The sequence below is a fragment of the Streptomyces chisholmiae genome, assembly GCF_031845445.1.
Lineage (GTDB): Bacteria > Actinomycetota > Actinomycetes > Streptomycetales > Streptomycetaceae > Streptomyces > Streptomyces chisholmiae.
The window spans coordinates 55772-282465 of record NZ_JAVREO010000002.1 but is presented as its reverse complement, the minus strand read 5'-3'; the positions used below and the strand labels follow the sequence as shown (position 1 = coordinate 282465).

Sequence of the window (226694 nt, the reverse complement as noted above, 5' to 3'; positions counted from 1 at the left end):
CGCCGGGGCGGGCCACCGCGTCCTCGGCGATGGACGAACCGTGCTGTGAGGGGCCGTACTCGGCGGCACAGCCCACCTGGACCAGCCGCGCCCGGCAGCCGCTGCGCCGCAGCGACTCGCAGAGCGTCGCGGTGGCCACCGTGTTGTGCCGGGTCAGCTCGCTGGCGGTGCCCCGGATGGCACCGGCGCAGTTGATCACCACCCCGGGGTGCACCGCGTCCAGGAACCGGGTGAGCGCGCCCGGGCTCCCGGTGGACAGGTCGAAGCGGACGTCCGCGTCGTCGCCGCGCCCCAGCGCGGTCAGCTGCACGGCGGGATCGGCCAGCAGCCGGTCCGCCACGAACCGGCCCAGGTACCCGTTGGCGCCCAGCAACAGCACTCTCATCGGTCCGACCTCCGGTGCTCCTGGAGACCGACTCCGGTCGTGGCTCGCATGGGGGGTGGTGCGGTCATCGCTTGTGGTGCTCCTCGCGTGTGAACGGTTCGGCCGGGGCTCCTGGAGTAGCCGGCGCGGAGAAGGGTGAGGGGAACGAACGAAGTACGGGACCGCGCGGGCCGGCGGGCCGCCCCCGCGGGGCCGGGCCGGCCCGGTGCGCGGTGGCCCGGGGCAGCACCACGGCCACCCCGGCCAGCAGCCAGCAGCCGCCGACGGCGGCGGCCACCAGCGGCACCGCCGCCGGGCCGTGCGCCTCGGTCAGCCAGCCCACCGGCCGGGCCACCCCGCCGAGGCCGGGCAGCCAGGCGGCACTGGCCAACGCCAAAGCCACCAGCTCGAGCCCGCCGGTCAGCGCGAGCCCCCGGGCGGCCAACCCGCGGTGGCCGTGGCGGCACAGCAGCGCCGCGAGGCCGAGCAGCGCCGCCAGCGCCGTCGTCGCCAGCGCGCCTGGCCAACCGAGCGGCGCCCAGTCCACCGGGACCAGCCGCGACGCCGCCAGCACGCCGGCCAGCCCCAGGGCCAGCAGCAGCCCGGTGCGCAGCAGCAGCATCCGGGCGCCGCGGGTGAACTCCCGGAGCCGACGCCGCCCGAGCAGCCGCCTGGCCCGGCCGGCGAAGCCGTCCCGGCACCAGGCGATCGGCGCCACCGAGAACGCCAGCAGCAGCGCGGCGCCGGCGGCCGAGCCGGTCTCGCGCTGCGAACCGACCAGCAGCTCGCCCAGCACGCCGTCGCCGACCAGCGCGTAGCCGACCGGCGGCAGCGCGAGCAGCCCGGCCGGCCCGGGCGGCGCCTGCCGGGCCAGCACCAGCAGCACCGCCAGCAGCGTCACCACCCCCGTGACCAGGGCGAGCGCCGCCCGCCCCGGCGCCGCCTGCGGCGGCAGGCCGGCCACCAGCCACAGGCCGCCGGCGCACACCACGCCGGGCAGCAGCGGCAGTGCCAGCCGGGCCAGGCCACGGGCCGGCGGGGCGGCGGCCCCGGCCGGCTCGACCGCCGGCCGGGGCGTCCTGGCGTGCAGCTCCTCGGCGAGCGAGAAGACGTCCCGGTGCCGACAGCGGGCGACCGTCCGCTCGTCGACCCCGCCCGCCTCCAACCCGGCGGCCAGCTCCAGCGGGTCCACGGCCCGCACACACAGCTGCCGGTGCGCCACCAACAACGCCCGCACCGGATCGGGCGACCCCGCCGGAGGCGGGCTCGGCCTACCGTCGGGGCCGGCCGGCGGATCGGCCGGGCGCTTCCGGCTGGCCGGAGCGAGCGGACGCGCGAGGGCGGCCCGGCCGGCCGGGCCCGCCGAGTCACCACCGCCGCCAGCGCCGCCCGGGGGGGTGGCGTCGGCCGGGGTGGTGGAGTCGGCTGCGCGCGGCGAACCAGACACCCCGCCCCCGTCCGTCGAACCGGCCGGACCGGTCACCTCGGACCACCCCACCGGCTCGCCCCAACCCGCTCGCCCGCCCGGACCGGCCCGGCGCGCCAGACCGTCAGGACTCGTCCGGCCAGCCGCAGCCGTCGGCCCGGCCCGGCCAGCCGACCACGTCGAGACGGCCGGACCGGCCGGGCCCCCGGGGCCGCCCGGACCTGTCGGGGAGACCTGGCCAGCCGGGTCGGCCGGACGGCAGGGGCCGGACAGGCCAGTCGAACTCGGCACGCCCGAGCCGACTGGGCCCCCGGGGCCGCCCGGACCCGTCGGCCCGGCCTGGCCGGCCTGGCCGGCCGAGTTGACCGGCCTCGTCGGGCTCCGCTGGCCCCCCGGGCCGGCTGGGCCCGTCACACCCGACGGGCCGTCCTGGCTCGCCGGGGCGGCCGGCAGCCGCCGAGTCGTCGGGCCGGCCCGGCCCGCCAGGTCGTCGGGGCTGGTCGGGTGCCGCGGGTCGGTCGGGCTGGTCACGGGCGCTCCTCGGCCGTCGCCAGCACGCCGGGCGGCGGGTGCTCGGCTATGGTGCGCCGGGCCCAGGCCGGCACCACGCGCCCGGCCGCCGCCGCGCGGCCGGCCAGCTCGGCGTAGCCGGCGTCCAGCGCCGCGAGGCTCCGCTCCACCGCGAACACCTCCAGCGCCCTGGCCCTGGCCGCCGCGCCGAGCGCGGCCCGCCGGGCCGGGTCGTGGAGCAACGCGAGGGTGGCCTCGGCGAGCGCCACCGGGTCGCCGGCCGGCACCAGGACGCCGGTGCCGCCCAGCGCCTCGGCCGCCGCCCCGCGGTCCGCCGCCACCACCGGCCGGCCGCAGCACATGGCCTCGACCAGCGCGGTGGGAAAGCCGTCCGGCACCGTGGCGCAGACCGCCACCGCGCCCGCCGCCCAGCCGGCGGCGCGGGCCGGCGGGTCGGCCGCCGGCCGGTGCTCGACGCTGCCCGGCGGGCACCAGCGGGCGGCCGGCACCCCGCCCGGCTCGGGCGGCGGACCGCCGAGCAGCAGCAGCCGGGCCGCCGGCTCCGCCTCGCGGACCCGGGCGAAGGCGCGCAACAGGCCGTCGGCGTCGCCGTGTTCGTCCACCGGGCCGGCGGCGACCAGCAGGGGGACGGGGGCCGGCGAGGTCCGTTCCGCGACGGCGAGCAGCTCGCGGGTGTCGATCCCGGGCCAGAGCTGCCGCAGCCGGGCCGGCTCGGCGCCGCAGCGCCGCTGCCAGCGGCCGGCCCGGGCGTCGCCGGGGGTGATCAGCTGGGCGGCGGCGTACACCGCGCGGGCCAGGCCGAGTTGGAAAGCGGCGAGCAGCGCGCGCACCGGAGCCCTGGCCGCCGAGGGCGGGACCGTGTGGCCGGCCGAGCCGGCCAGCGCCGCCACATGGTGCTCGCGCAGCCGCACCCGGAACTCGGTGACCAGCAGCGGCGTGCCGTGCAGGTAGCGGGCCAGCAGGCCGGGCAGCGCGGCCGGGCCGCCGCCGACCGCGTGGCAGAGGTCGACCGCGCCCAGTCCCGGGTCGTCGGCCGCGCCGCCGTACCAGTCGAGGGAGAGCGGACGCAGCGCGCGTTCCATCCGCTCGGCGACGGTCAGCAGGTCGGCGACGCTGGCGCCGACCGCCGCCCGGGGGACGCCGGGCCGGCGGCAGGCGGCCTCCAGCACGGCGACCGCCGGCTCCGAGGCGAGCCAGCGGGCGAGCCCGCCGTGCCGGGCGGCGAGGTCGGCGAGCGCGCGCAGCCCGGTGGCGAAACGGTCCGCCTGGGCAGCACCGGCCCCGGGCCCGCCGCCCGTCCCGGCCGCCCGGTCATCGGTGAGCCCCGCGGTTAACTCCTCGAACGCCTCGGCAAAGGCACGGCCGGCCAGCCGGGACGGGCGGCCGCCGGGGGGCGGCCCCCACAGCCGCGCCGTGCGGACCAGCCGCACCTGCTCGGGCAGCGGCCGGCGCGGCCCGCTGGCCTGCTGCCGGCCCCTGCTGAGCGCCCGCACCTCGAAGTCGTGCCAGGGCAGCCCGCGCACCAGCCGCTCGCACCAGGCGACCAACTCGCCCTGGGCATACGGATAGCCACCCTCGGTGAGCAATGCGACGCGCACCGGCGCACCCCCTCACTCCGTCTTCCGGACGGGCCGTCGGGACTCAGCGAGGAGACGCTATGTCCGGGAGGGCAAGGCTCGCCGGACGGTTGTCCACCAAGCCACCGGAAGGGGTGAATAATCGTGACCTCGCCAGCGCCGGCTCGTTCGAGCCGCCCGACGGGCCGAGCCGGACCACCGCCGGCCCGGCGCCGTCAGTTGTCCGGGTGCGGCCAGGCGTTGGGCTCGCAGGTGACGCCGTCGATGGTGAGGAACTTCGTCTGCTGCATCATCACCGGGGCCACCGCGCCCTCGCTGGGGCAGACCGCGTGGCCGTAGCCCAGCCGGTGCCCCACCTCGTGGTTGACCAGCATCCGGCGGTAGTTGGCGATGTCGTCGCCGTAGGTCTCCGAACCCTGTGCGAACCGCCAGGCGTTGATCATCACGCGCTCGGTGCTCGACGAGTTGCAGGAGACGTTGTCCTCCGTGGTGTCCAGCCCCGACCTGGCGCACCAGTCGGCGGTGGTGCCGGGGCTGGCCAGGGTCACCACGAAGTCGTGGTCCCCGTCGGAGACCCGGGCGAAGCCGCGCTCGCCGTTGTTGCCCCAGCTGCGCTCGTCGCTCAGCGTGCGGTGCACCACCTCGGCGAAGAACTCGGCGTCGATGCCCAGCCCCTCCTCCACGTCCACCCGGTAGCGGAGCATGGTGGTGGCCTCCGCGTCGGCGGCCGGCTCACTGCCGGGGACGGGCACCAGCTCACCCGATCCGGTCAGTTCCGGGTCCAGTGGGAAGGTGCTGGCCAGCAGCTCGTCAAAGGTCGGCGGCTCCGGCTCGGGCTCCTCGTCGGCGGACGGCCGCGGCCGGTCGTCGCCCTGGTCCGGGTCGAGGGCGATCCGCTCGTCGTCCGCCACGCCCGGCGCGCCCGCGTCGTCGTCCGGCCTGGCCAGCTGGCCGGCGACCAGCACCACCAGCACGGTGGCCAGCGCCGCCGCCGTCACCCCGGCCGCCGAGCGGCCCCAGCTCTCCCGGCCGGCGCGCTTGCGCTGCTCCCGGCGCTGCGCCCGGCCCAGGCGCTCCTCGGGCTCCGGCGCGGTCACCGGGTCGCCTTCGCGCCGGGGCGGACCCGAGCGCTGCCCGGGCACCAGCGGACCCCCGACGAGCCCGTCGTGCGGCGGCGGCCCGGCCGCCGGGCCGAGCGGGTCGAAGGCGTCCAGATACTCCTGACGCGGCCCCTCGTGGCCCGGGCCGAGCGGCTGCCCTGGCGCGGGAAGGCGGGCGTCACGACGTTCCATCCGGCGACCTCAGCCCCGTCCGGTGGGAGTGGCGCGGAACTCGCGGAACGCGTCGGCCACCAGCTCGGGGTACTCCATCATCGCGACGTGTCCGGCGTCCGGGAGCAGCACCAGCCGGGCCGCGCCGAAGGCCCGGCAGGCCCGACCGGCCACCCGGTGCGAGACCAGCCGGTCCCGCCCGCCGTACACCAACAGGGTCGGCATCATGACGCGCTCCGCCTGCCGCCACAGGGACTGCTGGCCGCCGAGCGTGTAGGCGTTGACCAGGCCCCGGGCGGAGCGGGTGAGCGAGTCCCAGAAGTACGGGAGCGACTGGCGGCGCTCCAGCTCGGCCTTGGCGGCCGAGAACTCCTCCGGGGTGATGCGGGATGGGTCTCCGTAGCACAGCGACAGCACATCACGCGCGCGCTGCCCGGGCGACGAGGCGCGCGTCAGACGCGGCAACAGCCGACTCATCCCGGGCCCGCCGAGCAGCGCGGTGGGCAGCGCCGAGCACTGCGGCGGCAGCTCGGGGAGGGCCGGCGAGACCAGGGTCAGGCTGCGCACCAGGTCGGGCCGGAGCGCGGCGACCCGGGTGACCACGGCGCCGCCCAGCGAGTTGCCGAAGAGGTGGACCGGGCCGCGCCCGGCGCTCTCCAGCTCGCGCAGCACCGCCCGGGCGTGCCCGTAGATCGAGTAGTCGCCGTTCTCCGGCGGCGGTGAGGCACCGAATCCCGGGAGATCGAGCGCCTCGCACTCCACGTCCCCGGCCAGCAGCTCCATCAGCGCGGACCAGTTGCGCGACGAGCCGCCGAGGCCGTGCACGAAGAGCGCGGGCTCCAGACCGTCGACGGTGGCGGCGCGGCGGCGGACGGCCAGCGTCATCCCGGGCCGCGAGACGGTCCTGATCGTCTCCCCCGCACGCACCCCGGGCCAGCCCTCGGCTGCGGCGAGCGCGGCCTCGACGCGCTGCTCTTCGGTGGATGGCATGGGGGCCATAGTACGAGCCCGGCACCGTCAGGGAACCCAACGGTGCCGCGGGCCAGCGCCCGTACGACACCGCTCCGTTCGCCCCGCGGCGCCGGCGCGCCTAGGCTGGGGTTACCCGTCGGTCGCCCGGAGGTGACATTCGATGACACAGGAGCCCACCGACCCCGAGTCCCTGGACGAGTTCCTCGCGGACGCGGGTGACGAGGAGCGGTACGCGGACGAGCTGCCCGAGGAGACCCCCCGGGAGGACGCCGCCGAGCAACGGCTCGATCTGCTGACGTCGCGGGACACCCCGTTGACCGAACGCGGGGTGGCCGAGTCCGACTCGGCCGACGTCGCCGAACAGGCCCGGGTGGTGGATCCGGGCGACGACGAGTACCGCTGAGCCGCCTGTCCACAGAGTGAAATCATGCCCACACGATGCACGCTCCGCAACGACTCGACCGTACGATGACGGCACGGAGCACCACACGAACGGCGCCCAGCGCGCAACCGAGAGCAGTCCGGGAGGCGGCGTGACAGCCACAGAGCAGACCGAGGCCCGCCCTCGCGGCACCCGCCTGCCGCGTCGAGCCCGCCGGAACCAGCTGCTGGGGGCGGCGCAGGAGGTGTTCGTCGCCCAGGGGTACCACGCGGCGGCGATGGACGACATCGCGGAGCGGGCCGGCGTCAGCAAGCCGGTCCTCTACCAGCACTTCCCCGGCAAGCTCGAGCTGTACCTGGCCCTGCTCGACCAGCACTGCGAGGCGCTGGTCGCCGCCGTGCGCCAGGCGCTGGCCTCCACCAACGACAACAAGCTGCGGGTCGCGGCCACCGTGGAGGCGTACTTCGCCTACGTCGAGCACGAGGGCGGCGCGTTCCGGCTGGTCTTCGAGTCCGACCTGACCAACGAGCCGACCGTGCGCGAGCGGGTGGACCAGGTCTCCTACGACTGCGCCAAGCTGGTCAGCGCGGTGATCGCGGAGGACACCGACCTGCCGAGCGAGCAGTCGATGCTGCTGGCCGTGAGCCTCTGCGGGATGGCCCAGGTCACCGCGAGGCACTGGCTCAGCACCGGCCAGAAGGTCCCCCGCGAGGCGGCCTACGGCCTGATCGCCTCCCTCGCCTGGCGGGGCGTCGCCGGCTTCCCGATCCAGCAGCACTGAGTCGACTGTTCGCTGAGGGCGTGGCCGATCCGCGACGGCCGTCAGGTCGGCACGGTTAACCTGTGCTCCAGAACGGCGCGGACCATCGCGCACGTGGATGACCAGCGGAGGGACAAGCCGTGGAGATCAAGATCGGCGTACAGCACACGCCGCGCGAGATCGTTCTTGAGAGCGGACAGTCTGCCGAGGAGGTGGAGGGCGCCGTGGCGGACGCGCTCTCCGGCACCGGGAAGTTGCTCACCCTGGTCGATGTTCAGGGCCGCAAGATCGTGGTCCCGGGGGACCGGCTCGCCTATGTGGAGATCGGCCGGCAGACCGCTCGTCAGATTGGTTTCGGCGCGCTCTGAAGGCGTCCGCGCGACGCCGGCCGGACGTTCCGGGCGGCGCCCACGACAGCTGGGGACGCGCCCGGTCGGTGGCCGGGGCCCGAACGGGCCCCGGCCACCGTCGTTTCGTGCCCCGGGCGGCCCCGACCCACCCCGTGGAGTGAACGGCATGCACACCCCCCGCCCCGCGCCCGTGCTCGAACTGGTCGCCGAACGGCTGCGGGCCGTCCTCGGCGAGCCGGAGGCCCGGGCGGCGGTCACCTTCCTGGGCACCGAGCGGATCGAGGTGCTGCGCTACCTGGTCCCCGACGAGGGGCTGGTCCGCTATGTCACGTTCGGGATGTCGGCCGCGCCGATGGCCGACCCCACGGCGGCGGTGGCCGACCAGGACCGCGGGCCGCGCGCCGAGCTGGTGTTGAGCCTGCGGGCCGGCCGGGCCGACACCGACCGGGTGCTGCGGGCGCTGGCCACCTTCGCGGCGACCCCGCAGGTCGAGGGTCTGGTGGTGGCGCCGGGTGGTTCGCTGGAGCTGCCGGAGCCGCTGTGGCCGGGCGCCCCGTTCCACGCGGTGCTGGTCGGGGAGGGTGGCGGGCTGGTGCCCGACCTGGAGTTGCCGGAGCCGCGCTCGCCGGTGCGCTTCCTGCCGTTGCTGCCGATGACCCCGGCGGAGGCCGCGTGGAAACGGGCCCGTGGGGCCGACGCGCTCCAGGAGCGGTGGCTCGCCCGAGGCACCGATCTGAGAGATCCCACCCGTTTGGCGGTTGCCCTCGACGGGTGAGCCAGCTTGACGGCGGCCCCCGGCGGCGGGACCGTAGGTGCCCATGAGGGGCGAACCAAGTTGCCCGAAGTGCGGGGGCCAGGTGCGGGCACCCGGGCTGTTCGCTGACACGTGGCAGTGCGCGGCGCACGGCGCCGTCCATCCGCTGCAACCCGTGGTCCCGCCGAGCGCGGACGCGCTCGCGGCGGTGGCCAACCGGTCCAGGGTTCCGTTGTGGATGCCCTGGCCGCTGCCGGTCGGCTGGCTCTTCACCGGGGTGACCAGCGCGGGGGACGACGTCAGCGGCGGCCGGGCCACCGTACTGGCCTGCACCGGCCCGGGACCGCTCGGCGGTCCGGGCGAACTACTGCTGGTGGCCGAGGAGTTGGGCGTCGGGCTGGGCGCCAGGTACGCCGGGCTGCCCGGCCCCGACCCGGGCCTGGGGCCACGACTCGACGAGCCGCCCGAGGTGAAGGTGGTGGCCGCCGGGCGGCCGACCCCGCTCTGGCCGGTCAAGGGCGTGCCCGAGGACCGCGCGGTGTTCGCCGGCGAGGCGCTGGGCCTGTGGCTCTGGGCGGTGATCTGGCCGGAGCGCTCCAGCCTGATGCTCCACGACGAGCTGGTGCTCGCCGACCTCAGGCAGGCGGGCTCGGAGCTGGCCCTGGTGCCCAGCGGGGCGCTCTCCCCCCGGCTGCTGGACTGACCGCCGAGCCGGACGGCGCCGCCGGTATCCTGGGCGGGTGCGCATCGACCTGCACACCCACTCCACCGCCTCCGACGGCACGGACTCCCCGGCCGAGCTGGTGCGGAACGCCGCCGCGGCCGGGCTCGACGTGCTCGCCCTGACCGACCACGACACGGTGGCCGGCCACGCCGAGGCCGCCGCCGCGCTGCCGGCCGGGCTCACCCTGGTGCCGGGCGCCGAGCTGTCCTGCCGGCTGGACGGCGTCAGCCTGCACATGCTGGCCTACCTCTTCGACCCCGACGAGCCGGAACTGGCCCGCGAGCGCGACCTGTTGCGTGACGACCGGGTGCCCAGGGCGCAGGGCATCGTGGCGCGGCTGCGGGAGCTGGGCGTGCCCATCACCTGGGAGCGTGTCCGCGAGCTGGCCCAGGGCTCGATCGGTCGGCCGCACATCGCCGCCGCGATGGTGGAAGCCGGCGTGATCGAGGACATCTCCGCCGCGTTCACCGCCGAGTGGATCGGCGACGGCGGCCGGGCGCACGTCGGCAAGCACGAGCTGGACGCGTTCGCCGCCGTGCGGATGATCCACCGGGCCGGCGGGGTCGCGGTCTTCGCGCACCCGCTGGCGGTCAAGCGCGGGCGCTGCGTGCCGGAGAGCGCCATCGTGAGGCTCGCCGAGGCCGGCCTGGACGGCGTGGAGGCCGACCACTACGACCACGACGCGGCCACCCGGGACCGGCTGCACGGCCTGGCGGCCGACCTGGGCATGCTGGCCACCGGCTCCAGCGACTACCACGGCTCCCGCAAGCCCTGCCCGCTCGGCCTCAACACCACCGCGCCGGAGACCTACGAGGCGCTGCTGGCCCGCCCCACCGCCGGCACCGTCCTGCGGGGCTGACCGGAGGGCGGCCGATCAGCCGCCCTCGACGGGCCCGGTGGGCTCCGTGGACTCCGCGGCCGCCGGCGCCTCCGAGCGCTCCGCGGCCGCCACGCCCGGGCCGTTCCCGACGGCCGCCCAGAAGTCCGCCAGCGCCGCCGCCGTCTCGGTCGGCCGCTGCGCGTTCGGCGAGTGCTCGGCCCCGGCGATCACCGTGCGGCGAGCGCGCAACCGTCGGGCCATCACGTCCAGTTCCACCACCGGCCAGGCCAGGTCGCGCTCCCCGGACAGCACGTGCACCGGCAGTCCGGTCGCGGCCAGCGCCGCCACCCGGTCCGGCTCGTAGCGCAGGGTCCGGCCGGTGCTGCGCAGCTGCGCCGGCGAGTTGGCCAGCCAGCGCCCGCGCAGGAAGTTCCACAGCTCCGAGGTCTCCGCCTTCGGCTGGAGCACCCACCACAGCCGCCGTTGGCCGAGCACCGGCAGGCCGGCACCCAGCGCCCGTGCCCGCCACCGCTGCCCGCGCGCGATCCGGCCGGCCCCGGAGGCCATCAGGGTCAGGGAGGCGAACGGCGAACGGCCCGCGGCCGCGGCCCGCAGCACCGCGCCCCGGCTGATCAGGCCGCCCAGCGAGTGGCCCACCAGGTGCACGGCGGGCGCCCCGAGCGCCTCGGCCTGCGCCAGCACGTCCTCGGCCAGCGCGCCGAGCGCGTAGGAGCGGCGCGCCAGGTCACCCGCCGACTCGTACTGCCCGCGCCCGTCCACGGCCACCGCGCGGTAGCCGGCGGCGGCCAGCGGCGCCAGCAGGGCGATGAAGTCCTCCTTGCTGCCGGTGAAGCCGGGCACCAGCAGCGCGGTCCCCGACGGCGGGCCGGCCGGCGCGATGTCCAGCACCGCGAACGCGCCGCGTCGGGTGACGAGGGGATAGGCCCGCACCCCGGCGGGCGGGACCAGGAACGGCGGTCTGCTCACCTTCGAAACAGTAACCGCCAGGCGCCGGCGACCGGAGACCGGGCGCCGGACCGGCGTTTGGCCCGCCGGTTCGTCACGGGGCGGGCCTTGGCCACGATCGGGGCGTCCGGCCTCAGTCGGCGCTCGGCGCCGCGCCGCTCCCACCCCTGGTGCGGCGACGCCGCCGCCGCGGGGTGCGCGGCGCGCCCTCGGCCGCGCCCGCCGGCGCGCCCGCCGGCTCGGCGGCCGGCCGCTCCGCCGCCGCGGCCTCGTGCGCGCCGACCGGCTCGCCGCCCCTGGTGCGGCGACGCTGCCGCTTGGGCCTGGCGGCCCGGCGCGGCTCGGCGGTGGCGGTGGGGGCGGCGCCCGGCCGCCGGCCACCGCGCTTGGCCTGCGGCCCACCCAGGTCCTCGACCTCCTCGGCGGCCAGGCCGGCCCTGGTGCGCTCGGCGCGCGGCAGGGTGCCCTTGGTGCCCTCGGGGATGCCCAGCTCGGCGAAGAGGTGCGGCGAGGTCGAGTAGGTCTCGGGCGGCTCGTGGAACGCCAGCTCCAGCGCCTTGTTGATCAGCTGCCAGCGCGGGATGTCGTCCCAGTCCACCAGCGTGACGGCGGTACCGGCGTTGCCCGCCCGGCCGGTGCGGCCGATGCGGTGCAGGTAGGTCTTCTCGTCCTCGGGCGTCTGGTAGTTGATCACGTGCGTGACGCCGTCCACGTCGATGCCGCGGGCCGCCACGTCGGTGCAGACCAGCACGTCGACCTTGCCGTTGCGGAAGGCGCGCAGCGCCTGCTCGCGGGCGCCCTGGCCGAGGTCGCCGTGCACGGCGCCGGAGGCGAAGCCCCGGCGGGTCAGCTGCTCGGCCACGTCCGCCGCGGTGCGCTTGGTGCGGCAGAACACCATGGCCAGCCCGCGGCTCTCCGCCTGGAGGATGCGGGAGACCAGCTCCGGCTTGTCCATGGAGTGCGCCCGGTAGACGTGCTGGGTGATGTTGGCCACAGTGGCGCCCTCGTCGTCCGGCGCGGTGGCACGGATGTGCGTGGGCTGGCTCATGTAGCGCCGGGCGAGCCCGATCACCTGGCCGGGCATGGTGGCGGAGAAGAGCATGGTCTGCCGCTTGGCCGGCAGCTGCTCGATGATCCGCTCGACGTCCGGCAGGAAACCGAGGTCGAGCATCTCGTCGGCCTCGTCCAGCACCAGGCAGCGCACCTCGGAGAGCCGCAGCTTGCGCTGCCCGGCCAGGTCCAGCAGCCGGCCGGGGGTGCCGACGACCACGTCGACGCCCTTGTTGAGCGCCTCGACCTGCGGCTCGTAGGCGCGGCCGCCGTAGATGGACAGCACCCGGACGTTGCGCGCCTTGCCGGCGGTCAGCAGGTCGTTGGTGACCTGCTGGCACAGCTCCCGGGTGGGGACGACGACGAGCGCCTGCGGCGCGTCGGTCAGCTCCTCGGGGGCGGCCCGGCCCGCCTCGACGTCGGCCGGCACGGTGACGGACTCCAGCAGCGGCAGCCCGAACCCGAGGGTCTTGCCGGTGCCGGTCTTGGCCTGCCCGATGACGTCGGTGCCGGCCAGCGCGACCGGCAGGGTCATCTCCTGGATGGGGAACGGGGTGACGATGCCGACGGCCTCAAGGGCCTCGGCGGTCTCGGGCAGAATCCCGAGATCTCGGAATGTGGTGGTAGCGGACAGCGTGCTTGCCTCTTCTGTGTGACGCGGCACACGGCGGCGAGGCGGGTCTGTGGACCGCGCCGCTGCCCGGCGGCCTGGGAGGGCCGGCTGGCCGGCGCGGGACCCGGTCGTCTCGCTCAAGCGCACGCACCGCGCGAGCGGGCCCCTCGGAGCGCGGTTCGTGCGGGGGCACAAGCCGCGTGAGGGCTGGTCGGTCGGAGCCGATCGGGCCACCGACCGGACATCCGCAGGGACCCTGGGACGCGGCTTTCCCGGGCCCAGGAGACTCCAGCTTTGGGAAGTGGGACCGCCGCACCTGGGCGGGCCTCCTTAGCACTGTACCTCGGAACGACGCACATGTGTCAGGGCCGGTGCGACCGGACCGCCGGCCCCGCACGGACCGATGCTCGGGAGCGGGCACCACCGGCCTGCCCTGGGACTATCCTGCATGGCCATGGAGACGCCGCAGAACCCCGCCGAGGAAGCCGCCGCCGACGAGTCCGCCGAGGCGGCCCCCACCGGGATCGCCGCGAGCGACTGGGCCGAGGCGTCGGCCGACCCCAGGTACCGGGCCGCCGTGGTCGACCTGCTGGGTGCCCTGGCCTACGGGGAGCTGGCGGCCTTCGAGCGGCTGGCCGAGGACGCCAAGCTGGCCCCCGGGGTCGCCGACAAGGCGGCACTGGCCCGGATGGCGACGGCCGAGTTCCAGCACTTCGAGCGGCTCACCGAGCGGCTGCGGCAGATCGACGAGGACCCGACGGACGCCATGCGCCCGTTCGTCGCGCCGCTGGACGAGTTCCACCGGCTGACCGCCCCGTCCGACTGGCTGGAGGGCCTGGTCAAGGCGTACGTCGGGGATGCCATCGCGGCCGACTTCTACCGCGAGGTGGCCTCCCGGCTGGACTCCGACACCCGGCAGCTGGTGCTGGCGGTGCTGGACGACACCGGGCACGCCTCGTTCGCGGTGGAGAAGGTGCGCTCGGCGATCGAGGCGGAGCCGCGGGTCGGCGGCCGGCTGGCGCTGTGGGCCCGCCGGCTGATGGGCGAGGCGCTCTCCCAGGCGCAGCGGGTGGTGGCCGACCGGGACGCGCTCTCCACGATGCTGGTCGGCGGCGTGGCCGACGGCTTCGACCTGGCCGAGATCGGCCGGATGTTCTCCCGGATCACCGAGGCGCACACCAAGCGGATGGCCGCCCTCGGCCTCTCCGCCTGACCCCGCACCCGCGCCGGGGCGGGTTCCGGCCCCGGGCGCCCCGGCCGGACACCGCCGGCCCCGTCGTCGGGGCGGGGCCCCGGTCCGCCGCCGGAACCGGGAGAGGAGCCCTCGGCCACGCTCCGGGTCCGGCAGAGCCGCCCGGCGGTTCCCCGGTCCGGAGTCGCACCAGCCAGGCCCGGGCGCACCGGTGCCACGACCACCCGCCGCTCCGCGTGGCACCCACCGGCCCCGGCGACAGCGCGACCAGCGTCCAAGCCACCCGCCACGCCCGGACACCGTCCCGGCGCCGGTCGCCCCCGCCCCGGCCGCGGGACACCCGGCTCGGCCCAGCACCGTGCCCCCGACGCGGCCCCGGCACGACCGCTACCCGGCCCCCAGCGGGGAGCCCCGGCGGCGGCCGGAGGCCCGAGTCCGGCTCGGGCCGGCCCCGTCCCCGACGACGGGGACGCCGACCCGGCAGCGGGGCGCTGGGCGCAGCCCGGCACCCCACACCCTCGCCCGGCGGCAGCCGGCGGCGCGGCCCGGCCGCCCGGTCCCACCGGAAACCCCCGGACCCCGCGACGCCGCACCCGTACCCGCGGCACGGCGGCCGCCCAACCCCCGGAGGGGCCTCGTGGATCGGCCGGCCAGGCCCTAGGCTCGCGGCATGGCGACTGCGGCGGACCCCGGCTTCGACCGGGCCCTGATCGAGGAGTCGGCGCGGAAGTCCGCGCTGGTCTGGGTGCGCGGCCCGGAGGGCCCGCCCCGCCCGCTCTGGCACGCGTGGCACGAGGGAGCCGTGTGGCTGGTCGGCGGGCCAGGCGAGCAGCCCCTGGACGGGCTGGGACTGGTGGCCGGTGCGCGGGCCACGGTGAGCTGCCGCAGCAAGGACCGGGGTGGCCGGCTGGTGGTGTGGCCGGCCGAGGTGGCCGAGCCGGGGCCCGACGACCCGGCCTGGGCGCCGGCCGTCGCCGAGCTGGCCGGCCGGCGGCTGAACGCCACGGACACCGCGACGCTGGCCGAGCGGTGGGCCGCCGAGTGCCGGGTCCTGCGGCTGAGCCCGGCGGGCGAGCCGCTCCAACGGCCGGGCGCCATGCCGGCCGAGAGCGGGGCCGCGGCTCCGCTGCCCACCCCGGCGAGCACCCGGGTGGCGACCCCCAGCGGGCTGCCCACCCGGCGCCGCGCCGGCCGCCGGCGCTGACCGCCGACGGCCGGGTGGCCCCTACTCCTCGCGCAGCACCTCGTCGCCGTAGTCGACGATCTCGTCCTCGGCCGGGGCGACCAGGCTGAACTCCTGGTCCCAGTCGGAGAGCAGCAGGTCGCCCGCGTCGCCGCCGCGGTGCAGCCGCAGCGGGAAGGGCACGCCGTCCAGGGAGACGTCCATGACGCCGCCGGCGCCGCCGGCGGCCTCCAGCTGGATGGTGGGCGTCCCGTCCACCTCGCTCTCCTCGCCGACGGTCCGCTCGCCGTCCAGCGCCAGCAGCGCCTCCAGCAGCGACTCCTTCTCGGTGAAGCCGGCCAGCTCCACGTAGGCCGGGTCGTCGGGCGCGACCAGCACGTACTTGCCGTCGAGCTTCTGGGTCGGGTCGCTTTCCAGCTCCTCGGGCAGGCCCTCGGTCGCCCAGAAGTCGGCGTCGGCCCGCAGGTACATCTGGTCGTCGATCCGCAGCAGTTCGAAGGTGGCGCCGTCCTCCGACACCTGGCCGACGCCGCCGTCGGGGCCGATGCGCATGTCGAGCCGGTAGGAGCGGCCCTCGGCGACGACGGTGCCGGAGAGGCGCACGGTGGCCGCGGCGATCGCCGCCTCGCGGGCGCGGGCCTCTATGTCCTCGGGGGGCAGCGCCTCCATCCCGTTGGTCTCCGGGGGCGGTTCCTCCTCGGGGCCGCCGCAACCAGTGGCGGCGAGCGGCAGCGTCAGACCGGCGGCGAGGGCCGCCACGCCCCTGCGCCACCTGGAGTTCGAAGGGGGGACACGAGCTGGCACGGCGACTGCCTCTCCTCCAGTTGGGCGCTGGGTCTGCGGCAGCGTACCGGGAAGCCGGCGACGCCGGTGCGGGGGCGGTCCCGTGGCGACCGTCCCGAGCCGTACCATCGGGGCATGGCTACCGACATTCCCCCTGCGACCGGCGCCACCGGCACCCTGCCCACCGAGGACGATGTGCGGGCCGCGCTGCGGCGGGTGAACGACCCGGAGATCCACCGCCCGATCACCGACCTCGGCATGGTGAAGTCGATCGCCGTCGCGACGGACGGCCGGGTCGAGGTCGGGATCTACCTGACGGTCCAGGGCTGTCCGATGCGGGAGACCATCACCACGGACGTGCGCTCGGCGGTCGCCGCGGTGCCGGGGGTCAGCGAGGTGTCGGTCGAGCTGGACGTGATGAGCGACGAGCAGCGCAAGGAGCTGGCCAGCACGCTCCGCGGCGGGCAGGCCGAGCGTGAGGTGCCGTTCGCCAAGCCCGGCTCGCTGACCCGGGTCTACGCGGTGGCCTCCGGCAAGGGCGGCGTCGGCAAGTCCTCGGTGACGGTGAACCTGGCGGCGGCGCTGGCGGCCGACGGGCTGAAGGTCGGCGTGGTGGACGCGGACATCTACGGCCACTCGGTGCCCCGGATGCTGGGCACGGACGCGCGCCCCACCCAGGTGGAGAACATGATCATGCCGCCCACCGCGCAGGGCGTGAAGGTGATCTCCATCGGGATGTTCACGCCGGGCAACGCCCCGGTGGTGTGGCGCGGCCCGATGCTGCACCGGGCGCTCCAGCAGTTCCTCGCCGACGTCTACTGGGGCGACCTGGACGTGCTGCTGCTCGACCTGCCGCCGGGCACCGGCGACATCGCCATCTCCGTGGCGCAGCTGGTGCCGGGCGCGGAGATCCTGGTGGTGACGACGCCCCAGCAGGCGGCGGCCGAGGTCGCCGAGCGGGCGGGCTCCATCGCGGTGCAGACGCACCAGAAGATCGTCGGCGTGGTGGAGAACATGGCGGGCCTGCCCTGCCCGCACTGCGGCGAGCTGGTGGACGTCTTCGGCACCGGCGGTGGCGAGCGGGTGGCCGAGGGGCTGACCAGGACGACGGGCGCCAAGGTGCCGGTGCTGGGCAGCATCCCGATCGACGTGCGGCTGCGGGAGGGCGGCGACGACGGCCGGCCGGTGGTGCTCTCCGACCCCGAGTCGCCGGCCGGGGTGGCGCTGCGCTCGATCGCCTCGTCGCTCGGCGCCCGGCAGCGCGGCCTGGCCGGCATGTCCCTGGGGATCACCCCGCGCGGCAAGTTCTGACGCGGTGACCGGCCGCCCGCGGTGTCGGCCGGCCGGTGGGGCGCGGGGCGCGGCGGCTCAGCCGCGCACCGAGTAGCTCTCGATGTCCTTGACCACGGCGAAGCCCAGGCCGTAGGCGCTCATCCCGCGGCCGTAGGCGCCGATGTGCACACCGTGCGGCGCCGCCCCGGCGAGCACCCAGCCGTACTCCGACTCACGGTAGTGGAACGGGGTCGGCACGCCGTCCACCGGCAGGGAGAGCCGGCTCCAGCCGCCGCCGTCGAGGTCGTCGGCCAACTCCCAGGCGATGTTGGTCTGTTGCTCCAGCCAGTCCTGTCGCAGCGCGCGCTCCATCTGGGCCGGCCAGGTACAGGCCAGCAGGCCGGAGCCGGCCAGCCAGGCGGCCGAGGACGGCGAGGTGGCCTCCAGCAGGCCGGTGCCGTCGGGGCTGCGCCGCACCGGGCGGTCGGCGACCGTGACCACCATGGCGAACCGCTGGTCCTCGTGGCCGAGTTCGGCGCGCAGGGTGGGCTCCTGCCCGTGGCCGGTGGCACCGTGCTCGACGGAGCCGTTCGCGTCCGTGCCCACCTGGGTCAGCCAGCGCGCGCCGGTGAACGCGTCGTCCAGCCCGTACCAGGGGAAGTCGGCCGCGAGATAGCCCTCGATGACCGGACGTGGGCCGGGCACCCCCCTGGTGTCGCCTCGACCGGAATCGCCGCCGGCCGCGTCGTGCGGCTCCGCCCGACTCGTCGTCTCCATGTGCCGACGCCTCCTCATTGCCCTCGTCCTGGGCACACCCCGGACATAGGGAGGATAGCCACCCGGCTCGCCCCTGTCGGGCGCCCCCGGGAAGCATGGGCCGGCATATGCCCCAAAGGGGCCGGATCCACTCAGGTGGCGTCGGCGTCGAACGGCGGAGCCTCGGCGGGCGGCGTCCCGCCCGCGGCGTCCCCGTTCTTGCTGAGCCGGACGGAGCCGGCCGCGCCGCCCGACCCGCCGGTGCCGGGAGAGCCGGTGCGCTGCTTGGCGAGGCTGGTGGTGGGCCGGTTGGCGCCGGGCCGCTGCCCCGCGGGCCGGGTGGTCCGGCCGTTGACCGCGTCGGTGACCTCGGTCAGCTCCTTGCGCACGTCCAGGTCGTTCGCCAGCTCCCGCAGACCGAACTCGTCCTTCTCCAGCAGGTGCTTCCTGGCGAAGTTGCGTGGGTTGAGGTCCTCGAACTCGAAGTCCTTGAACTCCGGGCCCAGCTCCGAACGGATGTCCTGCTTGGCGTTGTCGGAGAAGTTCCGGACCTTGCGGATGAAGTCCGTCACCTCGCGGATCATCTTGGGCAGCTTCTCCGGCCCGAAGACCATGATGGCCAGGATGATCAGCGTGATGAACTCTAGGGACCCTATATCGAAGAACACCTGACAGCTCCCTCACGCACAACGAGTAGATGGCCACGGTACCCCGGCCCCCACGGCAGGGGGAGACCACCGGGGCGGGGATTCGGGCGGAACGTCCACCGGTCGCCGGCGGTGCGGCCCGCCGTCATCCGGCGGCCGCCCGCCCGTCACCGGCGCCGGCCGCGTCAGTCGCCGTCGGACTCGCCGAGCACCGCCGTCAGCTCCAGCTCGCGGCCGTCCCGCTCGACCGTCAGCACCAGCTCGTCCCCCGGCCGGTGGCTGCGGATCCGGATGATCAGCTCGTCCGCGTCCCGGACCCGGTCGCCGTCCACCGCGGTGATCACGTCGCCGTCCCGGACGCCGGCCTCGTCCGCCGGACCGCCGGGCACCACCGCCGGATCGTCCGTCGAGCTGCCGACCCGGGCGCCCGTGCCGGTGTGGCGGGTGTCCAGCGTGACCCCTATCACCGGGTGCGTCGCCCGCCCGGTGTTGATCAGCTGCTCGGCGACGTCCTTCGCCTGGTTGATCGGGATGGCGAAGCCGAGGCCCACGCTGCCCGCCTCCAGGCCGCCGTTGTCCACGCTGCGGATCGCGCTGTTGACGCCGATCACCCGGCCGTCCGCGTCGGCCAGCGGCCCGCCGGAGTTCCCCGGGTTGATCGGGGCGTCGGTCTGCAGGGCGTTGACATAGCTGATGTCGGAGCCGTCGGCCTGCTCGCCGCCCGCGGTGATCGGCCGCTCGGTGGCGCTGATGATCCCCGAGGTGACCGTGCCGGCCAGGCCGAACGGGGAGCCGATGGCGACCACCGGGTCCCCCACCCGGACGCCGTCCGAGTTCCCCAGGCCCAGCGGGGTCAGCCCGGCGACGCCGTCGACCCGGACCACCGCCAGGTCGTAGCCGCGGTGCCGGCCGACCACCGAGCCGCGGACCGTGTCCCCGCTGCTGAAGGTGACCTCCACCGTGCCGCTGCCCGCACCGCCGCCAACCACGTGCGCGTTGGTCAGGATGTGGCCCCGCTCGTCCAGCACGAAGCCGGTGCCGGACGAGCCGCCCGGCGCGTGCAGGGTGACCACGCCGGGCAGCAGCGCGCTGGCGATGCCGGAGATGCTCCCGCTCGGGGTGGCCGAGGAGTCGACCGGGGACTGCGGCAGCCGCACGTCGCTGAAGGCGCCGTTGCGCTCCAGCTGGACGCCGACGACGCCGCCGATCACGCCGGCCAGCAGGGCGACCAGGGCCGCGCCGGCCAGTAGCGCGGCCGCCCGGGGGCGGGCGGGCGGCGGCCCGGCCGGGGCGGCGACCGCGGGCGCCGCGGGCGGGAGACCGGCGGCCGGCGGGACGGCCCAGGGGTCGTAGCGGTGCGGCGCGGCGGGCGGCGGCCCGGCCAGGACGGCCTGGCCGCCGAGGCTGCCGCCGTCCGCCGGCAGCCTGGTACCGGCGGGCGGCGTCGGGTCGGGGCGCTGCACCGGGGGCGCGGGGGCCCAGGGGCCCGGCTGGCCGTAGGGCGGCGTGCCGTAGGGGTCCTCCGCCGGGTCGTCGGGGGCGGCGGACGCCTCGGCCGGCCGCGCCGCCTCGGCGCCCTTGGCCAACCCGACCGGCTCGGGCCCGGCGGCGGGCCGGTCGGCGCTCACGCCCTCCGGAGAACCCCAGCCGCCGGGGGCCGTGCTCCGCCGCTCGACGCCGTTCCCCTTGTCCATGGCTGCCGTCCCCATCGTGTCCGCGCCATCCTGCTCTCGGGGCTGCATTCAACCAGGTCGGTCTGAGTAACTCAGCGGGGACGCACGGCGCCCAGCGCGCTGGAGCTGGTGTGCTCGGGGCGGAGCGGGCCTATCACCGGCTCGGCCGTGGTCGCGGGTGGGGTCGCCCTGGGCACCGGGGAGGGGCCGTGGGAGGCGGGCAGGCTGCTGCCCAGCAGGGTGAACTGCCGGTGGACGCCCGCCTGGAAGGTCGGCTCGCTCAGGTCGGAGACCGGCAGCACCGCGGCGGCGGCCTGCCGCCGCGCGGCCTCCTCCTCGGTGCCGGCCAGCGGATGGAACGCGGGGCTGGCCGCGACCCCGCTACCGGCGGCCATCGCGCTGGGCGCCGCCGTGACCCGGTCCTCTCCGGTGCCGGCGCCGGTGACGGCACCGCCGATGGCGAAGGCCGCGAGGGAGACCGCGCCGGCCGCCGCGAAGGCGAGCCGGTGGCCCCGCGGGAGCCGGGCGGCCACCGGCTCGTGTATCCGGAAACCCGAACCCCCGCCGAACCCGGCGGGGGTCGACAGCCAGGACCGACCCCGACCGCCCGGCAGCAGATCGAGCCGCAGCGCGCCCGGCCGTTTGGGCGGGGTGCCGGCGGCGGGCGGGCCCGACTCCCGGCTGGGGGCGGGCTCGGGGCGGGGCGGGCCGGCGCCCAGGTCGCTGTCGGCCGGAACGTTCTGCAGGCGGGCCAGCAGGCCCGCCGAGAGGGTGGGAAGGGGATCGGTGGCGAAGACGTTCTTCAGGGCCCGCTGGGCCTCGACCTCGGCCTTGCAGTGGCCGCAGGTGGCCAGGTGGGCCAGGACCCGGTCCCTGTGGTCATGGGACAGCTCGCCGTCCACCAGGGCGGCGAGGCTCTCTCCGAGGTGACGGTCGGCCGGTCCTGTCTCCGGGGCTGCGGTCACTCCATCGCGCCTTCCACTGATCCGGCGGACCCCGGCGCCGCGGCGAGCGCCGGCTCGGCCTCGGCCACCGTCGCCCGGGCGACGCGCTCCTCGGGCGAGCGGTGCCGCAGGGCCTTGCGCAGGTGGGAACGGCCCCGGTGGATGCGGCTGCGGACCGTGCCGAGCTTCACCCCGAGGGTGGTGGCGATCTCCTCGTAGCTGAGGCCCTCGATGTCGCAGAGCACCACGGCCGCCCGGAAGTCGGGGGCCAGGGTGTCCAGCGCGTGCTGCACGTCCGCGTCGAAGTGCGTGTCGTTGAAGTGCTGTTGCGGGGTGGGCTCGCGGCTGGGCAGCCGGTCCGCCGCGTCCTCGCCGAGCGCGTCGAACCTGATCCGCTGCTTGCGGCGCACGGAGTCCAGGAACAGGTTGGTCGTGATGCGGTGCAGCCAGCCCTCGAAGGTGCCGGGGGTGTAGGTCGACAGGGAACGGAAGACCCGGACGAAGACCTCCTGCGTGAGGTCCTCGGCGTCGTGCTGGTTGCCCGTGAGGCGGTACGCCAGGCGGTACACCCGCGCGCTGTGGGTGCTGACGATCTCCTCCCAGCTGGGCGGGGCCCAGCCCTGGCTGTCGGCGCCCGCGCTGAAGGTGGCCACGGCGGTGGTGGTGCCGTCGGCCGGCTCGGTGGTGGCCTGCGCTCGGTCGCTGTCAGCAGTGTCTGTCACGGAATTCGGCCCGCCGATGGTCCGTCGGATGCGCGAGAGCATCCCCCGGCCAGTGGACGTGGCCGCACCTCCCCTGTCGGCTCTGGTGGTGTCCAGTGGAGTCCCAACCATAGCCACCTCGCCCGTTAGCTCCGGATAAGCATTTTTGACCGGCATTGCCGGCGACCGCCCGACGGCGGGACGACAGGGCCGACTGTCCTGACCAACGTCAGAGCCGGGCATCCGGTTCCCACCCGAAGTCGATACAGTCAAGGCGCGTGACAGACGGGGACAGGAGAAAGCCATTACCGGCAACCGGCTGACGAGCTGGGCGTTCGCCGAGGCCTATGGCGCACCGGACGCCGACAGCGCCGAGGGCACGGCGTTGGGCTGGGCCCGTGAGCGGGCGCGCGAGGCCGGGGTGCGCGCGGTGTCCCCCGGCACCGGCGACGCGCTGCGGCTGCTGGCCGCCGTCAGCGGGGCCAGGGCGGTGGTGGAGATCGGCACCGGCACCGGGGTCTCCGGCATCCACCTGCTCACCGGGATGCGCCCGGAGGCGGTGCTGACCACCGTCGACATCGAGCCGGAGCGGCAGCAGTTCGCCCGGCAGGCGTTCCGGCTGGCCGGCTTCGCCGCCAACCGCACCCGGATCATCCCGGGGCACGCGTTGGACGTCCTGCCCCGGCTCACCGACGGCGGCTATGACCTGGTCTTCTGCGACGGGGACCGGCTGGAGTACCTGGAGTGTCTCGCAGAATCGTTGCGGCTCCTGCGGCCCGGCGGACTGGTGTGCTTCGCCGGGGTGTTCGGCGGCGGCCGGACCGTGGACTCGGCCGCCGCGCCCACCGAGGTGCGCCGGCTGCGCGAGCTGCTGCGGGCGGTCCGGGAGAGCTCACAGCTGGCGCCGGCGCTGCTGCCGGTCGGCGACGGCCTGCTCTGCGCCGCCCGCAGCTGAGCCCGGACGCCCCACCGGCCCGGGACAGACGCGGCGGCGCCGCCCCGGAAACGTGCTCCGGGGCGGCGCCGACAGGATCAACGCGGAACGCGGCGGCGTCAGCCGGTCACCTTCTTCAGCTCCTCGTCGAGTGCGACCGCCTCGTCCGGGGTCAGCTCGACAACGAGTCGGCCACCGCCTTCGAGCGGAACGCGCATGATGATGCCCCGCCCCTCCTTGGTCACCTCAAGCGGACCATCGCCCGTCCGCGGCTTCATGGCCGCCATGCTCGTTCCCCTTCCTGAACCAGCTCGTCGCAGCCGATGACGCGAGCGCCGTCGGCGTCGAACACATTGCTTGGCTTCATTATCCCGCATGAATGGGCCTCATGACCAACATTGGGCGGTCTCCCTTCGGCAACGCACACACGCAAAACCACTCAATTCGGGGATTGGGTCGCGATACCGAGGTTCTCTCCCGGCGTTCTCCCCGGGCGCGCGGGGCCGGGCCGTTCGATCGCCGCCGGGCCGGGCGAAGCCCGAGGTGACCGGGGTGGACCGCCCGTTCGCCACGGATTCCGGGGGCTCGCGCGGACTCCGCCGGCGAATCGGCGGGCGCGGAGCGGGCACCCGGAGATGCGCGTCACAATTCCGGGTGACCGGACGTGCGGACGCGCGGTGTTCCACCCTGGGAACGGATTCCGGGCGCCGCAGGTTCCCTTCCGGTCCGGGCGCGCCGGCCGGTCCGTTCGGGCCCGTCCGGGCCGTCCGCCGCGCCCGACCGGTCAGGCGGTGCCGGTGTCCGGCCGGGTCCGCGGGGCCGTCGGACCGGCCGGCGGCGGCTGGTCGTCGGGGACGGTCGGCTCGGCCGCGGCCGGGTCGGGCGCCCCGGAGTGGTCGGCCGGACCGGCGGCGCGCTCCAGCGCCGCCTGGAGATCGGCGATCCTGGCGTCCCGCTCGGCGAGTTCGGCCGCGACCCGGTCCAGCACGTCGTCCACCTCGGCCATCCGGTACCCGCGGGGGGCGACCGGCAGCCGGACCCGGATCAGGTCCGCCGGCACCAGGGGGCGCTCCAACGGCAGTGGGTCGGCCGGCCGGTCCGGCTGCGCGTCCCGCAGCCCGCCGGTGGCCGGCGCGCCGCTGCCGTCCCCGCTGCCGAGCACCGCCAGCGTGACGGCGGCGATCACCACCACCATCGCGACCATCAAGAACCAGAACACCGCGCGCTCCTCGTGAGTCCCCTCCCCTGGAGTCTCGCACGCGGCGAAGGACCGCGCGGGCCAGGTAGGTTCGGAAGCCGAACCAAGGGGCCACGGGACCGGCCGGCGGCGAGCGCCGGTGGGGCCGGAGGTCGAGCGAGGGAGAGCTGAGCCGGATGTTGCGCCTGGGCACACGGGAGTTCGCCGCCCACCAGCCGGTGATCATGGCGATCGTCAACCGGACCCCGGACTCCTTCTACGACCAGGGCGCCACCTTCGCCGAGCGGTCGGCGCTGGAGCGGGTGGCCAGGGCGGTGGACGAGGGCGCCGACATCATCGACGTCGGCGGGGTGAAGGCCGGTCCGGGTGCCGAGGTGGACGCGGCCGAGGAGATCCGGCGCACCGCCGGCTTCGTCGCCGAGGTCAGGCGGCGCCACCCCGACGTGGTGATCAGTGTGGACACCTGGCGGCACGAGGTGGGCGAGGCGGCCTGCGCGGCCGGCGCCGACCTGCTGAACGACGCCTGGGGCGGGGTCGATCCGCGGCTGGCCGAGGTCGCCGCCCGGCACCGGGTCGGGCTGGTCTGCACCCACGCCGGCGGCGCCCGGCCGCGCACCCGGCCACACCGGGTGCGCTACGACGACGTGCTGGCGGACATCCTGCGGGTCACCCTCGGGCTGGCCGAGCGGGCGGTGGCGCTCGGGGTGCCCAGGGAGAGCGTGTTGATCGATCCGGGGCACGACTTCGGGAAGTCCACCCGGCACTCGCTGGAGGCGACCCGCCGGCTGGACGAGATGACGGCGACCGGCTGGCCGGTGCTGGTCTCGCTCTCCAACAAGGACTTCGTCGGCGAGACGCTGGACCGGCCGGTCCGCGAGCGGCTGCTCGGCACCCTGGCCACCACGGCGGTCTCGGCCTGGCTCGGCGCCCAGGTCTACCGGGTGCACGAGGTCGCCGAGACCCGCGAGGTGCTGGAGATGGTGGCCGCCATCGCCGGCCACCGCCAGCCGGCGGTGGCCAGGCGCGGCCTGGCCTGACCCGGCCGGGTCAGGGCTTGGTGACCAGCCGGATGGCCTCGTCCAGGTCGTCGGTGATCTGGAACAGCTCGCCGTCCAGCTCGGACGCCTTGCCCTGGGCGATCACGGTGTCCCGCAGCCAGTCGGCCAACCCGCCCCAGTAGGCGGAGCCGAGGAGCACGATCGGGAACCTGGTGACCTTCTTGGTCTGGACCAGGGTGAGCGCCTCGAACAGCTCGTCCATGGTGCCGAGGCCGCCGGGCAGCACCAGGAAGCCCTGGGCGTACTTGACGAACATGGTCTTCCGGACGAAGAAGTAGCGGAAGTTGATCCCCACGTCCACGTACGGGTTGAGGCCCTGCTCGAAGGGCAGCTCGATGCCGAGCCCGACGGAGACCCCGCCACTCTCGCTGGCGCCCAGGTTGGCCGCCTCCATGGCGCCCGGGCCGCCGCCGGTGATCACCGCGAAGCCGGCCTCGGCCAGCCCCTGCCCGATCCGGCGCGCGTCCTCGTAGTCCGGGGTGCCCGGCTTGGTGCGGGCCGAGCCGAAGACGCAGACGGCCGGCCCCAGTTCGGCGAGCGCGCCGAAGCCCTCGACGAACTCGGACTGGATGCGCAGCACCCGCCACGGGTCCTGGTGGACCCAGTCGGACGGCCCCCTGGAGTCCAGCAGCCGCTGGTCGGCGGTGCCGGTCATGACCTGCTGCCGCCGCCGGACCACCGGGCCGAGCCGCTGCTCGCGCGGCTCGTCGGCGGCCTGGGAAGCTCCGGTCTCCGGCACCTCGCCGGTGGCTTGGGCACTCCCGCTCATCGCACGCTCCTCACCTGAAGTGGTCACTACCTTCTCTCGCGTCCCCGACCGCCCGGGACGCCCCGGGGCCGGGCCCCGGTCAGCCGCCCAGCCAGGCGCGCAGCCGGGCCTCGCAGGCCAGCACGGCCTCGGTGTCGACCCGCTCGTCCTGCCGGTGGGCCAGGTTGGGGTCGCCGGGTCCGTAGTTGACCGCCGGCACCCCAAGGGCACTGAACCGGGAGACGTCCGTCCAGCCAAACTTGGGGCAAGGCTCGCCGCCGACCGCCGCCAGGAAGTCCCGGGCCGCCGGGTGGGTCAGCCCGGGCAGCGCGCCAGGCGAGTGGTCGTCCACCACGAACTCGGCCACCCCGCAGTCGGCGAAGACCTCCCGCACGTGCGCCAGCGCCCGGTCCCCGTCCAGGTCGGGCGCGTAACGGTAGTTGACGGTGACCCGGCAGGCGTCGGGGATCACGTTGCCGGCCACGCCGCCGTCGACGCGGACCGCGTTGAGGCCCTCGCGGTACTCCAGGCCGTCGATGTCCACCCGACGCGGCTGGTAGTCGGCGAGCCTGGCCAGCACCGGGGCCGCGGCGTGGATGGCGTTCACCCCCATCCAGGAGCGGGCCGAGTGGGCGCGCTGGCCGGCCAGCCGCAGCACCACCCGCAGGGTGCCCTGACAGCCGCCCTCCACCCGTCCGTTGGACGGTTCGAGGAGCACCGCGAAGTCCCCGGTCAGCCAGTCCGGGTGGGCCGCGGCCAGCCGGCCGAGGCCGTTGAGGTCGGCCGCGACCTCCTCGTTGTCGTAGAAGACGAAGGTCAGGTCCCGGTTCGGCCGGGGCACGGTGGCCGCCACCCGCAGCTGCACCGCGACCCCGGACTTCATGTCGCAGGTGCCCAGGCCCCACAGCACGCCCTGGTCGTCCAGCCGGGACGGCAGGTTGCCGGCCTCCGGCACCGTGTCCAGGTGGCCGGCGAGCACCACGCGCTGGTCCAGGCCGAGTTCGGTGCGGGCCACCACGTTGTTGCCGAAGCGGTCGACCCGCAGCCAGGGCAGCGCGGCCAGGGCCCGCTGCACCGCGTCCGCGAGCGGCTCCTCGGTCCCGCTGACGGACGGGATGTCCACCAGGCGGGCGGTCAGGGCGGCGGCGTCGAGGCCGAGGTCAAGGTCGAGTTCGGGGCCGCTGCTGGCCGTCGGGGGCGCGGATGCCGGTCGTTCCATGAGGTCACGGTACCCGCGTGGCGGGAGCACCCGGCGCCAGCCGCTACCCTCTTCGGGTGCCCGAACGGACGACCACCTCGCGCCGCCGACGCCGCCTGGTGCGCGGCGCCTCCGCCTTCCTGGTGCTGATCGCCCTGGGCGGCTACGCCGTGACCCACTACGAGGCCGACCGGCAACGCGAACCGCACTGCCTGGTGCGGGGCGCCGACCCGGCGGAGGGCGCGTACCGGCTGCGCCTGGACCGGATGGCCAACGCGGCGACCATCGCCGCCGTCGGCACCTCCCGTGGGCTGCCCGAACGGGCGGTGACGATAGCCGTGGCCACCGCCATGCAGGAGTCGAGCCTGCGCAACCTGGACCACGGGCACCTCGACTCGCTCGGCCTCTTCCAGCAGCGGCCCTCGATGGAGTGGGGCACCGAGGAACAGATCATGGACCCGGTGTACGCCTCAAGCGCGTTCTACGAGAAGCTCGCCGAGATCACCGACTACCAGGAACTGCCGCTGACGGTCGCCGCCCAGGAGGTGCAGCGCAGCGCCCACCCGGGCGAGTACGCCAAGCACGAGATCCACGCGACGCTGCTCTCCGGGGCGTTGACCGGCCGGGTACCGGCCTCGTTGGAGTGCGTCACGAGCAACGACCCGACGGCGGGCGACCCGGCGGAGCTGACGGAGCGGCTGGCCGCCGACTTCGTCGGCCGGGCGACGGTCGAGGAGTTGCCGGACGGGCCGACGGAGCTGCTGGTCACGCTCGCCGACCCGCCCGGGGTGGCGAGCGAGGAGGACGGCGCCGACACCGGTTGGGCGCTGGCCCACTGGCTGCTCTCCCAGGCCGAGGGGCTGGGCGTCGCCTCGGTCTCCTGGAACGGACTGCGCTGGGAGTCGGCGCGCTCCGACGAGGGCTGGCGCGAGGTGGCCGACGACGAGGCGGCGGGGGCCGAGGATTCCGCGAACGCCGGCGATACCACGGAGAATTCGGGCGCGAGCATGCGCATTTCGCTTTTCCCGGGCCCCGGGTAACCACCCGAATACGGCCCGCCGAAACCGTTCCCGGAACGCCCCGAACGGCACCGGTTTCCGACCCCGCGAGCAACTCGGTGCTCCCCAGGACCTTTTGTCGGGATGCCCCCGCGGCATTACCGGATATCCACGGGACTTCTCCCCGAAAGACACACCGAACATCCCGCGGGACCACGCGCCCCGGGGCGCCGAAACCATGCTCCAACGGGTGACGGGGACTCAACAAGGCCACCGGTCCGGGCGGTTGGCCGGCGCGGCCGGAAGTCGCTGGGCCGGCCGGTGGATTACCGACTCTTTACCCGGGTGGGCGCAACCCGGCGGCGCCGGCGGGCGATAGGCACGGCGGACGCCCCGGTCGGACGGTGACCCCGCGCCGGGCGTGGGCGTCCGCCGTTCATGCCCATCGTGACCGCGGGGCCGCCCCGGGTCACGGCCGGTACAAGGAGAGAAGCCCCATGTCGAACCCCGCACGCCACCCCCTGGTCAGGGCCGCGCTCATCGGCGCCGCCGGTGTCGCCGGCCTGCTGGGCACCGCGACGGCGGCGCAGGCCGCCGCCCCGGCCGCCCCCGCCCCGGACACCAGCGAGTCGAACATGGTGGGTGACACCGTCAACGGCCTGGGCCGCGGCGCCGTCGACGTGGTGAACCAGGCCGGCGCCGAGGTGGCCCCGCACCTGCGGGAGGGCGCCAGGACCGGCGGCTCGCTGCTCACCGGAGTGGCCGGCCGCTGACCGCCACCACCGACAGGCCGAAGGGGCGCCGTCCGCGAGTCGCGGACGGCGCCCCTTCGACTACCGGTGAGAGGGCGCCCCTGCGGCTACCGGTGCGACGGCGACCCCGGCTCAGCCGAGCCGGGCCACCGCGCTGGCGACCCGCTCGTCGGTGGCGGTGAACGCCACCCGGACGAACCGCTCGCCGGCCGCGCCGTAGAAGTCGCCCGGCGCGACCAGCACGCCCAGCTTGCTCAGCTCGGCCACCGTCTCCCAACAGGGCTCCCGCCGGGTCGCCCAGAGGTAGAGCGAGGCCTCGCTGTGCTCGATGGTGAAGCCCCGGGCCACCAGCGCGTCCCGCAGCAGGGCCCGGCGCGCGGCGTAGCGCGCGCGCTGCTCCGTCACGTGCTCCTGGTCACCGAGGGCCGCCACCATGGCCGCCTGGACCGGGGCCGGCAGCATCATCCCGGCGTGCTTGCGGACCGCCAACAGCTCGCCCAGCACCCGCTGGTCACCGGCCAGGAAGGCGGCCCGGTAGCCGGCGAGGTTGGAGCGCTTGGAGAGCGAGTGCACCGCGACCAGCCCGTGGTGGCTGTCGCCGCACACCGCCGGGTCGAGCACCGACACCGGCTCGGCCTCCCAGCCCAGCTCCAGGTAGCACTCGTCGCTGACCACCAGCACCCCGTGCGTCCTGGCCCAGGCCACGATGGCCCGCAGCTCGGCCGCCTCGAGCACCCGGCCGGTCGGGTTGGCCGGGGAGTTGAGCCAGAGCAGCCGCAGCCCCGACGGGTCGAGGTCGGTGGGCGAACCCCGGTAGGGCACCGGCTGCGCGCCGGCCAGCCGGGCGCCGACCTCGTAGGTCGGGTAGGCGGGCTCCGGGTAGGCGACCCGGTCGCCGGGACCGAGCCCCAGCTGCGCGGGCAGCGAGGCGACCAGCTCCTTGGAGCCGATCACCGGAAGCACCCCCGGGTGGTCCAGGCCGACCGCCCCGGTGCGGCGGGCGCACCAGCCGACCAGCGCGTCCCGCAGCGCCGCCGTGCCCCAGACGGTGGGGTAGCCGGGGCTGTCGGCGGCCTCCCGCAGCGCCCGCTGGACCAGCTCGGGCACCGGGTCGACCGGGGTGCCGACCGAGAGGTCCACTATCCCGTCCGGGTGCTCCGCCGCGGTGGCCTTGTAGGGGGCGAGCCGGTCCCAGGGGAACACCGGCAGGCGGGCGGAGACGGCTGACGGCACGGGGTGGCTCTCCTCCGTGGAACGGGCCCGGCCAGCGGCGCGGCGGGGCCGGGCGGTGCGGGTGATGCGGCGGCGGGACGGCGGTGGGCGGGATCGGCCCCGGAACGTGCCGAGGCCGTCCGACTCACTCGTCGTGGCTCTGCGGCGGCAGCGCGGCGACCAGCGGGTGGTCACGCTCGATCAGGCCGAGCTTGCTGGCCCCGCCGGGAGAACCCAGCTCGTCGAAGAACTCGACGTTGGCCTTGTAGTAGTCCTTCCACTCGTCCGGGGTGTCGTCCTCGTAGAAGATCGCCTCGACCGGGCAGACCGGCTCACAGGCACCGCAGTCCACGCACTCGTCGGGGTGGATGTAGAGCGCCCGCTGCCCCTCGTAGATGCAGTCGACCGGGCACTCCTCGATGCATGCCTTGTCCTTGAGATCGACACAGGGCTCGGCGATCACATAGGTCACGCTGTCAGTCCTCCTCATTGGGGCGGGTGGTCCGCCGGGCGCACGGGGGCGCGGTGTCGCTGATGCTCCGACCTAGTATCACCGCTGGAGCGGTATGCGCACACCTGAGGGGTTGACTAGCACGATGGGTTTCCCTGCCAAGGCTCGTCTCGAAGTTCGGATCACACCCGCTGACGTGGGCAAACGCGTCTCGGTTCGGAGCGAGACGGGCGATGCGGGCTCGGGCGCGCGGTTCACCGACACCGTCGGGGTGCTCACTTCGTGGACAGCCGGCGTGCTGTCGGTCACCCAACGGACCGGGCGCACCGCCAGGCTGGCCGAGTCCGCGCTGGTGGCCGGCAAGGTGGTGCCGGCCGGGCCGGCCAGGCGGCGCGGCATACCGGCCGCCTCCGTCGCGGAGTTGGTCGCCGTCGCGGCGCGCGGCTGGCCGGCGCCGGAGACCGCGCGGCTCGGCGACTGGCTGCTGCGGGCCGGCGCCGGCTGGACCCGCCGGGCCAACTCGGCGGTGCCGCTCGGCCCGGACCGGCCGGCGCCGGCGGCGATCGTGGACTGGTACACGGCGCGCGGGCTGCCCGCGCGCCTGCAACTGACCACCGGCGCCGCCGACACGGACGAGCCGCTGGTCGCCGAGTTGGACCAACTCGGCTGGTCGGCCGACGGGTTCGCGATCCAGCTGGTGGGCGCGCTGGCGCCGCTGGCGGACCGGGCGCCGGACCCGCGGGTGCGGGTCGGCCGGGAGCTGACCGAGGCATGGCTGGCCGCCAACCCCTCGGCGAGCCGCGATCCGGGCACCGCCCGGCGGGTGCTGCTCGGCGGCCCTTCGGTCTGGTTCGCCGAGGTGCCGCACGAGGAGCCTGGCGGGCCACCGGTGGCGTTGGGGCGTTGCGTGGTGGACGGCCGCTGGGCCGGCTTCACCGCGATCGAGGTGGCGCCGGAACAGCGGCGGCGCGGCCTGGGCACCGCCGTGATGGCCGAACTGGCCAGGGTCGCGCTGGCGGACGGCGCCTCCGCCGCCCACCTCCAGGTGACCGAGGAGAACGCCGCGGCCGGCGCGCTCTACGCGGGGCTCGGCTTCGCCGAACACCACCGCTACCACTACCGGACGGCGCCCGCCGGGTGAGGCGGGCGCCGTCCGGGATCGGCGGGAACGGCGGGATCAGCCCAGGGTGGCGCCCTCGACCACGGCCTCCCGGCGCCCCGTGCCCTGGTCGACGGTCGCCGGCTCGCGGAGCGCCGGGATCAGCGCGGCGACGGCGTGCTCCGGGGTCATCTCCACCAGGCCGGCGCCAGCGTCGATCAGCACCCCGTCGAAGGTGGTGCCGTAGATCTCCCGCAACCCGTCCGGGTCAATCACCGGCTGCAGGTTGCCCTGGTCGCTGGGCTCCATGGTCAACACCCGGCTCAGCGTCTGCTGACTGATCGGCAGCGCCCGGTCGGCGGCGATCAGCCAGACCCAGCCGGACATGGCCGGCTCGCCGAACTCCTCCAGCGCCTGCTGCACCTGCGCCTCGCCGACCAGCGGCTCCTGCGTGGTGACCGGCAGTTCGACCGGGGTGTTCTGGCCGCCGGCGGCCCGCTCCCGGAAGGCGGCCTCCACCGCGTCGGCCGCGGCCCTGGCGTCGATGGCCGAACCAGCCTGCCCGGTACGGCCGATGGCCTGGCCCTCCTCGAAGACCACGGTGCCGTCCACCGGGCCGGCGCCGCCGGCGCCCGAGGTGAGGTCCTGGAGGGCGACCGTCAGCTTCTCCCGGTCCACCGAGAAGACGGCGTCCGCCTCCCGGCTGGAGCCGAGCAGCGAGCCGACGACGGCGATCGGGCTGTAGTCGGTGCCGGAGGCGCCGCGCGCGGTCGCCTCGGTGTCCACGGCCAGGCCGGCGACGCTGGGCTTCAACTCGACCTCCTGCCCGTCGATCACCAGGGTCAGCGGCTCGTTGTTGGCCGCGTCCAGCCGGGTGTCCAGGTGGCTGTGCGCCTCCTCGGTCGACATCCCGCCGATGTCCACGCCGAGCACCTCGGTGCCCTTGGGCACGTCCTCCTGGTTGAGGAAGAGACCGGCCCCGTAGACCACGACGGCCAGCCCGACCAGGGCGACGACCAGCAGCTTGACCTTGGAACGGCCGCCGCCGGACTTGGCCGCCTTGGGCTTGTCCGCGGGCGGCGGCTGTTCGTCGGCCGGCGGGCGCGGCCCCGGCGGCGGCACGACCGGGCCGGCGCCCGGCTCAAACGGGCGCGGCAGCGCGCCGGTCGCGGCCGGGTCGCCGTCCCGGACGCCGGGCGGCGGGGGCGGCGGGAACGGCCCGCCGAGGTCCATGGTGGTGCCGACCGGGTCGTCCTCCGGCGGCTGGCCGCCCGGGCGGGGCGCCGGACCGCCGTCGGCCAGCACGGGCGCGCCGCCCTGCGGGGTGGGGGGGCCGCCCATCGGCGTGGGCGCGTCCCCGAGCGGGGAGGGCGCGCCGCCCTGCGGCGGCACCTGCACCCGCTCGCCGGCCTGCGGCACCGGCGGCACCGGCATGGTGCCGGTGCCGGGGCCCGTGGTGGCGCCGACCGGCCGGGGCGGCAACCCGCCCCGCGGGCTGACGGCGGGGATGCCGTCGGCCGGGGTGTCGGCTCCGCCGGGGAACCAGGCGGGGGTGCCGGAGCCCTGGCCAGGGACGCCGGGCGTCCCGTCGGCCGGGGTGTCGGAGACCTGGGGGTGGCCGCCGGGCGGGGTGTCGGGGCCGGCACCGGGCGCGGAGCCGGCCGGCTCGTGCGGCGGGTCGCCGGCGGCCGGGTCGTCCGGGTGCCCCTGCGGAACGGCGCCGGACTTGGGGGACTTGCGCGGCTCGAACCAGGAGCTGGTCTTCTTCGGGTCCCCGCCGCCGGGCGCCGGCGGGCCGCCGGGGGCGGCACCGCGCCCCTCGGGGCGGCCACCGGGGGCCGGCTTGTTCCGGGTGGGCAGCGGCGGCGGCGCGGGACGCGCCTCGCCCTCGTCCACCGTCTCCCGGACCACGATCGGTGGAATCGGCCGCGAGCCAGGGATGTTGATCCGCGCGCGGGTCGTCATCGTGGTCTCGGTCTTCTTCTCCTCCGCCGGCGGAGTCCCCGGACGGGCCGCTGCTTCCCCCTCGTTGCGCTGGGGGTCACCCCACCCCCGGGGGCTGGGCGGATTGTCAGTTTCACGACTCAAGGCAGGATCTCCCGGTTGGGCTTCACCGGCCGTCCGGGCGGGGCCCGGGTACGGCGGCGGGCCCCACGATACTGGGGTCCGCGCGGCGGCACGCCCTCAGCACAGGATTGGCACATCCGTACCCGTCCCCGACACCCGGTCCCAGCAGGGGCGTTACCTGCGAGGTCGGACCGGGTCCACGGCGAAGAGCGGGCGCTCGGTGGGCGCGAGGGTGGCGCAGACCACGCCGACGGTCATGCCGCCGAGGAGGTAGAGGTAACTGCTCGCGCCGGCGGCATAGACGTAGTCCCCCTCCGGCCTGGTCATGGTGAGCACCAGCACGGCCAGCACCCAGCCGCCGGCCGGGGCGGCCGCGCCGACCCGAGTCCTGGTGAGCAGCGCGCCGCCCCAGAAGAGGCCGGCGGTGCCGGCGAGCGCGAGCAGCACGCCGAGCGGGAACCAGCCGCCCTGTGTCAGCGAGCCGGCCACGCCGGTCAGGAAGCCCAGCACCCCGAGGCCCAGGTAGGCGGCGATCCGCATCACACCGTCCTCCCGGCCAGGCCGGCGAACACGTCGTCCACCGCGCCGGGCGGCGGCGGGTCGCCGAGGCCGAGCCGGAAGTACTCGGTGCGCCAAAGGGGTTGGGCCAGGCCGTTGGAGAGCGCGAAGGTCTCGCCGGCCACCTCGATCTGGGTGACGTGGGCGGCCATCGCCGCCTGCTTGGCGGCGTACTGCTCGGGCGTGCCGCGCACCGCGAGCGCCAGCTCGGCGTCCGGGGCCACGCCGGGCAGGTCGCCGACGGCGGCCACGTCGGGGAACCGGCCGGGGCCGTTTTGGCGGAGCCGGGTGAGCGCGCGTTCGGCCTCGGTCAGCGGCAGGCAGTTCCACAGCACCCGGTCGACCCGGTGGGTGTCGGCGGCGCGGTGCACCGCGCGCATGGCGACCCGGTGCGCCTGGATGTGGTCGGGGTGGCCGTAGCCGCCGTCCGGGTCGTAGGTGATCAGCACCCGGGGGCGGGTCTCCACGATGATCTCGGCGAGCGCCTCGGCGGCCTCGTCGAGGTCGGCGCGCCAGAACGCGCCGGGCCGGTCGTTGCTGGGCAGGCCCATCATCCCGGAGTCGCGGTACCGGCCGGGGCCGCCGAGCAGCCGGTGGTCGGTGACGCCGAGGGCGGCCATGGCGACCGCCAACTCGTCGGCGCGGTAGGGGCCGAGGGCGTCGTCCCGGTCGGCGGTGAGCCGGCCGAGCGAGGCGGGGATGACCTCCCCCTCCTCGCCCAGCGTGCAGGTCACCAGGGTGACCCGGGCGCCGGCGGCGACGCAGGCGGCCATGGTCACGCCGTTGGTGATCGATTCGTCGTCGGGGTGGGCGTGCACCAGCAGCACGCCGGGCTGGCCGGAACTCATGGGGGGCAGCCTACGTTCCCGCCCCGGCGGGATCAGAAGTCGATCGCGCTGATCATGTCGCCGATGCTGGTGCTGAAGTCGTCGATGGTGGGGGCCATGTTGGAGCCGGCGAGATAGAAACCCAGCAGGACACAGACGAGGGCGTGCAGCGGTTTCAGGCCGGCTTTCCTGACCAGCAGAACAACAATGACCAGAAGCAGCAACACTGCGGAGACGGAGAGCGCCACGCCGGGATCACCTCCACGGACTCGTACCTGATCCAGGGCAGGGTGAGCCGACCCGCCCCAGGTCGGGACGCGTCTTCTCGCCACGCGCCACGGATCATAACGTTCCGTGGCGCCGGCATGGCGCGGTGCACAGATGCAGATCAGGGGCGCACGCCCCCGGCTCAGCCAGCGCGGACGGGCTCGTCGGCCGGGAAGTGGCAGGCGGTCAGGTGGCCGTCCGCGGAGCCGTCGAGCCGTACCAGCGGCGGTTCCTCGGTGGCGCACCGGTCCTGGGCCTTCCAGCAGCGGGTGCGGAACCGGCAGCCGGAGGGCGGGTTGGTCGGCGAGGGCACGTCCCCCGTGAGGCGGATCCGCTCCCGGCGCCGAGTTCGCTCGTTCGGGTCGCCGCCGACCGGCTCGTCCCCGGTGCCGGGTTCGGCTCCGGCGTCCGGGGCGAGGTCGGGGCGCTCCGCCAGGTCGGCCTCCGGGACGGCGGAGAGCAGCGCGTGGGTGTAGGGGTGGCGGGGGCTCTCGTAGATCGCCCGGCGGTCACCGACCTCGACGATCTTGCCGAGGTACATGACGGCGATCCGCTGCGAGAAGTGCCGCACCACGGCCAGGTCGTGGGCGATGAAGAGGAAGGCGATGCCCAGCTCCCGCTGCACCCGGCGGAGCAGGTTGATCACCTGGGCCTGGATGGAGACGTCGAGCGCGGAGACCGGCTCGTCGGCGATGATCAGCCGGGGTTCGAGGGCCAACGCCCTGGCCACCCCGATGCGTTGCCGCTGTCCGCCGGAGAACTCGTGCGGGAAGCGGTTGTAGTGCTCCGGGTTGAGGCCCACGGTGTCCAGCAGCTCGCGGACCCTGGCCTCCCGGCCGCCGGGCGGGCGGACGTCGTTGATCTCCAGCGGGGCGCCGACGATGCTGCCCACGGTCTGCCGGGGGTTGAGCGAGGAGTAGGGGTCCTGGAAGATCATCTGGATCTCGGGCCTGACCGGCGCCAGCTCCTTGCGGCTGGCGTGGGTGATGTCCTGCCCTCGGTAGGTGATCCGGCCGCGGGTCGGCTCCAGCAGCCGGGCCAGCAGTCGGCCGGTGGTGGACTTGCCGCAGCCGGACTCGCCGACCAGGCCGAAGCTCTCCCCCTCCCGCACGGTGAAGTCGAGGCCGTCCACCGCCTTGACCGCGCCGACCGTCCGCTTGATCGGGAAGCCGCCCTTGACCGGGAAGTACTTGGTCAGCCCCGCGACGGTCATCAGGTCGGGCCGGGTGGTCTCCACGGCCCCGGCCGGCTCTTCCTGGGGTGTGCTGGCGCTGGTCATGGTCTCGAAGTTCCTTTGCCTCACGGGTTGTTCGCGGGTTGCTCGCGGGGGGCTCACGGGTCTTGCGCGGGGGTTCACCCGGCGGGTGCGGCGTCGGACGGGGTCGGAGGGTGGTCGGTCGGGGCGGGCCACGGGCCGCGGCCCGACTCAGCGCAGCCGGGGCCTGATCCGCTCGCGGTAGAGGTGCTGCTGTCGCGCGTCGGTCAGGTGGCAGGCGGCGCCGCGGCCCGGCGGCAGCGCGGGCCGGTCGGTGGCGCAGTGCCCGCCGTCTACCTCGTCGACGAAGGCGCAGCGCGGCTCGAACGGGCAGCCGGGCGGCGGGCTGAGCAGGCTGGGCGGGGCGCCGGCGATCGGCACCAGCTCCTCGTCGACGTCCGCGGTCAGCCGGGGCATGGAGGTCAGCAGGCCCCAGGTGTAGGGGTGCCGGGGCGCGCCCAGCACCTCACGGACGGTGCCGCGCTCGACCGCCCGGCCGCCGTACATCACCAGCACGTCGTCGGCGACGGTGGCGATGACGCCGAGGTCGTGGGTGATCATGATGATCGCGGAGCCGAACTCCTGCTGGAGTTCCAGCAGCAGGTCCAGGATCTGGGCCTGCACGGTGACGTCCAGCGCGGTGGTCGGCTCGTCGGCGATCAGCAGGTCCGGGTCGCAGACCAGGGCCATGGCGATCATCACCCGCTGCCGCATGCCGCCGGAGAACTGGTGCGGGTAGTCGTCCACCCGCTGGGCCGGGTGCGGGATGCCCACCTTGGCGAGCATCTCGATGGCCCGTTCCCTGGCCGCGCGGCGGGAGGCGCCGCGGTGCTTGCGGTACGGCTCGGCGATCTGCCGGCCCACCGTGTGGTACGGGGAGAGCGCGGTCAGCGGGTCCTGGAAGATCATCGCCGCGGTGTTGCCGCGCAGCCGTTCCAGGGTGCGTTCCGGGGCGCCGGTCAACTCGGCGCCGTCCAGCGTGATCCGGCCCGAGACGGAGGTGTCGCTCTGGCCGTGCAGGCCGAGGATGGCCTGGGTGGCGACGGACTTGCCCGAGCCCGACTCCCCCACGATGCCGAGGGTGCGCCCGCGCGCCACCTCGAAGGAGAGCCCGTCGACGGCCTTGACCACGCCGTCCTCGGTCGAGAAGTGCACCCGCAGGTCAGCCACGGACAGAAAGGGGCTGGTGATGGTCATCTGTGGTCAGCGCTCCTAGGCCAGCCGCACGCGCGGATCGATCAACGCGTAACAGGCGTCGACGAGGATGTTGCACAGCACGATCATCAGCGCGGCGAAGAGCATCACGCCCATGAGCATGGGCAGGTTGGACTCGACGACGGAGGCCACGGCGAGCCGGCCGAGTCCCGGCAGGTTGAAGGTGACCTCGGTGATCATGGCGCCGCCGAAGAGCGAGCCCAGGTCGATGCCGAAGATGGTGACGATCGGGATCAGCGAGCCGCGCCAGGCGTGCCGGAAGAACACCGTGGAGCGGGACATGCCCTTGGCCTTCGCGGTGCGGACGTGGTCCTCCCGCAGCTCCTCGATCAGGGCGGCCCTGGCCATCCTGGTGTAGTTGGCGGTGAAGATGGTGGAGAGCACCAGCCAGGGCAGCAGCAGCCCGCTGAACCAGCCGACCGGGTCGTCGGTGAACGGCACGTACTTGGGCTGGCTGAGGATCTGGGTCTGGTGCACCAGCACCGCCAGGGCCAGCGGGCCGAGGAAGTAGATCTGGAACGAGCCCAGCACCAGCGAGGTGGAGCTGAGCGACTTGTCCAGCCAGGTGCCGCGCCGCCAGGCGGCGAGCATCCCCATGCTGAGGCCGAGGATCAGGAAGACCACGGCACCGCCGACGGCCAGCGAGAAGGTGGTGGGCAGCCGGTCCAGGATGGTGTCCAGCACCGGCCGGTTGTCCGTGAAGGAGTAGCCGAGGCAGGGCGCCGGGCAGGCGCCGGCGGGGAAGTCGCGGCCGGCGAAGATGCCGACCATGTACTCCCAGTACTGCATGGGCACCGGCTTGTCGATGCCCAGGTTCCGCTCCACGATCGCCAGTTGGTCGGGCGTGCAGGACTTGCCGCAGGCCAACAGGGCGGGGTTGCGGGGTATCGCGTAGAACAGGAAGAACGTGACGGCGCTGATGATCAGCAGGATGGCGATGGCACCGAGCGATCGCCGCAGCAGGAATCGGAGCATCGGGTAGCAGCCCTTTGGGTTCGGTCGGCCGGGGTTCGGACGGGGCGCCCACCACGGGTGGTGGGCGCCCCTCGGCTACCGACCGTCAGCCCGCGTCCTGGAGGACATGGATGCGGTGCATGTCCACGGACCCGATGTCGGCGTTGAACTCCGCGCCGCCGATCAACGAACCGTGCAGGATGTTCATCTTGTAGTAGTAAAGCGGGACCTGGGTGAGCACGTCCTCGACGATGTACTCGTTCAGCCCGAACCACTCGGCGGCGGCCTCGCTCGGGTCGGTGATCTGCCGGATGCGGTCGATCTCCGAGTTGATCCGCTCGTCGTTGACGTGGCTGTAGTTGTTGGCCCCGTCCTGGATCTGCCGGCCGTCGAACTGCGGCGGGATCACGGTCGCCGACGACAGCCAGTCGTGGCCCCAGTTGCTGCGGTAGAGGTCGTAGCCGTTGTCGACCACGCCGATCGTGTCGTAGTAGGAGGTCTGCGGCACCTCGCTGCGGTTGACCTCGAAGCCGGCCTGCTCCAGCGCCTCCGCCACGGTGACGGCGGCGCGCGCGTCCTCGGTGCCGGTGTGGTGCACGTAGTTCAGCCGGTAGCCGACGGCGTCGGCCTCCTCCAGCAGCTCCCTGGCCCGCTCCGGGTCACCCTGCGGGTTGGCCAGCTTGCCGTAGGGGTCGTAGCCCTCCTCGTAGCCCGGCAGCAGCGGGCTGATCAGGCCACCGGCGTACTCGCCGCCGAACGCGCCGCCGTAGGCGTTGAGCACGCCGTTCAGCGGCAGCGCGTGCGCGATCGCCTGGCGCACCCGCAGGTCGGTGACCCGCTCGGCGTTGATCGCCAGGGTGGCCACGTACGGCTGGTAGCCCTGCACCAGCCGCTCCTGGTACTCCGGGTTGGAGGCGACCTCGGGCGCGTTGCCCGGGTCCACGCCGTTGTTGAAGCTGAGCGCGTAGCGGTCGTCCCCGTTGTCGGCCATCAGCCGCTGGGTGGAGTCGTCCGTGGTGTGCCCGAAGGTGATCTCGAACCGGTCCGGGTAGGCGTTGCGCGCCGGGTCGGTCGCCGGGTCCCAGTGCTCGTTGCGCACCAGGGTCATCGAGCGGTCGGGGCGGAAGTCCTCGATCACGTAGGGGCCGGTGGCCAGCGGCTCCTGGTCGTAGTTCTCCCGGGTGTCGCCCGCCTCGGAGACCAGCGCGTAGCCGACCATCGCGAGCGCGTAGGGCAGGTCGGTCTGCGGCTCCTCGAAGTGGAAGACGACCGTCTTCTCGTCCGGGGTCTCCAGCACGCTGTCCGGCAGGTGGTCCCCCTCGTAGGGGCCCTCGGGGAGCAGCTCGCGGTAGTCGGCGCCGCCGGTGTTGGCCAGCCACTGCTGGATGAAGGTGGGACCGTTGGTGATGAACGGCGCGAAGGTCCGCTCGATGGAGTGCCGGACGTCGGCCGAGGTGATCGGCGTGCCGTCGCTGAAGTGGATGCCGTCCTTGAGGGTGAAGGTCCAGCTGCGGCCGTCCTCGGAGACGGTCCCGGAGTCGGTGGCCAGGTCACCGACGATGGAGTAGTTGCCGTCGTTGTCCATCCGCACCGCGGTCAGCCCGCGGTGCATCAGCTTGGCTATGTTGGACTCGGCCGAGACGTAGACCTGGGCCGGGTCCAGGTGGTTCGGCGAGACCTCCTGGAGCACGTAGACGGTGCCGCCGGGAGTCGCCCCCGGCACCTCCTCGGCCGGTCCGGTGGACGCCTCGGCGTCGGCGAACGAGATCGCGTCCAGCGTCTCGGCCTCGCCGAGCCCGCCGCCACCGCCGGAGCCGTCCTCCCCGCCGCCGCCTCCGCCGCTGCTACACGCGCTCAGCAGCAACGCCCCGGTCAGCGCGAGGGCCGCGCCCGCCAGGCGTCCCGCACGCATCGATGTCTGCCTCATGGTCTCTAACGCACCTGCCCGTTCGTCGTTCAGCGGATGGTCTTGGGATCGAACGCGTCCCGCACCGAGTCCCCGAGGAGGTTGAAGGCGACCACGAAGACCACCATCGCCACGCCGGGGAAGATCATGTACGTGAGGTCGGCGCGGTAGACCTCGGCGCCGATGGCGAACATCCGCCCCCAGTCGGGGGTGGGTTCGACCATGCCGACGCCGAGGAAGGAGAGCGCGGCGGCCGTGGTCACGAAGTTGGGCAGCATGTACGTCGCCTGCACCAGCATCGGCGAGACCACGTTGGGCAGCAGCTCCTTGCGGATGATCCGCCACGGCGAGGCGCCGCTCACCCGGGCGGCCTCGACGAACTCGCGCTCGCGCAGCGCCAGGGTGGCGCCGCGCAGGATGCGGCCCAGGGTCATCCAGCCGAGCACCCAGAGCACCACGATGATGGAGACCACCCGGACGTAGGTCGGGGTCTCCTCCCGTGGGTCGACGAAGAGCGTGGTCACGATCGGCAGGAACGCCACGAAGAACAGCTGGTTGGGGAAGGCCATCAGCAGGTCGATGAACCGGCTGATCAGGAAGTCGGCGCGGCCGCCCAGGTAGCCGGCGGTGATGCCGAGCACGATCGCGGTCAGCACCGCCAGCACCGTCACGGCCAGGGCGATCAGCAACGAGGTGCGGATGCCGTAGACCAGCTGGGTGAACACGTCCCGGCCCAGGAAGGGTTCGAGGCCGAACCAGAACTCCCCGTCGATCCCGCCGTTGGGCTTGACCGGGTAGCCGAACTCGTTGAGCAGGCCGGGCTCGCTCAGCCCGTAGGTGGTGTACGGGTCCTTTCCGTACAGCCAGGAGATGACCGGCGCGAACAGGCCGACCGCGAAGAAGAAGAGCACGATGCAGGCGGATATGACACCGACCCGGTCACGTCGGAAACGGCGCCACATCAGCTGCCCAGGCGAACGGCCCACCAGTTCGGCGTGGACGACCTGGGTATCGCTGGACATCAGTTGGCCCCCCGGTGGCACTCTCGCGAGCGATGCGTGTAGATCGCGACTTTGGCAAGGTGCGCAGGCCCCGTCAAGGGATAACAGAGGTATACGCCTTTGAAAGGCGATGAGTAAGCGAAGATTAGGTGAATTGACGCCGCTTCGCGCTTGACTCGGTCACAGCCGATCGGGAATGTACGGACAAGGCGGGACCACGGGAGGGCCGCCCTGTTTACAAGGCGGCAACACCACAGACCCTACCCGGATATCCGCCCGTCCCAGACTGTGGCGGTACGGCCGTGCGGGTGCCGTAGACCGAGGCGGTGCGGCCGTTGACCACACCGCCTCGGTACCCGAACCCCCTTGCCGCTCACGCCTGTTCAGTCGGCGGTGACCTCGGGCTTGGGGGCCGCGAAGTGACACGCCGACGGGTGCGCGACGGGTGGCCCCGCGTCCGCCAGGTGCCCGGGCACGGTCAACGGCGGATCGACCTCGGCGCACAGCTTCTGCGCTTTCCAGCACCGGGTCCGGAAATGGCAGCCGGAGGGCGGATTGGCCGGTGATGGCACATCTCCGGCCAGAATGATGCGCTCCCGGCGCTCGCTGGCCTCCGGATCGGGCACCGGGACCGCGGAAAGCAGCGCCTGTGTGTAGGGATGTGTCGGGTGTTGGTAGATCTCGCGGTCACTGCCGATCTCCACAACCCGCCCCAAATACATCACACCGACCCGGTCGGAGATATGTCGCACGATCGAAAGATCATGCGCGATAAACATATACGAGAGACCAAATTCCTGTTGGAGCCGCTCCATCAGGTTGATGACCTGGGCCTGCACCGAGACGTCGAGCGCGGAGACCGGCTCGTCGGCCACGATGATCTCCGGGTTGAGGGCCAGACCTCTGGCGATGCCGATGCGCTGCCGCTGCCCGCCGGAGAACTGGTGCGGATAGCGGTTGATGTACTCGGGGTTGAGCCCGACCACGTCCAACAGCTCCCGCACCCGGCGCCGCCGGTCCCCCTTGGGCGCCACCTCCGGGTGGATCAGATACGGCTCCCCGATGATGTCGCCCACCGTCATCCGCGGGTTGAGCGAGGTGTACGGGTCCTGGAACACCATCTGGATGTTCCGCCGCACCGCCTTCAGCGCCCGCCCGGAGAGCTTGGCGATGTCCTCGCCCTTGTACCTGATGGCTCCCGAGGTCGGCTCCTCCAGGTGCATCAACAGCTTGGCCACGGTGGACTTGCCGCACCCCGACTCGCCCACGATGCCCAGCGTCTCGCCCGGGTAGAGCCGCAGCGAGACCCCGTCCACCGCCTTGACCGCGCCGATCTGCCGCTTGAAGAGGATGCCCTGGGTCAGCGGGAAGTGCTTGACCAGGTCGACCACCTCCAGGATCGGTTCGCCCCGCTCGTCACTCACCCATGGCCTCCTTCCAGAAGTGGCAGGCGCTGCCCCGGTCCGCGCTGACCTGGTACAGCGGCGGCCTCGGGTCCTCCCGGCAGACGTCCCTGGCCAGCGGACAGCGCGGGTGGTAGGGGCAACCGGCGGGAATCCGGGCCAGGTTGGGCGGCAGCCCCTGGATCGCCCGCAGTTCGCCGCCCTTGTGGTCGAGCCGCGGGATCGACTCCAGCAGGCCCTTGGTGTACGGGTGCGCCGGCCGCTTGTACAGCTCCCGCACCGGGGCCATCTCGACGATCCGCCCGGCGTACATCACCGCGATCTGGTCGGCGACCCCGGCGACCACCCCCAGGTCGTGGGTGATCAGGATCAGCCCCATCCGGTACTCGCGCTGCAGGTCGGCCAGCAGGTCCATCACCTGGGCCTGCACCGTCACGTCCAGCGCGGTGGTCGGCTCGTCCGCGATGATCAGCTCGGGCTCCAGGGCCAGCGCCATCGCGATCATGATCCGCTGCCGCATGCCGCCGGAGAACTGGTGCGGGTAGTCGTTCACCCGCTCCCTGGCCGCCGGGATGCGCACCCGGTCCATCAGCTCGACGGCCTTGGCCTTGGCCTCCTTGCGGCTCGCGCCCCGGTGCACCCGGAACATCTCACCCAGCTGGAAGCCCACGGTCAGCACCGGGTTGAGCGCCGAGAGCGCGTCCTGGAAGATCATCGCGATCTTGTCGCCCCGCACCCGGCGGCGCTCGTCGGCCCGCATGGTCAGCAGGTCGCGCCCCTGGAAGCGGACCTCACCGCCGGCGATCCGGCCGGGCGGGGAGTCGATGATCCCCATCACGGCCTGGGCGGTCACCGACTTCCCCGACCCGGACTCACCCAGCACCGCCAGGGTCTCGCCCGCGTCCACCGTGTAGCTCACCCCGTTGACCGCCCGCACCACCCCGTCCCTGGTCTGGAACTCCACGCGCAGATCGCGGACTTCGAGCAGCATCGCGTCTCCTTCCCGTCGCCCGTCAGCGCAACCGGGGATCGAGGGCATCGCGGACCGCGTCGCCCAGCATGATGAAGGCCAGCACCGTGACGCTCAGCGCGGCGGCCGGGTAGAGCAGGATGTGGGGCGCGTTGCGGAACTGCATCCCGTCCGAGGCGGCGGAGATGTCCACGCCCCAGGACACCGTGGGCGGCCGCAGCCCCACGCCCAGGTAGCTGAGCGTCGCCTCCAGGGCGATGAAGGTGCCCAGCACGATGGTCGCCATCACGATCACCGGGGCGATGGCGTTGGGCATGATGTGCCGCAGCAGCATCCGCGCGTTGCTGGCGCCCAGCGCCCTGGCCGCCTGGACGTAGTCGTTCTGTTTGGCGGTGATCACCGAGCCCCGGGCGATCCGGGCGATCTGCGGCCAGCCCAGGACGGCGATCACCAGCACCACCGGCCAGATGCCGCGCAGCGTGATCATGCTGAGGAAGACGATGGCGCCCAGCACCATCGGGATGCCGAAGAAGACGTCGGTCACCCGGGAGAGCAGGGTGTCCCAGAAGCCGCCGTAGAAGCCGGCCAGGCTGCCGACCAGGGTGCCGAGCAGGGCGACCCCGAGGGTCGCGCAGACGCCGACCGCGATCGAGGCGCGGGCCCCGTAGACGGTCCTGGTGTAGACGTCGCAGCCCTGGGTGTCGAAGCCGAACCAGTGGCCGGCGGTGGGCCCCTCCAGCGAACGGCTCAGCTCGCAGTGGACCGGGCTGCGCGAGGCGATCAGCGAGGGCCACAGCGAGATCAGCACCAGGAAGAGGATCAGCAGCGCCGAGAGCACGAAGATCGGGTTGCGGCGCAGGTCGTGCCAGGCGTCCGACCAGAGGCTGCGGGCCGCCTCGGTGTGCGCGGTCGCGGTGCCCGCGGTGAGGGCCCTGGCGCTCGCTTCCTCCTGGGCGCCGAACGGCGCCGGTTCCTTGCGGTCAGGCATAGCGGATCCTCGGGTCGAGCACGGCGTAGAGCAGGTCAACCAGCAGGTTGGCGAGGAGGAAGATCAGCACCAGCACCACCACGAAGCCGACCACGGTGGGCGAGTTCTGCCGCAGAATGCCCTGGAAGAGCTGGTAGCCCACGCCCTGGATGTTGAAGATCCGCTCGGTCACGATGGCGCCGGCCATCAGGTTCCCGATGTCGGCGCCGAGGTAGGTGACCACCGGGATCAGCGAGTTGCGCAGCAGGTGCCGCACCGTCACCCGGCGCCTGGGCAGCCCCTTGGCGACGGCGGTGCGGACGTAGTCGGCGCGGATGTTCTCCGCCACCGAGGTCCTGGTGAGCCGGGTGACGTAGGCCAGCGAGACGAGCGAGAGGATCAGTCCGGGCACGATCAGCTCGTCCAGGTGCCCCTCGGGGCCGACCGCCGGGTCGATCCAGCCGAACTTCACGCCCAGGAAGTACTGGAGCGTGGTGCCGAGCACGAAGGTCGGGATGGCGATCACCACCAGGGTGAGCACCAGCACCGAGGTGTCCAGCGAACGGCCGCGCCGCAGACCGGTGACGACCCCGAGGGTGATGCCGAGGACGATCTCGAAGACGATCGCCACCAGCATCAGCCGGGCGCTGATCGGGAACGCCCGCCCCATCAGGTCGGTCACCGGCTCCCCGTTGAAGGCGGTGCCGAAGTCGCCGGTGAAGATCTTCCCCATGTAGAGCAGGTACTGCTGCCACACCGGCTTGTCGAGGTTGAACTCGGCGCGCAGCGCGGCGGCGGTGGCCGGGTCGGGCCCCCGGTCCCCGAAGAGCGCCGCCACCGGGTCGCCGAGGGCGTAGACCATCAGGAAGATCAGGAAGGTGGCGCCGACGAAGACCGGGATCATCTGGAGCAGGCGCCGGATGACATAGCGTCCCATGGGTCCTCCGGTGGGGGCGGCGCGGACGGCTGGTCAGCTGACGGTGATGTCGGTGAAGACCGGCACGGAGAAGGGGTTGAGCCGGACGTCGCTGAGCCGCTCGGAGTAGCCGGCGGTGCCGTTCTGGTACCAGAGCGGGATGGCGGGCAGGTCGTCCACCAGGACCTGCTCGGCCTCCTTGAACAGCCGCACCGAGTCCTCCTCGTTGTCCGCCGAGTTGGCCTGGTCAACGAGGTCGTCGAACTCGTCGCTGCTGTACTGGCCGTCGTTGGACGAGGCGTCGGTGTAGTAGAGCGGCTGGAGGAAGTTCTGGATCAGCGGGTAGTCCATCTGCCAACCGGTCCGGAACATGCCGGTCATCTCCTGGTTGGTGATCTGGTTGCGGAAGTCCGCGAAGGTCGGCACCGGGTTGACGGTGCAGGCGCCCTCGTCGTCCAGCGCGTTGTTGACGCTGTTGCAGACCGCGTCCAGCCACTGCCGGTGCGAGCCGGTGTCCACGTTGGAGGCGAGCGTGACCCGGCCGCCGGGCAGTCCGCCGGCCTCCTCGATCAACTGCCGGGCGCGGTCCGGGTCGTACTCGCAGATGTCGCCGCAGAGGCCCTCCTGGTAGCCGCCCGCCTCGCCGAGCACCGGAGAGGTGAAGTCGCTGGCCGGGGTGCGGGTGTCGGAGAAGATCCGCTCGGTGATCTCCCGCCGGTTGATCGCCATCGACAGCCCCTGGCGGAGCTTGACCCCCTGCTCGCCGGCCCAGGCGTCGTCGTAGAGCGGGAAGGTGACGGTCTGGATGATGCCGGCCGGCTGGTTGATGTACCGGTCGCCGAGGTCGGACTCGGCGTTCTTCAGCTGGGAGGCCGGCACGTCGTCGATCAGGTCCAGGTTGCCGGCCTGGAGGTCGGTGTAGGCGGTGTTGTTGTCGGTGTAGACCCGCAGCTCGACCCCGTCGTTCTTGGCCTCGTCGGGACCCGAGTAGTCCGCGTACTTGACCAGCCGCATGCTCTGGCTGCGCCGGTAGTCGTCGATCTCGTAGGGGCCGTTGCCGATCGGCTTCTCCAGCCAGGCGTCGTGGTCGTCGAAGAACGCCTGCGGCAGCGGGGCGTAGGCGGCGTAGCCGAGGGTCTCGGGCCAGAGCGCGAACGGCTCGGTCAGCCGGACGGTGAAGGTGTGGTCGTCCTGGACCTCCAGGCCGCTGAGCGTGTCGGCGGTCGCCTGGGCGCCCTCCGTCTCCGGGTGGACCTCGTCGTAGCCCTCGATGAACTGGAAGAAGTAGCTGGCGATCTGCGCGTTGTCCAGGTGGGCGCCGTAGTTCCAGGCGTCCACGTAGGAGTCGGCGGTGACCTCGGTGCCGTCCTGGAAGGTCCAGCCGTCCTTGATGGTGACGGTGAAGGTCTGCTGGTCGTCGGTCTCGATGGACTCGGCCATCATGTCCTCGGCCTCGCCGGTCTCCGGGTTGTAGCGCTTGAGGCCCCGGAAGATCATGTCGAGCACCTTGCCGCCCTGCACCTCGTTGGTGTTGGCCGGCTCCAACGGGTGCTGCGGGTCGCCCCAGGAAGCCCGGATCATCCCGGAGCCGCCGCCGTCGCCACCCGAGTCGCCCCCGCCGCAGCCCGAGGCGACCAGCGCGAGGGCCGTGATCCCGATCAGTGGTGAGACCAGTCGGATGCTGCCGGGCATGGGCGCCTCCTGCGAGAGGGAGAGTGCGGCGCCGCGCCCACGGCGGGGCCGAGGCGCGGTCGGGAACGTCTCCGTCCCTTGTATCCGTATTTACAGGAAATCGGACGCTTGTCGCCCCGGAGTGTTGCCCGAAAACCCCCATATGCCGGACCGCGCCGCTGCGTTATGGTCCGGCCATGCCTCGCAGGTCCCCCCTCCCGCAGGTCCTTCTCCTCACCGCCGCGACATTGCTGAGCTGCACCGCTGTCGAGACCTCGGCCGACGACCCGGCCGCCGCCGAACAGCCGACGGCCTCCTCGCGCGCCGTCCCCTCGGCCGACCCCCCACCCATCCCCTCCGATCCGCAGCTTTCCGGCCAGGTGGCGCAGCTGAGCCTCGCCGGGCCGGCCCACGCCGCCGCCCTGCTGGTCGAATGCCGCCGGCCCGCCACCCGGGAACAGGGCAACTGCGTCTACCGGGTGGCCGTGCTCGACGCCGACCGGTGGCGCACCGAGGACACCCCGCTGCCCAGCACCCCGACGGCCAACAGCCTCTTCACCGTGGAGGCGGTCGGTGAGCGGGGGGTGCGGGTCTCCACCGGCCAGGAGGACTGGCTCTCCACGGACGGCGGCCGCGCGTGGCAGCCGGCCACCGCCGCCGCAGGCCCGGACGGCGACACCGCGGACGCCATCCCGGCCGGCGCCGTGCCCCGGCCCGCCGGGGCGGACGCGGCGGAGCGCGGGCTGGAGGTGCTCTCCCCGCGGACGGGCGAGCCGCTCCGGCTCGCCGGCCAGCCGGAGCTGACCGAGCTGGGCCGGCCGGGGCCACTGCCGGACGGCGGCTGGTGGGTGGCCGGGCTCGACCCGGAGACCCGCCGCCCGGACATCGCGGTCACCCTGGACGACGGCCGCGCGTGGCGGCGGCTGCACCTGCTGGAGACGGCCGAGGTGCCGGCCGACGAGCGGTCCGCCAACTCCCTGGCGCTGGCCGCGGGCCCGACCGACTGGTACGTGCTGGCCAGCGGCAACGCGGCGCCGGAGCCGAGCGGCGCCACGCTGGCCACCACCCTGCTGGCCGTCTACCGCAGCTCCGACCAGGGGCGGGAGTGGGAACGTGCCTGGTCGCCCGCGGTCGGCTCGGGCCCGCACTCCCTGGTGGGGGCGCCGATCGCGGCGGCCGACGGCAGCCTGACGGTCTACTCGTTCGACGCCATCTACACCAGCACCGACCGGGCGGCGAGCTTCACGGTGAGCCGCCCCGGCGTACCGCCCGAGCTGCCCGAGCTGACCCCGGCCGGCTATCTCCTCACCGACCTGGGCCAGCCGGGCCACTACCGGATCTCGGCCGACGGCTTCACCTGGCGCACCGTGGTGCTGGGCCGGCCGGGCACGGGCGACCCGGCCGGGCCCTGAGGGGCACGCCTCAGACGTGCACCACGTCCCGCTCCTCGGCGAAGTGGCAGGCCGAGGGGTGCTTGGCCCCGTTCCCCGCCTTCTCGAACCGCTCGGGCACCGCCAGCAGCGGCACCTCCTGCGCGCACCGGTCCTCCGCCTTCCAGCACCGGGTGCGGAAGCGGCAGCCGGAGGGCGGGTTGGCCGGCGACGGCACGTCACCGGCCAGGATGATCCGCTCCCGGCTCTCCCGCACCTCGGGGTCCGGCTGCGGCACCGCGGAGAGCAGCGCCTGGGTGTACGGGTGCGTCGGGTGGTCGTAGATCTCGGTGTCGGTGCCGATCTCGGCCAGCTTGCCCAGGTACATGACGCCGACCCGGTCCGAGATGTGCCGGACGATCGACAGGTCGTGCGCGATGAACACGTAGGAGAGGTCGAACTCGTCCTGCAACCGCTCCATCAGGTTGATCACCTGGGCCTGCACCGAGACGTCCAGCGCGGAGACCGGCTCGTCGCAGATGATGATCTCCGGGTTGAGCGCCAGGCCACGGGCGATGCCGATGCGCTGCCGCTGCCCGCCGGAGAACTGGTGCGGGTAGCGGTTGATGTACTCGGGGTTGAGCCCGACCACGTCCAACAGCTCCTGCACCTTGCGCCGCCGGTCGCCCTTCGGCGCCACGTCGGGGTGGATCTCGAACGGCTCCCCGATGATGTCGCCGACCGTCATCCGCGGGTTGAGCGAGGTGTACGGGTCCTGGAACACCATCTGGATGTTCCGCCGCACCGCGCGCAGCGCCCGGCCGGACAGCTTGGCGATGTCCTCGCCCTTGTACCTGATCGTCCCCGAGGTCGGCTCCTCCAGGCTCATCAGCAGCTTGGCGACGGTGGACTTGCCACAGCCCGACTCGCCCACGATGCCCAGCGTCTCGCCCTGGTACAGGGTGAACGAGACGTCGTCGACGGCCTTGACCGCGCCGATCTGCCGCTTGAAGAGGATGCCCTGGGTGAGCGGGAAGTGCTTGACCAGATTGGTCACTTCCAGAATGGGCTCCCGGTCAGCCATGGATCGTCTCCTTCCAGAAGTGGCAGGCACTGCCCCGGCCGCCGATCGGGCCGCCGTCCTGCTCCAGCACCTCGGCCAGCGGCGGGACGTCGGTCCGGCAGACGTCCTGGGCCAGCGGGCAGCGCGGGTTGAACGCGCAGCCGGTGGGGATGGCCGTCAGGCTCGGCGGCAGCCCCTGGATCGCGTACAGCTCCTTGCCCTTGTGGTCCAGGCGCGGGATCGACTCCAGCAGACCCTTGGTGTACGGGTGCGCCGGCCGCTTGTACAGCTCGTGCACCGGGGCGGTCTCCACGATCCGCCCGGCGTACATCACCGCGATCTTGTCTGCGACGTCCGCCACCACGCCCAGGTCGTGGGTGATCAGGATCAGCCCCATCTGGAAGTCCCGCTGCAACTCGGCCAGCAGGTCCATCACCTGGGCCTGCACCGTCACGTCCAGCGCGGTGGTCGGCTCGTCCGCGATGATCACGTCCGGCTCCAGGGCCAGCGCCATCGCGATCATGATCCGCTGCCGCATGCCGCCGGAGAACTGGTGCGGGTAGTCGTTCACCCGCTCCTTCGCCGCCGGGATGCGCACCCGGTCCATCAGCTCGATGGCCTTGGCCTTGGCCTCCTTGCGGCTCGCGCCCCGGTGCACCCGGAACATCTCGCCCAGCTGGAAGCCGACCGAGAGCACCGGGTTGAGCGAGGAGAGCGCGTCCTGGAAGATCATCGCGATCTTGTCGCCCCGGATGCTCTGCCGCCGGGACTCGGACATCTTGAGCATGTCCTCGCCGCGGAACAGGATCTCACCGCCGGTGACCCGGCCGGGGGGCACGTCCAGGATGCCCATGATGGTCTGCGCGGTGACCGACTTGCCGGAGCCGGACTCGCCGAGCACCGCCAGGGTCTCCCCCGCGTCCACCGTGTAGCTGACCCCGTTGACGGCCTTGGCCTCGCCGTCCCTGGTACGGAACTCCACGTGGAGGTCCCGGACCTCCAGCAGCGGGACGCCGGGGACCTCCGCCTTCGTCATTTCTATCGACACGCGCGTCACTCCAACTCAGCGCAGCTTGGGGTCGAGGGCGTCACGCACGGCGTCCCCGAGCATCAGGAAGGACAGGATGGTGATGCTCAGCAGGATCGACGGGTAGAGCAGCACGTGCGGCGCCACCCGAATCGACTTCTGCGCCCGGTTGATGTCGCCACCCCAGGAGATCGCCGGGTCGGAGAGACCGATGCCCAGGAAGGAGAGCACCGCCTCGGCCGTGATGTAGCCGCCGAGCGCGATCATCGCTACCACGATCACCGGGGCCGCCGCGTTGGGCAGCACGTGCCGCAGCAGGATGCGCCAGGTGCCGGCGCCCAGGGATCTGGCCGCCATCACGTAGTCCGACTGCTTGATCGAGATCACCGAACCACGCATCACCCTGGCGATCGTGGTCCAGCCCAGGAAGGCCAACGCGAACGTCACCGTCCAGACGGTCCTGGTGTCGAAGGAGACCAGGATGACCATCCCGCCGAGCAGGAACGGAATCCCCATGAAGGTGTCGGTGACCCGGGAGAGCGCGGCGTCCAGCCAGCCGCCGAAGTAGCCGGCCAGCATGCCGATCAGTCCGCCCAGCAGCAGCACCAGGGCGGTCACCGAGATGCCGATGATGATCGAGGCGCGGGTGCCGTAGATCATCCGGGTGTAGATGCTCTGCCCCTGCTGGTTGTAGCCCAGCCACTCCGGTGAGAAGAAGTGAGTCAGCTCCGGCTTCCGCAGGTAGTTGTTGGTCAGGTCGGCCTCGCGCGGGCCGACGCTGGTGAACAGCTGGGGGAAGGCTGCCATCACCAGCAACACCAGGATGACGGCCATCGCGATCAGGAAGGTCGGCTTGCGCGCCAGGTCGTGGAGCGCGTCCGACCAGAGGCTGCGCGGCCGGCCCGGCGCGGGGCCGGCGTCCGTCATCACCCCCTCGCGGGGGGCGGCGTCGTCCTTGTCCAGGCTGGTGGCCGTCTTTTCGGCCTTGCCGACGTCGGTGGCTTCGAACTCAGGCATAGCGAATCCTTGGGTCGAGGACCGCGTACAGCAGGTCAACGAGCAGCGTGACGACGAGGTAGACCAGGATGATGAAGGAGACGATCCCCACCACCGTCGCGCCCTCGCGGGAGGTGAGCGCGAGGTAGACGGCCTGGCCGATGCCGTGGATGTTGAAGATGCCCTCGGTGACGATGGCGCCGGCGAAGAGGTTGCCCAGGTCGACGCCGAGGAAGGTCACCACGGGGATCAGCGAGTTGCGCAGCAGGTGCACCCGCACGGCCCGGGTCTTCGACAGGCCCTTGGCCCGCGCGGTCCGCATGTAGTCGGCACGCCGGTTCTCGGCGATGGAGGTTCTGGTCAACCGCGCCACGTAGGCCAGCGAGAGCGAGGCCAACACGATGGCGGGGAGCAGGAGTTGCCCCCAGTCCTCGGAGTCCTGCACCGAGGGCTTGACCCAGCCCCACTGGACACCGAAGTAGGTCTGGTAGAGGTAGCCGATCACGAAGACTGGCACCGAGGTCAGCAGCAGGGTGACGAACAGGATCACCCGGTCGGTCTTGCCACCGACGCGCAGCCCGGCGAGCAGCCCCATGGCCACCCCGACGCAGGCGGTGAACACGAAGGCCAGCACCGTGAGTCTGATGGTCGCGGGCAGCGCGTCCGAGATCACATCGATGACCTCACGCCGGCTGGCGATCTGGGTACCGAAGTCCCCCTGGAGCAGTCCGGTCAGGTAGTCCCAGTACTGCTTGAGGATGGGCTGGTCCAGCCCGAGGTCCTCCTTCATCGCGGCCATCTGGGCCTCGTCCGGGGCGCGTTCGCCCCACAGAGCCCGAACCGGGTCGCCGGGGAGGGCGTACATCATCATGAAGATGATGAACGTGGCTCCGACGAACACCGGAATCATCTGGAGCAGTCGCCGCACGACATAGCGCCCCATGGTTCCTCCATCTAAGTCGGCGGGGCCGACGGGCCGCTCCTGGTCGGAGGTGGCCCGTCGGCCCTCTGCGCTGCTTGTGCCGTAACTGGCCCTACTTGACCGTGATCTCGGTCAGCAGCGGCTGGCCAGCGGTGTCGAAGGCGACGTTCTCCACGTTGTTGGAGTAACCACCGCTGACGTTCTGGAACCAGAGCGGGATGGCCGGCATGGTCTCCCAGAGGACCTGCTCGGCCTCCTGGTAGGCGGCGACGGTCTCCTCCAGCGAGGCGGCCTGGTTGCCCTCGTCGAACAGCGCGTCCACCTCGGGGTTGTCGAAGCGACCGTAGTTGGTCGACGCCCGCGAGTGGTACAGCTCGGCCATGAAGTTGACGTTCAGCGGGTAGTCGGCGAGCCAGCCACCGCGGTAGAACGCCTCGACCTCGTTGGCGTCACGCGCCTCCAGGTCGGTGTCGAAGTCGGGCTTGACGTCCGCCCGGCACTCGACCTCGAGGTTCTGGATGATGCTGTTGCAGACCGCGTCCACCCACTCCTGGTGGCCACCGTCGGCGTTGAACTGGACGACGACCTCGCCGTTCGGGACGCCGCCACCCTCCTCGACCAGCTGACGCGCGCGCTCGGGGTCGAAGTCGGTAAGGCCGCCCGCCGCACCCTCCTGGTAGCCCATCACGCCCGGCGGCACGAAGCTGTCGGCGGGGGTCTTGGAGCCGTTGAGGACCGTGTTGATGATGGTCTCCCGGTCGATGGCCAGCGAGATGCCCTGGAGCACCCGCGGGTCAACGTCCTCCCAGTCGCCGTAGTTCACCGGCACCAGGGACTGGGTGGCGTTGTACGGCTGGTTGATCGCCCGGTCGCCCAGGTCGGACTCGTAGACCGGCAGGTCCTTCGGGTCCACCTGGCGGATGACGTCCAGGTTGTCCGAGATCAGGTCCTGGTAGGCCGCGTCCAGACCGGTGTACGCGATGATGTCCACGCCGCCGTTCTGCGGCTTGTTGTCACCGGCGTAGTCCTCGTAGGTCCGCAGCTTGATGGACTCGTTGTGGTTCCACTCGGAGAACTGGTACGGGCCCTGGCCGATCGGGTTCTCACCGAACGCCTCGGGGTCCTCGTAGAAGCTGTCCGGCAGCGGGGTGAACGGGGTGTACCCGAGCTTGTAGTCGTAGTACGAGACCGGGTTCGAGAGCGTGATCTCGAAGGTGTTCTCGTCCACCACGGCCAGGCCGGACATCTCCTCGGCGGTGGGCGCGCCCTCCTCGGGGTGCACGTCCTCGTAGCCGGCGATGTCGGCGAACCAGAAGCTGGTCGACTGGTTGTTGTCGATGTTGGCGGCCCAGTTCCAGGCGCGGACGTAGTGGTCCGCGGTCACCGGGGTGCCGTCGTGGAAGGTCCAGCCTTCCTTCAGGGTCACGGTCCAGACCGAGGCGTCCTCGTTGGGCTCGACCGACTCGGCGGCGACCATGTAGATCTCGCCCTGGTCGTCGAAGTCGAGCAGCTTCGAGAAGACGTTGTCCATCACCAGGGCGCCGTACTGCTCCGTGGTGTCCGACGGGAGCAGCGGGTTCTGCGGCTCACCCCCGTCGATCCTGACTATGCCGTCCGAGCTCCCCCCGGAGGCGCCGTCGCCGCCAGAGTCGTCGCCGTCACTGCCACCACAGGCGGTCGCGGCGAAGGCCACGACTATCGCACTGGCGACCCATTTGGCGCTACGCGCACCACGCATGGGCTTTGCCTCCTTGGGAGTCCACTGTCACTGCTGAGAGGTTCCGGTGCGCTAAGTGACGTGACGTCTACCCGCGTCACACGCATCCGGATCGCAATGCCCACAACTATTGGGCATAAACCCCGCGCTAACCACCGCTTGGCTATTTCATTTTGATGAAGATGGGAGGGACTGAACCCCCAAAACCGGACAAACCCCCGGTGAAGCCTCTCCGCTATCCGGACTGATGTGACACAGATCGCGCCTCTTGGTCCGGATAACGGACGAGCCACCCCATAGCGCCGCAGAAACCTGGTTGACATGTGCGGAGCAATGTGGTCACCCGGGGCAATCGGGGCTTATCAGTTCCGCTTGGCCCGCGCGGTGGCCCTGGCCCGGTCCCGCTGGTCCAGCACGACCTTCCGGATCCGGACCTCCTTGGGCGTCACCTCGACGCACTCGTCCTCGCGGCAGAACTCCAACGACTGCTCCAGCGACAGGCTGCGCGGCGGCACCAGGTTCTCCGTGGTGTCGGAGGAGGCGGCCCGCATATTCGTGAGCTTCTTCTCCTTGGTGATGTTGACGTCCATGTCGTCGGCACGGGAATTCTCACCGACGATCATGCCCTCGTACACTTCGGTGCCCGGCTCGACGAAGATCACACCGCGTTCCTGCAGATTCAACATCGCGTAGGGGGTGGCCACGCCGGCCCGGTCGGCCACCAGCGACCCGTTGTTGCGGGTCCGCAGCTCGCCCGCCCACGGCTCGTGCCGCTCGAAGATGCTGTGCGCGATGCCGGTTCCCCGGGTCTCGGTCAGGAACTCGGTCCGGAAGCCGATCAGGCCACGCGAGGGCACCAGGAACTCCATCCGCACCCAGCCGGAGCCGTGGTTGGTCATGGTCTCCATCCGGCCCTTGCGGCTGGCCATCAGCTGGGTGATGGCGCCCAGGTGCTCCTCGGGAGCGTCGATGGTCATCCGCTCCACCGGCTCGTGCACCTTGCCGTCGATCTCCCGGGTGACCACCTCGGGCTTGCCGACGGTCAGCTCGAAGCCCTCCCGGCGCATCGTCTCCACCAGGATGGCCAGCGCCAACTCGCCCCGGCCCTGCACCTCCCAGGCGTCCGGCCGCTCGGTCGGCAGCACCCGCAGCGAGACGTTGCCGATCAGCTCGCGGTCCAGCCGGTCCTTCACCAGCCGGGCGGTCACCTTGTGCCCCTTGCCGCCCCGGCCCACCAGCGGCGAGTTGTTGGTGCCGATGGTCATGGAGATGGCCGGCTCGTCCACCGTGATCAACGGCAGCGGCACCGGGTTCTCCGGGTCGGCCAGCGTCTCGCCGATCATGATCTCCGGAATGCCGGCCACCGCGCAGATGTCGCCCGGCCTGGCCACCTCGGCCGGCTTGCGGGTCAGCGCGTCCGTCATCAGCAGCTCGGTGACCCGGACCTGCGAGGAGGAGCCGTCCCGCTTCAGCCAGGCCACGGTCTGGCCCTTGCGCAGCTCGCCCTGGCGCACCCGGCAGAGCGCGATCCGGCCCAGGAAGTTGTCCGCGTCGAGGTTGGTGACGTGCGCCTGGAGCGGCGCGTCCTCCTCGTAGACCGGCGCCGGCACCGTCTCCAGCAGGGTGCTGAAGAACGGCTCCAGGCTGTCGCTGTCCGTCGGGACCGTGCCGTCGGCCGGCTGGGTCAGCGAGGCCACGCCGTCCCTGGCACAGGCGTAGACGATGGGGAACTCGATCTGCTCCTCGTCCGCGTCCAGGTCGAGGAAGAGGTCGTAGGTCTCGTTCAGGACCTCGGAGATCCGGGCGTCCGAGCGGTCCGTCTTGTTGACGCAGAGCACCACCGGCAGCCGGGCCTGGAGCGCCTTGCGCAGCACGAACCTGGTCTGCGGCAGCGGGCCCTCGGAGGCGTCCACCAGCAGCACCACCGCGTCCACCATGGAGAGCCCGCGCTCGACCTCGCCGCCGAAGTCGGCGTGGCCCGGGGTGTCGATGATGTTGATGACCACCGGGTCACCACCGCCCTTGGGGTGGTAACGGACCGCGGTGTTCTTGGCGAGGATGGTGATGCCCTTCTCCCGCTCCAGGTCACCGGTGTCCATCACCCGCTCGTCCACCTGCTGGTGCGCGGCGAAGGCGCCCGCCTGCCGGAGCATGGCGTCGACCAGGGTGGTCTTGCCGTGGTCGACATGGGCGACGATGGCGACATTGCGAATGTCGTGGCGCGTAGGCATGACTGGGCAGTTCTCCCGAGTTGGTGGCTGAGCCGGCTCGGCAGACATGGGCGCCGCCCGGGTGTTCCGCTGGGCCCCCAGACCCGCGCCAGGCAGACCGTGGCACCGGCCTCGCCTGCCATGGTACGGGGCGCGCGCACCGATCCGCGCGGCGCGCCACCCAGCGCCCGCTCCCGGCCGGGCCAACCGGGCGCCGGCGCGGTCGCGTCGGGGGCCGGGGCGGGCCGTCGGGTCGGGGGCCGGGGCGGCCGGTGGCCGGGCCGGGGTCGGGCGGGCCGTCGGGTCGTTGACCGGGCGGCCGGTGGCCGGGCGGTGCTCGGTCGGGGTCCGGGGTGGCCGGTGGCCGGGGCGGGGTCGGCGCCTTGTCCGTACCGGGTCTGGTCAGGTTCGGTCGGTACCGGGCCGGGGCCGGTCGGTACCGGGCCCGGCGGCGGATCCGGGCCGGGGGTCGGTCAGCGGCGGAAGCCGATGTCCTGGAACCTGGGGGTGGCCAGGCCGAACGCGCCGACGCCGGCCAGGTCGCCGCGGACGGCGACCACTTGCGGCCGCTGGAAGAGCGGCAACGAGCCACCGGCGGCCCAGATCCTGGCGTCCGCCTCGGTCAGCTGCTCGTGGTACTCCGCCTCGTCCAGGGCGCCGGCGGCCCTGTCCAGGAGCTGGTCGATGTGGTCGGTGCCGAGCCTGGTGTAGTTCTGCTCGATCAGCAGCCGGCCGCCCGGGATCGACTGCGGTTTGGTGAACAGCGGCTTGGCGTCGGTGGCGGGGAAGGCGCTGGCCGGCGAGGAGTAGAGCGCCAGGTCGAAGGCGCCGGCGGCGATGTGGTCGTCGAAGTACTCCTCGGCCGGCACCTCGGTGATCTCCGTGCCGACGCCGACCGCGGCCAGCATGGCGGCGATCCGCTGGCCGACCCGCCGCAGCGGCTCGGCGTCCGCGCCGTCCGGCAACAGGAAGCGGAGGTTGAGCGGCTCGCCGTCCCGGACGCGCACCGGCGCGCCGGCCGCGGCGCGCAGCGCGGCCGCCTCCTCGGCGGCCAGCTCGGCCAGCTCCCGGGCCGCCCCGGCGGTGGCGTCGGGCTCGGCCGCCGCCGGCTGGTCGGCCACGGGGGCGGCGGGGGTGTGGGTGGCGGGGGTGACGGGGGCGGTGCCGCCCGGGGCCTGCCGGGCGGCCGCCGTCCGGTCGGCCTCAGTGGCCGTCGGGTCGGTGTTCAACTCCACCTCGTGGGCGGCGCGTTCGTCGTCCTCCGCGGCCGGCTCGCGGGGGGTCGCCGGCGCGTTCTGGCCGGCGTCGAGCGGCTCCTCATCCGCCCCGGACGCGGCCGACGCCCCCGCGTCCCGGCCGGCGTTCCCGTCGATGTCCGCGTTCCCGTCGATGTCCGCGTTTCCGTCGGCGTCCTGGGCCGCGCCCCCGGCGGGCTCGGCCGCCGCGGCCGACGCGGCGGCGTCGGCCTCGGGGGGCGCCGCGTCCGTCAGCAGCCGGGCGGCCTGCCGCAGCAGGCCGGCCCGCTGCTGGGTGGCCGGCACCAGGACGCTCAGCGGGCCGGTCGCACCGCCGGCCCGGCCGGCGGCCGCGGCCTTGCCGTCCCCGGCGGCGTCCGCGCCGGGTGGCAGCCAGCCTCGCTCCGCCAGCAGTTCGGCCGCGCGGCCCGCCCCGGGCTCGCCAACCGCCTCGCTGGTGTCCTGGTACTCCTCCTGGCCGACCACCCGCAGGTGGCTGCCGAGCGGTTGGCTCGGCAGACCGGCCGGGCCATGTACCTCACGGGCCAGTTTCTCGCGGTCAAGTGCCCGAGCGATCGCCCATCGCACCTGCTCGTCCTCCAACAGCTCCGAACTACCGTTCAGGGTCAGCTGGGTGGCGCTGGGATGGTAGGCACGGTGCACGGTGAAGCCCCGCAACTGCTCCCTCACGGCCTCCTCACGGGTGGCGAAGGTGCGCTCCCGGGTCTGGTCGGCGCGGAGCACGGACGCCGCGTACCGCTTGTCGGCCGCCTCGCTCTCCGGGGTGGGGTGGAGCCGGGCGAGGGCCATCTCGTGGAGCGCGTCCACGGCGGCGGCCGGCCCGCTGGCCAGGTCCTCCGCCAACTCCCCCTCACCCAGCCCCTCCCCCTTGCCGTCGCCGCCGCCCCCGGCGCCGTCGTCACCCTCGCCGTCCCCGCCGTCCCCGCCGTCCCCGCCGTCCTGGCCGGTCTCGTCGCCGTCCCCGTCGGCCGCGGCGGCGTCGATCCGGGCCGCGTCCTCGGGCCGGACCTCGGCGATGTCCACCTGGCCGGCGAGCAGGGCGGCGCCCCGCTCGGCGCGGGGGACCGCGGTGAGCACCAGCTCGTCCAGCAGCGCCGGGTCGCCCCACCAGCGCTCGTCGCGCGCCAGGGTGAGGGACTGTTCCTCCTCGTTCACCGACCGAACCTGGAACGGCCCCGCGGTCAGCGGCAGTTCGCGCAGCAGGCCCTCGTTGAACACCTCGGGGTCGCCGGTCGCCTCGGCCGGGTAGAGCGGGCTGAAGAGCGAGCGCCACTCGGCGTAGGGCCGGGTGAAGGTGACCTCCACCTGGTGCGGTTCCGGGCCTTCGGCGATCTCCTCGATCCGCTCGTACCCCTGGGCGCTGGCCGACCAGTAGGCACGGTCGGTGCCGTCGAGGGCCCGCCACTGGGCGACGAAGTCCGCCGCGTCCAGCGGCTCTCCGTCGCTCCAGGCGGCCTCCGGGTTCAGTGTGTAGCGGACGCGCTGGCGGGGCTCGGTGGCGATGACCTCGGCCGAGGCGAGGTAGTCGGGGTTGGGCTCGGACTGGCCGGTGCCGTCCCGGGTGAAGAGCATCGGCAGCGTCGCCGCCGCGACCCGCTCGCTCACCTCGTCGGCGCCGTGCTGGTAGACGTTGAGGGTCTCGGGCAGCCGGTCGACGGCCCAGGTGGCCCGACCGCCCTGGCGCAGGCCGGTCCGGTCCGCGGTCGCCAGCGACTGGGCCGCGTCGTCGGCCACCGAGCGCCGCTCGTCGCCCCCGCCGCAGCCGGCGAGCAGCGGGCCGACCAGCAGGCCGGCGGTGACCGCGGCGGCCCACCTGGCCGGCCGCCGGTCCGGACGGCGGCCGGGCCGCGTCGGATGGTCGGTGCTGACTGGGACGCCTGCCATCGCTCGTACCTCCGACCCACCCGGGGCGCAGTCCGTTTAGCCGTTCATCACACGTATCCACCACTGAAGTCGACCCCGCGGTCCCGCCCGCGCCGACACGGCGCCGGGCCCGCCGAGGACCACCCGACCGGCCGCGCCGGCGGCCGACGCCGAGCGCCCGAACGGGCCGCCGAAACGGCGCACGGGGGGAGCACTTTGGGTGCGCCGGCGCATACCACCAACGCTATGGCCTGAACCGTGTGCGCTGGGTAAGGCGCTGGCGTAAGGTCTGGCATATGCGGAGGTGGGGTGAGTGATGAACGGCAGCAATCTGCACCCGTGGCAGGTGATCCGTCAGGAGAAGAACGGCAGCCGTTACCGAATAGGCCGGTGCGCCACCCGGTCCGAGGCCCAACGTCTCATCGAGCGACTACGGGCCGGCCGGACCGAGATACCACCTTCGCACAGTGACGTCGACTACCTCGTCGAGCGGGTGGAAGCCGGCGGGCGCGGACGCCGCTGACCCCAGGCACAATCGGGTATAAGGGACATTCAGTCCTGCTTCGCCGGACCCGGCCGGTGAAGGTACCCGACGGGGGACGTGGAGCGTTGCGCACAGAGTCGGCCCACCCTGGCGGCCCGTCCGGAGAGTACCCGGGCGGCCACAGCCGGCGTTCCCCGCTGGACGTGCTGCCCGTCGGATTCCTGGTGTTCGACGACACCGACCGGGTGGTGCTCTGCAGCCCGACGCTCGGCGCGATCCTGGACCGCCCACCGGCGCGGGCCGTCGGCACCCGACTGGCCGAGCTGCTGGTCGCCGACGCCGGCGACGAGCCGCCCTTCGACCACCACACGGTGCTCGCCCACGGCGGCTGGCGCGGGTGCTTGCGGATGCGGCGCCCGGACGGCTCCCCGGTGGAGCTGGAGTGCCGGGCGGTGCCGTTCGGCACGCCGGATGATCTGGGCCCGCTCATTCTGGCCAATCTCGTCGAGGCCGACCGGGTCCGCGAGGTCGAGCAGCGGCTCGCCATCCTCGACGGGCTCCTCACCGCCTCGCCGCTGGGCATCGCCATCTTCGACACCTCGCTCCGCTACGTCCGGGTCAACGACGCGCTGCGCGAACTGCACGCCCTCGGCGACCGCGAGCCGCGCGGCCTGACCGTGCTCGACGTCCTGCCCACCCCCGCCGGCCAGGAGATCCACCGACTCCAACAGGAGGTGCTCCGCACCGGACAGTCGGTGATCGACCTGGTCGTCTCCTCCCCCGACGGCGAGGGCGCCCAGTCGCTCTCCCTCGGCCGCCTGCTGGACCGCGAGGGCGAGCCGCTCGGCGTCAGCTGCACCGTGCTGGACATCAGCGAACGCCGCGAGGCGCTCGCCAAGATCGAACGGGCCCGCCAACGCCTCGCGCTCCTCAACGACCTGGGCAACGCCCTCGGCGACCTGCTCGATGTCCACCGCATCTCGGAAACCCTGGCCAAGCAGCTGGTGCCGAGGTTCGGCGACTACTCGAGCGTGCAACTGCTGGCCCCGCTGGCCAGCGGCGACGACCCGGCGCCCGGCGACTCGCTGGACGACGCCCAACTGGTCCAGCTGGGCGTCGCCGCCAAGCGCCACACCGAGGAGATCGACCGACTGCTCCAGGTCGGCGTGGCCCAGCCCTTCCCGCCCGCGCCGGTACTGGCCAACTCGCTGGCCCGCGGCGTCCCCCGGCTGGCCGACGAGCGGCGCACCATCCTGGCGGGGCTGCCATCCGGCTCCCCGATGGAGGAGGCCGTCGTCAGCCTCGACATCCGGTCGATGCTGATCCTGCCGCTGCGCGCCCGGGGCACCACCCTGGGCCTGCTGCTGATCAGCCGCGCCGGGCGGCGCACCCCGTTCGACCGCGAGGACCTCGCGCTGGCCGCCGAGGCCGCCGCGCGCGCCGCCATCTCCCTGGACAACGCCCGGCTCTACGCCCGGGAGCGGGAGGGCGCGCTGATGCTCCAACGCAGCCTGCTCCCCCGCTGGCTGCCCGAACTCCCCGGGGCCAGCGTCAGCCACCGCTACGTGCCCAGCGCCAGCGGCGCCGAGATCGGCGGCGACTGGTTCGACGTGATCCCGCTGGCCGGCGGCCGGATGGCCTTCGTGATCGGCGACGTGACCGGGCACGGGCTGCGGGCCGCCGCCACCATGGGGCAGCTGCGGACCGCCGTGCGCACCCTGGCCACCCTGGACCTCGCGCCGTCCGAGCTGCTGCGCCGGATCAACGACCTCGGCGAGGACATCGCCCAACACCCCGACGACCCGATGATGGCCACCTGCGTCTACGCGGTGTACGACCCGGCGACCCGGATCTGCACCGTCGCCAAGGCCGGCCATCTGCCGCCCGTGCTGGTCAGCCGGGAGGCGCCGGACGGGCGGTGGCGGGCCAGACCGCTGGAGCTGCCCGCCGGGATGCCGCTGGGGGTGAGCGGCATCTCCTTCGAGGAGCGCCGGGTCGAACTGCCGGAGGACACCCTGCTGGTGCTCTACACCGACGGGCTGATCGAGACCAGGGACGAGGACCTCGGCGTCGGTCTTTCCCGGCTGTGCACCCTGCTGGAGCGGATCAGCGGCACGGACGTGCCGCTCGGGCTGGTCTGCGACCACCTGATCGGCGCGCTGCGGCCGAACGTCCAGGACCACGACTCCGACGACGTGGCGCTGCTGATCGCCCGGCTCGGCGGCCTGCCCCCCGACCAGCTGGCCTCCTGGACCTTCGCCGCCGACCGGCAGGTGGTCCGCGAGGCCCGCCGGGCGGTGGTGCGGACGCTGCGCGACTGGGGCCTGGACGAGCTGGTCGACCCGGCGGAACTGCTGGTCAGCGAGCTGGTCACCAACGCCGTCCGGCACGCGCGCGGCCCCGTCGAGGTGCGCGTGGTGCGTGGCTCAAGCCTGCTGATCGAGGTCACCGACCCGGTGCCGGACCCGCCCCACGAGCGGACGGCCACCCCCGACGACGAGGGTGGCCGCGGCCTGTCGATAGTGTCCAGGGAGGCCCGCCGCTGGGGCACCAGGAGCGGGCCCGCCGGGAAGACCGTCTGGTTCGAACTGCCCCACGGCCCCTGAGCGCGCCCCGCGAACCGCCGGCTCAGGCGGCCAGCACCGCCTCGACCGCGGTCGAGCGACGGATCACCCACCGGGCCGTCCCCACGCTGGCGGCCAGCGTCACCACCACCGCCACACCGACCACCACGCCCTGGATCGCCCAGACCACCCCGTCCGTCGGCCACCAGGCGTCAGCCCTGGCCTGGCCGAAGGGCAGCAGCGCCGCCAGCGAGGCGAGCGCCCCGAAGACCGTCCCGGTGACGGCGATCAGCAGGCCCTCGAGGCCCACCCCGGCGAGCACCTGCCCCGGGGTGGCGCCGGCCAGCCGCTGCTGGCCGAACTCCCGCCGGCGGAAGGCCGTCGCGGAGACCAGAGTGTTGACCAGCATGAGGCAGCAGAAGGCCGCGATGATGCCCACCACCACGTAGTTCATCGTCTCCATGGTCCGGCTCTCCTCCAGCACGACCGCGCCCTCCGCGCGCAGTTGGAGGTTCTCCACCCGCTGGAGGCCGAGCGTGCCGGCGGCCGTGCCGGTGAACAGGACCACCGCCATCACCGCCCGGGACAGCTCACCGGTCCGCTGGCGCAGCGTCCGCGCCGCAAGCTCCCCGCTCACCCCGCCCAGCAGTCGCAGCGGCCAGCCGAGCAGCACCGTCACGCCCCGCAGCAGCACCGGGGAGAGCAGCGCCATCAGGATCGAGCCGGCGACCACGGCCGGGCCGGCCCCCATGATCACGTCCGTGCCCTCGCCGTCCAGCACGGTCAGCGTGCTCACGATCCCGGCGCAGGTGGCGACCAGGGCCAGCGCCACCAGCAGCCAGCGCCCCCGGCCCATCAGCGGGCCCGCCGCGCCACCCCCCGAGGCGTCCACCAGAGCCTCGGCGGCCCGCATCCGGGTCGCCCCGCGGGCCGTCAGCAGGGCCCCGACCACCGCCGCGACCAGCGCGTTGGTCACCCCCATGGTGATCGCGACGGGGCCGAAGGCGTAGTCGATGCCGGCGGCGATCTGGCCGGTCTCCTCCAGCGTGCCGAAGAGCAGCCGCCCAAGCCCCATGGCCGGCAGGATCGCCGCCAGGGCCGCCACCACCGCCAGCGCCAGGGTCTCCCCCACCACCAGCCGGCGGACCTGGGCCGGGGTGGCGCCCACGCTCTTGAGCAGCGCCATCTCCCGGGCCCGCTGCCGCACCGTCAGCGACATCGTCGACACCACGGCGAAGATCACCAGCGCCAGGCCCCAGCCGCCGACCACGAAGGCCATCGTCTCCAGCGTCCCCGCGCTGGCCGCCGGCACCCCGGGCCGGCCCGCCGTGTCCAACAGCGACCCGAAGGCCATCACCATCGCCGCCCCGAAGAAGACCGCGAGGAACCCGGCCGCGAAGCCGCCCGGCCGCTTGACCAGGGAACGCAGCGCCAACTGGAACATCTCAGACCCCCAGCCCGCTCGTCGCGGCGGCCGGCGCCGGGGCACCGAGCCGGGTCATCCGCTCGGCCACCGCCTCGGCCGTCGGCTGGCCCAACGTCCCGGCCAGCCGGCCATCGGCGAGGAAGACCACCTGGTCCGCGTAGGAGGCGGCCACCGGGTCGTGGGTGACCATCACCACCGTCCGGCCGTACTCACGCACCGCCTGGGCGAGCAGCCCCAGCACCTCGCGGGCGCTGCGGGTGTCCAGCGCGCCGGTCGGCTCGTCGGCGAAGACCACCTCCGGCTCGGTCACCAACGCCCGGGCGATGGCGACCCGCTGCTGCTGCCCGCCGGAGAGCTGGGCCGGCAGGTGCCGCAGCCGCTGGCCGAGGCCCAGCCGCTCCAGCACGGCGACCGCCCGGTCCCGGTTCACCCGGCGGCCGGCCAACTTCAGCGGGAGGGTGACGTTCTGCAGCACCGTCAGCGTCGGCAGCAGGTTGAAGTGCTGGAAGACGAAGCCGATCCGCTGCCGGCGGAGCCGGGTCAGCTCCGCCTCGCTGTTCCCCGCCAGCTCTGCACCGGCGACCACGACCAGGCCGCTGGTCGGGCGGTCGAGACCGGCGGCGCACTGCAACAGGGTGCTCTTGCCCGAGCCCGAGGGGCCCATCACCGCAGTGAAGCTCCCCGCCGGCAGCGAGAGACTGACCCCGTCCAGCGCCCTGACCGCCGTCTCCTCCGCACCGTCCCGCCCGTAGACCTTGTGGACGGAGACCAGGCGCAGCGCCTCAGGCGCGCCGGCCACCGCGTCGTCTGTCACTCGGTACATCGCTCGCAGCCCTTCTCCGGTGGATGACGGCGGTCCGCGCCGTCATCCAAGACGCTACGGAGCGCGCGGAGTTGGCACGATGGGCGCAGGCACCGGACGTCGGGTGGCACTGGCGACGGGCCGGGGTGGCGCTGGCACCACCCCCGCACGGCGGCCGGCCCCCGTCGTCAACGCACCGGGAGGTGGTAGGCGACCCGGAACCGGTCGGCCGGCACCACCACGTCCGCCGTCTCCACCGGGAGGCCGCCGGCCCGGTAGGTGCGGCGGATCACCAGCACCGGATGCCCGGGCAGCCCGCCCAGCACCCGGGCCTCGGCGGCCAGCGCCGGTCTGGCCTCGACCTCCTCGGCGACGTTGTCCACGATCACGTCGATCGCGGCCATCCGCTCCACCACCCCGCGCCCGGCCAGCGGCCCCTGCTCGGGGAGCATCACGGGGGTGCGCCCGGTGAGCCGGAGCGGCTCCCAGGAGGTGGAGAACATCGCCGGCTCGGTGCCGACCCGGAAGACGTAGCGGGTGCACATCACCGCGTCGCCCGGCTCGATCCGGAGCCGCTCGGCGATGCCGGGGGCCGCCTCGTCCCGCTCGCTCTGCGCCTCCCAGGTGCCGCGGACCCGCTCGTCCGCCTGCTCCTGCCGGAAGGGCGTGCAGTCCCCCAGGGTGCGGTAGCCGCTGCGCGTGATGGTGCGCGGCACCGGGCGCTCACGGACATAGGTGCCGGAGCCGGAACGTCCCTCGACCAGGCCCTCGGCCATCAACACCTTCCGCGCCTCCAGGGCCACCGTGTCCGAGACGCCGTAGGTGGCTCGGATGCTGGCCTGGGAGGGAAGGCGGGTGTGTGGCGGCAGGGTGCCGTCGGCGATCTGCTGCCGAAGGTCGTCCGCGACTCGGAGATACGCGGGCTGTTCACCGAATGGCACAGGCCCCTCCCACAGGTGCTTCCGATTTATGCTGACAAACAGCAACAGCTTGACAACAGAAAGTTGCCATCCGCAAGGGACGGCCAGAGTTTCACTCGAAGTGATGACCGAGGCTTCACCTCGCCCCGAGCATCACCCCCGTCTTCACTCCTCCCACACCTGTCCCCGCCCTCCCGCCGCCGCCTGACTGACAGAATGCTGCCGACGAGCCAGCGGCCGAAGGGGCCAGCGGGCCATGGGGGAAGGGACGCGGCGCATGAGCGCGTCAGGTGGGACAAAGGCGATCGTCGCGGCGTTGGCCGCCAACTTCGCGATCGCGGTCAGCAAGTTCACCGCCGCCGGGTTCAGCGGCTCCTCGTCGATGCTGGCCGAGGGCGTGCACTCGATGGCGGACGCCGGCAACCAGGCGCTGCTGCTGCTCGGCGGCCGGCGGGCGAAGCGGGCGGCGACCGAGGAGCACCCCTTCGGCTACGGTCGGGAACGCTACGTCTACGCCTTCCTGGTCGCCATCGTGCTGTTCTCGGTCGGCGGCCTCTTCGCCGTCTACGAGGGCGTGGAGAAGATCCGACACCCGCACGAGATCGAGCACTGGTACTGGCCGGTGGGGGTCCTGGTGTTCGCGATCATCGCCGAGATCATCTCCTTCCGCACCGCGATCCTGGAGTCCAACAAGGTCCGCGCCGGCCAGTCCTGGATCCGCTTCATCCGCACCGCCAAGGCGCCCGAACTGCCCGTCGTCCTGCTGGAGGACCTCGGCGCGCTGGTCGGCCTGGTGCTGGCGCTCGGCGGCGTCAGCCTGGCCCTGGCCACCGGCGACGGGGTCTGGGACGGCGTCGGCACCCTCTGCATCGGCGTGCTGCTGGTCGCCATCGCCGTCGTACTCGCCGTGGAGACCAAGTCGCTGCTGCTCGGCGAGGGCGCCGAGCGTGGCTCCGTGGCCCGCATCCGGGCGGCGACCGTGGACGGCGAGACCGTCACCCGGGTGATCCACATGAAGACCCTGCACCTGGGCCCGGACGAGCTGCTGGTGGCCGCGAAGATCGCCGTCAACCACGACGACGACGCGGCGTCCGTCGCACGCGCGATCGACGCGGCCGAGCGCCGCATCCGCGCGGCCGAGCCGCTGGCCAGGGCCATCTACCTGGAGCCGGACATCGACCGCTCGGCCGGCGAGGCCGAAGCCCCGCCCACCGAGCGGCCGGTCGACGAGCGCGCCTGACGGCGCCCCGCCCGTGGAAACCCCTTGCCCGCCCTCGCCGACGTCGGATCCGCACCCGGTGGTGAACTGTGCGCGATGCACGGTCACCGGTGCGCGGTGCTGAGCTGCGCTGTACCGGGGAGTCGAACCCCACACTGCTCACCGCGTACCAGAAGAGGACCGGATTGACCGCCGGCCCACGGCTGGTGCGCGCCTCCGACGAGGGCTACCCGCTCCACGTCCGCCCGCTCAGTCCAGCAGGTCGACCTCCCAGTTCGCCCGCTGGATCCGCACGTCGATCTCCCGGATGTCCCGGGCCAGCGCGTCCGCCTGGCTCCGCAACCCGGCGACCGGCAGGGCGGAGAGCATCTTCAGCTCCGAACGCAACTGCCGGGCGGCGCCCCGCTGGTCCCGCCCGGCGGCGGCGTCCGCCGCCGCAGTGACCACCGAGTGCCGCAGCCGCAGCACGTCCCGACGGGCGAGCGCGTCGGTGAGGGTGACCCCCTCCTCCAGCACGGTCTCGGCGTTGGTCCGGTTGATCCGCCGGATCAGCGCCTCCAACGCGTCCAGGGTCTCCCCCGCCTCGGCCAACAACGCGCCGGCGTCCTCGGCCGGCAGCTCGCCCTCCTGGTACCTGGCACTGCTGACCACCCGGGCGCGCAACTGCTCGACCCGCCGCGCGGCGTCCGAGCGCAGCGTCAGCGCCTCCCCCAGCTTCATCTCTCCCCCTCGACTCCGGCTCACGCCCACACCGTCCGCGACGCGCGACCGCCGGTCACGCGCCGCGGAGTGCCCCTACCGACGACCAACTGGTCCGATCCACACATCGGAAAACCTGATCATGCCAGAATCCCGACCCGCCGTCGGGCCGGAGGCAGTGCCACACGGAACGGCCAGCGACACCCGCGGTACCGGGCGAGTAGTCACGCCCCTCGCCCGGTCACACGTTGAAGCGGAACTCCACCACGTCGCCGTCGCGCATCACGTAGTCCTTGCCCTCCATGCGGGCCTTGCCGCGGGCGCGGGCCTCCTGGACGGAGCCGGCGTCGATGAGGTCGTCGAAGGAGATGACCTCGGCCTTGATGAAGCCCTTCTGGAAGTCCGTGTGGATCACCCCGGCCGCCTCGGGGGCCGTGGCGCCCTGCTTGATCGTCCAGGCCCGCGCCTCCTTAGGGCCGGCCGTCAGGTAGGTCTGGAGACCCAGGGTGGCGAAGCCGGCGCGGGCCAGCGTGGCCAGGCCGGGCTCCTCCTGGCCCACGGTCTGGAGCAGCTCCAGCGCCTCCGCCTCGTCCAGCTCGGCCAGGTCGGCCTCCAGCTTGGCGTTGAGGAAGATCGCCTCGGCCGGCGCCACCAGCGCCCGCTGCTCCGCCTGGAAGGCCTCGTCGACCAGCTCCTCCTCGTCCACGTTGAAGACGAAGAGGAACGGCTTGACGGTCAGCAGGTGCAGCTCGCGCAGCGGCTCGGCGCGCTCGCCGCCCTGGGCGATGCCGGCGGAAAAGAGGGTGCGTCCCTCCTCCAGGATGGCCTTGGCCTCCTCGACGGCGCGGACCATGGGCTGCTTGTCCTTCTTGACCCGAGCCTCCTTCTGGAGCCGGGGCAGCACCTTCTCGACGGTCTGCAGGTCGGCCAGGATCAGCTCGGTGTCGATCGTCTCGATGTCGCTCTTGGGCGCGACCCGACCGTCCACATGGACCACGTTCTCGTCCTTGAAGGCCCGGATGACCTGGCAGATCGCGTCCGACTCGCGGATGTTGTGGAGGAACTTGTTGCCCAGCCCCTCCCCCTCGCTGGCGCCGCGGACGATGCCGGCGATGTCCACGAAGTCCACCGTCGCCGGCAGCACCCGCTGCGAGGAGAACACCTCGGCCAGCTTCGCCAGCCTCGGGTCCGGCACCCCGACCACGCCGACATTGGGCTCGATGGTGGCGAACGGGTAGTTGGCCGCGAGCACGTCGTTCTTGGTCAGGGCGTTGAACAGCGTGGACTTGCCGACGTTGGGCAGGCCGACGATACCGATCGTGAGCGACACGTGAGACTTCCCGGAACGAGTGAGGGGTGGACGCGGCTCACCAGTCTACGGGCGCCCAGGGGAGCACCCACCGGGCGCGGTCATATCGACCGTTAAGCGTGTCCCTCCCGGCACGGCCGGAGCAGCGGCTTACGTTGGACCGGTGGAACACAGTACGCACACAACTCGGCACCCTCGGCAACGTGCGGCCGTGGTGCACCGGCGGGTGCCCCGGCCCGCCGGGGCGACGCCGTCCTCGGCCAGGTCCAGGGCCAGGGCGGGCGGGCCGCGTCGGGCGCCGCTGCTGGTCGCGCTCGGCCGGCTGCCCCGACCCCGGCTGACCGGCCTGGGGTGCGGGGTGCTGGCCGCCGGCTCGATGGTGCTCGCCGCCTGGTTCTGCGAGCTGTTCGGCGGGGCGCCCACCCTCTACGGGGTGCTGTTCCTGCTGGCCGCGGTGGCCGCCGCCGGCTGGGTACGGCCGGCGGAGCTGATCTGTGGGCCGATCGCCGCGCCGATCGCGTTCGCCCTGGGGCTGCTGGCCACCACCGGCCCGATGAACACCCTGACCGAGCTGGCGCTGCGCGCCCCGTGGCTGTTCGCCGGCACCGTGGTGGCGGTGTGGATCGCGCTGGTCCGCAAGGGGCTCCAGCTGCTCCGCCGCCGGCTGCGCCGCCCGCGCTGACCGGTGGCCCGCCGCCCGTCGGCGGGCGGTGGGCCGGCCGGGTCGGGCCCGGTGGCTCGGGCGCCGGTCAGTCGGCCACCTTGGCCGCGGCCTCGGCCCGCAGGTCCCGGCGCAGCTCCTTGGGCAGCGAGAACTGGATGTGCTCGCTGACCGGCTGCACCACCTCGATCTCGCCGAAGCCCCGCTCGGCCAGCCACTCCAGCGCGCCGTCGACCAGCACCTCCGGCACCGAGGCGCCCGAGGAGAGGCCGACCGTGCGCACCCCGTCCAGCCAACCGGCGTCGATCTCCGAGGCGTTGTCCACCAGATAGGCGGCGCGCGCGCCGGCGCCGAGCGCCACCTCGACCATCCGCGCCGAGTTGGACGAGTTCTTCGAGCCGACCACCAGCACCAGGTCGGCGTCGGCGGCCACCTGCTTGATGGCGGTCTGGCGGTTCTGGGTGGCGTAGCAGATGTCGTCGCTCGGCGGGCTGACCAGCTGCGGGAAGCGCTCCTTGAGGGCGCCCACGGTCTCCATCGTCTCGTCCACCGAGAGGGTGGTCTGGGACAGCCAGACGACCCGGTCCGGGTTCCTGACCTCGACGTTCGCCGCCTCTTCCGGGCCGTCCACCAGCGTGATGTGTTCGGGGGCCTCGCCGCTGGTGCCGATGACCTCCTCGTGACCCTCGTGTCCGATCAGCAGAATGTCGTAGTCGTCCTTGGCGAACCTGACGGCTTCCTTGTGGACCTTGGTGACCAGCGGGCAGGTGGCGTCGATGGTCGCCAACCGGCCGCGCTCGGCCTCCCGGTGCACCTCGGGGGCGACGCCGTGGGCCGAGAAGATCACGATCTCGCCCGGCGGCACCGCGCCGGTCTCCTCGACGAAGATGGCGCCCTTCTGTTCGAGCATCCGCACCACGTACTTGTTGTGCACGATCTCGTGCCGGACGTAGATCGGGGCCCCGTACTGCTCCAGGGCCTGCTCCACGGCTATGACGGCGCGGTCCACCCCGGCGCAGTAGCCCCGGGGGGCGGCCAGCAGGACGCGGCGACGCACGGTGTCTTCAGCCATGTTCCCCATCGTAGAGGGATTGCCGAGGGGCGCGGGACGTCCACTGTCAGTGCCGGGCGTTAGCGTGACTCCATGGCAGCGACGCAGACTTCGGCCGAGGCGCCGATCCCGGTCGGGGAGGTGTCCCGGCTCATCGGCGGCTGGATCGACCGGCTGGGGGCGGTGTGGGTGGAGGGGCAGATCACCCAGCTGAGCCGCCGGCCCGGCTTCGGGGTGGTCTTCCTCACGCTGCGCGATCCGGCCCGGGACGTCTCCCTGCGGGTCACCTGCTTCCGCGCGGTCTTCGACCGGGTCGCGGACGTGATAGCGGAGGGCGCCCGGGTGGTGGTGCTCGGCAAGCCCGAGTGGTACGCCCCGCGCGGGGAGCTGTCCCTGCGGGCCGCGGAGATCCGGGCGGTCGGGGTCGGTGAGCTGCTGCTGCGGCTGGAGCGGCTGCGGCGCGCGCTCACCGACGAGGGGCTCTTCGCGGCCTCCCGCAAGCGGCCGCTGCCCTTCCTGCCCGGGCGGATCGGCCTGGTCACCGGCCGGGCCTCGGCCGCCGAGCGCGATGTCCTGGAGAACGCCAGGCTCCGCTGGCCCGCCGTGCGGTTCGCGGTGCGCAACGTCGCGGTGCAGGGGGTGCAGGCCGTGCCGCAGGTGATCGAGGCGGTCCAGGAGTTGGACGCGGATCCGGAGGTCGAGGTGATCGTCGTGGCGCGCGGCGGGGGCAGCGTCGAGGATCTGCTGCCCTTCTCCGACGAGCGCCTGGTGCGGGCGGTGGCCGCCTGCCGGACCCCGGTGGTCTCCGCGATCGGGCACGAGCCGGACACCCCGCTGCTGGACCTGGTGGCGGACGTGCGCGCCTCCACGCCGACGGACGCGGCCAAGCGCGCGGTGCCCGACGTGGGCGAGGAGGCCGCCCGGATCGGGGAGTTGCGGGACCGGGCGCGGCGCCGGCTGGCGGCGCTGTTGAGCCGGGAGGAGAGCGGGCTGGCCGGGGTCAGGTCGCGCCCGGTGCTGGCGGAGCCGGGGCGGCTGGTGACGGAGCGCGCGGCGGAGCTGGCGGGCCTGGTCGAGCGCTCCCGGCGCACGCTGGGCCATCGGCTGGACGCGGCGGGCGCCGATCTGGCGCACACCAGGGCGCGGGTGGTGGCCCTCTCCCCGGCGGCCACGCTCCGCCGGGGCTACGCGGTGCTCCAGCGGGCCGACGGCACGGCGGTGCGGGCCCCGGGCGAGGTGGCGCCGGGCGAGGGCTTGCGCGCGCGGGTCGCCGAGGGCGAGTTCGGGGTGACGGTACGGGAGCGGCCGGCGGAGTCGTCGGCGGACGGGGGAGACATAGGGTGACGGCCATGACGGAACCGGACGAGGGCGCGCCGCTCGGCTACGAGCAGGCGCGGGACGAGTTGCTTGAGGTCGTCCGGCGGCTGGAGGCCGGCGGGGCGACGCTGGAGGAGTCCCTGGCGCTGTGGGAGCGCGGGGAGGAGCTGGCCCGGATCTGTGGCCACTGGCTGGCCGGGGCCAGGGCCCGGCTGGACGCGGCGCTGGAGCGGGAGCGCCGGGCGGAGGCGGGCGAGGCCGACGAGCCGGACGGAGCGGCGGACGGGGCGGCGGAGGACTGACGGGCGCCGGCGCGGTCCGGCGCCGGGAGCGGCGAGGGGGTCGGCGGCCGGCGGCAGCGGGGCGGCGGGGGGCTCGGCGGCGGGGCGGCGGGGGGCTCGGCGGCGGCCGGAAAAGCCCGGGTGCCGCCCACCCCGGGGCTGCTACGGTGCCGGGCATGAAGCGCGCCGCTGTGACGACGACGCCGGAGAGTGTCCCGGCGCGCTGACCGATGTCTGATCGAAGCCCCGGGGCGAGTGCCCCGGGGCTTCGCCGTGCGGTCACTCGTCCCGCCGTCCGCGAGGAGACCGCCATGCCCGACCACCGCAGGCTCGGCCGCGAGCTGGACCTGTTCGACACCGACCCGCTGCTCGGCGCCGGGCTGCCGTACTGGCTGCCGGCCGGCGCCACCGTCCGACACGCCCTGGAGGAGTACGTCCGCGACGTCGAGCGGCGGGCCGGCTACCAGCACGTGTGCTCGCCGGTGCTCGGCAAGCGGGAGCTGTACGAGCTGTCCGGGCACTGGGCGCACTACCGCGCGGACATGTTCCCCCCGATGGACCTGGGCGGCGAGCAGGTCGTGCTGCGCCCCAGCCTGTGTCCGCACCACGCGGTGATCTACCGGTCCCGGGCGCACAGCTACCGTGAGCTGCCGCTGCGCCTGGCCGAGTTGGGCGGCATGTACCGCTCGGAACTCTCCGGCGTGCTGGGCGGGTTGACCCGGGTCCGGGCGATCCAGCTCAACGACGCCCACGTGTTCTGCGCCCCGGACCAGGTGGCCGACGAGGTGCTGGCCGCGCTGGAGCTGATCCGCGGCGCGTACCGGGCGATGGGCATCACCCCGGCCCGCTACCGGCTCTCCCTCCCGGGACCGGGCGGGAAGTACGTGGCCGGCGCCGAGCGGTGGCGCCGGTCCACCGCCCTGTTGACCGAGGCCCTGCGCCGGTCCGGGCTGCCGTTCGAGGCGGCGGCGGGCGAGGCCGCGTTCTACGGGCCCAAGATCGACGTGCAGGTCGCCGACGCGGCGGGCCGGGAGGCCACCCTGTCCACCGTCCAGGTCGACTTCCACCAGCCGGAGCGGTTCGACCTGCGCTACGTCGGCGCGGACGGCGCCCGGCACCGGCCGGTCATGGTGCATCGCAGCATCGTCGGCAGCGTGGAGCGGGCGGTCGCGCAGCTGGTCGAGGAACACGGCGGCGCCTTCCCGCCGTGGCTGGCCCCGGTCCAGCTGGTGGTGCTCCCGGTCTCGGCGGCCGAGGCGGCGCCGGCGGCGACGCTCGTCCGTCGGGCGACCGGACTCGGGCTGCGGGCCGAGGTCGTCGGACCCGGGCACGGCAGCCTCGGGTCCCGGGTCAGGGCGGCGCGGCTGGTGCCCTACCTGGCGGTCATCGGGGCCGCCGAGGCGGCTGCGGAGCTGGTCGCCCCGCGGCTGCGCGGCGGACGGCGGCTCGACCCGCTGCCGGGTGGCGCGTTCCTGGCGCGGATCGCCGGGCTGGTCGACGCCCACCGGGCCGAACTGTGGGACGAGGACGCCCGGTAGCGGCCCGGGCTGACGGCCGGGTGCGCGGTGGCGTGCGCCACGGCGGGCGGCGGAATAGCCGCGCCCGCCGGTACCGTTACGCGTGCCGTAGCCCCGCCGGGCCCTCCCCCGCCCGTGCCGTCGGTCAGTGTCGATCGAACAGGGCCGCGTTCCCCTCGCTACCCGCTCATCGCCGGAAAGGCCGTCCCAGATGTCGTTCGCGCTCGACGCCCCCGCTCTCGACCTGCTCTTCCGCGAGGCCCACACGGCTCGCACGTTCACCGACGAGCCGGTCTCGGACGAGACGGTGGCCGCCGTCTACGACCTGGTCAAGCTGGCGCCGACCGCGTTCAACATCTCCCCGCTGCGGATCACCTCGCTGCGCAGCGAGGACGCCAGGGCGCGGCTGCTGCCGCTGGTCTCGGACGCCAACCGGGCCCGGGTGGCGGCGGCCCCGGTCACCGTGATCCTCTCGGTCGACCTGCACTTCCACGAGAAGCTGCCGACGCTGACGCCCGCGCTGCCGACGCTCAAGGACACGTTCTTCGCGGACGCCGCCGTCCGGGAGGAGCAGGGGCTGATGAACACGGCCCTGCAGATCGGGTACTTCCTGCTGGGGGTCCGCTCCGCCGGGCTGGCCGCGGGGCCCATGACCGGCTTCGACGCGGCGGCCGTGGACAAGGAGTTCTTCGGCGACGGCCGGCAGCGCTCGATGGTCGTGGTGAACATCGGCCACCCGGCCGAGGACGCCTACCGGCCGCGGGCGCCCCGGCTCGCCGCCGACGAGGCCGTCACCGTCCTCTGAAGCCCGGGGGCCCGACCGTCCGCCCCGCGGGGCGGACGGTCACGGGGCGGGCTGGGTGGTCTCCCTGACCTCCAGGGACTCGGCCAGCACGACCAGTTGCCCCAGCGGCGCGGTGCCCATCACGACCGTGGTCACCTCGGCCTCGGTGAGCACCAGGGCGTCGTACTTGGGGCCCTCCCAGCGCGCCCAGTCACGGCCGGCGATCCGCTCGGTCTCGCCGGTGTCCTCGGCGCGCTGGGTGACGGACGGCACGAAGTCCGCCGGGTCACCGTCGGCCTGGGCCAGCGCCGCGTACTCGTCCTCGGCGTCGATGAAGCCCAGCCGCCAGGTCACGCCGTACTCGCCGCCGGGCTCGAACCGCACCGAGGTGGCCCGCCAGTCGGCGGGCAGCCCCTGGGGCACCACCAGTGGGTAGGGCGCGGCCCGCGCGGCGGTGGCCGAGGCCACCTCGTACTCGACGGCGCGGGTCGGCTGCTGTTCCTCGCTGTTGCTGGGCATCACGAAGTAGACCGCGAAGGTGCCCAGGCAGATCAGCCCCAGGGACAGCACCATGTTCTGGAAGCTCTGGCGGCGCAGCCGCTTCAACCGCCGGTCGCCGCCGTCCTGCTGCGCCGGCTCGGGCCCGGCCGCCCGCTCGCCGGCCTCCGGCGCGACCTCGGTCACCTCTTCGTTCGCCACCCCGCCATGGTCCCGCACCGGGCTGACAGCGGCGCAGCCGCCCCCCGGGTTCGCTCATCAGATAGGCGCCCTGCTCATCTGTGGCTGTTCGAGCTAGAGTCAGAGCACCCTCAACCCAGGACGGGTGCGCCCAACGCACCCGGAAAGGTGCGTTCCGATGACTGATCACCACCTACCGTCCCAACTGGAGGTCGCCCCCCAGGCGCCCGACCGCAACCTGGCCCTGGAGTTGGTCCGGGTGACCGAGGCCGGCGCCATGGCCTCGGGCCGCTGGGTGGGTCGGGGCGACAAGAACGGTGCCGACGCCGCGGCCGTGCACGCCATGCGCGCGCTGATCTCCACGGTCTCGATGAACGGCGTGGTGGTGATCGGCGAGGGTGAGAAAGACCACGCGCCGATGCTCTACAACGGCGAGCGGGTAGGCGACGGCACCGGCCCCGAGTGCGACGTGGCGGTCGACCCGGTGGACGGCACCACCCTCACCGCCAAGGGGATGGACAACGCGGTCTCGGTGCTGGCGGTCGCCGAGCGCGGCGCCATGTACGACCCGAGCGCGGTCTTCTACATGAACAAGCTGGCCACCGGCCCCGAGGCGGCCGAGTTCGTGGACATCGACGCGCCCCCCGAGGTCAACGTGCGCCGGGTGGCCAAGGCCAAGGGCGGCTCGCCGGCCGACGTGACCGTGGTGATCCTGGACCGACCGCGCCACTCCGACCTGGTGCGGCGGGTCAGGGAGAGCGGCGCGCGGATCAAGTTCATCCAGGACGGCGACGTGGCCGGCGCCATCATGAGCGTCCGCGAGGACACCGGCGTCGACCTGCTGTTGGGCATCGGCGGCACCCCGGAGGGCGTCATCGCGGCCTGCGCCATCAAGTGCCTGGGGGGCACCATCCAGGGCAAGCTCTGGCCCAAGGACGAGGAGGAGCGGCGGGCGGCGCTGGACGCCGGGCACGACCTGAACCGGGTGCTGCACACCGACGACCTGGTGCACGGCGAGAACGCGTTCTTCGTCGCCACCGGGGTGACGGACGGTGAACTCCTGCGCGGTGTGCGGTACCGCGCGGAGACCGCCACCACCCAGTCGCTGGTGGTGCGTTCCCGCTCGGGCACGATCCGGCAGATCGACTCCACCCACCGGCTCTCCAAGCTGCGCGCCTACAGCGCGGTGGACTTCGACAGCCCGGCCCTCGGCTGACCCGACCGGCCCGGAGCGGGCCGCGGAGAGCACGGCCGGCTCTCCGCCGGCGGGACGCGAAGGGGGCGTCGCTCGACGTACTGCCGGAGGGCGGCGGCAAGGCCGGTGTGGTGCCGCCGCCCCGCGGGAGAGTGGAACGACCAGGGTGGGTGTGGAGGTTGGGCACGCCGCTCGGGGTGGGAGGCCGCTCGGCGCGGTGGGGGAAGAGGGCGGGTCAGGCGATCCGGGTGATGTCCGTCGAACGTCCGCCGGAGGTGGCCTCCCGGCGGCGGCGCCGGCTGAGCACCACCCGGCGCTCGGCGGCCGTCAGGCCGCCCCAGACGCCGTACGGCTCGGGCTGGAGCAGGGCGTGCTCCCGGCACTCAAGCAGGACAGGACAACGGGCGCACACCGACTTGGCGGCCTGCTCCCTGGAGAGCCGGGCCGCGGTCGGCTCCTGTGACGGGGCGAAGAACAGCCCCGCCTCGTCGCGTCGGCAGGCAGCCTCCGAATGCCACGGGCCCGCCAGATCTCTCGAACTGGGCTGGGCGGGGCCGGCTGGGGACCACGGGGACTCGTGTGGCGGTGACGGTTGCAGCACGGTCAACTCCTGACGACGGCTACGGGGGGTCGCTCCTGGCTGGACCCTCACCCGTCGTGGGAGCCCCACGGTTCACTTCCCACCATGCTCGGCCATACGAGTGACGGTCCCCCGAGCCCTACCCGCTGTGCGCACGCTTATGCACAAAGCGACCGCGCCACCCGCGAGCCACCCCCGCTGACCGGCCCGAGAACGGGCCTCCTCACCCTCCGCTCAGGTCCCGCAACCGTTTGCCGCGGACCGTGTGGACCTCGACGCCGCCCATGATCGCCACGCCCTGCACCGTGATCACCGGGGCGCGCGGATCGGCCGCCTCCATCTCCCGCACCTCGAAGCCGCCCATGATGCCGCTGCCCCCGCCGCGCAGCGTGACGTTCTCCGGGACCTTGATCTCCACGCCACCGCAGATGGCCGTGACGGTGATCGTCAGGTACTGCGACTCGAACAGCGCCTCCGTGAAGTCCAGCTCCACGCCACCGCAGACCGCGACCGCGTTGACCTTGTCGCCGACCCGCCAGGTGCCGGCGCGGCTGGCACCGCTGAGGATGGCCACCACGTTCTTCGCGCCGACCGAGCGCACCCCGCCGTGCCGGTGGCCGCCGGGCGGCGCCGGCGGTGGCGCGGCCGGGCTGGGCGCCGCCTCGCGCTGGCCCGCCGGCAGGTCGCTGATCAGCGACTCCAGCGCGCCCATGGTCTTGGAGCTGTAGAGCGCGTCGAGGCGCTCGGCGTGCTCGTCCGGCTCCAGCCGGCCCTCGGCCAACGCCTCCCGCAGGATGTCGGCTATGCGGTCCCGGTCGGCGTCGGAGGCCCGCACCTCCTTGGGCCCCTGGGCGAGCGGCGCGACCGGCGGGGAGCCGGCGGCCGGCACCGCGGCCGCCCCGGCCACGGCGGACGACTCCGGGGCGGACGGCTTCTGCAGGGACACCGCGGGCGGCTTCTCGGCTTTCACCCCGCCAGCCTACCGACTCGCGATACATCGCGACCAGAGCACGGGCGTTGGTCGGCTGGTTCACGTCGGCCCGCGGCGGGCGTCGGCGACGTCAGCCGGTGGGCACCACCCAGCCGTCAACTTCCGGGAAAACCACTCGAAGTGAGTATTTCCGCGAATGGGTCACCCGGGGAGAAGGCTCGCGTATGTCACCGTGGGCTCACCTCCCGTCCAAACGATCACTTACGAACGATCAGGAGCAGCCAACGTGCTCACCATCGGTGACAAGTTCCCCACCTACGAACTGACCGGCGTCGTCGGCCCGTCCGCGGGACTGCGGTTCGAGACCTTCACCAACAAGGACCGCGAGGGCGCCTGGTCCGTGGTGTTCTTCTGGCCGAAGGACTTCACCTTCGTCTGCCCCACCGAGATCGCCGCCTTCGGCCGGCTGCACGACGAGTTCGCCGAGCGGGACGCCCGGATCCTCGGCGTCTCGGGGGACTCGGAGTTCGTGCACCACGCCTGGCGGCGCGACCACGCGGACCTGCGGGAGCTGCCGTTCCCGATGCTGTCCGACCCCAAGCACGAACTGATGCGCGCCTGCGGGGTGCGCGGCGAGGACGGCTTCGCGCAGCGCGCGGTGTTCCTGGTGGACCCGGACAACGAGATCCAGTTCGTCATGGTCACCGCCGGCTCGGTGGGGCGGAACCCGCAGGAGGTGCTGCGGGTGCTCGACGCGCTCCAGACCGACGAGTTGTGCCCCTGCAACTGGCGCCGCGGTGAGGACACGTTGGACGCCGAGAAGCTGCTGGCCGGGGTGTGAGCCGGTGGCCCTCGACGCGCTGCGGGCGGCGCTGCCGCCCCATGCCAAGGACCTGAGTCTGGGCCTCGGTTCCCTGACCAACCACACCGAACTGACCGAACAACAGCTCTGGGGCACCCTGCTGGCCTGCGCCGAGGCCAGCCGCTCCGGGCCGCTGCTGCGGGAGGTCGAGCCCGAGGCCCGCAAGGCGCTGTCCGAGGACGCCTACCGGGCGGCCAGGACGGCGGCGGCGCTGATGGCGATGACCAACGTCTTCTACCGGACCCGGCACCTGCTCGCCGATCCGGAGTACGACGCCCTCCCCGCCGGGCTGCGGATGAACGCGCTGCGCTCCCCCGGGGTGGCCAGGACGGACTTCGAGCTGTGGTCGCTGGCGGTCTCGGCGGTCGGCGGCTGTGGCCGGTGCCTCCAGTCCCACGAACGGGCCCTGCGCGAGGGCGGGATGCGGCGCGAGGTCATCCAGGAGGCGATCCGGGTGGCCGCCGTGCTGACCGCGGTCGCCAGCACCCTGGACGCCGAGATCGCGCTGCACGGCGTCACCGCCTGAGGGCGCGCCCGGCGGCCGCGCCGCGAGCCGGCGACAGCTCCCGGGCCGGTGTGCGGTGTTCGGCCCCACGGGCCGTCGCCGGCCACCGGCCCACCGCGGCCGGCGACACCCCCGACGCCCCCGGCGGGGCGTCGGAGGCGGACGACGTGACCGCCGGCCGCGGTCAGCGGCTCGCGTCCGGCGTGCCGATCTCGAACCACACCAGCTTGCCGGTGCTCAGCCGGGTCGCGCCCCAGTCCTGGGCCAGCCGCTGCACCAGGTAGAGGCCCCGGCCGCCCTCGTCCGCCGGCCCGGCCTGCCGCAGCCGCGGCAGCTGGGGCACGTCGTCGCCCACCTCGCAGCGCAGCACGTCGGTGCGCAACAGCCGCAGCGTGACCGGGCGTTCCGCGTACCGGACGGCGTTCGTCACCACCTCGCTGACCAGCAGCTCCACCGAGTCCAGCAGGTCCTCCAGCGCCCAGCGCCTGAGGTGCTCGCGGACCATCCGGCGGGCCTCCCGCACCGACTCGGCGCGCGGGTCGAGCCAGCGGAAGGCCACGTCGTCCGGGGCGATGCCCTCGAACCTGGCCGCCAGCAGGGCGATGTCGTCGTCCCGGTCGCCCGGGCCGACGATGTCCAACACCTCGTCGCAGAGCGGCTCCAGCGGGGCGGCGGCGTCCGGCCGGGTCAGCTGGGAGATGCTGGCCAGCTTCTCCCGCAGGTGCTCGACGCCGGTCCACACGTCCCGGGTCCTGGACTCCACCAGGCCGTCGGTGTAGAGCAGCAGCGTGGCGCCGGCCGGCGCGTCCACCTCGACCATCTCGAAGTCGACCCCGCCCACCCCGATCGGGGCGTTCGGCGGCAGGTTGACCAGCTCGGTCGAGCCGTCCACATGGAGCAGGACCGGCGGCGGGTGGCCGGCGTTGGCCGCCGTGATCCGGTGCGCGACCGGGTCGTAGACGGCGTAGAGGCAGGTCGCCATCCGGTCCTGGCCCAGCCGTTGGGCCTGTTCGTCCAGGTGGTGCAGCACGTCGAGCGGCGAGAGGTCGAGACCGGCCAGGGTCTGCACCGTCGTGCGCAGCTGGCCCATGATCGCCGCCGAGGTCGTGGAGTGTCCCATCACGTCGCCGACCACCAGCGCCACCCGGCTGCCGGGCAGCGGGATCGCGTCGTACCAGTCGCCGCCGACCCGCGCGGACTGGGCCGCCGGCAGATAGCGGCTGGCCAGTCGCACGCCGGTGGGCTGCGGCAGGTCGTCGGGGAGCATGGTGCGCTGCAGCTCGTCGGCGATGGACGCCTCCCGGCCGTAGAGCACGGCCTTGTCCACCCCCAGCGCGGAGTGCGTCGCCAACTGCTGTGCCACCTGGAGGTCCTCGGCCGCGAAGACCTCCCGGTCCGGGCGGCGCAGGAAGATCGCCGCGCCGATCACCCGGCGCCGGCCGCGCAGCGGGGTGAGGATCGCGCGGCGCCCCTCGGGCAGCACCCCGGCGCCGGTCAGCTCCCGCATCGCGGCCTTCGACACCTGGCTCTCGATGAACACCGGCCGCACCCCGCGCAGCACCTCGGCCAGCGGGCCGTTGCCCCGCACCTCGACCAGCGGCGTGGCCCCGGACAGCAGCGGCAGCTCGCCGCTGTCGACCTCGGCGAGCTGCTCCCCGAGCGACTCCAGGGTGAGCGCCTCGGGGATGCGGTCGGTGCGGCGCAGCTTGAGCACCCAGGGGTTGACCGGCTGCTCGTCACCGACCGGCAGCGGGTGCCGCAGGTAGACCAGGATGGCGTCGGAGAAGGTGGGCACCGAGGCGCGGCACAGGCCCAGCACGATCTCGTCCAGGTCCATGCCACGCGCGATGCGTCGGGTGGCCGAGCCGACGAACCGCAGTCGCTCCAGCTCCCGCATGCCCCCGGTGGGGATCTCGTCGGTCGTGGGACGGACGAGTGGCGCTTCCGTGGTGTCCGGCTCGGATCGGGCGTGCGGCAGCGCTGGGCTCTCGGCGCGCGGTGCGTCCGCCGTGCGAGCCATGGGCTGCGGAGGGGTCGGGTCCGTCACGAGGGGCTGTCCATCCAGGCGGGAACTAGCGTGCGGGGTGGGGGCGTTGAGTTGTGTGGTCGTGGGGCTGATCCTACGTTTGACGCCCCGGGGCCTATCAAGAGGCTCTGGGGTGATCAGGCAGCCGATCGGGCTGGCAGGGAGCGGAGGAGACGGACCGCGCGCGGGCCCAGTCGGCCGGGAGCCGGGGGCGGCGCCAGCGCGGGTCGGGCCGCCAGGACGGCCAGTTCTCGGAGAAGGGCGGGCCCCAGGCGCGGATCGCCGCCAAGGCCTGCTGGCCCGCGTCGCGGACCCGCGCCATCTGCGCGGCGTCCAGCAGGCCCGCCTTTTCTGCTTGGGCGAATTCGTCCTCGTCCCGCCACTCCCAGCTGCGGTCAGCGTAGACCACGATATCGAGAAAGTGATCCTCGGAATCCACCCCGCCGGACCACCGGCTTCGGGGCTCTTCAAGATTGACGTACCAGTTCTTGAAGCGCCAGCCCCGGTCCCAGAAAAGCCAGATCGACCACGGCTCTCCCGGACGGGCGAGCTTCAACAGACCGTTACCCAGCCACCGGCAGCGGACCGTGGTGCGCGGCTTGGTGTAACGCGTGGCCAGGGGTTCGAGATGCGGAGGGGTGCCGTCCGCCAGCTCCGGGCGGACGCACTCGGTGCCGGGGGCCAGCCAGACGGCCAGGAGTTCGGGAGTGTCCCTGACGACCGTGACGGGGCGGCAGATATGGAAATGTCGGGCCCCATTGGCCCGGTACCGCCACAGAATGTGCTGACCTGGCCGCCAGGGATGCGCCCCGCCCGTTCCCTCGTTTCCCGTATCCATTCAGACATGGTATTCGGGTCCCGGCTCGGGGCGGGCGCATCCGGCTGAGCGGTGATCAGGGACGAGTCATCCGCAGCACGTCAAGCGCCTCGTCGAGCTGCTCCAACGTGAGTTCACCACGCTCGACATATCCGCCGTCGAGCACGGTCTCCCGGATCGTCTTGCGCTCCGCCAGGGCGCGCTTGGCGATCTTGGCGGCCTCCTCGTAACCGATGTACCGGTTGAGCGGGGTGACCACGGACGGCGAGGACTCGGCGTACTCCAGCGCGCGCTCGACGTTGGCGGTGATGCCGTCCACCGTGCGGTCGGCCAGCAGCCGGGAGGCGTTGGCCAGCAGCCGGATGGACTCCAGCAGGTTCTTGGCCATCACCGGCAGCATGACGTTCAGCTCGAAGTTGCCCGCGGCGCCGGCCGTGGTGACGGTGACGTCGTTGCCGATCACCTGGGCGGTGACCATCAGCACGGCCTCGGGGATCACCGGGTTGACCTTGCCGGGCATGATCGAGGAGCCCGGCTGGAGGTCGGGGAGGGCGATCTCGGCGAGGCCGGTGCGCGGGCCGGAGGACATCCAACGCAGGTCGTTGCAGATCTTGGTCAGCGAGACCGCGATGGTGCGCAACTGGCCCGAGGTCTCCACCAGGCCGTCCCGGGCGCCCTGCGCCTCGAAGTGGTCCCGGGCCTCGGTCAGCGGCAGCCCGGTGGCGCGGGCGACCTCAGCGATCACCGCGGCCGAGAAACCGGGCGGGGTGTTGATCCCGGTGCCCACGGCCGTGCCGCCGAGCGGCAGTTCGGCGAGCCGCGGCAGGGCGGCGTTGAGCCGCTCCACGCCGTAGCGCACCTGCGCCGCGTAGCCGTCGAACTCCTGGCCCAGGGTGACGGGGGTGGCGTCCATCAGGTGGGTGCGGCCGGACTTCACCACACTGGCGAACTCCTGCCCCTTGCGCTCCAGCGACTCGGCGAGGTGGGTCAGCGCCGGGATCAGCTCCTCGATCACCGCGCCGGTGGCGGCGATGTGGATCGAGGAGGGGAAGACGTCGTTGGAGGACTGGCTGGCGTTGACGTGGTCGTTGGGGTGCACCGGCCGGCCGAGGCGCTCGCTGGCGAGGGTGGCCAGCACCTCGTTGGTGTTCATGTTGGACGAGGTACCGGAACCGGTCTGGAAGACGTCGATCGGGAAGTGCTCGTCCCACCGGCCCGCGGCGACCTCGTCGGCGGCGGCGACGATCGCCTCGGCCATGTCCTTTTCCACCACGCCCAGCTCGGCGTTGGCCTTGGCCGCCGCCGCCTTGACGCGCGCCAGCGCCGCGATGTGCGCGCGCTCCAGGCGCTGGCCGGAGATCGGGAAGTTCTCCACCGCGCGCTGGGTCTGGGCCCGCCACCTGGCGTCGGCCGGCACCCGCACCTCGCCCATCGAGTCGTGCTCGACCCGGTATTCGTTCGTACCAGTCATGGGGACGAATCTACCCGGCCCACCTGGACGGGCGGGCGCCCGGGCGGGCCGGGCCCGGAAGGCGGAACGGAACGCCTTCCGGGCCGTCGGCGTCACTCGGTGCGCAGGCCGTCCGGCCGCATCAACCGCCAGAGCAGCGGCAGGCTGCCGAGGGTGACCAGGGCGATGACCCCGGCACCCGCGCCGGCCATCGGCAGGAACGCCAGCCAGCTGCCCAGCGGCAGCCGCACCAGCGACATCAGCATCGCGCCCAGCAGCACCCCGATCCCCGAGGCCAGGGCCAGGCCCAACACCACCGGCACCGCGGTCTGCCAGAGCACCGAGGCACCCAACGTGGCGCGCGGGGTGCCGAGGGCGACCAGCGCCGAGAGCAACCGCCTGCGCTCGCGCAGCTGTTCCAGCGTGGTGACGAGCATGCTGGCGGCGATCAGCGCCATCACCCCGGAGGCCCCCACCACCATCCCGATCTGGATGTTGGCCAGCTCGTCCGATATGCGCGAGGTCTCCAACTTCCAGACCTGCCCCTCGACGGGGGCCGCCCAGACGGCGTTCCGCAGCAGCTCCAGAGTGTCGGGGGCGTCGACATCCGCCTGGAGCAGCATCCGGGTCGATCCGTCGGTGGGCAGCTGTCCTTCGAGCGCGCCGGGCGTCGCCAGCAGGCCGTACGCCAGCCGACCGGCGGGCGAGTCCCTCGGCTCGACATCCCGCACGCCGTCGGGCACCGTCCACTGGATCCGCTCGCCCTCCGGCCCGTCGGGCGCGGCGCCGAGATCCAGCACGTCCCCGGGCTTCGACGGCGATATCTCCCAGCCGTCGGGCGCCGGCGCCTGGTAGACCTCGCCGTCGGCGCAGTCCTCGATGCGGGCCAGCTCGGCCAGGGTCGCGCAGTCCCCCACCCGGAGATAGGCGGGCTCCTCGTTCGGCGCGCCCTCGCCACCGACCCGGGGGACCGCCTCGCTGTCGATATAGGGGAGCACCCGCTGGACACCCTCTGTCGAGCGCAGTTCCTCGACGAGCGGCTCCGTCAGCGCGGAGTCGGCCGTCCACGCGACGACCTCCACCTGGGCACGGTCCAGATCGGCGCCCGTCTCGGTCGTCTCGGCGGCGCGGACGCCGTCGAAGAGCATGTAGAGCGCCGTGGCACCGGCGACGGCCACCGTGATACCGCTGATCGCGCGGACCGCGGGGCCACTGCTCAACTGGAGCCGGCGCGTGGCCAGCTGCCAGGCCACGGGCCCGCCACGCAGGCGCGCCGTGCACCGCTCCACCAGCCAGGGCAGCAGCGCGGTCGCGCCGCTGAGCAGCAGCACCACGCCGACGATGGCCTGGACCACCGAGCTGTCCGTGCCCGAGAAGTCGCCGAGCAGCGGCAGCAGCAGGCCGATCCCCAGCAGCGCCGGCACCAGCCGCCACAGCAGCCGGCGCGGGCCGCCGCTCGCCTGCCGGACCACGCCCAGCGGCTCCACGACGACGGACCGCATGGCGAACAGCGTCGTGCCGATGGCCAGCAGCGGCACGACCAGCAGCACCAGCACGGTCAACGGCCAACCGGGGACGATGTCCGAGAGGAAGAAGCTGGTGTCGCTCACCGAGATCCCGGCCACCGGAGCGCGGATCGCCAGGAACAGCAGGCCGCCGAGGAGCACACCGACCGCCGCCCCCACCAGGCTCTCGCCCGCGGCGATCCGGCGCGTCATCCTGACGTCCGCGCCGACCAGCCGCAGCGCCGCCAGCCGCCGGTCCCGACGCTCCCCGCCGAACCGCGCCGCGGTGGTGATGAAGACGGGCACCGGCATCAACAGCACGACGGCGACGACCAGGACCAGCAGGATCAGCGCCGGGGACACCTCGCTGTCCAGGCTCGGGGGATCGCCGAAGTGGTCGACCCTGGTGCCGGTCGAGTCCGCCACCAGATCGTCCACGCCGAGGTAGTAGTACAGCTCCTGGGAACCCAGCAGCCCCTCGTCGCCGATCACGCCCACCCGGCGGTAGTCCAGCCGCTCGGCGAGCAACTCGCCGTTCGGGGAGTCCAGCAGCCGGGCGAGGGCCGGGGAGACCAGCACCTCACCGGGGGCCGGGAAGTCGCTCACCCCCGGCGGCGGCACCGCCGTGGAGTCCTGGCCGGCCTCGGGCTGCAGCTCCCGCCCGGCGATCCGCTCGCCCCGGTACTCGGTCCAGACGTCCTGCACCAGGATGGTGTCGTCCGCCGGAGCCGAGACCTCGGCCCCGAACGTCGACCTGGCGTCGGCGCGCTCGCCCCGCCCGCTCATCGCCTGCGGAACGGAGGCGGCGAGCAACAGCACCACCACGCCCAGGCCGATCCCGACCGCCGTCAGCGCGGTGCGGGTCCAGCCCGAGGCCCCGCCCGAGACCGCCAGCCGGACCCCGAGCCACAGATCCCGCGCCCACTGCCGGGTGTTGCCGCTCACACCGCCCCCGCCAGGTCGCGCGCCCGCCCGTCCCGCACCACGACCTCGCGGTCGGAGTAGGCCGCGACCCGGGTCTCGTGGGTCACCAGGACGACCCCCGTGCCCGTCTCACGGGCGGCGTCCACCAGGAGCCGCATCACCCGCTCGCCGTTGAGCGAGTCCAGCGCGCCGGTCGGCTCGTCGGCGAAGAGCACCCTGGGGTCGTTCACCAGCGCCCGGGCGACCGCGACCCGTTGGCCCTGGCCGCCGGAGAGCTGCCCTGGCCGCTTGGCCGCCACCTCGTCGACCTCCAGCCGGGCCAGCCACTCGACCGCCCTGGCCTCCGCCGTCTTGCGGGGCACGCCCGCCAACCGGAGGGGGAGCGCGACGTTCTCCTGGCAGGTCAGCTCGGGCACCAACTGGCCGAACTGGAAGACGAACCCGAACTCCTCGCGGCGCAGCGCGCTGCGCTCCGCGTCGGAAAGCGCGGACAACTCGCGCCCGCGGTAGGCCACCCGGCCACTGTCCGGAGCGACGATCCCCGCCAGGCAGTGCAGGAGCGTGGACTTGCCGGAACCGGACGGCCCCATCACGGCCACCACCTCCCCCGCGGAGATGGTGAAGTCGGCGCCGGCGAGCGCCGGGGTCGAGCCGTACCGCTTGTGCAGATCACGGGCGCTGAGCAGCGCCGGGCCGGATTCAGTCATCACGAGCACACTTCCGATGCGAGTTGGTCGAGCCTGGCCGCCGTCAGCTCAAGCCAGCGCACGTCGGCCTCCAGGTGGAACAGGGCGTGGTCGCAGACCAACTGGTCGGCCAGGTCGCCGCTGGTCTTGCGCCGGGTCAGCTCCCGCATCAGGCGCAGGTGCTCGGCACGCTGGACGTCCAGGAGGTCGTCCGCGGCACGGCCGGTGAGCAGGGCGAGCACGACCTTGGTGTAGAGCACGCTCTGCAGGTACGGCTCGGGCTTCTCCGGGCTGGTCAGCCACTGCTCGACATCGGTGACCCCGGCCTGCGTGATCGCGTACCGCTTGCGCTCCGGACCGTCGCCCGCCTCGACGCCGTCGACCTCGACCAGGCCGTTCTTCAGCAGCCGGGACATCGTCGCGTAGACCTGCCCGTAGTGGAGCGAGCGGTCGGGCCCGAAGTGGATGTCGAAGGTGCGTTTGAGGTCGTAGCCGTGGCGCGGGCCGCCCTCAAGGAGGCCGAGCAACGTGTGACTTATGGACATGCCGGCGACTATACACGCGATGTATACCCCGAGTGCATACCCCCTTGGGGGGTAGCGCGCGGACTCAAGTTGACGCACGGGCCGGGGTGTTTCCAACGGAAGTGGGGCTCCGGTCACCCTCGCGGCACGGAAAGGTGGCGGCCAGGCAACGCCGCACGCGCTCCCGGCGTCTGATCCCCTAGCGTGAGGAAGCAGCGAGTACAGCGCGGGCCAACTGGCCGGCGCGTCGGACGGGCCGGAGAGAAGTCAATGCCGCACAGTGCCAACGGATGCGCCGGGTCCGCTGGCCACGCCGGAGGCCCCGATGAGTGAACCGAGCACGCCCGACGCCGGACAGCCGGGCGGCGGTCCGCCCGCCGGGCCGCCGGAGGGCGCCCCGGCCACGACGGCCGGCGGGCCCGCCCCGGAGCCGGGCTCGGGAACGGGGCCGGGAACGGGGCCGGGTGCCGCCGGGGAGACCAGGGGCGGCCCCGGGACGAAGGGCGGCGCGGGAACGGCCACCGGGAACGACCCCGGCACCGCCTCCGGCGGCCCCGCACCGGCAACGACACCTACCCCGACACCGCCCGGGCAGGACGGCGAAGCAGCCAACCAGGAAGGCGCCCGAGAAGACGCCGAGAATGGCCGGAACTCACCGTTGACCGAGCGGTCCGGCCGAGCCGGCGCCGTCGCCCGTTGGCTGCTGCGCCTCGCCCGCCGCCCCTACTGGGAGCGTCCGCACTCCAGTTGGCTGGTGCGCCGCTGGCCCGACCTGACCGCCAGCCTGGTCGCCACCTTCTTCTTCTGGCTCTCCCTCACCCCGTCCCTGGTGCCCCGCCCCTGGTACTACCAGGGAGCGATCGGCGGCATCACCGCCGCCATCGGCTACGGCCTGGGGGCCCTGCTCAGCTGGGGCTACCGACTGGCCTTCCGGAAGCGGCTGCCCGGTGAGCGGGTGCGGGCCCGGGCCTGGCTGGTCTACCTGCTGGCCCTGCCCTGGGCGGCGGCGCTGATGCTCGGCCAGAGCGCCGACATGCAGCGCGAGCTGCGCCAACTCCAGGGCCTGCCCCCCACGCTGACCTGGCACTCCCTGATGATCGCCCTGATGTCGCTGGCGGTGCTGGCGCTGCTGCTCGTGGTGGCCCGCACCATCAGGCTGGGCACCGGGCTGCTGACGCGCCTGCTGAACCGTTTCGTTCCCTGGCCGGTCGCCGTGGCCCTGGGGCTGACGATGAGCACGGTGATCGTGGTGATCGGCACCCGGGACGTCGTCTGGGACCGGGGCATCCTCGGCGTCGCCGACCGGATCGCCGCCGCCAAGGACCGCAGCACCGACGACGGGGTGATGCGCCCCTACTCGCCGTTGGTCTCCGGCAGCCCCGACTCCCTGATCCACTGGGACGACCTGGGCAACAAGGGCCGGACCTTCACCGGCACCACGCTCTCCAACGACGAGATCTCCGAGTTCTCCGGGGAGCCGGCGCTCGACCCGGCGCGGGTCTACGTCGGCCGTGCCGCCTACGACGACTACGCCGACGGCGCCGAGTTGGCGGTGCGCGAGCTGGAGCGGGTCGGCGCCTTCGACCGCGAGGTGCTCGCCATCACGGGCACCACCGGCACCGGGTGGGTCAACCCGACCACGGTGGAGGCACTGGAGTACATGAACGGCGGCGACACCGCCGTGGTCACCATGCAGTACTCCTACCTGCCGAGCTGGGCCTCCTTCATGGTGGACCGGAACGAGGCGGGCACCGCCACCGCGGCGCTGGTGGACGCGGTGTACGCCCGGTGGGAGCAGGAGCCGGCCGACGACCGGCCCAAGTTGCTCATCTTCGGGGAGAGTCTGGCGGTCTCGGCGATCGAGTCGGCCTTCGACGGCCTGGACGACCTGCTGGCCCGTACCGACGGGGCGCTGCTGGTCGGCCCGCCCGACTTCAGCCCGCTGCACAGCGAGCTGACCGAACACCGGGACCCGGGCAGCCCGATCTGGCGGCCGGTCTACGACGAGGGGCGGCACGTGCGGTTCGCCCAGTTCCCCGACCTCGACCTGGCGCAGCCGCCGGGCCGGCCCTGGGAGTACCCGCGGGTGGTCTACCTGCAGAACGCCTCGGACCCGGTGGTCTGGTGGTCGCCCAACCTGCTCTTCGAACGGCCCGAGTGGCTGAACGAGCCGCTGGGGCCCGATGTCACCACCGCCATCGACTGGTTCCCGTTCGTCACGTTCTGGCAGACCACCGTGGACATGGCGGTCTCCTACGGCTCGCCGGCCCCGCACGGGCACCGCTACGGCTCCAACCCGGTCAACGCCTGGGCGGCCATCGCGCCGCCGGACGACTGGACGGCGGCCGACACGGAGCGGCTGCGCTACCTGCTGGAGGTCCGGCACCCGCCCCGGCACGGCTGGGCGGGCTAGCCCGCGGGGTCGGCCCGGCCCCGCCGCGCCGGGAGCCGCCGTGGCGGCGGCTTCCGGCGGGCGGCGGGACCTAGCGGGTCTCGGGGCCCTCGGGACCGCGCGGGGGGTCCGACTCCGGGGGGCTCTCCAGCGCCGGCCGCTCGGCGGAGGGCAACGGGGCCGGCACCGGCGCCAGTTCGGCGACCGTGGCACCGCTCCCGTCGAATCCGGCCCGCCGGTCGGCCTCCTCCTGGTAGGCACGGAGATAGCCGACCACCGTGCTGACCACGGCGATCAGCGGCACCGCGACCACCGCGCCCGGGATGCCGGCCACCATCGAGCCGGCGGCCACCCCCAGCACCACCGCCAGCGGATGCACCCGAACCATCCGCCCCAGGATGAACGGCTGCAGCACGTTGCCCTCGATCTGCTGCACCAGCAGCACCACGCCGAGCACCAGCAACGCGTCGACCACGCCGTTGGTGACCACCGCCACCAGCACGGCCAAGGCCCCCGAGGCGATCGCGCCGACCAGGGGCACGAACGCGGACAGGAACACGATCACCGCCAGGGGCACGGCCATCGGCACGTCGATGATGAACAGTCCGATGCCGATGCCGATCGCGTCGATCATGGCGACTATCACCGTGCCCCGGACGTAGCCGGTGAGCGTGATCCAGGCGCGCGGGCCGGCACCGGCGACGCTCTCCCTGGCCGCCCTGGGCACCAGCCGCAGGAACCACCGCCAGACGCCACCCCCGTCGTACAGCAGGAACAGCACCACGAAGAGCGTCAGACCGGCGCCGGTGAGGAACTGCACCGCGTAGTTGACGCCCTCAAGGCCGGCCGAGGTCAGCTCCTCGCTGTGGTTCCTGATCCACTCGTTGATGTCGGTGACCCACTGGTCGAGGTTCTCCTCGGTGATGTCGAAGGGCAGCTCCAACACCCAGTCGCGCAGCTCCTCGACGCCCTCCTGGACCTGGTCCACCAGCCGGTCCGAGTTCTCCAGGACCTGCCAGACCACGAACCAGCCGGTCAGTCCCATCACGCCGAAGCCGCCGAACGCGGTGACCGCGGTGGCCGCGCCACCGCCCAGGCCCATCCGCTTCAGCCAGCCCACGATGGGTTGCAGCAGCGCGGTGATCAGCAGCCCGGCGGCGAACGAGATCACCAGCAGGCTGACGGCGCTCACCACCTGTATCAACACCCAGACGACCGCGGCGAGCACCAGCGTCCGCCAGGCCGCCTCGGCCGCGACCCTAACCCCCCAGGGAATCGCCGCCGCCGGCTCCGGCCGCTCCGGCACCGGCGGCTCGCCGGAGCTCCGCCCGCCGGAGCCGCCGTCGCCGCCGGGCTGCGGCGAGGGCAGCTCGGGGCTGCCCGCCAGCACGGCCCGGCGGGCCTTGGCCTCCAGGCGTTCGCCGGGCTCCGCGCCCGCCTCGCCCGCGCCGGCCGACGCCGGCGGACGGCCGGAGACCGCCGCCTTGCCCTGCTCCCCCGCCTCCTGCTCCCTGCGCTCCTGTTCGCGTTCCGCGGCTGCCCGGAAACCGGATACCCGCGCCACCGTGCGCGAGACTCCGGCCCTCAGCCGACCCAGACGTGACATCAGGCTCCTCCGCCCCCTCTTCCACCGCAGTGCGGTAAAAGACGTTACCGCGCGCGGATGACAATTGGGGGCGCTCGTGACGACGGTGCCCACACCGCGTCCTGTCCGCCGGGGCGCCGGCGCCCGAAGGGGGGCGCACAACGACGAGGTCCCCGCGCCGTGGGGCGCGGGGACCTCGGTGGCCGGGCGTCGGAACGCCGGGACCCTAGTACCAGTTGTTGGCCTGCCAGAACTCCCAGGCACCACACGGGCTGCCGTAGCGGCTCTCCATGTAGTTCACGCCCCAGCGGATCTGGGTGGCCGGGTTGGTCTGCCAGTCGGAGCCGGCGGAGGACATCTTGGAGCCCGGCAGCGCCTGCATCAGACCGTAGGCACCCGAGGAGGGGTTGGTGGCCGTGTGGCTCCAACCGCTCTCGTGGTCGACGATGTTGGAGAAGCACTGGAACTGGTCAGCGGCGACGATCTGCCGTGCCATGGCCTGGATCTCGGCCTTGGTGTACGACGACTGCACCGGGATGTCCGCGGCGGCGCTGGCGGACTGGGCCTCCTCGGCCGCACGCGCGGCCGCTGCCTCACGCTCCGCCTGCTCCTCGGCCTCGCGGGCCTCCCGCTCGGCCGTCTCGCGCCGCTCCTGGGCGCTCTCGGCGGCGGCGACCCTGGCGGCCTCCTGGGCGGCGCGGCGGATGTCCGCCTCGGCCGCCGTCGACTGAGACTCCGCCTGCTGGTTCAACGAGACGGTGTGCAGCTGGGCGTTCGTGCCAGCGGGTATCTCAGCGAGCAGTGTCGCGTCCGCCGCCACAACCTCGATGTTCTCGACAGGACCCTGCTGGTCCCCCGAGGCCACACCGACGGCGGCGCCGACGCTGGTCACCGCGGTGGCGGACGCCACCGCGAATCCCCGGACCGAAATCCCGGTCACACGGTTTCCTTCCGACATCGCCCACGCGAAGGACCACCTGGGCGCAATCGTGCCCCTGACACGGGCCTCCCCTCGGCATGACTCGCGAGGAGGCGCTGGCCCGGTCGGGGACATCCGCCGACGGCGGAGGACCCACATGGTGCTTCGGGCGGCATACGGCGCGCGACTGTTCAGTTGTGTAAAACGCTGTCCCTGCGGGGCCCTTGGTGGACTCCGCTGCCGTATGCGGGGCCTGACAGACGCACACACTGCCGGAGACGGCTACCGGGAAGCAATTCAGTCCCATGTGGGAAAGGTCACAGGGCCGTTACCCTTGCCAGCGGCGGAAATCGCCCGAACGGCCCACTGCCTGCGGTTAAGCATCACAGGAAGATCACGGGCCGCTCGATAGGCGGCCGCTCACCCCATTCGCCGCGGCACTCCCAACTTGCCCGGAAATGCGGCGCACCCACCGATTCCCGACGGGTGCGCCGGGGGCCCCGGGCGGCGCGCGGCGGGCGCGTCACCACCCGGGGACGGCCGGCGGCCGGGCCGGGATCAGGCCCGCCCGTCCTCCAACATCTCGGTCACCAGCGCGGCGATCGGCGAGCGCTCCGAGCGGGTCAGCGTCACATGGGCGAAGAGCGGGTGCCCCTTGAGCTTCTCCACCACGGCCGCCACCCCGTCGTACCGGCCGACCCGCAGGTTGTCGCGCTGCGCGACATCGTGGGTGAGGACCACTCGGGAGTTCTGCCCGATGCGGGAGAGCACGGTCAACAGGACGTTGCGCTCCAGGGACTGGGCCTCGTCCACGATCACGAAGGCGTCGTGGAGGGAACGGCCCCGGATGTGGGTCAGCGGCAGCACCTCCAGCATGCCGCGCGCGACCACCTCCTCGATGACCTCCCGGCTGGTCACCGCGGAGAGGGTGTCGAAGACCGCCTGGGCCCACGGGTTCATCTTCTCGGCCTCGGTGCCCGGGAGGTAGCCCAGGTCCTGGCCGCCGACCGCGTAGAGCGGGCGGAAGACCATCACCTTGCTGTGCTGCCGCCGCTCCAGCACCGCCTCAAGCCCGGCGCAGAGCGCCAGCGCCGACTTCCCGGTGCCCGCGCGCCCGCCCAGCGAGACGATCCCCACCTCGGCGTCGAGCAACAGGTCCAACGCGATGCGCTGTTCGGCGCTGCGGCCGTGGATACCGAACGCCTCCCGGTCGCCACGCACCAGCCGCACGGCGCCGTCCGGGGCGACCCGGCCCAGCGCCCGGCCGCGCTCGGAGGAGATCACCAGGCCGGTGTGGACCGGCAGGTCCGCCACCACCGGGTCCGCCACGCTCTCGCTGGCGAACAGCTCGTCCACGGCCTCGCCGCCGAGGGCGACCTCCGCCAGGCCGGTCCAGCCGTCCGCGTCGGTGATGGCCAGCTCGGCGCGGTACTCCTCGGCGGCCAGGCCGACCGAGGAGGCCTTGATGCGCAGCGGCAGATCCTTGGAGACGACCGTGACATCGTGCCCCTCAGCCTGGAGGTTGCGCGCGACCGCCAGGATGCGGGAGTCGTTGTCCGCGAGTCTGCCCCGCTCGTTCAGCATGGCGGGGGGCAGGACCGCCGGGTCCGAGTGGTTCAACTCCACCCGCAGGGTGCCGCCGAGGTCGCCGATCGGGAGCGGGGTGTCGAGGCGGCCGTACCGCACCCGGTAGTCGTCGAGGCGGCGGAGCACCTCCCGCGCGAAGTACCCGAGCTCCGGGTGGTGCCGCTTCGCCTCCAACTCGGAGATGACGACGACCGGCAGGACCACCTCGTGTTCATCGAACCGGGTGAGAGCCGCGGGGTCGGCGAGCAGGACACTGGTGTCGAGGACGTACATGCGCCGGTCGTGAGCGCGCTTCTTGCTGATGGCCACGGGTGGACGAACCCCCTCGGAAGAGGTGCGGGAATCGCGGCGCCCTGGGCGCCGGGGTTCTGACGGCCGGCCCTGGCCCGCACGCACGGGCCCGGTGCCGGGCCTGGTCCATGTCCGTGGTGCGCAACGGGCCTCCCGGCGGACCGCGCCGACGCGCGGTCCGCCGTGAATATGCCCGCACACCACCCATCTCATGCGACCACCCGGTCGGACGAGTGCTCGATTCACCCGACGTTCAGCGACGCGGTGACTCCCCGCCGCCAGGGCGTCTGCCGCCGGGACAGGCAGCTCAGACGCCGTACCTGCGGTGCCTCGCGGCATAGTCACGCAGCGCCCGCAGGAAGTCGACCTTGCGGAACGCGGGCCAGTAGACCTCGCAGAAGTAGTACTCCGAATGTGCGCTCTGCCAGAGCATGAAGCCCGACAGCCGCTGCTCCCCGCTGGTCCTGATCACCAGGTCGGGGTCCGGCTGACCGCGGGTGTAGAGGTGCTCGGAGATGTCCTCGACGGTCAGGGCCTCGGCGACCTCGGCCAGCGTCTGCCCCTCGGCGGCCCGCTTGTCCAGCAGGGAGCGGACCGCGTCCGTGATCTCCTGCCGGCCGCCGTAGCCCACCGCCACGTTGACCAGTATCCCGTCGCGCTGGCCGGCCAGCTCCTCGGCCTCCCGCAGCACCTTCCTGGTGCGCTCGGGGAGCGCCTCGACGGCGCCCACGTGGTGCACCCGCCAGCGGCCGTCCTCGGCCAGGTCACGCACGGCGCCCTCGACGATGCCGAGCAGCACCTCCAGCTCCTTGGGCTCCCGGTTGAGGTTGTCCGTGGAGAGCAGCCACAGCGTGACCACCTCGACGTCCGTCTCGGCGCACCAGCCGAGCAGCTCCCGGATCTTCGCCGCGCCCGCCTCGTGGCCCTCCCGGGTGGTGCTGCCGGCGGCCTTCGCCCAGCGACGGTTGCCATCCAGGATCACGCCGATGTGCTTCGGGCCACCGTCGGTGTCGAGGCGTCCCTCCACGCGCCGGGCGTACAGCCTGACGGCAAGCCGCCGCAAAATCCTGTGCAGCCTGTTCATCGCCTCTGGTCCAGCCCCTCCGTACGGCCCGCTCCCCGTGTGCCGGAACTCTACTGCCGGACGGGGTGCCCCCGTACCGACAGCGGGGTATCCAGCCAACCCGGGCCCGGCCCCGCGGGCCGGGGGACGGCCGGCCACCCGCGAACCCGACCGGTGATCACCGCCCGGGCCGACCGAGTGCTCCCGGTGGGCTCACGGGCCGGGCCGCGGACCGGAAACGCGGACCGGAAACGCGGACAAGAAAGCGGGCCGGTCCGTGGGGGGGGGTTACGGACCGGCCCGAGGGGGGGTTTCCACCGTAACGCATCAACCGGCAACGTGCGCCGTGCCGGCGGTGGATTTAACCGGCGAGTCCGCCGACCGCCAGGGCGACCAGCGCGCCCAGGGCCATGAACGGCCCGAACGGGACCGCCGTCCGCCGGTCAGCCCGGCGCAGCGCGACCAGGCAGAGCCCGTACCCGGCGGCCAGCAGGAAGCCGGCGAACGTGCCGAAGAACACCAGGTCCCAGCCGTACCACCCGAGGATCAGGCCTATGGAGGCCGCCAGCTTCACGTCGCCGAAGCCCATGCCGCGCGGATTGATCAGGAAGAGCACGAAGTACACCGCGGTCAGCGCCAGCCCGCCGGCCAGCGCCCTGGGCCAGCTGCCCTCGGCGCCCGGCAGCAGAGCGGCTATCCCCAGCCCGCCGGCCAGAACACCGGCAAGCGGCAGGGTCAGCACGTCGGGCAGCCGCTGCACCGCCAGGTCAACAGAGCCCAGCAGCACCAGGGAGGGCACCGCCAGCAGCCAGACCGCCAGCTCCGGGGCGCGCCCAGCGACCGCGGCGACCACCGCACAGCAGACGGCGGTGACCACCGCCAGCCGGCCCGCCGAACCGCCGTACCCGACCCCACCACCGGCCCGGCAGGCCGGACAGCGCCCCGGGCCGACCCAGCCGGCGACCCGCCGGCCCAGCGGATGCCCGGCCGGGCAGTCCGCGCGCCACGGCTGCTCGGGCTCGACGGCGAGCCGGTACCCGGGCCGCACCAACAGCGGGCCGGCCAGCGCGCCCAGGCAGCCGGCGATGAGGATCAACAGAGAGGACACGCGCCGAGCGTACGGCGCGGGACGCGGCCCGGTGGGCGACGCCTGTGGATAACGAGACCGAAGATCAGACCAACCGACAGATCAGACCAACCGACAACAAGGGGATGGGGGCCGACCCGGCGAGCCGGAACGTCAGGCGGGCCGGCCCGCTCGGTTGGGGAAGGAGCAGACCGACCCGTCAGGGTGGGGCAGACCGGAGCGGGGGGGTGGCTCACGGTCCGCCCGGCCAGCCGTCGTCGGGGTGGGAGTGACGACGCTGGCGCAGCAGGTGTCGGTGACTGCCGACACGAGGGAACCATACCGCACGGTCACCCCCCGGCCGCCGCCCAGGAGAAAAGCCCGCAAGCCCTCAAGAAAGCGGCCGAAACAGCAGGTGAGGCCGGTCATCGCCGCCCGGGGACCGGCCCCTCGCGGGCCGGCTCAACGGGCGGCGAGCCGGCGCAGCGCCCGGCCGTAGCGGCGGACGATCCCGCGCCGGGCCAACCGGCCCACCGGGCCGGCCAACCGCATGTACCAGGCCGCCGGGCGACTGATCGCCGTCACGGTCAACCAGACCGCCCCGTCCCGGTCCCGCTCCAGAACGAAGGACTCCTCCCCCGACTCCGGGTGCCCGGGCAACGTGCCGTACGCGAAACCGACCCGGTCCGGTTCGGCCAGGGTCCAGACCACCCGGCAGGACGCGCTGAGCCGCGGCCAGCGCGGGCCCGGGCCGATCAGCGCCACCACCCCGGGCGCCGCCCGGGGCGTGCCCGAGGCCACCGGCACCCAGGCCGAGCGGTGCATCCGCCAGGTGAAGAGGGCCTCCGCGGCCGCCGCCCACACCCCTGGGCCGGCACCCAGCCGGACCCGGGACCGCAGCCGGTGCCAGCCGGCCGGCACCCGGGCCGCCGCACCGTCCCCGGTCACCCCGACCTCGCGGTAGCTGTATCCGTCGCTGGACAGCGGACTCGTCACCCCCCGTTGCCAGTTGAGGTCCGTTACCTCATACCATGCACCGTACCGTCACCGGTTCTCAGGGGGGACAACTCATGGCAGGGCAGCCCGAAGCGCCGCAGTTCAGCCCGCTGGGTCCGCAAGATCCCCGACAGGTGGCCGGGTACCGGCTGGTGGCCCGGCTCGGATCCGGTGGCATGGGCAGCGTCTACCTCTCCTTCACCCCCGGGGGGCAGCCCGTGGCGGTCAAGGTGGTGCGCGGCGAGTTCGCCGACGACCAGGCCTTCCGGCGACGGTTCGCCCACGAGGTGCGCGCCGCCCGCCAGGTGCAGGGCATCTACACGGTGCCGGTGCTCGACAGCAACACGGAGGGCGCCGCCCCCTGGCTGGCCACCGCCTTCGTGGCCGGGCTGTCCCTGCACGAGGTGGTCACCGAGCACGGGCCGCTCCCGTCCCAGACCGTGCTGCTGCTGGTGGGCGGCGTCGCGGAGGCGCTCCAGTCGATCCACGCCACCGGCATCGTCCACCGGGACCTGAAGCCGGGCAACGTGCTGCTGAGCGCGGACGGCCCCAAGGTGATCGACTTCGGCATCGCGCGGGCGGCCGACGTGACCGCGCTGACCGGCACCGACGTGCGGGTCGGCACCCCCGCCTTCATGGCGCCCGAGCAGATCACCGGCACCTCCCTCACCCCGGCCGCCGACGTGTTCACGCTGGGCATCGTCGCCCACTACGCGGCCACCGGCGGGCACCCGTTCGGCGAGGGCGCGGCCCACACGATGATGTACCGGATGGTCCAGGAGGAGCCCGACCTGGCCGCCGCGCCCGAGACCCTGCGCGGGCTGATCGGCGCCTGCCTGGCCAAGGACCCGGCGGCGCGGCCGACGCCGGCCCAGATCATCGAGGGGTGCCGGGCGCTGTCCCCCGGGCAGACCCTGCAGCGCGGCGAGAGCTGGCTGCCGCCGTCGGTCGCGGCAGCGGTCGCGGTGCGCCGGAACGCGACGCTGCCGGCGCCCGAGGCGCCGCTGGGCGCCGGTCCGGCGCCGGCGACCCCACCGCCCGCCACCCCGCCCGCCATGCCGCCGCTGGCCCAGCCGGCGACGCCGCCGCCGGGCCCGCCGACCCCGCCCCCCAGCACGCCGCCGCTGGTCACCACCGGCGGCCTCCCGGCCGGCGCCGCCGGCGATCCGGGACAGCAGGCCCGCGGGCGGCGCGTCATCCTGATGCTGGCCGCGACGGCCGTGGTGGCGGCGGTCGCCGGCGCCGTGCTGGCCGTCAAGTTCTTCGGCACCGAGGCCGCCTCCACCAACCCCGAGGCCGGCCCGACCGAGGAGACCAGCCGCACGGACGAGGAGCCGCCGAGCCAGGAGACCGACGCGGACGAGACCTCGACCGATCAGTCGGACGAGGACCCGCCAGCGGACGACCAGGCCCCGGACCCCGGCGTGGAACAGGACCCCGACTCGGCGTACGTCCTGGTTGAGGAGGGTGTCGACCTCGACATCGTGGCGCCCATCTTCAACCGGGACACCAGCGTCAACACCTCCGGCCGGTGCGTCGGAGGCAACATCATCCGGGTCGACCTGGACGAACTGACCGTGGACACCGGCTTCCGCGCGGTCGGCCTGCACCCCTCAGACAGCGACGAGTTGGTCTATCTCTACTGCGAGGGGGCAGGCCTGATCGACCAGGGCATCGAGTTCCAGGCGCAGAGTTTCGTCGGAGCCACCGACAATCCCGACATCACCGCGGAGGAGTGCTACGAGGCGGCCCACGCGCCGACCCTGCCGCACCTGATCCCGGTCGACGACATCTGGGAGGACCGCACGCTCCGGGAGAACACCGGCCTCTGCTTCGAGACCTCGGAGGACAACGTGGTCCTGCTCTGGATCAACCGGGTCACCCCCGATCCGCACAACAAGGACCTGCGGACCTACCTCACGACGGCGCGACAGTGGAGCCCCAGGTAGCGGTCACTCGCTGGTCGGCCAGGAGATCTCGACCCGGCGGTTCTTCTCCCGCCCCTCCTCGGTCTCGTTGTCGTACAACGGGTAGTCCTCGCTGTAGCCACGCACGTTGAAGTCGATGGTGTCCGGGCTGGAGAGCAGTTCCAGCAGCGTCAGGTGGGTGTTCCGGGCCCGGCCCTCGGAGAGGACGACGCCGTTCTCGTAGGAGCCCAGGTCGTCCGTGAAGCCGAAGATGTTGACCGTGGACGGCTGGTACTCCTCGATGGCGGCGGCCACCTCGGCGAGCGCCTCGCGGGCGTCCTCGCTGATCTCGTCGCTGTCCCGGCCGAAGAGCACGTCGGACTGGAGGGTGAACTTGTGCTGCCCGCTGGTCCGTTCCTCGCGCTGGTCACCGCCCCCGTTGGGCTCCTGGCCCTCGTCCTCCTCGTCGGGAGGCGTGGTCGGCTCCTCGGGGGTGGTCTCCTCCTCCGCCGGCTCGTCCGGTTCGGCCGGCTCCTCCGGCTGGGCGCCGCCCAGGTCCTCCACGATGAACTTCACGTCCAGGACGCGGGGTTCGGCGAGGGTCGCCCCGTCGCTGAGCATCAGCCCCGACGCCTCCGGGTCGATCTCCGGCGGGGCGGGGGCCTCGTAGCCCGGGGGCTGCTGCACGGGCTCGGTTTCGTCAGCCGCCGCGAGCGGAGTGCCGAACGCCCACGCGGCGACGGCGGTGGTGGCGACCACGGCGACCTGGCCGTGGCGGCGGTACGCGTGCATCTGTCGGCCTCTCTCGGTGTCCCGGTGTGGGTGGGGGGTTGCTCAGCGGACCTCGATGGTCGCGGGCGGCATCTGGCCGATCTGGAAGTCGACCTCGGTGGTCGCCGGGTCGGGCTCCGGGAACTGCGCGAACCAGGTCACGGTGTCGCCGGCGTCGAGATTGAGGTCGAACTTGGTGCACAGGCAGAGGCCCTCGGTGTCCCGCAGGATCAGGTAGCGCTTGCCCTCCTCACGGGCGGTGATGGTGGCCCCCGCCATGGAGAAGTCGTTCCCCGCGAGCTCCCGCTCGGCGCCGGCCCAGGCCCTTGAACGCCAGCCATCGCCACCGCCGTTGTGGAGCGTGCCCTCCACCGTCAGGAAGCCGCCCGACTCCCGTTCCGCCCTGGTCACCGTGAGCGTGATGTCCTCCTCGCCGGTGACCTGGGCGAGCACCTCCGACTCCGCCCCGTCGGCGTCGTCCTCGTCGCCTTCGCCCCCGGCGCCGTCGTCCTCGGCCGGCTCCTCTTCCGGTGTCCCGGCCTCACCGCTGGGCGTCGCCGCCGCCTCACCGTCGTCGTCACCACCGCCACCGCTGCAACTGGCCACAGCGATCACCAGAGCGGCGCCCAGCGCGATGACGATCAGGATGAGACGCGACTTGCTATCACGGAGGTCCATCGGGCCATATTCCTTTGCCTGCTAGGTCGTCGACGGTCAATCTTCCAGAAAAACGTGGAACATGTCCCGGGCCTCCGGTAGTTCGTCCTCGTCCTCGGGGTCGAACGTCCAGTCCCGGCCCTCCGCGCAGCGGAACTCCACCCGGTCCTCGTCCGCCGAGGCCAGCGCGCAGCGGGACTCGACCACCGCGGTCGCCTCGGCCTCCGCGTACGCGTCCGAGGTGCTCGGGATCAGTGACTCACCGACGGGCTCCAGGGTCCGTACCCGCACCGTGTAGCTGAGGGACGCCTCGTCCGCCGCGCAGGCGACGACCTCCGCGCCGTTCCGCTCGGCGAACCGGGGCGCGGCCACGGAGCAGGGCGCGGCGGTCCGTGACCCGCCCCCGTCGAGGATGTCCTCCAGGTCCCCGTCCTCGTCGCCGAGCGCGTCCTGGAAGTCGTCGAACAGCTGGTCCCTGGCCTCTCGGGCCGCGGCCAGGGCCGCCGCGTCGGCCGCGGACTGCCCGCCGCTGCGGGTGACCGCGGCCTGGGCGAAGACGAAGAACAGGAAGGCGACCGTCAGGAGACCGGTGATCATCCAGATGTAGAGCGGGAAGACCGCTCCGCGGCTACCACGACCGGCCGTCAGCCAAGAATGTCGGCGACGGCGTTCCCCACGGCGTCGGCGACGTCGTTGTGTATGTCCAGCGAGACGACCGCCACGACCACTGTCGCGATCAGCAACAGCAGGCCCGCGTACTCCACGAAACCGGCTCCCCGGTCGTCGAGGTGGGGGCGGAGTCGCTGGTTGATGGTGTCTCTGACATACGACAACAGGCTGCTCATGGCGTACCTCTCCTCCGGCTGACGCCGACTCAGCCGGGCCGGTGGCGGCCCTGCCCCTCCAGCTACCACGGTAGCGCGAAGAGGAGGGTGCGGGCATCCGGAGCGACGGGTAACGGCGCCTTGAGGGGCGTGCGTTGCTGGTGGGTGACACCGAGCCCGACCCCCTCCCACGGGCGAATCCCTACGCCTTCCGGCCCTGACTGTGCCACAGTGCCACACTCGGTGCCCGCCGGTCAGCGAGATCTCGGCCGCCACCCGCGCTGGACGGGCCGGCCGGTCGGGGCGGGGCGCGGGTACCGGCTCGGTGACCCGCCTGCCACGCCCCGGCATGGAAGGTCGTGCCCAGCCCGCCCACGCACCAAACCGGCCGGACCCGGGCCCGGTCAGACCGCCTGCTGGTCCCCGTTGCCGCCGCCTTCGCCGCTGCCTTCCTGGAGGCTGCGGGCCAGCTCGTCCTCGTACTCGGTGACCGTGGTGATGACCGTGTCGGTCATGTCGGCGAGGCCGGTGAGCTGTTCGCTGATGTCGCTGCGGCCGTCCTTCCAGCCACTGACGAAGTCGTCCAGGGCGCTGACCACCCGGTCGTCGCCGAAGGAGTCGTTGTACTGGTCGAAGGTGTCACCGGTGCGGTTCATGTACTCCTTGACCGAACGCAACTGCGGTGCGAACTCCTGGAGTTCGGCGAGCGGGATGGCCAGTCTCTCTTCACTGCCGGACATGGGGTGTCCTCCCCTCCCTTGGCTGGTTCAGTGATCCCTTGGTTGGTCCGTCGGCGTGCGGCCCGGCGGGTTCCCGGGCCCGGGCGGCCGGCTGGCTGGCCGGCTGGTGGTCAGACGAAGCGGAACGTGGAGGTGATCGCGTCGAACACGTCGAAGAACGAGTCGGCGAGGTCGAGCACCTGGCTGCTGCCGGAGACCAGCGCCACGGCCTGCTGGTCGCCGGGCACCGGGATGAACGTCTGCATCAGGACGGCCCGGGCCGTGCGGCTGTCGTTGGGCACCTTGATGTCCTCGACGCCCTTGGTCCGCGCCGCCCGGCCGACGTCCTTGATGTCGACCACGGAGACCTCGCGCCAGGCGTCGCCCGGCTTCTTGGCCTCCCGGTTGCCGAGTTGGCCGACGATCGAGGCCGGGTCGGTGGGCAGGATCTCGCCGGACGAGGTGCGCGCGCCGATCATGGAGACCGTCACGGTGGCCGTGATCGGCGGCCCGTCCCCGAAGCTCTGGGCCATGCAGCCGCAGTAGACCGAGCCGTTGTCCCAGGCGTGCTTGGCCTGCTTGCGCAGGAAGCCGCCGATCAGGTCCCGGTGTTCGGCCATCTCCGGGTTGGCGCGGACCCGCTCGTCCACCATGCGGCGGATGCTGTTGTCCCTGGTCTCCGGCCGGAGGTCGAACTCCCACCAGGAGTCCGGCACGTTGATCCGGAACCCCTCACGCTCGACGGTGACGGCGTCGACCCACTTGTCGGTCACGGTGTTCGCTCCCCTTCCTGACCCCGGCCCCTGCTGACCTGGGCCCACTCCTGATCACGGCCGGCCCGGGCCGCGGCGGTCCCGACCGCCGCCCGTGCGGCCACACCCCCGAGGGCCCGCGCGCCAGGGCGTACCCGGGCTACTCGCGGAGCCCCTCCTCCAACTGCTGGTCCAGGTCGGCGTAGCCGTCGGCGGCGCCGTCCAGGAAGTCGGCCATCCCCTGCAACGCCTCGACAGCGTCCCGCGCGCCCGTGTTGAACTCGTCGTACGACTGGTCGAACGCGCTGGACGAGGCCGAGGTCACATAGCCGTCCCGCACCAGGTCCGAGATGTAGGTCCGGAGCGTCTGGAGCTTGACCAGGATCTCGTCCTTGGCCTCCACCAGATAGTCCGCCGCGTCGTGCATGTCCTGGTATGTGACATCGATGTCGCCGTCAGCCATGAAGTGCACCCCCTCCCTGATGAGCCTACGTGGTGGCCCGTCCCGGTACTCCTACCAGTTCGTAACAGCCGGCGCACCGGGGCGCAACCGGGCGAGGGACGGGCGGAGTTCACCGGCCGAGCACCTCCCCGAAGTCGGTTCCCGAGCCGAGGATCATGCCGGTGACGATGATGATCATAGTGGCCGGGACCATGAAGACCAGGGTCGCCAGGGTGGCCTTGGGGATGGCCTTGGCGGCCCGGCGCCTGGCGTTCTGCGCGTCGGTGCGGCGCATGTCCTGGGCGATCTGCACCAGGGTGTCGGCGATCGGCGCGCCCAGTTCCTCGCCCTGCTGGAGGGCGGTGACGAACTGGTTGACCGGTTCGGAGTCGTTGCGGCGGCGCAGCTCGTCGAAGGCCTCCCGGCGGGAGACGCCCATGTCCATCTGCCGCAGGGTGATCTGCACCTCGTCCGCCCACGGGCCCTCGTAGCGGGCCGACACCCGGTCCAGGGCCTGCCGGAAGCTGAGTCCGGCCGAGACCACCACGGCCAGTACGTCGAGGAAGTCGGGCAGGGTCCGGTCGATCACGTCGCGCCGCTCGCGCACCCCCTGCCAGATGGTGGCGTCCGCGGCGAACACCCCGAACGCGAGACCGAAGAGGGCGAAGAGCGGATAGCCGGCGACGGCGAACAGCGCCGCGGTGCTCAGCCCGAAGACGCCGTAGACCGCGCGGCGGGCCGCGTACCGGTCGACGGTCAGCCCACCGGGGTGGCCGGCCAGGGCGATCCGGCGCCGCTTGCGGTCCACGGCGGCGCGCCCCATCAGGCGCAGCACCAGCGGCGCGAACCGTATCCCCAGCCGGTCGACGGCGGAGCCGCTGGCCGAGACCCGGGTGGCGCCGATCTCCAGCGCCAGCGCGAGATCGGCCGGCAGCGGGGTACCGGACCGCAGCATCCGGATGGCGGCGACCATCCCGAAGACGGCGATCCCCATCAGCAGGCCGAGCAGTAGTGCCACCGTGGCCCCCTCCTCTCCGAGTGCGACAACGCGCCGGCGCGCGTGCGCTGTTGCGCGCCGGCGCACGCCAACCAGGCCCGGCGCACCGACACGGCCCGGCGCCCGGCGGACGGCCCGCCCGCCGGCTCAGACATCGACCCGGCCGAAGCGGCGGACGACCACGAACCCCACCACGTAGAGCCCGAGCGAGACCAGCATGGCGATCTGCCCGCCCGTACTGCCCGTGACCCGCCCCAGCGCGCCGGGCGACATGCTGTTGATCATCAGGAGCGCGCCCAGCCCGAGCAGCGGGATGGTGACGGCGGTGGCGTTGATCTCGGCCAGCATGGTCCGCACCTCGCGCCGCGTCTCCTTGCGCTCCTCCAACGTGTTGGTGAGGTTGCGCAGCGAGGAGACGATGGTGCCGCCGGCCCGATTGGCCAGGATCAACGTGGTGACCAGCACGGTGAGTTCGCGGGACGGCAGGCGCTCGCCCAGCTCGCCGAGCGCCTCCTCAAGCGAGCGGCCGACGGCCAGCTGGTCGGCCACCGTGGTCAGTTCGGCGCCGGCCGGGTCCTCCATCTCCTCGGCGGCCATGGAGAGCGCGGTGCGCATCGCCAGCCCGGCGGCCGTGCCGTTGGCGATCAGCCGGGCCAGCTCGGGCAGTTGGCCGATGAAGCGCTCGGTGCGCTTGGCCCGCTGCCAGTTGAGGAAGGTGTTACCGCCCCAGAGCGCCACCAGGCCGAAGACCGGCCCGAAGAACGGCGCGAGCACCACCGAAGCGATCAGCCAGAGCGCGGCCACCGCGCCCAGCACGTAGGCGGCGTACTCGCCGACGCTCAGGTCGAGGCCGGTGGCCCGGAGCTTGAGCCGCAGCCGCCGCCCCAGCGCGGTGCCGCGCAGCCTGCGGTCGAGCCGGTCGAAGCGGCGCCGCCGGCCGCCGGCCGCTGCCGCCGGCCCGCTCGCCACCGGCGCCGTGCCGCTGAGCCGGCCGAGCAGCTCACGCTCCCTGGCCCGGCCGGAGCTGTAGAGCCGCAGCCCGGCCACCCCGCAGGTGAGGGCGAGCAGGGTGAGGCCCAGCGCGAGCAACGAGAGGTCGCTCATGGGTCAGTTCGCCTCCCGGGTGGCCAGCTGGCCGTCGTCGAGGTTGACGCCGAACCCGGCGGGCACCGGCTGCCCGGCCAGGTGCAGCCGGTCGGCCAGCGCCCGGGGCAGCGGGTGGTGCCGGAACCGGCCGGGGACCTGGCCGTCCCTGGTCATCGGCTCGGCGCGGAACTCGGCGATGGTGGCGATCCGGAACGGCTGCCGGCCGTGCGAGGCCACGACGGCGACCTCGGCGATCCGACGGACGCCGTCCGGATGGCGCACCAGCTGCACCAGCACGTCCACGGCGCTGTTGATCTGGTCGCGCAGGGCGTCGAACGGGACCCGCAGCTCGGACATCGAGGCCAGGGTCTGGAGCCGGAGCAGCGCGTCCTCGGCGCTGTTGGCGTGCACGGTGGCCAGCGAGCCGTCGTGGCCGGTGGACATGGCCTGCAGCATGTCGAGGGTCTCTCCGCCCCGGACCTCGCCGACGATGATGCGGTCCGGCCGCATCCGCAGCGAGTTGCGGACCAGGTCGCGGATGGTGACCTCGCCCTTGCCCTCGATGTTGGGCGGCCGGGACTCCAGTCGGATCACGTGGCTCTGCTGGAGCTGGAGCTCCGCCGCGTCCTCCACGGTGACGATGCGCTCGCCCTCGGGGATCAGCCCGCTGAGCGCGTTCAGCAGGGTGGTCTTGCCGGAGCCGGTACCGCCGGCGACGATCACGTTGCACTTGGCCCGCACCAGCCCGGAGAGCAGCAGCAGCAACTGCTCGTCCAGGGTGCCGAAACCGATCAGCTCCGCGAGGGTGTAGGCGCGGGGGAAGCGGCGGATGGTCAGGGTGGCGCCGGAGAGGGAGAGCGGCGGGATGATCACGTTGACCCGCTCGCCGGTCGGGAGCCGGGCGTCCACCATCGGGTTGGACTCGTCCACCCGCCGGTTGACGGCCGAGACGATCCGCTCGATGGTCTGCATCAGCTGCTCCTCGGAGGCGAAGCCCAGCGGGAGCCGCTCCACCCGGCCGGAGCGCTCGACGTAGATCTGGTCCGGACCGTTGACCATGATCTCGGTGATCGAGGCGTCCTCCAGCAGCGGCTCCAGGATGCCGAGGCCGAGCGCCTCGTCCACCACCCGGCGGATGAGCAGGGCGCGTTGCTGGGTGGAGAGGACCGGGCCCTCGCGGCTGAGGATGTGGCCGAGGACCCGCTCCAGCCGGTCCCGCCGCTCGGTCAGGTCGAGCGAGGACATCTCCGCGAGGTCGATCTCCTCCAGCAGCTTCGCCCGGTAGGTGGCGACCAGGCGGCCGTCGCTCAGGCCGCCGGCGGCCGGCTGGTCGGGGGCGTGCACCCGGGCGCGCAGGCCCATCGAGCGGTCCTTCACCTGGATCGCACCTCCATCGGGCGGGGTCGGCGGCTTGCCGGTGGCGGCTTGCCGGCGGCGGTTCTGGGTCGGTCGGTGACGGGAGTCGGGTCGGTCGGGGCGGTCGGGATGGGGCGGGTCAGTCGCAGGGCATGGTCACCGTTCTTGAGGCGCGGCCGAGGCCGTTGAAGAACGGGAGGACCGTGGGCACGTCGACGCTGGCGGTGACGGTGGCCTCGTCGCCACAGGGGCTCAGCTCGAAGCTGGCGTCCGCGGCCAGCGCTGGGCTCAGCGCGGCCCGGCCGCTGGCGGCGTACTGGTCGGCGATCTCCTCCTGGGCCGCGGTGCGGGCGGCGGCCCGGGCGGCGGAGCCGGCCTGCAGGGCGGCATACCCGACCAGCCCCAACTGGAGTGCGGCCAGGGCGACCACGACCAGCAGCGGCAGCCAGCCGGCGAACTCGACGGCGGTGACCCCGCGGTCGGCCCGCCAGCGGCCGAGCCGGCCGTCGACCGAGCGCCGGCCGTCCGGTGAGCGCGGGCCGGGAGCCGGGGGCGGGCCGGCGGCCGGGTACCGGCGGGGGCGGCACATCCGCTCAGCCCTCCTCGGTGGCGCCGGCGGTACCGGTGATCGTCAGCGGCAGGTTGAAGGCACCGGGGAAGAGCACCGGGACCCGCAGCCCGACGCGCGCGGTGCGCACCTCGCCGTTCATCGGGCAGTCCACGGATATCTCCCACGCGTCCGGCACGTGCTCCGCGGCGGCGCTGGCACAGGCGCCCTGCGGGTCGCCCTGGGCGGCGGCCGCGGCCCTGGCGCCCTCGTCGGCGGCGTTCCCGGCCAGCGAGAAGGTGTAACCGATCAGCACGCACTGCCAGATGACCGCCAGCATCAGCAGCATCAGCGGGAAGAGCCCGGCGAACTCCACCATCACCGCGCCCCGGTCGGCCGCCCGACGCAACCGCCCGGCCCGGGCCGTCACGACCGTCTCCCCCGGCGTCGGCTCGACCGCGCGCCCTGCGGCGCGGCGAGACCCAGCTCGGCGGCCAGCTCCCACATGGCGCGGCGCACCTGGCCGCGCGGGTCCAGATCCTGCACCCGGCCGGCGTCGGTGGCCTCCCGCAGCTCCTTGTAGGCGGCCGGGATCAGGCTGCGGGCGACCTGGGTGCCGGTGATCCGGCCGACCAGCTGGGGCTGGATGTGGCTGGTCCGGGAGTGCCGGTTGATCACCGTCAGGGTGTCCTGCGCCTTGCGGATACGCAGCCGGTCCCACATCCGCACCATGCGGTTGACCGCGCGGACCGCGATCACGTCCGGGGTGGTGACCAGGAGCGCCACGTCGGCCAACTCGACGGCGGTGGCCGTCGCGCCGTTCATCTGGGAGCCGCAGTCAACGATCACCACGTCGAACCGGGACCTGACGGCGGTCAGCAGCTGGCGGGCGGTCGCGTCGGTGACGTCCTCGCCACGCTCGCCCTCGGCGGGCGCGATCAGCATCGACAGGCCCGTCTCGTGGGTGAACACCGCCTCGGCCAGCACCTGCGGAGTGATGTCGGCGATGCCGGCCAGGTCGGCGACCGAGCGGCGGAACTGCACGTCGAAGTAGGAGCCGACATCGCCGCAGAGCAGGTCCAGGTCGACCAGCACGGCGCCCCGGTCGAAGCCGCCGGACCGCTGGGCGGCCAGCGCGAGCTGGGTGGCGAGCAGGGTGCCGCCGACGCCGCCCTTGGCGCCGGAGACGGCGACGATCCGACCGCCGGGGCCGGCCGGGACGCTCTCCCCGCCGCCGAGGTGGCGGCGCATCCCGGCGGCCCACTGCGCGGCGGCGCCGACCCGGACGGCCAACTCGTCGAAGGAGGCCGGCAGTCCGGCGAGACCTCGGGCGCCGGCGTCCATCGCCGCCGCGTAGAGCCCGGGGGTGGGCTCGGCGGAGACCAGCACCACGCCCACCGCGGGGAAGCGCAGGGCGACCTCGCGGATCAGCTCCAGCGCGGGCAGCGGCCCCACGCCCTGGTGGATGACCACGACCTCGGGCAGCCCGCTGAGCGACTCGTTGGCCAGGGCGGCGAGGGTGTCCAGCAGGGTGGTCGAGTCGGGCACCGGGCGCAACGGCTCGCTGTCGGGCAGTTGGCTGAGCAGCGTTATCAGGGAGCGGGCGGTGTCCGAGTCGCCCACCACGGGGAGAATCCGGATCGTCAACGGTGCCACCTGCTTCCTAGGGGAAGAGCTCGTCGAGACCGGCGTGCGGATCGCCGACGATGTCACCCATGATGGTGTATGTGCGCTCCTCCGGGGGGATTTCGGTCTCCTCCCCGGGGGCCACCAGCGCCAGCCGCACCTGCTCGGCGAACGCCTCGGCGTAGGTGACGCGTTGGGCGTCGGTGTTGTCCAACGCGAAGGTGATCGGCACGGCCTCCATGGTGGCCCGGTCCTCGTCGTCCACCTCGGTCAGCTCGCCGACCTCGATGACCTCGGCGTTGTTCACCATGAGGCGGACGATCTCGAACTCGTCCTCCGAGTCGCCGGACTGCTGCCTGACCCGGAAGGCCGCGTACATGTTGATGGTGGCGCCCGGGTAGATCTTGCCGGCCACGCCGGTGGAGGCGTCGATCATCACCGCGATCTCCTGCTGGCCCGGGTCGAGTTCGGGCCGGTCGGAGAGCATGTCGGCCTGGAGCAGCGAGCCCGCGCGCAGCGGGGCGGCGGCGACCTGGTCGGTCAGCTCGTCGAGGTCGGTGACGGCGGAGTCCGGCAGGTAGCGCTCCGGCATGGAGACCTCGGTCAGCTGGTCGGCCGTGACCTCCTGGTACGGCTCGACGTCCTCGACCAGCTCGTAGGCGGTGGTCTCCGGACCGACCTTGGACTCCACGTCGTTGACGAGGGCGACCACGCCGGCGAAGGCGCCGAGGGCGAGGACCAGGGAGAGCACCAGCAGCAGCAGGCCGCGCCGCTGACGAGCGTTCATCGGGGACTCCTCGGGTGGGTGCCCCCGTCGTCGGGCGGGGAGGTCGGCGCTGGTCGTGGGCCGGGCCGCACGGCGGCGGGGAACGCGCCCCACGCTCTCGAACGACCCGCGCGCTCATGGTACTTGGCGGCGGGGGCGGGCGGACGCTGACGGCCGAAACGGCCGCCGGGCGGCCGGCGGCCGGTCATCCGGCGGCTCCGGCGGCTCCAGGCACCAGGGCCCGGCGACTGCTGGCGGTGAGGGCCTTCTGGCGCTGCTCCATGGGCAGCAGCGGCGAGGAGCAGAAGGCGCAGCGGTCCCCGATCAGGGTGAGGCCGCACCAGTGGCACGCCTCCTGCCGCATGGAGCTGACCATCTGGTAGAGCAGGGACACGTCGGGGACGGCCGCGGCGAACTCGACCAGCTTGCCCGTGGCCCACCAGGAGCTGGACTCGCCGGGCAGCTCCACCGGGTGGAGCGCCTGGACCTGCCAGCGCCTGGCCAGCGTGCCGGTGACCCACTCACTGCCGAGGGAGCCGACGGCGTAGGTCAGCGCGGTGGAGAACTGCGGCCCGGCGAGCGTGGCGCCGCCGTCGGTGCGCACCAACTGCGGGGTGGGGCCGGCCAGTACGGCACAGGGCCGGCCCGATGGCCGGGGGCCCTCCTGCGCGGCGGGCAGCGTGACCGGCACCTTGGCGAGCCGACTGCCGGAGTGCAACAGGGCGCCCGCGTAGATGTAGTGGGCCAGCAGCCGGGCGGAGGCACCGAGCACGCCGGGGCTGAAGTCGCAGACGGAGAGCTGCCGCAGCTGCCGGATCAGCACGGCGGTGCCCAGCGGGGGCAGCGCGCTGGGCAGCAGGGCCATCCGGTCGCTCTCCAGCACCGCCCGGATCGCGTGCAGGCGTTGCACGGTGGGCAGCGGGGTGGTCGTCGGGTAGACCGCTATCAGGTAGCCGTGCTGGTCGAGGACGCGGCCCAACTCGTCCAGCGCGGCGGGGAAGTCCTGCTGGGCCGGCGGGGTGAGCACATGGGCGCCCGGGGTGTGCGGGTCGGTGGGGGGCAGCACCAGATCGGCGCTGGTGACCGCGATGGCGATCGACATGCCTCTCCCCCTTTTCGGTTGAGGAGCCGTCCGTTGTCAGCATTCTCTGCCCGCCTGGCAGCCTATCGACTCCCACTGACAGGGAAACACCACGGTTGGCGACGGAAGCGTCACGACCGCTGACGCGCCCCGGCGCGTCCCGCGGCGGCCGGGCACCCGCGCATCCTGTCCAGACCATTGACAGCCCCCTCTGGTCTGGACCAATCTGCTGCTGCGACGGTGGCCACCGTTTTCCCCCGTGAACACCTCCCGCCGCCCGCCCGAACCACGGGCGCGGCCACGGGACTTCCCCCACATCTGCTGACGGAGGCGAACGTGCACAGCCTTGACTCGGATCGAACGACGCCGGCCGGACACCACCGCAGGGGTCGGCTGCCGCTGCGCCTGGGCGCGGCCGCGGCAGCCGGGGCGCTCCTGGCCGCCGGCCTGGCCGGCGCGGCTACGGCGGTCGGCCCCGCCGAGGTCGCGCCGGCCGCGGTGCCGGCGCACACCCTGACCGGCTACTGGCACAACTTCGACAACGGCTCCACCGTGCTCAAACTCGGCGAGGTCTCCCCGCAGTTCGACATCATCGCGGTGTCCTTCGCGTCCTCGACCAGCACGCCGGGGCTGATCGACTTCGAGCTGGACCCGGTGCTCGGCTACGCGTCGGAACAGGAGTTCAAGGACGAGATCGCGGCCAAGCAGGCCGCGGGCGTCGCCGTGGTGCTCTCGGTCGGCGGCGCCGAGGACCACGTCACGGTCAACGACGCCGCCTCGGCCAGCGCCTTCGCCGAGTCGACCCTCGCGCTGATGGCCGAGTTCGGGTTCGACGGCGTGGACATCGACCTCGAACACGGCATCAACGCGACCTACCTGACGCAGGCCATGGAGGCCATCCACGCCGGCGCCGGGGACGACCTGGTGTACACCATGGCCCCGCAGACGCTGGACATGCAGAACACCTCCAGCGAGTACTTCCAACTGGCGCTGAACACCCGGGACTTCCTCACCGCGGTGCAGACCCAGTACTACAACAGCGGCTCGATGCTGGGCTGTGACGGCCAGGTGTACTCCGCCGGCACCGTGGACTTCCTGACCGCGCTGGCCTGCATCCAGCTGGAGAGCGGCCTGGCCGCCTCCCAGGTGGGGCTCGGCGTGCCGGCCACCCCGAACGCGGCCGGCTCCGGCTACGTGGACCCGCAGGTGGTCAACGACGCGCTGGACTGCCTGACCCGGGGCACCAGCTGCGGCTCCTTCGTGCCCGACCAGACCTACCCGGAGCTGCGCGGCGCCATGACCTGGTCGGTGAACTGGGACGCCCACGCGGGCCACAGCTGGTCCGACACGGTCGGCCCGCACGTGGACGCCCTGCCCTGATCCGACGTCGTACCGGACGCCGCCACCCGCCGGGCCCGACCCGGCGGGTGCCGCGGCGGTCGGACCGCTCCGGCCGGCGCACGCGCCGGGCGGAGACGGGTACCGGTCAGCGGGATGCCGGTCAGAAGTAGGTGCGGAGCAGCTCGACGACGGTGCCGTCCGCCCCGACCACCGGGATCATCGGCCACTTCTCGAAGATGGTGCACGGGTGCGACATGCCCAGCGCCACCCACTCCCCGACCGACGGGATCTCGGCGCCGGCCTCGGCCCGGACGAAGGCGTGCTGGTCGGCCAGGCGCGCGACGGTCAGCCCGGTGCCGGGCCGCCGCGCGCCGTCGGCCGCGCCGACCTCGACCACCTCGGGCAGGCCGAGGTCGTAGGCGATGTCCCGCTTACCGGCGTTGAGCAGTGCCAGCCCGGGCTCCGGCTGGGAGACCACCTGCGTCCACAGCAGGAACGCCGGCCGCAGCTCACCCTCCTGGGGAACCCGGCCGAACGGGGTGATGGCCCGGTAACGGCCGTGGTCATGGCTCACATAGGCGCCGGCGCGCAACATGGGCAGCACCGGCCGGGAGAACACGGGCAGCGCCGCGAAGCACTCGGCGAGCACGTCGAACCAGGCACTGCCGCCGGCGCTGAGGATGATCTCGGGGCTGTCGTCGAAGCGCCCCTCGGCGTCGAACGCGACGGCCAGCGCGACCAGTTGGTCCAGCCAGCCGCGCACCGACGCGGCGTCGGCTACGGGCAGCTCCCCCTCGTAGCCGGCCACCCCGACGAGCCGGAGCGTGCCGGCACGGGCCACCGCGTCGGCCACCGCGCCGGCCACCGCCGGCTCCCGCACCCCGCTCCGGCCACCGGGGGCGCCCCACTCGACCACCACCTCCAGCGGCCGGGCCGCGCCGGCGGTCCGCAGCGCCGCGTCCATCAGACCGACCCCGGCGACCGAGTCCACGTAGACGACGCAGCGGAACTCCGGGTCGGCGGCCAGCTCGCCGGCCAACCAGGCCAGCGCCGCCGCGTCCACCACCTCGTTGGCCAGGAAGATCCGGCGCACCCCGAAGGCCCTGGCCACCCGCGCCTGGTGCGGCACGGCCACCGTGATCCCCCAGGCGCCCAGGTCGAGTTGGCGTTGGAAGAGTGCCGGCGCCATCGAGGTCTTGCCGTGCGGCGCGAGCGCCAGCCCGTGCCGCTCGGCGAAGGCCGCCAGCGTCCGGACGTTGTGCTCCAACGCCTCGGCCGACGCCGTCAGCAGCGGGGTGGTGAAGCCACCGCGTCGGAAGTCCCGGCGCTCGGCGGCCAACTCGCCGACGGTGCGGCCGGCGGCGTCCGGCGGCAGCCCCTTGAACCGGCTGTCCACGATCTCCTGGGCGAGCTGGTCGAGCGGGCTGGCCATGGGGCTGCTCCGGTGGTCAGGGGGCTGGACGCCCCGACCCTATGCGCGGCCCTGGCACGCTGCCACCCTCCCGGAAGGTCGTCACCACGGGCAGCGCCGACACCGCCAGCGGCAGCGCCTCGGCCACCGCCAGGTCGCGGGCCGCGTACGAGCCCTCGCCGGCCGCCGTGCTGACCCGGACCGTGGCCAGGCCCAACCGCCGTTGCAGCGGGGACTGCCGGATGCACACACCGCTGACGGCGGTGCGCCGCAGTGCCGAGGTGCTCCGGGTCATCGCCCCGGCCCGCAGCACCAGGTAGTCGTCCGTCACCGCGTGGCCCAGGGAGCGGTACCCGGCGAAGGCCAGGCCGAGCGCCAACGGCCCGACCACCCCGAGGGCCACCGCCCAGGCCGGCCGCCCCAGCGGCGCCACCGCCAGGGCGGCGGCGGCCGCCACCCACAGCGCCCACACCAGCCGCCGGCGCAGGGCCGCCGCCGGGTGCCGCGTCAGCGGCGCGGTCAGCGGGTCGTCGCCGAGGACGGCGGCGGCCACCCGGAGGGCGGCCCGGCGCGGCCCGCGCGGCAGCAGCGTCACTCCCTCGCTCCACCAGAAGACGCCCGTGGTGATGAGGCTGGTGTCCGTGGTGCCGAGCCAGCGCCACAGCAGCGGCTCGGAGATGGTCGCCCCGCGGGTCCTGGCCTCGTCCCGCACGGCCTCCCGGGTCCTGAACAGGCCGCGCCGGGTGCGGAGCACGCTGCCGCCGTGCTCTCCCGGCTCGCGGGTCAGCCGGAAGAAGGCCTGGCTGGTGAAGAACTGGGTGCCCATACCGACCGCGCCGACCACCACCACCAGCGCGAAGCCGAAGCCGAATGCGCCCACGGCGCCCAGCTGCCACGCGTCCACCGCGGAACGGAACCAGCCGACCAGGTCGACCCCGAAGGCGCCCAGGGTGACCTGCGCCCCGAAGAGCAGGCCGCCGGCACAGACCAGCGCCCAGATACCGAACAGGTTGTATACGACCCACCGCCGGTCGAACTCGGCCAGCGCCGGCTCCCGGGCCTCCGCCGTCGGCTCCTCCTCCGGCGCGCCGGTCAGCTCCCGGCGGAGCCGCTCGGCCGCGTCCCGGGACAGCGCGTCCAGGACGAGCGCCGCCTCCATCGCCGTACTGGTCTGACCGGCGCCGATGGTGACCCGGCGCACCCCGGCCACCCGGTGGATCAGCCGGGCGTCGACGTCCACCGTGCGTATCCGCTCCCGGGCGACCGACCGGGAGCTGCGCACCAGCAGCCCGGCACGGCACTCCAGGTGGGTCTCGGTGAGCCGGTACCGGGTGGTCAGCCAGCGCACCAGGTCGACCAGCGCGCCCCACAGGCCCCAGCCCGCCAGCACCAGCAGCGGCCAGGTCACCATCGTGCCACCGGCGTCGAGGAAGACCATGGTGAGGACGCCGGGCAGCATCGACAGCACCGCGCGCAGCCCATCCGCCCAGATCAGCTTCGGGTCGAGCCGACGCCAGGGCGGCTCGACAGCCGGCGCGGCCCGCGGCGACGGCTCGACCGCCGGCGCGGCGGCCGGCCCGGCGGCGGTCATGTGGCGTCGCCCGGAGTGCGGCGGGTGATCTCGGTGAGCCGCTCGGCCGCGGCCTCGGCGGTCGCCGGGGCCAGCCCGCGGATGGTGATGGCGCCGCTGGAGGAGGCCGTGGTGACCACCAGCGTGGCAAGCCCGAGCAGCTGTTCCACCGGGCCCCGCACCGTGTCCACCGTCTGTATCCGGGAGATCGGGGCGATCCGCCACTGCCGGACGATCCATCCCTCCGCCGCGAAGACCGCCTCCTCGGTGCTCTCCCAACGGTGCACGCGGTAGCGCCAGTTGGGCATCACCAGGACGTAGAGCGGGAGCAGCACCGCGGCGGCGACCAGCAGCGGCCCCGTCCACGGTCGGGCCGCCGACCAGGACCAGTGGACCAGCGCCAGGCCACCGACCAGCGGCAGCACCAGGGCGAGCGCCCGCGCCGCCCACAGCGCGATCGCGCGCCGCTCCACCCGGTGGTGTGGCTGGCGCAGCGCGATCCGACGCCCGACGAGCGGGGACACCGACGAGGACGCCGACGACATCAGCGAGGGGGGCGCCGACGAGGGACCCGGAGCTGAGGCCCCGGGGGGCGGGACAGCCGGCACCCCCGGTGGCGCAGATGAGTTCACCATGGGACAGAGTGTCTCACGGATAGACGACAGCGGCCAACAGGAAACTCGCCGCCCCTTCTCCGGCCACCTCGTCCCGGCCCGGGAGCGCGCTTACTATGGACGCCATGGCAGCGACGGTCTCCTCTTCCGCGGGAACCCTCGCCCGCACCCGCCGGGCGATCCTCGACGCGGCGATCGAGGTGTTCGCGCGCGACACGGCAGCCGCCATGGGGGAGATCGCCCGGGCCGCCGAGGTCGGCCGCAGCACGTTGCACCGCTACTTCCCCGACCGGTCCGCGCTGGTCCGGGCCCTCCAGGTGGACTGCGCCGAGGCCGCGCAGCGGCTGCTGACCGAGGCCAGGCTCGACGACGGCCCGGTCAACGAGGCCTTCCGCCGGCTGGTGCGGGCCATGTTCGAGCTGGGCCCCCGGATCAACTTCCTCTTCAGCGAGGTCAACTCGGCCGACTGGGACGACGCGGCCTGGGAGCAGGCGCACATCCCGATCGCCCGGCTCTTCCAGCGCGGCCAGCAGGAGTGCTACTTCGACTGCGAGCTGGAGCTGGACTGGTTCATCCGCACCCTGTGGTACCTGATCTCGGCCGGCTGGGAGTCGATGGACGAGGACGGCGTGCCCCGGTACATCGCCCTGGACCGGGTCATCAGGACCCTGGAGAACGGCGTCCGCGAACCCCGCGACTGAGCCGCCCACCGCCCGCGCCACCCGGCCGGCGCCCCCGCCCGGGTGGGCGAAAACACACGGCGTCCGGCGTTACACGGCCGTAAGGTAACGAGCATGACGCAGGTGATCCAGTCGGCCAAGCTCGCCAATGTCTGCTACGAGATCCGGGGCCCGGTTCTTGAGGAGGCACAGCGGCTGGAGGCGGCAGGTCACCGCATCCTCAAGCTCAACACGGGAAACCCGGCGGCCTTCGGCTTCGACTGTCCTCCCGAGATCCTGGAGGACGTGCTCCGCAACATGTCCGAGGCGCACGGCTACGGAGACGCCAAGGGCCTGCTCTCCGCCCGCCGGGCGATCACCCAGCACTACCAGACCAAGGGCGTGGAGCTCTCGGTCGAGGACATCTACCTCGGCAACGGCGTCTCCGAGCTGATCCAGATGTCGATGCAGGCGCTGCTGGACGACGGTGACGAGGTGCTCGTCCCGGCCCCCGACTACCCGCTGTGGACGGCCTCGGTCGCGCTCGCCGGCGGGACCGCCGTGCACTACCGCTGCGACGAGCAGTCCGACTGGATGCCGGACATCGCCGACATCGAGCGGAAGATCACCGACCGCACCCGGGCGCTGGTGGTGATCAACCCGAACAACCCCACCGGCGCGGTGTACGACGAGGAGATGCTGCGCCAGCTCACCGACGTGGCCAGGCGCCACCGGCTGGTGCTCTGCTCGGACGAGATCTACGACCGCATCCTCTACGACGGCGCCACCCACACCTCCACCGCCGTGGTCGCGCCCGACCTGATGACGCTCACCTTCAACGGGCTATCGAAGAACTACCGGGTGGCCGGCTTCCGGTGCGGCTGGCTGGCCGTCTGCGGCCCCAAGGAGCACGCGACCAGCTACATCGAGGGCCTGACCATCCTGGCCAACATGCGGCTGTGCGCCAACATGCCGGCGCAGCACGCGGTGGCGGCCGCGCTCTTCGGCCGGCAGTCGATCGAGCAGCTGGTGCTGCCGGGCGGCCGGATCAAGGAGCAGCGGGACATCGCGCACCGGATGCTCACCGACATCCCCGGGGTGACCTGCGTCAAGCCCAGAGGCGCGCTGTACGCCTTCCCCCGACTGGACCCCAAGGTCTACAAGGTCAAGGACGACCGGCAGATGGTCCTCGACCTGCTCCGCACCGAGAAGATCATGACCGTGCACGGGACGGGCTTCAACTGGCCGGAGCCGGACCACTTCCGGATCGTCACCCTGCCGGCGGCGGACGAGCTGGCCGACGCGATCAGCCGGATCGGCCGCTTCCTCGACGGGTACGCGCAGTTCTGACCGGGCGGGCGCAGCGCTGACCGACCCCGGCTTCCGCGGGCGCACTCCCCCGGAGATCGCGCCCCGAGACGCCGGAGGGGCGGCGCCGATCGGGCGCCGCCCCCCGGTCACGACCGGCCGCTCAGCCGGCGGTCCCGGTCCCGGTCGCCCGCTCGGCGTCGGCGAGCCGGCGCACCAGCTGGCGGTGCTCCTCCCACAGCCCCTCCGGGGTGTGGTCGCCGTAGGTCGCCAGGTGTTCCGGGATCAGCTCGGCCTCGGTGCGCCAGGCGGGCACGTCCACCTCGAAGAGCAGCTCGCGCTGCTCCGGCGTGAGGTCCAGCCCCTCGATGTCCAGCTCGCCGGGGGCGGGCAGCCGGCCGATCGGGGTGGCCACGCCCTCGGCCGTCCCGTCCAGCCGGTCCACGACCCACTTGAGCACCCGGATGTTCTCGCCGAAGCCGGGCCAGACGAAGGCGCCGTCGGCGTCCTTCCTGAACCAGTTGACGTAGAAGATCCGCGGCAGCCTGGCCGGGTCGCCGCCGCGCTCGCCCATGGCCAGCCAGTGGGCGAAGTAGTCCCCCATGTGGTAGCCGCAGAACGGCAGCATGGCGAACGGGTCCCGGCGCAGCTCGCCGACCGTGCCCTCGGCCGCGGCGGTCTTCTCGGAGGCCACGTTGGCGCCGAGGAAGACCCCGTGCCGCCAGGAGAGCGACTCCGTGACCAGCGGCACCGTGCTGGCCCTGCGGCCGCCGAAGAGGATCGCCGAGATCGGCACCCCCGCCGGGTCGGCCCACTCGGGGGCGATGGTCGGGCACTGGGCCGCCGGCACGGTGAACCGCGCGTTGGGGTGGGCGGCCGGCCGGCCGTCGGCCGGGGTCCACGGCTGGCCGCGCCAGTCGGTGAGCCGGGCGGGGGGCTCGGCGGTCATGCCCTCCCACCAGACGTCGCCGTCCTCGGTGAGCGCGACGTTGGTGAAGACCGCGTTGCCCCACAGGGTGCGCATCGCGTTGGCGTTGGTGTCCTCGCCGGTGCCCGGGGCCACCCCGAAGAAGCCGGCCTCGGGGTTGATGGCGCGCAGCTGGCCGTCCTCGTCGAACCGCATCCAGGCGATGTCGTCGCCGACCGTCTCCACCCGCCAGCCGGGCAGCGAGGGCCGCAGCATGGCGAGGTTGGTCTTGCCGCAGGCGGAGGGGAAGGCGGCGGCCACGTAGCGCGGCTCGCCGCCGTCCGGCGGGGTCAGCTTGAGGATCAGCATGTGCTCGGCGAGCCAGCCCTCGTCTCGGGCCATCACCGAGGCGATCCGCAGCGCGTAGCACTTCTTGCCGAGCAGCGCGTTGCCGCCGTAGCCGGAGCCGAAGGACCAGATCTCGCGGCTCTCCGGGAAGTGCGAGATGTACTTGGTCTCGTTGCACGGCCACGGCACGTCCGCCCGGCCGTCGGCCAGCGGGGCGCCCACGGAGTGCACGGCGCGCACGAAGTCCCCGTCCGCGCCCAGCTCCTCCAGCACCGCGCTGCCCATCCGGGTCATGGTGCGCATCGCGGTGACCACGTAGGCGGAGTCGGTGATCTCCACGCCCAGCGCGGACAGCGGGGAGCCCAGCGGGCCCATGCAGAACGGCACCACGTACATCGTCCGGCCGCGCATCGCGCCCCGGAAGAGCCCCCGCTCACCGGCGAGGATCTCGCGCATCTCGGCGGGCGCCAGCCAGTGGTTGGTGGGGCCGGCGTCCTCTTCGCGCTCGGCGCAGATGAAGGTCCGGTCCTCCACCCGCGCGACGTCGCTGGGGTCGGAGGCGGCGTAGTACGAGTTCGGCCGGCGGGCCGGGTCCAGCCGCTGGAAGGTGCCGCGGGCGACCAGCTCGGCGCACAGGCGGTCGTACTCCTCCTGGGAGCCGTCACACCACACGACCTGGTCGGGTTGGGTCAGCTCGGCGATCTCGGCCACCCACGCCCGCAGTGCACGGTGCGGGGTGGGGGCCTGGGTGGCGACGGGAGCTGAGGTCAGCATCGCGTTCGCTCCTGAGGGTTGAGGGTTTCGAGGGTTGTCCGCGCGGCGAACCGCACGCGGGCACGGCGACGTCGCACCGACGCCGAGCCCTGGTCGGGCGCTCATCCGAAGGGACCGCCCGCTCATCTGATACTGAACCCACTTCTCTTCTGTGTCTAGAGCAGCTCAGATGAGCATGGTCAACGGGAGGCAAAACCCGCTTGACGTGACCGCCAGTTCTGGGAGTCACTATCATTTGGCAATAACCCCACGAAGGCTCCGGCCTTCGCCCCACCACCACGCCCCCGGCGTACCCCACGAAGGACGATGCACGGGATGCCCACGCCCGGCCCGCAGGCCCCCCACCGCAGGTGGGCGCTGGCCCTGCTCGGGCTGCTGATGCTGACCCTGGGCTTCGACCTCACGATCCTCAACGTCGCCCTCCCCACCCTCTCAGGCGAGCTGCGGATCGGCACCGACGAGCAGCAGTGGGTGGTCAACGCCTACCTGGTGGTGCACGCCGCCGCGGTGCTGCCCGCCGGCCTGCTGGGCGACCGCTTCGGCCGCCGCCGCACCCTGCTGATCGGGCTGGGCATCATCCTGCTCGGCTCCGCCGTGGGCGCGCTGGCCGGCGGCACCGCCCAGCTGATCACTGCCCGCGCGCTGATGGGTCTCGGCGCCGCGCTCGTCACGCCGCTCGCCCTCGCCCTGGTCCCGACCATCTTCCCGCCGGCCGAACGCGCCAAGGCGCTCGCCGTGGTCAGCACCGCGTTCGCCGCCGGCATGCCGCTGGGGCCCCTGGTCGGCGGCTGGCTGCTGGACGTGTTCCCGTGGGGGGTCATCTTCCTGGTGCACCTGCCGCTGCTGGGGCTGGCCGCGGTGGCCGGCCGGCTGCTGCTGCCCGAGTCCAGCGACCCGGCCGCGCCCCGGGTCAACCCGCTGACCACCCTGCTGCTGGCCGGCGGCATCGGCTCGCTGGTCTTCGCCGTCATCGAGGGCGCCGAACGCGGCTGGGACAAGCCCCTGGTGCTGCTCGCGGTCGGCGCCCCGCTGCCGCTGCTGACCTGGGCGCTGCTCCGGGAGAGCCGGCGCCGCCGCCCCATGGTCGACCTGGCGCTGCTGCGCGACCCGGCCTTCGGCTGGCCGGCCTTCTTCGGCTCGCTGGCCAGCCTCATCCTCGCCGGCCTGCTCTTCTTCCTCCCGCAGTACTTCCAGGCCGTGCGCGGCCACGACGCCTTCGCCACCGGCCTGCGGCTGCTGCCGCTGCTGGCCGGGCTGCTGCTCACGGTCCGCGGCTGTGGCCCGCTGGTGCGGCAGTTCGGCACCGGGTCCGTGGTCGCCAGCGGCCTGGTGCTGCTCTCCTTCGCCGGCTTCCTGGGCAGCTCGATCCTGGCCGGCGTCAGCGACGGCCAGCTCGCCGTCTGGCTGGCCATCACCGGGCTCGGGCTCGGCCTCGCCATCACCCCGGCGGTGAACGCCGCGATGGACGCGCTGCCGCCGCACCGGTTCGGCCTCGGCTCCGGACTGCTGAGCACGCTGCGCCTGGTGGGCTCGGCACTCGGCGTCGCCCTGCTCGGCAGCCTCCTCGCCCACACCTACCGCGCCGAGTTCGACCCCAGCGGCCTGCCGGCCCCCGCCGCCGAAGGCGCCGGGCGGTCGGTCATCGCCGCCCACCAGTGGGCCGAGCGCCTCGGCCGCCCCGAGCTGGCCGAGGCCGCCGACGCCGCCTTCACCCACGCCACCAGCGTGGCGCTCTTCGTCTGCGGCTATCTGGCCCTGCTCTCCGGCCTGTTGGCGGGCTGGCTGCTGACCAGGAGCAATCCAACCCCGGCCGCGCTGCGCGGCGCCACCAGCCCCGACCCCGGTACCGGAAGGTGACTGCCATGAGCTGCCCGTCCCTGGTGCCGCCCGGCCTGCGGGAGCGCAAGAAGCTCCGCACCCGGCGCGCGATCCTGGACGCCGCCTATCCGCTCTTCGCCGAGCAGGGCTTCGAGGCGACCACGGTGGACCAGATCGCCGCCGCGGCCGACGTCTCCACCAGCACCTTCTTCCGGTACTTCCCCACCAAGGAGGACCTGGTCTTCAGCGAGGACGAGGCGCCGCACGGACCGTCGCTCACCGAGGTGCTCTGCGCCCGCCCCGCCGAGGAGCCGCCGCTGACGGCGCTGCGGCACGCGATCCGGGACAGCCTGGCCCAGGCCCGCACCCAGCCGGGGGCGCTGGAGCGGGCCAGGCAGCGGATGCTGCTGGTCGCCGAGGTGCCCTCGGTGCGCGCCCGACTGCCCGAGGTCATGGCCAGGTCGGACCGGGCGCTGGCCGAGGCGCTGGCCGAGCGCACCGGCCGGCCGGTGGACTCCCTGGAGACCCGGGTGCTGGTCGGGGCGGTCCTCGGCGGCTTCCGCGAGGCGCTGCAGTACTGGGCCACCGCCGAGCGGGACACCGACGTCGGCGAACTCGTCGACCGCGCCCTCGACACCCTCACCCGGCAGCTCAGCGACTGATCCGCGGGGCCGCCCCGATCACCGGGCAGCCGGCCACTCCCCGGCCAGCTGGGCGGCCAGCGCCGCCGGGTCGGTGGTCGGCTCGTGGCAGACGAAGCCCCGACAGACGTAGGCCACCGGCCGGCCGTCCCGCAGCGGCCGGTCGGCCAGCAGCGGCGGGGCGTCCGCCGCGCCCGGCTCGCCCCTGGCGACCACCGCGCCGGGCGCCGGGGCCAGCAGCGCCACCCGGTGCAGCTCCGCCGTGGCCGGGTCGTCCGCCGGGCCGACCACCGCGACCTCCCTGGGCCCGTCAACGGCCGCCTCGGCCACCGCGAGGCCCCAGCCGACAAACCGGGGTGCCCTGGCGGCGAGCGCGCTGACGATGCCCAGGCCGCGCTCCGCCGCCGCCCGGTGGCGGTCGCTGCCGGTGTAGGCGGCGTAGCCGAGGAGCGCCCCGGTGGCCGCCGTCCAACCCGCGGGAGTCGCCCCGTCGGTGGGGTCCTGCGGCCGTCTGATCAGCGCCTCGGCGTCGTCGGCCGTGTCCCAGAACGCGCCGTCCTCGCCGGTGAAGCGGGTCAGCACCACGTCGAGCAGCGCCCCGGCCTCGGTCAGCCAGCCGACCTCGCCGGTCACCGCGTACAGCGCCAGCAGCCCCTCGGCCAGGTCGGCGTAGTCCTCCAACACCCCGGCACTCGGGCCGGCGACGCCGTCCCGCGAGGTGCGCACCAGCCGACCGGTCGCCGCGTCCCGGTGCACCCGCAGCAGCAGCCGGGCGGCTGTCTCGGCCGCCGTCACCAGGTCGGGGCGGTCCAGCACCCCGCCGGTCTCGGCGAGCGCGGCGATGGCCAGCCCGTTCCAGGCGGCGATCACCTTGTCGTCCCGGGCCGGCGCCGGGCGGTCCAGCCGGGCCGCGAGCAGCCTCGCCCGCACCTCGTCCGGCGGCGCCTCGCCGGGCAGCCGCAGCACCGAGGTACCGCCCTCGAAGGTGCCGGCCTCGGTCACCCCGTAGCGCTCGGCCGCCAGCGCGCCGGCTTCCTCGCCGAGCACCTCCACCAGCTGCTCCGGCGTCCACACGTACGCCGCGCCCTCGGCGTGCCCGCCGTCCGGCGTCTCACTGTCCGCGTCCAGGGCGGACGCGAACCCACCCTCCGGCGTGGTCAGCTCCCGCACCATGAAGTCGGCCGTCGCCAGCGCGACCCGACGCGCCATCGCCGAGCCGGTGACCCGCCACAGGTGGGTGTGGACGCGGGCCAGCAGGGCGTTGTCATAGAGCATCTTCTCGAAGTGCGGCACCACCCACGCGGCGTCCACCGCGTAGCGGGCGAAGCCGCCGGCGAGCTGGTCGTAGATCCCGCCGCGCGCCATCGCCGCGCAGGTCCGCTCCACCAGCCGCAGCGCCTCGGCGGACCCGGTGCGGGCGTGGTGCCGCAGCAGGAACTCCAGCACCATGGCCGGCGGGAACTTCGGCGCCCCGCCGAAGCCGCCGTGCCGCTCGTCGAACTCACCGGCCAGGGCACCGACCGCCAGCGCCAGCTCGTCCGCTCCCGGCGGCGCGGGCGCCTCATAGCTGACCCGCCGGCCGGCCAGCTCCCCGGCGATCCGGGCCGCCACCTCGCCGACCTCGCCCCGCCGATCCCGCCAGGCGGCGGTGACCCCCTCCAGCAGATCCCGGAACGACGGCAGCCCGTGCAGCGGGCGTGGCGGGTAGTAGGTGCCGAAGTGGAACGGCTCGCCGTCGGCCGTCATGAACACCGTCATCGGCCAGCCACCCTGCCCGGTCGCCGCCTGCACCGCCTCCATGTACACGGCGTCCACGTCGGGACGCTCCTCGCGGTCCACCTTCACCGCGACGAAGTGCTCGTTCAGGTATCCGGCGAGCGCCGCGTCCTCGAAGCTCTCCCTGGCCATCACATGACACCAGTGGCAGCTGGCGTACCCGACCGACAGCAAGACGGGTACATCGCGCCGCTTCGCCTCCTCGAACGCCTCCCGTCCCCACGGCCACCAGTCGACCGGGTTGTCGGCGTGCTGGAGCAGGTAGGGCGACTGAGCGTTGGCCAGGCGGTTCATGGGGGCATGGTCGCACGCGACGGGCTTCCCTCTCCCGACGGAAGCCACCTCCCGCGCCAGGGCCAGGCCCCACGAGCGGCCCGAACCGGCGCTCCGGGCCGGGGTACCGCCCGCTCAGGCGATGGCGGCGATGTCGCCGTCGTCGAAGTAGATGGCCTGGTGCAGGCGGCCGCCGAGCGCGGTGGCGAACCGCGCGAGGACGTCCTGTCCGGAGACCTGCCCGCGTTCGATCTGCGAGACCCGGCCCTTGGTGACGCCCATCCGGTCAGCCACGTCCTGCTGCGTCAGGCCACGGGCCCGCCGCAACTCCGCCAGGCGGCGGCCGGTCAGCTCGGCGAGGAGCCCCTCCTTGCCTTCGCGTACCGCTTCCTCCCCACCGGCACGAGCGACGTACTCGGCACGGATGTCCTGCCAACGGGTGTAACCACTCACGACCGTTCACCCTCTTCCCGGGCTCGTTCCTTCAGATACGCCTCGTAGCGTTGCTCGGCCAGCGGGATCGCCTCCCGATACCACTCGTTCCAACGGCCCGACTTGTCTCCGGCGATCAACAGGATGCTGCTGCGCCACGGGTCGAAGGCGAAGAGGATGCGCACCGTTCCCGGCCGCAGCTCCTTCAGGTTCGCTATCGACGAGTCGTGCACGGTGTCGACCAGCGGACGCCCCAGCCCGGGGCCTCCGTCAGCCAAGGCATCCAGGGCCTGCACCACCCGGGCGAACGCCGCCCCGTCCAGGCCGTCGATCCACGCACGGACCTCGTCAACGAGGAAGATCTCCCACTCGCCATCCACCAGGCAAGTATAGCGATCGCTATACCGGAGGGCGACAGCGGACCCGCGCGGCAACCGCGGTCAGCCATTCCGGCGGCCCCGCCTACGCCGGTGCGGAGCACGTCGTCGCGTGGGGTCCGTGGCTACTACTCGCAGGGGCAGGCTAGTTGGGGGGTGGCTCGACATACTCGGTCGCATGCACGACACAACGCACGGCAAGTCCCTCCTCGGTGAGTTCCTGTCCACGCGTCGGGCGCAGTTGAAGCCGGCCGACGTGGGGTTGCCGGACTACGGGGACCGGCGACGGGTGCCCGGACTGCGGCGGGAGGAGCTGGCCCAGCTGGCCGGGGTCAGCGTGGCCTACTACACCCGGCTGGAGCAGGGCCTGTCGCTCAACGCCTCGCCGCAGGTGCTCGACGCGCTGGCCACGGCGCTGCGGCTGGACGACGCGGAGCGGCACCACCTGCACACCCTGTCCGGTGACGCCCGGCAGAGCCGGCTTCGGCTCCCCAGCGAGCGGGTCACCGAGGCGGTGCGTCAGCTGGTGGACGCCTTCGGCGACGCGCCGGTGGTCGTCGTCGGCAGGCGCTCGGACGTGCTGATGTGGAACCGCCCCGGGCACGCGTTGTTCGCCGGACACCTGCCCCTGGACAGCCCGAGCCGGGCGGCCACCCGGCCCAACACGGCCCGGCTGCTGTTCCTGGACGCGCACACCCGGGACCTGTACGTGGACTGGCCGCGGAAGGCCAGGGACGTGGTGGGCAAGCTGCGGCAGGCGGTCGGCGAGTACCCGGGCGACCCGCGGCTGGCCGCCCTGATCGGCGAGCTGACCATGCGCAGCCCGGAGTTCGCCACGCTGTGGGCCGAGCACAAGGTGCGTGAGTGGGGCATGAACGAGTACCGGATGCGCCATCCCACGGTCGGCGAGCTGGACGTGCTGCAACACTCGCTGCCGGTGCCCCGGGGGCGGGGAGTCCGGCTGGTGGTGACGACGGCGGCCGCCGGCTCCGCCGCCGAGGCGGCGCTGCGGTTGCTCAACCACAGTCTGCGCCCCGCCAGGGAGCACACCGCCGACCACCGGGACGGCGCCGTCTCACCACGTTCCTGAGCCGGCCGGCGCACCCACGCCCCCCGGCACTCCCCCACACACCCGAACCCCCCGGCCGGCCGCCGGCGCGGGCCACCGGCCAGCGAGTCCTGGTCACGCCCGGCCACCCGCTGCCGCTGCCGCCCCCTGCCTTCTTCCGACCGCTCACCGCCCGCCGGCGGCACCCGCCGGGTGCCTGCCCGTGCCGGGCCGGCCCGAGCATCCCGCTTTCCACTTCTTCCGGAGGTTTTCCATGTCCACCACCCCCGTCACGGCCTTCGCCGAGGTCGTCGACACCTTCGCCGCCCTGGTCGAGGCCGTGGAGGCGGACCAGTGGAGCGCGCCGACGCCCTGCCCCGAGTGGCATGTCGGCCAGTTGGTCGGCCATCTGGTGGCGGGCCAGCGCACCTTCGCCGCGGTGATGGGGGCCGAGCTGCCCCCGCCGGCGCTCGACGCCGACCCCGCTCCGGAGGAGCTCAAGGCCGCCTTCCGGACATCGGCCGCGGCCCTGCTGGCGGCGTTCGAGGCGCCGGGGGCGCTGGAGCGCACCGTCGAGGCACCGATCGGCCCGGTGCCCGGCGCCCTGGCGCTGCGGCTGCAGTCCCTTGAGCACCTGGTGCACGGCTGGGACCTGGCCCGGGCCATCGGCCAGAAGGCGCTGTTCGACGAGGCCACGGTCGCGTGGGGGATCGAGTTCGCCCGTGGCCTGGTCGCTCAGGTGCCGCCCGGCCCGGGCGCCCCGTTCGCGCCGTCCCGTCCCGCCCCGGAGGACGCCCCCGCGCTCGACCGGCTGGCCGCCCTGCTGGGGCGCGACATCGCCGGGTGACCGCGGGTCGGCACACCGCGGCACCCACCCTCACCCCTTCCCACACCTCACCTGGAGCAGGAACGATGACGATGCAGAAGAAGACGAAGCTGCGGCTGGCCATCGCGAGCGCGGTGCTGGTCGCCGCCGCGGCCACCGGCACGGCGCTGGCCGCGAACAACTCCTCCGACGACCCGGCCTCCGCGTCGCCCCGGGCCGAGGCCGGCGAGCGGGGCGAGCAGGCCGAGGAGAGCGGGCCGCAGACGCCCGAGGCGATCGCCGTCGACGGGCCGAACGTGTTCCCGCACTCGCTGGACTACGACGCGGAGACGAACACGTTCTTCGCCGGCTCGCTCGCGCAGGGCAAGGTCTTCGCCTTCGGCCCGGACGGCCAGGTGCGCACCCACATCGACGACCCGCTGCTCGTCTCGGCACAGTCGATCCTCGTCGACGGCGAGCGGGACCGGCTGCTGGTCAGCAACGTGGACTACGGCACCGCCGACCGCTCCGACACCGAGTCGCCGTTCGGCATCGCCGGGGTCGGCTCCTACGACCTGGAGACCGGGGAGCAGCACTGGTGCGTCGACCTGACCGGCGTCGCCCTCGACGGCAGGCAGCACCTGATCGCCGACGTGACCGTGGCGCCCGACGGCACCGCCTACGCCGTCGACCAGCTGACCCCGACGGTGTTCCGGATCGAGCCGGACGGCAGCGCCGAGGTCTTCCTGCGCGACGACCTGCTCCAGGGCGCGCTGGACATCCCCGACTTCCTGAACGACGTGGGGATGTCGGCGGTCGAGTGGGTCGAGGGCGACCAGCTGGTCATCACCATGGCCGACGGCTCCCTGGTCCGGGTGCCCGTCGAGGCCCCGGAGGAGGCGCGGGCGGTGGAGCTCTCCGCACCGCTGTCCGTCCCCACGGCCGGCACGCGGCTGTTGTCGGACGGCTCGATGGTGGCGGTCAGCAGCGGCCTGCTGTCCGGCGAGCCCGCCAGCATCCAGCGGGTGGTGCCCGACGAGGACTGGACGACGGCCACGGTCAACGTCACCGACACCGTCGAGGACCCGGTCACCAGCGACGTGACCGCCGGGCCCGAGGGGACGACCTACGCGCTCAGCGGCGGGTTGGCGGCCCTCCTCGCTGGCCAGCCCAACGACGGGTTCGCGCTGACCCCCGTCAACGTCGACTGAGCCACGGGCCGTTGTCGCGGCGGCCCGACGAGCAACCCTCACGGGACCCGGTCGGGAGCCGGCGTCGTGCGGTAGCCCCCTGCTGCGGGTGGGCTACCGCACCGGTGTGTCAGCTGGCGGCGGGCCCGGCGCCAGCCGCGCCCGCCCCCGGTTCGATCGAGATCTGCCGGCGTCCCACCGGCGGTCCGCGCCGGGGCTCGCGCCCCGGCCGCGAGCGGGTCAGGCGCGGTAGGGCTTCGCCGCCAGCACCTTGACCTTGGCGATGTTGCCGTTGGGCAGCTCGTACGAGGCGTCCTGGCCGACCTTCTTGCCCAGCACCCCGGCGCCCAGCGGCGACTGCGGGGAGTACGTCTCGATGTCCGAGGTGGCGAACTCGCGGGACGCCAGCAGGAAGGTCATCGTGTCGTCCTCGTCGCCGTCGAAGGCGATCGTCACCACCATCCCGGGGGCCACCACCCCGGTGTCGGCGGGGGCCTCGCCGACCCGCGCGCTCTCCAGGAGCTGGGTCAGCTGGCGCACCCGCGCCTCCATCTTGCCCTGCTCCTCCTTGGCGGCGTGGTAGCCGGCGTTCTCCTTGAGGTCGCCCTCCTCGCGGGCTGCCTCGATCTTCTTCGCGATCTCGACGCGGGCAGGACCCGACAGTTGATCCAGCTCCGCCTTGAGCTGGTCATAGGCCTCCTGGCTCAGCCAGGTGACAGTGTCGCTGGTCTGCGTCACAGGTGCTCCTCGGGTAGCAACAGGGGATAAAAACGAAGCCCGTCCCGGACAACTGCGCTCCTGGGCGGGCGGATCATCGATCGAAATATCGACTCTAACAACGAAACGGTCGATGTGCGGAAGGATTACCCTGCACACCCCGGTACAAACCCGGGCCCACCGCGTCTCGGCTGGTGAGGGCCCTGTCGTCCGGTCGCCGTCGCGTCGGCCCGGTCGCCGGCCTACTCTTCCTGGCCGGCCGCCGAGCAACCCATCAGCTCGGCGGACGTCGCCCGGTCCATGGTGCGTACCGTGACCGAGCGGTGGAGGCTGTCGTCCTGCTGGGGGAAGCGGAACTCGGCGCGGCCAACCTCCAGGCCGTCCTCCGCCTGCGCCCGCACGGTGCAGACCCCCTCGACGTCCGCTGGTTTGCGGATGGCGAGCCGGACGTCGATCTCCTCGTCCGAGTTCACCGTGAAGCCGGTCAACTCTCCGGAGACCTTGGTCTCGTTGATGTACGAGAAACCGGCCCAGGCCACGAAGGCGACCAGGGCGGCGCCCAGGACCAGGCCGACGAGCCGCAGGCGGCGGTCGGTGCTGGCCTCGTCGGAGGGGGTGCGGCCGTAGCGGCCCGGCGGCACCGTGGTGCTGCTCGGCTGGGACACGACCCCTCCTCTCGACGCTGATCGGGCGGCGGCGCCTCGCCGCCGCCGGACAGGCGACGGCGGCCGGGGAATACCGGCGCGCGCTTCATCCGTCACTATAGAACGGCGTCTCAGCGAACGGGACGACCAGGATCGATATGACGAGGACCTTGCCTTGACAGAGCAGCTGCGACTCATGGCGGTGCACGCCCATCCGGACGACGAGTCCAGCAAGGGCGCCGCGATGATGGCCAAGTACGTGTCGGAGGGCGTGGAGGTGCTGGTCGCCACGTGCACGGGCGGCGAGCGTGGGTCCATCCTCAACCCGAAGCTCCAGGGTGATCCCTACATCGAGGAGCACATCCACGAAGTCAGGGCCAGGGAGATGGCGGAGGCCCGGGAGATCCTCGGGGTGCGCCAGGAGTGGCTGGGCTTCGTGGACTCGGGGCTCCCCGAGGGGGACCCGCTGCCGCCGCTGCCCGACGGCTGCTTCGCGGTCCAGGACGTCGCCGAGGCCGCCGAGCCCCTGGTCCGGCTGATCCGCTCGTTCCGTCCGCAGGTGGTCACCACCTACGACGAGAACGGCGGGTACCCGCACCCGGACCACATCATGACGCACAAGATCACCATGGTGGCCTTCGACGCCGCCGGTGACCCGGAGCGCTACCCGGCGGCCGGCGAGCCGTGGCAGCCGCAGAAGCTCTACTACAACCAGGGCTTCAACCGGGCCCGCACGGAGGCCCTGCACGAGGCGCTGCTGGCCCGCGGCCTGGAGTCGCCCTACGCGGAGTGGCTGGAGCGCTGGGCGGAGTCGGCGATGCCGGAGCGGCAGCTGACCACCCGGGTGCCGTGCGCGGAGTACTTCCCGGTGCGGGACAAGGCGCTGATCGCGCACGCGACGCAGATCGACCCGGACGGTGGCTGGTTCCGGGTGCCGATGGACGTCCAGCAGGAGGTCTGGCCCACCGAGGACTTCGAGCTGGCCCGCTCCCTGGTCGACACCTCCCTACCCGAGTCCGACCTGTTCGCCGGCATCCGCCAGAATTGACGTCATGACTGACGTAACTCCGCTTGCCAAGGAGCTGACCGAGTACACGGTGACGCCGGGGGTGCTGGGCTTCATCGTGTTCGCCGTCCTGGGCGTGGGGGTCTGGGTGCTGCTCAAGTCCATGAGCCGGCACCTGGGCAGGATCGACTTCGAGGGCGGCCCGGCCGCCGGCTCGGACGACGCCAGGCGGGGCGCCGAGGAGCCGGGCTCCTCGGCGGCCCAGCCCGCCGCCTCCGCGTAGGGACCGGCCGGCGCGCGGCCGGTCAGGGCCGGTCGCCCACCGGCCCGTCGTTCTCCGCCTCGCCGTGCCCCGGCCCGGCTCCCCCTGGCCCGGCCGGCGGGGGCTGTACGCCCACCACGTCGCGGGCCGCGCGCCGGGGCACCATCCCCAGGCGCCACGCCGGCCAGCCCGCCTCCGGCCCGTGCTCGCGCTCCAGCATCAGCGCGTAGGCGTGCGCGGCGTCCGTGAGCCCCGGGTCGCGCGCCGGGTGCTCGGCGCCCAGCAGCTCGGCCAACTCCTGCTGGGCCACCGCCTGCCCCACCTCGGAACCGCCGGGGGAGGCCAGCGGCAGCAGGGTGCAGCGCAGGAACTGGGCCCAGTCGAGGCCGCGCCGGTCCGGCGCGTCGTCGCCGTAGCCGGCGGCGAACAGGGCCACCGCCTCGTCGGCCAGCTCCAACGCCTGCCCGAGGCGTTCGTTGCCCGCCTCGATCACCGCCAGCTCCAGGGCCGACCAGCCCTCGCCGTGACCCACCCCGATCCGTTGGAAGTCCCGCCGCGCGTCGGTCAGCAGCTGGCGGGCGAAGCCGCTGTTGCGCAGCGAGCCGGTGCTCTCGGCCCGGCTGTCCCGGGTGACCCGCGCCGAGTGGTGGCGGGTGCAGGCCAGGCCGTAGACGTCCCGCATCCGGCTGAACATGGTGCGGGCCCGCTCCAGGGTGCGCACCGCGCTGGTGGTGTCGCCGGCCTCCTCCTGCGCCTGGCCCAGGTAGTAGAGGGTCCAGGCCTCGCCCCGGGCGTCCTCGGTCTCCTGGTGCCGGGCGAGCGCGGCGCGCAGCTGCTCGACGGCGGCCGTGTCGTCCCCCGCGTAGACCCGGGCCAGCCCCAGCTGGCTCGTCGCCCAGGCCACGCCGCGCACGTCCCGGGAGCGTTCGTACAGGTCGAGGGCGAGCCGCAGCTCGCGCTCGCCGTCGGCGATCCGACCCTGCCAGAGCAGGGTCTGGCCGAGCTGGAAGCGGGTCCACGCCTCGCCGTGCACACTGCCGCTGGCCTGGTGCAGCGGCAGTGCCTCGGCGAGCAGCCGGCGGGCGGCGAGCACCCGGCCGCACTCCCGCTCGGCGGCGGCCAGCGCGTGCAGCGTCCAGGCCCGGTCGCCGGCCAGCCGCTCGTCCCGCTGGAGGTCCAGCGCCTGCCGGAGCTTGGTCACCGACTCCCGCAGCTGGCCCTGGTGTTGCAGGGTGATGCCCAGGTCACGCAGGGCGCGGGCGGTGCCGGCCTCGTGCCTGGCCTGCTGGTAGAGGGAGACCACGGAGGTCAACGTCGAACGGGCCTTGTCCAGCTCGCCGAGCTGGCGGGCGGCGACGCCGGTGCGCCAGCGCACCGAGCGGGTCAGCAGGCCCTGGTCGACCGCCTCGGCCAGCTCGTTCAGCTCGCCCAGCCGGTAGAGGTCGCCGCGGAGCAGGCAGTAGTCGCACAGCGCGCCCAGCAGGTGCTGCACGGCCTGCCGGTCGACCCGCTCGTCGGCGTAGCGGAGGGTTGAGGTGATGAAGCTGGTCTCCTCGTCGAGCCAGCGCAGGGCGGCGTCCAGCGAGGTGAAGCCGTGGCCGCCGGCGGCCGCGGGGAGGAGGTCGGCGCGGGTCGAGGTCTTGCCGTCGACCAGCCGGATCACCGTGTCGGCCAGCTCAGCGTAGCTGCGGATCAACCGCTCCTGGGCGGCCGAGATCTGGCCCTCGTCGTCCTCCTCGTACAGCCGGGCCCTGGCGAACCTGCGGACCAGCTCGTGCAGCCGGTAGCGGTTCCCCCTGACCTGGCTCAACAGGCCGGCCTGGGCCAGCCGTTCCAGCTGGCCGGCGGCCTCCTGCTGGCCGACGTCGAGCAGCGCGGCGGCGGCGCGGGCGCCCAGGCTGGCGCGGCCGGCGAGCGCCAGCCGGCGCAGCAGCCGCCGGCCGGACTCCTCCTGCGCGGCGTAGCGCTGGCGGAGGGCCCGCTCGGCCGGGTCGGACCCACCGCCTTCGGGTGAGCGCCGGGCGGCCAGGTCGTCGGCGAGCGCGGTGGGCGAGTGCGCGTCCAGCGCCGAGCCGACCAGCCGCAGCAGGATGGGGCGGCCGTCGCACAGCTCGTTGATCCGGCGCCAGCTCTCCTCGTCACGCGGCCCGGGCACGATCCGGCCACCGTCGGTGACGGAGGCGCGCAGCAGCTCCTCGGCCGCCTCGTCGTCCAGCGGCTCGATCGGCAGCTGGTGGACGGAGGCCGGGAACGAGGGGCTGAGCTGGAGCGGCTCGGCAGCGGTGACCAGCACCAGGGACTGCGAACGGGCCGGGATCAGGGCACGGATCTGCTCCGCGTCGGTGGCGTCGTCCAGCACGATCACCACCGGCAGGTCGGTGAGGTGCTGTTGGTACCGCTCGGCGAGCCGGCTCAACTGGCCCGGCTCGGCGGCGCGCCCCAGCCCCTCCCGGAAGAGCAGCTGCTCCCTGGGGGCGCCCAGGCGGTTCAGCAGGTGCAGGTAGGCGTCCCTGGTGGACAGCGGGTCCTGGCTCTGGCCACGGAGGTCCACCAGGCAGGCGCCGCGGAACAGCTCGCGGGTCTCCTGGGCGGCCCAGCCGGCGAGGGTGGTCCGGCCGGAGCCGGCGGCGCCGTGCAGCACCACCACGGTGGGGCGGGCCTCGGTGCTGGCCCGGTCGCGGTTGACCCACTGGACGATCTGGCCGAGCTGGCTGCGCCGGCCGATGAAGGGGCGCTCCAGGTCGGCCAGCCGGTCGAAGGACCTGGCCAGCGCGGCGCGGCCGCGGGCCCGGGCCGAGCGGTCCGTGGTGCGGCCGCGGGCGGGGCCGCTGGCGCGGCGGCGCGGCGGGGCGACGGCGCGCTGCTGTTCCAGGTAGGGGCGGATGCCCCGGACCTCGACGGCGGTCAGCCAGGCCAGCCGCAGCTGCTCGACACCACCCGGCTGGTTTCGGTCGCCGGCGCGCCGCTCGGCCGACCACAGGTGGGCGAGGACGGCCTGGAGGGCGAAGCCGAGGACGGCGGCGCCGCCGACCAGGGCGCCGTCGCCGAAGGCGATCGGGGCCGAGTCGTTGAGGGCGCCGACCAGCAGGACCGTGGCCAGGGCGGCGGAGAGGGCGGCGGCGGCGAGGCCGCCCAGGGCCCGGGGGGAGAAGCGGTCGGCCAGCCGGATCGGGGCGCTTTCCTGCTCGGCCTCCCGGAAGGCCGCGTACTCCTCGCGCGCGGGGCGCAGGATCTCGTCGAGGGAGGCGTCGGCGCGCTGGAGGAGCTGCTCGGCCGAGACCCGGCCAGCGGAGCGACGCTCCTCCTCCTCGACCGCCCGCCGCAGCAGCCGCTCGACCTCCGTCCGGTGCCGCTCGCCGAGCGTCGTCGTCTCCACCGCCATCCGCGTGCCCTCCCCGTCCCCGGCTCCTCGGCCGGTCGTGCGCTGGGGCTGCCGCCCCCTCCCTTGGGCCGGGCGGCGTCACTCAGGCATGGTCAACGCCACGTGCTGCCCGGAGCATTGGCCTGCCCCGGCTGAGGGGGTGTCACGCGGATTTCGACCAAGTCGTTACCGGTATGTCGTCCGGTGCCGGGCCGTCCGCCCCGGCCGGGGCCGTCGAGGACGGCGGGCCGGGGGGACGGGGGCGCACACCGGCGCGCGTCTCCCGGGTCAGGCGGAGGCGCGCTTGTACTTGCGGACCGCCAGGGTGCGGAAGACGACGATGATCGCCAGCGACCACAGCAGCGAGGCCAGCGCCGGGTTCTGCAGCGGCCAGACGTCGGGCGCCTCGTAGCCAGGCGGGAGGTTGCCGAACAGGTCCCGGGCGGCGAGCACCGTGGCACTGAACGGGTTCCACTCGGCTATGGGCTGGAGCAGGCTCGGCATGTTCTCCGAGGGAACGAAGGCCACCGAGATGAAGGCCAGCGGGAAGAGCCAGACCAGCCCGCCGGAGGTGGCGGCCTCCGGGGTGCGGACCGAGAGGCCGATCAGCGCGCCGATCCAGGTGAAGGCGTAGCCCAGCAGGAGCAGCAGGCCGAAGCCGGCGACGGCGTCCAGCACGCCCTCGCGGATCCGCCAGCCGACGAAGAGCGCGACGATGGCCAGCACCAGCAGGATCAGCGCCGTCTGCACCAGATCGGCGAAGGTGCGGCCGGTGAGCACCGCGCCGCGCGCCATCGGCAGGGCGCGGAAGCGGTCGATGATGCCCTTCTGCATGTCCTCGGCGATGCCGACGCTGGAGCCGGCCGTCGCGAAGGTGACCGTCTGGGCGAAGATGCCCGCCATCAGGTACTCGCGGTAGGCGCTGGCGTCGGTGCCCGCGCCGGGGAGCGCGATGGAGCCGCCGAAGATGTAGGAGAACAGCACGACGAACATGACGGGCTGCACGAGGCTGAAGATGATCACCTCGGGGACGCGGAACATGCGCGTCAGGTTGCGCTTGGCGACGACGCTGGAGTCGCGGAAGCTCTGCGCGAGCGTGATCCGGCCGCTGGAGCGCGCCGGCCGCTGGTCTGGCTGCTGAGCGGTGACGCTCACTTCTCCCCCTCCTTCGTGGCCGGGGCGGCGCCCGCACCACGCTTACCCGTGTCGGACTTGAGCCCGTCGGACTCGTCGGCGCCATGGCCGGTCAGCGAGATGAAGACATCGTCCAGCGTCGGCCGGCGAAGCCCGATGTCGTCGATCTCCACGCCCACGGCGTCCAGCTCGCGGATCACCTCGGCGAGCAGCTTGGCGCCGCCGGCGGCCGGGACGCTGAGCTTGCGGGTGTGTTCCATCAGGGTGGTGTCGCCGTCGCCGAGCCGGCGCAGCACCCGCTCCGCCTCCTGGATGCGGTCGCGGTCGTGGACGACGACCTCCACCACGTCGCCGCCGGTCTGGCGCTTCAGCTCGTCGGAGGTGCCCCGGGCGATGACCCGGCCGTGGTCCACCACGGCGATGGTGTCGGCCAGGTGGTCGGCCTCCTCCAGGTACTGGGTGGTGAGCAGCAGCGTGGTGCCGCCGGCGACCAGCTCCTCGATCACCGACCACAGCGCCTGCCGGTTGCGCGGGTCGAGGCCCGTGGTGGGCTCGTCCATGAACATCACCGGCGGGCTGACCACCAGCGCGGCGGCCAGGTCGAGCCGGCGGCGCATGCCGCCCGAGTAGGTCTTGGCGGTGCGGCCGGCCGCGTCCTGGAGGTTGAACCGCTCCAGCAGCTCGTCGGCCCGGCGCCGGGCGTCCCTGGCGGTCATCTGGTAGAGCTGGCCGACCATCTGGAGGTTCTCCCGGCCGGTCAGATAGTCGTCGACGGCGGCGAACTGGCCGGAGAGCCCGATCGCGCCGCGCACCCGCTCCGGATGGGCGCGGACGTCGATGCCCGCCACCTCGGCGCGCCCGCTGTCCGGCTGGAGCAGCGTGGTGAGCACCCGGACGGTGGTCGTCTTCCCCGCCCCGTTGGGGCCGAGGAGGCCGAGCACCGACCCCTCGGGGACTTCGATATCCACGCCGTCCAACGCGCGGACGTCGCCGAAGGTCTTGACCAGACCCTCGGCGTAGATGGCGGCTGGCATGTTTCTTCTCCAAACGAGAACTCGGTGACTGGGTCGCTCTGTTGGTGTGTGGCCGCCAGTCTAGGCCTATCGCGATCTATCGCGATAGGGCGTGAGTGAGTGCGGCAGGGGCGCATGACCTTACCGCGCGCGCCCACGTGCTTCGCACACGATTAGGCAACAACCGCCGTAACTTCGCGGAGCGGAGCACCGCTGGTACCGCGACGGCGACCGCCGCGCCACCCTCGGTCAGGAGAGCACGCCGTAGCCCGCCTCGCGGAGCGCCACCACCACCTCGTCGCAGTGCTGCGGCCCCTTCGTCTCCAGCCACAACTCCACCTCCGCCTCGCTCACCCCGAGCCGCGGATCCGTCCGGACGTGGTTGACGGCCAGCACGTTGGCGTCCACCTCGGAGAGCGCGCCGAGCAGCCCGGCCAACGCGCCCGGGTGGTCCGGGAGTCGCAGCCGCAGCGACAGGTACCGCCCGGCCGCCGCCATCCCGTGCCGCAGGGCCCGCTCCAGCACCACCGGGTCGACGTTGCCCCCGGAGAGCACCGCGACCAGCGGTCCCTCGAACGCCTCCGGCTCGGTCAGCAGCGCCGCCACCGGCGCCGCGCCGGCCGGCTCCACCACCTGCTTGGCCCGTTCGAGGCAGTGCAGCAACGCCCCGGACAGGGCGCTCTCCGAGACCGTCCGCACCTCGTCGACCAGCTCGGTCACCACCCGGAACGGCACGTCGCCCGGCCGCCCCACCCGGATGCCGTCCGCCATGGTGGCCGCCCCCGGCAGGGACAGCGGCCGGCCGGCCGCCAGCGAACGCGGGTAGGCCGCCGCCCCCTCCGCCTGCACCCCGACGACCCGCACGTCGGGCCGGCGCGCCTTGATCGCCAGCGCCACCCCGGCCAGCAGCCCACCGCCGCCGACGCTGACCACCACGGTCCGCACCTCGGGGCACTGCTCCAGCAGTTCGAGCCCCAGGGTGCCCTGCCCGGCGACCACGTCCGGGTGGTCGAACGGGTGGATGAAGACCGCGCCGGTCTCCCTGGCGTGCGCGGTGGCCGCCGCCAGCGTCTCGTCCACCAACTGACCGACCAGCCGCACACTCGCCCCGTACTCGCGGGTCGCGGCGACCTTCGGCAGCGGCGCGCCGACCGGCATGAAGACGGTGGACTCGACGCCCAGCAGCGAGGCCGCCAGCGCCACCCCCTGCGCGTGGTTGCCGGCGCTCGCCGCCACCACGCCGCGCGCCCGGTCCGCCGGCGCCAGCCCGGCGATCCGGTTGTAGGCGCCGCGCAGCTTGAACGACCCGGTGCGCTGGAGGTTCTCACACTTCAACAGGACCGGGGCGGCGATCAGTCGACTCAGGTACCGGCTGCCTTCGAGAGCGGTCACCCGGGTGATCCCGGAGAGCGTCTTCTGGGCGGCGAGCACATCCTCCAACGTGGGCCTGTGGTGCGTGGACATGGGATCAGTCTCGCAGGCACCGGGGTCCCGGGCCGCGCGGCGGCGCTACGCTTGGGCCGCGTCAGGGCGCCAACTCGGCCCGCTCTCCCCGCTCCCCGCTACGTCAAGACCGGACATGACCCCTGAACCCACCCCGCCCCGCCCCCCGGCCGCGGCATCCCCGACCCCGGCCACTCCCGACGACGAACGCGACACCCCCCTACCCCCGGCGGCCGAACCGGACGGCGCGCTGCTGGACGCCGTGCAACACGAGGTGGCCGTCTTCGCCCGACGGGCCGAGCAGACCAGGCTCGGCGGCCTCGGCCCGGCCCGCAACTCCATGGACCGAGCGGCCTACCTGCTGCTGAACCGGCTGGACCGGGACGGCCCCACCGGGGTGAAGGCGCTGGCCGCCGGCATGGGCATCGACTCCTCCACGGTGACCAGGCAGGTCGCCCCGCTGGTCGACGCGGGGCTGGTGCGCCGGGCCGCCGACCCGGAGGACGGCCGGGCCGTGCTGCTCCGGCTGACCCCGCCCGGCCGGGCGCGCCTGGAGGAGGTGCGCGCCTCCAGGCGCGCGCTGATCGCGCTGCTCACCGAGGACTGGAACGACAGGGAGCGCGCGGACTTCCACGCGCTGCTGGCGCGCTTCAACGCCTCGATCGTCCGCTTCCACAGTCGGGACGTCGGCGCCCGCCCCTGAACACCCGCGGCCCGCCTGGCCGTCGGACACCGTGGCCGGGGGCCGCCGGCCAGGCGGCGGCCCCCGGCCGTTGGTTCAGCCTCCGGCGAGCGCCTGCGTCAGGTCGTCCAGCAGGTCGTCGACCGCCTCGATGCCCACCGAGAGCCGCACCAGGTCCCCCGGCACCTCGAGCGCCGAGCCCGCGGCCGAGGCGTGCGTCATCCGGCCCGGGTGCTCGATCAGCGACTCGACCCCACCCAGCGACTCGCCCAGGGTGAAGACCCGGGTCCGGTCGCAGACCGCGACGGCCTCCTCCTCGCCGGCCGCGACGCGGAACGACACCATGCCCCCGAAGTCCCGCATCTGCTTGCCCGCGATCTCGTGTCCCGGGTGCGACGGCAGGCCCGGGTAGCGCACGTCGGCGACCTTCGGGTGGACGGCCAGCATCTCCGCGATCCGGGTCGCGTTGGCGCAGTGCCGGTCCATCCGCACCGCGAGGGTCTTGATGCCGCGCATCACCAGCCAGCAGTCGAAGGGGCCGGCGATGGCGCCCATCGCGTTCTGGTGGAACGCCAGCTCCTCGGCGAGCGCCAGGTCCGAGGTGATCAGCGCGCCGCCCACCACGTCGGAGTGGCCGCCCAGGTACTTGGTGGTGGAGTGCACCACCACGTCGGCGCCCAGCGCCAGCGGCTGCTGCAGGTACGGACTGGCGAAGGTGTTGTCCACCACCAGCCGGGCGCCCGCGGTGTGCGCCAGGTCGGCGATCAGCGCGATGTCGGTGATGCCGAGCAGCGGGTTGGACGGGGTCTCCACCCAGACCAGCCTGGTCTCCGGACGGATCGCCGCCCGCACCGACATCGGGTCCGAGGTGTCGGCCACCGACCAGGCCACGCCCCACCGCTCGACGACCTTGGCGACCAGCCGGAAGGTGCCGCCGTAGGCGTCGTTGGGGATCACCAGGTGGTCCCCGGGCTTGAGCAGGGTGCGCAGCAGGCAGTCCTCGGCGGCCAGCCCGGACGCGTAGGCCAGGCCGCGGGCGCCGCCCTCCAGCGCGGCGAGGTTCTCCTCCAGCGCGGTGCGGGTCGGGTTCGCGGACCGGCTGTACTCGTAGCCGCCGCGCAACCCCCCGACGCCGTCCTGCTTGTACGTGGACACCTGGTGGATCGGCGGCACCACGGCCCCGGTCAACGCGTCGGGCTCCTGCCCGGCGTGGATGGCCAGCGTCTCGAAACGCTGCCCGACATGCTGCTCGTTCATGGGGGCCACGGTAGTGGCCTTACGGTGGAGGAGAACCCACGGGAACCCAGGGAGAACCACCGGGAACGCCCGTTCGTCCCGGGCCGGGGGCCGGGCGACATAGGCTGGACCCGCCCACGCGCCCGGCACACCCGGCCAGCGCCGGACCCGCCGCGCTTCGGCGGCCGGCCACGGGCCACCTGATCGAAGGAACGAGGGGGAGCGACACCGCCATGGACGCCCTGCTGCTGCTGATCGCCCTGACCGCCGTCTTCGGCGTGCTGGTGCTGCCCGCGCTGCGCCGCCGCCGGGAGCGGCAGGAGTTCGAGCGGGCGGCGGCCCAGGCCGACGCGGCCACCGGCCCGGGACACTCCGGCGTCTCGCTCGGCAAGGCCGGCGACCGGGCGGGCGGCCCGACGGACACCGGGCTGGTCCCCGTCGACCAGCTGGACGTCCGGCTGCCGGGCCCCGACGACGAGCTGGTGCACGCGCTGGAGGAGGTCAGGGAGGCCGGGAACTGGCGGCCCGCCGGCCAGCTGCTGGCGCTCACCGACGACAGCGAGCAGCGCTGGCAGCGGGTGCAGTCGCTGGCCGGCGCCGCCGCCATGGAGCTGGCCGAGTGGCGCGCCTCGGGCGCGGCGCCCGGCGAGGGGCAGCGGGACGCCGGCTGGCTGCGCCGCTGGCGCGGCGAGGAGCCGCGGGATCCGGGCGGCGCGCAGGTGTACGCGCAGTTCCTGGTCTGGCAGGCGATGGCCGACCCGAGCGCCGCCGAGTACCAGATCATCCTGGAGGAGGCGAGGACGGTCTGCGCGGAGGCGGCCGAGCTGGCCCCGGACGACCCGGTCCCGCACATCGTGGAGCTGGCCATCGCCCGCGGTCTCGACTACTCGCGCGCCGACTTCGACGCCGTGTGGCAGCGGGTGACCGAGCGCGACAAGCAGCACATGGGCGGCCACCTGGCCGCGCTGCCCTACCTGTCGGAGAAGTGGCACGGCTCGCGGCAGGAGGCCGAGGGCTTCGCCCGGGCCGCGGCCGGCGCCGCCGGCGCGGGCAGCCTGCTGCCCGCGCTGCCGCTGTTCGCCGTCTACGACCACCTGCCCGACCTGCAGCACTCGCCGGGGATGTACCAGGGCGCGGTGGTCTCGGACGCCATCGAGGCGGCCCAGTACGCGCTCAACAACGCCCGGCCCGATCACCCGGTGGAGCCGCACGTGCGCCACCTGCTGCTGTGTTTCCTGGTGCGCGCGGAGCGGTACCCGGAGGCCGCGGAACAGGTGCGGGCGATCGACGGTTATGTGGGGGCGATCCCCTGGGTGGACGGGGAGAACCCGGCCACCGAGTACGCGGCGTACCGGGCCCTGGCCATCGCCGGCCGCTAGGGCGGTCGGCGACGGCGGGCCGGGGGCGCGGCGGGACCGCGGTCGGCCCGGTGGGAGAGGACGAGAGGACCGAGGAGAGCTAGAGATGCTGTACACGTTCAAGAACCGGCTGCCCACCCAGGACGAGGCCCTGCCGGGCCGCCCGGAGAGCCCCTTCCCGGTGCCGGAGACCCACACCGTGCTGGACACGGCGCTGCTCGGCCCCTACCCGGAGGGCTTCGAGGTCGCCGACTTCGGTCTGGGCTGCTTCTGGGGCGCCGAGCGCCGCTTCTGGCAGACGCCAGGCGTCTGGACCACCCTCGTGGGCTACCAGGGCGGCAGCACCACCCACCCCACCTACGAGGAGGTGTGCAGCGGGATGACCGGGCACACCGAGGCGGTGCGGGTGGTCTTCGACCCGGCCCGGATCACCTACGAGGAGCTGCTGCGCGTCTTCTGGGAGGCGCACGACCCCACCCAGGGCTTCCGGCAGGGCAACGACGTCGGCACCCAGTACCGCTCGGCGATCTACACGCACTCGCCGGAGCAGGCGGAGACCGCCGAGCGCTCGCGCGCGGCCTACCAGCGGGTGCTGAACGACTCCGGCTACGGCGAGATCACCACCGAGCTGGCCCCGGCCGGACCGCGCCCGTTCTACCCGGCCGAGGGCTACCACCAGCAGTACTTGGACAAGAACCCGGCGGGCTACTGCGGCCTCGGCGGCACCGGCCTGAGCTGCCCGGTGGGGGTGGCGCGGGCCTGAGGCCCCGCCCTCGTCGGGGCGCGCGGTGGTGCGGGTCGCCGGGCGGCGGGTAGGGGTGTGCTGGGGCCCGTCGGGTACGGGTCCGGGTGCGGGTAACCGCCGTCGACGACCGAGGGAAACAGCTATGTTCCTGACCGACTTCACCCACCGCCTGCCGACTCCCGAAGAGGTGTTACCCGGGCGCTCGGAGCCGATGTTCACCATCCCCGAGCGGCATCCCGTGCTCGGCACGCCGCTGCTCGGCCCCTACCCGGAGGGCTTCGAGATCGCGGAGTTCGCGCTGGGCTGCTTCTGGGGCGCCGAGCGCCGCTTCTGGCGGACGGAGGGCGTCTGGACCACGCTGACCGGCTTCCAGGGGGGCGGCACGCCGCACCCGATCTCGGAGGAGGTCGCCTCGGGGCGCACCGGCCACGCCGAGACGGTCCGCGCCGTCTTCGACCCGGCGCGGGTCTCCTACCGCGCGCTGCTGCGGGTCTTCTGGGAGGGCCACGACCCGACGCAGGGCATGCGGCAGGGCAACGACGTCGGCACCCACTGCCGGTCGCTGGTCTTCCACCGCTCCGCCGCGCAGCGGGAGGCGGCCGAGGAGACCCGCGACGCCTACCAGAAGGTGCTCGACGCCGGCGGCTACGGCCCCGTCACGACGGAGATCCTGCCGGCGGCCGACTTCCCGTTCTATCCGGCCGAGGCCCGGCACCAGCAGTACCTGCACCACCGGCCGCGGGGCTACTGCGGCCTGGGCGGCACCGGCCTGGCCTGCCCGGTCGACTGACCGGGGGCGCTCTCCCCCGTTCCCGTCCCACTCCCCCGCTCCGCATTCCCTTCCGCTCCGCACTCCGTTCGCACCCCCCGTCCGAAGGGCCGCTCTGCCCGCGGCAGATCTGCCGCCAGCCGAGATCGGCCCCCAGGGCGGGGGCGCGGGCGCAGGGTGGTGGGGACGCCGCGATCGAGGCCGCGGTGTCCGGGACGACGAGCAGGAGGAGAAGTGTGAGGACCCCACCCATCGCCGCCGCCGAGGGGGAGACCCAGGCGACGCGGTTCGACGACGAGCTGAGCGCCCGGCTGTTGACCGAGCGGATCGTGTTCCTGGGCAGCCAGGTCGACGAGGTCTCCGCCAACCGGGTCTGCGCCCAGCTGCTGTTGCTGTCCGCCGAGGACCCGCGCAAGGACATCAGGCTCTACGTCAACAGCCCTGGCGGCTCGGTGTCGGCGGGCCTGGCCATCTACGACGTGATGCGGCTGATCCCCAACGACGTGTCCACGCTGGCCATGGGGTTCGCGGCGAGCATGGGCCAGTTCCTGCTCACCGTCGGCACCCCGGGCAAGCGGTACGCGCTGCCGCACACCCGGATCATGATGCACCAGCCCTCGGCCGGCATCGGCGGCAGCACCGCCGACATCGCGATCCAGGCGGAGAACCTGGAGTTCACCAAGTCGACGATGGAACGACTCATCGCCGAGCACACCGGGAACAGCCCGGAGACCATCGCCGCTGACAGCGACCGGGACCGCTGGTTCACGGCCGAGCAGGCCAGGGAGTACGGGATGATCGACCGGGTGCTGACCTCGCTGCCCGACGTCCGCCCGGACGCCCAGCGCAGGACGGGGTTCTGAGGATGAGCCAGTACACGATCCCCACCGTGATCGAGCGCACCCCGCACGGGGAGCGCGCCTTCGACATCTACAGCCGGCTCCTCTCCGACCGGGTGATCTTCCTGGGCACGGAGATCGACGACGGGGTGGCCAACGTGGTCATCGCACAGCTGCTGCACCTGGAGTCGAGCAACCCGGAGGCGGAGATCTCGATCTACCTCAACTCCCCGGGCGGCTCACCCACCGCGCTGATGGCCGTCTACGACACCATGTCGTTCATCAACGCGCCGATCGCGACCTACTGCGTCGGCCAGGCCGGCGCCACCGCGGCCGTGTTGCTGGCCGCCGGCGAGCCGGGCCGGCGGGCGGTGCTGGAGCACGCCCGGGTGCTGCTGGGCCAGCCGGCGGCCGGCGGGCGGCAGGGCACCGTGGCGGACCTGGCCATCCAGGCCAAGGAGATGCTGCGCATCAGGAGCCAGTTGGAGGAGGTGCTCGCCCGGCACACCGGCCACGACGTGGCGACGCTCCGCGCCGACATGGACCGGGACCGGGTCTACACGGCGCGGGAGGCGGTCGAGTACGGCCTGGCCGACCACGTGCTCAGCAGCCGGCAACGGCCGGCCTGAGCGGCCCGCCCGAGCGGCGGCGGGCGGCGGGCAGCACGGGCCGCGCGGTCGGCGGTCGGCGGCGGACCCGGGGGCGCGTGGCGCCCGTTCACCCGGCGGGCGCACCGCGCCGGCCGCGCGCCGCGGTCAGGCCGCCAGCAACAGCGGCGCGCCGCCGCGGGCGGGGCCGGCCGCGGCGGCGCGCCGAGCCAGCAGGGAGGTGGCACGGCCGTCGGCCGGCCGCGGCGGCTCGGCCGGGGCGGTCCGCGGGGCGGGCGCGGCCGACGGCTCGGCCAGCCGCTCGCCGGCCAGCGCCAGCAGATCGACCAGCCGGAGGTCGAGCGCGTGCGCGGCGGCGGCCAGCACCTCGGACGACGCCTCCTTGCGGCCGCGCTCCACCTCGGAGAGGTAGGGCATCGAGATCCGCGCCGCCTCGGCCACGTCCTTCAACGTCCGGCCGCGGGCGAGCCGTTCGCGGCGCAGCACGTCGCCCACCACGTGGCGCCAGAGCGGCTCCCTGGCGTCCCGCCGCTCCCGGGCGGGGGGCGGCACCGGACGCAGGAGGCGGACGTCGGGCCGGCCGCCGGCGCGGGCCTCGGCACGGACACGGGCGCGGTCTGACGCTTGGCTGCTGGTCACCCATCCAGGGTAGGAGCGGCGGGTCGGTTCGCACCGGGAGCGGCGTTCCGCCCCCCGCGAAATCCCCCGTGAGATCCCCGCGGGCCCCCGGCCCGGAGACCGGGGGCCAGTCGGCTCAGCCGAAGTTCACATCGCTGCAGATGTAGTACGACTGGTCGGAGTGGGAGGCCTGCCAGATCGTGTACACGATGTGGTGCCCGGTGCGGCCCGGCGCCGAGACGTCGACCAGCATGTTGGAGCTGGGCGCGATCCGCTCGGTCTCGGCGAGCAGTTCGAGGTCGCCCCAGCCCAGTTCGTCGGTGGTCGGGTCGAAGCCCTGCTTGGTCACGTAGACCAGCAGGTAGTCGGCGCCGTGCAGGGCCTGGTCGTGGAGGTTGACGGTGAAGTCGTTCTGCACGTCGGCGGTCTGCCAGGCGCCGGGGGTGTCCATCGCGGCGTAGCGGCCGTCACCGGTGAGGCCGGCGCTGCACAGCTGGCCGTCCGGGATGGCGCCCTGGTGGTCACCGGCGACGCCCTCCCGGTAGAGGCCGTTCCAGTTCCACATGGCGTTGGTGTCGGCCTGCCAGGCCGCCCAGCACATGGGGTCCTGGTCGGCCATCTCCGGGTTCTGGAAGTCGGAGCCCCAGCGGTCCCAACAGCCGTAGTTGCGGGACGGCGGGTCGATCACGGAGCCGTGGGCGGAGGCGCCGCCGGCCAGGGGCACCAGCAGCAGCATCGCCACCGCCGACAGCAGGCCCACCACACGTACGCCCCAACGCCGCCCGGCGTGCGGGCTGTTGACGCGGTTCTCGGTTCGTTCTCGGGTCATCTGGCGGTCGCCACCTTCCGTTTCGTGGGGGTCACGGAAATGAACGGGAGCGCTCCCATATTTAGCCAGCCCGTTACCCGTGGACATGACACCGAAACCGTTCGCCGGGAGTTCGACACGTTCGCGAACGAGTTCGACGGTCGGCAAACGATTTCGGTGTCGTGGACGGCCCGCCGGTGGGTCAGGCCGGCTGCGCGCCCGGCTGGCCGGCGGCGACGGCGAAGGTGGCGACCGTCTCGATCCCGGAGCCGGGGATGGTGACCATCGGCGTCACCCGGTAACTGACCCGCAGCTCCTCGGGGGTGGCCTGGACGACCGTGTAACCCCGCTGCGAGCTGTGCCACTTGAGGTGTGGGTTGACCCCGGGGGCCAGCCAGGCGGCGCCGACGTCGTCGGTCGGCGAGCCGTCCTTGCCCGAGGTGACCGAGGAACCGGCGAACTCGGTGGCCACCGCCGGGGCGTGCTCGTCCGCGAAGTCCAGGGTGAGGTCGGCGACCACCGCCCGGTGGATGTCGCCGGTGACCACCACCGGGTTGTTGACGTTCCGCTCCCACAGCCCGGTCAGCAGCCGGTCGCGGGCGGCGGTGTAGCCGTCCCACATGTCCAGCCCCGAGGTGTGCACCAACGGGTCCGGGTCCTGGTCGACCTGGGCGACCAGCGTCTGGTTGGCCAGCACGTTCCAGGTGGCCGCCGAACGGCCGGCGCCGTCCAGCAGCCAACTCTCCTGCTCGGCGCCGAGGATGGTCCGCTCGGGGGCCGAACGCTCGATGTCGCAGCCGGACTTGGTGCCATCACCGCAGACCTGGTCGTCCCGGTGTGAGCGGGTGTCCAGCACGTGCAGGTCGAGCAGCGAACCGAAGCCGAGCCGGCGGTACATCCGCGCCTCGGCGCCGTTGGGGCGCTGCGGCAGCCGCAGCGGGAGGTGTTCGTAGTACGCCTGGAACGCGGCGGCCTTGCGGGCCCGCCAGGCGACCGGGTCGTCGTCCGGGTAGCCGTCGGAGTCCGACTGGGCGAAGTCGGCCGCCCAGTTGTTCTCGACCTCGTGGTCGTCCCAGGTCAGCACCCAGGGGAACGCCTGGTGGGCGGCCTGGAGATCGAGGTCGAGCCGGGTGAGGGCGTGCCGGTTGCGGTAGTCGACCAGGGTCTGGGTCTCGCGCTGGAAGGAGGCGTCCAGTGCGACGCCGCGCACCCCGCCGGTCTCGCCGACCCCGTACTCGTAGAGGTAGTCGCCGAGGTGCAGCACCAGGTCCAGGTCCTCGCCGGCCATGTGCCGGTAGCCGGTGTAGAAGCCCTCGTACCAGCACTGGCAGGAGGCGAAGGCGAAGTTGAGGGCGGCGCCGTCGGTGCGCGCGGTGCGGGTGCGGCCGACCGGGCTGATGTCGCCGCCGGCCCGGAACCGGTAGACGTAGTCCCGGCCGGGGGCCAGGCCGGCGACCTCGACGTGGACGGAGTGCGCCAGCTCCGGGGTGGCCCGCTCGACGCCCTCGGCCACCACGGTGCCGAAGCTCTCGTCCTCGGCGACCTGCCACTCGACGTCCACCACGAGTTCCGGCATCCCGCCCCGGCCGTCGAGCGCCAGCGGATCGGGGGCCAGCCGGGTCCACAGCACCACCCCGTCCGGCAGCGGGTCGCCGGAGGCGACGCCGAAGGCGAACGGGTCGCCGGCGAACCGGGGCGCGGCCCAGGCGGAGCCGGCGCTGAACCCCGCGGTGTGCAGGGCGATTCCGCCGAGGGAGGCGCCGGCCAGACCGAGGAGACGACGTCGTGTGAGATCCATCGAGGGTGAACCCGTCTGTGCAGGAGTGCTGACGAGGGGCCACCCTTCTGGCCGGCGGGCGGTTTTCGGCGGAGGCTCGCCTGACACTCACCGCCCCGGGGGGATATCGCCGCCGGGCGGTCACGCCGGCGACGACCGTCGGTGAAGTCCTGGCCGGCACCGTCGCGGGCCCGGCAATGTCCCACCAAGCGGCGTCCCGCCCGCGGCGGCCTCGCCGGGTCAGGCGGGGAGCGCGGCGCGGAGCGCGGCCGCGGTGGTCGCGGCGTCGTACCCGGCGGGCACGCCGGGCAGGAAGATCAGCTCGCCCGGCAGGTGCGCGGTGCGCAGCGGCAGGATCTCCTGGTAGGCGGGGGAGGCGTACCAGGCGTGGGCGGCCGCCAGGTCGGGGAAGGCGACGAGCACCACGTCGCCCTCCCACTCCCCCTCGATCCGCTCCGGGGTGACACCGTGCACCAGGAACCGGCCGCCGAACGGCTCGAACGTCTCCTGGATGCGCTCGATGTAGGTGGCGACGTCCGGGTGCGGGGCGGCGGTGGGCTGCAGGCGGGCGAGGGCGTAGGCGGTCACGAGGGTCTCCTGGGGTTCGGGCGCCCGGTGCTTCCGGTGCTGCCGGGCATGGCGCCATCCTGCGGTGACACCGCCGGCGGTGTCGATGACCTGCCAGGTCATGCCGCCGGCCGCGGGCCTCAGGCGGGCCCGCCGCGCAGGCCCGACGCGGCGTAGCGGGCGGCGAGCTGACGGTAGCGCTCGGCGTTGGCGCGCAGCCCCGCGGTCTCCTCCTCGGTCAGCTCCCGGCGCACCCGGCCGGGCACGCCCGCCACCAGGGTGCCGGGCGGCACCTCGGTGCCCTCCAGCAGCACGGCGCCCGCCGCGACCAGCGCGCCGGCGCCCACCCGGCTGCCGTTGAGCAGCACCGCGCCCATGCCGACCAGGACGTCGTCGGCCACCTCGCTGCCGTGCACCACGGCGCGGTGGCCGACCGAGACGCCGGCGCCCAGCCGGGTCGGGAAGCCGGGGTCGGCGTGCAGGACGCAGCCGTCCTGCACGTTGCTGCCGGCGCCGATCTCGATGGTCTCGGTGTCGGCGCGCACCACGGCGCCGAACCAGACGCTGGCCTGCGCGCCGACGGTGACCCGGCCGACCAGGGTCACCCCGGGCGCGAGCCAGGCGGTCTCGGCGACGCGCGGGGTGTGACCGTCGAAGGGGTGGCCGGGCGTGCGGTCTCCAGTCATGGGGCCACTGCCTATCACGGCCGGTGGGGGCCGGGGAACGGGCGAGGGCCCGGGAAGCGGCTCCCCGGGCCCTCGCCTGCGGCCGATGTCGGCGGCGGGCGTCAGACGGCGCTGCCGGCGACCCAGTCGTCCCAGCTCATGTTCCAGCCGTTGAGGCCGTTGTCCGGGGTGATCGTCTCGTCCGGGGAGTTGACCACCACGACGACGTCGCCGAGCAGCGACTCCTCGTAGAACCAGGCACCGTCCTGGTCCGGGTCGTCCGCGCCCTGCTCGTCGTTGAGGCCTATGCAGCCGTGGCTGGTGTTGGCGGAGCCGAAGGTGTTGTCGGAGGCCCAGTAGTTGCCGTGGATGAAGGTGCCGGAGGTGGAGAGCCGCATCGCGTGCGGAACGTCCGGTATGTCGTACTCGCCCTCGCCGTCGTCGTCGGTGAAGCCCACCGTCGCGCCGTCCATCCGGGTCTCCTTGTACTTCTCGGAGATCACCATCTGGCCGTTGTAGGTCGGGGTCTCGTCGCTGCCGGCCGTGATCGGGATGGTACGCAGCGTCTCGCCGTCCCGGATGATCTGCATCTCCTTGGCCGCCACGTCCACCGTGCTGACCTGGGCGCGGCCCACGGTGAAGCTGAAGTCGCGGTCCTGGACGCCGGTGATGCCCGGGGCGCCCTCCAGCCCGTCGAAGTCGAGCGAGACGTTGACCGTGGTGCCGGCGTCCCAGTAGGACTCGGGCCGGAAGTCGAGGCGGGTGCCGTCGAACCAGTGGCCGACGACCTCCTGGCCGCTGCTGGCGGTGACCGAGACGGCCTGCTGCACCTCGGCGCGGTTGGTGATCTCCTGGTCGAAGTTGAGCGAGACCGGCATCCCGATGCCGACCTCGGAGCCGTCCTCGGGGGTGAAGTACCCGATGAAGCTGTTCTCCGGGGAGACCGTGGTGAACGCGGCGACCTGGTGCGCGGCGCGGCCCTCGGTGTCACTGGCCCGCACGGTCAGCTCGTACCGGGTGGCGCGGTCCAGCTGCTCGTCCGGCTGCCAGGAAGCCCCGTCGGCGGCGATCGTGCCGGGGACCTCGGCGCCGGCCTCGGTGGCGGTCAGCACCACCTCGTCCAGCGTGCCGTCCTCGACCTCGACCCGGACGTCGTCGTTGATCCCGACGCCCTCGGCGGCGTCCTCCGGGGTGATGGATATCACCGCCGCCGAGGTGTCCGCGTCCTCGGCCGCCTGGTCGGCCGCCGACTGCTCGGTCTGCTCGGCGCCGGGCGAGTCGCCTTCGTCGTCGCCGCCGCTGCAGGACGTCAGCGCCAGGACGCCGCAGAGCAGCGTCGCCGCCGCGGTGAGGCCCCTGCGTCGCATGCCTTCAACCATCAGAACTCATCCGCAATCGCTCGTCGTCCGCTGCCGCGCCTCCTGGAGGGCACAGGAGGGAAACGTCGGAAAGCGGCAGCTCGTTCCACCATAGGCGAAGCTGAGGGGTGAGCTGTGCGCGGAGTGGTCGGATGCGCCCATGCGCCGGCTCGCCGGCGAACACTCCCGCGCTCGACCAACTGGCCAGCGCCGCTGGGTGGTTCGCCGTGTGGCCCGCCCTCGGTCCCGCGCTAGCGGCGGTCCCGGCCGGTGGACCGCTCGGGGCCGTCCGCGTCGTCCGGGGGCTCCTCGGCCAGCTCCTCGTGGTCCAGGGCGTCCTCGGCCAGCTCCGTGGTGTCCGGGCCCTCCCCGAGGGCGTCCAGGCCGTCCTCGTCCAGCCCTTCCCCGTCCAGGTCGTCGTCCAGCTCGTCCGCGCCGTCCCAGGCCAGGCCGGGGTCGAAGGCGGCGCGCTCGCTGCTCCAGGAGGCCTGGGCGAGCACCACCCCCGGCACCTCGTCCACCAGGTCGATCGGATCGATCAGGTAGGCGACGGCCTCCGCCTCGTCCCGGGAGACGGCGCGCGCCGCCTGCTCGCGCTCCTCCGCCGGGAGCAGCTCGTCGCTCTCGATCCGCGACCAGGCCGCGCTGACCAGCTCGTCGGGCTCGGCGATCTCCAGCACCATCTCGACCCGCACCCGGACGTGACGTGCACCTGAGGACAGCTCTTCGCTCATGACGGGGAGCGTAAGACCCCGTGCCCCCGGCTCTTCCCCGCGACCCGCACCGGGCCGTAACATCGCTCTTCATGCCGCCGGTACGCACCAATTCTCGGAGCAGCACGTGAACGGTCAATCGCGCACCTCGGACCGCCGTTCCCTGGTCAACGGCGTGGTGGCCGCGCTGGTACTCGGCCTGGTCTGGCTACTGCCCTCCGCCTACCAGGACAGCGACGCCTCCACCTCCTACCCCTCGGTCATCCCGCTCGACCAGCCGTTGGAGCCGGGAGCCAGGTAGGCTCCCGGCCCCGCGGGGCCGGCGCCGTCCGCACCGCGGGCCCGGCTCAGGCCAGTGGTCCGGTGACCGACTCGGCCGCCCGCACCAGGGTCCCGTCCGCGACCAGGCCCTCGGCCGTCGCCAGCTCGGGCGCCAGGAAGCGGTCCCCGCCCGGCCCTCCCAGGCCCCCGCCGCGGACCGCCGTCAGCACCGCCCGGGACGCGGGGGCCGGCCGCAGCTCCGCCGTGGCGCGCAGTTCGAGCGCGCGGCCGGCCGCGTACAGCTCGATGCCCAGCACCCGGGTCAGCAGGGTGACCGCCGTGCGCAGCTTGCGCGCCGCGGACCAGCCCATCGAGACGTGGTCCTCCTGCATCGCCGAGGACGGGATGGAGTCGACCGAGGCGGGCTGCGCCAGCCGCTTCAGGTCGCTGACCAGCGCGGCCTGGGTGTACTGCGCGATCATCAGCCCGGAGTCCACGCCCGGGTCCTCGGCCAGGAACGGGGGCAGGCCGTGCGAGCGGTGCCGGTCCAGCAGCCGGTCGGTGCGGCGCTCGGCCATGGAGGCCAGGTCGGCCGCCGCGATGGCGAGGAAGTCCAGCACATAGCCCAGCGGGGCGCCGTGGAAGTTGCCGTTGGACGCGACCCGGCCGTTCACCACCACCGGGTTGTCCACGGCGGCGGCCAGCTCCCGGTCCGCGACGGCCCTGGCGTGCGCCAGGGTGTCCCGGACGGCGCCGGCTACCTGCGGCGCGCACCGCACCGAGTAGGCGTCCTGGACCCGAGGCGCGGTGTCCTGGTGGTGGCCGGTGAGGCCGGAGCCGGCCAGCACCCGCAGCATGTTGTCCGCGCTGGCGGCCTGCCCGGGGTGCGGGCGCACGGCGTGCAGCTCGGGCTCCAGCACCCGGTCGGTGCCCAGCAGCGCCTCCAGGGTGAGGGCGGCCGTGATGTCCGCGCTGGTGACCAGCCGGTCCAGGTCGGCGCAGGCCATCAGCAGCATGCCGAGCATCCCGTCGGTGCCGTTCAGCAGCGCGAGCCCCTCCTTCTCGCGCAGCTCGACCGGGGCGATGCCGTGCTCGGCGAGCAGCTCGGCGGCGGCCCGCAGCCGGCCGTCGGGGCCCTCGGCCTCGCCCTCGCCGAGCAGCGTCAGGGCGCAGTGGGCGAGCGGGGCGAGGTCGCCCGAGCAGCCGAGCGAGCCGTGCTCGTGGACCACCGGGGTGATGCCCGCGTTGAGCAGCGCGGCCATCGTCCGGGCCACCTCGGGCCGCACCCCGGTGTGGCCCGAGGCGACGGTCTTCAGCCGCAGGAACATCAGCGCCCTGACCACCTCGCGCTCCACCCGGGGGCCGAGGCCGGCCGCGTGCGAGCGCACGATGTTCCGCTGGAGGCGGGTGCGCAGGTCCGGCTCGATGGAGCGGACGGCCAGCGCGCCGAAGCCGGTGGACACACCGTAGACCGGCTCGGTCCTGGCGGCCAGCTCGTCGATGACACGGCGGGCCGCCGCCATCGCGGCCAGCGCGTCGTCCGCCAGCTCGACCCGGGCGTCGCCGCGGGCGACGGCGAGCACCTCGGCTGCGGTCGGCGGGGTGGAGTGGAGCACCACACTTGGCATATTCATATTCACGAGCCTAAGAGAGTGAATCGGAAACCAACGACGGGGGATCCGGCCCGCGTCAGCCGGACCGGCCGTCCGGCGGCCGGCGCCCCCGGAAGGCGCGCCGCTCGCGGCCGGCCGGCCCGCCGGCCAGCGCCGCCACCCGCTCCCAGTCCCGCGCGCCGGCCACCACGGGGGACGGCGAACGGGCCGCCTTGGCCCGGTACTGGGCGGCGTCCGCGAGCCGGAACAGCCGGCGGCCCGAGCGCAGCCGGCCCGGCACCGCGACCGTGGACGCCACCCCGCAGGCCACCCCCTCGCTCAGCTCGAGGGCGGCGGCGCCCCGGCAGACCTCGGCCGCCGCCCGCTCCACGTCGGCCGGCTCGGCGCCCACCGCCAGCAGGCAGAACTCGTCGCCGCCGAGCCGGGCGGCCAGCGCCCCCGGCAACCCGTCGGCCGCCTGCGAGAGGACCCGGGCGAACCGGATCAACAGCCGGTCCCCGACCGCGTGGCCGTGGGTGTCGTTGACCCGCTTGAGGCCGTTGACATCGCAGACCACCAGGGTCAGCGCGGCGCCCGCCGACCGGTGCCGGCGCAGCGCCTCGGCCAGCGCGTGGTCCACGGCCCGCCGGTTGGCCAGCCCGGTCAGCGCGTCGCTGAACGCCAACCGCCGGGTCTCCGCCAGCCGTTCGTACTGCGCCAGGCCGGCGGCCAACACGGCGGCGAGCGCCGGCGCGAAGGCCATCTCCTCCGGGGTGAACGTCGGCTGCGCGGGCCCCCTGGCGACCCGCAGCTCCCCCCACACCCCGCCGTGCAGCAGGATGGGCGCGACCAGCGCGGACCCCCGCCCCCTGGCCCGCAGCCAGCTGGCGTGCGGCCCGGCGCCGTCCGGCTCCGCCAGCCGCGCCGCCTCGGGCGCGTCGGGCGCACCGGGCGCGGCTCGGCCGGCGGGGGGCGGGGCGTCGGGGAACGGCTCGTCGACGCGGAACTCGGCATCCGGGACGGGCTGTTCGTCCGCCGTCAGCTCCCCCACGTTGACCAGCACCCGCAGCCGGAGCCCGCCCGTCCCACCGGGCTCCCGCTCGCGGACGGATATCGCCGCGAAGGAGCCGTCCAGGGCCCGCCGCGCCCGGTCGGCGCCGGCCAGCGCGGCCTCCACGAGGCCGCGCTCGGCGGCCATCCCCCGCGCGACATCGACCACCGCCCACAGCCTCTGCTCAGCCATGCAGCCAGGCTATGGCGCCTTCCTCCGCTTTGTTACCTTCAGCTACTCCTGCCCGTTCCCGTGACGTTCGCCCCGGGCGGACCGGCTACCGCCGGGGCTCACGGGGACCCGGACCGGCCCGGGTGGACGGGCCGCCGAGCCCTGCCGGGGGCTGGGCCCACCGCCGCACGGCGAAGGCCGGCCCCGATGACGCCCACCGGCCCGGCCGGCCATCCCCGGAGGTGGGCCCACTACCGCCCGTATCCCCCACAGGGGCCGCTCCCCGCCCGCCGTCCGCCGCTGGCCGGCCGGCTGCCTCGACGAGGGGCCAGCCCCGCCGGGGGCTGACCCACCACCGCACCGCGAAGGCCAGCCTTGAGGACGCCCACCGGCCCGGCCGGCCGCCCCGAGGGCGGGCACGCCACCGCCCGTACGCCCCACAGCGGCCACTCCCGTCCGCCGTCCGCCCCTGACCGGGCGCGGCCACCACGGCAAGGGCCGGGCAGCCCGCGGCCGCCCCGCCGCACGGCGGAGGTCGGCCCCGAGAACGCCGGTCGGCCAGTCCACCCCGCCCCCGCATCACCCCGGCGCCCCGCGGCCCGCGGCCGCACCGTGGTGAGCGGCGCCGAGGACGCCGACCGGCCGACCGGCCGACCGGCCGACCCGCCCCGGCACCCGGCCGGCGGCTCAGGTGTCGAGGCCCGGCCAGTCGGGGGTGCGGCGCTCGTTGAACGCGGCCACCCCCTCGACCCGGTCGGCGGAGAAGGCCACCTCGTGCCAGGCCGCGTCCTCCACCTCCAGGCCGGCCGGCAGGTCGAGCCCGTGCCCGACCCGCAGGGCCCGCTTGGCGGCCCGCACGCCGACCGGCGAGTTCGCCGCGATCCGCGCGGCCAGCTCGGCCGCCGCCGCGCGTTCCGCGCCGGCCGCCGCGACCTCGTCCACCATGCCGAGCGCCAGCGCCTCGGCGGCCGGCACCTTCCGGGCGGTGAAGATCAGCTCGGCGGCGCGGGCCGCGCCCACCCGGCGCGGCAGCAGCTGGGTGCCGCCGCCGCCCGGCAGTACCCCGACGGACACCTCGGGCAGTCCCAGCACGGCGCTCTCGTCGGCCACGATCAGGTCGCAGCTGAGCGCCAGCTCGTAGCCGCCGCCCAGCGCGAAGCCGCGGACCGCCGCGATCACCGGCATCGGCAGCCCCAGCACGCCGCCGAAGGCGGCCCGCAGCACCCGTCGTTGCCGCCGCAGCCCGGCGTCGTCCAGCCGGTTGCGCTCCTTGAGGTCGGCGCCCACGCAGAACGCCCGCTCGTGGGTGGAGCCCAGCACCACCGCCCGGGTGGCCTGGTCGGCCGCCAGCGCGGCGCACGCCTCGGCCAGCCGCCGCGCCAGCTCGGCGGAGAGCGCGTTCATCGCCTCCGGCCGGTCCAGCAGCAGCGTGGCGACCCCGGTCTCCGGGTCGTGGCGCAGTTCGATCCAGTCTCCGTACCGCTCTACCCGCTCAGCCATGGGCGGCATTATCGACCGCCGGGCGCCGCCCGTCAGCCCCGCCGGCCGGCCCGGCGCGGGGGACGGCCCCGGCTCAGCCCCGGCGGGTCAGCAGCCAGGGCTCGACGATGCCGAGGCCACGGACCGGCCGCTGGTAGAGCGGTTGCAGCGCGAACCGGTACCCCTCGGTGGTGTCCGCCGCCTTCTCCGAGCGCGGCGCCAGGCCGGCGGCGGTCAGCTCCTCCCGCAGGGCGCCGTCGACCAGCACCATGTCCTTGGGCGCTATCGACGTCAGCCGGCTGGCCAGGTTCACCGTGTTGCCGAAGACGTCGCCCATCCGCGTGGTCACCGTGCCGAAGGCGATGCCCACCCGCAGCTCCGGCATCATCGGGTCGGCGCCGAGGGTCTCCACCAGCCGCAGCCCGATCTCGGCCGCGGTGCCCGCGTCGTCGGCGGCGAACAGCACCTCGTCGCCGAGGGTCTTGATCAGCCGGCCGCCGTGCGCGGCCACCTGGTCGGCCGCGGTGGTCTCGAACGCCTCGACCAGCTCGCCGAGTTGCTCCTCCTCAAGGCGCCTGGTGAGCCGGGTGAAGCCGACCAGGTCGGCGAAGCCGACGGCCAGCCGGCGGTCCACCATCTCCGCGTCGTCCTGTGCCTGCACCACCCGCCCGGTGGCCGCGGCCAGCTGCCGCCGCCAGACGTAGACGATGAACTCCTGCAGCTCCGGGAGGAGCAGCTCGACCAGCGGGTAGGCCACCTCGGTCCGGGTCATCTCGGGCTCCGGCGGCTCGGTGAGGCCCTCCAGGAAGGAGTCGATCTGCCAGTCCGCCAGCCGGGCCGTGGTCTGCCCGGTGGAGCGGGCCACCTGGATCGCCATCGGCTCGCTCAGCAGCCCGGCCTCGACAAGGCCGGCCAGCCGGCGCAGCGCCAGCACGTCCGCCTCGGTCAGCGCCTTGGCCTGGCCGATGTCGGGGAAGCCCATCGCCCGCCAGAACCGGGAGGCGAGGTCCATCGGCACGCCGGCCGCCCGGGCCGCCTGGAACGGCGTGTACTGCCGCTCCGCCCCCAGGATCAGCTGCTCGATGCGCAACGCGAGGGGGTCCTCGTCTTCCGCCGGCTCGGGCGGACCAGGGTCAGCCCCCGCCACGGCCACCGCCCGATCTCGCGAGGAGAGTCCCTTCGTCGTGCACTGTCCTACCGTTCCGCTTCGCCGCGCCCCGGTGGCGCGGTCCTGACGTCCTGCCTGGCACCCGCCCCCACGCCGCCGGTCGGCGGACCGGGGACGATCCGCCGCTTCGCCGCGTACTCACGAGTCCCCGAGCACCAACCCTACGGCAGGTGTGCCCTAAGTCACGTCGCCCGGAGGTGGACGATGTCACCGGCCGCGACCGGGTGCCGGGCGCCCGCCCGGTCCTCGATGACCAGCCGCCCGTCGCCGTCCAGCGCCACCGCCGTGCCGCGCAGCTCGCCGCCGCCCGGCAGCTCGGCCCGCACCGGGCGGCCCAGCGTCGCGCAGCCGGCCGCGTAGGCGTCGGCGACCGGGCCGACGCTGGGGTCGCCGCCGGTCGCCGGGTCGCCGCCGGCGGCCACCCAGCCCGTGTACCAGGTGTCGAGCGAGCGGAGCACGGCGCGCAGCAGCGGGTCCCGGTCGGTGTTCGGGGCGCCGGCCAGGGCCAGCGAGCCGGCGCCCGGCACCGGCAGCTCCGCGGCCCGCAGCGAGACGTTGAGCCCGATGCCCAGCACCACGCCGCCGTCCGGCACCCGCTCGGCGAGGATGCCGCCCAGCTTGCGCTCCACGCCGTCCACGGTGACCAGCAGGTCGTTGGGCCACTTCAGGGCCGTGTCCACGCCGGCCGTGCGGGCCAGCGCGCCGGCCACCGCGACGCCGGCCAGCAGCGGCAGCCAGGGCAGCCGCTCGGTCGGCACCTCGGGCTCGGGGTCGAGCAGCACCGAGAAGAACAGCCCGGAGCGCGCCGGGGCGCTCCAGCTGCGGCCCAACCGGCCGCGCCCGCTGGTCTGCTCCTCGGCGACCAGCACCTCGCCGGGGGCCGCTTCGCCGGCCCCGGCCGCGGCGGCCAGGTCGGCGTTGGTGGAGCCGGTGGCCTCCACCACGCGCAGCCGGGTCCAGCGGCCGCTGGGCCGGATCAGCGCCGAGCGCAGGGCGGCCGCCCGCAGGGGCGGGCGGTCGAGGTCGGACCAGCGGCCGGACGGAGTGCTCATGGCCGCCACCCTACGGGTGTGACCGGCGCCACCACCGGCCGGCGCCGGTCGGCCGGTTAACCTACGGTTCGGTAGCCGGACGGCGCCGCCCGCCCGGACGGGCGCCCGCCGCCGGGAGCCAGGACAGGCAGCAGACAGGCACGAGGAGGAGCCCGCGTGGCAGCCGACGCCGAAATCCGCGGTACCGCTGGCAAGATCGCCGACTTCCACCGACGGGTGACGGAGGCCACCCACGCCGGCTCCGAGCGGGCGGTCGCCCGGCAGCACGCCAAGGGCAAGCTGACCGCCCGGGAACGGATCGAACTGCTGCTGGACGACGGCTCGTTCACCGAGCTGGACGAGTTCGCCCGGCACCGGGCGACGGCGTTCGGGATCGACGCCAACCGGCCGCCGGGGGACGGCGTGGTGACCGGCTACGGCACGGTGGACGGCCGTCCGGTCTGCGTCTACTCGCAGGACTTCACGGTCTTCGGCGGCTCGTTGGGCGAGGTCTACGGCGAGAAGATCGTCAAGGTGATGGACTTCGCGCTGAAGACCGGCTGCCCGGTGATCGGGATCAACGACGGCGGTGGGGCGCGCATCCAGGAGGGGGTGGCGGCGCTCGGCATGTTCGCCGAGATCTTCCGCCGGAACGTGCACGCCTCCGGGGTGGTGCCGCAGATCTCGCTGATCATGGGCCCGTGCGCGGGCGGCGCCGTCTACTCCCCGGCGATCACCGACTTCACCGTGATGGTCGACCAGACCTCGCACATGTTCATCACCGGACCCGACGTCATCAAGACGGTGACCGGCGAGGAGGTGGGGTTCGAGGAGCTGGGCGGCGCCCGCACCCACAACACCCGGTCCGGGGTGGCCCACCAGATGGCCGGGGACGAGCACGACGCCATGGACTTCGTCCGGGCGCTGCTGGCCTACCTGCCGTCCAACAACCTGACCGAGCCGCCGGCCTACCCGGCGGAGCCGGACCCGGGGGTGACCGAGGCGGACCGGGAGCTGGACACGCTGGTCCCGGACTTCGACCACCAGCCGTACGACATCCACCAGGTGCTCGAACGGGTGCTGGACGACGGCGAGTTCCTGGAGACGCAGCCGCTGTTCGCGCCCAACATCGTCACCGGTTTCGGCCGGGTCGAGGGCCGTTCGGTCGGGGTGGTCGCCAACCAGCCGATGCGGTTCGCCGGTTGTCTCGACATCCACGCCTCGGAGAAGGCGGCGCGGTTCGTCCGCACCTGCGACGCGTTCAACATCCCGGTGCTGACCTTCGTGGACGTGCCCGGCTTCCTGCCCGGCACCGAGCAGGAGTTCCAGGGCATCATCCGGCGCGGCGCCAAGCTGATCTTCGCCTACGCGGAGGCCACGGTGCCGCTGATCACGGTGATCACCCGGAAGGCGTTCGGCGGCGCCTACGACGTGATGGGCTCCAAGCACCTGGGCGCTGACCTCAACCTGGCCTGGCCGACGGCGCAGATCGCGGTGATGGGCGCGCAGGGCGCGGTCAACATCGTGCATCGCAGGACGCTGGCCGGGATCGCGGAGGGGCCGGCCCGAGAGGCCGAACGGGCCCGGCTCACCGCCGAGTACGAGGAGGCGCTGCTCAACCCGTACGTGGCGGCCGAGCGCGGCTACGTGGACGCGGTGATCGCGCCGTCCGACACGCGGCGGCAGATCGTCCGCGGGCTGCGCGCGCTGCGTGGCAAGCGGGCCCAGCTGCCGCCGAAGAAGCACGGCAACATCCCGCTGTAGCACGGCCGTACGTCCCGTCCGACCGGTCCGTCCAGGAGGTACCACGAGTGATCACCGTGACGCGGGGCAACCCGACGCCCGAGGAGTTGGCCGCGGCCATCGCCGCCACCCTCGCGGTGGCGCGCGGCCGGGCGGGGGCGGCCCCGGCGCCGCGCGCCGACGCCTGGTCGGCGCCCCGGCCGGCACGGCCGCTGCCCGCGCCGGGGCCGGACGCCTGGCGGACCAGCTTCTGGCCGGCCTGAGCCCGCGGCCCGACCGCCAACCCCCGTTCTGTTGACCGGTGTTCGCCGGTCCATCCGTGCCGTTCCCGTTTCGCCGGGCGCCGGCGCCGCGCAGTGGCTGCGCGGCGGCCGGCGCCCGCGTGGTTTCGAAAACTTTTGCCGGGACCGCGCCGCAAGCCTTGACGGCCCTGGTGGCCCGTTCCTACAGTGCCGAGCGGAATCCGATTTCTTTCGAAACTTTTCGACCCAGCGGCCGGGACCCGAGGGGCCCGCACCGACCGGAACGGCACGAGAGGAGCGGGGACCCATGACCCCCGGACGGCGGCAGGCGCTGGTGGTACGCGGCGGTTGGGACGGCCACCAGCCGCGGGAGACCACCAACCTCTTCCTGCCCTTCCTCGACGACCACGGCTTCCGGGTGGTCGTCGAGGACACCCTGGAGGCCTACGAGGACGAGAAACTGCTCTCCCAGACCGACCTCATCGTCCAGTGCTGGACGGCGGGCGACATCACCCCCGGCGAGAGCGCCGGCCTCGCGGCGGCCGTCCGGGCCGGCACCGGGCTCGCCGGCTGGCACGGCGGGATCGTGGACGCCTTCCCCGCCGACCCCGGCTACCCGCTGCTGGTCGGCGGCCGGCGGGTACCGGGGGCGCCGACCGGCGCCACCCAACTGATCACCCCGGCGCCGGAACACGCCGACCACCCGGTGCTCGCCGGCCTGGACGCGTTCACGGTGCCGGCCGAGCCCTACTGGGTGCACGGTGACCCGCTCAACGACGTGCTGGCCACCGTCACCTTCGACGCCGACGAGACCCGGGCCCGCCCGGTCGCCATCCCCGCGGTCTGGACCAGGCGTTGGGGCCGGGGGCGGGTCTTCGTCTCCACCCTGGGCCACGACCTGGCGGACTTCCGGGTGCCGGCGGTGCGCGCCCTCACCGAGCGCGGCCTGCTGTGGGCCAGTCGCTGAGCCAGCCGGCGAACCCCCACCGAACGGCCACCGAACACCTGCTGAACGTCCCCTGAACGTGCTCTGAGCACCCGCCGAACAACCCCACCAGCCAGGCCCCCTGGGCCCGCCCGCGCCGCCCCGCCGGTGGCGCGGCGCTCCCCGGTGCCCCGCTCCCCGACTGATCGACTGATCGACTTCGAGACGTTCTCGCGACCGGCGCCCCCGCCGGCCGCGGGGCACCGCCGGGCCACCCCAGCGCAGCACCGGCCCGGCGCGCGGCGGCCGCCGCCGGGTCCAGCCCCGAAGGCGGCCGCGCACCACCCCCACCCCTCTGTGAGGAGCCGCGTTGCGAACCACAGCCCAGCACTTCCGCAGATCGACGGCGCGGGTCGGCGCCGTCGCCCTCGCCCTCACCCTCGGCGCCGGCGGCATCGCCGCCGCCCACCCGGGTCACGGCGAGGAGACCTTCCAGGCCCTGGTCTTCAGCAAGACCGAGGGCTTCCGGCACGACTCCATCCCGGCCGGGATCGCGGCCATCGAGGCGCTCGGCGCGGACCACGGGTTCGACGTCACCGCCACCGAGGACGCCGCCGTCTTCAACGACGCCGACCTGGCCGACTACGAGGTCGTCATCTGGCTCTCCACCACAGGGGACGTCCTCGACGACGACCAACAGGCCGCCTTCGAGCGCTACATCACCAACGGCGGCGGCTACGCCGGCGTGCACGCGGCGGCCGACACCGAGTACGACTGGCCCTGGTACGGCGAGCTGGTCGGCGGCTACTTCGCCGGCCACCCCGAGCCACAGACCGCGACCATCCACGTCGAGGACGCCGACCACCCGTCCACCGCCGCCCTGCCGGCCGAGTGGGAGCGCCACGACGAGTGGTACGACTACGCGCCCAACCCGCGAGGACACGCCCACGTGCTGGCCACCCTGGACGAGGGCAGCTACCAGGGCGGCACCATGGGCGACGACCACCCGATCGCCTGGTGCTCGGAGGTCGACGCCGGCCGCGCCTGGTACACCGGGCTCGGCCACACCGCCGAGTCGTTCGCCGAACCCGCCTTCCTGGCACACCTGCTCGGCGGCATCCGCAGCGCCGCCGGCGTGGTCGAGGCGGACTGCTCGGGCGGCGAGGACGGCGCGCTGGCGGCGGACTTCGAGAAGGTCACCCTGGACGACAACACCAGCAACCCGATGGAGCTGGCGGTCACCGACGACGGCCGGGTCGTCTACGTGGACCGCAACGGCGACGTCATGGTGATCCACCCGGGCGGCCACGTGGTCAGGGCCGGCAGCATCCCGGTCTACGTCGGGCAGGAGTTCGGCCTGCTGGGCATCGCGCTGGACCCGGACTTCGCGGACAACGGCTGGCTCTACCTCTACTACTCGCCGGCCGGCGACGAGCAAGTGGACCGGGTGTCCCGGTTCACCCTGTCCGGCGACACCCTGGACCTGGGCAGCGAACAGGTCGTCCTCGACGTCGAGACCCAGCGCCAGGAGTGCTGCCACGCCGGCGGCGCCCTGGAGTTCGACACCCAGGGGAACCTGTACATCGCCACCGGCGACAACACCAACCCGTTCGCCTCCGACGGCTACACCCCGATCGACGAGCGGGCCGACCGCGGCGCCTGGGACGCCCAGCGGACCTCGGCCAACAGCGACTCGCTCAACGGCAAGATCCTGCGGATCACCCCGCGGGACGACGGCTCGTACACCATCCCGGAGGGCAACCTCTTCGCCGAGGGCACCGAGCGGACCAGGCCCGAGATCTACGCGATGGGCTTCCGCAACCCGTTCCGGATCGGCGTCGACCCGCTCACCGACGGCCTGTTCGTCGCGGACTACGGGCCGGACGCCGGGGCCGCCGACCCCGAGCGGGGCCCGGACGGCCGGGTGGAGTGGAACATCGTGGACGAGCCCGGCTTCTACGGCTGGCCGTACTGTGTCGGCGAGAACACCCCCTACATCGACCACGACTTCGCCACCGGCACCTCGGGCGCGGCGTTCGACTGCGCGGCCCCGGTCAACGACTCGCCGCACAACACCGGACTGACCGAGCTGCCGCCCGCCATCCCGGCCGAGCTGTGGATGGGCCAGGGCACCACCAACACCCCGGAGATCGGCGGCAGCGGCGCGCCGATGACCTCCGGCGCCTACCAGTTCGACCCCGACCTGGACTCGGACCGCAAGTGGCCCGAGACCTACGACAACACCGTGGTCTTCGCCGACTGGAACGACAGCCGGATGTTCTCGCTGCGGCTCGACGAGGAGCGGACCGGCGTCAGCGAGGTCACCAGGTTCCTGGAGGAACTGGAGTTCAACCGGCCACACGCCCTGGAGTTCGGGCCGGACGGCGCGCTCTACGTGATCGAGTGGGGCAGCGGCTTCGGCGGCGACAACACCGACTCCGGCGTCTACCGGGTGGACTTCACCGACGGCAACCGCTCCCCGGTCGCCCGGGCCACCGCGGACCGCACCTCGGGCCCGACCCCGTTGGAGGTCAACTTCGACTCGGCCGGCTCCGCCGACCCCGAGGGCACCGCGATCACCTACTCCTGGGACTTCGACGGGGACGGCACCGAGGACAGCACCGAGCCCACCGGCTCCTTCACCTACACCGAACCCGGCGCCTACACCGCGCGGCTGACCGTGACCGACGCCGAGGGGCGCGCCGCCGTCTCCAACGTGTCCATCGTGGCCGGCAACAACGCGCCCGAGATCACCGTGACCGCGCCGCTGGACGGCGGGTTCTTCGAGTTCGGCGACACCATCGCCTACGAGGTGTCGGTGACCGACGAGGAGGACGGCGAGATCGACTGCCAGCAGGTGGTGGTCCAGCCGGCGCTCGGCCACGACGAGCACTCACACGGCCACGACCTGCACTACGGCTGCTCCGGCAGCTTCCCGCTGCACGGCGACGAGGGCCACATCGGCGCCAACATCTTCGGCACGATCACGGTCACCTACACCGACGGGGGCAACGGCGCCGCCCCGCCGCTGACCACCCAGGAGGTGCTCGTCCTGCAGCCCAAGCACCGGGAGGCGGAGCACTTCGACGCCACCGGCCGGCTGGCCGACGCGGACAGCGACGGTGATCCCGGCGTGATCGTCGAGGAGACCGGCGACTCGGCCGGCGGCGGCGACAACATCGGTTACATCGAGGACGGCGACTGGTGGGCCTGGGAGCCGACCAACCTGACCGCCATCGACGAGATCGGGCTGCGGGCCGCCTCCCCTGACCAGGGGGCGACCGTCGAGGTCCGCACCGGTGACCCGGACACCGGCCCCACCGTGGCGACCATCGAGGTGGCGGCCACCGGGGACTGGCAGGTGTACCAGGACTTCACCGGACCGGTGAGCGACGCCGAACCCGCCAGCGGGCCGCTGTACTTCGTCAAGACCAGCGGCCAACTCAACGTCAACTGGGTCGAGTTCATCGGACAGGGGGTGACCGAGCCGGCCGCCGACTGACGCGGGTGGCCAGGCGCCCCGGCCCGCGCTCCCCCGCGTGCCGGGGCGCCGGCACGCGGGGGCGCGGGTCAGCCGCAGGCGGCCCGGGCCGAGGGCCAGGCGCGCAACCGGTCGGCCTCCGGGCCGGTGGCGGCCGCCCGGGCCACCGGCAGCGCCGCGTCGAGCAGCTCGTCGATCCACACCCGCCGGTCGCCGGCCGCCGACTCGACGGCGGCGACCACCATCGCCAGGGTCAGCAGGTTGTCGTGCACCTCGCCCATCGGGCGCGCCCCGGTGCGCAGCGCGCGGGTGAACTCGGCCAGCGCGCCGTCGATCCCGGTGCCCGGGCCGGCCGCGGCGGCCGGCGGCGGCTCACCCGGCGGGGGGTCGAGGACGGCCGGCCCCTCGCCCTCCCAGAGCGCGGCGCCGTGCTCGCCGCTCAGCCGCCAGCGCCCGTTCCAGGAGGTCTCGACGCCGGGCGAGCACCAGCTGCCGGTGTATGTGTAGCGGACGCCGCCGGTCATCTCGAAGACCGCGGTGGCCGCCGCGTCCCCCGCGTACCAGCTCCACGGCGGGTTGTACGACTCGCAGCGGACCGAGACCGGCTCGGCGGCCAGCAGCCAGCGCGCCGTGTCGAAGGCGTGGATCGCCATGTCGATCAGCAGCGGCTGCGCCATGGCGTCCCGGAAGCCGCCGAACCTCGGCGCCCTGAAGAACTCCGTACTCGCCACGCCGAGCCGCCCCAGGGCGGCCAACCGCCCCCGGAGGGCGAAGAGTTCGGGATGGTAGCGGCGCGACTGGCTGACCATGAAGAGCTGGCCGGCCGCCTCGGCCGCCGCCGCCAGCCGCAGCGCCTCGGGCAGCGTGACCGCCAGCGGCTTCTCCCCGAGCACCGGCAGCCCCAGGGCCAACGCCTGGAGCGTCACCGGGAGATGGGCCGCCGGCACGGTCACGTCGAGCACCGCGTCCGGCGCGTGGTCGGCGGCCAGCACGGCCAGGTCGGTGCCGACCGGCACGTCGGGCAGCCCGGCCTCGGCCAGGGCCTCGGCGGCCCGCTCCGGCACCAGGTCGACCAGCCCGACCAGGGTCACCTCGGGCGAGGCGCGCACCGCCCGCAGCCAGGCCCGCCCCATCCCGCCGGCCCCCACCTGGAGCACCCGCAGCGGCGCCCCGTCGGCCGGCCGGGTCGCGAACCCCCACCCGGCGCCGGCCGCGGTCCCCGGGGGCCCGTCCGGCCCCGTCATGCCGGCCCGCCGGCGGCGGTCTCGAACCAGCCGGCCGCGCTGTGCGTCAACCGGGGCACCGCGCCGACCCGTTCGGGAGCGGCCCAGGCCACGGCGTTGGCGATCACCCGCCGCACCTGGGGGTGGTGGTAGACGGGATAGTCCTGGTCCCCCGGGCTGAAGTAGAAGATCCGCCCGTTGCCGCGCCGGAAGGCGCAGCCGCTGCGGAAGACCTCGCCGCCGGCGAAGGAGCTGACGAAGACCAGCTCCTCGGGGGTCGGGATGTCGAAGAACTCACCGTAGGTCTCCTGTTCCTCGATCACGATCGGATGCGTGACGCCGGCGGCTATCGGATGCCCGGGGGCCACCGTCCAGACCAGCTCCCGCTCGGCCGCGTTGCGCCAGCGCAGGGTGCAGGTGGTGCCCATCAGCCGGGTGAAGATCTTCGACCAGTGCCCGGAGTGCAGCACGATCAGCCCCATGCCGGCCAGCACCCGGCGCTGCACCCGGGTGACCACCTCGTCCGCCACCTCCTTGTGCGCCGCCTGCCCCCACCAGGTGAGCACGTCGGTCTCGGCCAACACCGCCTCCGTCAGGCCGTGTTCCGGCTCGTCCAGGGTGGCCGTGCGGACCCGCGCCCGCTCGCCCAGGTGCTCGGTGACCCCCTCGGCGATGGCGCCGTGCATCCCGCGCGGATACCGTTGGGCGATCTCGGGGTCCCGCCGCTCGTGTCGGCCCTCGCTCCAGACGGTGACCCGCAGGGGCGCGGGAGGTTGCGGTGGCGACATGGATTCTCCTGTCCGGCGCGGGAGCGGATCGGGCGTTGTCGGTGGATTCTGCGGCACTCGACCGCCGGGCGGAACCCCCGGCCCGCGTCGGCCCGGCTCCCCCACGTCGCGCCCGGAAGCCGGAGCGCGGCGTGGCACCAGTGTCCAGCCGACTACAGTGTCTCGAAAAGTGTCGGGAAGGCAGCGAACAATCTTGTGACCGAAAGCAGGCCGCCCCGCCCCACGCTGGCGCAGATCGCCGAGTTGGCGGGAGTGTCGATCTCCACCGTCTCCAAGGTCCTCAACGGCCGGGACGACGTCTCCCGGGACACCAGGGCCAAGGTGGACACCGCGCTGCGCCAGCACCACTACGTGCGGCGCGGCACCCCGGCGCCCGAGCCGACCGCCCGCACCGTCGACCTGGTGCTGAGCGGGCTCGACGGCTCCTGGCCGGCGAGCGTGGCCAGCGGCATGGAGGCGGCGGCCTACGAGGCCGGGGTGCACGTGGCCATCTCGGTGGCCAGGTCCTCCACGGCGGCGACCAACCACCGGGCGCAGGACTGGGTGGACCGGATCCTGGAACGCGGCAGCGCCGGGGTGGTGCTGGGCCTGATCGAGCCGACCAGGGACCAACTGGGCCGGCTGGCCCAGGCGCGGGTGCCGTGCGTGGTCATCGACCCGCTGAGCGACCCGCCGCCGGACGTGCTGTCCGTCGGCACCACCAACTGGGCCGGCGCCTACGAGGCCACCAGCCACCTGCTGCGCCGCGGCCACCGCCGCGTCGCCCTGGTCACCGGCCCGCCGCAGCACCTCTACTCCCGGGCCAGGCTGGCGGGTTACCGTTCCGCGCTGGCCGCGGCCGGGGTGGAGGTGGACCCGGCGGAGATCCGGCACGGCACCTACGACCGGGCCAGCGGCGCCGAGCAGGTGCGCGCCCTGCTCGCCCGACCGACCCCGCCCACCGCCCTGTTCATCTGCTCCGACCACATGGCCATCGGCGGCTACGAGGCGATCGCCGAGGCCGGCCTGCGGGTTCCGGAGGACATCAGCGTGGTCGGCTTCGACGACCTGCCCGAGGCCCGCTGGGTCTCCCCCGCGCTGACCACCGTCCGGCAACCGCTGAAGGAGATGGGCGGCAGCGCCCTGCGGACCCTGGTCCGGCTGATGAACGGGGAGGAACTGGAGAGCCCCCGCGTCGAGTTGGCCACCACCCTGGTGGTCAGGAACAGCACCGCCCAGGCGAGCGCCTGACACCTCCTCGGGCGCACGCCCCGCGTGGCACCATGGCCACATGCGCCGCATCGTGCTCCTCGACGCCCCCTCCAATCTCGGACTGCGACCACCGGCCGAGGGCTCGGTGCCGGGCTGCTACAAGCTCGCCGGCGCGCTGCGCGAGCAACGGCTGCTGGCCCGGCTCGGCGCCACGGAGGGCGGCGTCGTGGTGCCCCCGCGCTACCAGCGCGGCGCCTGGCGGCCGGGCGACGGCGTCTTCCACGCCGAGGCCATCGCCGGCTACACCCGGCGCCTCGCCGACCGGGTTGAGGGCCACGTCAGGGCCGGCGAGTTCCCCGTGGTGCTGGGCGGCGACTGCTCCATCCAGCTCGGCTCCTCACTGGCGCTGCGCCGGCTCGGCCGCTACGGGCTGGCCGCGATCGACGGCTCGGCCGACTTCCGGCACTCGGGGAACGCGCCGCACGTCGGCGCCGCCGGCGGCGAGGAGTTGGCCCTGGCCACCGGCCGCGGCCAGGCCGACCTGACCGACATCGAAGGGCTCCGCCCCTACCTGCGGGACGAGGACGTGCGCCTGTTCGGCATCCGTGACTACGACACCGAACGCGCGGAGCTGGCCCGCCTCGGCATCCCGGCGGCCACCGTGAGCGACATCCGGGCCTGGGGCCCGGACGGCCCGGCGCGCGCCCTGGCGGAGCTGGCCGCGGCGCCCACCGAGGGGTTCTGGCTGCACCTGGACGCGGACGTCCTGGACCCGACGGTGATGCCCGCCGTGGACAGCCCCGACCCGGACGGCCTGCTCCCGGCGGAACTGGGCCCGCTGCTGACCGCGTTGGCCGGCTCGGCGCACTGCGTGGGGCTCAACCTCACCATCTACGACCCGGACCTCGACCCCGAGGGGACCGGCGCCGCCCTCCTCGCCGACCTGCTGGTCGCGGCCCTCGCGCCGGGCGGGAGCTGACCCTCGGCGCGGCCGGCACCCCCGTGCCGGGCCGTGCCGCGCGGGCTCCCGTCCCGGTTCAGGCCGGCGGGTCGCCGCCGGTCGGGCTGTCGATCAGGTAGCGCCAGACGCCGTCCGCGCCCCGTCGGGCCACATCCGTCGCGGTGCCGCCGACGTCGGTGCCGACCAGCGCCCAGTCGACCACCAGCAGCGCCGTGTCCCCGACCTCGGTGATCCGGCGCGGGCGCACCGCGATCGGCCGGCCGGCGGCCAGGAAGCCGGCGTTGGCCTCGGCGACGGCCGCCGCGCCGCGCGCCACCCGCCCGGCCGGGGTGACGAACACCGCGTCCTCGGCGTACATCCCGGCCACCGCGGCGGCCGGGTCGGCGCTGTTGAACCTGGCCGCGAAGACCGCCGGCACCTCAGCGGCGCGCCGGGCCACCGGCAGCCCCGAACTACCGTGGACGGCGGGCTCGTTCCCGTCCGGCCCGGACGCGGTGCCGGGCCCGTTCGACTCGTGTGTCTCGCTCATGCCGACGACCGTAGGAGACCGTCCCGTGACTCACCCAACGGTGCGCCATCGCCCCGGGCTGCCGGACGACCCGCGCGCGGCGGTCGCCCGGCCCAGCCCCGACTGCCCGGTGGAGATCGCGCTGACCGCGCTCCGGGGCCGCTGGACCACCCTGCTGGTACGCGAGCTGCTCCGCGCCGGCCGGCCGCTCGGCTACCGCGAGCTGGCCGGCGCGCTCCCCGCGCTCTCCGACAAGGTGCTCACCGACCGGCTGCGCCAGCTCACCGAGGCCGGCGTGCTGGACCGGCGGCGCCGGCCGGGCTGGCCGCCGACCGTCGACTACCGGCTGACCGACCGGGGCCGGGCCCTCGGCCCGGTCCTCCAGGCGCTGTGGGACTGGGGCGCGGAGGCCGGTTGACCGGAGCGCGCCGGCGGCCGCGCGCCGCGGACCGCTCGGATGCGACAACCCGCCCCGGCGGGCTCGCCGGCGGGGAAGCACTCCCCCGGGATCGCGGCCGGACGCGGTGCCGCGGACGGTGGCGTCGGGCGGCTGCTCGGCGGCCTCCGACCACGGCCCGGGCCCGCCCTGCCGCCCACCGATGTGGCGCCGGGCCCCGAGGTTCGAGGGCAGCGAGCCGGGCGGCTGGTGCCCCGGGGGACGGCGGCGCCTGGCCGACCGTCGCGGGACGGCCCGTCGGCTGGCTCTCCCGCGCCCCGGACCGGATGCGGCGAATCCGGGCGGGAAGTGCCGGCCCGCCGCACGCTCGGCGCCCACACCCCGGACCGCGTCGGCGAGTTGACCGTCGGCCGGGTGCCCCGCCGGAGCGGTCAGGGGACTGTCCCGAACCACCGCGCGCCGAGCCGCCGGCGCCGCCCGCCGGGATGCGCCGTCCCCCCGCCGGCCGGCAGGGCGCGGCACCCGGCGCCCGCACCACGTCACCCGCCGCCGGTGCCAGGCCGCCGGCCCGCTGCCGCACCCCCCGCACACCGGGGACCACCGCCGGCCGGCCGCACGCCGGCCCGGCCTCCGCCCGACCACCGTCCACGCCGCCGGACCTCGCCGGGCGGAGCCGCTGCCCGTCGAGGTCGGCGACGCCCCGGCCGGCGACGGCCGATAGCCTCGCCCCATGACGGAGAGCAGGAACGGCGGGGGTCCGGCGCGGCGTCTGGTGCTGGCCTCCCAGTCACCGGCCCGACTCGGCCTGTTGCGGCAGGCGGGGCTGGCCCCCGAGGTGATCGTCAGCGGCGTCGACGAGGAGGCGCTGGCCGCCGATGACCCGGCGGAGCTGGCCCGGCTGCTGGCCGAGGCCAAGGCCGCTGCGGTCGCCGAACGACCGGCGGCGGCCGGGGCGCTGGTGGTCGGCTGCGACTCGGTGCTCGACATCGACGGCGTGGCGCTGGGCAAGCCGGCGGACGCCGAGGAGGCGACCGCGCGCTGGCGGGCGATGCGCGGCCGGGACGGGGTGCTGCGCACCGGGCACTGCCTGATCGACACCGCCAGCGGCTACCGCGCCTCGGCGGTGGCCTCCACCACCGTGCACTTCGGGGAGCCGTCAGACGCGGAGATCGCCGCCTACGTGGCCAGCGGCGAACCCCTGTACGTCGCCGGGGCGTTCACCCTGGACGGCCGGTCGGCGCCGTTCGTCGACGGCGTCACCGGCGACCCGGGGACCGTGATCGGGCTCTCGCTGCCGCTGCTGCGCCGCCTGTTGGCCGGCGCCGGGGTCGCCGTCACCGACCTGTGGGCGGGCTGAGCGCGAGGGCCCGTCGCCCGCGGCCGGGTAGAGCAGCAGGCTGCCGACCAGCAGGCCGAACACCGTCATCAGGACGGCGAAGGCGGCCCAGCCGGCGAGTCCGACGGCCAGCGCGCCCAACGGCAGCTGCAGTCCGGCGGCGCCGCGCAGCGCCGCCCTGGCCCACCGCCCCGGCGGCCGGTCCCGGGCCGCGGTCCGCGCCAACAGGGCGCCGCAGCACAGCAGATAGCCGGCCAGCGCGGCGCCGGCCGACCAGGCTGTCACACTGAGCGTGGTGGCCGAGACCCCGCCGACGGACATCCGCTGGCGCTCGGCGACCAGCCCAAGTACCCAGTGCAGCAGGCCCAGACCCACCGCCAACCCGATGACCACCACGGCGGCCACTGCCGTCACGCTTCGTCTGCCTCGGTGCACGCCGCGCACGCTACTGCCGGGTAACGCGACCGGCAAGCCCTCGCGCGGCCGCAAAGAATCCCCCCAACCCTTATCGAGTCCCCACAACGACCCGGCCCTCCGACCCACTCTCCCCGGGCGCCTCGGGCGATCGTCGACGATCGCCCGCCCAGCACCCGTTTGGGGCGCGTACCTTGGTAGAGCCAGGTTGTCAGCACTCAAGGACGCTTCCGATCACCGTCCGTGTGGACGGGGTCACCCCTGTGGGCGACTCGTTGCGGGGTGTCGTCAGTACCTAAAATCGCTTTGTTCCAAGGAAGGAGCCATCGTGCGCAAGGTGCTCATCGCCAACCGTGGCGAAATCGCCGTGCGGGTCGCCCGCGCCTGTCGCGACGCAGGCATCGCCAGCGTGGCCGTCTACGCCGACCCTGATCGGGACGCGCCCCATGTCCGGGCGACCGACGAGGCGTTCGCCCTCGGCGGTGACACGCCCGCCGCCAGCTATCTCGACATCGAGAAGGTCCTTCGGATCGCGGCCGTCGCGGGGGCGGACGCGGTCCACCCGGGGTACGGATTCCTGTCGGAGAACGCCGAGTTCGCGCAGGCCGTGCTCGACGCCGGGCTGACCTGGATCGGCCCGCCGCCGGACGCCATCCGCTCGCTCGGCGACAAGGTCGCCGCCCGGCACATCGCGCAGCGCGCCGGCGCCCCGCTGGTCGCCGGCACCACCGACCCGGTGGGCGGCTCGGACGAGGTGGTGGCCTTCGCCAGGGAGCACGGCCTGCCGGTGGCGATCAAGGCCGCCTTCGGCGGCGGCGGGCGCGGCCTGAAGGTCGCCCGCACCCTGGAGGAGATCCCCGAGCTGTACGAGTCGGCGGTGCGCGAGGCGCAGGTCTCCTTCGGCCGCGGCGAGTGCTTCGTTGAGCGCTACCTGGACCGCCCGCGGCACGTGGAGACCCAGTGCCTGGCCGACAGCCAGGGCCACGTCGTCGTGGTCTCCACCCGGGACTGCTCCCTCCAGCGGCGCCACCAGAAGCTGGTCGAGGAGGCCCCGGCGCCGTACCTCTCCGAGGCGCAGAACGCCGAACTCTACGCCGCGTCCAAGGCGATCCTCCGCGAGGCCGGCTATGTCGGCGCCGGCACCTGCGAGTTCCTGGTCGGTCAGGACGGCACCATCTCCTTCCTTGAGGTCAACACCCGCCTCCAGGTGGAGCACCCGGTGACCGAGGAGATCACCGGCATCGACCTGGTCCGCGAACAGCTGCGGATCGCCCAGGGCGAGCCGCTGGGGTACGACGACCCGCCGCTGCGCGGGCACTCCATCGAGTTCCGGATCAACGGCGAGGACCCCGGGCGGAACTTCCTCCCGGCGCCCGGCACGGTGACGACCTTCGCGCCGCCGCTCGGCCCCGGCGTGCGGGTGGACACCGGCGTGGAGTCCGGCACGGTGATCGGCCCCGCGTGGGACTCGATGCTGGCCAAGCTGATCGTCACCGGCGCCAGCCGCCGGCAGGCGCTGGAGCGGGCGGCCAGGGCGCTGGCCGAGTTCCAGGTCGAGGGGATGGCCACGGTGCTGCCCTTCCACCGCGTGGTGATCACCGACCCGGCCTTCGCGCCGGAGGTGAACGGCCGCGAGGGCGAGCCGTTCCGGGTCCACACCCGGTGGATCGAGACGGAGTTCGTCAACGAGCTGCCGGCCTACGACGCGGTGCTCGGGGAGGCCGAGGAGAGCGGCATCCGGGAGACGGTCGTGGTCGAGGTCGCGGGGAAGCGGCTCGAGGTGTCGCTGCCGGCGACGCTCGCCATGCCGCTGGCCCGCGCGGCGGTCGCCGGCGGCGCCCGTCCGGCCCGTCGGAAGGCCGCCAAGCGCGGCGGCGGCGCGGCGCCCACCGGGGACGCGCTGCCCTCGCCGATGCAGGGCACGGTCGTCAAGGTCGCGGTCGAGGAGGGGCAGCGGGTCGAGGAGGGCGAGCTGGTCATCGTCCTGGAGGCGATGAAGATGGAGCAGCCCATCAACGCCCACCGGGCCGGCACCGTCGGCGCGCTCAAGGCCGAGGTCGGCGCCACCCTCTCGGCGGGGGCCGTCATCTGCGAGATCAAGGACTGACCGCGGTCGGCGCCTGAGGCGGCGCGGGCCGGCAGGCACCGCACGCGACCGCGCTCCACCGTCAGCACCGGCCCGTCGGCCAGGCACCCGTGCGGTGCCGGTCGGCGGGCCGAGGCGTGCCGCCGGCCGGGCCGGCGGCGCCGCGGCACCACGGGGCGCCCCCCGCCTCGGTCGGAGCGACCGGGGCGAGGGTGACGTCGGCTACCGGCGGCGCGGGGCCAGGTCGGAGATCCGCTGGCCCATCGGCGGGGTGCCGCCGAGCCCCGGGTGCCCCGTCGCCCGGGGGGCCGGGAGCGGGAGGTCCCGGCGCACCCCCTCGCCCCGCTCGACCGGCGGCTTGGCGACCGGCGGCGCCGGCGTGCCCACCATCGAGACCCGCACCCCCTGCTCGGCGAGCGCCTCCAGCTCCGCGCCCGCCTTCTCCGCCTCCGGGGGTGGTTGGTCGGTGATCAGCTGGCTGATCAGGTCCGTCGGAACGGTCTGGAACGCCGTGTCGGCGCCCAGCTTGGTGTGGTCGGCCAGCACCACCACCTCGGCCGCCGCCCGCAGCAGCGCCCGGTCCACGCTGGCGGCCAGCATGTTGGAGGTGGACAGGCCGCGGTCGGCCGTGAGCCCGGAGCCCGAGAGGAACGCGCGGCTGACCCGCAGCCCCAACAGCGACTGCTCGGCGCCGCTGCCGACCAACGCGTAGTTGGAACCGCGCAGGGTGCCGCCCGTCATCACCACCTCCACCCGGTTGGCGTGCGCCAACGCCTGGGCCACCAGCAGCGAGTTGGTGACCACCGTCAGCCCGGGGACCCGGGCCAGCCGGCGGGCCAGCTCCTGCGTGGTGGTGCCGGCGCCGACCACGATGGCCTCGCCCTCCCGCACCAGCGAGGCGGCGTGCTCGGCGATGGCGGTCTTCTCCGCCGTCGCGGCCATGGCCCGCTGGGGGAAACCGGACTCCCGGGTGAAGCCCCCCGGGAGGACCGCGCCCCCGTGTCTACGGTCAAGCAGCCCTTCTGCCTCCAGGGCGCGGACATCGCGCCGGACGGTCACTTCTGAGGTCTGGACGACGCGGGCCAGCTCGCGGAGCGACACGGCTCCGTTGGCGCGCACCATTTCGAGAATCATCTGACGACGTTCTGCAGCGAACACGGAACCGACAGTAACCCCAACGACCATCTGCTTTCAGCAGGTTGCGAGGATTTATCGATGTTGTCTATACGCACGCCCCCGGCGTGCTATGCGCCGGGGGCGCACCCGGATGCTTCCCGCGCCCACCAATGCCTACTGGACTTTCGGTTTTCTTCAGGTATGCAGCTGACGCGCCGCTTCGGCGATCGACCCGGACAACGAGGGGTAAACCGTGAACGTCTTTGCGATCTGTTCCACCGTCAAACTGTTGTCCACGGCGATCGCTATCGGATGAATCAGCTCGCTGGCGCGCGGGGAAACGACAACACCGCCCACCACAATGCCCGTTCCCGGCCGGGCGAAGAGCTTCACGAAACCGTCCCGCACGCCCTGCATCTTGGCCCGCGGATTGCGCAGCAGCGGCAGCTTCACCGAACGGGCGTCGATCCGCCCCTCGTCCACGTCCTGCTGGGTGTAGCCGACGGTGGCGATCTCCGGGTCGGTGAAGATGTTGCCCGAGACCGTCTTCAGGTCCAGCGGCGCCACCGCGTCGCCGAGGAAGTGGTACATCGCGATCCGGCCCTGCATCGCGGCCACCGAGGCCAGCGCGAAGACCCCGGTGCAGTCGCCCGCCGCGTAGACCCCGGGCGCCGAGGTGCGGGAGACCTTGTCCACCCGGATGTGGCCCGACTCCGACAGCTTCACCCCGGCCTCGGCCAGGCCCATGTCGGCCGTGTTCGGCACCGCGCCCACCGCCATCAGGCAGTGTGTGCCGGAGACCGTCCGACCATCCGAGAGGGTGATCTCCACCCGGTCCCCGACCCGCTTGGCGGCCGCCGCCCGGGAGCGGGCCAGCACGTTCATCCCGCGCCGCCGGAAGACGTCCTCCAGCACGGCGGCCGCGTCCGGGTCCTCACCCGGCAGCACCCGCTCGCGCGAGGAGACCAGCGTCACCCGGGAGCCCAACGCCTGGTAGGCGCCGGCGAACTCGGCGCCGGTGACGCCGGAGCCGACCACCACCAGCTCGGCCGGCAGCTCGGCCAGGTCGTACACCTGCGTCCAGGTGAGGATGCGCTCCCCGTCCGGCCTGGCGTCCGGGATCTCCCGCGGATGGCCGCCGGTCGCCACCAGCACCGCGTCGGCGACCAGCTCGCGCTGCCCGCCACCGGCCTCGGCCACCGCGACCCGGCGGGTGCCGTCCTGGTCCTGCCCGGGCAGCAGCCGGCCCCGGCCGCGCAGCACGGTGACCCCGGCGCGCTTGACCGAGGAGGTGATGTCGTGCGACTGGGCCAGCGCCAGCCGCTTCACCCGGCGGTTGACCACGCCCAGGTCCACCCCGATGCCGCGCACCTCGTCCCCGACGCCGTCCCCGTCGTGGTCGATCTCGATGCCCAGCTCCTCGTGCGAGGAGTCGAAGCCGGTCATCACCTCGGCCGTCGCGATCAGCGTCTTGGACGGGACGCAGTCCGTGAGCACCGAGGCGCCGCCGAGGCCGTCCCGGTCGACGACGGTCACCTCCGCGCCGAGCTGCGCCGCCACCAGCGCCGCCTCGTAGCCGCCGGGTCCGCCACCAATGATCACGATTCGAGTCACCCTCCCAGTGTCCCGCACGAGACGTCCCCTTCGCGCCCGGCCCCCTCCCGCGCCCCGGGCGTGGGCCGCACCGGGGCCACCGGAGGGGGCCGGGTGGGCGCGGAGAAAACGTCACCGTTCCCGGGAGCCGACCGGCGTCGCTCCCGTACCCTCGGGGCCATGTCGCTCTACGCCGCTTACGCCGGAAACCTCGACCCCCGGTTGATGTCCCGGCGCGCACCGCACTCGCCGCTGCGTGGCACCGGCTGGCTCACCGGCTGGCGGCTCACCTTCGGCGGTGAGGAGATGGGCTGGGAGGGCGCGCTGGCGACCCTGGCCGAGGCCGGCGTGCCGCCGGCGCCCGACGTCTTCGTCGCGCTCTACGACATCGCCCCGATGGACGAGGAGAGCCTGGACCGCTGGGAGGGCGTCGGCCTGGGCATCTACCGGCGGACCAGGATCCGGGTGGCCACCCTGGACGGCGCGGTCAACGCCTGGGCCTACGTGCTCAACGGCTACGAGGGCGGCCTGCCCTCGGCCCGCTACCTGGGCGAGATCGCCGACGCCGCCGAGTCCGCCGGCGCCCCCCACGACTACGTGATGGAGCTGCGCAAACGCCCCTGCTGACGGCCGCCGGCCGGCGGGTGTGGGATGGCTGGTACCCGATCCCGTGCGCACCGCCGTCTACGCGCGTAGGGAGTCAGCGGTTAGGCTCAGTCCGTGAACGCATCTGACATGGCCCAGTCGGGCGAAGCAGCCGCCGGTCGGCTACGCGAGTTGACCGGTGTGCCCAGCCATGACGTCGCCCTGGTGATGGGCTCCGGTTGGGGCCCGGCCGCCGAGCGGCTCGGGGCGCCGTCCGTGGAGCTGGACGTGACCGACCTGCCCGGCTTCCCGCCGCCGACCGCCGAGGGGCACGCCGGGCGCGTCCGCTCCTACCAGGTGGGCGACAAGCGGGCGCTGGTCTTCCTCGGCCGCACCCACTACTACGAGGGCCTCGGCGTGGCCGCCGTGGCCCACGGCGTGCGCACCGCGGTGGCGGCCGGCTGCAAGACGGTGGTGTTGACCAACAGCTGCGGCGGTCTGCGCGAGGGGATGCGCGTGGGGCAGCCGATCCTGATCAGCGACCACATCAACCTGACCGCGACCTCCCCGATCGTGGGCGCGAACTTCGTCGATCTGACCGATCTTTACTCGCCACGGCTGCGGGCACTCTGCCAGGAGATCGATCCGACCCTGGAGGAGGGCGTCTATGTGCAGTTCCCGGGGCCGCACTACGAGACCCCGGCCGAGATCCGGATGGTCCGGGCGATCGGCGGGCATCTGGTGGGCATGTCCACGGTGCTGGAGGCGATCGCGGCCCGCGAGCTGGGCGCCGAGGTGCTGGGGATCTCCCTGGTGACCAACCTCGCCGCCGGCATCACCGGGGCCCCGCTCAACCACGAGGAGGTGCTGCGGGCCGGCCGGGACTCCGCCGAGCGGATGGGCGCCCTGCTGCACCAGGTCCTGGTCAAGCTCTGACCTCCACCCCGGCACCCCCCACCCCAGCCCCCCAGCACCTCCGGCATCCCCGGCCCGCCCCGGTCCGGCGCACGACGCGTCCGGGGCACGGCGAAGAACCACGGCGGCACAGGAGTTCCCGATGAACGTTGACCCCCCACGCGAGACGCCGGCCCTGCGCGAGCGGGCGGCACGGTGGCTGGCCGAGGACCCGGACCCGGCGACCCGCGCCGAACTGGCCGCCCTGCTGGCCGCCGACGACCACGCCGCGCTCGCCGAGCGGTTCGCCGGCACCCTGCAGTTCGGCACCGCCGGCCTGCGCGGCGAGATGGGCGCCGGCCCGATGCGGATGAACCGCGCCGTGGTGATCCGCGCCGCCGCCGGCCTGGCCGGGTACCTGCGCCGGCACTCCCCCGGGCTGGTGGTGATCGGCTACGACGCCCGGCACCACAGCGAACGCTTCGCCCGGGACAGCGCCGCCGTGCTCACCGGCGCCGGCCTGCGCGCCGCGCTGCTGCCCCGCGCGCTGCCCACCCCCGTGCTGGCCTTCGCCATCCGGGAGCTGGGCGCGGTCGCCGGCGTCATGGTGACCGCCAGCCACAACCCGCCCCGGGACAACGGCTACAAGGTCTACCTCGGCGACGGCAGCCAGATCGTGCCGCCGGCCGACGCGCAGATCGCCGCCGAGATCGCGGCGGTCGGCCCGCTGGCCGAGGTGCCCAGGCCGGAGACCGGCTGGGAGGTGCTGGGCGAGGAGATCGTCGAGTCCTACCTGGCCCGCACCGGCGCCGTGTTGACCCCGGGCTCCGCCCGCTCGGTGCTCAGTGTCTACACCCCGCTGCACGGCGTGGGCCAGTCGGTGCTGACCGCCGCCTTCGTCAGAAACGGCTTCCCCGCCCCCGTCGAGGTGCCGGAGCAGGCCGCGCCCGACCCGGACTTCCCCACCGTCTCCTTCCCCAACCCGGAGGAGCCGGGGGCGATGGACCTGGCTCTGGAGCTGGCCCGGACGACCCCGGGCGTGGAGCTGCTGCTGGCCAACGACCCGGACGCGGATCGCTGCGCGGTGGGCGTGCCGGACCCGGCGGCGGCGGGCGGCTGGCGGATGCTGAGCGGCGACGAGGTCGGCGCGCTGCTGGCCAGCCACCTGGTGCGGCACGGCCGCAAGGGCGTCCTCGCCACCTCGATCGTCTCCTCCTCGCTGGTCGGGCGGCTGGCGGCGGACGCCGGGCTGCCGTACACCGAGACGCTCACCGGCTTCAAGTGGCTGGGCCGGCTCCCGGAGTTGGGCTACGCCTACGAGGAGGCGCTCGGCTACTGCGTGGACCCGGCGGGAGTGCGGGACAAGGACGGCGTCACCGCGGCGCTGCTGATGGCGGAGCTGGCCGCCGAGCTGCGTGCCGACGGGCGCACCGTGCTCGACCTGCTGGACGAGCTGGCGGTGCGGCACGGGCTGCACGCCACCGACCAGCTGTCGGTGCGGGTGGCCGACCTGTCGGTGATCACCGACGCGATGCGCCGGCTGCGGGCCGCCCCGCCCACCGAGCTGGCCGGGCTGCCGGTGGCGACGGCCGAGGACCTGCGGGACGGCGGGCCGGAGCTGCCGCCGACCGACGGGCTGCGCTACCACCTGGCCGGCGCCGGCGCGGTGACCTCGGCCCGGGTGGTGGTCCGCCCGTCGGGCACCGAGCCCAAGATCAAGTGCTACCTGGAGGTCATCGCCCCGGCCGCCGACCCGGCCGCGCTGCCGGCCGCCCGCCGGGCCGCCGCCGAGACCCTGGCGGCGCTCCGCGCCGACCTGGCCCGACAGGCCGGGCTGCCGACGTAGCCGGGCTCGCCCGCCGGCCGTGGCCCCGGCCGGCGGGCGAGCCCGCTACAGCGCGATGTCCAGGACGGCGACGCCGAGCGTGTAGGTCACCAGCGTGATCAACACCAGGGCGATGACGTTCAACAGCGCGCCGCCCCGCACCATCTGGCCGATGGTGACGTGGCCGGAGCCGAAGACGATCGCGTTCGGTGGGGTGGCGACGGGCAGCATGAAGGCGCAGGTCGCGGCGAGCGCGACCGGGACCACGAGGAGCAGCGGGTCGATCCCGAGCCCGAGCGCCACCCCGCCCATGATCGGCAGGAAGGTCGCGGCGGTCGCGGTGTTGCTGGTCAGCTCGGTGAGCAGCAGCACCAGCCCGGCGACCACCACGACCAGCAGCAGGACCGGCACCCCGTCCAGCCCGCTGACCCGCTCCCCGACCCAGGCGCTGAGCCCGCTGGCCCCGAACTGCCCGGAGAGGCTCAGCCCACCGCCGAAGAGCAGCAGGATGCCCCAGGGCAGGTCCCTGGTGTCCTCCCAGACCAGCACCCGGCGGGTGGCGCGGGTGTCGGCGGGCAGCAGGAAGAGGAGCAGCGCCGCGGTGACCGCGATGCCGGAGTCGCCGAAGTCGGAGACCCAGGCCCAGCGGTCCTCCAGCTGCGGCACCAGCACCCAGGAGAGCGCGGCCAGGGCGAAGACGGCGAGCACCGTCTTCTCGGCGTGGCTCATCGGGCCGAGTTCCCGCCGTCGTTCCAGCAGCAGCTCCCGCCCGCCGGGGATCTCCGTGAGGGTGGGCCGGAAGAAGACGCGGGTCAGCACCAACCAGGCGAGGAAGAGGAAGACGGCGGCCAGCGGCACCCCGAAGAGCATCCACTGGAAGAAGCCGATGTCGATGCCGTGTTCGCTGCTCAGGTACTCGCGCAGGAACGCGTTGGGCGGGGTGCCGATCAGCGTGCCGAGCGAGCCGATGGAGGCGGCGTAGGCGATGCCGAGCATCAGCGCGGTGGCGAAGTTCGCGTCCCGCCGGCCGTCCCCGAGCTGGGTGACCAGACCGAGCACGGCGACGCCGATCGGCAGCATCATCACCGCGGTCGCGGTGTTGGATATCCACATGCTCAGCGCGCCGGTGGCGAGCATGAACCCGCCGACCATGCGGACCGGACTGGTGCCCACCAGGAGCACGGTGCTGAGCGCGAACCTGGCGTGCAGGTTCCAGCGTTGCATGGCCACGGCCAGCAGGAAGCCGCCCATGAAGAGGAAGATCGTCTCGCTGGCGTAGGGCGGCGCCACGTCGGCCAGCGGCGCGTTCCCGAGCAACGGGAAGAGCACCAGCGGCAGCAGCGCGGTGGCCGCCAGCGGGATGGCCTCCGTCATCCACCAGACCGCCATCAGGGTCGCGACCGCCGCGACGTTCCTGCCGTCCGGGGAGAGGGAGTCGGGGAGCAGCAGCCGCACCAGGACGGCCAGCACCACCCCCAGGCCGAGCCCGATCCACTGCCGCCGGCCCACCTGCCCCTCGTCCACGCGCTCCGTCGCCGTCGCGGTGTCGTCCGGTGTCACCTCGCGCCCTCCCTTGATCGTCGGTCGGGCCAAGGTGGCATCCCGCCGTGATCACGACAAGAGTGGGCGCGCTATCGGTTTTCCGGGGGCCCTCGGTCCGTCCGGGCCCCTCCCGGCGGGTCGGGGTCTCAGGAGGTGATCCAGAGGATCAGCAGCGCGACGCCGCCGAGCGCCAGCGGAGCCAGGATCTCGTAGCTCCAGCGGACCGCGATCTCGCCCTGGGCCGCCTCGTCCGCGCCGTGCCGCTCGGCCAGCTCGCGCAGCTCGGCGACCGCCATGTCGCCGGGCGCCACCCGGCCGGCCTCCGGGTCGGACGCGGCGGCGGCCTGGCCGCCGAAGCCGAAGAGGCCCCGGGGCGCGCGGCCGGACTCGGCGATCTCCCGCCGGCGGTTGGCCTTGGACCTGGCGCGCAGCGAGACCGGGATCGCCCACATCTGGTACTTGACGCCGCCGGCCACCAACTCGGTGGAGTAGCCGGCCCGGACCGACTCCACCCGGGACCAGGGCACCGTCACGGTGCGGAACGGGTTGCGCACCCGGAGCCGCTCGTCGGAGGCGAAGACGGCCGGCCGCAGCGTGAAGGCGACCAGCAGCGGGGCCACGAAGAGCAGGGTGGACGCGGCCGTCACCGGCGTGCGGCCGTCACCGCGGAGCAGGGCGTCCCCGGCGAGCCAGCCCACCAGGCCCAACAGCAGCACGCCGGCTGCCAGCGCTGCCCCGGAGCGGTAGGTACGGTCGGCGTACTTCTCGGGCTCACTCGTCATGCCCCCGATTCTGCCGGAGACCCCAGCGGCTTCAACCGACCGTTATGCCATAGTTCTCTTCGCCGCACCGGCCCCGGCCGGCTCACCGGCCCCACCGGCCGCCCGGCCGCACACCGTCGGGCCGGCCACCCGCCCGAGCCGCATGCCTGGCCGCACGCCACGGAGCACGGCGCCGGGCGGCCGGCGGCGCGGCACAACGCCCGGTGGCGGTGGCCGGATTCGGCCGCCGGGGATGACATGTCACTACGCGCGTAGATATGCTCATCTGGTGACCATGTCTTCATTGGCCTCGACGGCTTCGACGGCTTCGCCGGCCCCCACCGCCGCGCCGGCCCTGGCGGACGTCACCGCGTCCGACGCGGCGCTGCGCCGCTTCCTGCACGGGCTCCCCGGGGTCGACGCGGTCGGCCTGGAGTCCCGCGCCGCCGCCCTGGGCACGCGCTCGATCAAGACCACGACCAAGGCGTACGCCCTGGACCTGGCCATCTCGATGATCGACCTGACCACCCTGGAGGGCGCCGACACCCCGGGCAAGGTGCGGGCGCTGTGCGCCAAGGGCCGCCATCCCGACCCGACCGACCGGGAGACCCCGTCGGTCGCGGCGATCTGCGTCTACTCCGACCTGGTGGCCGTCGCCAGGGAGGCGCTGGCCGGCAGCGGCATCGCGGTGGCCTCGGTGGCCACGGCCTTCCCCGCCGGCCGGGCGGCCCGCTCGGTGAAGCTGGCCGACACCGCCGAGGCGGTGGCCGCCGGCGCCGACGAGGTGGACATGGTGATCGACCGGGGCGCCTTCCTCGCCGGCCGCTACCTCTCGGTCTACGAGGAGATCCTCGCGGTCCGCGAAGCCTGCGGCGAGCAGGCGCACCTGAAGGTGATCCTGGAGAACGGCGAGCTGGCCACCTACGACAACATCCGCCGCGCCTCCTGGCTGGCGATGCTGGCCGGCGCCGACTTCATCAAGACCTCGACCGGCAAGGTCGGGGTGAACGCCACCCCGGCCAACACGCTGTTGATGCTCCAGGCGGTCCGCGACTTCCGCGCCGCCACCGGCCGGCAGATCGGCGTGAAGCCGGCCGGCGGCATCCGCACGGCCAAGGACGCGCTGAAGTTCCTGGTCCTGGTGAACGAGACGGCCGGGCCCGACTGGCTGTCCCCGCGGTGGTTCAGGTTCGGCGCCTCCAGCCTGCTGAACGACCTGTTGATGCAACGCCAGAAGCTCGGTACCGGCCGGTACTCGGGCCCCGACTACGTGACGGTGGACTGAGCAGCGATGACCTTCGACTACGCGCCGGCGCCCGAGTCCCGGGCGATCGTGGACATCCCGCCCTCCCACGGGCTGTTCATCGACGGGAGGTTCCGGGCGGCGGCCGACGAGACGGTCTTCAAGACGGTCTCCCCGGCCAGCGAGGAGGTGCTCTCCGAGGTCGCCAACGCGGGCGCCGACGACGTGGACGCGGCGGTCCGCTCCGCCCGCGAGGCGTTCGCCGGCTGGTCCGCGCTGCCCGGCGCCGAACGCGCCAAGTACCTGTTCCGGATCGCCAGGTTGATCCAGGAGCGGTCCCGCGAGCTGGCGGTGCTGGAGACGTTGGACAACGGCAAGCCGATCCGGGAGTCCCGGGACGTGGACCTGCCGCTGGTCGCCGCGCACTTCTTCTACTACGCGGGCTGGGCGGACAAGCTGGAGCACGCCGGTTTCGGCCCGGCGCCGCGGCCGGTGGGCGTGACGGCGGGCGTGATCCCGTGGAACTTCCCGCTGCTGATGCTGGCCTGGAAGGTCGCGCCCGCGCTGGCCACCGGCAACACCATGGTCCTGAAGCCGGCCGAGACCACCCCGCTGACCGCGCTGCTCTTCGCGCGGATCTGCCAGCAGGCCGAGCTGCCGCCCGGGGTGTTGAACATCCTCACCGGGGACGGCGCGACCGGCGCCGCGCTGGTGGCGCACCCGGGCGTCGACAAGGTCGCGTTCACCGGCTCGACCGAGGTGGGCAAGGCCATCGCCCGCACGGTGGCCGGCAGCGACAAGCGGGTCACCCTGGAGCTGGGCGGCAAGGCGGCGCACCTGGTCTTCGAGGACGCGGCGCTCGACCAGGCGGTCGAGGGCATCGTGCAGGGCATCTTCTTCAACCAGGGGCACGTCTGCTGCGCGGGCTCCCGGCTGCTGGTGCAGGAGTCGGTGGCCGACGAGGTGCTGGCGGCGCTCAAGGCCCGGATGAGCACCCTGCGGGTCGGTGACCCCCTGGACAAGAACACCGACATCGGCGCGATCAACTCGGCCGAGCAGCTGGCCCGGATCACCGCGCTGGCGGAGGCGGGCGAGGCCGAGGGCGCGGAGCGCTGGGCGCCGTCCTGTGAACTGCCGTCCACCGGCTACTGGTTCGCGCCGACGCTGTTCACCGGGGTGACCCAGGCGCACCGGATCGCGCGGGAGGAGATCTTCGGCCCGGTGCTCTCCGTGCTGACCTTCCGCACCCCCCAGGAGGCGGTGGAGAAGGCGAACAACACGCCGTACGGCCTGTCCGCCGGCATCTGGACGGAGAAGGGCTCGCGCAGCCTGTGGCTGGCCAGCCGGCTGCGGGCCGGCATCGTCTGGTCCAACACGTTCAACAAGTTCGACCCGACCTCGCCGTTCGGCGGGTACCAGGAGTCGGGCTACGGTCGCGAGGGTGGCCGTCACGGTCTGGAGGCGTACCTCGATGTCTGAGCCACTGGCGGTCCGCAAGACCTACAAGCTGTTCGTGGGGGGCGCGTTCCCCCGGTCCGAGAGCGGGCGGGTGTACGAGGTGACGAACAGCAGGGGCAGCTGGCGGGCCAACGCCCCGCTGGCCTCGCGGAAGGACGCCAGGGACGCGGTGGTCGCGGCCCGCAAGGCGTTCCCCCGCTGGTCGGGCGCCACCGCCTACAACCGGGGGCAGGTGCTCTACCGGGTGGCCGAGCTGCTGCACGACCGCCGGGCCCAGTTCCGGAGCGAGGTGGCGGCGGCCGAGGGGCTGTCCCAGGCGAAGGCGGACCGCGTGGTGGACGCGGCCGTCGACCGGCTCGTCTGGTACGCCGGCTGGTCGGACAAGGTGGCCCAGATCGCCGGCGGCGCCAACCCGGTGGCCGGCCCCTACTTCAACCTCTCCACCCCCGAGCCGACCGGGGTGGTCGCGGTGCTGGCGCCGGCCGACTCCGCGCTGCTGGGCCTGGTCTCGGTGCTGGCTCCGGTGCTGACCACGGGCAACACGGCGGTGGTGGTGGCGGCCGAGCGGGCGCCACTGCCGGCGCTGACCCTGGCCGAGGTGCTGGCCACCTCGGACGTGCCGGCCGGTGTGGTCAACATCCTCAGTGGCCGCACCGACGAGCTGGCCCGCCCGCTGGCCGCGCACCAGGACGTGAACGCCATCGACCTGACCGGCGCGGACGCCGGGTTGGCCACCGAGTTGGAGGTGCTGGCGGCGGAGAACCTCAAGCGGGTGCGCCGGCCGGCGCCGGCCGAGGACTTCGCGGCCGACCCGGGCACCGGCCGGCTGCTCGGCTTCCTGGAGACCAAGACGGTCTGGCATCCGACCGGCGTCTGACGCCGCCGGCGCCCCCGCGTCGGCGGCGCCCGCACGAAAGCGGGGGCGTGGAGCCCGGCCAGACCCCCCGGCCGACCGAACTCCACGCCCCCGCGCCCCCGTTGGGGCGCCCCCGACGCCCCACGCTCCCCCGTTTCCCCCGTTGTCCCCCTGGTTTCCGGGTATCCCCGGGTTCCCCCGTTATCCCCCCGTATCCCCCGTATTCACCGGCTTGTTCCCCCGTTGGTCGGCCGGTGAAGCCTCGTGTCTTGCCCGCCGTCAGGCGACCAGCTCGCCGAAGGACTCCTCCTCGTCCCGGCCGAGGCTGAGCGCCCGGTCCTCGCGCAGCCGGCGCAGGGTGCGCCAGATGCTGCTCTTGACCGTGCCGACGCTGATGTTGAGCGTCGCCGCGATCTCCGGGTCGGTCTGGCCCTCGTAGTAGCGGAGCACCAGCATGGTGCGCTGCTGCTCGGGCAGCCGGGCCAGCGCCTGCCAGAGCACCGTGCGCAGCTCGGTGCCGCGCATGGTGTCCTGCTCGCCCGGCGCCTCCGGCAGCTCCTCGGTCGGGTACTCGTTCAGCTTCCGGCGCCGCCAGGCGCTGATGTGCAGGTTGGTCATGGTCCGGCGCAGGTAGCCACCGACGGCTGCCTTGTCGCTGATCCGGTCCCAGGCCCGGTAGGTGGAGAGCAACGCGCTCTGGAGCAGGTCCTCGGCCTCGAAGCGGTCGCCGGTGAGGTGGTAGGCGGTGGCGTACAGGGAGGCGCGGCGCTCCCGCACGTAGGCGGTGAACTCCGCCTCCGTGGCCCCCTCGCGCCGCGCGCTCCCCGCACACCCACCCTGGACGCCCACCGCGCTGAGATGCGAAGGACGCTGGTGTCCGATGCCGCGACGACCCCCATGCCGATGCGCGACACCGGACTTCTCCCCCTGCCGGACGGGAACCATCGAGGCGGTGGCGTGCGTGTCAGACACCGCCGGGCTGGTGGTGTGGTACGTGACGCTCATCCGCTTCCCCCATCGTGAAGGTCGTCCCTGTCCGTTGCGGAATACCTTGCCGGGCCAGTTTCATGACGGGGTCCCCCAACTGTCACAGCGGTGTCACAGCGCCAACAGGCCCCTCGGCACGGCCCAGGAGTCGCCCGCGCACCAGCGGAGTTGAGCGTTCAACCAGCTGGGGAACGTGGCCCGTTCCTGTGGGCCAGACCTCAACGACGGACGGTCGAACTCAGGACGCATCATGGGCCACAATGAGCCGTGTGGCTTTCCTGTTGCTGATCGAGGACGACGAGGCGGTACGCACGGCTCTGGAGATGAGCCTGACCCGCCAGGGACACCGGGTGGTGACCGCGCCCACGGGTGAGGACGGCCTCAGGTCCCTGCGGGAGCAGCGCCCGGACCTGATCGTGCTCGACGTCATGCTGCCGGGCATCGACGGCTTCGAGGTGTGCCGTCGCATCCGGCGCACCGATCAGCTGCCGATCATCCTGCTCACCGCGCGCAGTGACGACATCGACGTGGTGGTCGGCCTGGAGTCCGGGGCGGACGACTACGTGGTGAAGCCCGTGCAGGGACGCGTGCTGGACGCCCGGATCCGCGCGGTGATGCGGCGCGGCGAGCGGGAGTCCAACGACTCGGTGACCTTCGGCGCGCTGGTCATCGACCGCTCGGCGATGACCGTCACCCGGGATGGCGTGGACCTCCAGTTGACCCCGACCGAGCTGCGCCTGCTGCTGGAGCTGAGCCGCCGCCCGGGACAGGCGCTCTCCCGGCAGCAGCTGCTGCGGCTGGTCTGGGAGCACGACTACCTGGGCGACTCCCGGCTGGTCGACGCGTGTGTGCAGCGGCTGCGCGCCAAGGTGGAGGACGTGCCGTCCTCGCCCAAGCTGATCCGCACCGTGCGCGGCGTCGGGTACCGGCTGGACGCGCCCTGATGACGTCGAGCGCGGAGCGCGGGTGATGAAGCGGCTGTCACGGGGGACTTCCGGGGGACGTCTGCGCGGGCGGATACGCGGCTGGGCGCACACCCTGCTGCGGCTCACCAGCCTGCGACTGCGGCTGGTCACGGTCTTCGCGCTGGTCGCGCTGGTGGCCGCCGTCTCGGTCTCCGGGATCGCCTACTGGCTCAACCGCGACGCGGTGCTCACCCGGGCCCAGGAGTCGGCGCTCAGCGACTTCACCCAGTCCCTCGGCGAACGCGCCGGGGCCCTGCCGGACCGGCCCAGCTGCGACACCCTGCGGACCATGGCCGCCGAGGTCGCCAACCGCACCTTCGACTACCACGTGGTGCTGGAGGACGCCAGGCTGGCCGCCGAGGACTGCCGGGCCGAGTCCGATCCCACGGTCTTCCGCGGCGAGATGGTGCCCGACTCGCTGCGGGACGCCGTCCAGGACCGCCGGGAGGGCGAGCCGGAGGAGAGCGCCTACCACCTCTACTGGCAGCGCGTCACGCTCGACGGCGACCCCTACCTGATCGGCGGCGCCCAGGTCATCGGCGGCGGCCCCACCGGCTACCTGCTGGCCTCGCTGGCGCCCGAGCGGGACGACCTCAACTCGCTGGCCATGTCGCTGGGCGTGGCCACCGCGCTGGCGGTGATCGGCTCGGTGCTGCTGGCCCAGGGCGCGGCGACGATGGTGCTGCGGCCGGTGCAGCGGCTGAGCAACGCGGCCAGACGGCTCGGCGAGGGCAAGCTCGACACCCGGCTTGAGGAGCGCGGCGCCGACGAGCTGGCCGAGCTGACCAGGACCTTCAACGACGCGGCCGCCTCGCTGGAGGCGCAGGTCGAGGACCTGAGCGAGCGGGAGACCGCCAGCCGCCGCTTCGTCGCGGACATGTCGCACGAGCTGCGCACCCCGATGACCGCGATCACCGCGATGACGGAGCTGCTGGAGGACGAGGTGGAGACGCTCGATCCGCGGATCGCGCCCGCCGTCCAGCTGGTGGTCAGCGAGACCAGGCGGCTCAACGACCTGGTGGAGAACCTGATGGAGGTCACCAGGTTCGACGCCGGCACCGCCAAGATGGTGCTGGACGACGTGAACATAGCCGACCAGGTGACCGCCTGCATCGACGCGCGGGCCTGGCTCGACGCGGTGCACCTGGACGCGGACCGCTCCATCACCGCCCGGCTCGACCCCCGCCGGCTGGACGTCATCCTGGCCAACCTGATCGGCAACGCGCTCAAGCACGGCGGCTCCCCGGTCCGGGTCACCGTCCGGGAGAGCGCCACCGAGCGGGGCCGGCTGGTCACCGTGGAGGTGGCCGACGAGGGGCCCGGCATACCTGAGGACGTGCTGCCACACGTCTTCGACCGCTTCTACAAGGCCAGCGCCTCCCGCCCCCGCTCGGACGGCAGCGGCCTCGGCCTCTCCATCGCCCTGGAGAACGCCCACCTGCACGGCGGCGACATCACCGTCCACAACGACCCGACCGGCGGCGCGGTGTTCACCCTGCGGCTGCCGCACGACCCGGGGCTGGCGGAGGACGGCGCGGACGACCCGGACGGCGGCACCGAGCCGGCCGCGTCCGCGGGGCGGGTCCCGGTCAGCCGCCCGCCCCAGGACCCGGCCGCGTTGACCGCCCCGCTCGGCAAGCACGCGCCCGCCGAACCGGGCCCGGCGCGGCCCGGCACGGCCGGGTTTGACGCGGCCGCCCGGGACGGCCGACGCTGGGGGGTCGTCGGGGGCGACGAGGAGGCCGGGCGCGAGAACCCGGACATCGGCACGGCTGAGGAGGACCGTCGGTGAGTGGCGGGCACGGGAGACGGCGGCGGGTGGCCCTGCCCTGGCTCCTGCTGGCGACGGCGGCCACCACCGCCTGCGGCATCCGGCCGACCGACGTCCCGGTGGACGCCGGCCCGGCGCCCACCAGGGCGTCCTGCGACGTGCCCGCCGGCGACGAGGAACACGCCGCTGTCTTCCTGGTCTGCGGGCAGCGGGTTGAGTCGGTCTCCCGACCCCTGCACGCGCCGCTGACCCAGGACGAGGACCCGTCCGGCATCGCCGCGGCCCTGCTGGCCGAGTTGCAGACCGACCCGGCCCAGGGCGAGAAGACCGCCGGCTTCTCCAGCGACGTCCCCGACGACCTGGCGGTCACCCGTCAGGAGCCGGGCGACCAGGAGCAGGTGGTGCGGCTCAGCCAGCGTCCCAACGACCTGCCGGGGCTCGCGCTCACCCAGATCATCTGCACCTTCGCCAACAGCGAGGCGCTGGGCGCCGGCGGTCAGACGGTGACCCTCGGCGGGCCGCCGGGGCCGGGGGCCGAGAAGCCCAGGACCTACTCGTGCAGCGCCGCGATGCGCAGCCCGGAGGGCGCCCGCAGTCTCGGCTGACCGGTGGGACCGGCCGCGTCCTGGGGTCCAGCTCACAGTGCGGACGGGGAACCGACCGCGCCCGGATGGGCGTCCTGATCTGCGTGCGGCACCATCCTGCGGGCTCAGCCGAGCCAACGCCCCCCGCCGGTAGCCGCCCGACCGGTCGTTCCGCCGCCAGGCGCGCGGAGCCGGACGGGCCCACTCCTCGCGTCCCCGGACGGCTCAGGGCCTGCGCCGGGGTGTTGCTCCTCGGTTATCTGCTGCTGGTCTGCTGGCTGGCGCTGCGTCCGCTCACCCTGTTGTGGGTCTCGCCCGCCAACCTGGAACCGCTGGCCACCCTGCGCGCCGACCTGGCCAGGGGGCCCGTGGAGGCCGGCCGCACGGTGGTCGCCGGGCTGGTCAGGCTGGCGCCGCTCGGGGTGTTGCTCCCCCTGCTCGGCGCGCGCCTCGGCGGGGGCCGACTGCTGTCGCTGAGCCACACGGTCTTCCTCGGCGCGACGCTCTCGCTCGGTCTGGAGGCCGCGCAGACCTTGGCGCCCAGCCGGGTCAGCGACATCGACTCGGTGCTGCTCAACACGCTGGGCGTGGCGCTGGCGCACCAGGTGGCCTACGGGCCGCTGCGGCGGTACGCCCTGGTGTCGCCGCGGGGCTGGGCGGCGGACGCGCCGCCGGACCCGGCGCCGGCGCCCGCGCCGACCGCTGACCAGCGGCGGGGCCGGCGGCCGACGCCGGGCCGGGAGCAGGCGTTGGGCGGACCGCGGCACCAACCGCGGGACGGGGTGCGGGCGCCGGAGCCGGGTCGGGGGCCGGGCGCCGGCCCCGGGTCGGGGACCGGACCCGGCCCGCAGACCGTGAGCCGGGCGGGCGGCGGGCACCCGGCAGCGCCGCCGCCCTGCCCCGGCCACCGCGCCGTGGAACGCCGCCCCACCGTCCACCGCTGGCCGGCGCGCACCTGACCGCGCCGGCCGGCCGGACCCCCGCGGAACGCCCCGAGCTGGCCGCCGCCGGCCCGGCCGCTGGCAGCACCAAGGGCCGCACTTCCCGGGGGTGGCGGGGGAAGTGCGGCCCTGGGAACCGCCGCTCAGCGGCGGTTCGGCGGCCCCGGAAGCGGGGAGCGCCGAGTCAGCTCAGCGCGCCCAGCGCGCCGGTCACCGAGCCGGCGACACCGGAGACGCCGCCGAGGTTCTCCACGGTGCCGAGGGCACCGGGGGCCAGGCCACCCAGCAGGTTCTGGGCGTCGACCGCGCCGGTGGTGTGCGTCAGGGTCTCGGTCGCGCTGGTCAGCGCGCCGTTGGTGGGGGTGGACCGCAGCACCTCGCTGCCGACGCCCTCGACGTTCCCACCGGCCACCTGGTTCACGGTGTCCTCGACCGGGATCGAGCTGGCGACCTGGCCCGTGGCGGTCGCCAGGCCCTCGTTGAGGCTCATGGCGGAGGCGGAACCGGCGGCGGTCGCGGCGAAGGCGGCACCGAGGGCGGCCACACCGAGCGTCTTGGCGGTTGCGTGCTTCATCAGTAGGACTTCCTTGGGTGTGTTGAGAGCGGCGAGCCCGAAGGTAGCCAGGGGAAACCCACTGTGGCAATGAATCGAAAAGTGTGCCGTCGCCCGAAACTCCCCCGGACGGCGGAGCGCGCGATATCTCGACGCCCGCCCCCGAGTTCACCAAAAGCCCTGCTCAGAGCGGTGCTTGCGCACCTTCATGGAACAGCCATGCGGAGCGCAGCGCGGCATATCCGGGCTTGATCACGTCATTGATCATGGCCAGACGTTCATCGAAAGGAATGAATGCGGATTTCATCGCATTGACCGTGAACCACTGAAGGTCGTCCAGCGTGTAGCCGAATGCCTGTACCAGATGGGTGAATTCACGACTGAGACTGGTGTCGCTCATCAACCGGTTGTCGGTGTTGACGGTCGCCCGGAACCGCAGCCGGCGCAGCAGCCCGATCGGATGCTCGGCGTACGAACTGACCGCACCGGTCTGCAGGTTGGATGTCGGGCACAGCTCCAGCGGGACACGCTTGTCCCGCACGTAGGCGGCCAGCCGCCCCAGCGTCACCGAGCCGTCCTCGGCCACCTCGATGTCGTCGATGATCCGCACCCCGTGCCCCAACCGGTCCGCCCCGCACCACTGGAGCGCCTGCCAGATGGACGGCAGGCCGAACGCCTCGCCGGCGTGGATGGTGAAGTGGTTGTTCTCCCGCTTGAGGAACTCGAAGGCGTCCAGGTGCCGGGTGGGCGGGAAGCCGGCCTCGGCGCCCGCGATGTCGAAGCCCACCACGCCCGACTCGCGGTGCGCGTTGGCCAGTTCGGCGATCTCCAGGGAACGCGCCGCGTGCCGCATCGCGGTCAGCAGCGCGCCGACCCGGATGCGCCGGCCCACCGCGGCGGCCCGGCGCTCCCCCTCCCGGAAGCCCGCGTTGACCGCCTCCACCACCTCGGTCAGCGTGAGGCCGGCGGTGAGGTGCTGCTCGGGCGCGTACCGGACCTCGGCGTAGACCACGCCGTCGGCGGCCAGGTCCTCGACACACTCGGCGGCCACCCGGCTCAGCGCGTCGGCGCTCTGCATCACGGCGGTGGTGTGCGCGAACGTCTCCAGATACCGCTCCAGTGAACCGGAGTCGGCCGCCGCCACGAACCACGCGCCCAGCTCGGCCGGATCCCGCGTCGGCAGCTGGTCGTAGCCCTGCTCCCCGGCCAGCTCGGCGACGGTGGCCGGGCGCAGCCCACCGTCCAGATGGTCGTGCAGGAGCACCTTGGGCGCCCGCCTGATCTGCTCTTCACTCGGCACGCTGCTGTGGGTGGTCACTCCTCAACTCTACTCCCTACGCGCGTAGATGTCCCCGGTTCCGACATTTTCGGCAGCCGTCGGCCGCGTCGCGGGGAGCTGTGCCCCGCCGCCGTGCCAGCGTGCCCGCGCCCGCACAGCGTCGTCCACGGACACGTGCGGCGCTCGACGCCGCGCGTGAGCCGCACTGACACAGATCGTCAACTGATCGGTTCGCACGGGACTGGTCGCCGTGCTGGTCCTGCGTAGGGTTTCGAGGAGACGGCAGTGCGGCGTTTCGCGCACTCCGTCCGTTGCCGCGCCGAGTGTTCAGGCGCATTCACGAGAGAAGGAAACACGCCCATGCGCGCCCTTGTGGTCGATCACGGCGAGGCCGGACCCGTCCGGTTCGCCGACGTCGATGAGCCCGTGCCGTCCAGCGGCGAGGCGTTGGTCGAGATACGGCACATCGGTCTCAACTTCGGCGAGCTGAACTACGCGCACCAGTGGCCGGCCGGCGCGGTGCACGGTCACGACGCGGCCGGCGTCGTGGTGCGCGCCGCGTCCGACGGCTCGGGGCCGCCCGAGGGGACGCGCGTCGCGCTGGGGATGTCCGCCCACGCGTGGGCGGAGCGGGTGGCGGTCAGCCCCGCCTCGCTCGGCACCGTCCCCGAGGGCGTGGATCTGGCCGACGGTGCCGCGCTGGGGATCGCCGGGGTCACCGCGCTGCGGGTGCTGCGCAAGCGTTCCGTGCTGGCGCGCGATGTCCTGGTCACCGGAGCCAGCGGCGGCGTGGGACACTTCGCCGTCCAGTTGGCGGCGCTGGCGGGCGCCCGGGTGACGGCACTCGTGGGTTCGCCGGACCGGGCCGCCGGACTCCGCGAACTCGGGGCCGACGTGGTCCTGACCGACCTGGCCGAGACCGAGCGCCGGTTCGACCTCGTCCTGGACACGGTCGGCGGGCCGCTGACGGCCCAGGCGTGGAGTTCCCTCGCCGAGGGCGGCACCATCCACCTGGTCGGTTACTCCTCGGGGCAGGACACCACGTTCCCGTCAGGGGTCCTGTTCGGCTTCGGCGAGCCCCGCACCATCGCCACCTACGGAGACATGACGCCGACCAGCGGGGATCTGACGGACCTGCTGGGCCTCATGGCCGCCGGCAGGCTGTCGGCACCGGTCGGACTGCGGGGCGGCTGGCAGGACGTGGACGACGCGGTCCGGGCGCTGTTCGCGCGGAAGGTGCACGGAAAGATCGTTCTTGACGTGGTCTGACGCCCGTCGACGAGAATGGAACGATGGACGTACTCGCGGAAGCCTTGCGGGTGTCGGGTGCGCGGGGGGCGCTCGGGGTCGTGCTGAAGGCGGGAGGAACCTGGGGCCTGTCGCTCGATGCCCGTCCGAGAGCCGCGCTCCACGTGGTGTCCCGCGGCACGATGTGGCTCCACGTCCCGGGCGAGAAGCCCCTGGAGGTGCGGGCGGGAGACGCCGTCCTGTTGGCGCCGGGCACCGCCCACGGGATAGCCGGCGCGTCCCGTACCACGTTGGGTCCCTGTGACCGGAAGGCGACGGTCCAGGCCCTCACCGACGGCAGCGCCCTGCACCTGGGCTCGGCACCGGCGCAGACGGAGGTGCTCGTCCTGCGCTACGAGCAGGACCCGGAGGTGAGCACGCCGGTACTCACCTCCCTCGTCCGGCCGATGCACGTCACGAGCCGGGAGAACGCACAGCTCAGAAAGACCGTCGAGCTCCTCACTGCGGAGCTCGCGCAGCCGCAGATCGGCACCACCGCCGCCGTCAACAGCATCATCGACCTGCTGCTCGTCCAGTTCGTACGCGTCTGGCTGACCCGCCACCCGGAGACGCGATCCGGCTCCTGGCTGGGCGCGATGCGTGATCCGGTCGTGCGCGACGCCCTGGCATGTGTCCACGCCCGACCGGAACACCCCTGGACCACCGCGTCCCTGGCGGCCGCGACGGCCGTCTCCCGGACGACGCTGTCCAGGCACTTCCGGTCCGCCCTCGGACAGACGCCGGGCGCGTACGTGACACAGTGGCGCATGGACCTGGCGTCCGTCCGGCTCCGCGACACCGACGAGCCGGTCGAGTCGATCTCCGGCGCGGTCGGCTACGCCTCTCCGCACGCTTTCAGCCGAGCCTTCCGACGTGCCAGAGGCATGCCCCCGGGCGCGTACCGTTCTCGACTTCGCCGGTGATCGTGGGCAGGCGGTGACCGGGACCACGTGAGCACACGTCCGGTCTGGGCGGCTGGCCGAGGGCGACGCGCCCCGGCGCCGATACGCGGCTGAGGAGCGCGGATGGTCGCCGAACGATCGGGTGCCATCGGAAACGGGCGACGGTAGATCACGACAGTCCCCCCGTACCGGAGGGCGGTGCCGGCCGGCGGTCAGTGGTCTCGTCGGCGGGAGCGACCGTGCGGCGAGGCGCGTCGGGCCGGGGCGCACCGGGTGACTCACCCCGGGGTCAGATGGCCTCGGCGGCCCAGCAGGAATCGGCGGAAGGCGGTCACCGGCGCGGTCTCGGGGCGGCCGGCCATCCAGGCCACCCCGATCTCCCGGACCGCGCGCGGCGCGGTGACCGTCAGCTCGTGGACGCCCGGGCGGGGCAGCGTCGGCGGCGGCAGCAGCGCCACCCCGAGCCCCGCCGCGACCAGGCCGCGCAGAGTCTCCGGCTCCTCCCCCTCGAACGCGATCCGGGGCCGGAAGCCGGCCTGTTCGCAGAGCGCGTCCGTCAGCCGGCGCAGCCCGTAGCCGGGCTCCAGGGTGACGAAGGACTCCTCGGCCGTCTCCGCCAGCCGGACCCGGCGGCGGCCGGCCAACCGGTGGTCGGCCGGCACCACCAGATAGAGCCGCTGCTCGTCCAGCCGGCGGGTGACCAGGTCGGGCGCGTCCGGCACCGGCGAGGTCAGGCAGAGGTCCAGCTCACCGGCCCGCATCCGTTCGATCATGTCCTCGCCGTAGCTCTGCACCAGCGCGAACCTGACCCGCGGGTGGGTCTCCCGGAACTCCCTGATGAGGGTCGGCATGGTCTCCGGCCCCATGGTGTGCAGGAAGCCGAAGGCCACCTTGCCGGCCGCCGGGTCGGCGTCGGCCCGGGCGGCCTCGGCGGCCCGGCCGACCTCCGCCAGGGCCCGTTCCACGGCGCGGGCGAAGGTGCGGCCGACCGGGGTGAGCGAGACGGTGCGGCCGTGCCGGGCCAGCAGTGCCACGCCCAGGTCGGCCTCCAGCCGGGCCACCGAGCGGCTGAGCGTCGGTTGGGGAACGCCCAACTCCCGGGCGGCCTGGGTGATGTGCTCGTGCCGCGCCACTCCGGCGAACTGTGCCAGCCGGGGCGCCAGCAGCACCGCCGGCGCGTCCCACGCCAGCTCGGCGGCCTCGGTCACCGGAGCCTCGGCCGGAGCGCCGGGCGCCGCCCCCGGCGGCGGGGACGCGGCGACCGCTGTTGCCGAAGTATCTTCTCCGTTGCGGAACGATGACATGGCACCCCTTAGCCTGCACTCATACCGAGACGCATCAATACTGGCACCTTGACGCATTGGACGTAATAAAAGGGCCGCCGTACGTTCGAACCATGCCCAGCCTCGATACCAGGGCTCCCGCCACCGTGGGAGCCCCCGCTCCGCCGTTCGTTCACCCACACCGCCGACGGATCAACCTGGCGCTCTTCGCCATCGGCATGGCGACCTTCGCGATGCTGTTCTCCACCCAGGCGCTGCTGCCCGACATCGCCACCGCCTTCGCGGTCTCGCCCGACCAGGCCAGCTGGACCGTCTCGGCGACCACCATCGGGCTGGCCCTCGCGGTCCTGCCGCTGTCCACCCTCTCCGAGCGCTTCGGCCGGGCGCGGCTGATGACCGTCTCGGTGGCCGTGGCCACCGCGCTGGCCCTGCTCATGCCGTTCGCACCCGACCTGACCAGCCTGATCGTGCTGCGCGCCCTCCAGGGCGCGGCGATCGCCGGCATCCCGGCCTCGGCCGTGGCCTATCTGTCGGAAGAACTGGCCGCCAGGGCGACGGTCGGCGCGATCGGCCTGTTCATCGCCGGCAACAGCGTCGGCGGGATGTCCGGCCGGGTGCTCACCGGCTGGGTCGCCGAGGGCGCCGGCTGGCGCGCGGCGCTGGCCGCGGTGGCCGGGCTGGCCGTGGTGGCCTCGCTGGTCTTCCGGCTGGTGCTGCCGAAGCCGCGGTTCTTCACACCGGCCTCGCTGCGGCCCCGACGGGTGCTGGCCTCGGTCGGCGGCCACCTGCGGCGCCCGCTGCTGCTGCGGCTGTACGCGATCGGGCTGCTGCTGATGGCCGCGTTCAGCGCGGTCTACACGGTGATCGGCTTCCGGCTGGTCGCCGAGCCGTTCGGCCTCTCGGCCGGGCTGGCCGGCTCCGTCTTCGTGATCTACCTGGTGGGCACCGTCTCCTCGGCGGTCTCCGGGCCGCTGCTCGACCGGCTGGGACGGCGCGGCGCGCTCTATGTGGCGATCGGTGCCACGGTGGCCGGGCTGCTGCTGACGCTGACCACCTCGCTGGCGGCCGTCCTGGCCGGGCTGGTGCTGATCACCGGCGGCTTCTTCTTCGGCCACGCCGTCGCCTCCGGCTCGGTGAGCCGGGTGGCCACCCATGGCAAGGCCCACGCCTCGGCGCTCTACCAGGTCGCCTACTACCTGGGCGCCAGCCTGGGCGGCACGGCGGGTGCCGCCGTCTACCACCGGGCCGGCTGGGCCGGACTGGTCTCGTTCGCCCTGGTCGCCCTCGTGGCGACGGCGGCGATCACGCTCTACGCCACGGCCCGGGCCAGGGCCACGGCCGGCGCTCCGGCCGGTGCCACGCGGGACGCCGACCCCGGCGCCCGGTCCGGCACCCCTGCGGGTGCCAGGGCCGACATCCCGGCCGGTGCCGCGTCCGGCGCCGCCTCGGGTGCCGTGGCGAGCACCGCCGTGGCGAGCACCGGGGCCGGCGTTCCGGCGGGCGCCAGGGCCGGTGCCGCGTCCGGTGCCGCGTCCGAGCTGGCGCCCCGCCTGGCGGCCTGACCGGCCGGCCGGGCCCGAGACCGGGCGGGTGGCGGGGACGGCGGTCGGGGCCGCCCCCGCCACCCGTTCCCGCTTCCCCGCTTCCCCGGGGCGGCGAGCCGCCCGAAGGGCGCCGCCCCGACGCCCCCGCCACCCGGTCTCCCTCTCGGGTGGACGCCGCGCGGTTCCGCCCCCGGGTGGACCGCGCCGCCTGGTCTTCCCCCGCGTGATCCGCGCCGCCCGGTCCGCCGGGCTCTCGCCACCGCTCCGCCGGGCGCGCCGCCCGGTCCGCCGGGCTCGCTGCCGGGTCTGCCGCCGCCCCGCCCGGACGGGCCCAGGTCAGAAGACGGGCCGCGCCACCTCCGGCGTCGCGGGGCCGACCACCCGGCGGCCGTGGTGCCAGACCGCGCGAACGCGGTCCGCCAGGGCGTCCGTCGCCAACTCGGCACCGGCCAGCAGCACCAGGTCGGCGCGCTTGCCGGGGGCGATCTCGCCCCGGTCCGCGGCGAGACCGAGCAGCCGGGCGGCGTCCAGCGTGGCCGCGCGCAGCGCGCCGGCCGGGCCCAGGCCGGCTTCGGCCAGATAGTGGATCTCGCGCAGGGCCTCGGCGTACGGCCGCTCCGGGGCGTCGGTGCCCATGGCGATGGGCACCCCGGCGGCATGGGCCAGCCGCACGGCCCGCCGGTGATCGGCCGCGTGCGGGCTCGCCTCGCCGCCGTGGGAAGTGGAGAGGGTGGGCACCAGCCAGGTACCGGACGCGGCCATGGCCGCGACGGCCGCCTCGTCGAGGAACGTGCCGTGCTCGACACTGCGCGCCCCGGCGCGCGCGGCCAGCTCCGCGGCCCGCGCCCCGTGGGCGTGCACCATCACTCCCCGACCGCCCTGCCGGGCCGCCTCGTCCACCAGCGCGGTCATCTCGGCCTCGGTCAACTGCACGTCATGCACCCCGCGCCCCAGCGTCAGGGAGCCGGTGGCCGTCACCTTGATCCAGTCGGCGCCGGCCCGGACCATCCGGCGGACCACCGCGCGCGCCTGGTCGGGCCCGTCGAAGACCGGGTCCGGCAGCCCCGGGTCGCCGAAGCCGTCCACCGGGCCGTACCGCGCCGACCAGTGGTCGCCGAGGCCGCCGGTAGTGCACACCTGACGCAGCGAGACCAGCACGTCGGGCCCCTCGAACCAGCCCCTGGCCAGCGCCAACGGCAGCCCGGCGTCCGCACCCCAGGCATCGCGGACGGTGGTGATGCCCTGCGCCAGCAGGGTCCGCAGCGCCGGCACCGCCGACAGCGGGCGGGTGGAGCGCGGCCGGTCCCCCGGCTGCCCCAGGGAGGCCCCGAGACAGAGGTGGACATGGCAGTCGAGGAAACCGGGCAGCAGCAGCCCGCCGGCGCAGTCCACCGCCGTGTCGCCGTCAAGTCCGGTGCCCACGGCCAGGATCCGGTCGCCCTGGAGCAGCACCTCGGCCTGTTCCACCCGCCCGGAGGCGGGCTCGAACACCGCACCGCCGGTCAACAGAGTCCTCGTCATCGTGCTCCCGCTCGCCGCCCTCGGCCCGCTCAGATGCCAAGCACCAGCTTGGCCGTGCTGAAGTAGATCACCAGGCCCGTGGCGTCCACGAGCGTGGTGACCATCGGCGCGGAGACCACCGCCGGGTCGATCCGCAGCTTCTTGGCCAGCAGCGGCATCATGCCACCCACCGTGGAGGCCCAGGCGCAGATCACGATGAGGGTGAGCGCCACCACCGCCGCCACGTCCCAGCCGACGAAGAGACTGCCGACCAGGAACCCGACCACCGCCAGCATCGCGCCCAGCAGCAGCCCGGTCCGGCACTCCCGCCAGATCACCCGCAGCAGGTCGGAGGTGCGGACCTCGCCGACCGCCAGCGCGCGTACCGCCGCCGTCGCGGCCTGGGCCCCCGCGTTGCCACCGGTGCCGATCAACAGCGGCACGAAGAGCGCGAGTTGGGTGACCTCCTCCAGCACGCCCTCGTACATCTGGGTGACCGAGACGGTGAGCGTCGCGGCGACCAGCAGCAACATCAGCCACAACATCCGGATGCGGGAGAGCCGGAAGACGCTGGCGGACATGTAGTGCCGCTCCAGCGGCTCGGACCCGGCCTGCCGGGCGACGTCCTCGGTGTCCGCCGCCTCGATCACCTCGAAGGCGTCATCGCTGGTGAGCAGGCCGACCAGCCGGTCCTCGCTGTCCACGACCGGCAGGTCGAGGACGTTGGTCTCGCGCATCAGCCGGGCCGCGTCCTCGGCCGGCTCGGTGGCCCTGGCCATCGGCGGGGCCGTCACCACCAGGTCCCGCACCATCGCGCCTGGCTCGCTCAACACCAGCTCACGCAGCTCCACGATGCCCGTCAGCCGCCGGCTGCGGTCCACCACGGGCAGCGTGTAGATGGTCTCCGCGCTGCCACCCCGGCGTCGCACCACCTCCAGGGCCTGGCCGACCGTCAACTCCTGTTGCAGGGCGACGGTCTCGGGGGTCATGAAACGGCCGACCGAGCCCTCCGGGTAGCCCAGCAGGGCGGCCGTCATCTGGCGCTCGTGGGCACTGAGCCCGGCGAGCACGCGCTTGGCGACCTTGGCCGGGGCCTCCTTGAGCATCCGCGCCCGGTCGTCCGGGTCCATGTGCTCGACCAGGTCGCGGAAGGCCTGGTCCCGCAGGCCCTCCAGGATCTCCTGCTGGTCCACGGGCTCCAGCTCTTCGAAGACCTCCAGCGCCCGGTCCTTGTCCAGCAGGCGGAAGGTGACGACGGACTGCACGGCGTCCATCCGGGCGATCTCGTCCGCGATGGCGTACGGCGGCTGGGTCTCCAACCACTCCAGAGCGCCGGCCAGATCGTGCTCGTCGAGCAGCATGGGAAGGTGCGTCATGACGGGGGAACCCCCTGGGAACGAGAGACGGGCACGGACATCCGGTGCGTGCGCACACGCCCAACGCCCCAGGCGGACTCGCTACCTGGACGAGGGGGCGTGGCGCGATGGATGACCGGGAGGTTCACTGCGCATCGCAGCGTCACCTCCCGCCGTCTCGTTCCGTCAACGCCACCACAAAGGGTACTAGCCACAGCAGACGATCATGGCAAGAAATCCGACATTACGGACGGCGCTCGGGCGACGATCCGGCAAACACACACCCGCCGGCGCGCGCCGGGCGAACACGAGGTCCCCCTGTCACCGAACATCCTTCTCACCCCGGCCTCCTCAGCGGGACAGCGACACCAGGCCCGTCTCATAGGCGAGGATCACCAGGCGAACCCGGTCCCGGGCGTTGAGCTTGGCGAGCAGCCGGGTCAGGTAGGTCTTCGTCGTGGCCACGCTGATCCGGAGCTGCTCGGCGATCTCCGTGTTGGACAGGCCCCGCCCCACCAGGGTCAGCACCTCACGCTCGCGGTCGGTGATGCCGTCGGGGCCCGCTCGCCGGGCCACCGGCACCGGGGGACGGTCCGCGAACATCCTGATCAGCCGACGGGCGATCCCCGGCGCCAACTGCGCGTCCCCGGAAGCCACGACCCGCACCGCGGCCAGGATGTCGTCCAACGGCATGTCCTTGACGAGGTAACCAGCGGCCCCGGCCCGCAGCGCGCCGGAGACGTAGTCGTCGTCATCGAAAGTGGTGAACACCAGGACCCGGGCGGCCCCCGCGCCGGCGATCTGCCGGATGGCCTCGATGCCGTCCATGACGGGCATCCTGAGGTCCATCAGGACCACGTCCGGAGCCAGCTCCGCCGTCAGCCGGACCGCCTCGGCGCCGTCGCCGGCCTCGCCCACCACCTCGACATCCGGCACCCCGGCGATGACCGTCCGCAGCGCGGCGCGGATCAGCGGCTGGTCATCGACGAGCAGCAGCCTGATGGTCATCCGGCACCGCCCGCGGGCTCCGCCGCGCGGCCGACGGCGGCCGCCACCGGGACCGGCAGCCGCGCCGCGACCGGAACGCCTCTCTCGGGGCGCGGCCCCGCCAACCCGTCCCGGAGCAGGGGGACGCGCTCCGCCATCCCGGCCAGGCCGTACCCGCTCACCGCACCACCGGCCGAACCCTGCCCCCGGTCGCGGATCTCGATGGCCAACTCGGCCTCGCCGGAGTCGATATGACTCTCGCCGCAGTCGGCGTCCGCGCGCCGGACAACGTTGGTCACCGACTCCTGGCCGACGCGGAAGGCGGCCAGCTCCGTCTCGACCGGCCGTGGCCGGCGGCGCCCACGGCAGCACACCTCCGCCCGGACTTCGACGGCCGAGACCGTCTCGACCGATCGGGGCACATCCGCCAGGCCTTCGGGCAGCCCGTCCAGAGCCCGCCCCGGCGACCGCTCCGCCGCGATGGCGGCCGGCGCCCGATCGGCCTCCCGCAACGCGCCGAGCGTTCGGCGAGGACCTGCGGACGTCTCCCGCCCCACCCACTCCGCCGTGAGCATCGGCTCCCGGGCACCGGCCGGTCGGGACGCGACCACCCGGGCCGCCGCGCCGGCCCGCACGGCGACCACCCCGATGCCGTGGGCGATGGTGCCGTGCGTCTCGCGGGCGACGCTCAGGCGTTTCGCGGTCACGGCCTCGGTCTCGGCCTCGGTGGGCGGCTCCCCGGCGTGCGCCCGCGTCCGGGCCGCCGAGTTGCTCAAGAGCCAGGCGATCACGTCGGTCAGCGCCGCACAGGGCACGGGAGCTAATCCGGAGCCGCGCAACAGCGCCCTCCCCGCCGACACCAGGGCGGACGCGAGGACGAGCGGGATGTCCACTGGCCACGGCGCCAAGCCGCCCCACGGACAGCCGTCCGAAGGGGTGTGCCGTGCCGGCAGCACCGCGTACGCCAGAACGGGCACGAGGGCCGCGAGACACCAGACCAGGGGCGCCCAGGCACCCGGGGGCACACGCCCGGGAAGAGGCGGGGAGAGGACGGGGGGTCCGGACAGCGGTCCGGACGAGAAGGCGAACATGCCTCGCATCGTAAGCGATTGAACACGGAGCGTCATCAAACTCTGGTTGTACAACCCCAGCTAGATAACGGAGAGCTACATTGTCGACCGTGGCTGGACGACACGGGTCGTCCCCCACCGGCACCGTAGTGCGCATGCTTCTTCTTCAGCACCTGAGCGGGCGCCCCGGCCGGCGCCCCAACGCCTCCCACCCCACGCGGCACGACACCCGGCACGACGTCCGACACGGCATCGGACCCCGACTCCTCGCCGTCCTCCGGTGGGTTGCGGCCGTGCTGCTCGGCGCGGTGGTCGCGCTTGTCTCTCGCCGGCCGGCGAGAGACAAGCGCGACCGACGGGCGGTCGACCCGCGGTCAGGCGATGCGGTCCAGCACGGTGGACGGTGGGGTGACGGTGTGCGCCTCCTCGGGCGAGGCCACCCGGATCGCCTCGCCGGCCAGCGCCTCAAGCGCGGCGTCGAACCGCTCCGGGGTGTCGGTGTGCAGCGTCAGCAGCGGCTCCCCCTCGGTCACCGCGTCGCCGGGCTTGGCATGCATCTCCACGCCCGCGCCCGCCTGCACGCTCTCCTCCTTGCGGGCCCGCCCGGCGCCCAGCCGCCAGGCGGCCAACCCCACGGCGTAGGCGTCCAGGGTGGCCAGCACGCCGGTGGCCGGCGCCCGGACCACGTGCTGTTCCCTGGCCACCGGCAGCGGCGCGTCGGGGTCACCGCCCTGGGCGCTGATCATCCGCCGCCAGCGGTCCATCGCCGAGCCGTCGGCCAGCGCCCGCTCCGGATCGGCGTCCGGAAGTCCGGCCGCGTCCAGCATCTCCCTGGCCAACGCCAGGGTCAGCGCCACGACGTCCGCGGGGCCCCCGCCGGCCAGTACCTCGACGGACTCGCGCACCTCCAGGGCGTTGCCCGCGGTGCGGCCCAACGGCGTCGACATGTCGGTGAGCAGGGCAACCGTCCGCACTCCGTGGTCGGTGCCGAGCCCGACCATGGTCTCGGCCAGGGCCCTGGCATCCGGCAGCGTCTTCATGAAGGCGCCCGAGCCGACCTTGACGTCCAGCACCAGCGAGTCGGTGCCCTCCGCGATCTTCTTGGACATGATCGAGGAGGCGATCAACGGCAGCGACTCCACGGTCCCCGTGACATCGCGCAGCGCGTAGAGCTTCCGGTCCGCCGGGGCAAGACCGGCGCCGGCCGCGCAGATCACGGCGCCCGCCTCGTCCAGGACACGAAGGAGTTCGGCGTTGTCCAGGCTGGCCCGCCAGCCGGGGATCGACTCCAGCTTGTCCAGCGTGCCGCCGGTGTGCCCAAGCCCCCGGCCGGAGAGCTGGGGAACGGCCGCACCGCAGGCGGCGACCAGGGGCGCCAGCGGCAGGGTGATCTTGTCGCCGACCCCGCCCGTGGAGTGCTTGTCCGCGGTGGGCAGCGGCAGCGCGGAGAAGTCCATCCGCTCTCCGGAGGCGATCATCGCCGCCGTCCAGCGGGCGATCTCGCGCCGTTCCATGCCGTTGAGCAGGATGGCCATGGCGAGCGCCGACATCTGCTCGTCGGCGACGTCGCCGGCGGTGTAGGCCGCCACCACCCAGTCGATCTGGGCGTCGCTGAGCGCCCCGCCGTCGCGTTTGGTGCGGATGATCGAGATGACGTCCATGTCAGTTGCGCATCCGTGCTGGTGAGTTGGGCCGGTGGACAGGGTGGAGCCGCGGGGCTCCGGCGGTCAGGCGCGGTCGAGGTGCCAGGCGTCGGGGAGCAGCTCGGCCAACGGGCGCGGGCCGTCCGGCAGGTCGATGAGCAGCTCGGGACCGCCGTGCTCCATCAGCAGCTGCCGGCAACGACCGCAGGGCGTGATGATCTCGTCCGCCCCGTTGCAGCAGGTGAAGTGGGTGAGCCGGCCGCCGCCCGTGGCGTGCAACGAGGAGACCAGGCCGCACTCGGCGCACAGGCCGAGCCCGTAGGAGGCGTTCTCCACGTTGCAGCCGGTGACCAGACGGCCGTCGTCCACGAGGGCCGCGGCACCCACCGGGTAGTGGGAGTAGGGGGCGTAGGCCCGGGTCCTGGCGTCCCGGGCCGCCGCGCGCAGCGCCGCCCAGTCGGGCGCGCCCTCCTCCGTCGGGGTCGTCAACTATCCGCTCCTCGTCGATATGACTGGCCCACCGCGCGTGGTGTTCTCAGGCGTTGGGCGAACAGGGTCAGCACGAGCAGCGTAGTCAGGTACGGGCTCGCGGTGACCAGCTCCAGAGGCATGGTGTCGGTGGCCGCGTACCAGGCCCACAGGAGCACCGCGGTGCCGGCCAGTGCCGCCGCCACCACCTTCCGGCCCCGGAGGAACTGCCAGATCGCGACGCCCAGCAGGACCAGCGCGAAGAGCAGCAGCGTGGCGTGGACGACCGCGCCGCCGCCCCGGGTCTGGAGGGCGTCCATGAAGCCGAAGAGGCCGGCGCCCGCGGCGACCCCGCCGGGCCGCCAGTTACCGAAGATCATGGTGGCCAGGCCCAGATAGCCGCGCCCACCGGTCTGGCCGTCCTGGTACATCCGGATCAACACGGCGAGGTAGGCGCCGCCCAGCCCGGCGAGGCCGCCGGAGACCGCCAGCGCCACGTACTTGTAGAAGTAGACGTTCACCCCGAGGGACTCGGTGGCCTGCGGGTTCTCGCCGCAGGAGCGAAGCCGCAGCCCGAAGGACGTGCGCCACAACAGCACGTAGGTCCCGATGAAGAGCAGCACCGCCACCACGGTCAGCCAGGAGACGTTGTGCACCGCAGCCCGCAGCACGCCAGCCGCGTCGGAGATCAGGAACCAACGCTGGTCCGCCAGGTCGCCCAGCCAGTCGGAGATCCCCGGCACGCTGAACGGCTCTATCCGCTCCATCGGCGGCGACTGCTTGTCGTTGCCGCCGGCCGCCGCGGCCTCGCTGCCCTCGGCGCCGAACCATTGCTTCGCGAGGAACTGCACGACGCCCAGGGCCAGGATGTTGATCGCCACACCGGAGACGATGTGGTCCACGCCGAAGGTGACGGTGGCGACCGCGTGCAGCAGTCCGCCCAGGGCGCCGCCCACGATGCCGGCGGCGACCGCCGCCCAGGGCCCGTGCTGCCAACCGATCCAGCCGGCGGCGAAGAGGCCGAGCATCATCATGCCCTCAAGGCCGATGTTGATCACGCCCGCGCGTTCGGCCCACAGCCCGCCAAGGCCGGCCAGCCCGATGGGCACCGCGAAGGTCATGGCCGAGACCCACTGGGCGGTGCCGGTGAGGCTGTTCTCGTCGGTAATCAACCGCACCAGGGAGAGCAGCAGCAGCGCGCCGGCGACCAGCAGCAGCGCCTTGGGATAGGTCAGGCGACGCCGGCCGCCCTCCACCGGGCCGCGGGGGCGGACCCGTTCCGCGAGGGTGTTCAGGGTGGTGGTCACGCGGACACCTCCGCCGGGTCGTTGTCGCTCTTACGCGCCTGGGCGAGCTTCTCGCCGACCAGACGTTGCTGCCGGCGGACGCCCCAGCGGCGCACCAGTTCGTAGGCGACCACCACGGAGAGGACGATGATGCCCTGCATCACGCCGACGATCTCCTGGTCGAATCCCTCGAACTCCAGCTGGGTACCGGTCCGTTCCAGGAAGGCCCAGAGCAGCGCCGCGAAGCCCATGCCGATGGCGTGGTTGCGGCCGAGCAGGGCGATGGCGATGCCGGTGAAGCCGAGCCCCTCGGGGAAGTCGTTGCCGTAGTTGCCCGACTCGTTCAGCAGTGTGGGCATGCCGACCAGCCCGGCGACCGCGCCCGAGAGCAGCATCGCGGTGACCACGGTGCGGGACACGCTGACGCCGCTGGCCTCGGCCGCCGACTCGGAGCGGCCGACCGCGCGCAGGTCGAAGCCGAACCGGGTCCGGCTGAGCACGAACCAATAGGCCACCGCGACCAGCACGGCGATCAGCACCGTCCCGTGGATGGGCTGCACGCTGGTGGAGAAGGAGAAAAAGTGACTGGACTCCGGGATGTCCGGGGTGTGCACGATGTTGCCCTCGCGCTCGGCCAGCCTGCCTTCCTTGAGGAAGTAGGCGATGAGCGAGCCGGCGATGAAGTTCAGCATGATGGTGGTGATCACCTCGCTGACGCCCCGGGTCGCCTTGAGGTAGCCGGCGATGCCGGCCCAGATGCCGCCGCAGACCATCGCGACCAGCAGGATCACCGGGATCTGGAGGAAGCCCGGCAGGCTCAGCGCTCCGCCGACCACGGCGGCGAAGAACGCGGCGACCCGGTACTGGCCGTCCACCCCGATGTTGAAGAGGTTCATCCGGAAACCGATGGCGACGGCCACCGCCGACAGGTAGTACGGGATCGCCTTGTTGATGATCCAGACCTGGCTGTCGCTCTTGATGCCGAAGTCGAACATCACGGAGAAGGCGGTGAACGGGTTGTCGCCCGTCACGCCCATCACCAGCGAGGTGATGAGGACCGCGGTGGCCAGGGCGAGCAGCGGGGCGGCGCCGCCCAACACCAGGCGTTCACGGCGCTGTTCGGTCAGGAAGCCGGGGGTCTTCACCGGTCACCTCCCTCGGGGTCGGCGGGGTCGGAGGTCCCGGCGTCGGGGGCCCCGGCCGCGTCGGGGGCCTCGGGGGCGGCCGGCTCGCCGGCCCGGGCCGTCAGGTGGCCGCTGGCGGTACCGGTCATGGCGGTGCCCAGCTCCTCGGGAGTGATGGTGGCGGGGTCGGCGTCCGCGACCAGCCGGCCCCGGTACATCACCCGCAGACTGTCGGAGAGCCCGATCAGCTCGTCCAGGTCGGCCGAGATCAGCAGCACGGCCAGCCCCTCGTGCCGGGCCCGCCGGATCTCGTCCCAGATCTGCGCCTGGGCGCCGACGTCCACGCCCCGGGTGGGGTGCGCGGCGATCAGCACCTTCGGCTGGTGGCTCATCTCCCGGCCGACGATCAGCTTCTGCTGGTTGCCGCCGGAGAGCGAGCCGGCGGTGACCTCGATGCCCGGGGTGCGGACGTCGTACTCCTCGACGATCCGCCGGGTGTCGGCCTTGGCCTCCTTGGCGGTCAGCCAGGGGCCGCGCGAGTTGGGCGGCTCGGTGACGTGACCCAGCATCCGGTTCTCCCAGAGCGGGGCGTCGAGCAGCAGCCCGTGCCGGTGCCGGTCCTCCGGCACGTAGCCGATGCCGGACTGCCGGCGGTGCCGGGTCGGGGCGGCGGAGATCTCCTCGCCGTCCAGGGTGATGGTGCCGCCGTCCGGGGTGCGGATGCCCATCACGGCCTCGACGAGTTCGGCCTGCCCGTTGCCCTCCACCCCGGCGATGCCCAGCACCTCCCCGCGGTGGATGGTGAAGTCGATGTCCGCGAGCACCTCGCGGCGCAGGCCGTCCGAGTCGACACCGGAGAGGTGCAGCCCGGCGACGGTGAGCATGGGCTCGTCCGTGACGGTGGACTCGCGGGTGGCCGGGGTGGGCAGTTCGCTGCCGACCATCAGCTCGGCGAGCTGCTTGGGGTTGGTCTCCGCCGGCACCACGGTGCCCACGGTGGTGCCGCGCCGGATCACCGTGATGTCGTCGGCGACGGAGAGCACCTCGCCAAGCTTGTGCGAGATGAACAGGACGGTGAGGCCCTCGGCGGTCAGGTCGCGGAGGTTGTCGAAGAGCGCGTCCACCTCCTGCGGCACCAGCACCGCGGTGGGCTCGTCCAGGATCAGGGTGCGGGCGCCCCGGTAGAGGACCTTGATGATCTCGACCCGCTGCCGGTCGGCGACCCCGATGTCCTCGACCAGCACGTCGGGCCGGACGCTCAGCCCGTAGGCCTCGGAGAGTTCGGCGATCCGGCGCCGCGCGCCGGCGCCGATGCCGTGCGCCTTCTCGGCGCCCAGCACGATGTTCTCCAGCACGGTGAGGTTGTCGGCCAGCATGAAGTGCTGGTGCACCATGCCGATGCCGCGGGCGATGGCATCGGACGGGCCCTTGAAGGAGACCTGCTGCCCGTCGATGGTGATGGTGCCCTCGTCGGGACGCTGCATCCCGTAGAGGATCTTCATCAGGGTCGACTTGCCCGCACCGTTCTCCCCGACCAGGGCGTGCACGGTTCCGCGCCGGACGGTGATGTCGATGTCGTGGTTGGCGACCACGCCGGGGAAGCGTTTGGTGATGCCGCGCAGGACCACCGCGGGGACGTCGGCGGAGCCGGCGTCCTCGGCGGCCGGGGGCGGACTGCTGGAGGCTGGGATGACGCACTCTCCTCGGGAACGAAGGAGCGAAGCCCTGCGGTGGCCGGGCGGGACGGGTGGGGCAGACGGTACCGCGTGGGGGGACGGCGGTGGCGCGGGGGCCGCGACCACGGAGGACACCCGCCGGCGCCCGCGCCGTGCGCCCCGGGGTGGGGCGCGCGGCGCGGGCGCGAGGCCGCTGCCGGACGGACCCCGAGGGGCCCTGGTGCGTTACGGAGTGTCGTTGACGGTGATCTCGCCGCCGACGATCCGCTCCGCGGCGGCGTCGATCTCCGCCTGGATGTCGTCGATGAACCCGCCGGAGGTGGACAGCTCCACGCCCTCCTCGGCCAGCGTGTACTCGTGCACGCCGGACGGGGCCTCGCCGTTGTGGACGGCGGTGATCAGGTCCTCGACGGCCACGTCGACCCGCTTGACGCCGGAGGTCAGGATCGAGTCCTGGTACTCGGCCAGGCCGGGCTGCTGGTACTGGTCGGAGTCCACGCCGATCGCCCAGGCGCCCTCGACGCCGGCGACCTGCTCGATCGCGCCGGTGCCGGAGGAGCCGGCGGCGGTGTAGATGACGTCGACGTCCCGGCCGAGCATGGCGTTGGCCTTCTCGCTGGCCCGGGCCGGGTCGTTGAAGCCCCGGTCGTCGTCGGCGTAGAGGTAGTCGACCTCGACCTCGATGTCCGGGTTGGTCTCGGTGACGCCCTGGACGAAGCCGGCCTCGAACTTCTGGATCAGCGGGTTGTCCACACCGCCGATGAAGCCGACCCGACCGGTCTCGCTCTTCAGCGCGGCCGCCACGCCGGCGAGGTAGGAGACCTCGTGCTCGGCGAAGACCATGCCGTAGATGTTGTCGCCCTCGGGGGCGGCGTCCACCACGCCGAAGGTGGTGTCGGGGAACTCGGGCGCGACCTCGCGGATGGCGGCGTCGTAGAGGTAGCCCACGCCGATCACCGGGTTGAAGCCCTCGTTGGCCATCGAGGTCAGCCGCTGGACGCGGTCCGCGTTGGTCTCGTTGTTGCGGGCGGTCTGGTACTCGGGGGTGATACCCAGGGCCTCGCCGGCGCGGTCGGCGCCGACGGCGGCGGCCTCGTTGAACGAGTGGTCGTCACGGCCACCGACGTCGAAGGCGATGCCGGGGCCCTTGTCCCCCTCGTTGTCGTTGGACTCGGTCGAGCTCTCCCCGCAGGCGCTGGCGGTCAGGGCCAGCGTCGCGGCGAGGGCGACCGTTGCTGCGAACCTTGATACGCGGCGCAAGAGGCCTGTCCCTTCACTCTGAAAGCGCCTCTTACGGCGCTGTTGGGCCGATCGTAACGCGCGTAGAACCGGGTGGCAGCCATGCGTTCAGCCCGTTATCAGATCGGTGTTAAGGCAACGTGGACGCAACATGGGCGGGTGTCCGATGTCACTCGTTCGGCCCCACCCGCCCATGTCTCCGCCCGCCTCGCTCTCAGCCCAGCAGCGCCGCTGCGGTGAGCAGGTCCACCCCGACCGAGATGGCGTGCTCGTCCACGTCGAAGTCGCCCTGGTGGATGTCCCGTGGGGCCGCCGAGCTGTCCCCCCGGGGGCGCACCCCGAGCCGGGCCATCGCGCCCGGCACCTGCTCCAGGTACCAGGAGAAGTCCTCGCCGCCCAGGGACTGCTCGGTGGACTCCACCCGGTCGGCGCCGAACCTGGCGGTCATGGCCTCCGCGAGCAGCGCGGTGGAGGACGGGTCGTTGACCACCGGGGGCACGCCCCGGATGTACCGCAGCTCGCACTTGGCGCGCCACTGGGTGGCCACCTCGTCCACCGCGGCGTGCACCAGGTCGGGGGCCAGCCGCCAGGTGTCCAGGTCGAGGCAGCGCATCGTGCCGGACAGCTCGGCGGTCTGCGGGATGACGTTGGGCGCGTGCCCGGTGGTCAGCCGGCCCCAGGTGACGGCCAGCCCGGCCCGGGTGTCGACCCGGCGGGCGAGCAGCGCCGGCACCTCGGTGGCGACCTTCGCCGCCGCGGTGACCAGGTCGGTGGTGAACTGCGGGCGGGCGGTGTGCCCGCCGGGGCCGTCGAGCCGGATCTCGATCCGGTCGCAGGCCGAGGTGATCGCCCCGGTGCGCAGGCCGATCCGGCCGGCCTCGACCTTGGGGTCGCAGTGCAGCGCCAGCATCCGGCCGACGCCCTGGAGCACCCCGGACTCGATGGCGTCCGGCGCGCCGCCGGGCAGCACCTCCTCGGCCGGCTGGAAGATCAGCCGCACCGGCCGCCGCAGCCGCCCCTCGGCGGCCAGCCTGGCCAGCACCAGGCCGGCGCCCAGCACCACCGTGGTGTGCACGTCGTGCCCGCAGGCGTGCGCCCGGCCAGGGATGGTGGAGCGGTAGGGGACGGTCTTGGTGTCGGGGATCGGCAGGGCGTCGATGTCGGCGCGCAGCCCGAGCAGTTCGCCTTCGGCACCCGCAGGCCGTACGTCACAGACCAGTCCGGTGCCGGTGTCAAGAACGCGGGGGGCCAGACCGGCCCGTTCCAGGCGGTCCTTGACGACGGCCGTCGTACGCACTTCCTGGTTCCCCAGCTCGGGGTGTCGATGCAGGTCACGACGGAAGGCGATCAACTCCGCACGCAGCGCGTCATCGAGCGTTGTGGGGGTGGACTCCGGAGACAGCAGATCACTCACCTGACCGAGATTAGCCCCGATCAGCGCCGCGTGGACCGTTGATCAAGCAAAGTTCACACAACCGAATCGATCGACGCGGGTTGAGTCGACTCCCGACTGGGTATGAGTGCTCTCTTATCCACGCTTGCTCGTGATTGCCCTGATCTTGGCCGAAGTTGTCGGTGTGACGAACGGGGCGACGGGGGCAGCGGGGGCGACGGGGGCGGACGGCGCGGAAGGGTCGCGGGCGCGGGCACGGTCGTGGTGGGGGGCGGGTTTCAGGACTGTGGCGCCGGCAGCGAGACCAGGCCGTGGGTGCCCCGCGCGGTGCTGGTGACCGAGGAGAGGAAGCCACTGGCCCGGGCCGTGACCCGGTCGGTGAACCAGCCCTCGGCCAGGTCGCAGACCAGCACCCGCACCCGGGTGTCGGCCAGCACCCGGGGCAGGGTGTGCACCACGGTGGAGGGGAAGCTCAGGATGGTGTCGCCGATCGGGCCGCGCCGGGCGACCAGTTCCAGCGGGAGGTCGGGCCTGACCACCTCCACCCCGGCGTGCTCGCCGAGCCGGCGGAGCTTCTCCGCGCTCTCCCGCCGGTGCGCCCAGTACCGGGCCACCCCGTGCTCCCTGGCCAGGTCGGCGACGGCCGTCAGATAGCGGTCCTCCCGGAGCACCCCGGTCTCCACCAGCGAGGTGCCCACCAGGTCGGCGCCCCGGGTGACCCGGGGGTCGCCGAAGTGCCGCCGGGTCCAGGGGAAGTCGTTCTCGGTGATCGTGATGCCCTCCAGCGGGGGCACCGGCATCGCGGTGAACACCTCCACCGCCCGGTCCCGGCCCGGCCGCAGCCGGTGCACGGCCCGCCGGGCGACCGGCGCGAAGAGCATCGCGGCCGCCCCCCGGGCCGCCGGCCGGTGCCAGCGCACCAGCCGTTCCCCCTTGGCGAGCTGCGAGACGAACTCCATGGTCGCCGTGCCGTCGTCCACCACCACGACCGACCGCGGGCTGCTCAGCGAGAGCAGCAGCTGGAGGTAGCGGGAGAACGGGTCCCCCACCACCAGCCGGCGGGCCCGGCGCAGCGGCCCGGCCAGCGCGGCCAGCGCCCGCGGCGGCGCGCCGGCGCCGCCGCGCGCCTCCTGCCAGCGGACGTGGTAGCCGGACTCCCGGGCCAGCCGCGCCATCCGGCGCAGCTGACCTCGGGTGGTCGGGTCCCTCGGGGGCAGCACCACCACCGCGCAGTCGCCGGTCTCGGTGGCACTGGCCCACTCCAGAATGTTGAGCAGCTGGACCGGGCTCTCGGCGAAGGCCAGTGTCTCGGCCTCGGACTCCCTCATGGACCTCTCCGTCCGGATTCCCGTAACGCTCCGCGTTCCCGGCCGCCGCGTGGTGGCGCGGCGCGGCGGTGGGGCCGGCGCCGCGGGCGCCGGCGTGACCGGTCTCAGACCGAGGCCGGCTCGGGGGCGTCCGTGCCGCGCTCGGCGACCACGCCCCGCACCCGGCGCAGCTTCTTCATCGGGCCCAGCTCGCTGTCGTAGACCCGCTTGACACCGTCACCCAGGGACTCCTCGATGATCCGGATGTCCCGCACCAGCCGGGCCAGACCCTGCGGCTCGACCGAGGCGGCCTGGTCCGAGCCCCACATGGCGCGGTCCAGGGTGATGTGCCGCTCGACGAAGACGGCGCCGAGCGCGACGGCGGCCAGCGTCGTCTGGAGCCCGGTCTCGTGTCCTGAGTAGCCGATCGGCACGTTGGGGTACTCGGCCTGGAGGGTGTGGATCACCCGCAGGTTGAGCTCCTCGGCCTTGGCCGGGTAGGTGGAGGTGGCGTGGCAGAGCAGGATGTTCTCGCTGCCCAGCACCTCGACCGCGTGCCGGATCTGCTGCGGGGTCGACATCCCGGTGGACAGGATCACGGTTCGGCCGGTGGCGCGCAGCGCCCGCAGCAGCTCGTCGTCGGTGAGCGAGGCGGAGGCCACCTTGTAGGCGGGCACGTCGAAGTCCTCCAGGAACCTCACGGCCTCGGTGTCCCAGGGGGAGGCGAACCAGTGCAGCCCGCGCTTGACGCAGTACTCGTTGATCGCCCGGTACTCGTCGGCGCCGAACTCGACCCGGTGCCGGTAGTCGATGTACGTCATCCGGCCCCAGGGGGTGTCCCGCTCGATCTCCCACTGGTCGCGCGGGGTGCAGATCTCGGGGGTGCGCTTCTGGAACTTCACGGCGTCGCAGCCGGCCTCGGCGGCGGCGTCGATCAGCGCGAAGGCGTTCTCCAGGTCGCCGTTGTGGTTGATGCCGATCTCGCCCGTGATGTAGACGGGGCGGCCCGGGCCCACGATGCGGTCGCCGAGCTGACGGAGCCGGTTTCCTGCGGTCATGATGCTGTCAGTTCCTTTCCGAGGAGCCACGAGGCGATCTCGCGGACCGCGCCCGCCCCGCCCGGCGCGGAGGTGACCGCGCGGGCGGCGGAGCGCACGACGTCATGGGCGCTGGCGACGGCCACCGGCCAGCCGACCAGGTGGAAGCACGGCAGGTCGTTGACGTCGTTGCCCGCGTAGAGCACGCGCTCCGGGGCGATTCCTGCTTCCTCACACCACTGCTTGAGCGCGAGGTCCTTCCGGTCGACGCCGTGCATGACCGGGACCCGCAGCTTGCGGGCCCGGGCGGCGACCACCGGGTTCTCCTCCGTGGACAGGATCAGCAGGGGCATCCCGGCGCGGCGCAGCGCGGCGATGCCGAGCCCGTCACCGCGGTGGACCGAGACGGTCTCCCGTCCGTCGGAGTCAACGAGCACCCGGTCGTCGGTCTGGGTGCCGTCGAAGTCGAGCACCACCGCGTCCACGTCGGCGCGGGTGGGCAGGTAGTCGGGGAAGTGGGGGAAGCGCGCGAAGCCGTCGAGGTCGCCGGCGGAGCCGGTGGCTATCGCGTTCCGCCCACCGTCCAGCAGCGGCGCCAGCGCGCGGGCGCGGGCCAGGTCGTGCGGGTCGTCGATCTCCAGCACCCGCGCCGGGTCGGCGCGCACCAGCTCGGTGCGGCCGAAGAACCGGTGCCGCTCGGCGCGGAAGCCGTCGGCCCGCATCGCGTAGGCGGCGCCGGTCTCCAGCAGGTCCTGCGGCCGGTCCTGGCGCCGCGGCCGGTAGGCCTTGTCGTGGTTGACGCCCTGGCCGCCGGTGGCGGCGGCCTCCCGCCAGACGTAGCCGTGGAACGGGGCGACGGTGAGCGCGGTGTCGGCGCCGTCCAGCACGGCGGCGGCGACCCCGTCGATCTCCTCGCGGCTGATGAACGGGCTGGTGCACTGGATCAGCAGCACCACGTCGACCCGCACCCGGTGCCGCTCCTCGTACACGCCCATGGCGTGCAGCACGGCGGCCTCGCTGGTCGCGGTGTCGCTGGAGATGTCCTCCGGCCGCTCGATCACCTCGGCGCCGGCCGCGTGCGCGGCGGTGGCGATGCCGGGGTCGTCGGTGGAGACCACCACGGAGGTCAGCAGCCGGGCCGCCCGGCACTCCCGCACGGCGCGGGTGATCAACGGGGCGTCCCCCACGGGCGCGAGGTTCTTGCCGGGCACCCCCTTGGAGCCCCCGCGCGCGGGAATCACGGCCAGCACTGTGCTCATGGCTCACGCCTTCGTTGTGATCGGCTCGGTGCGGTGACCGAGAGGTGGACGTTCACAGCTGCCCCCAGCGGCGGATCAGCGGGGCGACCCGCTGGGCGCCGGCGCGGTAGGCGCCGCGGGCGGTGCGGCGCAGCAACTTCCGGGAGGCGCCGCGGAGTCCGGCCGCGCCGGCGGCGGACGGCTGGTCGGCCAGCGGCTCGCCCTTGGGGTCGAGGCCGTGCCGGGCGAGCAGCCTCGGCAGGTAGCCGGGCGCGGTACGCGGCGTGTAGTAGGGGGACAGCGGGGGCAGGCCGGCCAGCCGGCGCTGTTCCAGCTGGAGCGCGAGGCGCTCGCGGGCGGCGGCGAAGCCGCTGGCCACGCTCTGCTCGCCGCGGGTGATGCCCTGGTCGGCGAGCCAGTCGGGGTCGGGAGTCGGCAGCAGGCCGTCGTCGATCTCGTCCCACGAGGCGAGGCAGCCGGAGCCGATGAAGTAGTGGTTGCCCAGCGGTTCGCGGACGCCGAGGTCGGTGAGGACGGCCGTCGGTATGGAGCGCTCCAGCGACTCCAGGGCGGCCGTGGAGCTGACGGTCACCAGCAGGTCGGTGGTGTCCAGGACCTCGCCCATGTTGCCGTAGGCCAGCGAGAAGTTGGCCGGTCGCGCGTCCTTGGCGCGCTCGGCGAGCCGCTGGTAGGGCAGTTCCTCGATGTGGGTGGTGTGTTCGCTCGGCTTGCTGCGCAGCTTGAGCACCACCTCACGCTCGGGGTGCCGCCGGGCGTGCGCCATGGCGCGTTCCAGCAGGTAGGCGCGCTCCGCTCGGGACTCGGGCACCGAGGGCTGCACGGCGAAGACGACCCGGGTGGGCCGCTCGCCGCGCTCGGCGGGGCCGGGGTCGTAGCGGGTGCCGCCGAGGAACGGCAGCGCGCACGGGGTGACGGAGCCGCCGCCGGCGCCGACCCCGTCGTAGGTCTCGCGGAACCGGCGGACGTCGTAGGGGCTGTTGGCGAGCACCAGGTCGGCGCCGTGCCGGAGCAGCAGTCCGTCGGAGAGCTTCTCGTAGACCACTCCGACGTAGCCGGTGACCACGACGGGGCGGCGGGTCACGCCCTCCCAGACCCGGGCGAGGCCGTGCAGCATGGCCTGGGTGGTGCCGCCGACGCAGGCCAGCACCAGCACGTCGAACGGGGGCAGGGCCTGGTCCTCGCCGGTGGCGCGGCGGCCCTGCTCGGCGAGGAAGTCCACCGCGTTGATCTCGGTCAGTTCGTGGGCCTCGGCCCCCACTTCGGCGAGCTGTCGCGCCGTGGGCGTGGCGCGGCCCCACAGGAGATAGCCGTGGACGGCCGACTCCGGGGCTATCCGAAGCGCCGTGAGGGCGCCCCATTTCCACCGGGTGTCGGAATCCGCCAGCACGGCCACGCGGGGCTTGGTGGGGGATGAATCGGGCACGTTCTGAACATTAGGCAGCCGTTTCGAGTGCCGGGCCAACTCAGTCACAACAACCAGTTAACAGCACGACACAGAAACCCGAACTCACCTCGGGAACAGCGCCGTTCACCTGCGACGATGCTGTTGTTCACCTTTCTGGGCCCCAATTTCCGCATGCTGTTCACCTGTACGCGTCGGGCGCGTTTCCCGGGGCCCGGAAAAGCGCCGACGAACGGGCCGGAGCCAGGTTTTCGATGAACGGGAATGTGGGTCGTCACCGGCCGGAAAAGAAAAAGGCCCGCACCGGGGATCCCGGGCGGGAGGGCTGTGCGGAGGTGGAAGCGGCGCGGGCGGGGCTGGGGGAAAACCGCCCCACCCGCGCCTGGGGCTCCCTGAGGTACGGGGGGGACCTCCGGGTGAACCCCTGTCGGCCGATGACCAGTCGGCCTGCTTCTTACTGCGCCGTAGCCCGCGTTTGCGTTACTCGCCCCAGCGGACGGGGGCCATCGGAGTGGTCGACCAGCTGCGCCAGCCGGCGCAGCCCCCGGTGGTTGGCGGTGCGGACGGCGCCGGGCCGGGAGCCGAGCAGCAGGGCGGCGCGCTTGGCGTCGAGCCCGAAGAGGGTGCGCAGCACGACCGCGCCGGCCTGCTCCCTGGGCAGCTCGGCGACCAGCCGCATCGTCCGGCTGGTGCCGAGCGCCGCGATGGCCTCCTCGGCCGTGTCGGCGGACGACGGGAGGTCCACCAGCGCCGTCTCGTCGGTGCCGCACTCGCGGGGCCGCCGGCCGCACGCCCTGAGGTGGTCCAGCGCCCGGTTGCGCGCGATCCGGGAGGCCCAGCCGCGGAACCGGTCCGCGTCCCCCTCGAAGCGCCCGAGGTCACGCGATATGTGGAGCCACGCCTCGGCCGTGACGTCCTCGGCGTCCATCTCGGCGACGATGGTGCGCACGTAGCCGAGTAACCGTGGATGCACGGCGCGGAAGACCGCACGGAACGCGACCTCGTCGCCCCCCTGGGCGGCGCGCACCGCCTCGGTCAACTCGCAGTCTGCCCCCTGCACTCCCGCCCCCTTTGCGGCCCCTCGCCGCACTCGTCCCAGCGGTGGTCACTGTCTGTCCTTCGCCACTGAACGCTACGCGTTGCCGGCGACATCGTCCATGGCGCATCCGGCCGTATCGGCGCGGTAACGGAAACCACGTCCGCAACGCAGAGAGAGGTACGGACCTGCCCTTTGTGGGCAGCGTGTCCGGCGGACAGCCGGGGTCTCTCCTGTGGGGGGTGGCGGCCCCGGCTGTCACTGCCTTCACCTGGGCGTTGCCCAGCCCGGGGCCGACGCGCACCCACGCGCACGACTTCCTCACGGCTTCCCCCCGGCACGTCCCCGTTCTCCCCCTTCTCTCACGCCCCTCGCGGGCGTCCGGTCGACCTGACGGGCAACTCCGCGCGCGGCAGGGGCTTTTCAGCGTGCCTGCGGTCGGATTAAAGTGATAGCACTTTGCTAGAGGGGGGTTGTGACGCTCCTCTCACCCCCCGTCGTCGAAGGAGCAGCCGCCATGCCGCAGAGCGAGACCACCGAAACCCCGCCCGCCACCGAGCCGGCCGGGCCGACCGCCCCCTCGATCCGGGAGGTGGCGGCACGCTGCGTGCCCGGCGGGCTGGCCCTGCTGCTGACCTTCCTCGGCACACTGCTCAGCGCGGGCGTCCTGGTGGGCGGCATCGTGTTGGCCAACAACGGCCAGGCCGGCTGGGGGGCGACCGCGATCGTGGGCGGCACACTGGCCTTCCTCACGGCGCTGTTCATGATGAGCGGGCTCAACATGGTGGCGCCCGGCGAGGCCAGGGTGGTGCAGTTCTTCGGCCGCTACGTCGGCACGATCCGCACGGACGGGCTGCGTTGGGTCAACCCGCTGACCACCCGCGCCAAGATCTCCACCCGGGTCCGCAACCACGAGACCCCGGTGCTCAAGGTCAACGACGCGCACGGCAACCCGATCGAGCTGGCCGCCGTCATCGTCTGGCAGGTGCGGGACACCGCGCAGGCCAGCTTCGAGGTCGACGACTTCGTGGAGTTCGTGGCCACCCAGACCGAGTCGGCGGTGCGGCACATCGCCATCGAGTACCCCTACGACGCGCCGGACGACGCGGTGCTCTCGCTGCGCGGCAACGCGGAGGAGATCAACGAGACGCTCTCCGCCGAGCTGACCACCCGGGTCAGCGCGGCCGGCGTGCGGATCGTGGAGTCCCGCTTCACCCACCTCGCCTACGCGCCGGAGATCGCCTCGGCCATGTTGCAGCGGCAGCAGGCCGGCGCCGTGGTCGCCGCCCGGGAGACCATCGTCGAGGGCGCCTGCGGCATGGTGGAGGCGGCCCTGAGCCGGATCACCGAACTCGACCTGGTGGACCTCGACGAGGACCGCAAGGCCGCGATGGTCTCCAACCTGCTGGTCGTGCTCTGCGGGGACCGGGCACCGCACCCCGTGCTGAACACCGGGACGCTCTACCAGTGACGGACCGCCCCGCCCGCGGCACGCGCAAGCAGGTGCTGCTGCGTCTGGACCCCACGGTGCACGCGGCGTTGGCCCGCTGGGCCGCCGACGAGCTGCGCAGCACCAACGCCCAGATCGACTTCCTGATCCGCCGGGCGCTGCGCGAGGCCGGCCGGATGCCGGCCGAGGCACGCCCGCCGGCCCGCCGGGGCCGACCACCGGCCGCCGACCCGGACGCCGACCCGGCCACCGGCCCGGACGAGCCGGCGCCCTGACCCCCCGCCAGGAGCGGCCGGGGCCAGGGCGCCGGGATCAGCGGCGCCGGGATCAGCCGGTCACCCGGTCGGCCAGCTCGACGAACTGGCCCCAGTCCAGCTCGGGTTCGGCCGGGTCCCAGAGCTTCTGGGCGACCGCCCGCAGCGGGTTCACGATCCCCTCGGCGACCTCCTGCTGGGTCTGCGCGTCCGCCAGGTCGCACCAGACGGCGAACCGGCCGCCGAGCACGTGCTCGGCGTTCGCGAACTCCTCGGGCACCGGCTCGCTGCCCCGCACCACGTCCGGGGTCCACTCGTCGTAGATCCGCTCACCCGTCGGATAGGTGAACTCATTGGGCTCGCCCAGCACGTAGTAGAGGTACTCGGAGTTCATGTTGACCAGCGGCCAGCCGCCCTCCAGGTACTCCACCGGCTCCCGGGCGCCCAGCTCCCGGCCGGTCCAGTAGGTGACCTCGCGGTCCTGGTCCGGCTGGGCCTCGCCGCCGGCGTGCATCCCGTCGTTCCACACCTGCGGCGTCTTGCCCGCGTCGCGGGCGGTGTCGGCCCGGTCGTTGAGCCAGCCGGTGGCCAGGTCGGTCACGGTGGCGTCGTCGCCGAACCGCTCCCTGGCCGCCGCGGCCAGGTCCGGGTAGGAGGCCTCCGGGTCGGACTTGTACAGCGCCGCGTACTCGTCGCCGCCCAGGTGCAGGTAGTCGCTGGGGAAGAGGTCGGCGTACTCGCGCAGCAGGTCGTCCACGATCTCCGCGGCCTCGGGGTCGGAGATGTCGATGGCGCCGGACGTCGCGCTGCCGTCGGAGGCGTGCAGCTGGAGGTCCGGGTGGGCCGCCAGCACCGCGCCGAGGTGGCCGGGCGAGTCGATCTCCGGGATGACATCGATGTGCAGCGACTGGGCCAGTCGGATGATGTCGCGCACCTCGTCCTTGGTGAGGTGGTCGTCGGAGACCACCTCGGGGTGGGACTCGCTCTCGACCCGGAAGCCCTGGTCGTCGCTGAAGTGCAGCTGGAACTGGTTGAGCTTGAGCTGGGCCATCTCGTGCAGCCGCTGCTCGATCCAGTCGGCGTCGAAGGACTTGCGGGCGGTGTCCAGGCTGAAGCCCCGCTGTGGCCGGTCCGGCCGGTCCTCGACGGTGCCCTGGGCGATGCCGCCCTGGCCGCGCACCGCTTGGCCGAGGGTGACCGTGCCGTAGAACGCGCCGGCCTGGTCGGCGGCGGTGATGGTGACCCGCTGGTCCTCGGTGACCAGCCGGTAGCCCTCCCGGCCGGTGTCGGCGTCCTCGTCCAGCACCAGCTCTATGTCGCCGGGCCCTGGGTCGTCGTCGGCCCGGTCGGCCGAGAGCTCGTCGGCGAGTCGGTCGGCCTCGTCGGTCAGCGGTCCGTCCGGGTCGGTCACCACCCGGGTGGAGTCGGCCGGGGCCCAGCCGGGTCCCGGGGCCGGTTCGAAGGAGCGGACCGCCGGCACCGTCTGGGGCGCCTCGCTCGGCCCGGTGGGCAGCGGGGTCGCGGGGGACTCCGCGATGGGGGACTCGCCGGCGCCGCGGGGTTGCCGGGCGCTGGAGTCCTGGGGGTCGCCGGTCGGGTTGGTGACTGTCAGCAGCAGGGCCACGGCGATCACCGCAGCCGCGCCGGCCAGTGCGAATATTCGCCAGGGCGCTTGTCGCATATTCTGAAGGTAACCGCTGGTCATCAGCTGGCAAACGGATGACAGGGATGCCGGATTTATCGCCCTCGCGGCCCCCGGGAGCAAGCCAGCCGAAACACGTCGATACCATGTGCCCGGCCGGTGGACCGTACCCGGCCGGGCCGACCGACCGTCCCGAGAAACCGGATCTGCCGGCAGGCCCGACGTGATTCGCGTGTGAAGGGTTCTTCCGTGCCGGCAGGAACGTTGTACCGCGGCCGGGAAGGCATGTGGTCATGGGTGGCGCACCGCGTCACCGGTGTCCTCATCTTCTTCTTCCTGTTCGTCCATGTGCTGGACACCGCGTTGGTCCGTGTCTCTCCCGAGGCATACGACGACACCATCGCGGTGTACAAGACGCCCCTCGTGGCCGTGATGGAGTACGGGCTGGTCGCCGCGGTGCTGTTCCACGCGCTGAACGGCCTGCGGGTGGTGGCCGTCGACTTCTGGGCCAAGGGCACCCGCTACCAGCGCCAGATGCTCTGGACCGTGGTGGGGCTGTGGCTGGTGCTGATGGCCGGCGCCGCCTACCCGGTGCTGGGCCACGCCGTCCGCGAAGTGTTCGGGAGCTAGATCACCATGAGTGCTGTGAGTTCCGCGCGTGCCACCGACGAGGGCGTCAGCCCCGACAACCCGGCACCGCTCATCGACCCGCCGCGCGCCAGGACGGCGAAGACGCCCAGGGCCACCCGTACCAACTTCGAGTTGTACGGCTGGATCTTCATGCGGCTGTCCGGCATCGTCCTGGTGGTGCTGGTCATCGGCCACCTGCTGATCCAGCTGGTACTGGACGGCGGGGTGAGCAAGGTCAGCTTCGCGTTCGTCGCCGGCCGCTGGGCCTCCCCGTTCTGGATGGCCTGGGACCTGATCATGCTCTGGCTCGCCATGCTGCACGGCGCCAACGGGCTCCGGACGATCATCAACGACTACGCCCAGCGGGACGGAACCCGCTTCTGGCTGAAGATGCTGCTGTACACGGCGACGGTCTTCACCGTGCTGCTGGGCACCCTGGTGATCTTCACCTTCGACCCGAACATCCGCTGACGCACCGGGGCTGACGAGGCATTCGACCATGCAGATCCACAAGTACGACACCGTGATCGTGGGCGCCGGTGGCGCCGGGATGCGCGCGGCCATCGAGGCCACCAAGCGCAGCCGCACCGCGGTGCTCACCAAGCTCTACCCCACCCGCTCGCACACCGGCGCGGCGCAGGGCGGCATGGCCGCCGCGCTGGCCAACGTCGAGGAGGACAACTGGGAGTGGCACACCTTTGACACCATCAAGGGTGGCGACTACCTGGTGGACCAGGACGCCGCGGAGATCCTGGCCAAGGAGGCCATCGACTCCGTGCTCGACCTGGAGAAGATGGGCCTCCCCTTCAACCGCACCCCCGAGGGGCGGATCGACCAGCGGCGGTTCGGCGGCCACAGCCGCAACCACGGCGAGGCCCCGGTGCGCCGCTCCTGCTACGCGGCGGACCGCACCGGCCACATGATCCTCCAGACGCTGTACCAGAACTGCGTCAAGGAGGGCGTGGAGTTCTACAACGAGTTCTACGTGCTGGACCTGCTCCTCAACGAGGTGGACGGGGAGAAGCGCACCGCCGGCGTGGTGGCCTACGAGCTGGCCACCGGCGAGCTGCACGTCTTCCAGGCGAAGGCGGTCGTCTTCGCCTCCGGCGGCAACGGCAAGTTCTACAAGGTGACCTCCAACGCGCACACCCTGACCGGGGACGGCCAGGCCGCCGCCTTCCGGCGCGGGCTGCCGCTGGAGGACATGGAGTTCTTCCAGTTCCACCCGACCGGCATCTGGAAGATGGGCATCCTGCTCACCGAGGGCGCGCGCGGCGAGGGCGGCATCCTGCGGAACAAGGACGGCGAGCGCTTCATGGAGAAGTACGCGCCCGTCATGAAGGACCTGGCCTCCCGGGACGTGGTCTCCCGCTCGATCTACACCGAGATCCGCGAGGGCCGCGGCTGTGGCCCCGACGGAGACCACGTCTACCTGGACCTGACCCACCTGCCGCCGGAGCAGCTGGACGCCAAGCTGCCGGACATCACCGAGTTCGCCCGCACCTACCTGGGCATCGAGCCGTACACCGACCCGATCCCGATCCAGCCGACCGCGCACTACGCGATGGGTGGCATGCCGACCAACGTGCTCGGCGAGGTGCTGGCCAACAACACCGACGTGGTGCCAGGGCTCTACGCGGCCGGCGAGGTCGCCTGCGTCTCGGTGCACGGCGCCAACCGGCTGGGCACCAACTCCCTGCTGGACATCAACGTGTTCGGCCGGCGGGCCGGCATCGCCGCCGCCGAGTACGCGGCGACCGCCGACTTCGTCGACCTGCCGGAGGACCCGGCGAAGTTCGTCGCCGACGAGGTGGAGCGGATGCGCGACGCCACCGGCAGCGAGCGGGTCACCGACATCAGGGCCGCGCTGCAGGAGACGATGGACAAGAACGCCATGGTCTTCCGCACCGAGCAGACGCTCAAGGAGGCCCTGGAGGAGGTGACGGCGCTGCGCCGCCGCTACCGGGACGTCTCCGTGCAGGACAAGGGCCGGCGCTTCAACACCGACCTGCTGGAGGCCCTGGAGCTGGGCAACCTGCTGGAGCTGGCCGAGGTGCTGGTGGTCTCGGCGCTGGCCCGCAAGGAGTCCAGGGGCGGCCACTACCGCGAGGACTACCCCAACCGCGACGACGTCAACTTCATGCGGCACACCATGGCCTACCGCGAGGTGGACGCCGAGGGCAACGAGTCGATCCGGCTGGACTACAAGCCGGTCGTCGTCACCCGCTACCAGCCGATGGAGCGTAAGTACTGATGGCTACCCCGACTTTGGAGAAGGACGCCGCCCCGGCGGCGGCCAACGACCACCTGGTCACCGTCACCTTCCGGATCCGCCGGTTCAACCCGGAGGTCTCCGCCGAGGTGGCCTGGCAGGACTTCGAGATCGCGATCGACCCCAAGGAGCGGGTGCTCGACGCGCTGCACCAGATCAAGTGGCACGAGGACGGCACGCTGACCTTCCGCCGCTCCTGCGCCCACGGGATCTGCGGCTCGGACGCGATGCGGATCAACGGCAAGAACCGGCTGGCCTGCAAGACGCTGATCAAGGACATCACCACCATCGAGGGCTCGGTCGCCACCAAGCCGATCCTGGTCGAGCCGATCAAGGGCATGACGGTCCTCAAGGACCTGGTGGTGGACATGGAGCCGTTCTTCCAGGCCTACCGGGACGTGATGCCGTTCCTGATCACCACGGGGAACGAGCCGACCCGCGAGCGGCTGCAGTCCTCGGCGGACCGCGAGCGGTTCGACGACACCACCAAGTGCATCCTCTGCGCGGCCTGCACCTCCTCCTGCCCGGTGTTCTGGAACGACGGGCAGTACTTCGGCCCGGCGGCCATCGTCAACGCGCACCGCTTCATCTTCGACTCCCGTGACGAGGGTGGCGAGCAGCGGCTCGAGGTGCTCAACGACAAGGACGGCGTGTGGCGTTGCCGCACCACGTTCAACTGCACCGACGCCTGCCCGCGCGGGATCGAGGTGACCAAGGCCATCCAGGAGGTCAAGCGGGCCCTGATCACCCGCCGCTTCTGAGCGCCGCACGACGCCGCACAACGCCGCGCGGCTGACCCGACGGGTCAGCCGCGCAGCACCAGGGTGGCGAAGCCGAGCACGCCCCGGTAGCCGCCGAGCCAGCCGGCGCGGTGCTCGGCCGCCGTCGCCGCCGCCTCGGCGGCCTTCGGGTGCTCGGGGTGGTCCAGCGCCCAGCCGGCCAGCGAGCCGGTCCAGCACCACTCGTAGTCGTCCCACTCGTCGAGGGTGGAGACCCGGCCGTGCACCGGGGTCAGGCCGGCCTCGACACACCGCGCCACCAGGCCGGCCAGGTCGGTGAAGTCCGCGGGCTCCGCGCCCAGCGCGGTCAGCGCCGCCGGCGTCGGCTCCCGTTCCCAGAAGCACTCCCCCAGCACCAGCCGGCCGCCGGGGGCCAGCCGTGCCACGGCGCCGGCCAGCGTCGCCGCCAGCCCGCCGAAGGCGTGCGTGGCGCCCACCGAGAGCACCACGTCGAAGGCGCCGTGCGCCGCCTCGGCCGCGAACGCGGCGGCGTCGCCGGTGACCAGGGTCAGCCGGTCGGCGACGCCCAGCCGGGCCGCCTCGGCCGCGGCGTGCGCCAGCCCGCCCGGGTCCAGGTCGACGCCGACGGCGGTGGCCGTCGGGTGGGCCGCCAGCGCCCGCAGCGGCCAGGCGGCCTGGCCGCAGCCCAGGTCCAACAGCCGGACGGGACCGGCCCGGTCGGCCAGCGCCCGCCGCAGCAGCGCGGCCACCGACTCCTCGCTCAAAGGCGCGGCGATCGGGTGCTCGGCGTGGGTGATCAGGTGCCGCTGGTACGGCGCTTCGTCGGTGGTCATGCGGGGCAGCCTGGCACGGTCCCGCCTCCCGGGCATGGGATTTCCCGCGCCGAGCTGCCAAGCTGCCGGCATGGGTACCGCGGATGAGACCTCAGTCGACGAGAACCCCCTGGTGGCGCGGCTGCTGGCGGCGCTGCCTGCCGACGCCGTACTGACCGACCCCGACGTGACCGCCTCCTACACGCACGACATGGCCAGCTTCTGCCCGGCCGGCGAGGCCGCCGCCGTGGTGCTGCCGCGCACCGTCGACGAGGTCCGGGCGGTGCTGCGGATCTGCCACGCGCTGGCCGTGCCGGTGGTGCCGCAGGGCGCCCGCACCGGGCTGTCCGGCGCGGCCAACGCGATCGACGGCTGCGTGCTGCTCTCGCTGCTGCGGATGGACCGGGTGCTGGAGATCGACCCGGTGAACCGGATCGCGGTGGTGGAGCCCGGCGTGGTCAACGCCGTCCTCTCCCGGGCGGTCGCCGAACACGGGCTCAGCTACCCACCGGACCCGTCGAGTTGGGAGCAGTGCACGATCGGCGGCAACATCGGCACCGGCTCCGGCGGGCTGTGCTGCGTCAAGTACGGGGTGACCGCGGAGTACGTGCTGGGCCTGGACGTGGTGCTGGCCGACGGACGGCTGCTGCGCACCGGGCGGCGCACCGCCAAGGGTGTCGCGGGCTACGACCTGACCCGGCTCTTCGTGGGCGCCGAGGGCACCCTGGGCGTGGTGGTCCGGGCCGTGCTGGCGCTGCGCCCGGCGCCGCCCCGGCAGCTGGTGCTGGCCGCCGAGTTCGGCTCGGCCGCGGCGGCCGGGGACGCGGTGGCCCGGATCATGGCGGCCGGCCACACGCCGTCGCTGCTGGAGCTGATGGACGGCACCAGCGTCCGCGCGGTCAACCGGCTGACCAGGATGGGGCTGCCGGAGTCCACCCGGGCGCTGCTGCTGGCCGCCTTCGACACCCCGGAGCCGGCCGACGAGCTGGCGGCGGTCGCCGAGCTGTGCCGCGCCGCCGGCGCCACCGAGGTGGTGCCGGCCGACGACCCGGCCGAGTCGGAGCTGCTGCTCGCCGCCCGGCGGGCGACGCTGCCGGCGCTGGAGGCGGTCACCGGCACCACGATGATCGACGACGTCTGCGTGCCGCGCGACCGGCTGGCCGCGCTGATCGACGGGGTCGCCGCCATCGCGGAGCGGTACCGGCTGACCATCGGCGTGGTGGCGCACGCCGGTGACGGCAACGCGCACCCCACGGTCTGCTTCGACGCGGGCGACCCGGACGAGACGGCCAGGGCGCGCGCCTCGTTCGACGCCATCATGGCGCTCGGTCTGGAGCTGGGCGGCACCATCACCGGCGAGCACGGGGTCGGGGTGCTGAAGCGGGACTGGCTGGCCCGGGAACTGGGCCCGGTCGGCGTGGAGTTGCAGCGGGCGGTGCGGCGGGTCTTCGACCCGACCGGCATCCTCAACCCGGGCAAGGTGCTGTAGCCGGCCCGGCGGGTCCGGGGCTCACCGCTCCGCCGGCGGATCCGCCGGGGGCTCGGCTCCCGGGTCGGCCGGGGCTTCGGCTCGCGGGTCGGCCGACGGTTCCGCCGGGGCTTCGGCCGGCTGAGGGGTGTACGGGGTGCACAGCTCGTCGAGCAGCCGGGCGCGGGACTCCGCCGGGTCGCGGACCAGCTCCGGGTACACCCGGGCGCGCCAGCCGGCGGCCGCCCGGGGCAGGCCGTCGGTCAGCGACCGGCGCAGTATCCGCTTGGCCACCTGCAACGGCAGCGCCAGCACCGGCCGCAGCACGCCCCGGCCCCTGGCGGCGATCCGCAGCTCCACCTGCCAGCCCCCGCCGGTGGCCGGCCGCGGGGTGGCGGTGGCCTCGGCCCGCACCAGCGAGTGCCGCACCTGGAGCCGCAGCGGGGGCGGGCCCGCCGTGCCGGCGGCCGCCGCGTACCAGCGGTCCACGTCCAGCTCCGCCCACAGGCCGAACCAGCGCAGCCAGCGGCGGCGTTGCCGGCCCGGGCGGGAGATCGAGCCGTCCACCCGCAGGCCGGCCGTGACCGGCCGGGCCACGGAGCGCAGCCGCAGCTCGGCGGCGATCCGGGGGCTCGGCCCCGGGCCGAGGCGCTGGCCGTCCAGCCGCAGCGTGGTGCCGGCCGCCCGGTCGAAGTCCACCAGGGTGACCCGGGGCGCGATCGCGTCCTTGGCCAGCGGTGCCGCCGTGGCCTCGTGACGGCCGTAGCGGGCGCCGGGCCGGGCGTGTTCGCCCGCCAGCAGGGCCACGCCCTGGACGGCCCGGCCGTCCGCCGCGTACAGCCGGCCGTCCGCGGCCCGCAGGCTCTCCCAGACCTCCTGCGGCACCGCGACCGCCCGGTCCAGGTCCGCGCGGCGGAGGGCGGGGGACAGGATGAGGGTGTGCTTGAGACGTGCCATGGCCGCATCCTGCCGCACCGCCCCGGCGCCGCCGGGTAACCCGGGGGCCGGGGCGGCGGGCCGGATCAGATGCGGTTCAGCTCCCAGAGCCGCCACACGCCGCTGTCCGAGACCAGGTGCTGGACGCCCGTGATGTCCTCCCGGCTGA

206 protein-coding genes and 1 pseudogene (2 of these 207 running past the window's edge) are annotated in these 226694 nt (G+C 73.6%); 74 read left to right on the top strand and 133 right to left on the bottom strand.

Annotation, left to right across the window (positions count from 1 at the left end; all coding sequences use genetic code 11):
* From RM844_RS04135 to RM844_RS04115, 5 genes are all read right to left on the bottom strand, one after another.
* On the bottom strand, window positions 1-385 hold the 5' portion of the coding sequence (locus RM844_RS04135; protein WP_311664836.1) for an NAD-dependent epimerase/dehydratase family protein. The gene continues 569 nt to the left of window position 1, outside the view; only the first 385 of its 954 coding nucleotides appear in the window; the start codon lies at window positions 383-385; the stop codon falls past the left edge of the window.
* 64 nt (window positions 386-449) lie between these two features.
* Window positions 450-1601 (bottom strand): hypothetical protein, encoded by a 1152-nt coding sequence (locus RM844_RS04130; RefSeq protein WP_311664834.1) that lies wholly within the window; start codon window positions 1599-1601, stop codon window positions 450-452.
* 716 nt (window positions 1602-2317) lie between these two features.
* Complete coding sequence (locus RM844_RS04125; protein WP_311664831.1) at window positions 2318-3919, bottom strand: glycosyltransferase; 1602 nt, start codon at window positions 3917-3919, stop codon at window positions 2318-2320.
* A gap of 194 nt (window positions 3920-4113) precedes the next feature.
* Window positions 4114-5190 carry a DUF3152 domain-containing protein gene (locus tag RM844_RS04120; protein ID WP_311664829.1) on the bottom strand — a complete coding sequence of 359 codons (1077 nt, stop codon included), beginning with the start codon at window positions 5188-5190 and terminating at the stop codon, window positions 4114-4116.
* Between the two features lie 9 nt (window positions 5191-5199).
* On the bottom strand, window positions 5200-6159 hold the full coding sequence (locus RM844_RS04115; RefSeq protein WP_394814425.1) for an alpha/beta fold hydrolase: 960 nt from the start codon (window positions 6157-6159) through the stop codon (window positions 5200-5202).
* 142 nt (window positions 6160-6301) lie between these two features.
* Between RM844_RS04115 and RM844_RS04110 the strand changes: the two genes are divergently transcribed.
* From RM844_RS04110 to RM844_RS04085, 6 genes are all read left to right on the top strand, one after another.
* The gene (locus RM844_RS04110; RefSeq protein ID WP_311664827.1) at window positions 6302-6544 is read left to right on the top strand and encodes a hypothetical protein; all 243 of its coding nucleotides are present in this window, start codon (window positions 6302-6304) and stop codon (window positions 6542-6544) included.
* A gap of 130 nt (window positions 6545-6674) precedes the next feature.
* Entirely contained in the window at window positions 6675-7304 is a 630-nt protein-coding gene (locus tag RM844_RS04105; RefSeq protein ID WP_311664825.1) for a TetR/AcrR family transcriptional regulator, read from the top strand.
* Window positions 7305-7423: 119 nt separating this feature from the next.
* Window positions 7424-7651: a DUF3107 domain-containing protein gene (locus RM844_RS04100; RefSeq protein ID WP_311664823.1), complete on the top strand. Its 228-nt coding sequence runs from the start codon at window positions 7424-7426 to the stop codon at window positions 7649-7651.
* Window positions 7652-7799: 148 nt separating this feature from the next.
* Entirely contained in the window at window positions 7800-8408 is a 609-nt protein-coding gene (locus RM844_RS04095) for a suppressor of fused domain protein (RefSeq protein WP_311664821.1), read from the top strand.
* A gap of 43 nt (window positions 8409-8451) precedes the next feature.
* Window positions 8452-9090: a DUF6758 family protein gene (locus RM844_RS04090; protein WP_311664819.1), complete on the top strand. Its 639-nt coding sequence runs from the start codon at window positions 8452-8454 to the stop codon at window positions 9088-9090.
* 37 nt (window positions 9091-9127) lie between these two features.
* Window positions 9128-9970 carry a PHP domain-containing protein gene (locus tag RM844_RS04085; protein ID WP_311664817.1) on the top strand — a complete coding sequence of 281 codons (843 nt, stop codon included), beginning with the start codon at window positions 9128-9130 and terminating at the stop codon, window positions 9968-9970.
* A gap of 15 nt (window positions 9971-9985) precedes the next feature.
* Here the strand turns inward: RM844_RS04085 and RM844_RS04080 are convergent, their stop codons facing one another.
* Both RM844_RS04080 and RM844_RS04075 read right to left on the bottom strand, forming a co-directional pair.
* On the bottom strand, window positions 9986-10918 hold the full coding sequence (locus RM844_RS04080) for an alpha/beta fold hydrolase (protein ID WP_311664815.1): 933 nt from the start codon (window positions 10916-10918) through the stop codon (window positions 9986-9988).
* A 112-nt stretch (window positions 10919-11030) separates the two neighbouring features.
* A pseudogene (locus RM844_RS04075) lies at window positions 11031-12711 on the bottom strand (DEAD/DEAH box helicase).
* A 303-nt stretch (window positions 12712-13014) separates the two neighbouring features.
* Between RM844_RS04075 and RM844_RS04070 the strand changes: the two are divergent.
* Together RM844_RS04070 and RM844_RS04065 are read left to right on the top strand one after the other, a co-directional pair.
* A complete protein-coding gene (locus RM844_RS04070; protein ID WP_311664813.1) occupies window positions 13015-13773 on the top strand; it encodes a ferritin-like fold-containing protein in 759 nt (252 codons plus the stop codon).
* A 649-nt stretch (window positions 13774-14422) separates the two neighbouring features.
* Window positions 14423-14956 (top strand): hypothetical protein, encoded by a 534-nt coding sequence (locus RM844_RS04065; protein WP_311664811.1) that lies wholly within the window; start codon window positions 14423-14425, stop codon window positions 14954-14956.
* A gap of 21 nt (window positions 14957-14977) precedes the next feature.
* Here the strand turns inward: RM844_RS04065 and RM844_RS04060 are convergent, their stop codons facing one another.
* Complete coding sequence (locus RM844_RS04060) at window positions 14978-15694, bottom strand: hypothetical protein (protein ID WP_311664809.1); 717 nt, start codon at window positions 15692-15694, stop codon at window positions 14978-14980.
* 159 nt (window positions 15695-15853) lie between these two features.
* On the opposite strand from RM844_RS04060, the gene RM844_RS04055 reads away from it, so the two are divergent.
* Window positions 15854-17029, top strand: a complete 1176-nt coding sequence (locus RM844_RS04055) for an Mrp/NBP35 family ATP-binding protein (protein WP_311664807.1) — start codon at window positions 15854-15856, stop codon at window positions 17027-17029.
* Window positions 17030-17086: 57 nt separating this feature from the next.
* On the opposite strand, the gene RM844_RS04050 is transcribed toward RM844_RS04055, so the two are convergent.
* The 5 genes from RM844_RS04050 to sigE form a co-directional block, all read right to left on the bottom strand.
* Entirely contained in the window at window positions 17087-17767 is a 681-nt protein-coding gene (locus tag RM844_RS04050) for a hypothetical protein (protein ID WP_311664804.1), read from the bottom strand.
* Between the two features lie 131 nt (window positions 17768-17898).
* Window positions 17899-18414 carry a sec-independent translocase gene (locus RM844_RS04045; RefSeq protein ID WP_311664803.1) on the bottom strand — a complete coding sequence of 172 codons (516 nt, stop codon included), beginning with the start codon at window positions 18412-18414 and terminating at the stop codon, window positions 17899-17901.
* A gap of 164 nt (window positions 18415-18578) precedes the next feature.
* Window positions 18579-20087, bottom strand: coding sequence for a S1C family serine protease (locus tag RM844_RS04040; RefSeq protein WP_311664801.1), 1509 nt, complete (start codon window positions 20085-20087; stop codon window positions 18579-18581).
* Between the two features lie 71 nt (window positions 20088-20158).
* Window positions 20159-21031 (bottom strand): anti-sigma factor family protein, encoded by an 873-nt coding sequence (locus tag RM844_RS04035; RefSeq protein WP_311664799.1) that lies wholly within the window; start codon window positions 21029-21031, stop codon window positions 20159-20161.
* The gene (sigE, locus tag RM844_RS04030; RefSeq protein ID WP_311664797.1) at window positions 21028-21843 is read right to left on the bottom strand and encodes an RNA polymerase sigma factor SigE; all 816 of its coding nucleotides are present in this window, start codon (window positions 21841-21843) and stop codon (window positions 21028-21030) included. The genes RM844_RS04035 and sigE overlap by 4 nt, the downstream gene beginning before the upstream one ends.
* A 109-nt stretch (window positions 21844-21952) precedes the next feature.
* Here sigE and RM844_RS04025 point away from each other — a divergent pair, with 109 nt between their 5' ends.
* Entirely contained in the window at window positions 21953-22666 is a 714-nt protein-coding gene (locus RM844_RS04025) for an O-methyltransferase (RefSeq protein ID WP_311665314.1), read from the top strand.
* 98 nt (window positions 22667-22764) lie between these two features.
* On the opposite strand, the gene RM844_RS04020 is transcribed toward RM844_RS04025, so the two are convergent.
* Both RM844_RS04020 and RM844_RS04015 read right to left on the bottom strand, forming a co-directional pair.
* The gene (locus tag RM844_RS04020) at window positions 22765-22932 is read right to left on the bottom strand and encodes a DUF3117 domain-containing protein (RefSeq protein WP_019434894.1); all 168 of its coding nucleotides are present in this window, start codon (window positions 22930-22932) and stop codon (window positions 22765-22767) included.
* A gap of 497 nt (window positions 22933-23429) precedes the next feature.
* The gene (locus RM844_RS04015; RefSeq protein ID WP_311664795.1) at window positions 23430-23864 is read right to left on the bottom strand and encodes a DivIVA domain-containing protein; all 435 of its coding nucleotides are present in this window, start codon (window positions 23862-23864) and stop codon (window positions 23430-23432) included.
* A gap of 155 nt (window positions 23865-24019) precedes the next feature.
* On the opposite strand from RM844_RS04015, the gene folP reads away from it, so the two are divergent.
* On the top strand, window positions 24020-24880 hold the full coding sequence (gene folP, locus RM844_RS04010) for a dihydropteroate synthase (RefSeq protein WP_311664793.1): 861 nt from the start codon (window positions 24020-24022) through the stop codon (window positions 24878-24880).
* Between the two features lie 10 nt (window positions 24881-24890).
* On the opposite strand, the gene RM844_RS04005 is transcribed toward folP, so the two are convergent.
* On the bottom strand, window positions 24891-25670 hold the full coding sequence (locus RM844_RS04005; RefSeq protein ID WP_311664791.1) for an LOG family protein: 780 nt from the start codon (window positions 25668-25670) through the stop codon (window positions 24891-24893).
* Window positions 25671-25749: 79 nt separating this feature from the next.
* Window positions 25750-26868, bottom strand: a complete 1119-nt coding sequence (dapE, locus tag RM844_RS04000) for a succinyl-diaminopimelate desuccinylase (RefSeq protein WP_311664789.1) — start codon at window positions 26866-26868, stop codon at window positions 25750-25752.
* Between the two features lie 56 nt (window positions 26869-26924).
* Between dapE and RM844_RS03995 the strand changes: the two genes are divergently transcribed.
* Window positions 26925-27887: a hypothetical protein gene (locus RM844_RS03995; RefSeq protein ID WP_311664787.1), complete on the top strand. Its 963-nt coding sequence runs from the start codon at window positions 26925-26927 to the stop codon at window positions 27885-27887.
* A gap of 455 nt (window positions 27888-28342) precedes the next feature.
* Entirely contained in the window at window positions 28343-28618 is a 276-nt protein-coding gene (locus RM844_RS03990) for a hypothetical protein (protein ID WP_311664785.1), read from the top strand.
* Window positions 28619-28729: 111 nt separating this feature from the next.
* Here the strand turns inward: RM844_RS03990 and dapC are convergent, their stop codons facing one another.
* Both dapC and fdxA read right to left on the bottom strand, forming a co-directional pair.
* The gene (gene dapC / locus RM844_RS03985; RefSeq protein WP_311664783.1) at window positions 28730-29830 is read right to left on the bottom strand and encodes a succinyldiaminopimelate transaminase; all 1101 of its coding nucleotides are present in this window, start codon (window positions 29828-29830) and stop codon (window positions 28730-28732) included.
* Between the two features lie 124 nt (window positions 29831-29954).
* Window positions 29955-30281 carry a ferredoxin gene (gene fdxA / locus RM844_RS03980; RefSeq protein ID WP_311664781.1) on the bottom strand — a complete coding sequence of 109 codons (327 nt, stop codon included), beginning with the start codon at window positions 30279-30281 and terminating at the stop codon, window positions 29955-29957.
* 124 nt (window positions 30282-30405) lie between these two features.
* Between fdxA and RM844_RS03975 the strand changes: the two genes are divergently transcribed.
* Window positions 30406-31401: a GNAT family N-acetyltransferase gene (locus RM844_RS03975; protein ID WP_311664779.1), complete on the top strand. Its 996-nt coding sequence runs from the start codon at window positions 30406-30408 to the stop codon at window positions 31399-31401.
* Window positions 31402-31437: 36 nt separating this feature from the next.
* On the opposite strand, the gene RM844_RS03970 is transcribed toward RM844_RS03975, so the two are convergent.
* The 14 genes from RM844_RS03970 to RM844_RS03905 all read right to left on the bottom strand — a co-directional run bounded on the left by RM844_RS03970 (window position 31438) and on the right by RM844_RS03905 (window position 47357).
* Window positions 31438-33324, bottom strand: coding sequence for a hypothetical protein (locus RM844_RS03970; protein ID WP_311664777.1), 1887 nt, complete (start codon window positions 33322-33324; stop codon window positions 31438-31440).
* 276 nt (window positions 33325-33600) lie between these two features.
* Window positions 33601-33966: a DUF6113 family protein gene (locus RM844_RS03965; RefSeq protein WP_311664775.1), complete on the bottom strand. Its 366-nt coding sequence runs from the start codon at window positions 33964-33966 to the stop codon at window positions 33601-33603.
* A complete protein-coding gene (gene mshB, locus RM844_RS03960; protein WP_311664773.1) occupies window positions 33966-34832 on the bottom strand; it encodes an N-acetyl-1-D-myo-inositol-2-amino-2-deoxy-alpha-D-glucopyranoside deacetylase in 867 nt (288 codons plus the stop codon). Before mshB ends, RM844_RS03965 begins: the two co-directional genes overlap by 1 nt.
* 32 nt (window positions 34833-34864) lie before the next feature.
* Window positions 34865-35059 (bottom strand): hypothetical protein, encoded by a 195-nt coding sequence (locus tag RM844_RS03955; RefSeq protein ID WP_311664771.1) that lies wholly within the window; start codon window positions 35057-35059, stop codon window positions 34865-34867.
* A 161-nt stretch (window positions 35060-35220) separates the two neighbouring features.
* Window positions 35221-36357 carry an ABC transporter ATP-binding protein gene (locus RM844_RS03950; RefSeq protein ID WP_394814422.1) on the bottom strand — a complete coding sequence of 379 codons (1137 nt, stop codon included), beginning with the start codon at window positions 36355-36357 and terminating at the stop codon, window positions 35221-35223.
* 147 nt (window positions 36358-36504) lie between these two features.
* Entirely contained in the window at window positions 36505-37530 is a 1026-nt protein-coding gene (locus RM844_RS03945) for an ABC transporter ATP-binding protein (protein ID WP_311664769.1), read from the bottom strand.
* A gap of 15 nt (window positions 37531-37545) precedes the next feature.
* The gene (locus RM844_RS03940; protein WP_311664767.1) at window positions 37546-38523 is read right to left on the bottom strand and encodes an ABC transporter permease; all 978 of its coding nucleotides are present in this window, start codon (window positions 38521-38523) and stop codon (window positions 37546-37548) included.
* Window positions 38524-38608: 85 nt separating this feature from the next.
* The gene (locus tag RM844_RS03935; protein ID WP_311664765.1) at window positions 38609-40414 is read right to left on the bottom strand and encodes an ABC transporter substrate-binding protein; all 1806 of its coding nucleotides are present in this window, start codon (window positions 40412-40414) and stop codon (window positions 38609-38611) included.
* Window positions 40415-40458: 44 nt separating this feature from the next.
* Window positions 40459-41430: an ABC transporter permease gene (locus RM844_RS03930; RefSeq protein WP_311664763.1), complete on the bottom strand. Its 972-nt coding sequence runs from the start codon at window positions 41428-41430 to the stop codon at window positions 40459-40461.
* A 362-nt stretch (window positions 41431-41792) separates the two neighbouring features.
* On the bottom strand, window positions 41793-42833 hold the full coding sequence (locus tag RM844_RS03925; RefSeq protein ID WP_311664760.1) for an ABC transporter ATP-binding protein: 1041 nt from the start codon (window positions 42831-42833) through the stop codon (window positions 41793-41795).
* Complete coding sequence (locus RM844_RS03920) at window positions 42826-43803, bottom strand: ABC transporter ATP-binding protein (RefSeq protein WP_311664758.1); 978 nt, start codon at window positions 43801-43803, stop codon at window positions 42826-42828. The genes RM844_RS03925 and RM844_RS03920 overlap by 8 nt, the downstream gene beginning before the upstream one ends.
* A 22-nt stretch (window positions 43804-43825) precedes the next feature.
* On the bottom strand, window positions 43826-44770 hold the full coding sequence (locus RM844_RS03915; protein ID WP_311664756.1) for an ABC transporter permease: 945 nt from the start codon (window positions 44768-44770) through the stop codon (window positions 43826-43828).
* Window positions 44763-45686, bottom strand: a complete 924-nt coding sequence (locus RM844_RS03910) for an ABC transporter permease (protein ID WP_311664754.1) — start codon at window positions 45684-45686, stop codon at window positions 44763-44765. Before RM844_RS03910 ends, RM844_RS03915 begins: the two co-directional genes overlap by 8 nt.
* A 33-nt stretch (window positions 45687-45719) precedes the next feature.
* On the bottom strand, window positions 45720-47357 hold the full coding sequence (locus RM844_RS03905) for a peptide ABC transporter substrate-binding protein (protein WP_311664752.1): 1638 nt from the start codon (window positions 47355-47357) through the stop codon (window positions 45720-45722).
* A 176-nt stretch (window positions 47358-47533) separates the two neighbouring features.
* Here RM844_RS03905 and RM844_RS03900 point away from each other — a divergent pair, with 176 nt between their 5' ends.
* Window positions 47534-48748 (top strand): beta propeller repeat protein, encoded by a 1215-nt coding sequence (locus RM844_RS03900; protein WP_311664750.1) that lies wholly within the window; start codon window positions 47534-47536, stop codon window positions 48746-48748.
* 10 nt (window positions 48749-48758) lie between these two features.
* On the opposite strand, the gene RM844_RS03895 is transcribed toward RM844_RS03900, so the two are convergent.
* From RM844_RS03895 to RM844_RS03865, 7 genes are all read right to left on the bottom strand, one after another.
* Entirely contained in the window at window positions 48759-49790 is a 1032-nt protein-coding gene (locus RM844_RS03895) for an ABC transporter ATP-binding protein (protein WP_311664748.1), read from the bottom strand.
* Entirely contained in the window at window positions 49783-50805 is a 1023-nt protein-coding gene (locus RM844_RS03890) for an ABC transporter ATP-binding protein (protein ID WP_311664746.1), read from the bottom strand. Before RM844_RS03890 ends, RM844_RS03895 begins: the two co-directional genes overlap by 8 nt.
* 27 nt (window positions 50806-50832) lie before the next feature.
* Window positions 50833-51813 carry an ABC transporter permease gene (locus tag RM844_RS03885; RefSeq protein ID WP_311664744.1) on the bottom strand — a complete coding sequence of 327 codons (981 nt, stop codon included), beginning with the start codon at window positions 51811-51813 and terminating at the stop codon, window positions 50833-50835.
* The gene (locus RM844_RS03880; RefSeq protein ID WP_311664742.1) at window positions 51806-52735 is read right to left on the bottom strand and encodes an ABC transporter permease; all 930 of its coding nucleotides are present in this window, start codon (window positions 52733-52735) and stop codon (window positions 51806-51808) included. The genes RM844_RS03885 and RM844_RS03880 overlap by 8 nt, the downstream gene beginning before the upstream one ends.
* Window positions 52736-52826: 91 nt before the next feature.
* Window positions 52827-54452, bottom strand: coding sequence for a peptide ABC transporter substrate-binding protein (locus tag RM844_RS03875; protein WP_311664740.1), 1626 nt, complete (start codon window positions 54450-54452; stop codon window positions 52827-52829).
* Window positions 54453-54793: 341 nt separating this feature from the next.
* Entirely contained in the window at window positions 54794-56662 is a 1869-nt protein-coding gene (gene typA, locus RM844_RS03870) for a translational GTPase TypA (RefSeq protein ID WP_311664739.1), read from the bottom strand.
* 452 nt (window positions 56663-57114) lie between these two features.
* Window positions 57115-59781 (bottom strand): ABC transporter substrate-binding protein, encoded by a 2667-nt coding sequence (locus RM844_RS03865; RefSeq protein ID WP_311664736.1) that lies wholly within the window; start codon window positions 59779-59781, stop codon window positions 57115-57117.
* Window positions 59782-60076: 295 nt separating this feature from the next.
* On the opposite strand from RM844_RS03865, the gene RM844_RS03860 reads away from it, so the two are divergent.
* Entirely contained in the window at window positions 60077-60283 is a 207-nt protein-coding gene (locus tag RM844_RS03860; protein ID WP_311664734.1) for an SPOR domain-containing protein, read from the top strand.
* Window positions 60284-60447: 164 nt separating this feature from the next.
* Window positions 60448-62850 carry a SpoIIE family protein phosphatase gene (locus RM844_RS03855; protein ID WP_311664732.1) on the top strand — a complete coding sequence of 801 codons (2403 nt, stop codon included), beginning with the start codon at window positions 60448-60450 and terminating at the stop codon, window positions 62848-62850.
* A gap of 22 nt (window positions 62851-62872) precedes the next feature.
* Here RM844_RS03855 and RM844_RS03850 read toward each other — a convergent pair whose 3' ends face one another.
* The 3 genes from RM844_RS03850 to RM844_RS03840 form a co-directional block, all read right to left on the bottom strand.
* Window positions 62873-64252, bottom strand: coding sequence for an FtsX-like permease family protein (locus RM844_RS03850; protein ID WP_311664730.1), 1380 nt, complete (start codon window positions 64250-64252; stop codon window positions 62873-62875).
* A 1-nt stretch (window position 64253) separates the two neighbouring features.
* The gene (locus RM844_RS03845) at window positions 64254-65057 is read right to left on the bottom strand and encodes an ABC transporter ATP-binding protein (protein WP_311664728.1); all 804 of its coding nucleotides are present in this window, start codon (window positions 65055-65057) and stop codon (window positions 64254-64256) included.
* Between the two features lie 167 nt (window positions 65058-65224).
* Window positions 65225-65977 carry a GntR family transcriptional regulator gene (locus RM844_RS03840; protein WP_311664726.1) on the bottom strand — a complete coding sequence of 251 codons (753 nt, stop codon included), beginning with the start codon at window positions 65975-65977 and terminating at the stop codon, window positions 65225-65227.
* Window positions 65978-66233: 256 nt separating this feature from the next.
* Between RM844_RS03840 and RM844_RS03835 the strand changes: the two genes are divergently transcribed.
* The gene (locus tag RM844_RS03835) at window positions 66234-67196 is read left to right on the top strand and encodes a cation diffusion facilitator family transporter (protein ID WP_311664724.1); all 963 of its coding nucleotides are present in this window, start codon (window positions 66234-66236) and stop codon (window positions 67194-67196) included.
* A 228-nt stretch (window positions 67197-67424) separates the two neighbouring features.
* Here RM844_RS03835 and RM844_RS03830 read toward each other — a convergent pair whose 3' ends face one another.
* Together RM844_RS03830 and ychF are read right to left on the bottom strand one after the other, a co-directional pair.
* A complete protein-coding gene (locus RM844_RS03830) occupies window positions 67425-67895 on the bottom strand; it encodes a DIP1984 family protein (RefSeq protein ID WP_311664722.1) in 471 nt (156 codons plus the stop codon).
* A gap of 220 nt (window positions 67896-68115) precedes the next feature.
* A complete protein-coding gene (gene ychF / locus RM844_RS03825; RefSeq protein ID WP_311664720.1) occupies window positions 68116-69204 on the bottom strand; it encodes a redox-regulated ATPase YchF in 1089 nt (362 codons plus the stop codon).
* Between the two features lie 190 nt (window positions 69205-69394).
* Between ychF and RM844_RS03820 the strand changes: the two genes are divergently transcribed.
* Window positions 69395-69865, top strand: coding sequence for a DUF6542 domain-containing protein (locus tag RM844_RS03820; protein WP_311664718.1), 471 nt, complete (start codon window positions 69395-69397; stop codon window positions 69863-69865).
* Between the two features lie 67 nt (window positions 69866-69932).
* On the opposite strand, the gene RM844_RS03815 is transcribed toward RM844_RS03820, so the two are convergent.
* Window positions 69933-70925: a 4-hydroxy-3-methylbut-2-enyl diphosphate reductase gene (locus tag RM844_RS03815; RefSeq protein WP_311664716.1), complete on the bottom strand. Its 993-nt coding sequence runs from the start codon at window positions 70923-70925 to the stop codon at window positions 69933-69935.
* A 63-nt stretch (window positions 70926-70988) separates the two neighbouring features.
* Between RM844_RS03815 and xseA the strand changes: the two genes are divergently transcribed.
* From xseA to RM844_RS03795, 4 genes are all read left to right on the top strand, one after another.
* A complete protein-coding gene (gene xseA / locus RM844_RS03810) occupies window positions 70989-72239 on the top strand; it encodes an exodeoxyribonuclease VII large subunit (RefSeq protein WP_311664714.1) in 1251 nt (416 codons plus the stop codon).
* A 5-nt stretch (window positions 72240-72244) separates the two neighbouring features.
* The gene (locus RM844_RS03805) at window positions 72245-72514 is read left to right on the top strand and encodes an exodeoxyribonuclease VII small subunit (RefSeq protein WP_311664712.1); all 270 of its coding nucleotides are present in this window, start codon (window positions 72245-72247) and stop codon (window positions 72512-72514) included.
* 209 nt (window positions 72515-72723) lie between these two features.
* Entirely contained in the window at window positions 72724-74031 is a 1308-nt protein-coding gene (thrS, locus tag RM844_RS03800) for a threonine--tRNA ligase (protein ID WP_311664710.1), read from the top strand.
* Between the two features lie 190 nt (window positions 74032-74221).
* Window positions 74222-74815, top strand: a complete 594-nt coding sequence (locus RM844_RS03795; RefSeq protein ID WP_311664708.1) for a malonic semialdehyde reductase — start codon at window positions 74222-74224, stop codon at window positions 74813-74815.
* A 39-nt stretch (window positions 74816-74854) separates the two neighbouring features.
* Here the strand turns inward: RM844_RS03795 and RM844_RS03790 are convergent, their stop codons facing one another.
* Complete coding sequence (locus tag RM844_RS03790) at window positions 74855-75493, bottom strand: DUF4245 domain-containing protein (protein ID WP_311664706.1); 639 nt, start codon at window positions 75491-75493, stop codon at window positions 74855-74857.
* A gap of 157 nt (window positions 75494-75650) precedes the next feature.
* On the opposite strand from RM844_RS03790, the gene glpX reads away from it, so the two are divergent.
* The gene (gene glpX, locus RM844_RS03785) at window positions 75651-76688 is read left to right on the top strand and encodes a class II fructose-bisphosphatase (protein WP_311664704.1); all 1038 of its coding nucleotides are present in this window, start codon (window positions 75651-75653) and stop codon (window positions 76686-76688) included.
* Between the two features lie 214 nt (window positions 76689-76902).
* On the opposite strand, the gene RM844_RS03780 is transcribed toward glpX, so the two are convergent.
* The gene (locus RM844_RS03780; protein WP_311664702.1) at window positions 76903-77268 is read right to left on the bottom strand and encodes a WhiB family transcriptional regulator; all 366 of its coding nucleotides are present in this window, start codon (window positions 77266-77268) and stop codon (window positions 76903-76905) included.
* A gap of 202 nt (window positions 77269-77470) precedes the next feature.
* On the bottom strand, window positions 77471-78217 hold the full coding sequence (locus tag RM844_RS03775; RefSeq protein WP_311664700.1) for a DUF1707 SHOCT-like domain-containing protein: 747 nt from the start codon (window positions 78215-78217) through the stop codon (window positions 77471-77473).
* A gap of 247 nt (window positions 78218-78464) precedes the next feature.
* On the opposite strand from RM844_RS03775, the gene RM844_RS03770 reads away from it, so the two are divergent.
* Both RM844_RS03770 and RM844_RS03765 read left to right on the top strand, forming a co-directional pair.
* A complete protein-coding gene (locus tag RM844_RS03770; RefSeq protein WP_311664698.1) occupies window positions 78465-79019 on the top strand; it encodes a peroxiredoxin in 555 nt (184 codons plus the stop codon).
* Window positions 79020-79023: 4 nt separating this feature from the next.
* Window positions 79024-79566 (top strand): carboxymuconolactone decarboxylase family protein, encoded by a 543-nt coding sequence (locus RM844_RS03765; protein WP_311664696.1) that lies wholly within the window; start codon window positions 79024-79026, stop codon window positions 79564-79566.
* 163 nt (window positions 79567-79729) lie between these two features.
* Here RM844_RS03765 and RM844_RS03760 read toward each other — a convergent pair whose 3' ends face one another.
* From RM844_RS03760 to RM844_RS03735, 6 genes are all read right to left on the bottom strand, one after another.
* A complete protein-coding gene (locus RM844_RS03760; RefSeq protein WP_394814417.1) occupies window positions 79730-81565 on the bottom strand; it encodes an ATP-binding SpoIIE family protein phosphatase in 1836 nt (611 codons plus the stop codon).
* Window positions 81566-81689: 124 nt separating this feature from the next.
* Window positions 81690-82409: a cytidylyl-2-hydroxypropylphosphonate hydrolase gene (gene fomD / locus RM844_RS03755; RefSeq protein ID WP_311664694.1), complete on the bottom strand. Its 720-nt coding sequence runs from the start codon at window positions 82407-82409 to the stop codon at window positions 81690-81692.
* Window positions 82410-82464: 55 nt separating this feature from the next.
* Window positions 82465-83859: a class II fumarate hydratase gene (locus tag RM844_RS03750; protein ID WP_311664692.1), complete on the bottom strand. Its 1395-nt coding sequence runs from the start codon at window positions 83857-83859 to the stop codon at window positions 82465-82467.
* 92 nt (window positions 83860-83951) lie between these two features.
* The gene (locus RM844_RS03745) at window positions 83952-86288 is read right to left on the bottom strand and encodes an ABC transporter permease (RefSeq protein ID WP_311664690.1); all 2337 of its coding nucleotides are present in this window, start codon (window positions 86286-86288) and stop codon (window positions 83952-83954) included.
* Entirely contained in the window at window positions 86285-86974 is a 690-nt protein-coding gene (locus RM844_RS03740; RefSeq protein ID WP_311664688.1) for an ABC transporter ATP-binding protein, read from the bottom strand. The genes RM844_RS03745 and RM844_RS03740 overlap by 4 nt, the downstream gene beginning before the upstream one ends.
* A complete protein-coding gene (locus RM844_RS03735; protein WP_311664686.1) occupies window positions 86974-87498 on the bottom strand; it encodes a PadR family transcriptional regulator in 525 nt (174 codons plus the stop codon). The genes RM844_RS03740 and RM844_RS03735 overlap by 1 nt, the downstream gene beginning before the upstream one ends.
* Window positions 87499-87802: 304 nt before the next feature.
* Between RM844_RS03735 and RM844_RS03730 the strand changes: the two genes are divergently transcribed.
* Complete coding sequence (locus RM844_RS03730; protein ID WP_394814416.1) at window positions 87803-89890, top strand: alpha/beta hydrolase; 2088 nt, start codon at window positions 87803-87805, stop codon at window positions 89888-89890.
* A 70-nt stretch (window positions 89891-89960) separates the two neighbouring features.
* Here the strand turns inward: RM844_RS03730 and RM844_RS03725 are convergent, their stop codons facing one another.
* From RM844_RS03725 to RM844_RS03700, 6 genes are all read right to left on the bottom strand, one after another.
* On the bottom strand, window positions 89961-91475 hold the full coding sequence (locus RM844_RS03725) for an AI-2E family transporter (protein ID WP_311664679.1): 1515 nt from the start codon (window positions 91473-91475) through the stop codon (window positions 89961-89963).
* A 205-nt stretch (window positions 91476-91680) separates the two neighbouring features.
* Window positions 91681-92394 carry an aggregation-promoting factor C-terminal-like domain-containing protein gene (locus RM844_RS03720; protein WP_311664677.1) on the bottom strand — a complete coding sequence of 238 codons (714 nt, stop codon included), beginning with the start codon at window positions 92392-92394 and terminating at the stop codon, window positions 91681-91683.
* A 537-nt stretch (window positions 92395-92931) separates the two neighbouring features.
* Window positions 92932-94233 carry a PhoH family protein gene (locus tag RM844_RS03715; RefSeq protein ID WP_311665309.1) on the bottom strand — a complete coding sequence of 434 codons (1302 nt, stop codon included), beginning with the start codon at window positions 94231-94233 and terminating at the stop codon, window positions 92932-92934.
* 325 nt (window positions 94234-94558) lie between these two features.
* The gene (locus RM844_RS03710) at window positions 94559-95335 is read right to left on the bottom strand and encodes an isoprenyl transferase (protein ID WP_311664675.1); all 777 of its coding nucleotides are present in this window, start codon (window positions 95333-95335) and stop codon (window positions 94559-94561) included.
* A 340-nt stretch (window positions 95336-95675) separates the two neighbouring features.
* Window positions 95676-96422: a prepilin peptidase gene (locus RM844_RS03705; protein WP_311664673.1), complete on the bottom strand. Its 747-nt coding sequence runs from the start codon at window positions 96420-96422 to the stop codon at window positions 95676-95678.
* 420 nt (window positions 96423-96842) lie between these two features.
* Window positions 96843-97376 carry a DUF1990 family protein gene (locus tag RM844_RS03700; RefSeq protein ID WP_311664671.1) on the bottom strand — a complete coding sequence of 178 codons (534 nt, stop codon included), beginning with the start codon at window positions 97374-97376 and terminating at the stop codon, window positions 96843-96845.
* 74 nt (window positions 97377-97450) lie between these two features.
* On the opposite strand from RM844_RS03700, the gene RM844_RS03695 reads away from it, so the two are divergent.
* On the top strand, window positions 97451-99325 hold the full coding sequence (locus RM844_RS03695) for a serine/threonine-protein kinase (RefSeq protein ID WP_311664669.1): 1875 nt from the start codon (window positions 97451-97453) through the stop codon (window positions 99323-99325).
* A gap of 3 nt (window positions 99326-99328) precedes the next feature.
* Here RM844_RS03695 and RM844_RS03690 read toward each other — a convergent pair whose 3' ends face one another.
* The 15 genes from RM844_RS03690 to RM844_RS03620 form a co-directional block, all read right to left on the bottom strand.
* Window positions 99329-100075 (bottom strand): OmpA family protein, encoded by a 747-nt coding sequence (locus tag RM844_RS03690; RefSeq protein ID WP_311664667.1) that lies wholly within the window; start codon window positions 100073-100075, stop codon window positions 99329-99331.
* Between the two features lie 42 nt (window positions 100076-100117).
* On the bottom strand, window positions 100118-100732 hold the full coding sequence (locus tag RM844_RS03685; protein ID WP_311664665.1) for a hypothetical protein: 615 nt from the start codon (window positions 100730-100732) through the stop codon (window positions 100118-100120).
* A 36-nt stretch (window positions 100733-100768) separates the two neighbouring features.
* Complete coding sequence (locus tag RM844_RS03680; RefSeq protein ID WP_311665307.1) at window positions 100769-101359, bottom strand: pilus assembly protein TadG-related protein; 591 nt, start codon at window positions 101357-101359, stop codon at window positions 100769-100771.
* A complete protein-coding gene (locus tag RM844_RS03675) occupies window positions 101356-101556 on the bottom strand; it encodes a Flp family type IVb pilin (protein ID WP_311665350.1) in 201 nt (66 codons plus the stop codon). The genes RM844_RS03680 and RM844_RS03675 overlap by 4 nt, the downstream gene beginning before the upstream one ends.
* 383 nt (window positions 101557-101939) lie before the next feature.
* Window positions 101940-102275 carry a hypothetical protein gene (locus RM844_RS03670; RefSeq protein ID WP_311664663.1) on the bottom strand — a complete coding sequence of 112 codons (336 nt, stop codon included), beginning with the start codon at window positions 102273-102275 and terminating at the stop codon, window positions 101940-101942.
* A gap of 110 nt (window positions 102276-102385) precedes the next feature.
* On the bottom strand, window positions 102386-103027 hold the full coding sequence (locus RM844_RS03665) for a hypothetical protein (protein ID WP_311664660.1): 642 nt from the start codon (window positions 103025-103027) through the stop codon (window positions 102386-102388).
* A gap of 139 nt (window positions 103028-103166) precedes the next feature.
* Complete coding sequence (locus RM844_RS03660; RefSeq protein WP_311664658.1) at window positions 103167-103469, bottom strand: WXG100 family type VII secretion target; 303 nt, start codon at window positions 103467-103469, stop codon at window positions 103167-103169.
* 109 nt (window positions 103470-103578) lie between these two features.
* On the bottom strand, window positions 103579-104466 hold the full coding sequence (locus RM844_RS03655; protein WP_311664655.1) for a DUF5936 domain-containing protein: 888 nt from the start codon (window positions 104464-104466) through the stop codon (window positions 103579-103581).
* Window positions 104467-104592: 126 nt separating this feature from the next.
* The gene (locus tag RM844_RS03650) at window positions 104593-105549 is read right to left on the bottom strand and encodes a type II secretion system F family protein (protein WP_311664654.1); all 957 of its coding nucleotides are present in this window, start codon (window positions 105547-105549) and stop codon (window positions 104593-104595) included.
* A 3-nt stretch (window positions 105550-105552) separates the two neighbouring features.
* Window positions 105553-106893: a CpaF family protein gene (locus RM844_RS03645; RefSeq protein WP_311665306.1), complete on the bottom strand. Its 1341-nt coding sequence runs from the start codon at window positions 106891-106893 to the stop codon at window positions 105553-105555.
* A 133-nt stretch (window positions 106894-107026) separates the two neighbouring features.
* Window positions 107027-107476: a TadE/TadG family type IV pilus assembly protein gene (locus tag RM844_RS03640; protein WP_311664651.1), complete on the bottom strand. Its 450-nt coding sequence runs from the start codon at window positions 107474-107476 to the stop codon at window positions 107027-107029.
* A 4-nt stretch (window positions 107477-107480) separates the two neighbouring features.
* Window positions 107481-107864 (bottom strand): TadE/TadG family type IV pilus assembly protein, encoded by a 384-nt coding sequence (locus RM844_RS03635; RefSeq protein WP_311664649.1) that lies wholly within the window; start codon window positions 107862-107864, stop codon window positions 107481-107483.
* A complete protein-coding gene (locus tag RM844_RS03630; RefSeq protein ID WP_311664647.1) occupies window positions 107861-109081 on the bottom strand; it encodes an AAA family ATPase in 1221 nt (406 codons plus the stop codon). Before RM844_RS03630 ends, RM844_RS03635 begins: the two co-directional genes overlap by 4 nt.
* Window positions 109082-109097: 16 nt before the next feature.
* Window positions 109098-109847 (bottom strand): Flp pilus assembly protein CpaB, encoded by a 750-nt coding sequence (cpaB, locus tag RM844_RS03625; RefSeq protein WP_311664645.1) that lies wholly within the window; start codon window positions 109845-109847, stop codon window positions 109098-109100.
* Between the two features lie 184 nt (window positions 109848-110031).
* Window positions 110032-110928 (bottom strand): hypothetical protein, encoded by an 897-nt coding sequence (locus RM844_RS03620; protein ID WP_311664643.1) that lies wholly within the window; start codon window positions 110926-110928, stop codon window positions 110032-110034.
* Window positions 110929-111243: 315 nt separating this feature from the next.
* On the opposite strand from RM844_RS03620, the gene RM844_RS03615 reads away from it, so the two are divergent.
* Window positions 111244-112287, top strand: a complete 1044-nt coding sequence (locus tag RM844_RS03615; RefSeq protein ID WP_394814415.1) for a chitinase — start codon at window positions 111244-111246, stop codon at window positions 112285-112287.
* Window positions 112288-112408: 121 nt separating this feature from the next.
* Here the strand turns inward: RM844_RS03615 and RM844_RS03610 are convergent, their stop codons facing one another.
* Genes RM844_RS03610 through RM844_RS03600 form a run of 3 tightly spaced genes read right to left on the bottom strand, consistent with a single transcriptional unit; the run spans window position 112409 to window position 115753 of the window.
* Window positions 112409-113680 carry a type III PLP-dependent enzyme domain-containing protein gene (locus RM844_RS03610; RefSeq protein ID WP_311664641.1) on the bottom strand — a complete coding sequence of 424 codons (1272 nt, stop codon included), beginning with the start codon at window positions 113678-113680 and terminating at the stop codon, window positions 112409-112411.
* A gap of 16 nt (window positions 113681-113696) precedes the next feature.
* A complete protein-coding gene (locus RM844_RS03605) occupies window positions 113697-115250 on the bottom strand; it encodes a PH domain-containing protein (protein WP_311664639.1) in 1554 nt (517 codons plus the stop codon).
* Window positions 115247-115753, bottom strand: coding sequence for a PH domain-containing protein (locus RM844_RS03600; protein WP_311664637.1), 507 nt, complete (start codon window positions 115751-115753; stop codon window positions 115247-115249). The genes RM844_RS03605 and RM844_RS03600 overlap by 4 nt, the downstream gene beginning before the upstream one ends.
* 215 nt (window positions 115754-115968) lie before the next feature.
* Here RM844_RS03600 and RM844_RS03595 point away from each other — a divergent pair, with 215 nt between their 5' ends.
* Window positions 115969-116544, top strand: a complete 576-nt coding sequence (locus RM844_RS03595) for a TetR/AcrR family transcriptional regulator (protein ID WP_311664635.1) — start codon at window positions 115969-115971, stop codon at window positions 116542-116544.
* A gap of 93 nt (window positions 116545-116637) precedes the next feature.
* Complete coding sequence (locus tag RM844_RS03590) at window positions 116638-117852, top strand: pyridoxal phosphate-dependent aminotransferase (RefSeq protein ID WP_311664633.1); 1215 nt, start codon at window positions 116638-116640, stop codon at window positions 117850-117852.
* Between the two features lie 121 nt (window positions 117853-117973).
* On the opposite strand, the gene RM844_RS03585 is transcribed toward RM844_RS03590, so the two are convergent.
* Window positions 117974-119839 carry a phosphoenolpyruvate carboxykinase (GTP) gene (locus RM844_RS03585; RefSeq protein ID WP_311664630.1) on the bottom strand — a complete coding sequence of 622 codons (1866 nt, stop codon included), beginning with the start codon at window positions 119837-119839 and terminating at the stop codon, window positions 117974-117976.
* 315 nt (window positions 119840-120154) lie between these two features.
* On the opposite strand from RM844_RS03585, the gene RM844_RS03580 reads away from it, so the two are divergent.
* Together RM844_RS03580 and RM844_RS03575 are read left to right on the top strand one after the other, a co-directional pair.
* Entirely contained in the window at window positions 120155-121696 is a 1542-nt protein-coding gene (locus RM844_RS03580) for an MFS transporter (protein ID WP_311664628.1), read from the top strand.
* Window positions 121697-121701: 5 nt separating this feature from the next.
* Complete coding sequence (locus RM844_RS03575) at window positions 121702-122319, top strand: acyl-CoA-like ligand-binding transcription factor (RefSeq protein WP_311664626.1); 618 nt, start codon at window positions 121702-121704, stop codon at window positions 122317-122319.
* Between the two features lie 18 nt (window positions 122320-122337).
* Here the strand turns inward: RM844_RS03575 and RM844_RS03570 are convergent, their stop codons facing one another.
* The 3 genes from RM844_RS03570 to RM844_RS03560 form a co-directional block, all read right to left on the bottom strand.
* Entirely contained in the window at window positions 122338-124368 is a 2031-nt protein-coding gene (locus RM844_RS03570) for a thioredoxin domain-containing protein (RefSeq protein ID WP_311664624.1), read from the bottom strand.
* A 114-nt stretch (window positions 124369-124482) separates the two neighbouring features.
* The gene (locus RM844_RS03565; protein ID WP_311664622.1) at window positions 124483-124800 is read right to left on the bottom strand and encodes a helix-turn-helix domain-containing protein; all 318 of its coding nucleotides are present in this window, start codon (window positions 124798-124800) and stop codon (window positions 124483-124485) included.
* Window positions 124797-125159, bottom strand: coding sequence for a type II toxin-antitoxin system RelE/ParE family toxin (locus tag RM844_RS03560; RefSeq protein ID WP_311664620.1), 363 nt, complete (start codon window positions 125157-125159; stop codon window positions 124797-124799). Before RM844_RS03560 ends, RM844_RS03565 begins: the two co-directional genes overlap by 4 nt.
* A gap of 175 nt (window positions 125160-125334) precedes the next feature.
* Between RM844_RS03560 and RM844_RS03555 the strand changes: the two genes are divergently transcribed.
* The 3 genes from RM844_RS03555 to RM844_RS03545 all read left to right on the top strand — a co-directional run bounded on the left by RM844_RS03555 (window position 125335) and on the right by RM844_RS03545 (window position 128220).
* Complete coding sequence (locus RM844_RS03555) at window positions 125335-126246, top strand: helix-turn-helix transcriptional regulator (protein WP_311664618.1); 912 nt, start codon at window positions 125335-125337, stop codon at window positions 126244-126246.
* A 232-nt stretch (window positions 126247-126478) separates the two neighbouring features.
* Entirely contained in the window at window positions 126479-127051 is a 573-nt protein-coding gene (locus tag RM844_RS03550) for a TIGR03086 family metal-binding protein (RefSeq protein ID WP_311664616.1), read from the top strand.
* Between the two features lie 71 nt (window positions 127052-127122).
* A complete protein-coding gene (locus tag RM844_RS03545; protein ID WP_311664614.1) occupies window positions 127123-128220 on the top strand; it encodes a hypothetical protein in 1098 nt (365 codons plus the stop codon).
* Between the two features lie 219 nt (window positions 128221-128439).
* Here the strand turns inward: RM844_RS03545 and greA are convergent, their stop codons facing one another.
* Both greA and RM844_RS03535 read right to left on the bottom strand, forming a co-directional pair.
* Window positions 128440-128937 (bottom strand): transcription elongation factor GreA, encoded by a 498-nt coding sequence (gene greA, locus RM844_RS03540; protein WP_311664613.1) that lies wholly within the window; start codon window positions 128935-128937, stop codon window positions 128440-128442.
* Window positions 128938-129158: 221 nt separating this feature from the next.
* The gene (locus tag RM844_RS03535) at window positions 129159-129581 is read right to left on the bottom strand and encodes a DUF4307 domain-containing protein (protein ID WP_311664611.1); all 423 of its coding nucleotides are present in this window, start codon (window positions 129579-129581) and stop codon (window positions 129159-129161) included.
* Between the two features lie 154 nt (window positions 129582-129735).
* On the opposite strand from RM844_RS03535, the gene mca reads away from it, so the two are divergent.
* Entirely contained in the window at window positions 129736-130608 is an 873-nt protein-coding gene (gene mca, locus RM844_RS03530) for a mycothiol conjugate amidase Mca (protein WP_311664609.1), read from the top strand.
* 4 nt (window positions 130609-130612) lie between these two features.
* The gene (locus RM844_RS03525; RefSeq protein ID WP_311664607.1) at window positions 130613-130849 is read left to right on the top strand and encodes a hypothetical protein; all 237 of its coding nucleotides are present in this window, start codon (window positions 130613-130615) and stop codon (window positions 130847-130849) included.
* Window positions 130850-130871: 22 nt separating this feature from the next.
* On the opposite strand, the gene RM844_RS03520 is transcribed toward RM844_RS03525, so the two are convergent.
* From RM844_RS03520 to ilvA, 4 genes are all read right to left on the bottom strand, one after another.
* Complete coding sequence (locus RM844_RS03520) at window positions 130872-134210, bottom strand: tetratricopeptide repeat protein (RefSeq protein WP_311664605.1); 3339 nt, start codon at window positions 134208-134210, stop codon at window positions 130872-130874.
* A 267-nt stretch (window positions 134211-134477) separates the two neighbouring features.
* Window positions 134478-135344: an ABC transporter permease gene (locus RM844_RS03515; protein ID WP_394814414.1), complete on the bottom strand. Its 867-nt coding sequence runs from the start codon at window positions 135342-135344 to the stop codon at window positions 134478-134480.
* Window positions 135341-136357: an ATP-binding cassette domain-containing protein gene (locus RM844_RS03510; RefSeq protein ID WP_311664603.1), complete on the bottom strand. Its 1017-nt coding sequence runs from the start codon at window positions 136355-136357 to the stop codon at window positions 135341-135343. Before RM844_RS03510 ends, RM844_RS03515 begins: the two co-directional genes overlap by 4 nt.
* 228 nt (window positions 136358-136585) lie before the next feature.
* On the bottom strand, window positions 136586-137800 hold the full coding sequence (ilvA, locus tag RM844_RS03505) for a threonine ammonia-lyase (RefSeq protein WP_311664601.1): 1215 nt from the start codon (window positions 137798-137800) through the stop codon (window positions 136586-136588).
* 115 nt (window positions 137801-137915) lie between these two features.
* Here ilvA and RM844_RS03500 point away from each other — a divergent pair, with 115 nt between their 5' ends.
* Window positions 137916-138482, top strand: a complete 567-nt coding sequence (locus tag RM844_RS03500) for a MarR family winged helix-turn-helix transcriptional regulator (RefSeq protein WP_311664599.1) — start codon at window positions 137916-137918, stop codon at window positions 138480-138482.
* A 75-nt stretch (window positions 138483-138557) separates the two neighbouring features.
* Here the strand turns inward: RM844_RS03500 and RM844_RS03495 are convergent, their stop codons facing one another.
* Window positions 138558-139718, bottom strand: coding sequence for a cystathionine gamma-synthase (locus tag RM844_RS03495; protein ID WP_311664597.1), 1161 nt, complete (start codon window positions 139716-139718; stop codon window positions 138558-138560).
* A 212-nt stretch (window positions 139719-139930) separates the two neighbouring features.
* Here RM844_RS03495 and RM844_RS03490 point away from each other — a divergent pair, with 212 nt between their 5' ends.
* The 5 genes from RM844_RS03490 (at window position 139931) to RM844_RS03470 (ending at window position 144037) form a co-directional block, all read left to right on the top strand.
* On the top strand, window positions 139931-141076 hold the full coding sequence (locus tag RM844_RS03490) for a hypothetical protein (RefSeq protein WP_311664595.1): 1146 nt from the start codon (window positions 139931-139933) through the stop codon (window positions 141074-141076).
* An 85-nt stretch (window positions 141077-141161) separates the two neighbouring features.
* Complete coding sequence (msrA, locus tag RM844_RS03485) at window positions 141162-141818, top strand: peptide-methionine (S)-S-oxide reductase MsrA (RefSeq protein ID WP_311664593.1); 657 nt, start codon at window positions 141162-141164, stop codon at window positions 141816-141818.
* Between the two features lie 124 nt (window positions 141819-141942).
* Window positions 141943-142590 carry a peptide-methionine (S)-S-oxide reductase MsrA gene (gene msrA, locus RM844_RS03480; protein WP_311664591.1) on the top strand — a complete coding sequence of 216 codons (648 nt, stop codon included), beginning with the start codon at window positions 141943-141945 and terminating at the stop codon, window positions 142588-142590.
* 215 nt (window positions 142591-142805) lie between these two features.
* The gene (locus tag RM844_RS03475) at window positions 142806-143432 is read left to right on the top strand and encodes a ClpP family protease (protein WP_311664589.1); all 627 of its coding nucleotides are present in this window, start codon (window positions 142806-142808) and stop codon (window positions 143430-143432) included.
* Window positions 143433-143434: 2 nt separating this feature from the next.
* Entirely contained in the window at window positions 143435-144037 is a 603-nt protein-coding gene (locus RM844_RS03470) for a ClpP family protease (protein ID WP_311664587.1), read from the top strand.
* A 126-nt stretch (window positions 144038-144163) separates the two neighbouring features.
* Here RM844_RS03470 and RM844_RS03465 read toward each other — a convergent pair whose 3' ends face one another.
* From RM844_RS03465 to RM844_RS03435, 7 genes are all read right to left on the bottom strand, one after another.
* Window positions 144164-144655 carry a helix-turn-helix domain-containing protein gene (locus RM844_RS03465; RefSeq protein WP_394814413.1) on the bottom strand — a complete coding sequence of 164 codons (492 nt, stop codon included), beginning with the start codon at window positions 144653-144655 and terminating at the stop codon, window positions 144164-144166.
* Window positions 144656-144770: 115 nt separating this feature from the next.
* Window positions 144771-145463: a lytic polysaccharide monooxygenase auxiliary activity family 9 protein gene (locus RM844_RS03460; protein WP_311664585.1), complete on the bottom strand. Its 693-nt coding sequence runs from the start codon at window positions 145461-145463 to the stop codon at window positions 144771-144773.
* A gap of 181 nt (window positions 145464-145644) precedes the next feature.
* Window positions 145645-147240 (bottom strand): alkaline phosphatase D family protein, encoded by a 1596-nt coding sequence (locus tag RM844_RS03455; protein ID WP_311664583.1) that lies wholly within the window; start codon window positions 147238-147240, stop codon window positions 145645-145647.
* Between the two features lie 219 nt (window positions 147241-147459).
* Window positions 147460-147807, bottom strand: a complete 348-nt coding sequence (locus tag RM844_RS03450; protein WP_311664582.1) for a DUF1330 domain-containing protein — start codon at window positions 147805-147807, stop codon at window positions 147460-147462.
* Between the two features lie 119 nt (window positions 147808-147926).
* A complete protein-coding gene (locus RM844_RS03445) occupies window positions 147927-148472 on the bottom strand; it encodes a gamma carbonic anhydrase family protein (RefSeq protein ID WP_311664580.1) in 546 nt (181 codons plus the stop codon).
* Between the two features lie 101 nt (window positions 148473-148573).
* Window positions 148574-149818, bottom strand: a complete 1245-nt coding sequence (locus RM844_RS03440) for a L,D-transpeptidase (protein ID WP_311664578.1) — start codon at window positions 149816-149818, stop codon at window positions 148574-148576.
* A gap of 242 nt (window positions 149819-150060) precedes the next feature.
* The gene (locus RM844_RS03435; RefSeq protein WP_311664576.1) at window positions 150061-150543 is read right to left on the bottom strand and encodes a hypothetical protein; all 483 of its coding nucleotides are present in this window, start codon (window positions 150541-150543) and stop codon (window positions 150061-150063) included.
* Between the two features lie 106 nt (window positions 150544-150649).
* Here RM844_RS03435 and RM844_RS03430 point away from each other — a divergent pair, with 106 nt between their 5' ends.
* Window positions 150650-150823 carry a hypothetical protein gene (locus RM844_RS03430; protein WP_311664574.1) on the top strand — a complete coding sequence of 58 codons (174 nt, stop codon included), beginning with the start codon at window positions 150650-150652 and terminating at the stop codon, window positions 150821-150823.
* A gap of 46 nt (window positions 150824-150869) precedes the next feature.
* Here RM844_RS03430 and hutH read toward each other — a convergent pair whose 3' ends face one another.
* From hutH to RM844_RS03405, 5 genes are all read right to left on the bottom strand, one after another.
* Window positions 150870-152411 (bottom strand): histidine ammonia-lyase, encoded by a 1542-nt coding sequence (hutH, locus tag RM844_RS03425; RefSeq protein ID WP_311665297.1) that lies wholly within the window; start codon window positions 152409-152411, stop codon window positions 150870-150872.
* Between the two features lie 61 nt (window positions 152412-152472).
* The gene (locus RM844_RS03420; protein WP_311664572.1) at window positions 152473-153618 is read right to left on the bottom strand and encodes a GGDEF domain-containing protein; all 1146 of its coding nucleotides are present in this window, start codon (window positions 153616-153618) and stop codon (window positions 152473-152475) included.
* A 666-nt stretch (window positions 153619-154284) separates the two neighbouring features.
* Window positions 154285-155097, bottom strand: a complete 813-nt coding sequence (locus RM844_RS03415) for an enoyl-CoA hydratase-related protein (protein ID WP_311664570.1) — start codon at window positions 155095-155097, stop codon at window positions 154285-154287.
* 73 nt (window positions 155098-155170) lie between these two features.
* A complete protein-coding gene (locus RM844_RS03410) occupies window positions 155171-156223 on the bottom strand; it encodes an adenylate/guanylate cyclase domain-containing protein (protein WP_394814412.1) in 1053 nt (350 codons plus the stop codon).
* Window positions 156224-156426: 203 nt separating this feature from the next.
* Window positions 156427-157296 carry a biotin--[acetyl-CoA-carboxylase] ligase gene (locus RM844_RS03405; protein WP_311664566.1) on the bottom strand — a complete coding sequence of 290 codons (870 nt, stop codon included), beginning with the start codon at window positions 157294-157296 and terminating at the stop codon, window positions 156427-156429.
* 156 nt (window positions 157297-157452) lie between these two features.
* On the opposite strand from RM844_RS03405, the gene RM844_RS03400 reads away from it, so the two are divergent.
* The 4 genes from RM844_RS03400 (at window position 157453) to RM844_RS03385 (ending at window position 163687) form a co-directional block, all read left to right on the top strand.
* Window positions 157453-159039, top strand: coding sequence for an acyl-CoA carboxylase subunit beta (locus RM844_RS03400; RefSeq protein ID WP_311664564.1), 1587 nt, complete (start codon window positions 157453-157455; stop codon window positions 159037-159039).
* A 47-nt stretch (window positions 159040-159086) separates the two neighbouring features.
* Window positions 159087-159281 carry an acyl-CoA carboxylase epsilon subunit gene (locus RM844_RS03395; RefSeq protein WP_311664562.1) on the top strand — a complete coding sequence of 65 codons (195 nt, stop codon included), beginning with the start codon at window positions 159087-159089 and terminating at the stop codon, window positions 159279-159281.
* Between the two features lie 286 nt (window positions 159282-159567).
* Window positions 159568-160227, top strand: coding sequence for a ThuA domain-containing protein (locus tag RM844_RS03390; RefSeq protein ID WP_311664560.1), 660 nt, complete (start codon window positions 159568-159570; stop codon window positions 160225-160227).
* A 328-nt stretch (window positions 160228-160555) separates the two neighbouring features.
* Window positions 160556-163687 (top strand): ThuA domain-containing protein, encoded by a 3132-nt coding sequence (locus RM844_RS03385; RefSeq protein ID WP_311664558.1) that lies wholly within the window; start codon window positions 160556-160558, stop codon window positions 163685-163687.
* 68 nt (window positions 163688-163755) lie between these two features.
* On the opposite strand, the gene RM844_RS03380 is transcribed toward RM844_RS03385, so the two are convergent.
* Window positions 163756-164910 carry a Gfo/Idh/MocA family protein gene (locus RM844_RS03380; protein ID WP_311664556.1) on the bottom strand — a complete coding sequence of 385 codons (1155 nt, stop codon included), beginning with the start codon at window positions 164908-164910 and terminating at the stop codon, window positions 163756-163758.
* Window positions 164907-165677, bottom strand: coding sequence for a ThuA domain-containing protein (locus tag RM844_RS03375; protein WP_311664554.1), 771 nt, complete (start codon window positions 165675-165677; stop codon window positions 164907-164909). Before RM844_RS03375 ends, RM844_RS03380 begins: the two co-directional genes overlap by 4 nt.
* A gap of 195 nt (window positions 165678-165872) precedes the next feature.
* Between RM844_RS03375 and RM844_RS03370 the strand changes: the two genes are divergently transcribed.
* The gene (locus RM844_RS03370; RefSeq protein ID WP_311664552.1) at window positions 165873-166907 is read left to right on the top strand and encodes a LacI family DNA-binding transcriptional regulator; all 1035 of its coding nucleotides are present in this window, start codon (window positions 165873-165875) and stop codon (window positions 166905-166907) included.
* 40 nt (window positions 166908-166947) lie between these two features.
* Window positions 166948-167847 (top strand): arginase family protein, encoded by a 900-nt coding sequence (locus RM844_RS03365; protein ID WP_311664550.1) that lies wholly within the window; start codon window positions 166948-166950, stop codon window positions 167845-167847.
* 58 nt (window positions 167848-167905) lie between these two features.
* Here RM844_RS03365 and RM844_RS03360 read toward each other — a convergent pair whose 3' ends face one another.
* On the bottom strand, window positions 167906-168358 hold the full coding sequence (locus tag RM844_RS03360; protein ID WP_311664548.1) for a YybH family protein: 453 nt from the start codon (window positions 168356-168358) through the stop codon (window positions 167906-167908).
* A 25-nt stretch (window positions 168359-168383) separates the two neighbouring features.
* On the opposite strand from RM844_RS03360, the gene RM844_RS03355 reads away from it, so the two are divergent.
* From RM844_RS03355 to RM844_RS03345, 3 genes are all read left to right on the top strand, one after another.
* Window positions 168384-168755 carry a winged helix-turn-helix transcriptional regulator gene (locus tag RM844_RS03355; RefSeq protein WP_311664546.1) on the top strand — a complete coding sequence of 124 codons (372 nt, stop codon included), beginning with the start codon at window positions 168384-168386 and terminating at the stop codon, window positions 168753-168755.
* A gap of 709 nt (window positions 168756-169464) precedes the next feature.
* Window positions 169465-170091 carry a Maf family protein gene (locus tag RM844_RS03350; RefSeq protein ID WP_311664544.1) on the top strand — a complete coding sequence of 209 codons (627 nt, stop codon included), beginning with the start codon at window positions 169465-169467 and terminating at the stop codon, window positions 170089-170091.
* A gap of 721 nt (window positions 170092-170812) precedes the next feature.
* Window positions 170813-172591, top strand: coding sequence for an acetyl/propionyl/methylcrotonyl-CoA carboxylase subunit alpha (locus RM844_RS03345; RefSeq protein WP_311664541.1), 1779 nt, complete (start codon window positions 170813-170815; stop codon window positions 172589-172591).
* A 201-nt stretch (window positions 172592-172792) separates the two neighbouring features.
* On the opposite strand, the gene RM844_RS03340 is transcribed toward RM844_RS03345, so the two are convergent.
* Window positions 172793-173692, bottom strand: coding sequence for a DeoR/GlpR family DNA-binding transcription regulator (locus tag RM844_RS03340; protein WP_449657320.1), 900 nt, complete (start codon window positions 173690-173692; stop codon window positions 172793-172795).
* A gap of 189 nt (window positions 173693-173881) precedes the next feature.
* A complete protein-coding gene (locus tag RM844_RS03335; protein WP_311664538.1) occupies window positions 173882-175300 on the bottom strand; it encodes an NAD(P)H-quinone dehydrogenase in 1419 nt (472 codons plus the stop codon).
* Between the two features lie 159 nt (window positions 175301-175459).
* On the opposite strand from RM844_RS03335, the gene RM844_RS03330 reads away from it, so the two are divergent.
* The 3 genes from RM844_RS03330 to RM844_RS03320 all read left to right on the top strand — a co-directional run bounded on the left by RM844_RS03330 (window position 175460) and on the right by RM844_RS03320 (window position 178604).
* Window positions 175460-175906 carry a gamma-glutamylcyclotransferase gene (locus tag RM844_RS03330; RefSeq protein WP_311664535.1) on the top strand — a complete coding sequence of 149 codons (447 nt, stop codon included), beginning with the start codon at window positions 175460-175462 and terminating at the stop codon, window positions 175904-175906.
* 108 nt (window positions 175907-176014) lie between these two features.
* Window positions 176015-176800, top strand: coding sequence for a purine-nucleoside phosphorylase (locus tag RM844_RS03325; protein WP_311665294.1), 786 nt, complete (start codon window positions 176015-176017; stop codon window positions 176798-176800).
* 121 nt (window positions 176801-176921) lie between these two features.
* Entirely contained in the window at window positions 176922-178604 is a 1683-nt protein-coding gene (locus RM844_RS03320; protein WP_311664534.1) for a phospho-sugar mutase, read from the top strand.
* Window positions 178605-178649: 45 nt separating this feature from the next.
* Here RM844_RS03320 and RM844_RS03315 read toward each other — a convergent pair whose 3' ends face one another.
* Complete coding sequence (locus RM844_RS03315) at window positions 178650-180143, bottom strand: SLC13 family permease (protein WP_311664531.1); 1494 nt, start codon at window positions 180141-180143, stop codon at window positions 178650-178652.
* Between the two features lie 128 nt (window positions 180144-180271).
* Window positions 180272-180907 (bottom strand): PH domain-containing protein, encoded by a 636-nt coding sequence (locus RM844_RS03310; RefSeq protein ID WP_311664529.1) that lies wholly within the window; start codon window positions 180905-180907, stop codon window positions 180272-180274.
* A gap of 274 nt (window positions 180908-181181) precedes the next feature.
* Here RM844_RS03310 and deoC point away from each other — a divergent pair, with 274 nt between their 5' ends.
* Genes deoC through RM844_RS03295 form a run of 3 tightly spaced genes read left to right on the top strand, consistent with a single transcriptional unit; the run spans window position 181182 to window position 184464 of the window.
* A complete protein-coding gene (deoC, locus tag RM844_RS03305; protein ID WP_311665292.1) occupies window positions 181182-182171 on the top strand; it encodes a deoxyribose-phosphate aldolase in 990 nt (329 codons plus the stop codon).
* A 6-nt stretch (window positions 182172-182177) separates the two neighbouring features.
* Window positions 182178-183608, top strand: a complete 1431-nt coding sequence (locus RM844_RS03300; RefSeq protein ID WP_311664527.1) for an aldehyde dehydrogenase family protein — start codon at window positions 182178-182180, stop codon at window positions 183606-183608.
* Entirely contained in the window at window positions 183601-184464 is an 864-nt protein-coding gene (locus RM844_RS03295) for an aldehyde dehydrogenase family protein (RefSeq protein ID WP_311664525.1), read from the top strand. The genes RM844_RS03300 and RM844_RS03295 overlap by 8 nt, the downstream gene beginning before the upstream one ends.
* 258 nt (window positions 184465-184722) lie before the next feature.
* On the opposite strand, the gene RM844_RS03290 is transcribed toward RM844_RS03295, so the two are convergent.
* Window positions 184723-185448, bottom strand: coding sequence for a SigE family RNA polymerase sigma factor (locus RM844_RS03290; protein WP_311664523.1), 726 nt, complete (start codon window positions 185446-185448; stop codon window positions 184723-184725).
* Window positions 185449-185699: 251 nt separating this feature from the next.
* On the opposite strand from RM844_RS03290, the gene RM844_RS03285 reads away from it, so the two are divergent.
* From RM844_RS03285 to RM844_RS03270, 4 genes are all read left to right on the top strand, one after another.
* On the top strand, window positions 185700-186374 hold the full coding sequence (locus tag RM844_RS03285; RefSeq protein ID WP_311665290.1) for a response regulator transcription factor: 675 nt from the start codon (window positions 185700-185702) through the stop codon (window positions 186372-186374).
* Window positions 186375-186399: 25 nt separating this feature from the next.
* Window positions 186400-188187, top strand: coding sequence for a HAMP domain-containing sensor histidine kinase (locus RM844_RS03280; RefSeq protein WP_311664522.1), 1788 nt, complete (start codon window positions 186400-186402; stop codon window positions 188185-188187).
* Complete coding sequence (locus RM844_RS03275) at window positions 188184-188771, top strand: hypothetical protein (protein ID WP_311664520.1); 588 nt, start codon at window positions 188184-188186, stop codon at window positions 188769-188771. The genes RM844_RS03280 and RM844_RS03275 overlap by 4 nt, the downstream gene beginning before the upstream one ends.
* Before the next feature lie 221 nt (window positions 188772-188992).
* Complete coding sequence (locus tag RM844_RS03270; RefSeq protein WP_311664518.1) at window positions 188993-189709, top strand: VanZ family protein; 717 nt, start codon at window positions 188993-188995, stop codon at window positions 189707-189709.
* Between the two features lie 166 nt (window positions 189710-189875).
* Here RM844_RS03270 and RM844_RS03265 read toward each other — a convergent pair whose 3' ends face one another.
* Window positions 189876-190265 carry a hypothetical protein gene (locus tag RM844_RS03265; RefSeq protein WP_311664516.1) on the bottom strand — a complete coding sequence of 130 codons (390 nt, stop codon included), beginning with the start codon at window positions 190263-190265 and terminating at the stop codon, window positions 189876-189878.
* 163 nt (window positions 190266-190428) lie between these two features.
* Window positions 190429-191562, bottom strand: coding sequence for an adenosine deaminase (locus tag RM844_RS03260; RefSeq protein ID WP_311664514.1), 1134 nt, complete (start codon window positions 191560-191562; stop codon window positions 190429-190431).
* 321 nt (window positions 191563-191883) lie between these two features.
* Here RM844_RS03260 and RM844_RS03255 point away from each other — a divergent pair, with 321 nt between their 5' ends.
* Window positions 191884-192792 carry a zinc-binding dehydrogenase gene (locus RM844_RS03255; protein ID WP_311664512.1) on the top strand — a complete coding sequence of 303 codons (909 nt, stop codon included), beginning with the start codon at window positions 191884-191886 and terminating at the stop codon, window positions 192790-192792.
* Window positions 192793-192815: 23 nt separating this feature from the next.
* Window positions 192816-193733 carry an AraC family transcriptional regulator gene (locus RM844_RS03250; RefSeq protein WP_311664510.1) on the top strand — a complete coding sequence of 306 codons (918 nt, stop codon included), beginning with the start codon at window positions 192816-192818 and terminating at the stop codon, window positions 193731-193733.
* 257 nt (window positions 193734-193990) lie between these two features.
* On the opposite strand, the gene RM844_RS03245 is transcribed toward RM844_RS03250, so the two are convergent.
* Window positions 193991-195073: a LysR family transcriptional regulator gene (locus RM844_RS03245; protein WP_394814411.1), complete on the bottom strand. Its 1083-nt coding sequence runs from the start codon at window positions 195071-195073 to the stop codon at window positions 193991-193993.
* A 35-nt stretch (window positions 195074-195108) separates the two neighbouring features.
* Between RM844_RS03245 and RM844_RS03240 the strand changes: the two genes are divergently transcribed.
* Window positions 195109-196557 carry an MFS transporter gene (locus RM844_RS03240; RefSeq protein WP_394814410.1) on the top strand — a complete coding sequence of 483 codons (1449 nt, stop codon included), beginning with the start codon at window positions 195109-195111 and terminating at the stop codon, window positions 196555-196557.
* Window positions 196558-196875: 318 nt separating this feature from the next.
* On the opposite strand, the gene RM844_RS03235 is transcribed toward RM844_RS03240, so the two are convergent.
* From RM844_RS03235 to RM844_RS03160, 16 genes are all read right to left on the bottom strand, one after another.
* Window positions 196876-198060, bottom strand: coding sequence for an amidohydrolase family protein (locus RM844_RS03235; RefSeq protein ID WP_311664506.1), 1185 nt, complete (start codon window positions 198058-198060; stop codon window positions 196876-196878).
* A 29-nt stretch (window positions 198061-198089) separates the two neighbouring features.
* Window positions 198090-199415 (bottom strand): magnesium transporter, encoded by a 1326-nt coding sequence (mgtE, locus tag RM844_RS03230; RefSeq protein WP_311664504.1) that lies wholly within the window; start codon window positions 199413-199415, stop codon window positions 198090-198092.
* Between the two features lie 330 nt (window positions 199416-199745).
* Entirely contained in the window at window positions 199746-200402 is a 657-nt protein-coding gene (locus RM844_RS03225) for a response regulator transcription factor (RefSeq protein WP_311664502.1), read from the bottom strand.
* The gene (locus tag RM844_RS03220) at window positions 200399-201358 is read right to left on the bottom strand and encodes a sensor histidine kinase (RefSeq protein ID WP_311664500.1); all 960 of its coding nucleotides are present in this window, start codon (window positions 201356-201358) and stop codon (window positions 200399-200401) included. The genes RM844_RS03225 and RM844_RS03220 overlap by 4 nt, the downstream gene beginning before the upstream one ends.
* Before the next feature lie 467 nt (window positions 201359-201825).
* Window positions 201826-203112 carry a thymidine phosphorylase gene (locus RM844_RS03215; RefSeq protein ID WP_311664498.1) on the bottom strand — a complete coding sequence of 429 codons (1287 nt, stop codon included), beginning with the start codon at window positions 203110-203112 and terminating at the stop codon, window positions 201826-201828.
* 66 nt (window positions 203113-203178) lie between these two features.
* Complete coding sequence (locus RM844_RS03210) at window positions 203179-203583, bottom strand: cytidine deaminase (RefSeq protein ID WP_311664496.1); 405 nt, start codon at window positions 203581-203583, stop codon at window positions 203179-203181.
* Complete coding sequence (locus RM844_RS03205) at window positions 203580-204869, bottom strand: ABC transporter permease (protein ID WP_311664494.1); 1290 nt, start codon at window positions 204867-204869, stop codon at window positions 203580-203582. Before RM844_RS03205 ends, RM844_RS03210 begins: the two co-directional genes overlap by 4 nt.
* Window positions 204866-205993: an ABC transporter permease gene (locus RM844_RS03200; protein ID WP_311664492.1), complete on the bottom strand. Its 1128-nt coding sequence runs from the start codon at window positions 205991-205993 to the stop codon at window positions 204866-204868. The genes RM844_RS03205 and RM844_RS03200 overlap by 4 nt, the downstream gene beginning before the upstream one ends.
* Window positions 205990-207600 carry an ABC transporter ATP-binding protein gene (locus RM844_RS03195; RefSeq protein ID WP_311664490.1) on the bottom strand — a complete coding sequence of 537 codons (1611 nt, stop codon included), beginning with the start codon at window positions 207598-207600 and terminating at the stop codon, window positions 205990-205992. Before RM844_RS03195 ends, RM844_RS03200 begins: the two co-directional genes overlap by 4 nt.
* Before the next feature lie 273 nt (window positions 207601-207873).
* Window positions 207874-208908 (bottom strand): BMP family lipoprotein, encoded by a 1035-nt coding sequence (locus RM844_RS03190; protein WP_311664488.1) that lies wholly within the window; start codon window positions 208906-208908, stop codon window positions 207874-207876.
* A gap of 193 nt (window positions 208909-209101) precedes the next feature.
* Window positions 209102-210301 (bottom strand): amidohydrolase, encoded by a 1200-nt coding sequence (locus RM844_RS03185; RefSeq protein ID WP_311664486.1) that lies wholly within the window; start codon window positions 210299-210301, stop codon window positions 209102-209104.
* Window positions 210302-210558: 257 nt separating this feature from the next.
* Entirely contained in the window at window positions 210559-211608 is a 1050-nt protein-coding gene (locus RM844_RS03180; protein WP_311664484.1) for a hypothetical protein, read from the bottom strand.
* 104 nt (window positions 211609-211712) lie between these two features.
* Window positions 211713-212645, bottom strand: coding sequence for an N-acetylneuraminate synthase family protein (locus RM844_RS03175; RefSeq protein ID WP_311664482.1), 933 nt, complete (start codon window positions 212643-212645; stop codon window positions 211713-211715).
* Window positions 212642-213883, bottom strand: coding sequence for an acylneuraminate cytidylyltransferase (locus tag RM844_RS03170; protein ID WP_311664481.1), 1242 nt, complete (start codon window positions 213881-213883; stop codon window positions 212642-212644). Before RM844_RS03170 ends, RM844_RS03175 begins: the two co-directional genes overlap by 4 nt.
* Window positions 213884-213935: 52 nt before the next feature.
* The gene (locus tag RM844_RS03165) at window positions 213936-215306 is read right to left on the bottom strand and encodes a DUF6716 putative glycosyltransferase (protein ID WP_311664479.1); all 1371 of its coding nucleotides are present in this window, start codon (window positions 215304-215306) and stop codon (window positions 213936-213938) included.
* A 433-nt stretch (window positions 215307-215739) separates the two neighbouring features.
* Window positions 215740-216345, bottom strand: a complete 606-nt coding sequence (locus RM844_RS03160; RefSeq protein WP_311664477.1) for an RNA polymerase sigma factor — start codon at window positions 216343-216345, stop codon at window positions 215740-215742.
* 493 nt (window positions 216346-216838) lie between these two features.
* Between RM844_RS03160 and RM844_RS03155 the strand changes: the two genes are divergently transcribed.
* Both RM844_RS03155 and RM844_RS03150 read left to right on the top strand, forming a co-directional pair.
* Window positions 216839-217792 (top strand): SPFH domain-containing protein, encoded by a 954-nt coding sequence (locus RM844_RS03155; protein WP_311664475.1) that lies wholly within the window; start codon window positions 216839-216841, stop codon window positions 217790-217792.
* Window positions 217789-218046 carry a hypothetical protein gene (locus tag RM844_RS03150; RefSeq protein WP_311664473.1) on the top strand — a complete coding sequence of 86 codons (258 nt, stop codon included), beginning with the start codon at window positions 217789-217791 and terminating at the stop codon, window positions 218044-218046. The genes RM844_RS03155 and RM844_RS03150 overlap by 4 nt, the downstream gene beginning before the upstream one ends.
* A gap of 52 nt (window positions 218047-218098) precedes the next feature.
* Here RM844_RS03150 and RM844_RS03145 read toward each other — a convergent pair whose 3' ends face one another.
* Entirely contained in the window at window positions 218099-219706 is a 1608-nt protein-coding gene (locus tag RM844_RS03145) for a family 20 glycosylhydrolase (RefSeq protein WP_311664471.1), read from the bottom strand.
* Window positions 219707-219916: 210 nt separating this feature from the next.
* Here RM844_RS03145 and sdhC point away from each other — a divergent pair, with 210 nt between their 5' ends.
* Genes sdhC through RM844_RS03125 form a run of 4 tightly spaced genes read left to right on the top strand, consistent with a single transcriptional unit; the run spans window position 219917 to window position 223330 of the window.
* Window positions 219917-220297, top strand: coding sequence for a succinate dehydrogenase, cytochrome b556 subunit (gene sdhC / locus RM844_RS03140; RefSeq protein WP_311664469.1), 381 nt, complete (start codon window positions 219917-219919; stop codon window positions 220295-220297).
* A 6-nt stretch (window positions 220298-220303) separates the two neighbouring features.
* The gene (locus RM844_RS03135) at window positions 220304-220768 is read left to right on the top strand and encodes a succinate dehydrogenase hydrophobic membrane anchor subunit (RefSeq protein WP_311664467.1); all 465 of its coding nucleotides are present in this window, start codon (window positions 220304-220306) and stop codon (window positions 220766-220768) included.
* Between the two features lie 28 nt (window positions 220769-220796).
* Entirely contained in the window at window positions 220797-222551 is a 1755-nt protein-coding gene (gene sdhA, locus RM844_RS03130) for a succinate dehydrogenase flavoprotein subunit (RefSeq protein WP_311664465.1), read from the top strand.
* Entirely contained in the window at window positions 222551-223330 is a 780-nt protein-coding gene (locus RM844_RS03125; protein ID WP_311664463.1) for a succinate dehydrogenase iron-sulfur subunit, read from the top strand. Before sdhA ends, RM844_RS03125 begins: the two co-directional genes overlap by 1 nt.
* 44 nt (window positions 223331-223374) lie before the next feature.
* Here RM844_RS03125 and RM844_RS03120 read toward each other — a convergent pair whose 3' ends face one another.
* Window positions 223375-224142 (bottom strand): SAM-dependent methyltransferase, encoded by a 768-nt coding sequence (locus tag RM844_RS03120; RefSeq protein ID WP_311664461.1) that lies wholly within the window; start codon window positions 224140-224142, stop codon window positions 223375-223377.
* 70 nt (window positions 224143-224212) lie between these two features.
* Here RM844_RS03120 and RM844_RS03115 point away from each other — a divergent pair, with 70 nt between their 5' ends.
* Entirely contained in the window at window positions 224213-225610 is a 1398-nt protein-coding gene (locus RM844_RS03115; protein ID WP_311664459.1) for an FAD-binding oxidoreductase, read from the top strand.
* Between the two features lie 21 nt (window positions 225611-225631).
* On the opposite strand, the gene RM844_RS03110 is transcribed toward RM844_RS03115, so the two are convergent.
* Together RM844_RS03110 and RM844_RS03105 are read right to left on the bottom strand one after the other, a co-directional pair.
* On the bottom strand, window positions 225632-226546 hold the full coding sequence (locus RM844_RS03110; protein ID WP_311664457.1) for a hypothetical protein: 915 nt from the start codon (window positions 226544-226546) through the stop codon (window positions 225632-225634).
* Between the two features lie 65 nt (window positions 226547-226611).
* On the bottom strand, window positions 226612-226694 hold the 3' end of the coding sequence (locus tag RM844_RS03105) for an ABC transporter substrate-binding protein (protein WP_311664455.1). It continues 1552 nt past the right edge of the window; only the last 83 of its 1635 coding nucleotides appear in the window; its start codon lies beyond the right edge, outside the window; its stop codon occupies window positions 226612-226614.

Excerpts from the sequence above, each read along its gene's own strand:
- RM844_RS04120 (WP_311664829.1), bottom strand. The coding sequence starts at position 5,190 with ATGGAACGTCGTGACGCCCGCCTTCCCGCGCCAGGGCAGCCGCTCGGC.
- RM844_RS04115 (WP_394814425.1), bottom strand. The coding sequence starts at position 6,159 with ATGCCATCCACCGAAGAGCAGCGCGTCGAGGCCGCGCTCGCCGCAGCC.
- RM844_RS04110 (WP_311664827.1), top strand. The coding sequence starts at position 6,302 with ATGACACAGGAGCCCACCGACCCCGAGTCCCTGGACGAGTTCCTCGCG.
- RM844_RS04095 (WP_311664821.1), top strand. The coding sequence starts at position 7,800 with ATGCACACCCCCCGCCCCGCGCCCGTGCTCGAACTGGTCGCCGAACGG.
- RM844_RS04090 (WP_311664819.1), top strand. The coding sequence starts at position 8,452 with ATGAGGGGCGAACCAAGTTGCCCGAAGTGCGGGGGCCAGGTGCGGGCA.
- RM844_RS04070 (WP_311664813.1), top strand. The coding sequence starts at position 13,015 with ATGGAGACGCCGCAGAACCCCGCCGAGGAAGCCGCCGCCGACGAGTCC.
- RM844_RS04065 (WP_311664811.1), top strand. The coding sequence starts at position 14,423 with ATGGCGACTGCGGCGGACCCCGGCTTCGACCGGGCCCTGATCGAGGAG.
- RM844_RS04055 (WP_311664807.1), top strand. The coding sequence starts at position 15,854 with ATGGCTACCGACATTCCCCCTGCGACCGGCGCCACCGGCACCCTGCCC.
- RM844_RS04050 (WP_311664804.1), bottom strand. The coding sequence starts at position 17,767 with ATGGAGACGACGAGTCGGGCGGAGCCGCACGACGCGGCCGGCGGCGAT.
- RM844_RS04040 (WP_311664801.1), bottom strand. The coding sequence starts at position 20,087 with ATGGACAAGGGGAACGGCGTCGAGCGGCGGAGCACGGCCCCCGGCGGC.
- sigE (WP_311664797.1), bottom strand. The coding sequence starts at position 21,843 with ATGGTTGGGACTCCACTGGACACCACCAGAGCCGACAGGGGAGGTGCG.
- RM844_RS04020 (WP_019434894.1), bottom strand. The coding sequence starts at position 22,932 with ATGGCGGCCATGAAGCCGCGGACGGGCGATGGTCCGCTTGAGGTGACC.
- folP (WP_311664793.1), top strand. The coding sequence starts at position 24,020 with ATGTTGCGCCTGGGCACACGGGAGTTCGCCGCCCACCAGCCGGTGATC.
- RM844_RS04005 (WP_311664791.1), bottom strand. The coding sequence starts at position 25,670 with ATGAGCGGGAGTGCCCAAGCCACCGGCGAGGTGCCGGAGACCGGAGCT.
- dapE (WP_311664789.1), bottom strand. The coding sequence starts at position 26,868 with ATGGAACGACCGGCATCCGCGCCCCCGACGGCCAGCAGCGGCCCCGAA.
- RM844_RS03990 (WP_311664785.1), top strand. The coding sequence starts at position 28,343 with ATGTCGAACCCCGCACGCCACCCCCTGGTCAGGGCCGCGCTCATCGGC.
- RM844_RS03975 (WP_311664779.1), top strand. The coding sequence starts at position 30,406 with ATGGGTTTCCCTGCCAAGGCTCGTCTCGAAGTTCGGATCACACCCGCT.
- RM844_RS03970 (WP_311664777.1), bottom strand. The coding sequence starts at position 33,324 with ATGACGACCCGCGCGCGGATCAACATCCCTGGCTCGCGGCCGATTCCA.
- RM844_RS03965 (WP_311664775.1), bottom strand. The coding sequence starts at position 33,966 with ATGCGGATCGCCGCCTACCTGGGCCTCGGGGTGCTGGGCTTCCTGACC.
- mshB (WP_311664773.1), bottom strand. The coding sequence starts at position 34,832 with ATGAGTTCCGGCCAGCCCGGCGTGCTGCTGGTGCACGCCCACCCCGAC.
- RM844_RS03950 (WP_394814422.1), bottom strand. The coding sequence starts at position 36,357 with ATGACCAGCGCCAGCACACCCCAGGAAGAGCCGGCCGGGGCCGTGGAG.
- RM844_RS03945 (WP_311664769.1), bottom strand. The coding sequence starts at position 37,530 with ATGACCATCACCAGCCCCTTTCTGTCCGTGGCTGACCTGCGGGTGCAC.
- RM844_RS03940 (WP_311664767.1), bottom strand. The coding sequence starts at position 38,523 with ATGCTCCGATTCCTGCTGCGGCGATCGCTCGGTGCCATCGCCATCCTG.
- RM844_RS03935 (WP_311664765.1), bottom strand. The coding sequence starts at position 40,414 with ATGCGTGCGGGACGCCTGGCGGGCGCGGCCCTCGCGCTGACCGGGGCG.
- RM844_RS03930 (WP_311664763.1), bottom strand. The coding sequence starts at position 41,430 with ATGTCCAGCGATACCCAGGTCGTCCACGCCGAACTGGTGGGCCGTTCG.
- RM844_RS03920 (WP_311664758.1), bottom strand. The coding sequence starts at position 43,803 with ATGCTGCTCGAAGTCCGCGATCTGCGCGTGGAGTTCCAGACCAGGGAC.
- RM844_RS03915 (WP_311664756.1), bottom strand. The coding sequence starts at position 44,770 with ATGCCTGACCGCAAGGAACCGGCGCCGTTCGGCGCCCAGGAGGAAGCG.
- RM844_RS03910 (WP_311664754.1), bottom strand. The coding sequence starts at position 45,686 with ATGGGACGCTATGTCATCCGGCGCCTGCTCCAGATGATCCCGGTCTTC.
- RM844_RS03905 (WP_311664752.1), bottom strand. The coding sequence starts at position 47,357 with ATGCCCGGCAGCATCCGACTGGTCTCACCACTGATCGGGATCACGGCC.
- RM844_RS03900 (WP_311664750.1), top strand. The coding sequence starts at position 47,534 with ATGCCTCGCAGGTCCCCCCTCCCGCAGGTCCTTCTCCTCACCGCCGCG.
- RM844_RS03895 (WP_311664748.1), bottom strand. The coding sequence starts at position 49,790 with ATGGCTGACCGGGAGCCCATTCTGGAAGTGACCAATCTGGTCAAGCAC.
- RM844_RS03890 (WP_311664746.1), bottom strand. The coding sequence starts at position 50,805 with ATGACGAAGGCGGAGGTCCCCGGCGTCCCGCTGCTGGAGGTCCGGGAC.
- RM844_RS03885 (WP_311664744.1), bottom strand. The coding sequence starts at position 51,813 with ATGCCTGAGTTCGAAGCCACCGACGTCGGCAAGGCCGAAAAGACGGCC.
- RM844_RS03880 (WP_311664742.1), bottom strand. The coding sequence starts at position 52,735 with ATGGGGCGCTATGTCGTGCGGCGACTGCTCCAGATGATTCCGGTGTTC.
- RM844_RS03875 (WP_311664740.1), bottom strand. The coding sequence starts at position 54,452 with ATGCGTGGTGCGCGTAGCGCCAAATGGGTCGCCAGTGCGATAGTCGTG.
- typA (WP_311664739.1), bottom strand. The coding sequence starts at position 56,662 with ATGCCTACGCGCCACGACATTCGCAATGTCGCCATCGTCGCCCATGTC.
- RM844_RS03865 (WP_311664736.1), bottom strand. The coding sequence starts at position 59,781 with ATGGCAGGCGTCCCAGTCAGCACCGACCATCCGACGCGGCCCGGCCGC.
- RM844_RS03860 (WP_311664734.1), top strand. The coding sequence starts at position 60,077 with ATGAACGGCAGCAATCTGCACCCGTGGCAGGTGATCCGTCAGGAGAAG.
- RM844_RS03850 (WP_311664730.1), bottom strand. The coding sequence starts at position 64,252 with ATGTTCCAGTTGGCGCTGCGTTCCCTGGTCAAGCGGCCGGGCGGCTTC.
- RM844_RS03845 (WP_311664728.1), bottom strand. The coding sequence starts at position 65,057 with ATGTACCGAGTGACAGACGACGCGGTGGCCGGCGCGCCTGAGGCGCTG.
- RM844_RS03835 (WP_311664724.1), top strand. The coding sequence starts at position 66,234 with ATGAGCGCGTCAGGTGGGACAAAGGCGATCGTCGCGGCGTTGGCCGCC.
- RM844_RS03830 (WP_311664722.1), bottom strand. The coding sequence starts at position 67,895 with ATGAAGCTGGGGGAGGCGCTGACGCTGCGCTCGGACGCCGCGCGGCGG.
- RM844_RS03815 (WP_311664716.1), bottom strand. The coding sequence starts at position 70,925 with ATGGGGAACATGGCTGAAGACACCGTGCGTCGCCGCGTCCTGCTGGCC.
- xseA (WP_311664714.1), top strand. The coding sequence starts at position 70,989 with ATGGCAGCGACGCAGACTTCGGCCGAGGCGCCGATCCCGGTCGGGGAG.
- RM844_RS03805 (WP_311664712.1), top strand. The coding sequence starts at position 72,245 with ATGACGGAACCGGACGAGGGCGCGCCGCTCGGCTACGAGCAGGCGCGG.
- thrS (WP_311664710.1), top strand. The coding sequence starts at position 72,724 with ATGTCTGATCGAAGCCCCGGGGCGAGTGCCCCGGGGCTTCGCCGTGCG.
- RM844_RS03795 (WP_311664708.1), top strand. The coding sequence starts at position 74,222 with ATGTCGTTCGCGCTCGACGCCCCCGCTCTCGACCTGCTCTTCCGCGAG.
- glpX (WP_311664704.1), top strand. The coding sequence starts at position 75,651 with ATGACTGATCACCACCTACCGTCCCAACTGGAGGTCGCCCCCCAGGCG.
- RM844_RS03760 (WP_394814417.1), bottom strand. The coding sequence starts at position 81,565 with ATGGCTCGCACGGCGGACGCACCGCGCGCCGAGAGCCCAGCGCTGCCG.
- fomD (WP_311664694.1), bottom strand. The coding sequence starts at position 82,409 with ATGGATACGGGAAACGAGGGAACGGGCGGGGCGCATCCCTGGCGGCCA.
- RM844_RS03750 (WP_311664692.1), bottom strand. The coding sequence starts at position 83,859 with ATGACTGGTACGAACGAATACCGGGTCGAGCACGACTCGATGGGCGAG.
- RM844_RS03740 (WP_311664688.1), bottom strand. The coding sequence starts at position 86,974 with ATGACTGAATCCGGCCCGGCGCTGCTCAGCGCCCGTGATCTGCACAAG.
- RM844_RS03735 (WP_311664686.1), bottom strand. The coding sequence starts at position 87,498 with ATGTCCATAAGTCACACGTTGCTCGGCCTCCTTGAGGGCGGCCCGCGC.
- RM844_RS03730 (WP_394814416.1), top strand. The coding sequence starts at position 87,803 with ATGAGTGAACCGAGCACGCCCGACGCCGGACAGCCGGGCGGCGGTCCG.
- RM844_RS03725 (WP_311664679.1), bottom strand. The coding sequence starts at position 91,475 with ATGTCACGTCTGGGTCGGCTGAGGGCCGGAGTCTCGCGCACGGTGGCG.
- RM844_RS03715 (WP_311665309.1), bottom strand. The coding sequence starts at position 94,233 with ATGTACGTCCTCGACACCAGTGTCCTGCTCGCCGACCCCGCGGCTCTC.
- RM844_RS03710 (WP_311664675.1), bottom strand. The coding sequence starts at position 95,335 with ATGAACAGGCTGCACAGGATTTTGCGGCGGCTTGCCGTCAGGCTGTAC.
- RM844_RS03695 (WP_311664669.1), top strand. The coding sequence starts at position 97,451 with ATGGCAGGGCAGCCCGAAGCGCCGCAGTTCAGCCCGCTGGGTCCGCAA.
- RM844_RS03690 (WP_311664667.1), bottom strand. The coding sequence starts at position 100,075 with ATGCACGCGTACCGCCGCCACGGCCAGGTCGCCGTGGTCGCCACCACC.
- RM844_RS03685 (WP_311664665.1), bottom strand. The coding sequence starts at position 100,732 with ATGGACCTCCGTGATAGCAAGTCGCGTCTCATCCTGATCGTCATCGCG.
- RM844_RS03675 (WP_311665350.1), bottom strand. The coding sequence starts at position 101,556 with ATGAGCAGCCTGTTGTCGTATGTCAGAGACACCATCAACCAGCGACTC.
- RM844_RS03670 (WP_311664663.1), bottom strand. The coding sequence starts at position 102,275 with ATGTCCGGCAGTGAAGAGAGACTGGCCATCCCGCTCGCCGAACTCCAG.
- RM844_RS03660 (WP_311664658.1), bottom strand. The coding sequence starts at position 103,469 with ATGGCTGACGGCGACATCGATGTCACATACCAGGACATGCACGACGCG.
- RM844_RS03650 (WP_311664654.1), bottom strand. The coding sequence starts at position 105,549 with ATGAGCGACCTCTCGTTGCTCGCGCTGGGCCTCACCCTGCTCGCCCTC.
- RM844_RS03645 (WP_311665306.1), bottom strand. The coding sequence starts at position 106,893 with ATGGGCCTGCGCGCCCGGGTGCACGCCCCCGACCAGCCGGCCGCCGGC.
- RM844_RS03640 (WP_311664651.1), bottom strand. The coding sequence starts at position 107,476 with ATGTGCCGCCCCCGCCGGTACCCGGCCGCCGGCCCGCCCCCGGCTCCC.
- cpaB (WP_311664645.1), bottom strand. The coding sequence starts at position 109,847 with ATGAACGCTCGTCAGCGGCGCGGCCTGCTGCTGCTGGTGCTCTCCCTG.
- RM844_RS03620 (WP_311664643.1), bottom strand. The coding sequence starts at position 110,928 with ATGTCGATCGCCATCGCGGTCACCAGCGCCGATCTGGTGCTGCCCCCC.
- RM844_RS03610 (WP_311664641.1), bottom strand. The coding sequence starts at position 113,680 with ATGGCCAGCCCGCTCGACCAGCTCGCCCAGGAGATCGTGGACAGCCGG.
- RM844_RS03605 (WP_311664639.1), bottom strand. The coding sequence starts at position 115,250 with ATGACCGCCGCCGGGCCGGCCGCCGCGCCGGCGGTCGAGCCGTCGCCG.
- RM844_RS03595 (WP_311664635.1), top strand. The coding sequence starts at position 115,969 with ATGGCAGCGACGGTCTCCTCTTCCGCGGGAACCCTCGCCCGCACCCGC.
- RM844_RS03590 (WP_311664633.1), top strand. The coding sequence starts at position 116,638 with ATGACGCAGGTGATCCAGTCGGCCAAGCTCGCCAATGTCTGCTACGAG.
- RM844_RS03585 (WP_311664630.1), bottom strand. The coding sequence starts at position 119,839 with ATGCTGACCTCAGCTCCCGTCGCCACCCAGGCCCCCACCCCGCACCGT.
- RM844_RS03580 (WP_311664628.1), top strand. The coding sequence starts at position 120,155 with ATGCCCACGCCCGGCCCGCAGGCCCCCCACCGCAGGTGGGCGCTGGCC.
- RM844_RS03575 (WP_311664626.1), top strand. The coding sequence starts at position 121,702 with ATGAGCTGCCCGTCCCTGGTGCCGCCCGGCCTGCGGGAGCGCAAGAAG.
- RM844_RS03570 (WP_311664624.1), bottom strand. The coding sequence starts at position 124,368 with ATGAACCGCCTGGCCAACGCTCAGTCGCCCTACCTGCTCCAGCACGCC.
- RM844_RS03555 (WP_311664618.1), top strand. The coding sequence starts at position 125,335 with ATGCACGACACAACGCACGGCAAGTCCCTCCTCGGTGAGTTCCTGTCC.
- RM844_RS03550 (WP_311664616.1), top strand. The coding sequence starts at position 126,479 with ATGTCCACCACCCCCGTCACGGCCTTCGCCGAGGTCGTCGACACCTTC.
- RM844_RS03545 (WP_311664614.1), top strand. The coding sequence starts at position 127,123 with ATGCAGAAGAAGACGAAGCTGCGGCTGGCCATCGCGAGCGCGGTGCTG.
- RM844_RS03525 (WP_311664607.1), top strand. The coding sequence starts at position 130,613 with ATGACTGACGTAACTCCGCTTGCCAAGGAGCTGACCGAGTACACGGTG.
- RM844_RS03520 (WP_311664605.1), bottom strand. The coding sequence starts at position 134,210 with ATGGCGGTGGAGACGACGACGCTCGGCGAGCGGCACCGGACGGAGGTC.
- RM844_RS03510 (WP_311664603.1), bottom strand. The coding sequence starts at position 136,357 with ATGCCAGCCGCCATCTACGCCGAGGGTCTGGTCAAGACCTTCGGCGAC.
- ilvA (WP_311664601.1), bottom strand. The coding sequence starts at position 137,800 with ATGTCCACGCACCACAGGCCCACGTTGGAGGATGTGCTCGCCGCCCAG.
- RM844_RS03500 (WP_311664599.1), top strand. The coding sequence starts at position 137,916 with ATGACCCCTGAACCCACCCCGCCCCGCCCCCCGGCCGCGGCATCCCCG.
- RM844_RS03495 (WP_311664597.1), bottom strand. The coding sequence starts at position 139,718 with ATGAACGAGCAGCATGTCGGGCAGCGTTTCGAGACGCTGGCCATCCAC.
- RM844_RS03490 (WP_311664595.1), top strand. The coding sequence starts at position 139,931 with ATGGACGCCCTGCTGCTGCTGATCGCCCTGACCGCCGTCTTCGGCGTG.
- msrA (WP_311664593.1), top strand. The coding sequence starts at position 141,162 with ATGCTGTACACGTTCAAGAACCGGCTGCCCACCCAGGACGAGGCCCTG.
- msrA (WP_311664591.1), top strand. The coding sequence starts at position 141,943 with ATGTTCCTGACCGACTTCACCCACCGCCTGCCGACTCCCGAAGAGGTG.
- RM844_RS03470 (WP_311664587.1), top strand. The coding sequence starts at position 143,435 with ATGAGCCAGTACACGATCCCCACCGTGATCGAGCGCACCCCGCACGGG.
- RM844_RS03460 (WP_311664585.1), bottom strand. The coding sequence starts at position 145,463 with ATGACCCGAGAACGAACCGAGAACCGCGTCAACAGCCCGCACGCCGGG.
- RM844_RS03455 (WP_311664583.1), bottom strand. The coding sequence starts at position 147,240 with ATGGATCTCACACGACGTCGTCTCCTCGGTCTGGCCGGCGCCTCCCTC.
- RM844_RS03445 (WP_311664580.1), bottom strand. The coding sequence starts at position 148,472 with ATGACTGGAGACCGCACGCCCGGCCACCCCTTCGACGGTCACACCCCG.
- RM844_RS03440 (WP_311664578.1), bottom strand. The coding sequence starts at position 149,818 with ATGCGACGCAGGGGCCTCACCGCGGCGGCGACGCTGCTCTGCGGCGTC.
- RM844_RS03435 (WP_311664576.1), bottom strand. The coding sequence starts at position 150,543 with ATGAGCGAAGAGCTGTCCTCAGGTGCACGTCACGTCCGGGTGCGGGTC.
- hutH (WP_311665297.1), bottom strand. The coding sequence starts at position 152,411 with ATGCCAAGTGTGGTGCTCCACTCCACCCCGCCGACCGCAGCCGAGGTG.
- RM844_RS03420 (WP_311664572.1), bottom strand. The coding sequence starts at position 153,618 with ATGGCTGAGCAGAGGCTGTGGGCGGTGGTCGATGTCGCGCGGGGGATG.
- RM844_RS03415 (WP_311664570.1), bottom strand. The coding sequence starts at position 155,097 with ATGGCTGAGCGGGTAGAGCGGTACGGAGACTGGATCGAACTGCGCCAC.
- RM844_RS03405 (WP_311664566.1), bottom strand. The coding sequence starts at position 157,296 with ATGAGCACTCCGTCCGGCCGCTGGTCCGACCTCGACCGCCCGCCCCTG.
- RM844_RS03390 (WP_311664560.1), top strand. The coding sequence starts at position 159,568 with ATGACCCCCGGACGGCGGCAGGCGCTGGTGGTACGCGGCGGTTGGGAC.
- RM844_RS03380 (WP_311664556.1), bottom strand. The coding sequence starts at position 164,910 with ATGACGGGGCCGGACGGGCCCCCGGGGACCGCGGCCGGCGCCGGGTGG.
- RM844_RS03375 (WP_311664554.1), bottom strand. The coding sequence starts at position 165,677 with ATGTCGCCACCGCAACCTCCCGCGCCCCTGCGGGTCACCGTCTGGAGC.
- RM844_RS03365 (WP_311664550.1), top strand. The coding sequence starts at position 166,948 with ATGCGCCGCATCGTGCTCCTCGACGCCCCCTCCAATCTCGGACTGCGA.
- RM844_RS03360 (WP_311664548.1), bottom strand. The coding sequence starts at position 168,358 with ATGAGCGAGACACACGAGTCGAACGGGCCCGGCACCGCGTCCGGGCCG.
- RM844_RS03350 (WP_311664544.1), top strand. The coding sequence starts at position 169,465 with ATGACGGAGAGCAGGAACGGCGGGGGTCCGGCGCGGCGTCTGGTGCTG.
- RM844_RS03340 (WP_449657320.1), bottom strand. The coding sequence starts at position 173,692 with ATGGTGCGCGCCAACGGAGCCGTGTCGCTCCGCGAGCTGGCCCGCGTC.
- RM844_RS03330 (WP_311664535.1), top strand. The coding sequence starts at position 175,460 with ATGTCGCTCTACGCCGCTTACGCCGGAAACCTCGACCCCCGGTTGATG.
- RM844_RS03325 (WP_311665294.1), top strand. The coding sequence starts at position 176,015 with ATGGCCCAGTCGGGCGAAGCAGCCGCCGGTCGGCTACGCGAGTTGACC.
- RM844_RS03320 (WP_311664534.1), top strand. The coding sequence starts at position 176,922 with ATGAACGTTGACCCCCCACGCGAGACGCCGGCCCTGCGCGAGCGGGCG.
- RM844_RS03310 (WP_311664529.1), bottom strand. The coding sequence starts at position 180,907 with ATGACGAGTGAGCCCGAGAAGTACGCCGACCGTACCTACCGCTCCGGG.
- deoC (WP_311665292.1), top strand. The coding sequence starts at position 181,182 with ATGTCTTCATTGGCCTCGACGGCTTCGACGGCTTCGCCGGCCCCCACC.
- RM844_RS03300 (WP_311664527.1), top strand. The coding sequence starts at position 182,178 with ATGACCTTCGACTACGCGCCGGCGCCCGAGTCCCGGGCGATCGTGGAC.
- RM844_RS03295 (WP_311664525.1), top strand. The coding sequence starts at position 183,601 with ATGTCTGAGCCACTGGCGGTCCGCAAGACCTACAAGCTGTTCGTGGGG.
- RM844_RS03290 (WP_311664523.1), bottom strand. The coding sequence starts at position 185,448 with ATGAGCGTCACGTACCACACCACCAGCCCGGCGGTGTCTGACACGCAC.
- RM844_RS03280 (WP_311664522.1), top strand. The coding sequence starts at position 186,400 with ATGAAGCGGCTGTCACGGGGGACTTCCGGGGGACGTCTGCGCGGGCGG.
- RM844_RS03265 (WP_311664516.1), bottom strand. The coding sequence starts at position 190,265 with ATGAAGCACGCAACCGCCAAGACGCTCGGTGTGGCCGCCCTCGGTGCC.
- RM844_RS03255 (WP_311664512.1), top strand. The coding sequence starts at position 191,884 with ATGCGCGCCCTTGTGGTCGATCACGGCGAGGCCGGACCCGTCCGGTTC.
- RM844_RS03250 (WP_311664510.1), top strand. The coding sequence starts at position 192,816 with ATGGACGTACTCGCGGAAGCCTTGCGGGTGTCGGGTGCGCGGGGGGCG.
- RM844_RS03245 (WP_394814411.1), bottom strand. The coding sequence starts at position 195,073 with ATGCGTCAAGGTGCCAGTATTGATGCGTCTCGGTATGAGTGCAGGCTA.
- RM844_RS03240 (WP_394814410.1), top strand. The coding sequence starts at position 195,109 with ATGCCCAGCCTCGATACCAGGGCTCCCGCCACCGTGGGAGCCCCCGCT.
- RM844_RS03235 (WP_311664506.1), bottom strand. The coding sequence starts at position 198,060 with ATGACGAGGACTCTGTTGACCGGCGGTGCGGTGTTCGAGCCCGCCTCC.
- mgtE (WP_311664504.1), bottom strand. The coding sequence starts at position 199,415 with ATGACGCACCTTCCCATGCTGCTCGACGAGCACGATCTGGCCGGCGCT.
- RM844_RS03225 (WP_311664502.1), bottom strand. The coding sequence starts at position 200,402 with ATGACCATCAGGCTGCTGCTCGTCGATGACCAGCCGCTGATCCGCGCC.
- RM844_RS03215 (WP_311664498.1), bottom strand. The coding sequence starts at position 203,112 with ATGGACGTCATCTCGATCATCCGCACCAAACGCGACGGCGGGGCGCTC.
- RM844_RS03180 (WP_311664484.1), bottom strand. The coding sequence starts at position 211,608 with ATGAGGGAGTCCGAGGCCGAGACACTGGCCTTCGCCGAGAGCCCGGTC.
- RM844_RS03175 (WP_311664482.1), bottom strand. The coding sequence starts at position 212,645 with ATGACCGCAGGAAACCGGCTCCGTCAGCTCGGCGACCGCATCGTGGGC.
- RM844_RS03170 (WP_311664481.1), bottom strand. The coding sequence starts at position 213,883 with ATGAGCACAGTGCTGGCCGTGATTCCCGCGCGCGGGGGCTCCAAGGGG.
- RM844_RS03155 (WP_311664475.1), top strand. The coding sequence starts at position 216,839 with ATGCCGCAGAGCGAGACCACCGAAACCCCGCCCGCCACCGAGCCGGCC.
- RM844_RS03145 (WP_311664471.1), bottom strand. The coding sequence starts at position 219,706 with ATGCGACAAGCGCCCTGGCGAATATTCGCACTGGCCGGCGCGGCTGCG.
- RM844_RS03135 (WP_311664467.1), top strand. The coding sequence starts at position 220,304 with ATGAGTGCTGTGAGTTCCGCGCGTGCCACCGACGAGGGCGTCAGCCCC.
- sdhA (WP_311664465.1), top strand. The coding sequence starts at position 220,797 with ATGCAGATCCACAAGTACGACACCGTGATCGTGGGCGCCGGTGGCGCC.
- RM844_RS03125 (WP_311664463.1), top strand. The coding sequence starts at position 222,551 with ATGGCTACCCCGACTTTGGAGAAGGACGCCGCCCCGGCGGCGGCCAAC.
- RM844_RS03120 (WP_311664461.1), bottom strand. The coding sequence starts at position 224,142 with ATGACCACCGACGAAGCGCCGTACCAGCGGCACCTGATCACCCACGCC.
- RM844_RS03115 (WP_311664459.1), top strand. The coding sequence starts at position 224,213 with ATGGGTACCGCGGATGAGACCTCAGTCGACGAGAACCCCCTGGTGGCG.
- RM844_RS03110 (WP_311664457.1), bottom strand. The coding sequence starts at position 226,546 with ATGGCACGTCTCAAGCACACCCTCATCCTGTCCCCCGCCCTCCGCCGC.